The organism is Streptomyces sp. NPDC047000 (assembly GCF_040644295.1).
GTDB lineage: Bacteria > Actinomycetota > Actinomycetes > Streptomycetales > Streptomycetaceae > Streptomyces.
The window spans coordinates 1-230,686 of the sequence record NZ_JBEYWE010000012.1 but is presented as its reverse complement, the minus strand read 5'-3'; the positions used below and the strand labels follow the sequence as shown (position 1 = coordinate 230,686).

191 protein-coding genes, 3 tRNA genes, 1 pseudogene and 1 riboswitch (1 of these 196 cut by a window edge) are annotated in these 230,686 nt (G+C 71.5%); of the genes and pseudogenes, 80 read left to right on the top strand and 115 right to left on the bottom strand.

Translation table 11 applies throughout. From position 1 onward, the window contains the following. Positions 1 to 92 carry the 5' portion of a WhiB family transcriptional regulator gene (locus ABZ862_RS21005; RefSeq protein ID WP_003975777.1) on the bottom strand. The gene continues 172 nt to the left of window position 1, outside the view, so 92 of the gene's 264 nt are visible here — the first part of the coding sequence; the start codon lies at positions 90 to 92; the stop codon falls past the left edge of the window. A gap of 757 nt (positions 93 to 849) precedes the next feature. Here ABZ862_RS21005 and ABZ862_RS21000 point away from each other — a divergent pair. The 4 genes from ABZ862_RS21000 to ABZ862_RS20985 all read left to right on the top strand — a co-directional run bounded on the left by ABZ862_RS21000 (position 850) and on the right by ABZ862_RS20985 (position 4,879). Further along, positions 850 to 1,392, top strand: coding sequence for a cysteine dioxygenase family protein (locus tag ABZ862_RS21000; protein ID WP_360960179.1), 543 nt, complete (start codon positions 850 to 852; stop codon positions 1,390 to 1,392). A 33-nt stretch (positions 1,393 to 1,425) separates the two neighbouring features. Then, a complete protein-coding gene (gene cofD, locus ABZ862_RS20995) occupies positions 1,426 to 2,385 on the top strand; it encodes a 2-phospho-L-lactate transferase (RefSeq protein WP_360960177.1) in 960 nt (319 codons plus the stop codon). Continuing rightward, a complete protein-coding gene (locus ABZ862_RS20990; RefSeq protein ID WP_360960176.1) occupies positions 2,382 to 3,710 on the top strand; it encodes a coenzyme F420-0:L-glutamate ligase in 1,329 nt (442 codons plus the stop codon). Before cofD ends, ABZ862_RS20990 begins: the two co-directional genes overlap by 4 nt. Before the next feature lie 179 nt (positions 3,711 to 3,889). Next, positions 3,890 to 4,879: a DNA-3-methyladenine glycosylase 2 family protein gene (locus tag ABZ862_RS20985; RefSeq protein WP_360960174.1), complete on the top strand. Its 990-nt coding sequence runs from the start codon at positions 3,890 to 3,892 to the stop codon at positions 4,877 to 4,879. 154 nt (positions 4,880 to 5,033) lie between these two features. Here the strand turns inward: ABZ862_RS20985 and ABZ862_RS20980 are convergent, their stop codons facing one another. After that, positions 5,034 to 6,116, bottom strand: coding sequence for an NDP-sugar synthase (locus ABZ862_RS20980; RefSeq protein WP_360960172.1), 1,083 nt, complete (start codon positions 6,114 to 6,116; stop codon positions 5,034 to 5,036). Positions 6,117 to 6,317: 201 nt separating this feature from the next. After that, a complete protein-coding gene (locus ABZ862_RS20975; protein ID WP_360960171.1) occupies positions 6,318 to 7,733 on the bottom strand; it encodes a peptidoglycan recognition protein in 1,416 nt (471 codons plus the stop codon). Between the two features lie 129 nt (positions 7,734 to 7,862). Between ABZ862_RS20975 and ABZ862_RS20970 the strand changes: the two genes are divergently transcribed. From ABZ862_RS20970 to ABZ862_RS20960, 3 genes are all read left to right on the top strand, one after another. Continuing rightward, positions 7,863 to 8,618, top strand: a complete 756-nt coding sequence (locus ABZ862_RS20970; RefSeq protein WP_360960170.1) for a TIGR03089 family protein — start codon at positions 7,863 to 7,865, stop codon at positions 8,616 to 8,618. A gap of 468 nt (positions 8,619 to 9,086) precedes the next feature. Then, positions 9,087 to 10,841, top strand: coding sequence for an LCP family protein (locus tag ABZ862_RS20965; protein ID WP_360960168.1), 1,755 nt, complete (start codon positions 9,087 to 9,089; stop codon positions 10,839 to 10,841). Between the two features lie 139 nt (positions 10,842 to 10,980). Beyond that, the gene (locus ABZ862_RS20960) at positions 10,981 to 12,555 is read left to right on the top strand and encodes an LCP family protein (protein WP_360960218.1); all 1,575 of its coding nucleotides are present in this window, start codon (positions 10,981 to 10,983) and stop codon (positions 12,553 to 12,555) included. A gap of 93 nt (positions 12,556 to 12,648) precedes the next feature. Here the strand turns inward: ABZ862_RS20960 and ABZ862_RS20955 are convergent, their stop codons facing one another. Next, a complete protein-coding gene (locus tag ABZ862_RS20955; RefSeq protein ID WP_360960166.1) occupies positions 12,649 to 13,677 on the bottom strand; it encodes a glycosyltransferase family 2 protein in 1,029 nt (342 codons plus the stop codon). 287 nt (positions 13,678 to 13,964) lie between these two features. Between ABZ862_RS20955 and ABZ862_RS20950 the strand changes: the two genes are divergently transcribed. Beyond that, on the top strand, positions 13,965 to 15,392 hold the full coding sequence (locus ABZ862_RS20950; protein WP_360960165.1) for an LCP family protein: 1,428 nt from the start codon (positions 13,965 to 13,967) through the stop codon (positions 15,390 to 15,392). A 108-nt stretch (positions 15,393 to 15,500) separates the two neighbouring features. Here ABZ862_RS20950 and ABZ862_RS20945 read toward each other — a convergent pair whose 3' ends face one another. Continuing rightward, positions 15,501 to 16,067, bottom strand: a complete 567-nt coding sequence (locus ABZ862_RS20945) for an acyl-CoA thioesterase (protein ID WP_360960163.1) — start codon at positions 16,065 to 16,067, stop codon at positions 15,501 to 15,503. 118 nt (positions 16,068 to 16,185) lie between these two features. Here ABZ862_RS20945 and ABZ862_RS20940 point away from each other — a divergent pair, with 118 nt between their 5' ends. Beyond that, on the top strand, positions 16,186 to 17,514 hold the full coding sequence (locus ABZ862_RS20940) for an LCP family protein (RefSeq protein WP_360960161.1): 1,329 nt from the start codon (positions 16,186 to 16,188) through the stop codon (positions 17,512 to 17,514). Beyond that, positions 17,507 to 18,136, top strand: a complete 630-nt coding sequence (locus tag ABZ862_RS20935; RefSeq protein WP_360960159.1) for an HAD-IA family hydrolase — start codon at positions 17,507 to 17,509, stop codon at positions 18,134 to 18,136. Before ABZ862_RS20940 ends, ABZ862_RS20935 begins: the two co-directional genes overlap by 8 nt. 145 nt (positions 18,137 to 18,281) lie before the next feature. Here ABZ862_RS20935 and ABZ862_RS20930 read toward each other — a convergent pair whose 3' ends face one another. Then, positions 18,282 to 18,644 carry a four-helix bundle copper-binding protein gene (locus ABZ862_RS20930; protein ID WP_360960157.1) on the bottom strand — a complete coding sequence of 121 codons (363 nt, stop codon included), beginning with the start codon at positions 18,642 to 18,644 and terminating at the stop codon, positions 18,282 to 18,284. A 597-nt stretch (positions 18,645 to 19,241) separates the two neighbouring features. Between ABZ862_RS20930 and ABZ862_RS20925 the strand changes: the two genes are divergently transcribed. The 4 genes from ABZ862_RS20925 to ABZ862_RS20910 all read left to right on the top strand — a co-directional run bounded on the left by ABZ862_RS20925 (position 19,242) and on the right by ABZ862_RS20910 (position 21,722). After that, complete coding sequence (locus ABZ862_RS20925; RefSeq protein ID WP_030115393.1) at positions 19,242 to 19,433, top strand: hypothetical protein; 192 nt, start codon at positions 19,242 to 19,244, stop codon at positions 19,431 to 19,433. After that, entirely contained in the window at positions 19,417 to 19,941 is a 525-nt protein-coding gene (locus ABZ862_RS20920) for a DUF6879 family protein (protein WP_360960155.1), read from the top strand. Before ABZ862_RS20925 ends, ABZ862_RS20920 begins: the two co-directional genes overlap by 17 nt. Further along, on the top strand, positions 19,938 to 20,768 hold the full coding sequence (locus tag ABZ862_RS20915; RefSeq protein ID WP_360960154.1) for a helix-turn-helix transcriptional regulator: 831 nt from the start codon (positions 19,938 to 19,940) through the stop codon (positions 20,766 to 20,768). Before ABZ862_RS20920 ends, ABZ862_RS20915 begins: the two co-directional genes overlap by 4 nt. A 744-nt stretch (positions 20,769 to 21,512) precedes the next feature. Next, the gene (locus tag ABZ862_RS20910) at positions 21,513 to 21,722 is read left to right on the top strand and encodes a DUF397 domain-containing protein (protein ID WP_360960152.1); all 210 of its coding nucleotides are present in this window, start codon (positions 21,513 to 21,515) and stop codon (positions 21,720 to 21,722) included. A gap of 254 nt (positions 21,723 to 21,976) precedes the next feature. Here ABZ862_RS20910 and ABZ862_RS20905 read toward each other — a convergent pair. Both ABZ862_RS20905 and ABZ862_RS20900 read right to left on the bottom strand, forming a co-directional pair. Next, positions 21,977 to 22,917: pseudogene (locus ABZ862_RS20905) on the bottom strand (IS30 family transposase); the annotation flags it as partial. 260 nt (positions 22,918 to 23,177) lie between these two features. Further along, positions 23,178 to 23,729, bottom strand: a complete 552-nt coding sequence (locus ABZ862_RS20900; protein ID WP_360960150.1) for a hypothetical protein — start codon at positions 23,727 to 23,729, stop codon at positions 23,178 to 23,180. Between the two features lie 146 nt (positions 23,730 to 23,875). Here ABZ862_RS20900 and ABZ862_RS20895 point away from each other — a divergent pair, with 146 nt between their 5' ends. Then, positions 23,876 to 25,051 (top strand): site-specific integrase, encoded by a 1,176-nt coding sequence (locus ABZ862_RS20895; protein ID WP_360960148.1) that lies wholly within the window; start codon positions 23,876 to 23,878, stop codon positions 25,049 to 25,051. Between the two features lie 199 nt (positions 25,052 to 25,250). Here ABZ862_RS20895 and ABZ862_RS20890 read toward each other — a convergent pair whose 3' ends face one another. Further along, entirely contained in the window at positions 25,251 to 26,408 is a 1,158-nt protein-coding gene (locus ABZ862_RS20890) for an acyl-CoA dehydrogenase (protein ID WP_360960146.1), read from the bottom strand. Between the two features lie 202 nt (positions 26,409 to 26,610). Between ABZ862_RS20890 and ABZ862_RS20885 the strand changes: the two genes are divergently transcribed. After that, complete coding sequence (locus ABZ862_RS20885; protein WP_360960144.1) at positions 26,611 to 27,954, top strand: UDP-glucose/GDP-mannose dehydrogenase family protein; 1,344 nt, start codon at positions 26,611 to 26,613, stop codon at positions 27,952 to 27,954. A 286-nt stretch (positions 27,955 to 28,240) separates the two neighbouring features. Here ABZ862_RS20885 and ABZ862_RS20880 read toward each other — a convergent pair whose 3' ends face one another. From ABZ862_RS20880 to ABZ862_RS20860, 5 genes are all read right to left on the bottom strand, one after another. Then, complete coding sequence (locus tag ABZ862_RS20880; RefSeq protein WP_360960142.1) at positions 28,241 to 28,498, bottom strand: Txe/YoeB family addiction module toxin; 258 nt, start codon at positions 28,496 to 28,498, stop codon at positions 28,241 to 28,243. After that, positions 28,495 to 28,767, bottom strand: coding sequence for a type II toxin-antitoxin system Phd/YefM family antitoxin (locus ABZ862_RS20875; RefSeq protein WP_360960140.1), 273 nt, complete (start codon positions 28,765 to 28,767; stop codon positions 28,495 to 28,497). Before ABZ862_RS20875 ends, ABZ862_RS20880 begins: the two co-directional genes overlap by 4 nt. Before the next feature lie 79 nt (positions 28,768 to 28,846). After that, a complete protein-coding gene (locus ABZ862_RS20870) occupies positions 28,847 to 30,034 on the bottom strand; it encodes a dipeptidase (protein ID WP_360960139.1) in 1,188 nt (395 codons plus the stop codon). 8 nt (positions 30,035 to 30,042) lie between these two features. After that, positions 30,043 to 30,579, bottom strand: coding sequence for a 5-(carboxyamino)imidazole ribonucleotide mutase (gene purE / locus ABZ862_RS20865; protein ID WP_360960137.1), 537 nt, complete (start codon positions 30,577 to 30,579; stop codon positions 30,043 to 30,045). Next, complete coding sequence (locus ABZ862_RS20860) at positions 30,576 to 31,739, bottom strand: 5-(carboxyamino)imidazole ribonucleotide synthase (RefSeq protein WP_360960135.1); 1,164 nt, start codon at positions 31,737 to 31,739, stop codon at positions 30,576 to 30,578. Before ABZ862_RS20860 ends, purE begins: the two co-directional genes overlap by 4 nt. A 187-nt stretch (positions 31,740 to 31,926) precedes the next feature. Here ABZ862_RS20860 and ABZ862_RS20855 point away from each other — a divergent pair, with 187 nt between their 5' ends. Beyond that, on the top strand, positions 31,927 to 32,526 hold the full coding sequence (locus ABZ862_RS20855; protein WP_360960133.1) for a GtrA family protein: 600 nt from the start codon (positions 31,927 to 31,929) through the stop codon (positions 32,524 to 32,526). Between the two features lie 74 nt (positions 32,527 to 32,600). Here the strand turns inward: ABZ862_RS20855 and ABZ862_RS20850 are convergent, their stop codons facing one another. After that, the gene (locus ABZ862_RS20850; protein WP_360960131.1) at positions 32,601 to 33,872 is read right to left on the bottom strand and encodes an ATP-binding protein; all 1,272 of its coding nucleotides are present in this window, start codon (positions 33,870 to 33,872) and stop codon (positions 32,601 to 32,603) included. A gap of 11 nt (positions 33,873 to 33,883) precedes the next feature. Then, positions 33,884 to 34,561 (bottom strand): response regulator transcription factor, encoded by a 678-nt coding sequence (locus ABZ862_RS20845; RefSeq protein ID WP_020940464.1) that lies wholly within the window; start codon positions 34,559 to 34,561, stop codon positions 33,884 to 33,886. A 535-nt stretch (positions 34,562 to 35,096) separates the two neighbouring features. On the opposite strand from ABZ862_RS20845, the gene ABZ862_RS20840 reads away from it, so the two are divergent. After that, a complete protein-coding gene (locus ABZ862_RS20840; protein ID WP_360960129.1) occupies positions 35,097 to 36,602 on the top strand; it encodes an oligopeptide:H+ symporter in 1,506 nt (501 codons plus the stop codon). Positions 36,603 to 36,757: 155 nt separating this feature from the next. On the opposite strand, the gene ABZ862_RS20835 is transcribed toward ABZ862_RS20840, so the two are convergent. The 5 genes from ABZ862_RS20835 to ABZ862_RS20815 all read right to left on the bottom strand — a co-directional run bounded on the left by ABZ862_RS20835 (position 36,758) and on the right by ABZ862_RS20815 (position 41,552). Further along, positions 36,758 to 38,017, bottom strand: coding sequence for a hypothetical protein (locus tag ABZ862_RS20835; protein ID WP_360960217.1), 1,260 nt, complete (start codon positions 38,015 to 38,017; stop codon positions 36,758 to 36,760). A 74-nt stretch (positions 38,018 to 38,091) separates the two neighbouring features. Next, the gene (locus tag ABZ862_RS20830; RefSeq protein WP_360960127.1) at positions 38,092 to 39,321 is read right to left on the bottom strand and encodes a neocarzinostatin apoprotein domain-containing protein; all 1,230 of its coding nucleotides are present in this window, start codon (positions 39,319 to 39,321) and stop codon (positions 38,092 to 38,094) included. A gap of 138 nt (positions 39,322 to 39,459) precedes the next feature. Next, on the bottom strand, positions 39,460 to 40,188 hold the full coding sequence (locus ABZ862_RS20825) for an LPXTG cell wall anchor domain-containing protein (protein WP_360960125.1): 729 nt from the start codon (positions 40,186 to 40,188) through the stop codon (positions 39,460 to 39,462). 130 nt (positions 40,189 to 40,318) lie between these two features. Beyond that, positions 40,319 to 40,825, bottom strand: coding sequence for an ATP-binding protein (locus ABZ862_RS20820; RefSeq protein ID WP_360960123.1), 507 nt, complete (start codon positions 40,823 to 40,825; stop codon positions 40,319 to 40,321). A 346-nt stretch (positions 40,826 to 41,171) separates the two neighbouring features. Next, positions 41,172 to 41,552: an STAS domain-containing protein gene (locus ABZ862_RS20815; RefSeq protein ID WP_360960121.1), complete on the bottom strand. Its 381-nt coding sequence runs from the start codon at positions 41,550 to 41,552 to the stop codon at positions 41,172 to 41,174. Positions 41,553 to 41,790: 238 nt separating this feature from the next. On the opposite strand from ABZ862_RS20815, the gene ABZ862_RS20810 reads away from it, so the two are divergent. Then, positions 41,791 to 42,756, top strand: coding sequence for an RNA polymerase sigma factor SigF (locus tag ABZ862_RS20810; protein WP_360960119.1), 966 nt, complete (start codon positions 41,791 to 41,793; stop codon positions 42,754 to 42,756). A gap of 678 nt (positions 42,757 to 43,434) precedes the next feature. Here ABZ862_RS20810 and hutI read toward each other — a convergent pair. The 4 genes from hutI to hutU are packed head-to-tail and all read right to left on the bottom strand — an operon-like array spanning position 43,435 to position 48,924. Continuing rightward, a complete protein-coding gene (gene hutI, locus ABZ862_RS20805) occupies positions 43,435 to 44,607 on the bottom strand; it encodes an imidazolonepropionase (RefSeq protein WP_360960117.1) in 1,173 nt (390 codons plus the stop codon). A gap of 56 nt (positions 44,608 to 44,663) precedes the next feature. Continuing rightward, on the bottom strand, positions 44,664 to 46,013 hold the full coding sequence (locus ABZ862_RS20800; RefSeq protein ID WP_360960115.1) for a formimidoylglutamate deiminase: 1,350 nt from the start codon (positions 46,011 to 46,013) through the stop codon (positions 44,664 to 44,666). Then, positions 46,010 to 47,221, bottom strand: coding sequence for an allantoate amidohydrolase (locus ABZ862_RS20795; RefSeq protein ID WP_360960215.1), 1,212 nt, complete (start codon positions 47,219 to 47,221; stop codon positions 46,010 to 46,012). The genes ABZ862_RS20800 and ABZ862_RS20795 overlap by 4 nt, the downstream gene beginning before the upstream one ends. Positions 47,222 to 47,256: 35 nt before the next feature. Then, on the bottom strand, positions 47,257 to 48,924 hold the full coding sequence (hutU, locus tag ABZ862_RS20790; RefSeq protein WP_360960113.1) for a urocanate hydratase: 1,668 nt from the start codon (positions 48,922 to 48,924) through the stop codon (positions 47,257 to 47,259). Positions 48,925 to 49,159: 235 nt separating this feature from the next. Here hutU and ABZ862_RS20785 point away from each other — a divergent pair, with 235 nt between their 5' ends. The 5 genes from ABZ862_RS20785 (at position 49,160) to ABZ862_RS20765 (ending at position 53,015) form a co-directional block, all read left to right on the top strand. After that, the gene (locus ABZ862_RS20785) at positions 49,160 to 50,614 is read left to right on the top strand and encodes a diaminopimelate decarboxylase (RefSeq protein ID WP_360960111.1); all 1,455 of its coding nucleotides are present in this window, start codon (positions 49,160 to 49,162) and stop codon (positions 50,612 to 50,614) included. 179 nt (positions 50,615 to 50,793) lie between these two features. Further along, positions 50,794 to 51,267 (top strand): hypothetical protein, encoded by a 474-nt coding sequence (locus ABZ862_RS20780; RefSeq protein WP_360960109.1) that lies wholly within the window; start codon positions 50,794 to 50,796, stop codon positions 51,265 to 51,267. Continuing rightward, entirely contained in the window at positions 51,264 to 52,079 is an 816-nt protein-coding gene (locus ABZ862_RS20775) for a transcriptional regulator (protein ID WP_360960107.1), read from the top strand. Before ABZ862_RS20780 ends, ABZ862_RS20775 begins: the two co-directional genes overlap by 4 nt. Before the next feature lie 28 nt (positions 52,080 to 52,107). Beyond that, the gene (locus tag ABZ862_RS20770; protein ID WP_360960105.1) at positions 52,108 to 52,617 is read left to right on the top strand and encodes a roadblock/LC7 domain-containing protein; all 510 of its coding nucleotides are present in this window, start codon (positions 52,108 to 52,110) and stop codon (positions 52,615 to 52,617) included. 23 nt (positions 52,618 to 52,640) lie between these two features. Next, the gene (locus ABZ862_RS20765; RefSeq protein WP_360960103.1) at positions 52,641 to 53,015 is read left to right on the top strand and encodes a hypothetical protein; all 375 of its coding nucleotides are present in this window, start codon (positions 52,641 to 52,643) and stop codon (positions 53,013 to 53,015) included. Between the two features lie 91 nt (positions 53,016 to 53,106). On the opposite strand, the gene ABZ862_RS20760 is transcribed toward ABZ862_RS20765, so the two are convergent. Together ABZ862_RS20760 and ABZ862_RS20755 are read right to left on the bottom strand one after the other, a co-directional pair. Continuing rightward, positions 53,107 to 53,691 (bottom strand): hypothetical protein, encoded by a 585-nt coding sequence (locus ABZ862_RS20760; RefSeq protein WP_360960101.1) that lies wholly within the window; start codon positions 53,689 to 53,691, stop codon positions 53,107 to 53,109. 169 nt (positions 53,692 to 53,860) lie between these two features. Beyond that, positions 53,861 to 54,709 (bottom strand): MurR/RpiR family transcriptional regulator, encoded by an 849-nt coding sequence (locus ABZ862_RS20755; RefSeq protein ID WP_360960099.1) that lies wholly within the window; start codon positions 54,707 to 54,709, stop codon positions 53,861 to 53,863. Positions 54,710 to 55,009: 300 nt separating this feature from the next. Here ABZ862_RS20755 and ABZ862_RS20750 point away from each other — a divergent pair, with 300 nt between their 5' ends. The 3 genes from ABZ862_RS20750 to ABZ862_RS20740 all read left to right on the top strand — a co-directional run bounded on the left by ABZ862_RS20750 (position 55,010) and on the right by ABZ862_RS20740 (position 58,131). Continuing rightward, on the top strand, positions 55,010 to 56,788 hold the full coding sequence (locus ABZ862_RS20750) for a histidinol-phosphate transaminase (protein ID WP_360960097.1): 1,779 nt from the start codon (positions 55,010 to 55,012) through the stop codon (positions 56,786 to 56,788). After that, entirely contained in the window at positions 56,785 to 57,462 is a 678-nt protein-coding gene (locus ABZ862_RS20745) for a phosphatidate cytidylyltransferase (RefSeq protein WP_360960095.1), read from the top strand. The genes ABZ862_RS20750 and ABZ862_RS20745 overlap by 4 nt, the downstream gene beginning before the upstream one ends. A 231-nt stretch (positions 57,463 to 57,693) precedes the next feature. Beyond that, the gene (locus tag ABZ862_RS20740) at positions 57,694 to 58,131 is read left to right on the top strand and encodes a hypothetical protein (protein ID WP_360960093.1); all 438 of its coding nucleotides are present in this window, start codon (positions 57,694 to 57,696) and stop codon (positions 58,129 to 58,131) included. 392 nt (positions 58,132 to 58,523) lie between these two features. Here the strand turns inward: ABZ862_RS20740 and ABZ862_RS20735 are convergent, their stop codons facing one another. Then, positions 58,524 to 59,915 carry a cystathionine beta-synthase gene (locus ABZ862_RS20735; RefSeq protein ID WP_360960213.1) on the bottom strand — a complete coding sequence of 464 codons (1,392 nt, stop codon included), beginning with the start codon at positions 59,913 to 59,915 and terminating at the stop codon, positions 58,524 to 58,526. A 161-nt stretch (positions 59,916 to 60,076) separates the two neighbouring features. Between ABZ862_RS20735 and ABZ862_RS20730 the strand changes: the two genes are divergently transcribed. From ABZ862_RS20730 to ABZ862_RS20720, 3 genes are all read left to right on the top strand, one after another. Next, positions 60,077 to 61,201 carry an SGNH/GDSL hydrolase family protein gene (locus ABZ862_RS20730; RefSeq protein WP_360960091.1) on the top strand — a complete coding sequence of 375 codons (1,125 nt, stop codon included), beginning with the start codon at positions 60,077 to 60,079 and terminating at the stop codon, positions 61,199 to 61,201. 229 nt (positions 61,202 to 61,430) lie between these two features. Beyond that, positions 61,431 to 62,651, top strand: coding sequence for an acetyl-CoA C-acetyltransferase (locus tag ABZ862_RS20725; RefSeq protein WP_360960089.1), 1,221 nt, complete (start codon positions 61,431 to 61,433; stop codon positions 62,649 to 62,651). A gap of 283 nt (positions 62,652 to 62,934) precedes the next feature. Next, complete coding sequence (locus ABZ862_RS20720) at positions 62,935 to 63,726, top strand: hypothetical protein (protein ID WP_360960087.1); 792 nt, start codon at positions 62,935 to 62,937, stop codon at positions 63,724 to 63,726. A gap of 13 nt (positions 63,727 to 63,739) precedes the next feature. Here ABZ862_RS20720 and ABZ862_RS20715 read toward each other — a convergent pair whose 3' ends face one another. Continuing rightward, complete coding sequence (locus ABZ862_RS20715) at positions 63,740 to 64,051, bottom strand: hypothetical protein (protein ID WP_360960085.1); 312 nt, start codon at positions 64,049 to 64,051, stop codon at positions 63,740 to 63,742. Between the two features lie 101 nt (positions 64,052 to 64,152). On the opposite strand from ABZ862_RS20715, the gene ABZ862_RS20710 reads away from it, so the two are divergent. Beyond that, positions 64,153 to 64,383, top strand: coding sequence for a DUF4287 domain-containing protein (locus ABZ862_RS20710; protein WP_360960083.1), 231 nt, complete (start codon positions 64,153 to 64,155; stop codon positions 64,381 to 64,383). Positions 64,384 to 64,523: 140 nt separating this feature from the next. Here the strand turns inward: ABZ862_RS20710 and ABZ862_RS20705 are convergent, their stop codons facing one another. The 6 genes from ABZ862_RS20705 to ABZ862_RS20680 all read right to left on the bottom strand — a co-directional run bounded on the left by ABZ862_RS20705 (position 64,524) and on the right by ABZ862_RS20680 (position 69,963). Continuing rightward, positions 64,524 to 65,435, bottom strand: coding sequence for a Bax inhibitor-1/YccA family protein (locus ABZ862_RS20705; protein ID WP_360960081.1), 912 nt, complete (start codon positions 65,433 to 65,435; stop codon positions 64,524 to 64,526). Between the two features lie 210 nt (positions 65,436 to 65,645). After that, positions 65,646 to 66,827 carry a 4-hydroxybenzoate 3-monooxygenase gene (locus tag ABZ862_RS20700; RefSeq protein WP_360960079.1) on the bottom strand — a complete coding sequence of 394 codons (1,182 nt, stop codon included), beginning with the start codon at positions 66,825 to 66,827 and terminating at the stop codon, positions 65,646 to 65,648. A 179-nt stretch (positions 66,828 to 67,006) separates the two neighbouring features. Next, positions 67,007 to 67,315: a hypothetical protein gene (locus tag ABZ862_RS20695; RefSeq protein WP_360960077.1), complete on the bottom strand. Its 309-nt coding sequence runs from the start codon at positions 67,313 to 67,315 to the stop codon at positions 67,007 to 67,009. Between the two features lie 149 nt (positions 67,316 to 67,464). Continuing rightward, a complete protein-coding gene (locus ABZ862_RS20690) occupies positions 67,465 to 67,971 on the bottom strand; it encodes an ATP-binding protein (RefSeq protein ID WP_360960075.1) in 507 nt (168 codons plus the stop codon). 120 nt (positions 67,972 to 68,091) lie between these two features. Beyond that, entirely contained in the window at positions 68,092 to 69,333 is a 1,242-nt protein-coding gene (locus ABZ862_RS20685) for a helix-turn-helix transcriptional regulator (RefSeq protein ID WP_360960073.1), read from the bottom strand. A 544-nt stretch (positions 69,334 to 69,877) separates the two neighbouring features. Next, positions 69,878 to 69,963, bottom strand: a tRNA-Leu gene (locus tag ABZ862_RS20680). A 400-nt stretch (positions 69,964 to 70,363) separates the two neighbouring features. Here ABZ862_RS20680 and ABZ862_RS20675 point away from each other — a divergent pair. Both ABZ862_RS20675 and ABZ862_RS20670 read left to right on the top strand, forming a co-directional pair. Next, positions 70,364 to 71,134, top strand: coding sequence for an ABC transporter ATP-binding protein (locus tag ABZ862_RS20675; protein ID WP_360960071.1), 771 nt, complete (start codon positions 70,364 to 70,366; stop codon positions 71,132 to 71,134). After that, the gene (locus ABZ862_RS20670) at positions 71,134 to 73,662 is read left to right on the top strand and encodes an ABC transporter permease (RefSeq protein ID WP_360960069.1); all 2,529 of its coding nucleotides are present in this window, start codon (positions 71,134 to 71,136) and stop codon (positions 73,660 to 73,662) included. Before ABZ862_RS20675 ends, ABZ862_RS20670 begins: the two co-directional genes overlap by 1 nt. An 82-nt stretch (positions 73,663 to 73,744) precedes the next feature. On the opposite strand, the gene ABZ862_RS20665 is transcribed toward ABZ862_RS20670, so the two are convergent. From ABZ862_RS20665 to ABZ862_RS20560, 22 genes are all read right to left on the bottom strand, one after another. Continuing rightward, complete coding sequence (locus ABZ862_RS20665; RefSeq protein WP_360960067.1) at positions 73,745 to 75,058, bottom strand: cyclopropane-fatty-acyl-phospholipid synthase family protein; 1,314 nt, start codon at positions 75,056 to 75,058, stop codon at positions 73,745 to 73,747. A gap of 389 nt (positions 75,059 to 75,447) precedes the next feature. Further along, a complete protein-coding gene (locus tag ABZ862_RS20660) occupies positions 75,448 to 76,836 on the bottom strand; it encodes an NAD(P)/FAD-dependent oxidoreductase (RefSeq protein ID WP_360960065.1) in 1,389 nt (462 codons plus the stop codon). Positions 76,837 to 77,288: 452 nt separating this feature from the next. Further along, positions 77,289 to 78,230, bottom strand: coding sequence for a Ppx/GppA phosphatase family protein (locus ABZ862_RS20655; RefSeq protein WP_360960063.1), 942 nt, complete (start codon positions 78,228 to 78,230; stop codon positions 77,289 to 77,291). Between the two features lie 342 nt (positions 78,231 to 78,572). Then, positions 78,573 to 79,091, bottom strand: a complete 519-nt coding sequence (locus ABZ862_RS20650) for a DUF501 domain-containing protein (protein ID WP_360960061.1) — start codon at positions 79,089 to 79,091, stop codon at positions 78,573 to 78,575. Between the two features lie 130 nt (positions 79,092 to 79,221). Continuing rightward, positions 79,222 to 79,698 carry a septum formation initiator family protein gene (locus ABZ862_RS20645; RefSeq protein WP_360960059.1) on the bottom strand — a complete coding sequence of 159 codons (477 nt, stop codon included), beginning with the start codon at positions 79,696 to 79,698 and terminating at the stop codon, positions 79,222 to 79,224. Between the two features lie 156 nt (positions 79,699 to 79,854). Then, positions 79,855 to 81,135, bottom strand: a complete 1,281-nt coding sequence (gene eno / locus ABZ862_RS20640) for a phosphopyruvate hydratase (RefSeq protein WP_360960057.1) — start codon at positions 81,133 to 81,135, stop codon at positions 79,855 to 79,857. A 378-nt stretch (positions 81,136 to 81,513) separates the two neighbouring features. Beyond that, positions 81,514 to 82,236, bottom strand: a complete 723-nt coding sequence (locus tag ABZ862_RS20635) for a transglycosylase family protein (RefSeq protein WP_360960055.1) — start codon at positions 82,234 to 82,236, stop codon at positions 81,514 to 81,516. A 3-nt stretch (positions 82,237 to 82,239) separates the two neighbouring features. Beyond that, a riboswitch (cyclic di-AMP (ydaO/yuaA leader) is annotated at positions 82,240 to 82,411 on the bottom strand. 199 nt (positions 82,412 to 82,610) lie between these two features. Next, positions 82,611 to 83,687: a transglycosylase family protein gene (locus tag ABZ862_RS20630; protein WP_360960053.1), complete on the bottom strand. Its 1,077-nt coding sequence runs from the start codon at positions 83,685 to 83,687 to the stop codon at positions 82,611 to 82,613. Between the two features lie 199 nt (positions 83,688 to 83,886). Next, a complete protein-coding gene (locus ABZ862_RS20625) occupies positions 83,887 to 85,128 on the bottom strand; it encodes a cytochrome P450 (protein ID WP_360960051.1) in 1,242 nt (413 codons plus the stop codon). A gap of 275 nt (positions 85,129 to 85,403) precedes the next feature. Then, positions 85,404 to 86,432 (bottom strand): nucleoside triphosphate pyrophosphohydrolase, encoded by a 1,029-nt coding sequence (locus ABZ862_RS20620; protein WP_360960049.1) that lies wholly within the window; start codon positions 86,430 to 86,432, stop codon positions 85,404 to 85,406. 115 nt (positions 86,433 to 86,547) lie between these two features. After that, the gene (locus tag ABZ862_RS20615) at positions 86,548 to 87,198 is read right to left on the bottom strand and encodes a SurA N-terminal domain-containing protein (RefSeq protein ID WP_360960047.1); all 651 of its coding nucleotides are present in this window, start codon (positions 87,196 to 87,198) and stop codon (positions 86,548 to 86,550) included. A 157-nt stretch (positions 87,199 to 87,355) separates the two neighbouring features. Next, complete coding sequence (locus ABZ862_RS20610; RefSeq protein ID WP_360960045.1) at positions 87,356 to 88,183, bottom strand: glycoside hydrolase domain-containing protein; 828 nt, start codon at positions 88,181 to 88,183, stop codon at positions 87,356 to 87,358. 179 nt (positions 88,184 to 88,362) lie between these two features. Further along, the gene (locus ABZ862_RS20605) at positions 88,363 to 89,847 is read right to left on the bottom strand and encodes a serine/threonine-protein kinase (RefSeq protein ID WP_360960211.1); all 1,485 of its coding nucleotides are present in this window, start codon (positions 89,845 to 89,847) and stop codon (positions 88,363 to 88,365) included. Between the two features lie 38 nt (positions 89,848 to 89,885). Next, positions 89,886 to 90,539 (bottom strand): hypothetical protein, encoded by a 654-nt coding sequence (locus ABZ862_RS20600; protein WP_360960044.1) that lies wholly within the window; start codon positions 90,537 to 90,539, stop codon positions 89,886 to 89,888. 322 nt (positions 90,540 to 90,861) lie between these two features. Further along, complete coding sequence (locus ABZ862_RS20595) at positions 90,862 to 93,096, bottom strand: N-6 DNA methylase (RefSeq protein ID WP_360960042.1); 2,235 nt, start codon at positions 93,094 to 93,096, stop codon at positions 90,862 to 90,864. 233 nt (positions 93,097 to 93,329) lie between these two features. Next, entirely contained in the window at positions 93,330 to 94,073 is a 744-nt protein-coding gene (locus ABZ862_RS20590; RefSeq protein WP_360960040.1) for an HNH endonuclease family protein, read from the bottom strand. A gap of 180 nt (positions 94,074 to 94,253) precedes the next feature. After that, positions 94,254 to 97,799, bottom strand: a complete 3,546-nt coding sequence (gene mfd, locus ABZ862_RS20585; RefSeq protein ID WP_360960038.1) for a transcription-repair coupling factor — start codon at positions 97,797 to 97,799, stop codon at positions 94,254 to 94,256. 461 nt (positions 97,800 to 98,260) lie between these two features. Then, entirely contained in the window at positions 98,261 to 100,840 is a 2,580-nt protein-coding gene (locus ABZ862_RS20580) for an FtsX-like permease family protein (RefSeq protein ID WP_360960036.1), read from the bottom strand. Next, positions 100,837 to 101,625, bottom strand: a complete 789-nt coding sequence (locus tag ABZ862_RS20575) for an ABC transporter ATP-binding protein (RefSeq protein WP_360960035.1) — start codon at positions 101,623 to 101,625, stop codon at positions 100,837 to 100,839. Before ABZ862_RS20575 ends, ABZ862_RS20580 begins: the two co-directional genes overlap by 4 nt. A 532-nt stretch (positions 101,626 to 102,157) precedes the next feature. Further along, entirely contained in the window at positions 102,158 to 103,045 is an 888-nt protein-coding gene (locus tag ABZ862_RS20570) for a cellulose-binding protein (protein WP_360960034.1), read from the bottom strand. 244 nt (positions 103,046 to 103,289) lie between these two features. Continuing rightward, positions 103,290 to 106,043 (bottom strand): SUKH-4 family immunity protein, encoded by a 2,754-nt coding sequence (locus ABZ862_RS20565; protein WP_360960032.1) that lies wholly within the window; start codon positions 106,041 to 106,043, stop codon positions 103,290 to 103,292. A gap of 8 nt (positions 106,044 to 106,051) precedes the next feature. Then, the gene (locus ABZ862_RS20560) at positions 106,052 to 107,071 is read right to left on the bottom strand and encodes an SMI1/KNR4 family protein (protein WP_360960030.1); all 1,020 of its coding nucleotides are present in this window, start codon (positions 107,069 to 107,071) and stop codon (positions 106,052 to 106,054) included. A 287-nt stretch (positions 107,072 to 107,358) separates the two neighbouring features. Here ABZ862_RS20560 and ABZ862_RS20555 point away from each other — a divergent pair, with 287 nt between their 5' ends. Both ABZ862_RS20555 and ABZ862_RS20550 read left to right on the top strand, forming a co-directional pair. Then, positions 107,359 to 108,003 (top strand): YwqJ-related putative deaminase, encoded by a 645-nt coding sequence (locus ABZ862_RS20555; protein WP_360960028.1) that lies wholly within the window; start codon positions 107,359 to 107,361, stop codon positions 108,001 to 108,003. Between the two features lie 92 nt (positions 108,004 to 108,095). Then, complete coding sequence (locus ABZ862_RS20550) at positions 108,096 to 108,629, top strand: SUKH-3 domain-containing protein (RefSeq protein ID WP_360960026.1); 534 nt, start codon at positions 108,096 to 108,098, stop codon at positions 108,627 to 108,629. A 110-nt stretch (positions 108,630 to 108,739) separates the two neighbouring features. Here ABZ862_RS20550 and ABZ862_RS20545 read toward each other — a convergent pair whose 3' ends face one another. After that, on the bottom strand, positions 108,740 to 110,086 hold the full coding sequence (locus ABZ862_RS20545) for a histidine kinase (RefSeq protein ID WP_360960024.1): 1,347 nt from the start codon (positions 110,084 to 110,086) through the stop codon (positions 108,740 to 108,742). A 227-nt stretch (positions 110,087 to 110,313) separates the two neighbouring features. Between ABZ862_RS20545 and ABZ862_RS20540 the strand changes: the two genes are divergently transcribed. The 6 genes from ABZ862_RS20540 to ABZ862_RS20515 all read left to right on the top strand — a co-directional run bounded on the left by ABZ862_RS20540 (position 110,314) and on the right by ABZ862_RS20515 (position 115,244). After that, positions 110,314 to 110,385 (top strand) — tRNA-Gln (locus ABZ862_RS20540). 123 nt (positions 110,386 to 110,508) lie between these two features. Continuing rightward, positions 110,509 to 111,957: a bifunctional UDP-N-acetylglucosamine diphosphorylase/glucosamine-1-phosphate N-acetyltransferase GlmU gene (gene glmU, locus ABZ862_RS20535; protein ID WP_360960022.1), complete on the top strand. Its 1,449-nt coding sequence runs from the start codon at positions 110,509 to 110,511 to the stop codon at positions 111,955 to 111,957. A 131-nt stretch (positions 111,958 to 112,088) separates the two neighbouring features. Continuing rightward, a complete protein-coding gene (locus ABZ862_RS20530) occupies positions 112,089 to 113,069 on the top strand; it encodes a ribose-phosphate diphosphokinase (RefSeq protein WP_360960020.1) in 981 nt (326 codons plus the stop codon). Positions 113,070 to 113,327: 258 nt separating this feature from the next. Then, positions 113,328 to 113,924 (top strand): 50S ribosomal protein L25/general stress protein Ctc, encoded by a 597-nt coding sequence (locus tag ABZ862_RS20525; protein ID WP_360960018.1) that lies wholly within the window; start codon positions 113,328 to 113,330, stop codon positions 113,922 to 113,924. Positions 113,925 to 114,078: 154 nt separating this feature from the next. Then, positions 114,079 to 114,681, top strand: coding sequence for an aminoacyl-tRNA hydrolase (gene pth / locus ABZ862_RS20520; RefSeq protein WP_360960016.1), 603 nt, complete (start codon positions 114,079 to 114,081; stop codon positions 114,679 to 114,681). A gap of 53 nt (positions 114,682 to 114,734) precedes the next feature. Then, complete coding sequence (locus ABZ862_RS20515; RefSeq protein WP_360960014.1) at positions 114,735 to 115,244, top strand: hypothetical protein; 510 nt, start codon at positions 114,735 to 114,737, stop codon at positions 115,242 to 115,244. A 123-nt stretch (positions 115,245 to 115,367) separates the two neighbouring features. Here ABZ862_RS20515 and ppc read toward each other — a convergent pair whose 3' ends face one another. After that, on the bottom strand, positions 115,368 to 118,100 hold the full coding sequence (ppc, locus tag ABZ862_RS20510) for a phosphoenolpyruvate carboxylase (RefSeq protein WP_360960012.1): 2,733 nt from the start codon (positions 118,098 to 118,100) through the stop codon (positions 115,368 to 115,370). Between the two features lie 315 nt (positions 118,101 to 118,415). On the opposite strand from ppc, the gene ABZ862_RS20505 reads away from it, so the two are divergent. Then, positions 118,416 to 119,426 (top strand): fatty acid desaturase, encoded by a 1,011-nt coding sequence (locus tag ABZ862_RS20505; protein ID WP_360960010.1) that lies wholly within the window; start codon positions 118,416 to 118,418, stop codon positions 119,424 to 119,426. Further along, positions 119,423 to 120,097 carry a TetR/AcrR family transcriptional regulator gene (locus ABZ862_RS20500; protein ID WP_360960009.1) on the top strand — a complete coding sequence of 225 codons (675 nt, stop codon included), beginning with the start codon at positions 119,423 to 119,425 and terminating at the stop codon, positions 120,095 to 120,097. The genes ABZ862_RS20505 and ABZ862_RS20500 overlap by 4 nt, the downstream gene beginning before the upstream one ends. Positions 120,098 to 120,188: 91 nt before the next feature. Here the strand turns inward: ABZ862_RS20500 and ABZ862_RS20495 are convergent, their stop codons facing one another. Then, positions 120,189 to 121,004 carry a trans-aconitate 2-methyltransferase gene (locus ABZ862_RS20495; protein WP_360960007.1) on the bottom strand — a complete coding sequence of 272 codons (816 nt, stop codon included), beginning with the start codon at positions 121,002 to 121,004 and terminating at the stop codon, positions 120,189 to 120,191. Positions 121,005 to 121,107: 103 nt separating this feature from the next. Here ABZ862_RS20495 and ABZ862_RS20490 point away from each other — a divergent pair, with 103 nt between their 5' ends. Next, the gene (locus tag ABZ862_RS20490; protein ID WP_360960005.1) at positions 121,108 to 121,605 is read left to right on the top strand and encodes a MarR family transcriptional regulator; all 498 of its coding nucleotides are present in this window, start codon (positions 121,108 to 121,110) and stop codon (positions 121,603 to 121,605) included. On the opposite strand, the gene ABZ862_RS20485 is transcribed toward ABZ862_RS20490, so the two are convergent. Beyond that, positions 121,564 to 122,331 (bottom strand): response regulator transcription factor, encoded by a 768-nt coding sequence (locus ABZ862_RS20485; RefSeq protein WP_360960003.1) that lies wholly within the window; start codon positions 122,329 to 122,331, stop codon positions 121,564 to 121,566. The genes ABZ862_RS20490 and ABZ862_RS20485 overlap by 42 nt on opposite strands. A gap of 278 nt (positions 122,332 to 122,609) precedes the next feature. On the opposite strand from ABZ862_RS20485, the gene ABZ862_RS20480 reads away from it, so the two are divergent. After that, a complete protein-coding gene (locus tag ABZ862_RS20480; RefSeq protein WP_360960001.1) occupies positions 122,610 to 123,053 on the top strand; it encodes a GNAT family N-acetyltransferase in 444 nt (147 codons plus the stop codon). A gap of 39 nt (positions 123,054 to 123,092) precedes the next feature. On the opposite strand, the gene ABZ862_RS20475 is transcribed toward ABZ862_RS20480, so the two are convergent. Further along, positions 123,093 to 123,701 carry a TetR/AcrR family transcriptional regulator gene (locus ABZ862_RS20475; RefSeq protein ID WP_360959999.1) on the bottom strand — a complete coding sequence of 203 codons (609 nt, stop codon included), beginning with the start codon at positions 123,699 to 123,701 and terminating at the stop codon, positions 123,093 to 123,095. Positions 123,702 to 123,789: 88 nt separating this feature from the next. Here ABZ862_RS20475 and ABZ862_RS20470 point away from each other — a divergent pair, with 88 nt between their 5' ends. Next, the gene (locus ABZ862_RS20470) at positions 123,790 to 125,211 is read left to right on the top strand and encodes a DHA2 family efflux MFS transporter permease subunit (RefSeq protein WP_360959997.1); all 1,422 of its coding nucleotides are present in this window, start codon (positions 123,790 to 123,792) and stop codon (positions 125,209 to 125,211) included. A 33-nt stretch (positions 125,212 to 125,244) separates the two neighbouring features. Here the strand turns inward: ABZ862_RS20470 and ABZ862_RS20465 are convergent, their stop codons facing one another. Beyond that, on the bottom strand, positions 125,245 to 126,324 hold the full coding sequence (locus ABZ862_RS20465; protein ID WP_360959995.1) for a protein phosphatase 2C domain-containing protein: 1,080 nt from the start codon (positions 126,322 to 126,324) through the stop codon (positions 125,245 to 125,247). 170 nt (positions 126,325 to 126,494) lie between these two features. Then, positions 126,495 to 127,280 carry an ATP-binding protein gene (locus ABZ862_RS20460; protein ID WP_360959993.1) on the bottom strand — a complete coding sequence of 262 codons (786 nt, stop codon included), beginning with the start codon at positions 127,278 to 127,280 and terminating at the stop codon, positions 126,495 to 126,497. Between the two features lie 210 nt (positions 127,281 to 127,490). Between ABZ862_RS20460 and ABZ862_RS20455 the strand changes: the two genes are divergently transcribed. Both ABZ862_RS20455 and ABZ862_RS20450 read left to right on the top strand, forming a co-directional pair. Beyond that, the gene (locus tag ABZ862_RS20455; RefSeq protein ID WP_360959992.1) at positions 127,491 to 128,357 is read left to right on the top strand and encodes a helix-turn-helix transcriptional regulator; all 867 of its coding nucleotides are present in this window, start codon (positions 127,491 to 127,493) and stop codon (positions 128,355 to 128,357) included. Beyond that, a complete protein-coding gene (locus ABZ862_RS20450; protein WP_360959990.1) occupies positions 128,354 to 128,578 on the top strand; it encodes a DUF397 domain-containing protein in 225 nt (74 codons plus the stop codon). Before ABZ862_RS20455 ends, ABZ862_RS20450 begins: the two co-directional genes overlap by 4 nt. A 58-nt stretch (positions 128,579 to 128,636) precedes the next feature. Here ABZ862_RS20450 and galK read toward each other — a convergent pair whose 3' ends face one another. Genes galK through galT form a run of 3 tightly spaced genes read right to left on the bottom strand, consistent with a single transcriptional unit; the run spans position 128,637 to position 131,831 of the window. Continuing rightward, positions 128,637 to 129,806: a galactokinase gene (gene galK / locus ABZ862_RS20445; protein WP_360959989.1), complete on the bottom strand. Its 1,170-nt coding sequence runs from the start codon at positions 129,804 to 129,806 to the stop codon at positions 128,637 to 128,639. Further along, complete coding sequence (gene galE, locus ABZ862_RS20440; protein WP_360959987.1) at positions 129,806 to 130,774, bottom strand: UDP-glucose 4-epimerase GalE; 969 nt, start codon at positions 130,772 to 130,774, stop codon at positions 129,806 to 129,808. Before galE ends, galK begins: the two co-directional genes overlap by 1 nt. After that, a complete protein-coding gene (gene galT, locus ABZ862_RS20435; protein WP_360959986.1) occupies positions 130,764 to 131,831 on the bottom strand; it encodes a galactose-1-phosphate uridylyltransferase in 1,068 nt (355 codons plus the stop codon). Before galT ends, galE begins: the two co-directional genes overlap by 11 nt. Before the next feature lie 185 nt (positions 131,832 to 132,016). On the opposite strand from galT, the gene ABZ862_RS20430 reads away from it, so the two are divergent. After that, positions 132,017 to 133,702 carry a sodium:solute symporter family protein gene (locus ABZ862_RS20430; protein ID WP_360959984.1) on the top strand — a complete coding sequence of 562 codons (1,686 nt, stop codon included), beginning with the start codon at positions 132,017 to 132,019 and terminating at the stop codon, positions 133,700 to 133,702. A gap of 20 nt (positions 133,703 to 133,722) precedes the next feature. After that, a complete protein-coding gene (locus ABZ862_RS20425; protein ID WP_360959982.1) occupies positions 133,723 to 134,055 on the top strand; it encodes a hypothetical protein in 333 nt (110 codons plus the stop codon). A 55-nt stretch (positions 134,056 to 134,110) separates the two neighbouring features. On the opposite strand, the gene ABZ862_RS20420 is transcribed toward ABZ862_RS20425, so the two are convergent. The 9 genes from ABZ862_RS20420 to rsmI all read right to left on the bottom strand — a co-directional run bounded on the left by ABZ862_RS20420 (position 134,111) and on the right by rsmI (position 145,788). Then, positions 134,111 to 134,797, bottom strand: coding sequence for a response regulator transcription factor (locus tag ABZ862_RS20420; protein WP_360959980.1), 687 nt, complete (start codon positions 134,795 to 134,797; stop codon positions 134,111 to 134,113). Between the two features lie 305 nt (positions 134,798 to 135,102). Next, complete coding sequence (locus tag ABZ862_RS20415; protein WP_360959978.1) at positions 135,103 to 136,968, bottom strand: PQQ-binding-like beta-propeller repeat protein; 1,866 nt, start codon at positions 136,966 to 136,968, stop codon at positions 135,103 to 135,105. 70 nt (positions 136,969 to 137,038) lie between these two features. Next, positions 137,039 to 138,979: a PQQ-binding-like beta-propeller repeat protein gene (locus ABZ862_RS20410; protein WP_360959976.1), complete on the bottom strand. Its 1,941-nt coding sequence runs from the start codon at positions 138,977 to 138,979 to the stop codon at positions 137,039 to 137,041. A 256-nt stretch (positions 138,980 to 139,235) separates the two neighbouring features. Continuing rightward, positions 139,236 to 141,038: an ABC-F family ATP-binding cassette domain-containing protein gene (locus tag ABZ862_RS20405; protein ID WP_360959974.1), complete on the bottom strand. Its 1,803-nt coding sequence runs from the start codon at positions 141,036 to 141,038 to the stop codon at positions 139,236 to 139,238. Positions 141,039 to 141,142: 104 nt separating this feature from the next. After that, positions 141,143 to 142,036, bottom strand: a complete 894-nt coding sequence (locus ABZ862_RS20400) for a 4-(cytidine 5'-diphospho)-2-C-methyl-D-erythritol kinase (RefSeq protein ID WP_360959972.1) — start codon at positions 142,034 to 142,036, stop codon at positions 141,143 to 141,145. Then, positions 142,033 to 143,058 carry a 16S rRNA (adenine(1518)-N(6)/adenine(1519)-N(6))-dimethyltransferase RsmA gene (gene rsmA, locus ABZ862_RS20395; RefSeq protein ID WP_360959970.1) on the bottom strand — a complete coding sequence of 342 codons (1,026 nt, stop codon included), beginning with the start codon at positions 143,056 to 143,058 and terminating at the stop codon, positions 142,033 to 142,035. The genes ABZ862_RS20400 and rsmA overlap by 4 nt, the downstream gene beginning before the upstream one ends. An 85-nt stretch (positions 143,059 to 143,143) precedes the next feature. Then, positions 143,144 to 144,121, bottom strand: coding sequence for a TatD family hydrolase (locus ABZ862_RS20390; protein ID WP_360959968.1), 978 nt, complete (start codon positions 144,119 to 144,121; stop codon positions 143,144 to 143,146). A gap of 46 nt (positions 144,122 to 144,167) precedes the next feature. After that, positions 144,168 to 144,572 (bottom strand): hypothetical protein, encoded by a 405-nt coding sequence (locus ABZ862_RS20385; protein ID WP_360959966.1) that lies wholly within the window; start codon positions 144,570 to 144,572, stop codon positions 144,168 to 144,170. A 304-nt stretch (positions 144,573 to 144,876) separates the two neighbouring features. Next, positions 144,877 to 145,788, bottom strand: a complete 912-nt coding sequence (gene rsmI / locus ABZ862_RS20380) for a 16S rRNA (cytidine(1402)-2'-O)-methyltransferase (protein ID WP_360959964.1) — start codon at positions 145,786 to 145,788, stop codon at positions 144,877 to 144,879. A gap of 109 nt (positions 145,789 to 145,897) precedes the next feature. On the opposite strand from rsmI, the gene ABZ862_RS20375 reads away from it, so the two are divergent. The 3 genes from ABZ862_RS20375 (at position 145,898) to ABZ862_RS20365 (ending at position 151,267) form a co-directional block, all read left to right on the top strand. Next, complete coding sequence (locus ABZ862_RS20375) at positions 145,898 to 147,637, top strand: phospholipid carrier-dependent glycosyltransferase (protein ID WP_360959962.1); 1,740 nt, start codon at positions 145,898 to 145,900, stop codon at positions 147,635 to 147,637. A 112-nt stretch (positions 147,638 to 147,749) separates the two neighbouring features. After that, the gene (locus ABZ862_RS20370; RefSeq protein WP_360959960.1) at positions 147,750 to 149,369 is read left to right on the top strand and encodes a penicillin-binding transpeptidase domain-containing protein; all 1,620 of its coding nucleotides are present in this window, start codon (positions 147,750 to 147,752) and stop codon (positions 149,367 to 149,369) included. A 254-nt stretch (positions 149,370 to 149,623) separates the two neighbouring features. Next, positions 149,624 to 151,267 (top strand): penicillin-binding transpeptidase domain-containing protein, encoded by a 1,644-nt coding sequence (locus ABZ862_RS20365; RefSeq protein ID WP_360959958.1) that lies wholly within the window; start codon positions 149,624 to 149,626, stop codon positions 151,265 to 151,267. A gap of 170 nt (positions 151,268 to 151,437) precedes the next feature. On the opposite strand, the gene ABZ862_RS20360 is transcribed toward ABZ862_RS20365, so the two are convergent. Continuing rightward, positions 151,438 to 151,794, bottom strand: coding sequence for an SsgA family sporulation/cell division regulator (locus ABZ862_RS20360; RefSeq protein WP_360959956.1), 357 nt, complete (start codon positions 151,792 to 151,794; stop codon positions 151,438 to 151,440). Between the two features lie 235 nt (positions 151,795 to 152,029). Between ABZ862_RS20360 and ABZ862_RS20355 the strand changes: the two genes are divergently transcribed. From ABZ862_RS20355 to ABZ862_RS20345, 3 genes are all read left to right on the top strand, one after another. Further along, positions 152,030 to 153,109: an energy-coupling factor ABC transporter permease gene (locus ABZ862_RS20355; protein ID WP_360959954.1), complete on the top strand. Its 1,080-nt coding sequence runs from the start codon at positions 152,030 to 152,032 to the stop codon at positions 153,107 to 153,109. 6 nt (positions 153,110 to 153,115) lie between these two features. After that, entirely contained in the window at positions 153,116 to 153,877 is a 762-nt protein-coding gene (gene cbiQ / locus ABZ862_RS20350; RefSeq protein WP_360959953.1) for a cobalt ECF transporter T component CbiQ, read from the top strand. 80 nt (positions 153,878 to 153,957) lie between these two features. Then, the gene (locus ABZ862_RS20345; RefSeq protein WP_360960209.1) at positions 153,958 to 154,695 is read left to right on the top strand and encodes an ABC transporter ATP-binding protein; all 738 of its coding nucleotides are present in this window, start codon (positions 153,958 to 153,960) and stop codon (positions 154,693 to 154,695) included. 43 nt (positions 154,696 to 154,738) lie between these two features. Here ABZ862_RS20345 and ABZ862_RS20340 read toward each other — a convergent pair whose 3' ends face one another. The 5 genes from ABZ862_RS20340 to ABZ862_RS20320 all read right to left on the bottom strand — a co-directional run bounded on the left by ABZ862_RS20340 (position 154,739) and on the right by ABZ862_RS20320 (position 159,909). Further along, the gene (locus ABZ862_RS20340) at positions 154,739 to 155,014 is read right to left on the bottom strand and encodes a DUF1876 domain-containing protein (RefSeq protein WP_360959951.1); all 276 of its coding nucleotides are present in this window, start codon (positions 155,012 to 155,014) and stop codon (positions 154,739 to 154,741) included. Between the two features lie 103 nt (positions 155,015 to 155,117). Beyond that, the gene (locus ABZ862_RS20335) at positions 155,118 to 156,047 is read right to left on the bottom strand and encodes an NAD(P)-dependent oxidoreductase (protein WP_360959950.1); all 930 of its coding nucleotides are present in this window, start codon (positions 156,045 to 156,047) and stop codon (positions 155,118 to 155,120) included. A gap of 126 nt (positions 156,048 to 156,173) precedes the next feature. After that, positions 156,174 to 156,686 (bottom strand): YbaK/EbsC family protein, encoded by a 513-nt coding sequence (locus ABZ862_RS20330; protein WP_360959949.1) that lies wholly within the window; start codon positions 156,684 to 156,686, stop codon positions 156,174 to 156,176. Between the two features lie 173 nt (positions 156,687 to 156,859). Further along, complete coding sequence (locus tag ABZ862_RS20325) at positions 156,860 to 159,166, bottom strand: MMPL family transporter (RefSeq protein WP_360959947.1); 2,307 nt, start codon at positions 159,164 to 159,166, stop codon at positions 156,860 to 156,862. 143 nt (positions 159,167 to 159,309) lie between these two features. Further along, positions 159,310 to 159,909, bottom strand: coding sequence for a TetR/AcrR family transcriptional regulator (locus ABZ862_RS20320; RefSeq protein WP_360959945.1), 600 nt, complete (start codon positions 159,907 to 159,909; stop codon positions 159,310 to 159,312). A gap of 237 nt (positions 159,910 to 160,146) precedes the next feature. On the opposite strand from ABZ862_RS20320, the gene ABZ862_RS20315 reads away from it, so the two are divergent. Further along, positions 160,147 to 163,689 carry a S41 family peptidase gene (locus ABZ862_RS20315; protein WP_360959943.1) on the top strand — a complete coding sequence of 1,181 codons (3,543 nt, stop codon included), beginning with the start codon at positions 160,147 to 160,149 and terminating at the stop codon, positions 163,687 to 163,689. A gap of 99 nt (positions 163,690 to 163,788) precedes the next feature. On the opposite strand, the gene ABZ862_RS20310 is transcribed toward ABZ862_RS20315, so the two are convergent. From ABZ862_RS20310 to ABZ862_RS20295, 4 genes are all read right to left on the bottom strand, one after another. Then, a complete protein-coding gene (locus tag ABZ862_RS20310; RefSeq protein ID WP_360959941.1) occupies positions 163,789 to 164,067 on the bottom strand; it encodes a hypothetical protein in 279 nt (92 codons plus the stop codon). Positions 164,068 to 164,156: 89 nt separating this feature from the next. After that, positions 164,157 to 165,071, bottom strand: coding sequence for an SDR family oxidoreductase (locus ABZ862_RS20305; protein ID WP_360959939.1), 915 nt, complete (start codon positions 165,069 to 165,071; stop codon positions 164,157 to 164,159). After that, entirely contained in the window at positions 165,068 to 166,039 is a 972-nt protein-coding gene (locus ABZ862_RS20300; RefSeq protein ID WP_360959937.1) for an alpha/beta hydrolase, read from the bottom strand. The genes ABZ862_RS20305 and ABZ862_RS20300 overlap by 4 nt, the downstream gene beginning before the upstream one ends. Next, entirely contained in the window at positions 166,036 to 167,643 is a 1,608-nt protein-coding gene (locus tag ABZ862_RS20295) for an NAD(P)/FAD-dependent oxidoreductase (protein WP_360959935.1), read from the bottom strand. Before ABZ862_RS20295 ends, ABZ862_RS20300 begins: the two co-directional genes overlap by 4 nt. 205 nt (positions 167,644 to 167,848) lie before the next feature. Here ABZ862_RS20295 and ABZ862_RS20290 point away from each other — a divergent pair, with 205 nt between their 5' ends. Continuing rightward, on the top strand, positions 167,849 to 168,469 hold the full coding sequence (locus ABZ862_RS20290; RefSeq protein ID WP_360960207.1) for a MerR family transcriptional regulator: 621 nt from the start codon (positions 167,849 to 167,851) through the stop codon (positions 168,467 to 168,469). Positions 168,470 to 168,550: 81 nt separating this feature from the next. Here the strand turns inward: ABZ862_RS20290 and ABZ862_RS20285 are convergent, their stop codons facing one another. Next, a complete protein-coding gene (locus tag ABZ862_RS20285; RefSeq protein ID WP_360959933.1) occupies positions 168,551 to 169,363 on the bottom strand; it encodes an exodeoxyribonuclease III in 813 nt (270 codons plus the stop codon). Positions 169,364 to 169,432: 69 nt separating this feature from the next. Between ABZ862_RS20285 and ABZ862_RS20280 the strand changes: the two genes are divergently transcribed. Continuing rightward, the gene (locus ABZ862_RS20280) at positions 169,433 to 169,909 is read left to right on the top strand and encodes a GNAT family N-acetyltransferase (protein WP_360959931.1); all 477 of its coding nucleotides are present in this window, start codon (positions 169,433 to 169,435) and stop codon (positions 169,907 to 169,909) included. Positions 169,910 to 170,289: 380 nt separating this feature from the next. Here ABZ862_RS20280 and ABZ862_RS20275 read toward each other — a convergent pair. The 7 genes from ABZ862_RS20275 to galU all read right to left on the bottom strand — a co-directional run bounded on the left by ABZ862_RS20275 (position 170,290) and on the right by galU (position 176,304). Next, a tRNA-Ala gene (locus tag ABZ862_RS20275) sits at positions 170,290 to 170,363 on the bottom strand. Between the two features lie 259 nt (positions 170,364 to 170,622). After that, a complete protein-coding gene (glpR, locus tag ABZ862_RS20270) occupies positions 170,623 to 171,924 on the bottom strand; it encodes a gephyrin-like molybdotransferase receptor GlpR (RefSeq protein WP_360959929.1) in 1,302 nt (433 codons plus the stop codon). A 215-nt stretch (positions 171,925 to 172,139) separates the two neighbouring features. Continuing rightward, positions 172,140 to 172,817 (bottom strand): GNAT family protein, encoded by a 678-nt coding sequence (locus tag ABZ862_RS20265; RefSeq protein WP_360959928.1) that lies wholly within the window; start codon positions 172,815 to 172,817, stop codon positions 172,140 to 172,142. 20 nt (positions 172,818 to 172,837) lie between these two features. After that, positions 172,838 to 173,512 (bottom strand): MogA/MoaB family molybdenum cofactor biosynthesis protein, encoded by a 675-nt coding sequence (locus ABZ862_RS20260; RefSeq protein ID WP_360959926.1) that lies wholly within the window; start codon positions 173,510 to 173,512, stop codon positions 172,838 to 172,840. After that, a complete protein-coding gene (gene moaC, locus ABZ862_RS20255) occupies positions 173,509 to 173,988 on the bottom strand; it encodes a cyclic pyranopterin monophosphate synthase MoaC (RefSeq protein ID WP_360959924.1) in 480 nt (159 codons plus the stop codon). Before moaC ends, ABZ862_RS20260 begins: the two co-directional genes overlap by 4 nt. 85 nt (positions 173,989 to 174,073) lie before the next feature. Next, positions 174,074 to 175,396 carry a gephyrin-like molybdotransferase Glp gene (glp, locus tag ABZ862_RS20250; protein ID WP_360959922.1) on the bottom strand — a complete coding sequence of 441 codons (1,323 nt, stop codon included), beginning with the start codon at positions 175,394 to 175,396 and terminating at the stop codon, positions 174,074 to 174,076. Positions 175,397 to 175,401: 5 nt separating this feature from the next. After that, positions 175,402 to 176,304: a UTP--glucose-1-phosphate uridylyltransferase GalU gene (gene galU, locus ABZ862_RS20245; protein WP_360959921.1), complete on the bottom strand. Its 903-nt coding sequence runs from the start codon at positions 176,302 to 176,304 to the stop codon at positions 175,402 to 175,404. A 109-nt stretch (positions 176,305 to 176,413) separates the two neighbouring features. On the opposite strand from galU, the gene ABZ862_RS20240 reads away from it, so the two are divergent. Further along, entirely contained in the window at positions 176,414 to 177,040 is a 627-nt protein-coding gene (locus tag ABZ862_RS20240; protein WP_360959919.1) for a 5-formyltetrahydrofolate cyclo-ligase, read from the top strand. Positions 177,041 to 177,205: 165 nt separating this feature from the next. On the opposite strand, the gene ABZ862_RS20235 is transcribed toward ABZ862_RS20240, so the two are convergent. Beyond that, the gene (locus ABZ862_RS20235) at positions 177,206 to 179,995 is read right to left on the bottom strand and encodes a penicillin acylase family protein (RefSeq protein ID WP_360959918.1); all 2,790 of its coding nucleotides are present in this window, start codon (positions 179,993 to 179,995) and stop codon (positions 177,206 to 177,208) included. A 223-nt stretch (positions 179,996 to 180,218) separates the two neighbouring features. Between ABZ862_RS20235 and ABZ862_RS20230 the strand changes: the two genes are divergently transcribed. The 6 genes from ABZ862_RS20230 (at position 180,219) to mscL (ending at position 186,283) form a co-directional block, all read left to right on the top strand. After that, positions 180,219 to 181,778 carry a potassium/proton antiporter gene (locus ABZ862_RS20230; protein WP_360960205.1) on the top strand — a complete coding sequence of 520 codons (1,560 nt, stop codon included), beginning with the start codon at positions 180,219 to 180,221 and terminating at the stop codon, positions 181,776 to 181,778. Positions 181,779 to 182,113: 335 nt separating this feature from the next. Then, positions 182,114 to 183,415: an MFS transporter gene (locus ABZ862_RS20225; protein ID WP_360959917.1), complete on the top strand. Its 1,302-nt coding sequence runs from the start codon at positions 182,114 to 182,116 to the stop codon at positions 183,413 to 183,415. 68 nt (positions 183,416 to 183,483) lie between these two features. Continuing rightward, positions 183,484 to 183,813 (top strand): FmdB family zinc ribbon protein, encoded by a 330-nt coding sequence (locus tag ABZ862_RS20220; RefSeq protein ID WP_360959915.1) that lies wholly within the window; start codon positions 183,484 to 183,486, stop codon positions 183,811 to 183,813. 148 nt (positions 183,814 to 183,961) lie between these two features. After that, positions 183,962 to 184,795 (top strand): S-methyl-5'-thioadenosine phosphorylase, encoded by an 834-nt coding sequence (locus ABZ862_RS20215; RefSeq protein WP_360959913.1) that lies wholly within the window; start codon positions 183,962 to 183,964, stop codon positions 184,793 to 184,795. 606 nt (positions 184,796 to 185,401) lie between these two features. Continuing rightward, entirely contained in the window at positions 185,402 to 185,665 is a 264-nt protein-coding gene (locus ABZ862_RS20210; protein WP_360959911.1) for a hypothetical protein, read from the top strand. A gap of 138 nt (positions 185,666 to 185,803) precedes the next feature. After that, positions 185,804 to 186,283, top strand: coding sequence for a large conductance mechanosensitive channel protein MscL (gene mscL, locus ABZ862_RS20205; protein ID WP_360959909.1), 480 nt, complete (start codon positions 185,804 to 185,806; stop codon positions 186,281 to 186,283). Positions 186,284 to 186,314: 31 nt separating this feature from the next. On the opposite strand, the gene ABZ862_RS20200 is transcribed toward mscL, so the two are convergent. The 3 genes from ABZ862_RS20200 to pflB form a co-directional block, all read right to left on the bottom strand. Then, complete coding sequence (locus ABZ862_RS20200) at positions 186,315 to 186,491, bottom strand: hypothetical protein (protein WP_360959907.1); 177 nt, start codon at positions 186,489 to 186,491, stop codon at positions 186,315 to 186,317. A 178-nt stretch (positions 186,492 to 186,669) separates the two neighbouring features. Continuing rightward, positions 186,670 to 187,551 (bottom strand): pyruvate formate-lyase-activating protein, encoded by an 882-nt coding sequence (pflA, locus tag ABZ862_RS20195; RefSeq protein ID WP_360959905.1) that lies wholly within the window; start codon positions 187,549 to 187,551, stop codon positions 186,670 to 186,672. A 12-nt stretch (positions 187,552 to 187,563) separates the two neighbouring features. Beyond that, complete coding sequence (gene pflB, locus ABZ862_RS20190) at positions 187,564 to 189,864, bottom strand: formate C-acetyltransferase (protein ID WP_360959903.1); 2,301 nt, start codon at positions 189,862 to 189,864, stop codon at positions 187,564 to 187,566. Positions 189,865 to 190,306: 442 nt separating this feature from the next. On the opposite strand from pflB, the gene ABZ862_RS20185 reads away from it, so the two are divergent. From ABZ862_RS20185 to ABZ862_RS20175, 3 genes are all read left to right on the top strand, one after another. Beyond that, entirely contained in the window at positions 190,307 to 191,392 is a 1,086-nt protein-coding gene (locus ABZ862_RS20185; RefSeq protein ID WP_360959902.1) for a P1 family peptidase, read from the top strand. Positions 191,393 to 191,586: 194 nt separating this feature from the next. Further along, positions 191,587 to 192,813, top strand: coding sequence for an Ig-like domain-containing protein (locus ABZ862_RS20180; protein WP_360959900.1), 1,227 nt, complete (start codon positions 191,587 to 191,589; stop codon positions 192,811 to 192,813). Positions 192,814 to 193,045: 232 nt separating this feature from the next. Next, positions 193,046 to 193,792, top strand: coding sequence for a DUF6227 family protein (locus ABZ862_RS20175; protein WP_360959898.1), 747 nt, complete (start codon positions 193,046 to 193,048; stop codon positions 193,790 to 193,792). Between the two features lie 43 nt (positions 193,793 to 193,835). On the opposite strand, the gene ABZ862_RS20170 is transcribed toward ABZ862_RS20175, so the two are convergent. The 4 genes from ABZ862_RS20170 to ABZ862_RS20155 form a co-directional block, all read right to left on the bottom strand. Continuing rightward, entirely contained in the window at positions 193,836 to 194,135 is a 300-nt protein-coding gene (locus ABZ862_RS20170; protein ID WP_360959896.1) for a hypothetical protein, read from the bottom strand. A gap of 204 nt (positions 194,136 to 194,339) precedes the next feature. Next, positions 194,340 to 196,460 (bottom strand): fructose-specific PTS transporter subunit EIIC, encoded by a 2,121-nt coding sequence (locus tag ABZ862_RS20165; protein WP_360959894.1) that lies wholly within the window; start codon positions 196,458 to 196,460, stop codon positions 194,340 to 194,342. A gap of 211 nt (positions 196,461 to 196,671) precedes the next feature. After that, positions 196,672 to 197,619, bottom strand: coding sequence for a 1-phosphofructokinase (gene pfkB, locus ABZ862_RS20160; RefSeq protein WP_360959892.1), 948 nt, complete (start codon positions 197,617 to 197,619; stop codon positions 196,672 to 196,674). Beyond that, positions 197,616 to 198,377 carry a DeoR/GlpR family DNA-binding transcription regulator gene (locus ABZ862_RS20155; protein ID WP_360959891.1) on the bottom strand — a complete coding sequence of 254 codons (762 nt, stop codon included), beginning with the start codon at positions 198,375 to 198,377 and terminating at the stop codon, positions 197,616 to 197,618. Before ABZ862_RS20155 ends, pfkB begins: the two co-directional genes overlap by 4 nt. Before the next feature lie 453 nt (positions 198,378 to 198,830). On the opposite strand from ABZ862_RS20155, the gene ABZ862_RS20150 reads away from it, so the two are divergent. Then, complete coding sequence (locus tag ABZ862_RS20150; RefSeq protein WP_360959890.1) at positions 198,831 to 199,799, top strand: YafY family protein; 969 nt, start codon at positions 198,831 to 198,833, stop codon at positions 199,797 to 199,799. Between the two features lie 711 nt (positions 199,800 to 200,510). On the opposite strand, the gene ABZ862_RS20145 is transcribed toward ABZ862_RS20150, so the two are convergent. Further along, positions 200,511 to 201,509 (bottom strand): sigma-70 family RNA polymerase sigma factor, encoded by a 999-nt coding sequence (locus tag ABZ862_RS20145; RefSeq protein WP_360959888.1) that lies wholly within the window; start codon positions 201,507 to 201,509, stop codon positions 200,511 to 200,513. 229 nt (positions 201,510 to 201,738) lie between these two features. Between ABZ862_RS20145 and ABZ862_RS20140 the strand changes: the two genes are divergently transcribed. Next, a complete protein-coding gene (locus ABZ862_RS20140) occupies positions 201,739 to 202,275 on the top strand; it encodes an N-acetyltransferase family protein (RefSeq protein WP_360959886.1) in 537 nt (178 codons plus the stop codon). A 9-nt stretch (positions 202,276 to 202,284) separates the two neighbouring features. Here the strand turns inward: ABZ862_RS20140 and ABZ862_RS20135 are convergent, their stop codons facing one another. Then, complete coding sequence (locus ABZ862_RS20135; RefSeq protein WP_360959884.1) at positions 202,285 to 203,076, bottom strand: class III extradiol ring-cleavage dioxygenase; 792 nt, start codon at positions 203,074 to 203,076, stop codon at positions 202,285 to 202,287. Positions 203,077 to 203,235: 159 nt separating this feature from the next. Between ABZ862_RS20135 and ABZ862_RS20130 the strand changes: the two genes are divergently transcribed. Continuing rightward, on the top strand, positions 203,236 to 203,853 hold the full coding sequence (locus ABZ862_RS20130) for a MarR family transcriptional regulator (RefSeq protein WP_360959883.1): 618 nt from the start codon (positions 203,236 to 203,238) through the stop codon (positions 203,851 to 203,853). A 98-nt stretch (positions 203,854 to 203,951) separates the two neighbouring features. Here the strand turns inward: ABZ862_RS20130 and ABZ862_RS20125 are convergent, their stop codons facing one another. Further along, positions 203,952 to 205,508, bottom strand: coding sequence for an MFS transporter (locus ABZ862_RS20125; protein ID WP_360959881.1), 1,557 nt, complete (start codon positions 205,506 to 205,508; stop codon positions 203,952 to 203,954). A 383-nt stretch (positions 205,509 to 205,891) separates the two neighbouring features. After that, positions 205,892 to 206,545, bottom strand: a complete 654-nt coding sequence (locus tag ABZ862_RS20120; RefSeq protein WP_360959879.1) for a TetR/AcrR family transcriptional regulator — start codon at positions 206,543 to 206,545, stop codon at positions 205,892 to 205,894. A gap of 406 nt (positions 206,546 to 206,951) precedes the next feature. Between ABZ862_RS20120 and ABZ862_RS20115 the strand changes: the two genes are divergently transcribed. Both ABZ862_RS20115 and ABZ862_RS20110 read left to right on the top strand, forming a co-directional pair. After that, on the top strand, positions 206,952 to 208,196 hold the full coding sequence (locus tag ABZ862_RS20115; protein WP_360959877.1) for a M6 family metalloprotease domain-containing protein: 1,245 nt from the start codon (positions 206,952 to 206,954) through the stop codon (positions 208,194 to 208,196). 289 nt (positions 208,197 to 208,485) lie between these two features. After that, positions 208,486 to 210,126 carry a helix-turn-helix domain-containing protein gene (locus ABZ862_RS20110; RefSeq protein WP_360959875.1) on the top strand — a complete coding sequence of 547 codons (1,641 nt, stop codon included), beginning with the start codon at positions 208,486 to 208,488 and terminating at the stop codon, positions 210,124 to 210,126. A 67-nt stretch (positions 210,127 to 210,193) separates the two neighbouring features. Here ABZ862_RS20110 and ABZ862_RS20105 read toward each other — a convergent pair whose 3' ends face one another. The 3 genes from ABZ862_RS20105 to ABZ862_RS20095 form a co-directional block, all read right to left on the bottom strand. Continuing rightward, on the bottom strand, positions 210,194 to 213,091 hold the full coding sequence (locus ABZ862_RS20105) for a BTAD domain-containing putative transcriptional regulator (protein ID WP_360959873.1): 2,898 nt from the start codon (positions 213,089 to 213,091) through the stop codon (positions 210,194 to 210,196). Positions 213,092 to 213,300: 209 nt separating this feature from the next. Next, on the bottom strand, positions 213,301 to 214,203 hold the full coding sequence (locus ABZ862_RS20100; protein ID WP_360959871.1) for an NAD(P)-dependent oxidoreductase: 903 nt from the start codon (positions 214,201 to 214,203) through the stop codon (positions 213,301 to 213,303). Then, complete coding sequence (locus ABZ862_RS20095) at positions 214,200 to 214,904, bottom strand: SDR family NAD(P)-dependent oxidoreductase (RefSeq protein ID WP_360959869.1); 705 nt, start codon at positions 214,902 to 214,904, stop codon at positions 214,200 to 214,202. The genes ABZ862_RS20100 and ABZ862_RS20095 overlap by 4 nt, the downstream gene beginning before the upstream one ends. A gap of 142 nt (positions 214,905 to 215,046) precedes the next feature. Here ABZ862_RS20095 and ABZ862_RS20090 point away from each other — a divergent pair, with 142 nt between their 5' ends. Both ABZ862_RS20090 and ABZ862_RS20085 read left to right on the top strand, forming a co-directional pair. Continuing rightward, positions 215,047 to 215,931, top strand: coding sequence for a LysR family transcriptional regulator (locus ABZ862_RS20090; protein ID WP_360959867.1), 885 nt, complete (start codon positions 215,047 to 215,049; stop codon positions 215,929 to 215,931). A gap of 188 nt (positions 215,932 to 216,119) precedes the next feature. Further along, entirely contained in the window at positions 216,120 to 217,013 is an 894-nt protein-coding gene (locus ABZ862_RS20085; RefSeq protein WP_360959865.1) for a TetR family transcriptional regulator, read from the top strand. On the opposite strand, the gene ABZ862_RS20080 is transcribed toward ABZ862_RS20085, so the two are convergent. From ABZ862_RS20080 to ABZ862_RS20070, 3 genes are read right to left on the bottom strand one after another with little or no spacing between them, the layout of a single operon-like run. After that, a complete protein-coding gene (locus ABZ862_RS20080) occupies positions 216,982 to 217,827 on the bottom strand; it encodes a MerR family transcriptional regulator (RefSeq protein WP_360959863.1) in 846 nt (281 codons plus the stop codon). The two genes, ABZ862_RS20085 and ABZ862_RS20080, sit on opposite strands and share 32 nt — an antisense overlap. A gap of 45 nt (positions 217,828 to 217,872) precedes the next feature. Next, positions 217,873 to 218,202: a nuclear transport factor 2 family protein gene (locus tag ABZ862_RS20075; protein ID WP_360959861.1), complete on the bottom strand. Its 330-nt coding sequence runs from the start codon at positions 218,200 to 218,202 to the stop codon at positions 217,873 to 217,875. 52 nt (positions 218,203 to 218,254) lie between these two features. Beyond that, entirely contained in the window at positions 218,255 to 219,028 is a 774-nt protein-coding gene (locus tag ABZ862_RS20070) for an SDR family oxidoreductase (protein ID WP_360959860.1), read from the bottom strand. Between the two features lie 362 nt (positions 219,029 to 219,390). Here ABZ862_RS20070 and ABZ862_RS20065 point away from each other — a divergent pair, with 362 nt between their 5' ends. Together ABZ862_RS20065 and ABZ862_RS20060 are read left to right on the top strand one after the other, a co-directional pair. Next, complete coding sequence (locus ABZ862_RS20065; RefSeq protein ID WP_360959858.1) at positions 219,391 to 220,128, top strand: hypothetical protein; 738 nt, start codon at positions 219,391 to 219,393, stop codon at positions 220,126 to 220,128. A gap of 117 nt (positions 220,129 to 220,245) precedes the next feature. Next, positions 220,246 to 221,499 carry a cytochrome P450 gene (locus tag ABZ862_RS20060; RefSeq protein ID WP_360959856.1) on the top strand — a complete coding sequence of 418 codons (1,254 nt, stop codon included), beginning with the start codon at positions 220,246 to 220,248 and terminating at the stop codon, positions 221,497 to 221,499. Positions 221,500 to 221,527: 28 nt separating this feature from the next. Here ABZ862_RS20060 and ABZ862_RS20055 read toward each other — a convergent pair whose 3' ends face one another. From ABZ862_RS20055 to ABZ862_RS20045, 3 genes are all read right to left on the bottom strand, one after another. Next, positions 221,528 to 222,061, bottom strand: a complete 534-nt coding sequence (locus tag ABZ862_RS20055; RefSeq protein WP_360959854.1) for a sigma-70 family RNA polymerase sigma factor — start codon at positions 222,059 to 222,061, stop codon at positions 221,528 to 221,530. A 303-nt stretch (positions 222,062 to 222,364) separates the two neighbouring features. Continuing rightward, positions 222,365 to 224,020 carry a long-chain fatty acid--CoA ligase gene (locus ABZ862_RS20050; protein WP_360959852.1) on the bottom strand — a complete coding sequence of 552 codons (1,656 nt, stop codon included), beginning with the start codon at positions 224,018 to 224,020 and terminating at the stop codon, positions 222,365 to 222,367. A gap of 120 nt (positions 224,021 to 224,140) precedes the next feature. Beyond that, the gene (locus ABZ862_RS20045; RefSeq protein WP_360959850.1) at positions 224,141 to 225,568 is read right to left on the bottom strand and encodes a hypothetical protein; all 1,428 of its coding nucleotides are present in this window, start codon (positions 225,566 to 225,568) and stop codon (positions 224,141 to 224,143) included. Positions 225,569 to 225,770: 202 nt separating this feature from the next. On the opposite strand from ABZ862_RS20045, the gene ABZ862_RS20040 reads away from it, so the two are divergent. Then, positions 225,771 to 226,064 carry a WXG100 family type VII secretion target gene (locus ABZ862_RS20040; protein ID WP_360959848.1) on the top strand — a complete coding sequence of 98 codons (294 nt, stop codon included), beginning with the start codon at positions 225,771 to 225,773 and terminating at the stop codon, positions 226,062 to 226,064. Between the two features lie 49 nt (positions 226,065 to 226,113). Further along, complete coding sequence (locus ABZ862_RS20035; RefSeq protein WP_360959847.1) at positions 226,114 to 230,520, top strand: FtsK/SpoIIIE domain-containing protein; 4,407 nt, start codon at positions 226,114 to 226,116, stop codon at positions 230,518 to 230,520. The last annotated feature ends 166 nt before the right edge of the window (positions 230,521 to 230,686 follow it).

Genomic DNA, 230,686 nt, shown 5'->3' with positions numbered 1-230,686 from the left:
TCGGGATCGGTCTGGGCGCACAGCGCGCGCTCCTGCCAGCCGAGTTCTTCGTCCGCGTCGTCGACCAGCAGTTGCTGCACCAGCTCGGTCATGTGCGCCCCTCGTCTGTCTTCCGCGTCCCCGTGACGCCGCCGTTATCCGTGACGGCTGAACGACACGAGTGAAATTACAAGTGTGCTGCTCCGGGCGAGTCAAGCCGAGATCTGCTATTGGGCCCCTTATTCACTCTCCAGAACCAAGGCCACACAGAAAGTGTTCAAATCACCCTAAACCCTGGCACGCAGATGGGGACCCATGGGACCTTCCACCCCCGCACAGACCCTCGTACGGAGAAAGACGCCCTGGGGCTCGATCTCGTTCCGGCCGATTCCGACGCACGGTCCGGGGTGAGCCGGATCACGGTCGGATCACGGGATCGCAACGAGGGTTGGCGGGCCCGGATGTGCGCCATGTGTCCCGGCATCCCGCAGAGCAAACCTTTCGCCATTCAGATGAACCGGATGAGGTGAAACATCTCCCACCTTCCGCCCAGCAAGTTGACAGTGCGGGGTGTGAACCGATTCCCTGGTGGGCATGCTCGCGAACTCGGCACTCGCCCCGACCCGCCCCGCCGGGTCCCACGGTGCTGCCCGCGCTCGCTGTCTCTGTTGCTGTCGCCGCTCCGGCTGTTGAGCCCTTCCCGCTCCCGCCGTCGCTGAGTCCGGCACCTCCTCCGGTACGACCGCACCCGTATCCGTGGTCGTGCCCGCGGCTCGTCCCTCCGGCTCGTCCCTGTGGTCATGGCCGTGGCTGTGGCCCCGCTCCTCCCTCTTCTTCCTGCTTTCTCCTTCCGCGAGGAACCACCACCCCATGAACAGCGACAGCGACCTCCAGATCGCCGGCGACCTCCTCGAAGTCCCGCACCTGCTCCAGCCTCCGCGCGAACACCCCTCCACCGTCGCCGAGTTCGCCGGTCTCGCGCGTGCGATCGCCGCCGACCGCACCCGGTGGGCACACCTGGTCCGCTACGACGCCACCACCCGCTGGTACCACCGGCTGCGCGCCGTTCCCCAAGCTCTCGGCTCCGCTCGAGCAGGGGAGACCCCTATCGGGTACGAGGTGTGGCTGCTGTCCTGGGTGCCCGGCCAGGGCAGCGGGCGCCACGACCACGGCCGTTCCTCGGGCGTGCTGACCGTCCTGGAGGGCACGCTCACCGAGCACACCGCGCGCGGCACGCACGCGCTGGGAGCGGAGGCGCAGAAGGTGTTCGCGCCGGGCTACGTGCACGAGGTCGTCAACGACACGCTGGAGCCCGCGGTCAGCCTGCACATCTACTTCCCGGGCCTCACCGAGATGCCCATGCACCCGGCGGCCCCGCGCTGCGAGGCGCGCGCCGCCTCCACAGCCGCGTGACGGGTTGTCGTACCCGCCTGCGAGACTTGCCCCATGCGGATTGTGGTTCTGGCAGGCGGCATCGGTGGCGCACGGTTCCTGCGCGGTCTGAAGAGGGCCGTACCGGACGCCGACGTCACCGTCATCGGCAACACCGGCGACGACATCCACCTGTTCGGGCTGAAGGTCTGCCCGGACCTCGACACGGTGATGTACACACTGGGCGGCGGCATCGACGAGGAGCAGGGCTGGGGCAGGGCCGACGAGACCTTCCACCTCAAGGAGGAGCTCGGCGCGTACGGCGTCGGGCCGGAGTGGTTCGGGCTCGGTGACCGGGACTTCGCGACGCACATAGTGCGCACCCAGATGATCGGCGCCGGTTACCCGCTCAGCGCGGTCACCGAGGCGCTGTGCGACCGGTGGCGGCCGGGGGTGCGGCTCATCCCGATGACCGACGACCGCGTCGAGACGCATGTGGCGGTCGAGGTCGGCGGCGAGCGCAAGGCGGTGCACTTCCAGGAGTACTGGGTACGGCTGCGTGCCGCCGTGCCCGCCGAGGCGGTCGTGCCGGTCGGCGCCGACCAGGCCAAGCCGGCGCCGGGCGTGCTGGAGGCCGTCGCCGAGGCCGACGTCATTCTCTTCCCGCCCTCCAACCCGGTCGTGTCGATCGGCACGATCCTGGCGGTACCGGGCATCCGCGAGGCGATCGCGGAGGCCGGGGTGCCGGTCGTGGGGCTGTCCCCCATCGTCGGCGGCGCCCCCGTGCGCGGCATGGCCGACAAGGTCCTCGCCGCGGTCGGCGTGGAGTCCACGGCCGCGGCGGTCGCCGAGCACTACGGCTCCGGCCTGCTCGACGGCTGGCTCGTGGACACCGCGGACGCGGATGCCGTGGAGCGGGTCGAGGCGGCCGGGATCCGCTGCCGCGCGGTCCCGCTGATGATGACCGACACGGACGCCGCCGCGCGGATGGCCCACGAGGCGCTGGCGCTGGCGGAGGAGGTGCGGGGAGCGTGAACGGGGATCCGGCCGGGGACGGCGCGGCGCGCGGCGGGTTCCATGTCTGGGCCGTGGACGGGATGCCCGAGGTGACCGCGGGGGACGACCTCGCCAAGCTCATCGCCGCCGCCGAACCGGGGCTCGCGGACGGGGACGTCCTCCTCGTCACCTCCAAGATCGTGTCCAAGGCGGAGGGCCGGATCGTGCGGGCCGCCGACCGGGAGGCCGCGATCGACGCCGAGACCGTACGCGTGGTCGCACGGCGCGGGGCACTGCGCATCGTGGAGAACCGGCAGGGCCTCGTCATGGCCGCCGCAGGCGTCGACGCCTCCAACACCCCCGCCGGGACCGTGCTGCTGCTGCCCGAGGACCCCGACGCCTCGGCGCGCGCCGTCCGCGCCGGGCTGCGGGCCGCCCTCGGGGTCGACGTCGGGGTCGTCGTCACCGACACCTTCGGGCGGCCCTGGCGCTCCGGACTCACGGACGTCGCGATCGGCGCCGCCGGGGTGCGCGTCCTGGACGATCTGCGCGGCAGCACCGACGCGCACGGCAACCCGCTCGGCGCGACCGTCGTCGCCACCGCCGACGAACTCGCCGCCGCGGGCGACCTCGTCAAGGGCAAGGCCGACGGGCGGCCCGTCGCCGTCGTCCGGGGGCTGCCCCACGTGCTGACCGGCGACGACGGGCCCGGGGCGCGGGCCCTGGTACGCGACGCGCGCGACGACATGTTCCGGCTCGGCACCTCCGAGGCCGTCCGGGAGGCGGTGACCCGGCGGCGTACCGTCCGGGCCTTCACCGACGAGCCCGTCGACCCCGGCGCCGTACGGCGGGCGGTCGCCGCGGCGGTGACGGCACCCGCGCCGCACCACACCGCACCGTGGCGCTTCGTGCTGCTGGAGTCGCCCGGGGCACGGCTGCGGCTGCTCGACGCCATGCGCGACGCGTGGATCGCCGACCTGCGGCGGGACGGCAGGAGCGAGGAGTCCGTCGCCAGACGCGTGCGGCGCGGCGACGTGCTGCGCAACGCGCCGTATCTGGTCGTGCCCTGTCTGGTCATGGACGGCTCGCACCGGTACGGGGACGCGCGGCGGGACGCCGCCGAGCGGGAGATGTTCGTCGTCGCGACCGGGGCCGGCGTGCAGAACTTCCTCGTCGCGCTCGCCGGGGAGCGGCTGGGGTCGGCCTGGGTGTCGTCGACCATGTTCTGCCGGGACGTGGTGCGGGACGTGCTGGGGCTGCCGGCGGACTGGGATCCGATGGGGGCGGTGGCGGTCGGGCATCCGGCAGAGGAGCCGCGGGCCCGGGAGGAGCGGGGGGTGGAGGGGTTCGTCGTGGTGCGGTGAGACGCGGTGCGGGCGTCGCGGTGCGGTGCGGCCGTGCGTCGCGTCGCGGTGCGGGTGGGGCGGTGCGGGTGGGACGCCTAAGCTGCTGAGGGTTCCCTCCCCGGAATCCGTCGCGCAACTCCGTCGCCTGATCCAGTCGTCCGGTTCCGTCACCCACCTCTACCTCTGGGGCATCGTTCATGGCTGGTCGGTTCACACCTCGATCCCGGCCCGCGCCCGCCGTGCCCGCCGGAGTGCCCCGGCAGGGTGGTGAGGCTCCGGCGCGGGTGCGGACCTGGGTGCCCGAGGGAGCGCTCGACCTCCGTCTCGTCCTCGGGCCGTTGCGGCGCGGGCCCGCCGACCCCACGTTCCGGGCGATGCCCGACGGCTCCTTCTGGCGGGCCAGCCGCACCCCCGCCGGACCCGGCACGCTGCGCGTCTCGTCGTACGGCGGTGAGGTGCGCGGCGAGGCATGGGGGCCGGGGGCCGGGTGGCTGCTCGACGGGCTGCCGGAGCTGCTCGGCGCCGCCGACGATCCCTCCGCGTTCGTGCCCCGGCACAAGCTGCTGGCGCTGACCCGGCACCGGCGGCCCGGACTGCGGCTGACCCGGACCGGCCTGGTGCTGGAATCGCTGATCCCGACGGTCCTGGAGCAGAAGGTCACGACGGACGAGGCGTACCGGGCCTGGCGGCTGCTGGTGCGGAAGTTCGGGGAGCCCGCACCGGGGCCCGCGGCGGGCGGGCGGCTGTGGGTGATGCCGTCGGCCCGGACCTGGGCGCTGATCCCGTCCTGGGAGTGGCACCGGGCCGGGGTCGACGACAAGCGGGCCTCCACCGTGCTGCGGGCCGTGCGGGTCGCCGCGCGGCTGGAGGAGGCGGTGGGGATGTCTCCTTCCGCCGCACGGGCGCGGCTCGAGGTGGTGCCGGGGATCGGGCCGTGGACCTCGGCGGAGTGTGTGCAGCGGGCGCTGGGGGCGGCGGACGCGGTGACCACGGGGGATCTGCATCTGCCGGGGATCGTGGGGTGGGCGCTGGCCGGGGACCGTCACGCGGACGACTCCGTGATGCTGGAGCTGCTGGCGCCGTATGCCGGGCAGCGGCACCGCGCGGCCCGGCTGATTCTGCTCAGCGGGCGTACGCCGCCGCGCCGTGCTCCCCGGATGCCTGTCGGCGACATCCGGCGGTTGTGACGGAGCGCCCCGCGGGGCACGCGGTGAAGTGCGCGTCGAAGTCCGCCGTGAAGCGCGCCTGAAGTGCGCCTGGGGTGCGCCTGGGGTGTTCCGCCCCCGCCGGCCCACCCGCCGCCCGGCTCTCGGTCGGCCGGCGGGTGGGCGGCTCGAGGCGTTACCGGTCCGGGGAGAAGCGGACCGCTCCCGCCGGGATCCGGGCGTCGCACCAGATCCTGGCGCCCTCCCGCAGTTCGTTGTCCGCGCCGACGACCGCGCCGTCCCCGATCACCGTCCCCGTCAGGACCGCCCGTTCGCCCACCCGGGCCCTGGTGCCGATCAGGGAGTCGGTGATGACCGCCCCCGGTTCGATCACCGCCCCCGGCAGGATGGTGCTGCCGGACACCCGCGCGCCCTCCGCCACGAAGGCGCCCTCCCCCACCACCGTGCCGCCGGTGAGCTTGGCGTCGGGTGCGACCCTGGCCGTCGGCAGGATCAGCCGGTCGCCGCAGCGGCCCGGCACCGCCGGGGACGGCGCCCGGCCCAGTACCAGGTCGGCCGAGCCGCGTACGAAGGCGGCCGGGGTGCCCAGGTCGAGCCAGTAGGTGGAGTCGACCATGCCCTGGAGGTGGGCGCCCGCCGAGAGGAGGCCGGGGAAGGTCTCGCGTTCCACGGAGACGGGGCGGCCCACGGGGATGGTGTCGATGACCGAGCGGCGGAAGACGTACGCCCCCGCGTTGATCTGGTCGGTGACGATCTCCTCCGGGGTCTGCGGCTTCTCGAGGAAGGCGAGGACCCGGCCCGTCCCGTCCGTGGGGACCAGCCCGTAGGCGCGCGGGTCGGTCACCTGCGTCAGGTGCAGTGACACGTCCGCGCCGGTGGTCTCGTGTGTGGCGACCAGGCGGCGGATGTCCAGGCCGGTGAGGATGTCGCCGTTGAAGACGAGCACCGGGTCGTCCGGGCCCGAGTGGAGCCGGGAGGCCACGTTGCGGATCGCGCCGCCCGTGCCGAGGGGCTCCTCCTCCGTGACGTACTCGATGCGCAGGCCGAGCGACGAGCCGTCACCGAAGTACGGCTCGAAGATCTCCGCGAGATAGCTCGTCGCCAGCACGATGTGCTCCACGCCCGCCGCCCTCGCCCGCGCCAGCTGATGGGTGAGGAACGGCACTCCCGCCGCCCTGACCATCGGCTTCGGCGTGTGCACCGTGAGCGGACGCAGCCGGGTGCCCTGGCCGCCGACCAGGAGGATCGCTTCTGTCACCTGTCGTCTCTGCTTCCTGCCGGGACCGGCCGGACTCTCCGTCGGCCGGCCAGTGTATGCAGTCCGTCCGAGCGCGCCCTCGACGACGTGGCGGTGTCCCGTGCGGTGACCCGTACGGCGTCCGTGGTTTCCCCCCTCGGCGTCACGGCGTCCCCCTGTTCCCCCGACCGCCCCCCGACGGTGCTCCGGACATGCCCGGCCTCAGCGCCCCTGGTATCGGGCGGCACTGGAACGGGCGGTACCGAGCTTGCCGTAGAGCAGTCGCCCGGGGCAGTCGGTGCGGAACCCGTCGCGGTGGCCGGAGATCACCTTCAGTCGTACGTTCTTTCCTTTTCGGTACAGATTCCCACCCACGGATGTCAGATATGTGCTTCCGCGGGGATCGGCCCCGTAAAGACCGAGTTTCCACGCGGCGAGCCGGGCGACGGCCCGGACCGCCGCGGCGGGCGGTGCGGAGCGGCTGAACGTGCCGATCACCGCGATCCCCACGCTGTCGGTGTTGAATCCGCGGGTGTGGGCGCCGATGACCGCTTCGGTCACGCCCCCGGCGCGGCCCTCGTAGACGTTTCCGCACCTGTCGACGAGGAAGTTGTAGCCGATGTCCCGCCAGCCGCTGCTCACCACGTGGTAGCGGTGGATACTGCGGATGACGGACGGGGCCTGTGAGCAGCGGTAGGTGTTCCCGGATGCGGTGTGGTGCACGAAGGCGGCCTTGATCCGCCGACTGTAGGCGACCCCTTCCTCCCGCACCTTCTCGTCGGCGCCCCAGCCGCGCCGCGTGACGATGCGCGGGCGGGGGCCGATGTACGGCCTGGTGGCGGGGGCGCCGGCCGCCCGGCCCTCGCCGGGGTGCAGGGTCCTCGCCTCGGCGTCCGTCTGCTGCCGGGTCAGGGCGGGGAGGACCGCCCGGGACACCGCGGACGCCCGGCGGGCGGCGGCTCCGGTCCGGCCCCGGACGACCGGACCGAGCGGGGCGTTTTCCCGGCCCGGGTCCACCAGGTCCAGGCGCAGACCGGCCGGGAGGCGGACCGCGGCCGTCCCGGAGCTGCGCGTCCCGGCCGGTACGACGCGTGCGTCGACGCCGTCCGAGTCGCCCACCCACAGCGGTGCCGTGGAGCCGTGCGTCCGGCCCCGGGCGGTCTCGGAGGTGCCCGGGTCCGCGCCGTGGTCCTCGTTGTGGGTCTCCAGATCCTGCCAGCCGGTCCACTTCCCCGTGCCGGTCGTCCGGGTGCGGACCTGGACGCGGCCCTCCAGTCCGGCGTCCGGGTCGTCCCACACGACCCCGACGAGGGAGAAGGGCCGTACGCCGGCCCGGTGCAGCCGCGCCCCGCGGGCCGCGGCCCCGGCCCGGCCGCGGGTGTACGCGGCGGGAGGCAGCGGCAGCGACCGGGTGCTGCCGGGGACACCGGCCGTATCGGCTCCGCCCGGGGCATCGGCCGTATCCGCGCCGCCCGTGGTCGCCCGCGCGCGCCCGCCCCCGGTGGCGGCCGGTCGCTCCCCCGCCGAGACCGCCGGGACCGCCGGGGCCACCGGATCCGCCGAAGCGGGCGCGGTCAGCGGCAGGGCAAGGGCCGCCGTGCAGGCGACACCGACGGAAGAAGCAATCAATCCACGCATAACGGTGATCTTGCGCATAGTCATACACTTCTGTCCACAGCGCATCTGACGGCCCGTCGGTTCACGCTCCGCCGATCCGGTGGCCCGGCCGCCCGGTGCGCGCTCGGCGTGCGGCGTACTCTTGCGCGGGTGAACGCGACCGACCGCACCCCTGCCGACCTGCTGCGTTCCGCGCTCGCCGCGGACCCGGGACGCCCCCTGGTGACCTTCTACGACGACGCCACGGGCGAACGCGTCGAACTGTCCGTGGCCACCTTCGCCAATTGGGTGGCGAAGACCGCCAACCTCCTCCAGGACGGCCTCGGCGTAGAGCCGGGTGACCGGGTGGCCCTGCTGCTGCCCGCACACTGGCAGACCGCCGTATGGCTGCTGGCGTGCTCCTCGGCGGGGGTGGTCGCCGATCTGGGCGCCGATCCGGCCGCCGCCGAGGTGGTGGTCAGCGGGCCGGACTCACTGGAGGCGGCCAGGGCGTGCTCCGGCGAGCGGGTGGCCATGGCGCTGCGGCCGCTGGGCGGCCGGTTCCCGCGGACCCCGGAGGGCTTCGTCGACTACGCCGTGGAAGTACCAGGCCAGGGTGACCGGTTCGTGCCGTACGCGCCGGTCGACCCGGAGGAACCGGCGCTGAGCGTGGCCGGGGCCGAGTTCAGCGGGGCGGAGATCACGGAGCGGGCCCGGGCCGACGCGCCCGCCCTCGGACTGACCGGCCCCGGCTCACGGCTGCTGTCGGGACTGCCGTACGACACCTGGGAGGGCGTCAGCGCCGGCCTGTACGCACCTCTGGCCACCGGGGGTTCGGTGGTGCTGTGCCGGAACCTGACCCTGCTCGGCGAGGAGGCGCTGGCGAAGCGGATCGAGAGCGAGCGCGTCACGACCACCGCCCGCTGACCGCTCGCACCGCCCACACGGATCGCACCGCCCGCGGCTCGCACCGCTCACGCGGCGCGCACGGCTCCGCCGCCAAGGATTCAGGACATACCAGGAATTCGGCATTCAATTACGGAAATTCACCTTTCCGTACCCCCGGTGACACCCCTTCACCCCGCCCCCACCGCCCCGCCCGACTACCCCCGCCCCACCCGCCGAACCACCCCCGGGCTGAGTCGTGAGTCACTCCCGAGTAAAGCGAGGGCCAAGGCAAGGGAGTTTCCTTCAGGAGTATGAGGCGGATTGCACACTTGTAGGGGCTGTGAATTTGCCACTGGCGTCGCTCGGCGCCGATTCTGGCGGATAGTGTGAGCCGATCCGGTGCACCCGGCCGAGGTTGGCACGGGGTCACGCACTGTGTGTACGAGACCCGAGCGCCTTGGTAGGGGGGAAGGCGCCGCGTGGCCCCGACGGAGGATTCGGACAACCGTGGACGCGCAAAGCCGTGGGCGGGCGGACAACATCGACCCCGCAGACCAGTGGGTGCTCAATCCGGACAGCGGCGAATACGAGCTGCGACTGGCTCCTTCCGCTCCGCAGTCGGCCGTTCCCCAGCCCCGTCGAGCCGCCGCCCGCAAGGCGTCGGGCGGCGACGCGGCCCGGGGCGGTACGGCCCGGGGCGGTACGGCGGCGCCGGAAGCCCCTGAAACGCCTGGGCGTGACGTTCCGCCTCAGCGGCGACGCAGGGGTGCGCCCGAGGAGCCCGCGCCGGGGCGCCGTTCGCGCCGGCCGGTGAAGAAGAAGTCGAAGGCGAAGAAGGTGCTGCTGTGGACCGGCGGGTCCATGGCGTTCGTCCTGGTCGCCGTGTCGGCCGCCGGGTACCTCTACATCCAGCACCTCAACCACAACATCCAGTCCGTCTCCGACGACGGCGCGAGCACCGGTGGCTTCAGCAAGGACAAGGCGATCAACATCCTGCTGATCGGCACCGACAAGCGCACCGGCAAGGGCAACAGCAGCTACGGCGACAAGGGCAGCGTCGGCCACGCCGACACCAACATCCTGCTGCACGTCTCCAAGGACCGCTCGAACGCGACCGCGCTGAGCATCCCGCGCGACCTGATCGTGAACGTCCCGGACTGCCCCACCACGCAGGACGACGGCACCACGAAGGACATCCCGGGCACCGCGAACGTCCGCTTCAACACCAGCCTCGGGCAGGACGGCCGTACGGCCTCCTGCACCATGCGCACGGTGACGGAGCTGACCGGCATCACGCCGGACGACTTCATGGTCGCCGACTTCAACGCCGTCAAGACGCTGACCACGGCGGTCGGCGGGGTGGACGTGTGCCTCGGCAAGGACATCAACGACGCCGACTCGCACCTCAACCTGAAGAAGGGCATGCAGCACATCGAGGGCGAGACCGCGCTGGCCTTCGTCCGCACCCGGCACTCCGTCGGCTTCGGCGGCGACCTCAGCCGGATCCAGCTCCAGCAGCAGTTCCTGAGCGCGCTGATGCGGAAGCTGAAGTCCAACTCCACGCTCACCGACCCGACGAAGATGATCGACGTCGCGGAGGCGGCCACCAAGGCGCTCACCGTCGACTCGAAGATCGACAGCATCGGCAAGCTGAAGGACCTCGGTCTCGAGCTCGGCAAGCTGAACCCGAAGAACCTCACCTTCACCACCGTCCCGGTGGTCGACAACCCGGCGGAGAAGGTCCACGCGACCGTCGTGCTCAACGACACGACCGCGCCCCAGGTGTTCGCCGCCATCAAGGGCGACGTCTCCTTCAGCGACGTCAAGAAGAAGGAGAAGGCCGCCAAGGACGCCGCCGCCGATCGCCTCAAGGGCACCAAGTCCGCCGCCTCCGAGGTGCGGGTGCGGATCCTCAACGGCGGCGCCGCGGCGGGCTCCGCACAGGCCACTCTCAGCTGGCTGCAGAATGATGAGGGCGTGACGAAGTCGGAGAACGCCGGCAACGCGCCGGCCACGCTCAGCAAGACCACGCTCGAGTACGCGCCCGACCAGGCCGCGCAGGCCCGCAGGCTCGCCGCCGTCATGGGGCTCTCCGGCTCCGCGCTGAAGCCCGGCAAGAGCGTGACCAACTCCCAGGGACTGCCGACGATGACGCTCACCCTGGGCAAGGACTTCAAGGGCGCGGGAGTCCCGCTGACCACTCCGACCACGGCACCGGACGTCCAGAAGTCCACCGCGGACAAAGTCGAGTGCGCCAAGTAACGGTTCAGGGGTAACCCTTCTGGTCCGTCCCGCGTCTAACCGGACGCGGGACGGACCCGTGTGAGGCGCAGGGTGTGGGAGGGGCAGACAGTTGGCGCGAAGCAGCGTGCGGGGGGAGGTGCCCGCGGTCGAGGACACGATGTCCCTGACACCGCAGGGCACCGACGACGAACCACCGGCGGACGACGGCGGCCAGGACGGCGGGCGCAGACCGCGCAGACGCCGCGTGCTGCGCTGGTCGGCGACCGTTCTGGCGATGGTCATACTGGGCACCGCGGGTGCCGGATATCTCTACTACGAGCACCTCAACGGCAACCTGAGGAAAGACGCCCTGAACATCGGGGACGCCAAGGACAGGGCGGCGGCCTCGAAGGCCAACGCGGCGGGGCAGACCCCGCTGAACATCCTGCTCATAGGCTCCGACGCGCGTGACAGCGAGGAGAACCAGAAACTCGGCGGCGCGAAGGACACCTTCGGCGGCACACCCCGCGCCGACGTGCAGATGCTGCTCCATGTCTCCGCGGACCGCAGCAACATGTCGGTGGTCAGCATGCCGCGCGACACCCTGGTGCAGATACCCAAGTGCACCGACCCGGCCAGCGGCAAGGTGTACGCGGCGAGCACCGTCCCGACGATCACCAACGACTCGCTCGGCCGCGGCGGTCCCGGCTGCACGGTGGCCACCTGGGAGAAGCTGACCGACATCCACATCGACCACTTCATGATGGTCGACTTCGCGGGCGTGGTCTCCATGGCGGACGCCATCGGCGGCGTCCCGGTGTGCGTGGACGCCAACGTCTACTCCCACACCTCCTCCGGGCACGGCTCCGGCCTGAAGCTGGAGAAGGGCACCACCTCCGTCAAGGGCGTCCAGGCTTTGCAGTGGCTGCGCACCCGTTACGGCTTCGAGGACGACACCGACATAGCGCGCACCAAGGCGCAGCACATGTACATGAACTCGATGGTCCGCCAGCTGCGCGCGAACGCCACGCTGAGCAACCCGGGCGAACTGCGCTCCCTCGCCGAGACGGCCACCAAGGCCCTCACCGTCGACACCGGTATCGGCACGGTGGCCAAGCTCTACGACCTCAGCAACGAGCTGAAGAAGGTCCCCACCGGCCGCATCACCATGACGACGATGCCGTGGGAGTACTCGACGGCCAGCAGCGGCCGGGTGGTGCCCAAGCCGGGTGACGCGGAGCAGCTGTTCCGGCTGGTGCGCGAGGACATCGCGCTGGACGGCAAGGACAAGAAGAAGACCTCGCAGGCCACGGCGACCGCGGCGCCGTCGGACCCCGCGGCGGCCGACGACCAGATCGCCGTCCAGGTGCAGAACGGCACGCAGAGCACGTCCGAGGCCGCGGTGCCGGGCCGGGCCCGCACCGTCGCCGAACTCCTCGGCTCCCAGGGCTTCGCCAAGGCCGTCGCGGACACCTCGGCGCTGCTCAGCGAGGAGCAGACGGTCGTGCGCTACCCGAGCGCCGATCTGCAGGGCGACGCACAGCGGGTCGCCAAGGCGCTCGGCATCCCGACCAGTCAGGTGAAGAAGTCGACGGACGTGTCCGGGGTCACCCTGGTCATCGGCGCCGACTGGCGTTCCGGCACCGCGTACAAGGCGGCGGCACAGGACGACACGACACCGACCTCGGCCGACGCCCTCAACGGCTCGGACACCAAGGCCTGCATGCACGTGGACCCGAACTACACCTGGTAGTCCGGGTCCGGCGGTCGGGCGATGCGGCCGGTGCGGCGATTCGGCCGGTCCGGCCATGCGTCCGGTCCGGCGACGCGGCCGGTGCGGCGGTGCTCAGTTCGCGCTGGGCACCGCGGGACGGCGGGAGGCGATGACCCTCTTCGCCAGCGAGCGGGGGCTGGTCAGGAAGCCGAAGCCCCACGACATGTGCATGGTGGCGAGGGCGACGGGGATCTGCAGCCGCGCCTTCAGCGGCAGACCGCGGCCCGCGGGCACCGAGCCGAGCGCGATCGCCGCGAGATAACCGCCGGGCACCAGGAAGCCCCACGGCGTCAGCACGGCGCCCACCACGATCCCGGCCACGATCGCGCACAGCGCCACGGGCGGGGCGAGGTAGCGCAGGTTGATGGAGCCCTCGTGATAGCGGGCCACGACGTGCCGCCAACGGCCGTAGTCCTTGTACTGCTTCGCCAGCGCCCGCACGCTCGGGCGGGGCCGGTAGGACACCCGGAGCTCGGGCGAGAACCAGATCAGGCCGCCCGCCTCCCGGATGCGGAAGTTCAGCTCCCAGTCCTGGGCGCGGACGAACTCCTCGTTGTAGCCGCCCTGCTGCTCCAGCGCGGCGCGCCGGAAGACACCCAGGTAGACGGTCTCGGCGGGAGCGGCCTCGCCCCCGGTGTGGAAGGCGGCGTTGCCGACGCCGATCTTCGAGGTCATCGCGGCGGCGACCGCGTGCTCCCAGTCGTTCTCGCCCTCGGCGTGCATGACGCCGCCGACGTTCTGCGCGCCGGTCTCCTCCAGCAGCCGTACGGCGGTGGCGATGTAGCCCGGCGAGAGGATGCCGTGGCCGTCGACGCGTACCACCACGGGGTGGCGGGAGGCCTTGATCGCGGCGTTCAGCGCGGCGGGCGTACGGCCGGTGGGATTGGGGACGGTGTGCACGCGGGGGTCCTCGGCCACGAGTTCGGCGGCGATCTCGTCCGTGCGGTCCGTGGACGGACCGAGGGCGATCACGACCTCCATCTCGCCGCCGTACTCCTGCGCGAGGATCGCTTGGACGGCCCCGCGCAGATGCCGCTCCTCGTTGAGGACGGGCATGATCACAGACACGGCGGGGAACCGCACGTCGGGCATGGCGTTCATAGGACGCTCACGTTACCGCGAACGGGGGACACCGGTGCGCGCCGCACGGGTGGTACGGCGGGCCGAAGGTCTTATGGGCCTACGGTGCTCACGGTTCCCACGTTCGGCCCTCGCGGAGGTGTCCCTTGCCCACGCCGCCCCGCTCCCCCGTCCCCAGGCCCACGGCCGCGCGCGGGCAGGACGCGCCCCAGCGGCCGGCCCGTCCGCCCCGTCCGGCCCGGTCCGCTCAGCCCACCCGGTCCGCCCGGCCGCAGCGCCGCGCCGTGCCCCCGCCGGCGCGCGGGGGCGTGCCCAGGACCGGCGCGCCCCGGACGGGTCCGGTCGGTGGCGCGCGCCGCCGGCCGCGCTGGGCCGTACGGGTGGCCACCGCGCTGTCGGTCGTGGTGCTCGCCTCCGCCGGGATCGGGCACGCCGTCATGACGGGCCTCGACTCGGACATCACCCGGATCGATCCCTTCAAGGACATGAAGAACCGCCCGCACGCCGGGCACGGCATGAACGTCCTGCTGGTCGGCACCGACGGCCGTGACCGGATCACCCCCGCGGAACGGCGCCGCTACCACCTGGGCGGCGCGCCCTGCCACTGCACCGACACGATCATGATCGTGCACATCGCGGAGGACCGGGAACGGGCCAGCGTGATCAGTCTGCCGCGCGACTCCTACGCCGAGGTCCCCGCCGCCGCGGGGCGCCCCGCCCATCCCATCAAGATCAACGCGGCGTACGCGGAGGGCGGCCCGAACCTCACCGTGCGCACCGTCGAGAACATGACGCACGTCAAGATCGACCACTATCTGGAGGTCGACTTCACCAGCTTCATGAAGACGGTGGACGTCCTCGGCGGGGTGCGGATCTGCACCCCCCGGTCCCTCAAGGACGCCTACACCGGCCTGGACCTCCCGTCCGGCCCGCACACCCTGGGCGGCGGTCAGGCATTGCAGTACGTCCGCTCACGGCACGTCGACGGCGCGAGCGACCTCGGCCGGATGCAGCGTCAGCAGCACTTCCTGGCCGCGCTGATCGAGCGGGCGACGTCCTCCGGGGTGCTGCTCAACCCGCTGCGCTTCCGGGACGTGGTGCGGGCGGCGCTCGGCTCCGTGCGCGCCGACAAGGGCTTCGGCACCGACGAACTGCTCGAACTGGGGCGGGCGATGCGGGACTTCTCGCCGTCGTCGTCCGAGTTCACCACCGTGCCGATCGGGCAGCTGGGCTACACCGTCAAGGGCCTCGGCTCGACGGTGAAATGGGACGCGGAGAAGTCGGCCCGGCTGTTCCGGGCGCTGCGGAACGACGAACCGCTCGCCGCCGGGAAGAAGAAGAGGGGCGCGCCGCCCGCCGACCGCGCCGTCCCGGTCGACGTGCCGCCGGCCCGGATCCGGGTCCAGGTCGAGAACGGCACCGCGACGGCCGGGCTCGGCCGGCGGCTCGACGCCGCTCTCGCGTCCACCGGGTTCCTGACCACGCAGCGGCCGGCCAACGCGGCGGACCGCTCGGTGCGGCGCACGGTCGTCGTCTACGACCCCCGCTGGGACCGCTCCGCCCGGTCACTGGCGACGGCCCTGCCGGGCAGCGAGCTGCGGCCCGCGAAGGGCCGGGGCCCGGTCCTGAAGGTGATCGCCGGGTCGGACTTCACCCAGGTCCGCAGGGTCCGCGCAAAGGCGCCCGCGCAGCCGGATCCGGCCGTGACGACGGGGGACGAGGCGGTGTGCCCCTAGCCCCGCCGGGCCGGGGCTGGGTATACGGCCGCGTAATCCGGCTGCGGCGCCGCGGTGGCCGGTCGCGCCCCGCGGCGCGACCGCCGGAGACACCCCGCCGGCCAGGCGTCAGTCCTCGATCCCCTCCGCCGCCCGGCGTGCCCGGAGTTCCTTGATGGCCGCCAGGCGGGCCAGACGGTGGGTGCGGCGGATCTGCGCCTCCTGGTTGCGCCGCTTGTCCTTCTCCGTCTCCGGGATCACCGGCGGCACCCGGCGCGGCTTGCCGTCCGCGTCCACGGCGGCGAACACCAGATAGGCCGAGCCGACCTTCACGGGCGGGGTGGACTCGTTCCAGCGTTCGGCCAGGACCCGCACACCGACCTCCATGGAGGTGCGGCCGGTCCAGTTCACCTGGGCCTTCACATGGACGAGGTCGCCGACGCGGACCGGCTCCAGGAACAGCATCTCGTCCATGGCCGCGGTGACGGCGGGACCGCCGCTGTGCCGGCCGGCCACCGCTCCGGCGGCGTCGTCGGCGAGCTTCATGATCACACCGCCGTGCACCGTGCCCAGCAGGTTGACGTCGTTGTGGGTCATGATGTGGCTGAGGGTGGTACGGGAGGCCGAGATCGACTTACCCGGTATGTCTGTCACATCCGGGGCGTCCGCATCCATGGCGCTGGCCTGGTCTGTCATACGCTCCACCTTATGCCGAGGCGGCATTCGGGGACTTTGTGTCGGGTTCGCAACAGCAGTGCCCCTGTTTTCCACAGGCCCTGTCCCGGGCCGTGCCCCGCACTGCACACTGGGCCCCATGAACGATTGGCCCGAGGGATGGTCCGACGACAACCGCGGCAACCGCTACGGTCGCGGCAGCGGGAACCCGCAGCCCGAGGCGGCGCGCGTGATGCGGCAGACCCGCCGCGGCCCGGCGGCACCGCCCGGCCAGGGCGGCGGCTACGGCGCCGGCCCGCAGGGCGCGCCCCCGTACCACCCCGGCGTGCCGGAGCAGCCGACGTACATCGACGGCCAGGGCTACGGCGGTCAGGACTACGGCGGCCAGGGCGGCGGCTATGACAACGCCGGCTACAACACCGGCCAGGTGTACGGCGGTGGCGGCGGTCACGGGTCCGGCGACACGGGCCAGGCCCCCGGCAGGCCCCGCCCGAACTGGCGGCGGCGTATCAAGTGGACCGCCGTCACGGTCGTCGGCGTCCTGGTCGTCACCTCCGTGGCGACCTATTTCTGGGCCGACTCCAAGCTGCACCGCGACGTCGACCTGTCCAAGGTGATCGACCGGCCCGAGACGGGCAAGGGCACCAACTACCTCATCGTCGGCTCCGACAGCCGCGCCGGCCTGTCCGCCGAGGACAAGAAGAAGCTGCACACCGGCTCCGCCGAGGGCAAGCGCACCGACTCGATGATGATCCTGCACGTCGGCGACAACGGCGACACGCTGGTCTCGCTGCCGCGCGACTCGGACGTGGAGATCCCGTCGTACGTCGGCTCGACCTCGGGCAAGACGTACAAGGGCACCGGCCGCCACACCAAGCTGAACGCGGCGTACGCGGAGGACGGCCCGACGCTGCTGGTGCGCACCGTCGAGTTCAACACCGGCCTGCACATCGACCACTACGTCGAGATCGGTTTCGCCGGTTTCGCGAAGATCGTGGACGCGGTGGGCGGTGTCACCATCAACATCGACAAGGGCTTCAAGGACAAGTACTCCGGCGCCGACTTCAAGGCCGGCGAGCAGACCCTGAACGGCGAGCAGGCGCTGGCCTTCGTCCGCACCCGGCACGCCTTCGCGACCTCGGACCTCCAGCGCACCAAGAACCAGCAGAAGTTCCTCTCGGCGCTCGCCCACGAGGTGGCCACTCCTGGTACCGTGCTCAACCCCTTCGCGCTGTACCCCACAATGGGGGCCGGGCTTGACTCGCTGATCGTCGACAAGGACATGGGGCTGTGGGATCTGGCATCCATGTTCTGGGCGATGAAGGGTGTCTCCGGCGGTGACGGCACGTCGATGAACATGCCCATATCGGGTTCGACGGGCGGCAATCTCGTCTGGGACAAGGCGAAGGTCAAGACCCTGGTGAACGAGTTGCGGAACGACGAGAAGGTCACGGTGTCGAGTGACTGAACCAGCCGGTGGCAGACCGCCTTTCGACGCGGTGCTGTGTGATGTGGACAACGTGGTGCGCACGTTCGACTCGTCCGGTGTGACGGCCCTGGAACGGGCCGCCGGACTGGCCGAGGGCACCACGGCGAAGATCGGTTTCGCCCCGGAGACCGTGCTGCCCGCGCTGCGGGGCGAGATCACCCCGCAGGAGTGGGTCGCGGCCATCGCGGAGGGCCTGGCCGGTCTCCTGGAGGACGAGACGGCGGCCTGGGAACTGGGCAGCGCGCTGCTGGAGTCCCCGTTCCGGGCCGACGAGACGGTCGTGGCGCTGCTGCGCCGGGCCCGGATCAGGGTGCCGGTGGTCCTGGTCAGCAACGCGATGCTGGGCCTGGAGGCCGACCTCGACTCGCTCGGCCTGAACGACCTGGCGGACGACGTGGTCAACAGCGCCCGCGTGGGCATAGCCAAGCCGGACCCGCGCATCCTCGAACTCGCGGCGGCCCGGGTGCGGGTACGGCCCGAGCGGTGCCTGTTCGTGGACGACGGCGCGGAGAACGTCGAGGCGGCGGCGGCCCTGGGCATGCGCGCGGTGCGCTACCGCGGCCCGGCGGACCTGGAAGAGGCGCTTCAGCCCCTCTTCTGACACCCGTCACGGCCCCTGACGCCCGCCGGTCCCGGCCGCGCTCCGCCCCGCGGCCCCGCTCCGTCCCGCGGCCGCGCGCGGCGGAGGGCACCCCGGCCGGCCCGGGATGCCCTCGTCACTCACACCACCGCGGTGGCCGCCACGTTCACATGGCGGCGCCCGCCATCGCGCGGCAGGACTCGGCGCAGCGGCGACACGCCTCCGCGCACCGCATCATCTGCGGATCCTCCGGCATGGACATACACGCCTCCGCGCACATGTCGCACGCCCTCGCGCACATGACGCACATCTCGGCCGACAGCGGGGAGCGGCGCATCATCATGTCGGCGCACATCCGGGTCATCTCGGAGCAGTCGATCAGGGCGCGCATGATCTGCATCTGCGCCTGGCCGCCCATCTGCATGCAGGAGCTCATGGTCTCCTCGCACACGGTGTGGCAGGCCATGCAGGCCTCGACGCACTGCTGCATCGCCTTGGACATGGCGGGCATGGTTCCGGACTGGGTCATGGCTTCTCCTCAAGGGAGTGGGACCCGTGGACGGGCCCCGCGTGCCTCCGTCCTACGCCCCCCGGACACACCCCGCCATCCGGACGAAGCGTGCCATTAGCCGCGCACACCCGATGCCGTACGGGATCCGGCGCGTTCCCCACCCGTACGGGTCCCGGCCGCCCTTGACCCATCGGAGTGACCGCCGCCTCTCACCACAGACGGCGGGAGGGCGCCCTCGAAGGACGCCCTCCCCGTGGGACCGAACGGTCAACCACACTGCCGTCAGGGCAGGTTGCGCGCCATGACGATCCGCTGGACCTGGTTCGTGCCCTCATAGATCTGGGAACTTTACAGCCCATACGGCTCTGGCCTGCACAAACACCCCTTCCAGAGGGTGCCTCCCCCAGCATTTCCCCATAATCGTCAACAGTCTCCGCAGGCCGGGGTCGCGCTGGAGGCACCACCACCCATCGCGCCACATACGAGCAGGCCGGGCGCAGGTTATGCGGTTTCCCGTTCCGTCAACCGTGATCGCTTGACCCGTGCGCCACCCCTCGGGAGCATCGACCCAGATGTGGGGCACTGACAGCGGTACGGGAGAGGGGAGCCCAGACCATGAAGGTCACCAAGCTGGTCAGCACGTGCGACATCAAGGACTGCCCGACGATCTACGCCACGGATCGTGGCACCTTCCTGGTACAGGGCGAGACGCCGACCGACCACGGGCTTCAGATTCCCGCCCACGAAACCCTGGTCGAGATCCCGATGGAACTGATCCAGAAGGCCATCCGTGACAACCTCATCTAGGACCCTTGGCGACCTCTTTGACGCATTCGAGCGCGAGGCATTCCGACTGGAGACCCTGGACGACTACAGCAGGTCCGGGAGCGTCGACGCCTACCAGGCATTCCTGGCCGGGGAGTCGCAGCCGCACGACTACAACGCGGGATGGGTAAAAGAACTACGCTCGCACACCGAGAAGGGGAAGCGGGTGTACCGGGTCCATGTCCTGTCCCGCCCACTAACGGACTATCTTAGGTTCGAACTCGGCTGGGGCTACCACAAGAACGTGAGCGGGGGCGAAGAGTTCTTCATCCTCGATATCACCGACAAATCCAATCCCTTGGAGAACGTTCCAGATTTCTGGTTCTTCGACTCCGAATCCGTAGCCGTGATGAACTACGACGGAGAGGGAAAATACCTGGGTTCGGAAGTGCTACCGCCAGAACGAACAGAAGAATTCACGCGGTACCGTGACGCGGCACTCGCGTACGCGGAGCCGTTCACCGAATGGTGGGCCAAGTACAGGGCGTGAACAGAGCACAGCTTGGAGCCGCGTTGCGGGCGCTGCGAGTGGCATCCGGAAAGGAAGCCAAAGCGGTGGCTCGCAGCGCCCTCATGTCTCCGTCCAAGCTGTCCAAGATCGAGAATGCGAAGCTGGCACCCAGCGCCACGGACGTAGAGCGCATCCTGACCGCCATCGGTGTCTCAGACGAGGTCAAGGCGGAGTACGCGGAGGCCGCACGCGCGTCAGCGACAGAGGCGACGGCATGGCGCCTGCTCAAGCGGATCGGGGTCCACAAGGGCCAGCAGGCCGCCAAAGCCCTGGAAGCCCAGATGTCTGTACTGCGGCTCTTTCAACCCGCGCTTGTTCCGGGCCTGCTCCAGACTCCCGAGTACATCCGGGCCATTCTGCAACGCCACAATCTGAGTGAAGACGCACTCACGCGAACGATCAACGGGCGACTCGAACGGCAAGCGGTTCTCTACGACAACGCCAAGTCGCTTCGGTTCGTCATCACCGAACCTGTTCTGCACTGGCGCATCGTGCGACCTCAGATGATGGCTGCTCAGCTTGATCGCATCACCTCTATTTCACGGCTCCCCCACGTGGACATCCGTATAGTTCCTCTGGGGATTCAGCAACATGACATCGCAAATCACGCCTTCGTTATCCGTGACGACCGCATGGTGACCGTTGAAACCGTCCATGCCGAAGTCATCGTTACGGACCCGCGAGATGTGAGTCTCTACGTTGGCAAGTTCGAAGGATTCGAGCAGACAGCGCTAGCCGGTGACGATATGCGAGACCTGATCGAAGGTATCCGCAACGACTTTTTGCGGGAACAGGAAACAGGCTAGAGACGCGCTCGTGGGCCGCCGAAAATGGGGGCCATGGTGAGCGACAGCAGGGCACATAGGACCGAGTCGGCTGATCATCTGGGCAGCAGCGAAGCCCGACAGTTCCTCTCCCGTCTCTCCGGAGCGTTCGGCATAGACGGCGTGCTTATGGTGCAGAAGAGCAACCCTGGCCTCGAGGGGGCGGACCTGGCACCCAACTCGGCCTTGCGCTGGCCTCGGTGTGAGTGCGGAAGCCCGAAGTGTCCTGACTACGAAGCCCGGCCGAATGGCCCGACAGAGGTTCTGCACAGCAGGGTCGCTGAGGTCAATGCGCGGAGCCGTAGGGGCGGGCTGTGAGTCCTCGGACAGCAACGCGTCCGGCCCGGAAGCGTGAACGTAAGGACCCACCGAAGTCCACGGTCGAGACACCGACGCCCCCGCAGACCTACTGCGGAGTGTGCATAGGTCACCGCACGATCTGGTGTCCGGACTGCGGCGGGCTCGATGGCTGCCTCATCTGCCATCACACGTTCAAGGTCCCCTGCCCTGTGTGCGCTGGCGGGGAGTTGGAACCGATCAGGTGGTGACCTGACCCCCATTTCCCGTCCCTGCCGGATGTAGCCGATCTGGGCTCCCCCCGTACCCACTCGGAATCCTGGCAGGGGCGGCGCAAGCCCCCGCCCCGGTGGTGGAAACCCTGGACAGGTCGAGCGACCGGGGCGGGTCGCAAGTGCAGCGCACCACTCCCAGAGAGAGGTACTACGCATGACCGCAGCTCCCGAGTTCGAGTTCCGCACGTCCAGTGCGTGCCAGTACAACAACAACGACCCCCGCTGTGTCGAGGTGGCCACCAACGTCCCCGGCAAGGTGGCGGTCCGTAGCACCGTGTCCGGCCAGGTGGTCGAGTTCACGGCCGACGAGTGGACCGACTTCCTGAGCGGTGCCAAGCTGGGGGAGTTCGACGTAGCCGCATAGGGGAGCCACCATGCAGCAGTGTCCACAGTGCGGCGGCAGCGTGGAGTCCGACCCGGAACACTCCGGCGTGATGCGCTGCATGGCTTGCTGGGAAGTGTGGACGCTGCCAACTGGGCGGCACTGTCCGGGTTTCCGGCCGATGTACATGTCTGCACTGCACGTGCTGGACTCATACCGGGAACTGCGACGCTGACCAAGCAAAGGAACGCCCCCGCCAAATCGGCGAATTCGAGGGGTCGTTGCAACACTGCTGGTCAGCTGGCCAGGTCCAGTAGCTTAGCGAGACGCTCGGCTGGGGTTTCCCAGCCGAGCGTTTTGCGTGGGCGGCTGTTGAGTTCGGCGGCCACGGACTGAAGGTGCTCGGGGCTGTGGCCGCTGAGGTCGGTTCCCTTGGGGAAGTGCTGCCGCAACAGGCCGTTGGTGTTCTCGTTCGAGCCGCGCTGCCAGGGGCTGGCCGGGTCGCAGAAGTAGACCGGGATGTCGGTGGCGACGGTGAACGCGCGATGGGCGGCCATCTCCGAGCCCTGGTCCCAGGTCAGGGACCGCAACAGATGCGGCGGGAGGGTCTGGACGGTGGCGGCGAACGCGTTGCGGGTGGCGATGGCGCTGTGGCCGACCGGCAGGTGCACGAGCATCACGTAGCGGGTGGACCGCTCGACGAGGGTGCCGATGGCCGAGCGGCCGTCCTTGCCGATGATGAGGTCGACCTCCCAGTGTCCGGGGACGGCCCGGTCGGCGGCTTCGGCAGGGCGTTCGCTGATCAGGACCATGTCCTTGACGGCGCGGGAGGCACGCTTGTGGGCCTGACGGTGCGGACGCCGGCGGGCCCGACCGGTGCGAAGTGCGCGGGTCAGTTCCCGGCGGAGTTCTCCGCGGCCCTGGACGTAGAGGGCCTGGTAGATCGTCTCATGGGCCACGCGCATCTCCGGGCGGTCGGGGAAGCGTGCCCGCAGAGCGTGGCAGATCTGCTCGGGGCTCCACCGCATCGTGAGGTGGTCCTGGATGAAGTCCCGCAGTTCGGGGTTCTGGCCGATTTTGCCGGCCTTCGGGCGGGGCGGCGCCGTTCGGCCCGGCGGTGGGCGTGGAAGGGCTGGTAGGTGAAGCCGCCTCTGGGTATGGGCCGTCGGTTGCGGCGTATCTCACGGCTGATGGTGGAGGGGCTGCGGCCCAGCTCTGCCGCGATCTGCCGGACGGACGCCTTCTCGCGCAGCCGGTCGGCGATGTGGATGCGTTCGTGTTCCTGAAGGTATCGCGACGGGCCGCTTCCCGGGTGCTGTAGCCCTGCTCCACGAGCTGGAAGTAGGCGGCCCGCTCACGGACCAGCTTCCGGCCCCCCTGCGGCTTCCTGTTCTTGCGGATCTCGAAGTCCATGACACCCCTTGAACTGGGGTGTTGCAACGACCACTAAAACTGAAGGACCCTCGGGGGCTCAATGTGTATGAAGCGCTACGTAGTTCAGCCGCCTTGGCTACCTACTTCAGTTATTTCCTCAAGTACTGCTTTGGCCTTGCCCGTCAACTCTCCACCTGCCTTACCGGCAACTGTGGTCAGGAAGCCGTCCCTTCTGGCCCGCTTCAGGTGATCCTTCACCGTCTCAGGTCGGCGGCCGATGAGCCGTGCCAGCCACGGAATGGGCGCAGCAGCCCCAAAATCCGCCATGGCGGTGTACGTGGCAACAAGCAGGGCCAAGTACCGCTCTGAGACGCCTTCGCCCTCCAGGGCGAGCCCCGCCGCCTCTCCCATCCCATTCAGCTTCCCTGCCTCCTCCTCCAACGTCCGCTGGGCTTCGGGAGCCTGCTTGGCCAACTCCAGGGCTGCGGCTACATCGAGCCTGCGCAGGACAGTGGTCGAGATACCCCGTGCCACCTCACGAGCAGGGGCATCATCAGCCGGCTCGATGGTGATCCGCTGTGGCCCCCCGTTGACCGGCCCCACGGGCCACCACATGCGGACCACCCAGGCGCCCTGCTGCTGAGTGATCTCGAACCCGCTGTCATCCGCTTCCATATCACTCAAGCTAACACACCCAGGGGGTTCCACCCTGTGTTGACAACCTAGGGTGGTCAATGCGCAAACTTGAAAACGCCGGGGAGTGACCGGCGCGACGGCGGGGCGGGCCCGTACGTCGGCAGCAGCAGGAGGGGGCCGCTTCAGTGGCAAGGGCATGGGTCACGCGGTCAACAGACGACTCGAAGAAGTGGACGACGTACTGGTACGACCCGGACGGCAAGCAGCGGCAGAAGACGTTCGAGGCCAAGAAGCGGGCTGATGACCAGCGCAAGCGCAAGGAGCAGGAACTCGACGCCGGGACCTACCTGGACGACCGCTTGGGCAAGCAGCCCGTGACGGCCGTGTGGGAGCAGTGGAAGAATCAAAGGAAGCTGGAGAACAGCACCAAGAAGCAGTACCGGTCGATCCTCAACACGACCATCGAGCCGTTCTTCAAGGCCCGTTCCATCGTGTCCCTGAAGGTCGCTGATGTTGAGCAGTGGCTCTTGTGGATGGAGCAGGACCGGAAGCTGTCCGCCCGCACACGGCGTCAGCGATTTTCGTTCTTCTCCGGGATGATGGACTGGGCTGTCGTCAACGAGATCGTCGGCCGGAACCCGTGCAAGAAGGTCAAGGGCGCGGGCAGCCGCGCCAAGGAGATCCGGGAGCAGAAGAGCACCGCAAGGCGGCTCACGACGCGGGAAGTTCTGGCGATGCTGGATGCCGCTCCTCCGCGATACCGCGCGATGTTGTGGCTCATGGCCGGGTGCGGCCTGCGGCTGGGTGAGGCCATGGCGGTGTCCCGCGATCAGATCGACTTCAAGGCCGAGACGCTTCGCGTCGACTTCCAGATTGCGGAGGACGGAGACACGAAGTCGGGGAAGAACAGCGCGATCCAGCGTCGGCACATCAAGGCTCGTGATGAGGGTGAGCCAGGGCGTACCGTCCCCCTCCCGCCGAACGTCGCCTTCGAGCTACGGCGGCACATCAAGAACCACGGCGTATGGGGGCCGGAGCGACTTCTCTTCCCCAACGTGACGCGGACTGGCTACCTCTACGCGTCGTACTTCTACCCGAAGATCTGGATGGAGGCTCTGGGCAAGGGACAGGTGAAGTACTGCAAGGCGCACTCACTCCGGCACTACTACGGGTCGCGGCTGCTGTACGCCGGAGTCCCTGAGAACGACGTGGCCGACTGGATGGGCCACAGCAGTACGGACGTGCTGAGGGAGCACTACCACTACATCTTCGAAGGGGCCGAGCAGCGTGGCCGGGCCGCCATCGCAACGATGTTGACGCCCGGCGCCGACGACCCGACTGAGGGATCAGAGGTCGCCTGATCCGCGTACGACAACAGCCCCCGGCGTCGCGCCGGGGGCTGTGTTGTTTGTGCAGGTCAGTGGCCGTTTTCAGCTCGGCATCTGCCCAGGATTCCCCCAGCATGACGCCCGGGAACGGCCCTGATCAGGCCGCAACGGACAGAAAGCCAAGGGCGTCCCTCCTGACCTTCGAAACAGCTCCTGACCTGCAAAAACCCTGCTAAGGAAGGTTCCTTGCCATCACGATCCGCTGGACCTGGTTCGTGCCCTCATAAATTTGGGTGATCTTCGCGTCGCGCATCATGCGCTCGACCGGGTAGTCGCGGGTGTAGCCGTAGCCGCCGAGGAGCTGGACGGCGTCCGTGGTGACCTCCATGGCGACGTCGGAGGCGAAGCACTTCGCGGCGGCGCCCTGGAAGGTGAGGTCCTTGTCGCCGCGTTCGGACTTGGCTGCGGCCGCGTAGGTGAGCTGGCGGGCCGCCTCGATCTTCATGGCCATGTCGGCCAGCATGAACTGGATGCCCTGGAAGTCGGCGATGGCCTTGCCGAACTGCCGGCGCTCCTGGACGTAGTTCCTGGCGTAGTCGAAGGCGCCCTGGGCGACGCCGAGGGCCTGGGCGGCGATGGTGATGCGGGTGTGGTCCAGGGTCCGCATCGCGATGGTGAAGCCGGTGCCCTCCTCGCCTATCAGCCGGTCGGCGGGGATGCGGACGTTGTCGAGGTAGACCTCGCGGGTCGGGGAGCCCTTGATGCCGAGCTTCTTCTCCGGGGCGCCGAAGGAGACGCCCTCGTCGGACTTCTCGACGACGAAGGCGGAGATGCCCCGGGAGCGCTTGGCGGCGTCGGTCACGGCCATCACCGTGTAGTACTCGCTGACGCCCGCGTTGGTGATCCAGCGCTTCACGCCGTTCAGGACCCAGTGGTCGCCGTCGCGTACCGCCCTGGTCGTCATGCCGGCCGCGTCGGAACCCGCCTCCGGCTCGGAGAGGCAGTAGGAGAACATGGCGTCGCCCTTGGCCAGCGGCGCGAGGTACTTCTTCTTCAGGTCCTCCGAGCCGGACAGGATCACCGGCAGGGAGCCCAGCTTGTTGACGGCCGGGATGAGGGAGGAGGACACGCAGCCGCGGGCCACCTCCTCGATCACGATGACCGTGGCGAGCGCGTCGGCGCCCGCGCCGCCGTACTCCTCGGGCACGTGCACGGCGTGCAGGTCGTTCGCGACCAGGGCGTCCAGGGCCTCCTGCGGGAAGCGGGCCTCCTCGTCCACGGCGGCGGCGAACGGCGAGATCTTCGCCTCGACCATCGCGCGGACGGCGTCGCGGAGCATGTCGTGCTCTTCGGACGGGCGGTACAGGTCGAAGTCAGCCGATCCGGCCAAGGTCTCTCACGCTCCAGACGCACGGGTGCCGACGCAGGGGTGCCGACGCTAATTACCGTTAAGTAACACGGATTCTAGGGTCCTGGTCGCGCGGCGCCTAGGTGACGTGGGCGACAGCGGGGAAGTCGCCTGCTCAGGTGCGCACCCGCACCGGGGATATGCTCAGGCAGCGCATCGGATGACGTACCGTTCTGGAGCACTCATGAGCCTCAAGATCACTGTGATCGGCACCGGCTATCTCGGCGCTACACACGCCGCCGCCATGGCCGAGCTGGGCTTCGAGGTGCTCGCGATCGACGTGGTCGCCGAGAAGCTGGAGACGCTCGCACGCGGGGAGACCCCGATGTACGAGCCGGGTCTCGACGACCTGCTGCGCAGGCACGTCGCCGGTATCGAGGGCTCCTCGGGGCGGCTGCGGTTCACCCAGGACTGGGCCGCGATCGGCGAGTTCGGCGATGTGCACTTCGTGTGCGTGAACACCCCGCAGCGGCGCGGCGAGTACGCCGCCGACATGTCGTACGTCGAGTCCGCGTTCGCCTCCCTCGCCCCGCACCTCGCCGGACCGGCCCTGGTGGTCGGCAAGTCCACCGTCCCCGTCGGCTCCGCGGACCGCCTCGCCGCCTACCTCGCCGAGCACGCGCCCGCGGGTCCCGACGCCGAGCTGGCCTGGAACCCGGAGTTCCTCCGTGAGGGCTTCGCCGTCAACGACACCCTGCACCCCGACCGGATCGTGGTCGGCGTCCGCAGCGAGCGCGCCGAGAAGCTGCTGCGCGAGGTGTACGCGACGCCCGTCGCCGAGGGCTCGCCGTTCGTCGTCACCGACTTCCCGACCGCCGAGCTGGTGAAGACCTCCGCGAACTCCTTCCTCGCCACGAAGATCTCCTTCATCAACGCCATGGCCGAGGTCTGCGAGGCCGCCGGCGGCGACGTCGCCAAGCTGGCCGAGGCCATCGGCCACGACGACCGGATCGGGCGGAAGTTCCTGCGCGCCGGTATCGGCTTCGGCGGCGGCTGCCTGCCCAAGGACATCCGGGCCTTCATGGCGCGCGCCGGTGAGCTGGGCGCGGACCAGGCGCTGACGTTCCTCCGCGAGATCGACTCCATCAACATGCGCCAGCGCGGCCAGATGGTGGAGCTGACCCGGCAGGTGCTGGGCGGCGGCTCCTTCCTGGGCAAGCGGGTCGCGGTACTCGGCGCCACCTTCAAGCCCGACTCGGACGACGTCCGCGACTCGCCCGCGCTGAACGTCGCCGGGCAGATACACCTCCAGGGCGGCCAGGTCACGGTGTACGACCCGAAGGGCATGGACAACGCGCGCCGCGTCTTCCCGACGCTGGGCTACGCCGACTCGGCGCTGGAGGCCGTCCGGGGCGCCGATGTCGTCCTGCACCTCACGGAGTGGCGGGAGTTCCGGGAGCTGGACCCCGCGGCGCTCGGCGAGGTCGCGGCGGCCCGCGTCGTGCTGGACGGACGCAACGCCCTGGACGCGGAGCTGTGGCGGCGGGCGGGCTGGACCTACCGCGCGATGGGCCGCCCCACCGCGTGACGCGCCTCCGGCCGTGAGCGGGCGCCTCCGGCCGTGAGCGGGCGCCTCCGGCCGTGAGCAGGCGCCTCCGGCCGTGAGCAGGCGCCTCCGGCCGTGAGCAGGCGACCCCCGCCATGAGTAGACAACCCCCGCTGTGAGCGGACGACTCCGGTTCGGCCGAGGCTCAGTCGGCCGAACCGGAGTCCTGTGCTGCATTCTGCACCACACCGGGCTCGCCCCGTCGCAGAACAGACCCGTACGCCACGCTTCTTCCGCGCGGTCGACACGTCTCGGCGCGCCCCGCTCCCTAGTAGTGGTACCGAGCCTTGAGGACCTTCACTTCTTTCTCGTCCGCTCGATACACCAGTCGGTGCTCATCGTCGATCCTTCGTGACCAGTAGCCGGACAGGTCACCCTTGAGCGGTTCAGGCTTACCGATGCCGGAGAACGGGTCCCGTTGGATCTCGCCGATCAGACGGGTGACCCGGCGTGCCATCTTTCGGTCCGACCCGAGCCAGAACAGGAAGTCCTCCCAGCCGTCCGGGTCGAAATGAACGCTCCTCACTCCTCACCCGCCAGTTCCTGCAATTCCTCCAGCGTCTTCGCGACGGATGTCGCACTGGCCTTGTCGCGGGCGACCGCCTCCATCAGGCGCCGCGCATTGGCAGGAGACCGTAGGAGGTAGATGGTCTCCTGCCAGGACTCGTAGTCGTCGGCCGACATGAGAACCGCGTCACCGCCCTTGGAACTGATCCGGACGGGGGTGTGATCGTCGTTGACACGCTTGATCAGAGGAAACAGGTCTCTGCGGGCCTCGCTGGCGCTTATGGTCATGCGTCACCACCCCTTCTAGACGGTACCGGAAAACCGTACCATTTACGTACGACTTTCCGGTACCGCTAGCCGGAGCTTGTCAGCCGTCGAGTTCCTCGACCCGGGCGCGGGACGGCCCCCGCAGCGCGCTCTGCTCCCGGGACACGTCCTCCGCCGCCGACAGGACGCGGACCGCGTTCTGCCAGGTCAGCTTGGCCAGGTCGGTCCTGGACCAGCCGCGGTCGAGGAGTTCGGCGATGAGGTTGGGGTAGGAGGCGACGTCTTCGAGGCCGTGCGGGGTGAAGGCGATGCCGTCGAAGTCGCCGCCGATGCCGATGTGGTCGACGCCGGCGACCTCGCGCATGTGGTCGAGGTGGTCGGCGACCGTCGCGGCGGTGGCGGCGGGGCGCGGGTTGCGCTCCTCGAAGGCGCGCTGCACCTTCATGGCCTCCGGGGACATGTCGAGGTGGTGGAAGCCGTGCTCGCTCATGTTGGCGTCGGCGGCGGCCGTCCAGTCCACCGCCGCCTGGAGCACGAACTTCGGCACGAAGGTCACCATCGCCATGCCGCCGTTGGCGGGCAGCCGCTCGAGCACGTCGTCGGGGACGTTGCGCGGGTGGTCGCAGAGGGCGCGCGCCGAGGAGTGCGAGAAGATCACGGGCGCGGTGGTGGTGTCCAGCGCGGCGCGCATGGTGGTGGCGGCGACGTGCGAGAGGTCGACGAGCATGCCGAGCCGGTTCATCTCGCGGACGACCTCGCGGCCGAAGGCCGACAGGCCGCCGACGCCGGGTTCGTCGGTCGCGGAGTCCGCCCAGGGCACGTTGTCGTTGTGGGTGAGCGTCATGTAGCGGACGCCGAGCGCGTACAGCCCGCGCAGGGTGCCCAGCGAGCAGGCGATGGAGTGGCCGCCCTCGGCACCCATGAGGGAGGCGATCCGGCCCTCCGCGCGTGCCGCCTCCATGTCGGCGGCGGTCAGCGCGGCCCGCAGCTCGGCCGGGTGGCGTTCGATGAGCCGCTGTACGCAGTCGATCTGCTCCAGGGTCGCGGGCACCGCGTCGGGCAGGTCCGAGCGGACGTACACCGACCAGTACTGGGCGCCGACGCCGCCCGCCCGCAGCCGGGCGAGGTCGGTGTGCAGGTGGGCGCTCTGGTCCTGGGCGATGTCGCGGGCGTCGAGGTCGTAGTCGACCTGTTCGCGCAGCGCGTACGGCAGGTCGTTGTGACCGTCGACGACGGGGAACTCGGCCAGCAGTTCCCGGGCGGCGGTGAGGGAGGGGGAAGTCGTCACGGCGGCCGTCACTTCCCGAAGCCGAAGCCGTTGCCGGTGCCCTCGGCCTTGGCGCGGAGGCGGCGGCCCTTCTCGGTGGCCTGGTCGTTGAGTTCCTGCTGGAAGTCCCTCATCCGGGTGAGGAGTTCCTCGTCGTGGGTGGCGAGGATGCGCGCGGCGAGCAGTCCCGCGTTGCGCGCTCCGCCGACGGACACCGTGGCGACGGGGACACCGGCCGGCATCTGGACGATGGACAGCAGGCTGTCCAGGCCGTCGAGGTGCTTCAGCGGGACGGGTACGCCGATCACGGGCAGCGGGGTGACGGAGGCGAGCATGCCGGGCAGATGGGCGGCGCCGCCCGCGCCCGCGACGATCACCTTGAGGCCCCGTCCGTCGGCCTGCTCGCCGTAGGCGATCATCTCGCGCGGCATCCGGTGCGCGGAGACGACGTCGACCTCGTACGCGATCTCGAACTCGTCGAGCGCCTGGGCGGCGGCCTCCATGACGGGCCAGTCGGAGTCCGACCCCATGACGATGCCGACGACGGGACCAGCGGCGGTGCTCATTCGGTGATCGTGCCCCTCAGGTAGCCGGCAGCGTGACGGGCGCGCTCCAGCACGTCGTCGAGGTCGTCGCCGTAGGTGTTGACGTGGCCGACCTTGCGGCCGGGCTTCACGTCCTTGCCGTACATGTGGATCTTCAGTCTGGGGTCGCGGGCCATGCAGTGCAGGTAGGCGGAGTACATGTCGGGGTAGTCGCCGCCGAGGACGTTGACCATGACGGTCCACTTCGCGCGCGGGCGCGGGTCGCCGAGCGGGAGGTCGAGGACGGCGCGGACGTGGTTGGCGAACTGCGAGGTGATCGCGCCGTCCTGGGTCCAGTGGCCGGAGTTGTGCGGGCGCATCGCCAGTTCGTTGACGAGGATCCTGGACGACCCGTCGGCCTCGCGGGTCTGGAACAGCTCGACGGCCAGATGGCCGACGACGCCGAGTTCCTTGGCGATGCGCAGCGCCATCTCCTCGGCCTGCAGGGCGAGGTCCTCGTCGAGGCCGGGGGCGGGCGCGATCACGGTGTCGCAGACGCCGTCGACCTGCCGGGACTCGACGACGGGGTAGGCGACGGCCTGGCCGTGCGGGGAGCGGACGACGTTGGCGGCGAGTTCCCGCACGAAGTCGACCTTCTCCTCGGCGAGGACCGGCACACCGGCCAGGAACGGCTCGGCGGCCTCCGCCTCGGAGCGGACGACCCACACGCCCTTGCCGTCGTAGCCGCCGCGGACGGTCTTGAGGACGACGGGGAACCCGTCCCCTTCACCAGCCCCCTCCGCGGCGAACGCCGCCACGTCCGCGGGCCCCGTCACGATGCGGTGGCGCGGACAGGGCACCCCGATCGCGTCGAGCCGTGCCCGCATCACGCCCTTGTCCTGGGCGTGCACCAGCGCCTCGGGGCCGGGGCGCACGGGGACGCCGTCCGCCTCCAGGGCCCTGAGGTGCTCGGTGGGCACGTGCTCGTGGTCGAAGGTGACCACGTCGCACCCGCGCGCGAACGTGCGCAGCGTCTCCAGGTCGCGGTAGTCGCCGACGACGACATCGCTGACGACCTGCGCCGCGGAGTCCTGCGGGGTGTCACTGAGGAGCTTGAATCTGATGCCGAGCGGGATGCCCGCCTCGTGTGTCATACGAGCGAGCTGGCCACCGCCGACCATGCCGACTACCGGGAACGTCACGCCCCCAGGGTATCGGCCACGCCGGAGTGACCGGTTTGCGCTCCCGGCACCCACCTCTTACCTGCCGCTTTCCGCCTTTTTGCCGAGCCGTTCCCGAGCCATGGGCACGGGCGCGGACATTCGCGCAGAGGGGTGGTTAGCATGACGGGGTTGACTGTCCGCTACCCGAACGGGGGCCTGTACGACCATGGACCGTGGTTCCCCCGGGCTGCGACGCCGGCTGGACGAGGTCGCCAGATTCGGGGCCGTGGGCGCCCTGGGCACGGTGGTGAACTTCGCCGTCTCCAATCTGCTGTGGCATCTGACCAGCCTCCAGGCGGTCCGCGCGAACGTCATCGCGACCGTCGTGGCCATCGGCTGCAACTACGTCGGCTTCCGCTACTTCACCTACCGGGACCGCGACAAGAGCGCCAAGAGCAAGGAGCTCACGCTCTTCCTGGTGTTCAGCGTGATCGGCCTGGTCATCGAGAACGGCATCCTGTACACCGCGATCTACGGGTTCGGCTGGGACACCCAGGTGCAGCGCAACGTCTTCAAGGTCGTCGGCATCGGGATCGCGACGCTGTTCCGGTTCTGGTCGTACCGCACGTGGGTGTTCAAGACGCTGCCCGCGGAGGACACCGGCGGTGGCGCGGACGCCGTGGCGGACGCGGAGGCGGTCCTCGCGAAGGCGGAGGCCGACGCCGAGGCCGAGACGGAGGCCGACATAGTGGCCGGTGCCCGCGTCGAGCTGGCCCGCGTCGAACTGGCGAAGCAGAAGCGGCGGGCCGCCGGACAGCGCGTCTGACCTGCGAGCCCGGCGCCGCCCCGGCGCCGCCCCGGCGCCGCCCCGGCGCCGTACGGAGGTTCCCGCCTCTCGCCTCAGCGGACCGTCGGCAGGTCCCCGTCGGGCTTGCGGGCGGGCGGGGTCCGGGACAGGAAGAGGCCGAAGACCGGCGGCTGTGCCTGGAGGAGTTCCAGCCGGCCGCCGTCGGCCTCCGCGAGGTCGCGGGCCACGGCCAGGCCGATCCCGGTGGAGTTGCGGCCGCTGATCGTCCGCTCGAAGATCCGTGCCCCGAGGTCGGCCGGGACGCCCGGTCCCTCGTCGGTCACCTCGACGACGGCCTGGTTGCCGGTGACGCGGGTGCGCAGCGCAACCGTGCCGCCGCCGTGCATGAGGGAGTTCTCGATCAGCGCCGCCAGCACCTGCGCCACCGCGCCCGGCGTGCCCACGGCCCGCAGATGCCGTTTGCCGGAGCTGACGATCGCGCGCCCGGCGCTGCGGTAGGCGGGGCGCCACTCGGCGAGCTGCTGCTGGATGACCTCGTCGAGGTCGAAGGGGACGGCGGAGCCGGTGCGCGGGTCGCGGGAGTTGGTCAGCAGCCGCTCGACGACGTCGGTGAGGCGTTCCACCTGGGTGAGCGCGATGGTCGCCTCCTCCTTCACCGTGTCCGGGTCGTCGGTGAGGGTGATCTCCTCCAGCCGCATGGACAGCGCGGTCAGCGGGGTGCGCAGCTGGTGGGAGGCGTCGGCGGCCAGGCGCCGTTCCGCGGTGAGCATCCGGGCGATGCGTTCGGCGGAGGAGTCGAGGACGTCGGCGACCCGGTCCAGTTCGGGGACGCCGTAGCGCTTGTGGCGGGGGCGCGGGTCGCCGGAGCCGAGGCGTTCGGCGGTGCGGGCGAGGTCGGTGAGCGGGGAGGCGAGGCGGTTGGCCTGGCGTACCGCGAGGAGGACCGCGGCCACCACGGCGAGCAGCGCCACCAGGACGATGATCAGCAGGGTGCGGCCGACCTCGCGGGACACGGTCGAGCGGGGCTCCTGCACGCTGACCGTCTCGCCCTGTTCGCCCGCGGCCGTGGAGCGGATGACATCGCCGCCGGGCCGGGTGCCGAGCCGGATGACCGGTCTGCCGGGGATGCGGATGACGGCGTACTGGCCGGGGGTGACCTGGCTGCGCAGGATCTCGGCGGTGACGCTCTCCGCGCCGAGCATACGGCTGTCCACGATGCTGGCCAGCCGTACGGCCTCGGAGTCGACGCGGTCCTGGGCGCTGTTGCTGATGGTGCGGGTCTCGACGATGACGAGCGACAGCCCGAAGACGGCGATCACCACGAGCACCACGGCGAGCGTGGACTGGATCAGTCGACGGCGCATGCCGGGGTCGTCTAGCTCTTCTCGAAGCGGAAGCCCACGCCCCGCACGGTGGCGATGTAGCGGGGGTTGGCCGCGTCGTCGCCGAGCTTCTTGCGCAGCCAGGAGATGTGCATGTCGAGGGTCTTGGTGGACGACCACCAGGTGGTGTCCCAGACCTCACGCATCAGCTGGTCGCGGGTGACGACCCGTCCGGCGTCCCGCACCAGCACCCGCAGCAGGTCGAACTCCTTCGCGGTGAGCTGGAGTTCCTCGTCACCCATCCAGGCGCGGTGCGACTCGACGTCGATGCGCACGCCGTGCGTGGCGGGCGGCTGCTGGGGCTCGGCGGCGCCGCGCCGCAGCAGGGCCCGGACCCGGGCGAGGAGTTCGGCGAGGCGGAAGGGCTTGGTGACGTAGTCGTCGGCGCCCGCGTCCAGGCCGACGACGGTGTCCACCTCGTCGGCGCGCGCGGTGAGGATGAGGATCGGGACGGTGTGGCCGTCGGCACGCAGCCGGCGGGCCACCTCGAGGCCGTCCATGCCGGGCAGGCCCAGGTCCAGCACGACCAGATCGACACCGCCCTGCATCCCGGCGTCGAGCGCGGTGGGTCCGTCCTCGCGCACCTCGACCTCGTAGCCCTCCCGGCGCAGGGCGCGGGCCAGCGGCTCCGAGATGGACGCGTCGTCCTCGGCGAGCAGTACACGAGTCATGAGGCGATGGTAGTCCGACCGCGCAGGCTGCCGGGGTGTGATCGCGACGCGCGGTTTCTTACCTTCGGGCGGGCCGGGACCCGGTGGGGCAGGCGGTGAACCTGCGGAAACCTCGATCTGGCGATAACCTTGGAAAGGGCGCCCTTAGTTCCCTCACCACCTGTGATCCGTGTCTCAAGCCCTTCCGTGGCCGTTAATAATTCGGCTAGATTTTATCTACGCCTGTAGAACCGCAGTACCCTTCGGCGGACATTCCGACCCCGAAGGGCGCTTTTGCATACGGACGGCCCCGCCGGCCCGTGTGAGGAACGACCTGTGGCCGGGCCCCGAGCCCAACGACGCGAACGGGGCGCGCATCCCGGTGGTCGCCGTCCACCTCTCCGTGACCCGGAGCGGAACCCCCGGGCGTGGGACAGGACGGTCCGGCCTTCCCCGGCACCGGCCGCCCCACCGGGCGCGAACCGTCCCCCGGGGTCTCCTGCTCCACCGAGCACGGCGACCCCCACGAGCGCGCCCCGAACCACAAGGAACGACCATGGCGTCCAGCCTGACGAAGGACTCGGTCACCCCGGGCACCCCCGGTTCCGAGAAGACCTTCTTCGGCCACCCCCGCGGCCTGGCCACGCTGTTCATGACCGAGATGTGGGAGCGATTCTCCTACTACGGCATGAGAGCCCTGCTCCCGCTGTACCTGGTGGCCCCGGCCGGCCTGCATATGACTGCGGGTGCGGCCACGGCGATCTACTCGGTGTACGTGTCACTCGTCTACCTGCTCGCCCTGCCCGGCGGCTGGGTGGCGGACCGTTTCCTCGGCCCGCGCAAGACGGTCGCCGTCGCCGGCATCGTCATCATGTGCGGGCATCTGTCCCTGGCACTGCCGACGGCCGGTACCTTCTTCGCCGGTCTCGGTCTCGTCGCCATCGGCTCGGGTCTGCTGAAGGCCAACATCTCCACGATGGTCGGCCACCTCTACGACGGCCCGGACGACGGCCGCCGCGACGGCGGCTTCACCCTCTTCTACATCGGCATCAACGTCGGCGCGTTCGCCGCGCCGCTGATCATCGGCACCGTCGGTGAGAACTACAACTGGCACCTGGGCTTCGGTCTCGCCGCGCTCGGCATGGCGCTGGGTCTGGCCCAGTTCCTGCTCGGCACCCGCCACCTGAGCGCGCGCAGCGACATCGTCCCGACGCCGCTGCCCGCCGCGGAGAAGGCCGCCACCCTGCGCAAGGGCCTGGCCTGGCTCGCGGTCGCCGCCGTGTTCTACGGCGTCGTCGGCTTCACCGGTCACTTCACCCTGAACTGGGCGCTGATCCCGCTGACCCTCATCGGCCTGATCGTGCCGGTCTTCGTGATCGTCCGCATCCTGCGCGACAAGGACCTGGCCACCGCGGAGCGGTCGAAGGTGCGCGCGTACGTGTGGTTCTTCGTCGCCGCCGCCGTGTTCTGGATGATCTACGACCAGGGCGGCTCGACGCTGTCGATCTTCGCGGACGGCAAGGCCGAGAACAGCGTCCTCGGCTGGAACTTCCCGGTCTCCTGGTACCAGTCGGTCAACCCGGTCATGATCATGGCCCTGGCGCCGGTGTTCGCGTGGCTGTGGCTGTGGCTGAACCGGCGCGGCAAGGAGCCGAGCACGATCGTGAAGTTCGCCTCCGGGCTCGTCCTGGTCGGCGCGTCGTTCGTGCTCTTCCTCGCCCCGCTGTCGATCGCCCAGGACGGCACGAAGGCCGCGGCGATGTGGCTGGTCGCGATCTACTTCGTCCAGACGATCGGCGAGCTGACGCTGTCCCCGGTGGGTCTGTCCGTCACCACGAAGATGGCACCGCAGAAGTACGCCTCGCAGATGATGGGCGTCTGGTTCCTCGCGGTCACCGCGGGCGACTCGATCACCGCCCTGCTGTCCAACCCGGCCGTCGGCGGTGTCAACCTCGACCGGATGGGCTTCGTCGGCCTGGAGGCCGTCCTCGCCCTGATCGCCGGTGGCGCGGTGTGGATGTACCGCCGCAAGGTCAACACGCTGATGGGCGACGTGCGCTGACGCCCGTCCGCGGCGTTCCCGGCCGCGGCCGGGCGGAGGGCCGCCGCGCCCCGGGATCTGTGTCCCGGGGCGCGGCGGCCCTTTGCCGTTCCGGTGCGCGTTGCCGTTCCGGTTCCGGTGCCCGTCGCCGTTCCCGCTGCCGGGGCGGCGCGTGCTCAGCGCGTACGGCGGCCCGGCATGAACGTGAACACCGCGCCGCCCAGCAGGATCGCCGTGCCCGCGACCAGGCCCAGCGCCTTGAGCGCCCCGTGGTCACCGGAGCCGGTCTGTGCGAGACCGCCGCTCGACGACGTGCCGCCGCTCGACGTGCCCCCCGAGCCCGAGGTGCCCCCGCTCGCGCCGGACGCCTGCTGGGTGGTGTCCAGCGTCAGCGACACCTCCGATCTGGTGGGTGTGCACGTGGTGGTCGTGCCGAGCGCCTTGACCGTGAGGACGCCCGGCGACAGCGTCGACCGCCCGCTCGCGCCCGGCTTGTAGGTGCCCGTCAGGTCGGGGACCGCGATCGGGTCGCCGGACTTGATGTCGGAGGCGTTGGTGGGGCCCTCCACATGGACCGTGCCCTTGTCGGAGCCGCCGAGCACGACCTCCATCGACGGCTTCACGGAGTCCTTGGGGATGTCGGCGGGGCTGTCCATCACCGACTTCTTGAACTGCACGGTGAGGTCGAAGCTGCCGCCGTTCTTCTTCGCGTTGATCTGCACCGGCGAGGTGGCGCTCTTGTCCCCGATGGGTGTCTTGCAGGCGTAGGGGACCTCGACCTCCTTGCCGGTGAAGTCGGTCTGCCCGGTGCCGTCGCTCGCGGACTCCGACGGCGAGGCCGACTCGGAGCCGGAGGCTGAGGCGGACGGCGACGAGGTCCCCGGCTGCGAGGCGGAATCGGAGGGCGTCGGACTCGTACTCGTGCCCGGCGAGCCGCCGTCCCCGGCGCTCACCTCGATGGTCGCCGCCTTCGGGACGGTCTCGGTCGGCGTGCACCTGGTGTCCGTCGACATCGCGTTGACCGTGTACGCGTCCGGTGTCAGCGTCACCTCGCCCGGCGCCGTGAGCTTCACGGTGCCCTTCATGTCGGACAGCGTCATGGCGGCGCCCTTGGGGATCGCCGGGTTCTCGCGCGGTCCCTGCACGGCGATGTCCCCGGTCTGCGCCCCGGCCGCCTTGAGGACACCGGACGGCTGGACCGAGTTCGCGGGCAGGTCGATGATGTCCGGGTTCTTGGACGCGGCCTGCACGAACTTCCACACCACGTCGACCGTGTCGCCGACCTTCGCGGTGGCCGGGGCGGTGACCTCGACCTTCGTGGTGCCGTCCACCGGGGTGATCCCGGCGGGCGGCACACAGTGCGTGGCGTACGACACCTCGGCGGCGCGGGCCGGTCCGGCGGCCGCTGCCAGCAGGATTCCGGCCGCGCCCAGCACCAGTGCGGACGCCGCCGCGCCCGCCCTGTGCGCGCCGCCGCGCGGACCGGCCGGGGTGACTCTCCTTGACGTGCTCACATGGGTCCCTTCCTGGTCGGAGTCGTGGGACTCGAGGAACTGGGAGGACTGGCGGGATGGTCGGGACCGGCGTCGTGCGGTGCGGAGAGCCGCCCGGCCGCACCCGGGCCGGAGCCCGGGGTGAACCACGGCAGGGCCGGGGACGGGGGCGGAGTGTCCTCGGCGGGGGCGCCACCGGATCCCGGGATCCGCAGCCGAGGCGACCTGGGCCACCCGGGCAGCCGGGGGGTACGGCGTCCCTGGCCCGCCGAGCGGCGCGGGCGGACCCGGCCGTCACGGACCCGCCCGCCGCGGACCCGGTCGACCACGGCCATCCCCGCGCGGAACACCGCCGCCGGGACCACCACGCAGAGCAGGATCCAGAACAGGGTCACGCCCCACGGCCGCCCCACACCCCACGGCTGCTCGGCGAGCACCTTGCCGCCGTACTCGAGGGAGATGTCGTAGTCACCGTGCGCCCCGGCGGCCAGTTCGACGGGCAGCGCGATCCGGGCCCTGCCGCCGGGCGCGACGGTGCCGTGCCACTGCTGCTCGTCCCACTGCGGGGCGAACACGCCGTGCGCGGTGCCGACCCGGAACACCGGGTCCTTGACGGCGGTGGGACCGGCGTTCCCGACGGTCAGGACGAGGGTGCGCGAGGGCGGGGCGCCGAACCAGGTCAGCAGGCCGCTCGAGCCGTCGAGACGGACATCGGTGAGGACGGAGAGACGGCCGGTGGAGGGCTCGGCGGGCAGCGCCGCGACAGGGTGTCCGGCGACCCGGAGGACGGCGTCGGCATCGGCGGCGGGACCGGTGGCGGTGGCCACGTGCACCACGCAGGGGCACGGCACCGGCGGTTCGGCGACCGGCAGACGGCGGCTGAAGGCGCCCCGGGCATCGGCGGTGACGGCTCTGCCGTCCGCGTTGGCGCAGGAGTTGGTGCCGCCGACCACACCCCGGGCGGGGGTGGCGCGTCCGCAGACGATCAGCATCAGCACGGCACCCGGCTGCCAGCCGGTACCGGTCACGGTGACCGACCCTCCGGCGCCCGCCTGGGACGCGGACAGCTTCACGGTGGGCCCCCCGGCGGCCGACGCCGCGGGTGCCAGGGCGGCCAGGGGTGCCTGGGGCAGCAGGAGCAGCGCGAACACCGCGGCGAGCACGAGGAGCGGACGGAGGGGGCGCGGCGCGAGGAGCGGGGCGCGGCCGGCCGGCGATACGTACGCTGCGGGCGGCGTGGACGGCATGGGCGGCTCCGGCGGGCTGCGGTCTCCGGCGGTGTCTTCTCCGGCGGCGGTGCGGTGCGGTGGCGCTCTGGGGCAGGTGTGCGCCGTGGCGGTCGTGGCTCCGGCGGTCGTGCGTACTGCTCGGGGAGCGGACGGGGCTCAGCGGCTCGCGCGGACCGTCCGGTTCCGCCGCGAGAGCCAGAGGGCACCCGCCGCACCCGTGAGGAGCACGGTGCCGCCGAGGGTGCCGAGGGCGACCACCGAGTCCTCGGGGCCGGTCTGCGGAAGCTGTCCACCGGAGCCGGAGCCACTGCTACTGCCACTGCCACTGCCACTGGACGAGCCGGTCCCGCTGCTGCCACTCCCGCTGCTTCCGCTCGCCCCGGTGACGTCCAGGGTCAGCGACGGCTTGGGGGTGTTGGTGGGCGTGCAGGTGGTCGTCGTACCGAGGGCCTTGATGGTGAGCACGGCCGCCGTGAAGGTGACCTTGCCGGACGCCTTCGGGGTGTAGGTGCCGCTCAGGTCGTTGATCTTGATGGGCGTGTTGGCGGGGATGGCGGCCTGGTTGGCAGGTCCTGTCACCGTCATGGTTCCGCTGTCCGCGCCCCCGAGCTTGATGGTCGCGCTGGGATTCATCGCGCCCTTGCCCAGTTCGACCGGGCTGGAGGACACGCCTTTCTGCCAGGACATGGTGATCTTGTAGGCGCTGCCGCTCTTCACCCCCGTGATGTCGATGGGCGAGACGGCGCTCTTCACCCCGATGGGCGTCTGGCAGCGGTAATCGACGTCGACCACGTCGGCCCGGGCCGCCGGGGCGGCCATCACGACCACCGAGCCGGCCAGGGCCGCGACGGACGCGAGCGCGGCGGTTCGCTTCTGGTACGACACGGTCCCCTCATTCCTGACGGAGCATCAGATCGGCCGTCAAGGTACGCCCGGGTACGAGAGGAGGGAAGACACGGCGCACGCCGGAGTTGTGACGATCCGGAGCAGGTGCGAGAAGACGGCGGGGCGGCGCTCAGGCGGGAACGCCGAGCTCCGCCCACACGGTCTTGCCGGCGACGCCGTCGCGGCGGACGACACCCCAGTCCAGGCAGAGCCGTTGCACGATGAACATCCCGTGCCCGCCGGGCCGCCCGGCACGGTGCGGGGTGCGCGGCGACGGATGACCGGAGCCGCGGTCCGAGACCTCGACACGGATCACCTTGTTGTCACAGGCGATACGCATCTCGTCGGGCCCCTCGGCGTGCAGGCAGGCGTTGGTGACCAGTTCGGAGACGACGAGCAGCACGTCCTCCGCGACGGCCCGCCGGTCGGCCGTCGCGGCGGGCAGCCAGCCCCACGCGTACAGCGCCTGACGGGCGAAGTCGCGGGCGAGCGGGACGACCCCGCTCTCTCCGTCGAGGCGGAGCGTGCGGACCTGTCCCCTCTCCGGCGGCGCGTCCGCGGCCGCCGCGGACATCCCGGAGGATCCGCCGGACTCCGGGCCGCGGTCGCCCGGCGAGCAGGGCCGGGTGGTGCTCATCAGCGCCTCACCTCACCGATTCACCAGTTTCACAAGATCATGGTTCGTTCATCCGGTCGACACGCGCGGCAGGCCGGTCGTACGGCCGTCCGTCGTCATGCCGGTCCGCTGCTGTGTCTGTACATCTGCACGTCAGTACGCGCGCGGGGCGCGGGCGGTTCCGGCCGTCCCCGGCCGTTACGTCCGTACCCGTCGGCGCGCCGCCCGGCGGGCGGGGTCCCGTCCTCCGGCGCCGGGCGCCGGCCGACAGGTCCCGGAAGTCTCCTGCCCGACGGGACCGCCGGAACACCCCCCGTTCGACGAGAGGTACGGCACGGTCCGGGAGCGGGAAGCCGCCGGGCGGGGTTCAGCCCCCGGCGTCCTCGGCCAGGGCGGACTCGACGGTGTCGTGCACGGAGAAGACCGCGTCGGCGCCGGTGATCTCGAAGACCCGCGCCACCACCGGCCGCATCCCCGCCAGACGCACCCCGCCCCCGGCGGCCTCCGCCTTCAGCCGTGTGCCGAGCAGCACATTGAGCCCCGTGGAGTCGCAGAACTCCAGTCTCGTGCAGTCCACGACCAGCTTCGCGATCCCCTTGGACAAGAGGCTCTCGAGGGGCTCGCGCAACAGATCGGCGGTGTGGTGATCGAGCTCACCCGCCGGTGTCACGACGGCGCCTGAGCCCTCCTCCCGCACCTCCACCAGAAGCCGGCCCGACTGTGCACTGCCGACCGTCCCGCGGTCCATGCCGTCTCTCTCTCCCGAGGTCGTGGCTGCTGCTGACGCCCCCGAACATTACGCCTTCTCCACAATCTCCGACACCCGAACAACCGCCCCCAAACGGTACATACCGCAACAGAGTGCACTTGCGACGGTCTCATGGAAGCGGGTAGGGCTAGTAGGGACACACCACCGGCCGGCCGGCTTCGGAGGCGCCGCACACCGCAGTGCACGTACTGGCTTCGGCAGCCATATGCCGAGAACGATGGAGGACATCATGTCACCCCGGCTCGACGCAGCGCATACCCGTACGGCGACGTCGACATCACGACCGGACGGCCCGGACCCCGCCGCGCGGCACGACCCGGCCGTGCGCCACGACGAGTTCCCGCGGCAGCACCAGCCGGCCGGCGCACCGAGGGACATGCTCGCCGGGCTCCCGGAGATCCCCCCGTACGACCAGGTGGGGCCGGTGGACGCCCGCGCCCTGTCCAAGACCCTCTTCGAGCGGCTCGAGTGCCTCGAGGAAGGCACGCACGCGCACGCGTACGTCCGTAACACCCTCGTCGAGCTCAATCTCGCCCTGGTCAAGTTCGCGGCCTCCAGGTTCCGCTCCCGCAGCGAGCCGATGGAGGACATCGTGCAGGTCGGCACGATCGGCCTGATCAAGGCGATCGACCGCTTCGAGCTGAGCCGGGGCGTCGAGTTCCCCACCTTCGCCATGCCGACGATCGTCGGTGAGATCAAACGATTCTTCCGTGACACCTCGTGGTCGGTGCGCGTCCCGCGCCGTCTGCAGGAGCTGCGGCTCGACCTGGCGAAGGCCGGCGACGAGCTGGCGCAGCGGCTGGACCGGGCCCCCACCGTGACGGAGCTCGCCCGGCATCTGGGGCTGAGCGACGACGAGGTCGTCGAGGGCATGGCCGCGTCGAACGCGTACACCGCCTCCTCGCTGGACGCGCAGGCGGAGGAGGACGACTCCGAGGGCACGCTCGCGGACCGCATCGGCTACGAGGACCACGGGATCGAGGGCATCGAGTACGTCGAGTCGCTCAAGCCCCTCATCGCCAGGCTCCCGTCGCGCGACCGGCGGATCCTCTCCCTGCGTTTCGTCGGCGGGATGACCCAGTCGGAGATCGGGGAGGAGCTCGGCATCTCCCAGATGCACGTGTCGCGGCTGCTCTCCCGGACACTGGTGCGGCTGCGCAAGGGCCTGACGGCCGAAAACTGACGACCGGTCGGGGTTACCCGCGGGAACATCTATGCCGGACCGTTCCCGTGCACGACGATGGGCACACCCCGACCCGGCCGGTATGTCAGGGCCGGCCGGTACCCGGGGCTGCCCCACCGGGATCAGCCGAATCGCTCGCCCCACCCGGCCCGCCCCGACCGCCTGACCCGCTCTACCCGCCTGGGGCGCCCCGACCGCCGGGCCCACCTGGGTCGCCCAGGTCATCCTGACCGCCCGATTCGGCCGGTCCACCCAGACCGCCTGACCTGCTCGGCCCACCTCGGCCCACCTGGATCGGCTGGCCCACCTGGATCGGCCCACCCGCGTCGCCCCGACCGCCTGACCTGCTCGGCCCACCCGCGTCGCCCAGATCGCCCGGCCCGCCCGCGTCGCCCGGGTCGCCCCGACCGTCCGGGTCTTCTGGACCGTCTCGACCGTCTCCAGTCACATCGGACCGCTCGGACGGCTGAGGCCGCCAAGGCCGGTTGGCCGCCAGCGGCCGCTCAGGCCCGCAGCAGCCGCTCAGGCCGTCCGGGGCCTCCGCGACCGTCCGGAGCCGTCCGGGGCTTCCTCGGCCGTCTGAGGCTCTGGGGCCGTCCGGGGCCGACGCCGTCTGGAAAGCCCAGGCCGCCCCCGGAGGACCCGGGCCGCCTCAGGCCGACCGCCTAGGCCGGCCGCCTAGGCCACCCGTACGCCTCCGCGCCACACCGCCGTGACCAGCGGGACGCCGGGGCGGTAGGCCAGGTGGACGTGGCTGGGGGCGTCCAGCAGGATCAGGTCGGCGCGGGCGCCGGGGACGAGGCGGCCGATGTCCGTGCGGCGCAGGGCCGCGGCGCCGCCCGCCGTGGCCGACCAGACGGCCTCGTCCGGGGTCATCCCCATGTCCCGCACCGCCAGCGCGACGCAGAACGGCACGGACGAGGTGAACGACGACCCGGGGTTGCAGTCGGTCGACAGGGCCACGGTGACACCGGCGTCCAGCAGGCGGCGCGCGTCGGGCCACTCGGCGCGGGTGGAGAACTCGGCCCCGGGCAGCAGCGTGGCGACGGTACGGCTGCCGGCCAGGGCGGCGACGTCGGCGTCGCCGAGGTGGGTGCAGTGGTCGGCGCTGGCCGCGTCGAGTTCGACGGCGAGCCGGACGCCGGGGCCGCGGGTGAGCTGGTTGGCGTGGACGCGCAGGCCGAGTCCGGCGGCACGGCCCGCGGTGAGGATCGCGCGGGCCTGGTCGCCGTCGAAGGCGCCCTTCTCGCAGAAGACGTCGATCCAGCGGGCGTGCGGGGCGCAGGCGGTGAGCATCTCACCGGTGACGAGGCCGACGTAGCCGTCGGGGTCCCCGGCGTGGTCGGACGGCACGACGTGGGCGCCGAGATAGGTGACCTCGTCGGTGTGGGCGGCGGCGATACGCAGGGCGCGGGCCTCGTCGGCGACCGTGAGGCCGTAGCCGGACTTGGTCTCCATGGTGGTGGTGCCCTGCCGGAGGGCCTCGGCGAGATGGCGGGTGAGGTTGGCCTCCAGGGCCTCGTCGCTCGCGGCGCGGGTGGCGGCGACGGTCGTGCGGATGCCGCCCGCACTGTAGGCCCGGCCGGACATCCGGGCGTTGAACTCGGCGGTGCGGTCGCCGGCGAAGACGAGGTGGGAGTGGGAGTCGACGAAGCCGGGGAGGACCGCCCGGCCCGCCGCGTCGACCCGGTTGTCAGTGGCGGGTGCTTTGCTTGTCTCACCGGTCCACGCGACGCGGTCACCGTCGATGACGACGGCCGCGTCCTGGATCAGACCGAGCGGGGAGCCGTCGCCGAGGGAGGTGTCATTGGTGATCAGCGTGGCGATGTTGGTGATGACAGTGCTGCTCATGGTGTCCTCAGCGGTGACGGCGGGGGCGTTCGTGCGGACGGCGGGTGCCGGAGGGTTCAGCCGCGCAGTGCGCCGACGGCGGCTGCCAGCGCGGCCGCCGCATCGGGTACGAGCGTATGGGCCCCGTCCCGCACGACGTGCCGCCCGCCCACGACCGTATGACGTACATCGGCCGCTGACGCGGCGAATACGGCGGTCTCCGCGCCGAGCCGGGGCAGCGGTCCTGCCGTTCTGACCGAGTCGAGGGCGATCGTCGTGAAGTCGGCGAGGGCCCCTTCCCGCAGGCTGCCCGCGTCGTGCCAGCCGAGGGCGGCGTGCCCGTCGGCCGAGGCCGCGCGCAGCAGGGCGGCGGCGGTCCAGTGGCCGCGGGTGCGGGTGCGCAGCCGCTCGTTCAGCTCCATCGCGCGGGCCTCTTCGAACAGGTCGATCACGGCGTGGCTGTCGGAGCCGAGGCTGAGCGGGGAACCGGCGGCCTGGAGGGCGGCGGCGGGGCCGATGCCGTCGGCGAGGTCGCGTTCGGTGGTGGGGCACATGCAGGTCCCGGTGCCGGAGCCGCCGATGAGGGCGATGTCGTCGTCGGTGAGGTGGGTGTTGTGGACGCCGGTGGTCCGCGGTCCGAGGACGCCGTGGTCGGCCAGCAGCCGGGTGGGCGTGCAGCCGTGGGCGCGCAGGCAGGCGTCGTTCTCGGCGGGCTGCTCGGACAGATGCACGTGCAGCGGGGCCCGCCGCCGCTCCGCCCACTCCGCCACCGTGACCAGTTGACCGGCGGGCACGGCCCGTACGGAGTGGATGGCGGCGCCGATCCGTGCGTGATCGCGTTCCTTGAGAACTGAACAGCGTTCGGCCCAGGCCTCCGCGCTGCCGTCGCAGAAGCGCAGCTGATGGCTGTCCGGCGGTTCGCCGAAGCCGGCGGAGAGATAGGCGGTGTCGAGGAGGGTGATGCGGACACCGGCCTCCGCGGCGGCCGCGATCAGGGCCTCGCCCATGGCGTTGGGGTCGCCGTAGGGGGTGCCGCCGGGGGCGTGGTGGACGTAGTGGAACTCGCCGACGGCGGTCACCCCGGCGAGCGCCATCTCGGCGTACACGGCGCGGGCGAGGGCGTGGTAGGTGTCGGGCGTCAGCCGGTCGGCGACGGAGTACATGGTCTCGCGCCAGGTCCAGAAGGTGCCGGAGCCGACCTGGACGGTGCCGCGCAGTGCGCGGTGGAAGGCGTGGCTGTGGGTGTCGGCGAGCCCGGGGAGTGTGAGCCCGCGCAGCACCTCGGCGCCGGGCGGCGGAGCGGGCGCGCCGGTGCGCAGCCCGGTGATCCGTCCGCCGGCGGCCGTCAGGACCACGCCCGGCTCGACGTGCGTGCCGAGCCAGGCGTGCTCCAGCCAGTACGTGCGTGGGTGCGTGCTCCCCGTCACGGGCAGGCCAGTCCTTCCAGTACGTCGGCGAGTGCGCGCACCCCGGCCAGGCAGTCGTCCTCGGTGGCGGATTCGGCCGGGGAGTGCGAGACGCCGGTCGGGTTGCGCACGAACAGCATGGCGGTGGGGATGCGTGCGGCGAGGATCCCGGCGTCGTGTCCGGCTCCGGTACCCAGGACGGGGACGGTGATGCCCCGGTCACCGTGTTCCCGGCCGAGGAGGCGGGCGATGTCGTCACGCAGGGCGTGGTCGAACTCGACGACGGGGGTGAAGGACTCGCGGACGACGTCGAGGCGTACGCCGTGCTCGTCGGCGTGGGCGCGGGCGGCCTTCTCCACCCCGCCGACCACGGTGTCGAGGGTGTCCTGCCGCGGGGCGCGGGAGTCGAGCCAGCCGCGTACCAGGGAGGGCACGGCGTTGACGCCGCCCGGCTCGACGGCGACCTTGCCGAAGGTGGCGACGGCACCGGCGTCACGGGCCTCGCGGCGGGCGGCGAGCACGGTCTCGGCGTAGGGCAGCATCGGGTCGTGCCGGTCGGTGAGGCGGGTGGTGCCGGCGTGGTTGGCCTCGCCGCGGAAGTCGAACCGCCAGCGGCCGTGTGGCCAGATGGCACTGGCGACGCCCACGGGGTCGCCGGACAGGTCGAGCGCGCGCCCCTGCTCGACGTGGAGTTCCACGAAGGCACCGATACGGGCGAGCCGTCCGGGATCGGCCCCGATGGCGTCGGGGTCGTGGCCCGCGGCCTCCATGGCGCGCGGCAGGGTGATGCCGTCGGCGTCGGTCAGCAGGTGCGCCTGTTCGGCGGTGAGCTGTCCGGTGGTGAGCCGGGACCCGACGCAGGCGAGGCCGAACCGGGCGCCTTCCTCGTCGCCGAAGTTGACGATGCCGAGGGGGCGGCTGAGGCGCACACCGCGGGCGATCAGTTCGTCGAGGGCGGCGAAGGCGGAGACGACACCGAGCGGCCCGTCGAAGGCGCCTCCGTCGGGCACGGAGTCGAGGTGCGAGCCGGTGACCACGGCGTTCCCGGCCGCCGGGTCTCCGTACCAGGCCCACTGGTTGCCGTTCCGGTCGGCCTCGTACGTGAGCCCGCGCGCCGCCGCCTGCTCCCGGAACCAGTCCCGGCACTCGCCGTCGGCCGGGGTCCAGGCGAACCGGCGGTACCCGCCGCTGCCGGTGTGACGCCCGACGGGCAGCAGTTCGTGCCACATCTCGTTGAAGGAGGAACCTGTGGCCGGGCCCGGTGTCACGCCTCCTCCCCGCCCTCGCGCATGGGCACGCGCACCCCGCGCCGCTCGGCGACGGACTCGGCGATGTCGTACCCGGCGTCGACGTGCCGGATGACGCCCATGCCGGGGTCGTTGGTGAGCACGCGCCGGATCTTCTCCCCGGCGAGCTTCGTACCGTCGGCGACGGTCACCTGCCCGGCGTGGAGGGAGCGGCCCATGCCGACGCCGCCGCCGTGGTGGACGGAGACCCAGGAGGCACCGGAGGCCACGTTGACCATGGCGTTGAGCAGCGGCCAGTCGGCGATGGCGTCGGAGCCGTCGAGCATGGCCTCGGTCTCCCGGTAGGGGGAGGCGACGGACCCGCAGTCGAGATGGTCACGCCCGATGACGACCGGGGCGGCCAGCTCGCCGGAGGCCACCATGTCGTTGAACCGCTCACCGGCCTTGTCGCGCTCGCCGTAGCCGAGCCAGCAGATACGGGCGGGCAGGCCCTGGAAGTGGACGCGTTCACCGGCCAGGCGGATCCAGCGGGCGAGGGACTCGTTCTCGGGGAAGAGGTCGAGGATCGCCCGGTCGGTCTTGTGGATGTCGGACGCCTCACCGGACAGCGCGGCCCACCGGAAGGGTCCCTTGCCCTCGCAGAACAGCGGCCGGATGTAGGCGGGCACGAAGCCGGGGAAGGCGAACGCCCGCTCGTAGCCGGCCAGCTTGGCCTCGCCGCGGATGGAGTTGCCGTAGTCGAACACCTCGGCACCGGCGTCCATGAATCCGACCATGGCCTCGACGTGCCGGGCCATGGACTCCCGGGCGCGGGTGGTGAACCCGGCGGGGTCCTTGGCGGCGTAGGAGGCCATGTCCTCGAAGGCGACACCGGCGGGGAGGTAGGCCAGCGGGTCGTGGGCGGAGGTCTGGTCGGTGACGATGTCGACGGGCGCGCCCATGGCGAGCACCTGCGGGACCAGTTCGGCCGCGTTGCCGAGGACACCGATGGACAGCGGCCGGCGGGCGTCACGGGCCTCGACGGCGAGCCGGAGCGCGTCCTCGATGCTGTCGGCCCTCACGTCCAGGTACCGGTGCTCGATGCGGCGCTCGATGGCGCGGGGGTCGCAGTCGACGCAGATCACGACGCCGTCGTTCATGGTGACGGCGAGCGGCTGGGCGCCGCCCATACCGCCGAGTCCGGCGGTGAGGGTGATGGTCCCGGCGAGGGTGCCGCCGAACTTCTTCGCGGCGACGGCGGCGAAGGTCTCGTAGGTGCCCTGGAGGATGCCCTGGGTGCCGATGTAGATCCAGGAGCCGGCGGTCATCTGCCCGTACATGGTGAGCCCGAGGGCCTCGAGCCGCCGGAACTCCTCCCAGGTGGCCCAGTCGCCGACAAGGTTGGAGTTGGCGATGAGGACGCGGGGCGCCCATTCGTGGGTCTGCATGACGCCGACCGGCCGCCCGGACTGGACGAGCATCGTCTCGTCCTGCTTGAGCGTGGTGAGGGTGCGGACCATGGCGTCGAAGGACCGCCAGTCACGAGCGGCCTTCCCGGTCCCGCCGTACACGACGAGCTTGTCGGGGTGCTCGGCGACCTCGGGATCGAGGTTGTTCTGCAGCATCCGCAGAGCGGCTTCCTGCTGCCACCCGAGAGCACTCGGCTCACTGCCGCGCGGGGCTCGTACGGGACGGGGTCCGGCCATGATGCACTGCCTCCTGTTTACACCGATTATTCACATCCTCACCCCCTGAATAGACCTAGTCAACACCCCCGCCCCGCCCATCCGGCCCGTCCGGCGCTTGAGAACAAGGCCCGTCCAGGGCCGATTCAGGGCCGAAAGGGGGGTCCGGGGGCACAGCCCCCGGGGACGGGAACGGGAAGGGGCGGCGGGGGCGAACCCCTCACCGCAAGCCCCCACCCCGGGTATAGACCCCGGTATGGACACAGGCACCGGCAACGCCACCGCCCGCCGCACCGAGGCGATCCGCGCCGCGGTCGGACAACACCTCCTCACCCCCACCACCCCCATCGTCGGCCTCCTGGACATCACCGGCATCCGAGAGGCCGCCACCGCCCTGCGCACGGCGTTCGCCGCCGTCACACCCCCGGGCACCCCCGTCCTGCACGCCTTCGCGGTGAAGGCGACCCCGCTGGTCCCCGTGCTCCACCTCCTCGCCGCGGAGGGTCTCGGCGCGGAGGTGGCCAGCGCCGGCGAACTCGCACTGGCGAAGGCGGCCGGTGTCGAGGCCGGCCGCACGGTCCTGGACTCCCCCGCCAAGACGACCGCGGAACTCCGGGAGGCCCTGGCCCTCGGCATAGCCGTCAACGCGGACAACCCCCAGGAACTGGCCCGCATGGACGCCCTGATGAACACCCCGGCCGGCCCGGCACGGACCGCCTCGCCCGTGGGGATCCGGGTCAACCCGCAGATCGGCGCCGGAACCATCGAGGCCCTGTCGACCGCGACCACGACCTCGAAATTCGGCGTCGCGCTGCGCGACGAGGGCGCCCGCGAGTGGGTGGTACGCGCCTTCGCCGAACGCCCGTGGCTGACGAGGCTGCACGCCCACACCGGCTCCCAGGGCATCCCGCTCGCCCTGCTGGCGCGGGGCGTGGCGGAGACGTACGAGCTGGCCGAGGAGATCAACGCGCGGGCCGGAAGGCGCCAGGTCGACACGATCGACGTGGGCGGCGGCCTGCCGGTGAACTTCGCCTCGGACGAGACGGTCCCGACGTTCGCCGGGTACGCGGGACTGCTCCGCGACACGGTGCCGGGCCTGTTCGACGGAAGGTACGGCCTGGTGACCGAGTTCGGCCGGTCGCTGCTGGCGAAGCAGGGCACGGTGCTGGCACGGGTGGAGTACACCAAGAGCGCGGGCGGCCGTCCGGTGGCGATCACGCACGCGGGCGTGCAGGTGGCCACGCGGACGGTGTACGCGCCGGGGGCCTGGCCGCTGAGGATCGCGGCGTACGACGCGGAGGGCCGGCCCAAGCCGGGTCCCGACGTCCTGCAGGACGTGGCGGGCCCGGCGTGCTTCGCGGGCGACCTGCTCGCGGAAGGACGCGCCCTGCCGCTGCTGGAGCCGGGCGACCTGGTGGCGGCGCTGGACACGGGGGCGTACTACTTCGCGCACCACTACGCGTACAACTCCCTGGCCCGACCGGGCGTCTACGGCTTCCTCCGGACCCCGGCCACCACCGGGGATCCGACCGGGGATCCGACCGGGGATCCCACCGGGGCATCCACCCCGGCAACCGTCACGTTCGCAACCGTCCGCCCTCCGCAGACCCGCGCCGAGATCGTGGCCGAATCCGGCGGAGCACACACCACCGCACTCACCACAGCGCTCACGACCGCGTTCACCACCGGCCCCGCGTCCGAGCGCCGTTGACGCACCCCGGAGGGCACGCGGTTCAACGGAAGCGGCACAGGGGGAAGCGGGGGTCAGCCCACCCACACTAGACGTCCCGGGCACGTTCCACCGGAAAATGCCGGAAGACTCACTCCCCGCGCACACGTTGCGTAGTTTCGGCGTCACTGAGCCGAACCCCAGGCGGGAGGGGAGCAACGGTGCCCGGAATCGACGAGTGCCTGCTGGAAGCCATGAGACTGCCCGGTGCCCGGGGCGCCGCGCTGGTCGACTGGACGAGCGGCCTGGCCCTGGGCACCGTCGGGGAGTCCCCGGGCGGCGACCACGAGGCCACGGCCACGGAGGCGGCCGAACTGGCCCGCCTGGCGGCGGAGCACCGGTGCTTCACCTCGGCGGCGGCCCCGGACACCCGTCACCACCGCGACGACCCGCACGACCCGCACCCACCACAGCTCGCAGGACACACCGACCCGGACACACCGGACGACCCCGCCGACCCACCCCTAGAGGACCTGATCATCAGCAACCGGGACAGTTACCACGTCCTCCGCTTCGTAGGCTCGACGTTCGACAGCAGCATCGTCCTGCACCTGTGGCTCGCCCGTACCGAGGGCAACCTGGCGCTGGCCCGCATCCGGCTCGGCGAGATGGCCGGACGGCTGGTGCTGGGATGACCGTGCTGAGAGCGACCCCTCCCCCGCCGCTGCCGGTACGGGACAGCGCGGCCGCCCGGGACCGGGCGGGGGGCGGGGTCTCCCCGATGCTGACCCGGCTGGCCGCCGAGGAGGCGACCGGCGTCCTGGTGCGGGAGTGCGGGACCGTGCATCTGGTGGACGGCATGGTGGTGCACGCCGAAAGCCCGCTCGCCCCGGGCGTCGACGTGCTCCTCACCGCCCGCGGCACCCTGGACCCCGCCGTCTGGCAGGAGGCCGAGGGCCGGGCCGGGGACCCGCCGGGCGCGCTCCGGCTGCTGGCGGACGCCGGCCGGCTCGCCCTGAGCGCACTGGAACTGTGCCACCTGGGCGCGCTGTACGACGCGGCGTACTTCGCGCTCGCCCCGAGCAGCGTCCCCGGCCGGTTCCGCTACGGCACCGCGCCGCCCTTCGCCGCGTTGCGCGCCGTACCGGTGGCCGCGGTGGAGCGGGAGACGCTGCGCCGCCGCGGCCTGCTGCACGGCGTCTGGCCGGACACCGCACCGGACGAGGCCCCGCTGACCCGCGTCGACCGGCCCCTGCCACCGCCCCTGACGCTCCGCCAGCGCGCGGTGCTGAAGCGGGTGGACGGCGTGCGCACCGCGCCGGACATAGCCCGCGAGCTGGGCCGCCGGGCCTACCCGACGCTGCTGGACGTACGGCGTCTGGTGGCGGCGGGGGTCGTGGCGCCCCGCCCGCGGGCCCCCGACCCCGTCCCGATCCCCCCGACCGAGGTGAACGATCCCGACATCACATTGCTGAAGAGGCTCAGGGATGCGCTGGAGGCCCTTTGAGCGGCACCGCCCCGAGAGGAGAGACCAGATGGCGGCCGAGGCCGAGATACTCGACGAGATGCGCCGGCTGAGAGCCCGGGTCCCGCATCTCACGGGTGCTCTCGCGGCCACCGTCGACGGTCTCTTGCTCGCCCAGGACACCCCCGGCGTCGAGTCGGCGGACGTCGCCGCGCTCACCGCCTCGGCGCACGGCATCGCCGCCCGTATGGCGGACGCGACCGGCCAGGGGGACTTCCGCGAGCTGCTCCTGCGGGGCGTCTACGGCTATGTCGCCACGTACGCGGCGGGCAGCGACGTCGTGCTGACGCTGCTCGCCCAGGACCGGGTGAACATCGGCCGGCTGCATCTCGAGGGCCGCCGGGCCGGGGCCCGCATCGGGGAGCTGGTGGACGCCGCCGAGGGCGCGTCCGCCCCGTCCTCCGCCCGCGCCGCACGAACCTCCGCCAGGTCCGCCAGGTCCGCTGAGGCACCCCGTACCAGAACCCCGCGCGCGCCGCGCACCACTGCCACCAACGCGCGCACCACCACCGATAGTTGAGAAAGAACGAGGGAAACACCGTCATGGCGAACACCGAAACCACGCTGAAAGAGGCACTCGCCGCCATCGAGGGCGCCACAGGAGTCGCGCTGGTCGACTACACCAGCGGCATGGCACTGGGCACGATGGGCGGCAACAAGGGCTTCGACCTGAACGTCGCCGCCGCGGGCAACACCGACGTGGTGCGGGCCAAGATGCGCACCATGGAGCACCTGGGGCTCAAGGCGCAGATCGAGGACATCCTGATCACGCTGTCCGACCAGTACCACCTCATCCGTCTGATCAGCGGGCGCGGCGGCAACGGCCTGTTCCTCTACCTGGTCCTGGACGCCAAGCGCGCCAACCTGGCGATGGCCCGGCACCAGCTGAAGCGGATCGAGGAGGACCTGGAGGTCTGACGGGGCCCGGCAACCGCGGGCGGGCCCGCCCGCCACGGGCCGGAGCCCCGTCGGCCCACGCCCCGGTACCGCCGCGCTGCGCCGGCAGCAGCTACACCAGCGCGGCGGTACGGCGACGCGCCCCGCCCGGAGCGGCGTCACCGGCGGCGACGCCGGTACCGCGGTACGCCTTGACGGTCTTCCCGGCGGGCCGCCCGCCGCGCGCGTCGAGCCAGTCCACCCGCACCCACAGCAGGGCGTCCCCGGCCCGCTCCCGGCGGCCCAGCCAGGCGGCCTTGAGCCGCAGCCCGGCCCCCGCCCCGGCGAGCAGCATCCCGCCGGCGGCAGGCACGGCGAAGGAGCTGCCGAGCGCCACGACGAAGCCCAGCAGCAGCCACCAGCGGTGTCCGCGGCGCCAGGTGCGCACGGTCACCGCACGGTCCTGGAGCACATCGAACTTCCCCGCCTTGGCGGCACCGCGGGCGAGGTCGCCGTAGCGTCGTCTGCGTACCCGGGCCACCACGGCCGCCACGACGATGAACAGCGCGGCCCCGGCCAGCACCCCGATCCGCCGTCCGGTCACCCCGGGCACCAGCACCCCGGCACCCGCCGCGCACAGCCCGAGCCACCACAGCGGCGCAGCCCCGGCCCGTACGACGACGGCCACCCGAGCCAGCCCCTGTCCTCCACGCGCCATGTCCCGCCTCCTCGTCGTCCCGGATGAGTCAGGCGCCACAGGGTAGTGACCGAAGCTGAAACGAATCTGAGAACCGGCGCCGGACCGCCCGAACGGCCCCCGCGGCCCCCGCGGCCCCTGCGGCCCCGCCCGGCCGGACGGCCGGCGGAGAGTCACCCGGCGGACGGCGTCACTCGACGAACAGGCCCCGCGCGGCGGCCCTGGCGTCGAACTCCTCCAGGCGTGCCTGGGCGTCGGGCAATCCGTCGCACATCGCCTCCAGCAGGACGCGTCCGAGCAGCATGGGCGCGCAGACGGTGTCGAAGGCGAGCCCGGTGCCGACGGCGGCGGGCAGCAGCAGATCGGAGGCCCTGGCGACGGGCGCGAAGGCCGAGTCGGCGACGGTGACGACGGTGAGCCCGGCCTCCCGGGCGTGCGTCAGCGCGTCGACGACCTCCCTCGGATGCCGGGGCAGCGCGAAGCACAGCAGCGCCGACGCGCCCGCCCGTACGGCGCCGTCGACCCGGTCCTGCAGCATGGTGCCGCCCTCGTCGAGGAGCCGTACGTCGGGATGGACCTTGGCGGCGAAGTAGGCGAAGCCGTACGCCTGCGCGGCGGCGGCCCGCAGCCCGAGCACCGGCAGCGGCCGTGAGGCGGCGAGCACCCGCCCGGCCCGCTGCACGGGCCGCGGATCGGCGAGCACCTCGGCGAGATGCCGGAGGTTGTCGATCTCCGCCTCGACGGCCCGCTGGTAGGCGTTGTACGGGGCGGCCGTCCCTCCGGCCGCCCGCTCGGCGGGCGCGGCCTCCCGCAGATACCGGCGCAGGGCGGGATATCCGTCGAACCCGAGCGCCACCGCGAAGCGCGTCACGGACGGCTGGCTGACCCCGGCCAGCTCGGCGAGCTCCACGCTGGACAGGAACGCCACGTCGGCGGCCCGCCGCACCATGCTGTGCGCGATCCGCCGCTGCGTGGGCGTCAGCCGCCGCCCCTCGAACAGGGCCTGCAACCGCATGGCGGGGCTGTCAGCCGTATTCATGACCGCTCCCCAACTGACTATTCAGTGGATAAGGATCCTGCATCGACATATACAACCCGGCAAGCATCGCACGCCCCCGGTCCCACGAGGGCGGCACCCGCTTCCACGTCCGACCGCGCAACCGCTCTTCCTGCTCTCGGAACGTCATCCGCAGTGACCACCGAGCCACGGACAGAAGCTGAGCACCCAGGGAACGACCCCGCCTGAGCACGTGTACTCAGACGAGTTGAGCGGCTCGACGCTGGCCCGGCCGGTATGCCTTCCCCATGATGCGAACACCCCGCTTCGAAAGAGATGTTCATGATCAATGGCCTGCAACTGCGCACTGCCGCTCCGGATGATCTCGAGTGGATCCACGAACTACGTCACAGGGTGTACGCGTCGGAGCTGGGCCAGCACGAGCCCCATCCGTCCGGACAGCTGCACGACGGGCTGGACGGCGACAACGTCTACCTGGTCGCGGCACATGGCGCCAGCCGCATCGGGTTCGTCAGCCTGACCCCACCGTGGGTGGGGCGATACGGGTTGGAGAAGTACCTGACGCGTGACGAACTGCCGCTGCTGGCCGACGACGATCTGTTCGAAGTACGCATTCTCACCGTCGAACCGGGCTGGCGGAGCACCGCGGCGGCACCGCTGCTGATGTACGCGGCGCTGCGCTGGACCGCCGCCCGGGGCGGCCGCCGGATAATGGCGATGGGACGTACCGAGCTTCTGGGCATGTACCTGGCCTCCGGCCTGCATCCGGTCGGCCGTACCGTTCGCAGCGGCGCGGTGACGTTCGAGGTGATGACCGGCGACGTGGCCGGGTTGACGACGCTGGCGAGGGACCGGTTCGGCACAGCGCTGCGACGGCTGCGATCCGCGGTGGACTGGCGGCTGGACGTGCCGTTCGCCCCCCGGCCGGACGGCTGTGAGCACGGCGGCCTCTCGTTCGCCGCCATGGGCACGGACTTCCGGGACCTGCACCGGCGTCATGACATCGTCGCGGCCGACGTGCTGGACGCCTGGTTCCCGCCGGCCCCCGGGGTGCAAGCGGTGCTCATGGAGGACCCCGCCTGGATCGCCCGGACCTCACCGCCCACCGACGCCGAGGGCATGCTGGCGGAGATCGCCACGGCCCGGGTACTGCCGCCCGAGACGATCGTGGTCGGCGCCGGTTCGTCCGACCTGATCTTCAGGGCGTTCGGCCGATGGCTGACCTCCGAGAGCAGAGTGCTCCTGCTGGATCCGGGCTACGGCGAGTACGCCCATGTCACGGAGAGAGTGATCGGATGCCGGGTGGACCGGTTCCGGTTACGCCGCGAAGAGGGCTGGCTGATCGACCCGGACCGGTTGTCCACCGCCGTCAGGTCGGGCGACTACGACCTCGTGGTGGTGGTCAACCCCAACAACCCGACCGGACGCCACGCACCGGCCGCGCGACTGCGCTCGCTGATCGACGCGGCACCGGCCCGAACCCGCTGGTGGATCGACGAGGCGTACCTGGGCTACGTCGGCCTGGACGAGTCGCTCGCCGGCCTTGCGGCCGTGGACACGCGGGTCGTGGTCTGCTGCTCGCTCTCCAAGATGTACGCCCTGTCCGGAATGCGCGCCGCGTACCTGGTCGCCGAGCCGGACACCGCCCGGCAGCTGCGGCGCTGGACGCCGCCCTGGCCGGTCGGTCTCCCGGCGCAGCTGGCCGCGGTCGCCGCCCTGCGTGACCCGGCGTACTACGGTGACCGCTGGTCCCGCACCCATGCGCTGCGCCGGCAGCTGGCCGCCGGTCTGGCGGTGCCGGGCGCGGGCGTGACGGTGGACGAGGCCGTGGCCAACTTCCTCACCGTGACTCTGCCGGCCGACGGCCCGAGTGCCGCGCAGGTGGTGAACGAGTGCCGCCGCCACGGTGTGTACCTGCGGGACCTGTCGCCGCTGTCGTCCCTGTACAGGGGAAGCGGCGTGCGTGTCGCGGTCAAGGACACGGCCGGGAACGCGCGCATCACAGCCGCCTTCCGTGCCGCCCTGGACGCACTGCGCCCGCGTCCGGCCGCGTCCGCGACGAGGCTCCGGTCCGTCGCGGTCTCCCGATCCACGCCGTGATCACCATGGCCTCGCCGGCACCCTTCCTCGGCGGGGCGCTGGTGCTCGGCGGCATCGCGGTGGCCGTTTCCCGGCGCCGTGAGCTGGTGCCGCGGCTGGCCCGGACGGACCGCGTGGTGCTGGCCGCAGCGGTCGTGGGCGTGGTGGTGACCACCTGGGTGGCACCCGGTCAGGTGTTGCGGGTGGTCGCCGCCGGAGCTCTCTCGGTGGCCGCAGTACCGCTCCTGGCCGGGGACGCCGAGCACGGTCTGCGCCGACTCGGCGTCGGCCTCCTCAGGCTGGCCTGGCTGAGTGCGGTGGCCGCGCTGGTACCGCTCGGTGCGAGTGCGCTGGCGCTCTTCGCGGCGGTCTCGATCGCCGACATCGTGGCGTACTTCGCCGGCCCGGCACTGGGCGGGCCGCGTCTGTCGCCCCTGTCTCCGGCCAAACGCTGGAGCGGCACTCTCGCCGGGGCAGCGGCCGGACTCGGGACGCTCGCCGTGCTGTCCGTTCTGAGCCGGCCGACGGCGGTGGCGGCGACGGCCGGTGGTCCGGCGGGCGACCTTCTCGAATCCATGATCAAGAGAGGTGCGCGGATCAAGGACGCCGGCCGCTGGCTGCCTGGCTCCGGCGGCCTGCTCGACCGGATCGACTCGCTGCTCATGGCTCTGGCCGTCCTGCTTGTCCTGCGCTGACGTTCGCCCCCTGGGCAGCGGTCGCCTCCACCTGCGTGCGCCCCTTGGTGCTGCCGGTGCTGCCGGTGCTGCCGGACGGACTCGAGAGGCGTGCCCCCTCACCGGGAACAGGTGCGAGGGCACGCCGGTCGTCGCGGGCCGGAACCTGACGACGAAGTTCTTGAGCGTGCCGCCCTGATACGGGGGCTACCCCCAGTGCGCGGCCCGGGCGGGCTCCTTAGTTTGGTGAGCATGGACGCACATGACGCGGAGCTGAAGAAGGAGCTCAACGCGACGCTGCAGGCGCGCAGGGAGCTGGGCGACGAGTACGAGTCGGCGCTGGTCGACTCGTTCCTGGAGAAGGTCGACCAGCGGATCGACGGGGCGGTCGAGCGGCGGGTGCGGCGGCAGCTGGCCGAGCAGCAGATGCACATCGCCCGGGGTTCCCGTGCGCCGCGGCCCACCGATTCCTGGGGCGAGCGGTTCGGGTTCGGGATCGTGTCGCTGGTGCTGGCGATCCCGCTGTCCGCGATCGGCGGCGGGGTGGCGCATCTGCCCGGTCTGATCGTCGTCTGGATGGGCATCGTCGGCGTCAACGTGGTGCAGGCCGCGCGGAGCGCCCCGGGGCTGTTCGGCGGACAACGGCACCCGGGCGGCGGGAAGAGCCAGGGCGGCGACTGGGAGGAGTGACGGCCCGCCCGCGAGGCGCGGGCGGGCGCGACGGTCCGCGGGCCGGGGTACCGGCCCCGGAAAGAGATATGCGCGGGGACCGCCGCACCCCCGTTGCCGGGGGGCGGGACGACGGCGGTCCCCGCGAGGGACGCGGGCCGGGTCAGGGCCGGGCTTGCGCGTCCTTGGCGTCCATGGAGGTCCGGGAGCCGCTCCGGAGGTTCCTTGGCGCCGTACGGCGCCGGCCGGGGCGGGGAGCCGCTCCCGCCCTGCCGACACCCACTAATCTGCCGGACCCGTGTTAAGCGAGTGCTGCGCGGACGTGACACCCTCGTACCACTTCCGCGAAGTCCACCGGACCGGTGGGACAACCGTAAGTCCGCCGCCGCCACGGGCCGTTCACCGGACGTTTCCTACTGCTTTCCGCTCCTGGCCAGGAAGGCCAGCAGATCCTGCCGGCTCACCACGCCCTTGGGCCTGCCCTCCACCAGGACGATCGCCGCGTCCGCCTCCCCCAGCACCGACATCAGGTCCGCGACCGGCTCGCCGGAGCCGACCTGTGGCAGCGGCGCCGACATGTGCTTCTCCAGCGGGTCGCCCAGCGACGCGCGCTGGGTGAACAGGGCGTCCAGCAGGTCGCGCTCCACGATCGAGCCGACGACCTCCGCGGCCATCACGTCCGGATGACCGGCGCCCGGTTTCACCACCGGCATCTGCGAGACGCCGTACTCGCGCAGCACCTCGATGGCCTGCCCGACCGTCTCGTCGGGGTGCATGTGCACGAGGGACGGGATGGCGCCGTGCTCCTTGTCGCTGAGCACGTCGGCGACGCGGGCGCTCGGACCCTCGTCCTCCAGGAAGCCGTAGTCGGCCATCCACTCGTCGTTGAAGATCTTGCTGAGGTAGCCGCGCCCGCTGTCCGGGAGCAGGACGACCACGACGTCGTCCGGTCCGAGCCGCTCGGCGACCCGCAGCGCCGCGACCACCGCCATCCCGCAGGACCCGCCGACCAGCAGTCCCTCCTCCCGGGCCAGCCGCCGCGTCATCTGGAAGGAGTCCTTGTCCGACACGGCGATGATCTCGTCGGCGACCGTGCGGTCGTAGGCGGAGGGCCAGAAGTCCTCACCGACGCCCTCGACGAGATACGGCCGTCCCGACCCGCCCGAGTACACCGAGCCCTCCGGGTCCGCGCCGACGACCTGCACCCGGCCGTCGCTGACGTCCTTCAGGTAGCGCCCGGTGCCGGAGATGGTGCCGCCGGTGCCGACGCCCGCCACGAAGTGGGTGATCCTCCCCTCCGTCTGCTCCCACAGCTCGGGGCCGGTGGAGTGGTAGTGGGAGAGGGCGTTGTTCGGGTTGGAGTACTGGTCCGGCTTCCACGCGCCCGGCGTCTCGCGCACCAGCCGGTCGGAGACGTTGTAGTACGAGTCCGGGTGCTCCGGCGCCACCGCGGTCGGGCAGACGACGACCTCGGCGCCGTACGCGCGCAGTACGTTGATCTTGTCGGTGCTCACCTTGTCGGGGCACACGAAGATGCACTTGTACCCCTTCTGCTGCGCGACGATGGCAAGTCCCACGCCGGTGTTGCCGCTGGTCGGCTCGACGATCGTGCCGCCGGGCCTCAGCTCCCCGCTCTGTTCCGCCGCCTCGATCATGCGGCGCGCGATGCGGTCCTTCACGGAACCGCCCGGGTTGAAGTACTCGACCTTGGCCAGGACGGTCGCCTTGATTCCCTTCGTCACGCTGTTGAGTCTCACCAGCGGGGTGTTGCCGACGAGGCTGATCATCGAGTCGTGGAAATGCACCGTTGTCTCCGGTTGCTTGCGATTCATACGGTCGTCGTGGTCCCGCCAGCCTACGGCCCGGCCCCGCGGTTCACCCCAGGTTGCGATTGACGAACGCCCTGTTCGGGGCAAGGAGAGGGTGTACGGCGACAGGGACGACGACGAGGAGGTGGCGGCGGGACATGACCGGCATGTCGAGGGCGAGGACGGCCCGGCGTATCGCGGCCGGCGCGGCATACGGCGGCGGCGGGATCGGCCTGGCCGGCGCCGCCGCCGTCGGCCTGCTGGTGGCCGAGATGCAGCTGGCCAAGCGTCAGGTCGGCAACGGCGGCGACCCGCACGTCCCGGTCGCGGACGGGATCTACGGATCCCCGCACACGGGCGGCACCACGGCGGCCTTCTCACGGGACACCGCCGGCCACGCCCGCGCCCTGCCCGGTGAGGAACCCCTCCGGCTGCTGGTGCTCGGCGACTCCACGGCCGCCGGCCAGGGCGTGCACCGGGCCGGCCAGACACCGGGCGCGCTGCTGGCGTCCGGCCTCGCGGCGGTCGCCGAACGCCCGGTGGAGCTGCGCAACGTCGCCCTCCCCGGCGCCCAGTCCGACGACCTGGACCGCCAGGTCTCCCTGGCGCTGGCCGACCCGGCACGCGTACCGGACGTCTGCGTGATCATGATCGGTGCCAACGACGTCACCCACCGGATGCCGGCCACCCGTTCGGTGCGTCACCTCTCCGCGGCGGTACGGCGGCTGCGCACCGCCGGTGCGGAGGTGGTCGTCGGCACCTGTCCCGATCTCGGCACCATCGAGCCGGTGCAGCAGCCGCTGCGCTGGCTGGCCCGGCGCGCCTCACGGCAGCTCGCGGCCGCGCAGACCATCGGCGCCGTCGAGCAGGGCGGCCGCACGGTGTCGCTGGGCGACCTCCTGGGCCCGGAGTTCGAGGCCAACCCGCGCGCCCTGTTCGGCCCGGACCACTACCACCCCTCGGCCGAGGGCTACGCCACCGCCGCGATGGCGGTGCTGCCGACGGTCTGCGCGTCCCTGGGCCTGTGGCCGGCGGAGGAGGAGCGTCCGGACGCGTCCCGCCGCGAGGGCTTCCTGCCGGTGGCGCGGGCGGCCGCGGAGGCCGCGGAGGAGGCGGGCACGGAGGTCACGGCCGCCATGCCGACCGGGCCGCGCGGACCGTGGGCCCTCCTCAAACGCCGGCGGAGGAGGCGGGTGACGGAGCCCGCCGTGACGGAGGAGGCGGTGACGGAGGAGGCGGCGGGGTCCACGGCGGCGGAGTCCACCGTACGGAGCCTGCCGTGACGGAGGGGCCGGCAGGGAGGAGGGGTGCGCGGCATCCGCGGACCCCGTCCGGGGCACCCGACCACGAAAAAGCAAGCGCTTAGAAAACTGCGGCCAGGGTCACACCTCCAGCCCCGTGACCCAGGCCATACGGGCGGGTAACTTCCAAACACCGAGCCACCCGCCCCAGCGCCCGCACCCCCTGCCCCCTGCCCCGCCCCCCTTCCTCCCGTACGCCAATGGAGCCGTGATGCCCGAAGCCGTGATCGTCTCGACCGCCCGCTCCCCCATCGGCCGCGCCTTCAAGGGCTCCCTGAAAGACCTGCGCCCCGACGACCTCACCGCCACGATCATCCAGGCCGCCCTGGCCAAGATCCCCGAGCTGGACCCCCGGGACATCGAGGACCTGATGCTCGGCTGCGGTCTGCCCGGCGGCGAGCAGGGCAACAACCTCGGCCGGATCGTCGCCGTACAGATGGGCATGGACCACCTGCCGGGCTGCACGATCACCCGCTACTGCTCCTCCTCGCTCCAGACCAGCCGCATGGCCCTGCACGCCATCAAGGCGGGCGAGGGCGACGTCTTCATCTCGGCCGGCGTGGAGATGGTCTCCCGGTTCGCCAAGGGCAACTCCGACAGCCTGCCGGACACCCGCAACCCGCTGTTCGCGGAGGCGGAGGCCCGTACCGCCGCCGTCGCCGAGTCGGAGGGCTCGACCTGGCACGACCCGCGCGAGGACGGCCTGCTGCCCGACCCGTACATCACGATGGGGCAGACGGCGGAGAACCTCGCCCGCCTCAAGGGCGTCACCCGCGAGGAGATGGACGAGTTCGGCGTCCGCTCCCAGAATCTGGCCGAGGAGGCCATCAAGAACGGCTTCTGGGAGCGGGAGATCACCCCGGTCACCCTGCCCGACGGCACGGTCGTCGCGAAGGACGACGGCCCGCGCCCCGGCGTCACCATGGAGGGCGTGCAGGGCCTGAAGCCGGTGTTCCGCCCGGACGGCCTGGTCACGGCGGGCAACTGCTGCCCGCTCAACGACGGCGCCGCCGCGGTCGTCATCATGAGCGACACCAAGGCGCGCGAGCTCGGCCTGACCCCGCTCGCCCGCATCGTGTCGACCGGCGTCTCGGGCCTGTCCCCGGAGATCATGGGCCTCGGCCCGGTCGAGGCGTCGCAGCAGGCGCTGCGGCGCGCGGGCCTGACCGTCGGCGACATCGACCTGGTCGAGATCAACGAGGCGTTCGCCGCCCAGGTCATCCCCTCCTACCGCGAGCTGGGCATCGACCTCGACCGGCTCAACGTCAACGGCGGAGCCATCGCCGTGGGCCACCCCTTCGGCATGACCGGCGCCCGCATCACGGGCACGCTGATCAACTCGCTCCGCTTCCACGACAAGCAGTTCGGCCTGGAGACCATGTGCGTCGGCGGCGGCCAGGGCATGGCGATGGTGATCGAGCGCCTCAGCTGACCCGCCCCGGCGACCCTCGGTGACCACCGGGGCACCCGGCGTGAAAAATCGGTGCGGAGTCCGGGAGTTGCCCGGACTCCGGGCCGATTTGTGACCCAATCTCCCCCAGGATGTGACCAATCTCCCGCGGGGAGGTGATTCCCGCAGGTCAGAACCTTCACTCCCAGGGGTTGATCACCCATCTCCCGTCCGTTTCGTGACGTTACGCACTGACAGCCGGTTAGTCCACCCTTCAAGCTGAGGTAGGAAGTCGGGGGTCGACTTTGGAACCGGGAGTACGTCAGTGAGCGCCATGCCGATCGCCTTGTTGGTCACTACGGCCGCCACGGGCGCCGTGGGTGTCGCCGTTCTGCGCACCCTCCTGCAGCTTCGCCGCCAGGTGGCCGCCCTGCACACCCAGCTCGCCGAGAACGGGGCCGCGGAGGCCCGCGCGGCGGTGCCGGCCGCCCGCACCGCGGCGGACGCCGAGGAGATACGCGCCGCCGTCGCCGAGGCACTGGCGGACGAGCGGGAACGCGAACTGGCCGAGGCCGGCGCCTTCTGGGCCGCGCAGGAAGCCCGCGACGCGGCCGACGCGCCCTCCCTGCTGGGGCTGCCGGACACCGACCTGTTCCTGCCGCGCCAGGCCGACTTCACGGGCCTGGAGCCGCTGGAACCGGTGATCGAGCCGGGGGTCGAGCCGACCGCCGAGGCCGACGAGGCCGCCGAACTCGCCGCCGCCCGCCGCCGGCACCCCTCCCACCCCGACTTCGTACCGACGCCGTCACCGGTCGTCAACGACCACGAGCGCACCGTCGCCACCCTGGAGGAACTGGCCACCTCCGGCACCGCCCTGGCCGACGTCCGCCCGGGCCCGCTGGGCACGCTCGACGTCTACGTCTTCGCGGACGGTACGACCCTCTGCATGACCCCGGGTCACCGCGAGACCGCCGAACGCCTGTCGGCGTCGCTGCGCGCGGGCGAGACGCCGGTCCTGCTGGGCGGCTCGGGCGTCTCGGGGGCGTACACACTCACGTTCGCGTGCGGTGAGGAGAACGTCTACATCCTGGCGGACCGGGTCATAGCCTCGCTGTGACCCGGCGCCGGTCTCACACACCGGCGCGCTTCTGCGCCGCCGCCACGAGTTCCGCCGCCTGCCGTACCTCGTCCTCGCCGCGCAGCACGAGCGCCAGATCGTGCGCGGCCACGGTGATCTGGTCCGCGGCGGCGAACATCCCCGCGTCGGGCATCTCCCGGGGCTCGGCCGAGGGCTCCTCCACCCGCTGCGCCCAGGCGGCCAACTCCCTGGCGAGCCCCAGCGCTTCGGCGGCGGCACCGCGCTGGAGGCGGCTCTGCGGGGCGGCACGCAGACGATCTGCGAAAAGGTCCACGGAACGGGTCAGAGGCGTCGTGTCTACCACGCCGTGAGCGTACGCTTCGAGACGAGACTGTTGCCAACACGTCAACGCTCAGGCACGGTGACGTGAAGGACCGGCTTCGTCGAACACGTCCGGAGGCGCCGATGTCCCAAGTCTTCTCCGAGGAGACCCACCGCAACCTGCTCGCCCGTATCCCCCAGTGCACCGGCCGCGCGATCGCCGACTGGCTGCGCACCGTCGAGGACGGACCCGCTCTGGTCCGCTTCGACGAGAAGGTCAGCTGGCTCCGCCACGAACACAACCTCGCCTACGGCCACGCGAAGGCACTCGTCCACGAGTACGACATGAGGAGGGCCGCGCGCAAACTGCTCTAGCGCGCACCACCGTGACGCGCACCACCGTGACGCCGAAGGGCCCCCGAGGCTGACCGCCCCCGGGGCCCTTCGCACAGCGGCTGCGACCGTCACCGGCCCACCGGCCGGTCGATCGGCCGGCCGACTGACCGGCCTGCCGATCAGTCGCTCTGGTTGAGGATCGCGAGGATCCGCAGGAACTCCATGTAGATCCACACCAGGGTGAGGGTCAGACCGAAGGCCGCGAGCCAGGCCTCCTCGCGCGGGGCGCCGTAGGCGACACCGTCCTCGACCTGCTTGAAGTCGAGGGCGAGGAAGCAGGCGCCGAGGATGATGCCGATGACGCCGAAGAACACGCCGAGCCCGCCGCTGCGGAAGCCGAGGCCGTCACCGCCGCCGAAGACGGCGAACAGCAGGTTGACGGTCATCAGCAGGACGAAGCCGAGCGCGGCGGCCATCACGAAGCCGTAGAAGCGGCGGTTGACGCGGATCCAGCCCGCCTTGTACGCGATCAGGACTCCGGCGAAGACCGCCATGGTGCCGATCACGGCCTGCATGGCGGCGCCGCTGGCGATGCGGTTGTCCACGATGCTGGAGAGCACGCCGAGGAACACGCCCTCGAAGGCCGCGTACGAGACGATCAGCGCGGGCGCGGGCCGGCGCTTGAAGGACTGCACGAAGGCCAGGACCATCGCGACCAGCGCCGAGACGACCCCGATGCCGTACGACCGGTTGAGGTGCGCGTCGTCGACCGGCAGCAGCGCCCAGGAGAGCGCCGCGGTGACGATGAGCACGCCGAGCGTGGTCGCGGTGCGCAGGACGACGTCGTCCATCGTCATACGTCCGGCGGTGGCGGCCGGGGCCTGGGGCGCGCCGTACGGGGTGCCGGGCTGGGCGCCCGGCTGGGCGTACGGGTTCTGCGCGTAGGGATTCTGGGCGTACGGATTCTGCGCGTACGGGTTGGCCTGCGTACCGACGGCGGGTCCCCCGGCCTGCGGCGCGGTGTTGAAGCCCGCGTAGCCGTTGTCGCGGCTGAACCCCCGTCGCGAGAAGACCGGGTTTCTGCTCCTCATCTCACCCCTCCATGGCCGCCGTGCGCGGCCTTGGCCTCAAGAGTAATGGTTCGGCAAAAGAACGACCCTGGTCCCTGAGGAGGATCTTTCTCTCGTCACGTGCGCAACACGGTACGCGGATGCCTGATTCCCTGCGCCGACGGCCGTCATTCCTGACCGTCCCGGTACACACCCGGAACCACCCGGATACCGCGCGGCGCGCAGGGGCTTTCAACCACCGAACGGGAATCCGGTGTACGCCTCGGCGAGATCGGTCCCGGCGGCACGGGAGGAGGCGATGCGTTCGAGGCGGGCGAGCTGGATCCGCTCGTCGAAGGGGGTGGCGCCGGGCATCCGGTGCAGCATGGTCGTCATGTCGTACGAGAACCGTTCGGCCTGCCAGACCCGGCGCAGACAGGTCTCCGAGTACGCGTCGAGCAGCTCCGCGGACCCGGTGTCCCGCTGATGGGTAAGGGCCCGTACGAAGGTGACGACGTCCCCGACGGCGAGGTTGAGCCCCTTGGCCCCGGTGGGCGGCACGATGTGGGCGGCGTCCCCGGCGAGGAAGAGCCGCCCGTGCCGCATCGGCTCGTGGACGTAGGACCGCATGGGGGTGACGGACTTCTGGGTGACGGGCCCGCGCTCGAGCCGCCACCCGTCATCGGTCGCGAACCGCAGCTCCAGCTCGTCCCAGACGGCGTCGTCGCTCCACGCGTCGGCGTCGGTCCCCTCGGGGACCTGGAGGTAGAGCCGCGACACGGACGGCGAGCGCATGGACAGCAGCGCGAACCCGCGCTCGTGCCGTGCGTAGACCAGTTCGTCGTGCGAGGGAGCGACATCGGCGAGGATCCCGAGCCAGCCGAACGGATAACTCCGCTCGAAGACCCGCACCAGCTCCTCCGGCACGGCCTTGCGGGCCACGCCCCAGAATCCGTCGCACCCGACGACGTAGTCGCACTCGAGTACGTCCTCCACCCCCCGGTACCGGAACCGCACCCGGGGCCGCGCGCCGTCCGCGTCCTCGACGGCCAGCGCCTCGGCCCCGAACAGCAACGGCCCGCCGTCCCCCGCCACCTGGAGGGCGATGAGGTCCTTGCACACCTCGGTCTGCGCGTAGACCGTCACCGAGCGGCCGCCGGTGAGCCCGGGGAAGTCGACGCGGTGCCGCCGTCCGCCGAACCGCAGCTCGATCCCGTCGTGCCGCAGCCCTTCCCGGTCCATCCGCTCCCCGGCCCCGGCCGCCCGCAGCACGTCGGCGGTCCCCTGCTCCAGGATCCCGGCCCGCTGCCGCCGCTCGACGTACTCCCGGTCCCGGCTCTCCAGCACGACGGACCCGATCCCGGCGTTGTGCAGCAGCCGGGCAAGCAGCAGCCCGGCGGGCCCGGCCCCGATGATGCCGACGGTGGTACGCATCGCCCATCCCCTTCGATGTTCGCCTGGTGAAATTTCCTTCACCGATTTCAGGGAGTCTCGGCCGGGGCCTCACCGGATGTCAACGGTCAGACGGCGACGAACCCGGAACCCGGAACCTCACACGGGCGAGCGACTCAGCCGACACCGAGCCCGCCGAGCCGGTGTCCCGCGGCGACCGGCTAGTGCGCGCCGCGGCCCCGCAGCAACCCCACCATCAGGCCCATGCCCCAGGCGAACATCACCGTCCCCGGAAGCGTGAGCAGCAGGTCCCACACGAGCCGATGACCGGTGGGAATCCGCCCCGCGGTCATGAGACAGATGCCCACCCCGGCGAGCACGCTGTTGCGGACGGACACCGGCTGCGCGGCCCGGTCACGGCGCACCGCCAGATCGACACCGAGCCACCGGAGCAGCCCTTGGCCGATCAGCAGCACCCCCACCGTGAACCCGGCGATGTACGCGATCAGGTCGGCGGTATGCAGGCTCACAGCGGTTCCTCACCTCACGCCGCAGGATTCCGCGACCGGTAAGCGAAGTAATACACCCGAAAGCCGCTCCCACGGTCGTCCGGGACGGGCGGGGTCAGCGGGCGGCATCGGGTTGTGTCCGCCCGCCGTCACGCCGGGAGACAGGACAGCTACGCGTCTGGATCCGCCGGGATCAGCTCGGCGTCGGTCAGAAAGGTCGCCCACACGTCCTTGCCTCCCGTGACTGACGAACATCCGAAGTCGTCGGCGTACGCGCCGACGAGCCGGAATCCCCGGCCGTGCTCCTCGCCCTCACCCGCCGGGGAGGGTTTCGGCAGCGCGGGGTCAAAGTCGCGCACGCATACGTGCAGTGCTCCAGGCAGGCGGGTGACCGTCAGCCGGGCTTTCCTGGTTCCGCTGCGCGCGGCAGGCCGCGTATGCCGCAGGACATTGGTCAGCAACTCCGAGACCACCAGGGCCACCCGTTCCGACAGTCCGGTGAGCGAGCACAGCGTCAAGTGGTCGCACACCATGCGCCGGACGAGGGGCACGGCCTCCGGAACGACATCGAGATCGATCGTCAGGCGCCCCACGGGCGGTGCGGGCCGCTGCACGACATGGGGCGCCTGGGGCTCGCGCGTGGCGGTCATCGGACCAGCGGTGTTGATCGGCGCCATTACCGACCCCCTTGGTAATCATTCAGGCACGGAAAGTGACACGACCAGGTTGGCGCACTGCCGGACCGTCGACCGTAAGGATTCCTAGGGGGCGCTCGCAGACGAAGTCACGCGCCGGGCCTACCGCACAAGCTCCATGTTCCGGATGAGACCCGAGAGGGCCGATGCCTGTGAGGGCACCCCGACGCGAGCGAGATCGGACACCAGGGCGCGGGCCATCGGGTCGGCATGCACGTAGTAGGGCGCCTGCCCCGCCGCCTCGCGCAGCTTCACCACGGCGGAGGCGCTACGGCCCATACGGTGCAGAGCACGGGCCTTGTCGATGGCGAAATGGGTGCGCCGCTCCCTGCTCGGGATGCTGCCGACGTCCGCGTCCGGCACCCGGTTGAGGCCCGTGTCGGGCTGGTCGACCTCCACCCCGGCCTCCGCCGCGTGCACGGCGACCGTGCCCCGCCCGAAGACGGTCTGCGCCTGAAGGTCGTACCAGTCGGCGCCGAGCCGGTCGGCGTCCTCCAGCGCGGCGTCGATACGCGCCCACGCGTCAGAGGCACGCCCGCCGCGCGCATGGCCGATCGCGGCCCGCAGATGCAGAGCCCCCCGGAGAGACACGGCCCGCTGGTCGGCATCGCGGGCGCCCGCGTACGGCTCCAGATCCCTCAGTGCCGCGTCCGCGACGGCGACCGCCTCGCGGAAGGTTGCCTGGTGCAGCAGCGCGCCGCAGCGGTCCCACGCGACGGACGCCTTCACCACGGGATCGTCGAGTTGTGTCGCCGCGCCGGCCGCGACCTCCGCCGAGGACCAGGCGAGATCCGGGTAACCGAGTTGATTGAGACACATGCGCGCTGTGCGGGCGGCGTCCGCGAGGAGTCGGAGTGCCTCGGCTCGGCCCGGACCGTGACCGACGAGCAGCGCGGTGTTCAGGTCCTCCACCAACGGGGGGAGGAGCGCGGCGACCTTCGGGAGGTTCGCCGCCTGGCGGGCGGCGTTCGTCTCGGAGAAACGGCTCCGCAGGGTCACCGGCTCGACCGGCGTTCCGGAAGGGCACATGTCGGGATGCCCTGAAAGGATCAGCCCGGACCGGCGCAGGGCGGTGCGCAGAGCCGGGATATGGGTATGTGCGAAGCTGCCGCCGCTGCGCTGGAGGCGATAGGGCTGGCCGAGCAGCCACACCACGTCGACATCGCACCGGTCGGCGATGGCGCTGATGACGGAGTACCGGTCGAGCGGCAGGCGCCCGCTCTCGACATTCGCGATCCATGTGGACGTGCGGCCGAGGAAGTCGGCGAGTTGGACCTGTGTCAGTCCGGCGGCATTCCGGGCGATCCGGACACGAGTACCGATGTGCTCATCACTGAGGGGCATACGGGTCTCCGTTCAGGCCTCTGGCTCCCCGAACGCTACTCCGAGCAGACCGAACCGCCTTTGCTCCATCGAGACGTTCACTCGTCCGTGCCGATACGAGCCGTCAACGAGCACGCCTTCACGCAATGCTGCACTCGGCTGACCCCACCCCTCCTACAGCCGACTGCACCTACGCACCGGCCAGGGCGCTGGAGGGAAGCCGTGTGATCGCGAGCCGCGGTGTGACCACGAGTAGCCGGATACCCGAATTGCCGGATTCACCGGAACTGCGGAAGCTGGTGCGCGACCACCCCTAGACTGCCAAGCAGGAAAGACTGCTCCCCGCACCCGCGGGGATGACCCCCAAGCCGTCACAGCCGCCGCGCCGTGCCTGTACTGCTCCCCGCACCCGCGGGGTTGGTCTCGTGTACGAGTGGGACGCGTGGGCGCGTCTGCGGGCAGGCGGCCTGCTCGGCCGCGGCAACCGTACGGGCTGGACGGCGTTCGGGGGCTGACGGAAGCACGGGGCGAGGGCCCGTCAGATGATGCGGGCCCCTCGCCGTAGTGGTGCCCGGAACCGGACTCGAACCGGTACGCCCGCGAGGGGCAGCGAGGTTTAAGCTCGCCGTGTCTGCATTCCACCATCCGGGCAGGCCTTGGGCTCCGCAACGAGGTACCGAGCCTATCGGGGCGTGTCCCCCGAACAGCGGTCGGGCGGACCGATGTTGTCTTATTTTATTGGCGCCTGAGGGTGTATCAGCAACTCCAACCCCCCATCCGTACTTGCCAATAGCCTTGCGTGGGGCAACAGCCCGCGTATGCGGAATGACGGAATTTCACCGTCCGAACAAGGGGGCTCCACCCGTTCTTGACGCCGCCGCGGGACGGACCCCCGCGGCGGCGTCATCCCCAGGTATGACGCGGGGCCGCGCGATGCGACCGCAGGCTGCCCCCGGAACCGGTTCTGCGGCTGACTTCAGGGGCCGAGACGGGCGGAACGATGGGGACGTAGCCGAGAGCCAGACCCCGTCCCGAACAGGAGCACCTTGCCGTGACCACCACACCCGTCGTCGGCCGGGCCACCACCGTGGCCGCACGCGCCACGGAGCTGTCCAAGATCTACGGGCAGGGCGAGACCCAGGTGGTCGCCCTCGACCGGGTCTCGGTCGAGTTCCGGCAGGCCGAGTTCACCGCGATCATGGGGCCCTCCGGGTCCGGCAAGTCCACGCTGATGCACTGTGTCGCCGGGCTCGACACCTTCTCCTCCGGCTCCGTGCGCATCGGGGAGACCGAGCTGGGGTCGCTCAAGGACAAGCAGCTCACCAAGCTGCGGCGCGACAAGATCGGGTTCATCTTCCAGGCGTTCAATCTGCTGCCGACCCTGAACGCGCTGGAGAACATCACCCTCCCGATGGACATCGCCGGGCGCAAGCCTGACAAGGCGTGGCTCGACACGGTGATCGGGATGGTCGGGCTCGCCGACCGGCTGGGGCACCGGCCCTCACAGCTGTCCGGCGGGCAGCAGCAGCGGGTCGCCGTCGCCCGGGCCCTGGCGTCCCGGCCGGAGATCATCTTCGGCGACGAGCCGACCGGCAATCTCGACTCCCGTTCCGGTGCCGAGGTGCTCGGCTTCCTGCGCAACTCCGTCCGCGAGCTCGGGCAGACCGTGGTGATGGTGACCCACGACCCCGTCGCCGCCTCCTACGCCGACCGGGTCGTCTTCCTCGCCGACGGGCGCATCGTCGACGAGATCGCCGACCCCACCGCGGACTCCGTGCTCGACCTCATGAAGCGGTTCGACGCGAAGGGCCGGACCAGCTGATGTTCCGCACCGCCCTGCGCAACGTCCTCGCGCACAAGGCCCGGCTGCTGATGACCGTGCTCGCCGTTCTGCTCGGCGTGGCCTTCGTGTCCGGCACGCTGGTCTTCACCAACACCCTCTCCAACGCCCTCCAGAACAGCTCCGCCAAGGGGTTCGACCAGGTCGACGTCGCCGTCACCGCCAAGTACCAGAGTTCGAAGGGCGATCAGGTCGGGTCGCTGCCCGAACTGACCCAGGCCCAGCTCGACACGAGCGCCAAGGCGCCCGGGGCCGCCTCCGCCATCGGGGTCGTGCGGGGGTTCACCGCCATCGCGGACAAGCACGGCAAGCTGCTGGGCGACGGCTTCAGTTCCGAGGGCGGGAACTACTGGGGGCGGAAGGACCCCCGGTATCCGCTCGCCTCCGGGCGGGCGCCGAAGGGGAGCGGTGAGGTCGCCGTCGACTCGGAGACGGCCCGGCGGGCCGGATACAAGGTCGGGGACACCGTGCGGATATCGGTCGACGGACCGGTCCTCACGCCTCGTATCTCCGGGATCTTCACCACCGACGACGGCAATGTCGCCGCCGGCGGCAGTCTCGCCCTCTTCGACACCGCCACCGCGCAGCAGCTGTTCGGCAAGCCGGGCACCTACGACGAGATCGACGTGCAGGCCGAGGCCGGGACGAGCCAGGCCGCGCTGAAGAGCGCGCTCGACGCCGCGCTGCCCGGGGGGCGGGTGGAGACGCAGACGGGCCGTCAGCTCGCGGACGACCAGGCCACCGCCATCGCCCAGTCGATGAGCAGCATGAAGCAGGGGTTGCTGGTCTTCGCCGGGATCTCGCTGTTCGTCGGTACGTTCATCATCGCCAACACCTTCACCATGCTGGTCGCCCAGCGCACCAAGGAGCTGGCACTGCTGCGCGCCGTCGGCGCCTCCCGGCGCCAGGTGACGCGGTCGGTGCTGATCGAGGCGTTCGCCGTCGGCGCGGTCGCGGGGGTGGCCGGGCTCGGGGTGGGCGTCGGGATCGGGGCCGGGCTGCGCGGGCTGCTGGGCACGCTCGGCGCGACCGTGCCGGACGGGCCGCTGGTCGTCTCCTCCGGCACCGTCGTCAGCGCGCTCGCCGTCGGCATCGTCATCACCATGCTCGCCGCCTGGCTGCCCGGCCGCCGCGCCGCGAAGATCCCGCCGGTCGCCGCGATGAGCAGCGTCCACGCGCAGGCGACCGCCAGGTCGCTGGTGCTGCGCAACACGCTGGGCGCGCTGTTCACCGCCGCCGGTGTCGCCGTGGTCCTCGCGGCCACGACGATGGACGGCAGCGACGGCCAGGCCCCCATGGGCATCGGCGCCGTTCTTCTGATCATCGGCGTGTTCATCCTGACCCCGCTGCTGTCCCGCCCGCTGATCGCGGCGGCGGCGCCCCTGATGCGGGGCTTCGGTGTCGCGGGCAAGCTGGCCCGGCAGAACTCGGTGCGCAACCCGCGCCGTACGGCGGCCACCGCCTCCGCGCTGATGATCGGACTGACTCTCATCACCGGTATGACGGTCATGGCGGGCAGTCTCCAGACCGCGATCGACAAGATGGCGTCGTCGGCGATCCGCGCGGACTACATCGTGTCGATGGCGAACGGCCGCCCGCTCTCCCCCGAGGTCGGCAAGACGCTCGCCACGGCCGACGGCGTCACCGCGACGAGCCCGCTGCGCAACGCGGCCTCCCGCATCGACGGGCGGACCGAGTTCCTCACCGGCGTCGACGGCTCCACCATCGGCAGACTGACCGACCTCGCCGTCGAGAGCGGCTCCTTCACGGTGGGCGGCTCGCGGGTCGTCGTCGACGAGGACACCGCCGGCTCGCACCACTGGAGCGCCGGGTCGCGCTTCACCGTGCACTACGAGGACGGCAAGGCGCAGCAGCTCACGGTCGCCGGGGTCTACCGGGGCAACGAGATGATCAAGGGCATCATGCTCGACACCTCGGCGCTGGCCCCGCATCAGAAGGACGCGTCGGACATGCAGGTCATGGTCAAGACGGCCGGCGGCACCTCCGGCGCGACCAAGGACCGGCTGGAGAAGGCGCTGGGCTCCAACCCGGCCATCAAGGTGCAGGACAAGAAGGACCTGTCCAACAGCATCGCGCAGGTCTTCACGCTCATCCTGAACATGGTCTACGGCCTGCTGGCCATGGCGGTGATCGTGGCGGTGCTCGGGGTCATCAACACACTGGCCATGTCGGTGTTCGAGCGGTCGCAGGAGATCGGCATGCTGCGGGCGATCGGTCTCGACCGGCGGTCGGTCAAGCGGATGGTGCGGCTGGAGTCGCTGGTGATCTCCCTGTTCGGCGGGGTGCTCGGCATCGGCCTCGGCGTGTTCTTCGGCTGGGCGGCGGGGCAGCTGCTGAGCGCGAAGCTGTCGACGTACGCGCTGGTGCTGCCCTGGGGCCGGATGGCGCTGTTCCTGGTGCTGGCCGGGGTGGTGGGCGTCCTCGCGGCCCTGTGGCCGGCCCGGCGCGCGGCCCGGCTGAACGTCCTGGCGGCCATCAAGTCCGAGTGACGGCACGTACGTCGTGCCGGGGGCCCCGTTCCGGAAGGAGCGGGGCCCCCGGCGTGCCGGCACCGTGGGAGAGCCGGGAGAGCTAGTTCCAGGTGCGGGTGCGCAGTTGTATTCCGGAGGTGCCGTCGGTGGTGGCGCGGACGGCGAGGACCTGGTTGACGCCGATGCGGCCCCGTTCGAAGGCGACGGCGGAGGCGGCCATGTAGAGCCGCCAGACGCGGGCGCGGGCGGGGCTGGTGAGCCGTACGGCCTGCTCCCAGCCGTCCTCCAGGCGGGTGACCCAGCTGCGCAGGGTGAGGGCGTAGTGCTCGCGGATCGACTCGACGTCGCGCACCTCGAACCCGGCCCGCTCCAGTTGGGTGACGGTGCCGCCGATCGGGGCGAGTTCGCCGTCCGGGAAGACGTAGGCGTCGATGAACTCGTCGACGTGGTACGTCGTCTCGTCGCGTTGCGGGCGGCGGGCGATCTGGTGGTTGAGGAGCCGGCCGCCGGGGCGCAGCAGGCCGTGCAGGAGGGTCGCGTACTCCAGATAGCGTTCGGCGCCGACGTGTTCGGCCATGCCGATGGAGGAGATGGCGTCGTAGGGGCCGTCGGTGACGTCCCGGTAGTCCTGGACGCGGATCTCGACGCGGTCGGTGAGTCCGGCGTCGGCGACGCGCTTACGGGCGTAGGCGGCCTGTTCCCGGGAGAGGGTGATGCCGGTGACCCGCACGCCGTGCTCACGGGCGGCGTGGACGGCCAGGGAGCCCCAGCCGCAGCCGACGTCGAGGAGGTGTTGGCCGGGGGTCAGGCCCAGTTTGCGGCAGACCAGTTCGAGTTTGTCGCGCTGGGCGTCCTCGAGGGTGGCGGCGGGCGGCGGGGCGGGCCAGTAGGCGCAGGAGTACACCATGGACGGGCCTAGGACGAGTTCGTAGAAGTCGTTGCCGACGTCGTAGTGGTGGCTGATGGCGCGCCGGTCGGTGCGGCGGGTGTGGCGGGGGCGGTGGCCCGGGCGGTCGCGGGACTCCTCGGCGGGCGGGGCGGGCGGCAGCAGTGCCAGCGGCAGTCCGGCGAGTCGGGCGAAGCCGCGCAGCGCGGCACGGAACTCCGGGTCGCGCAGGGCCTGGAGGGTGGTCCTGGTGTCGTCGCCGCGCTCCCACACGGAGCCGGAGATCAGGTCGAGGGCGGTGTAGAGGTCGCCCTCGATGCCCAGGTCGCCAGCCACCCAGGCGCGGGCCAGGCCCAGTTCGCCCGGCTTCCACAGCAGTCGGCGCAGGGCCCGGCGGCGGCGTACGACGAGGGTCGGCGCGTCCGGTGGGCCCGCCTGCGAACCGTCCCAAGCCCGGACGCGCAACGGGAGGGGGGCTCCCAGCAGCTGTTCGAGCAGGTGTTTCAGCCGCGGCGCGGCGTCGGTCATGGCGCACACCTCCGAAGGGGGCATCCTCCGACCCGGCGGGCTGCCGGGGTCGTGGGGAGGGAAGTCTCGGAATGTCCAGCACCACGTAAACACCTGCGGGGCCCCGCCGCAGTCCCCGAGCCGCGTCACGGATCTCCAAAAAAGCCGAATGGACCACGGCCCGGAGAACGCCGAAGGGCCTCCCGCACCACGGATGGCGGGAGGCCCTTCGAACGGGACCGGACCGGACCGGGTCTGCGACCGGGGGTTCGGCGGGAGTGGCAGGACGGCAGGAACGGCAGGAACAACGGGACGGTGGGATCTGCGGGTGGCCGGATCTGCGGGTGGCAGGACGGCAGGATCGCGGGTCCGGCCGGACCGGGGGCGCCTGGGCGGCGGAACCGGTGGGCTCAGGAGGCCTTGGCCTTCTCCTCCGTCTTGACCGGGGCGGCGGCGACGGCCGGCTTGGGCCGGGCGGCGGCGTAGAACTCCTCGCGCGGGTGCTGCATCGCGCCGAGGGAGACGACCTCGCGCTTGAGGAACATCGCGAGGGTCCAGTCGGCGAAGACCCGGATCTTGCGGTTCCAGGTGGGCATCGCGAAGCCGTGGTAGGTGCGGTGCATGTACCAGGCGACACGGCCCTTGAGCTTGATCCGCATCTTGCCGAAGACGATCATCGCCACGCCCTTGTGGAGGCCGAGGCCCGCCACCGCGCCCTTGTTGGAGTGGCTGTACTCCTTCTGCGGGAAGCCCCGCAGTCCGGAGATGACGTTGTCGCCGAGGACCCTGGCCTGGCGCAGCGCGTGCTGGGCGTTCGGCGGGCACCAGGCGTTCTCGACCCCGGCCTTGCGGGCGGCGACGTCGGGCACCTGGGCGTTGTCGCCGGCGGCCCAGATGTAGTCGGTGCCCTGGACCTGGAGGGTGGGCGTGCAGTCGACGTGACCGCGCGGGCCCAGCGGCAGGCCGAACTCGGCGAGCACCGGGTTGGGCTTCACACCGGCCGTCCACACGACCGTGTTGGAGTCGACCTCCAGGCCGTTCTTCAGGACGACGTGGCCGTCGACGCAGGAGTCCATGGAGGTGGAGAGGTAGATCTCCACGCCGCGGCTCTCCAGGTGCTCCTTGCCGTACTGGCCGAGCTGGGGGCCGACCTCCGGCAGGATCTTGTCGGCGGCGTCGACGAGGACGAAGCGCATGTCGTCACGGGACACGTTGGTGTAGTACTTGGCCGCGTCGCGGGCCATGTCCTCGACCTCGCCGATGGTCTCCGCTCCCGCGAAGCCACCGCCGACGAAGACGAAGGTGAGCGCCTTGCGGCGGATGTCCTCGTCGGTCGTGGAGTCGGCCTTGTCGAGCTGCTCGATGACGTGGTTGCGCAGCCCGATGGACTCCTCGATGCCCTTCATGCCGATGCCCTGTTCGGCGAGGCCGGGGATCGGGAAGGTACGGGAGACCGCGCCCATCGCGATGACCAGGTAGTCGAAGGGCAGCTCGTACGACTCACCGACGAGCGGGGAGATCGACGCGACCTTGCGGTCCTGGTCGATGCTGGTGACCCGGCCGGTGAGCACCTCCGCCTTCGGCAGCACGCGCCGCAACGGGACGACGACGTGGCGAGGGGAGATGTTGCCGGCGGCGGCTTCGGGGAGGAAGGGCTGGTAGGTCATGTACGAGCGCGGGTCGACGACCGTGACGGTCGCCTCGCCGTAGCGCATCTTCTTGAGAATGCGTCGAGCTGCGTACAGGCCTACGTACCCACCGCCTACTACGAGGATCCTGGGACGCTCCGTGGTGCTCATGCATCGAGTATCCACCTGGCCCTGGGGGGTAGTTCGTGAGGCCCTTCACAAGGTCCGACAGGCCCTATGTTAAACTCCGCGACCCTCCCGATCCGGACGTATCACCCGGAGGGTTCTCAGGGGCGGTTCGGACCGTTGTCAATGCCGTGTGAGCTGCTCGTCCTCACCTTCGAAACCCTGTCGGCAACCCCGGATCCGCCTGCGGACGGCATACCCACCGGACCCTGCCGGCGCATTGTTGAACATGTTCACCGGGACGTTGAGCCCCCGGAAGGGCCCCTCGGGCCCCTTCCGGCGAGCATCACGCCCGTTTTCCTTGTGAAGAACTTCACGAACTTTCCCGGCGACCCGTCCACGGGGCCCTGACGGGCCGCCTCCGACCCGCTCATACGTCGCCGGACCTGCTCAGCGGAGGCTACCAGCCGGTACCCGCAACCGGTGGTGAGGGGCCGTCAGGCCACCGACCAGGCGATGCCGTCGAGGATGTCGTGCTCGCTGACCACGACCTCCCGGGCCCCGGTCCGCTCCATGACCGACAGGAGGACGAGGGCCCCGGCGGCGATCACATCCACCCGGCCGGGATGCATGGCGCCGATCGCCGCGCGTTCGGCGTGCGTGGAGCGCAGCAGCCACTCCGTGATCTCGTGCACCCGGTCGTAGGGGAGACGGGAGTGGTGGATGGCGGCGGAGTCGTAGGCGGGGAGGTCCAGGGCGATCGCCGACACCGTGGTGACGGAGCCGGCGAGACCGACGAGGGTGCGCGCCTCGTGCAGCGGGACCGTCTCCTCGACGCGGTCGAGGGCGGCGTCGATGTCGGCGCGCAGCACGGCGATCTGCGCCTCGGCGGGCGGGTCGGTGACGACGCCGTCGCGGACCAGGTGCCGCTCGGTCATCCGGACGCAGCCCACGTCCACGGAGCGCGCGGCACGCACCCGGTCGTCACCGACCACGAACTCGGTGGAGCCGCCGCCGATGTCCACCACCAGATAGGGGCGGGCCAGGCCGTCGGCTCCGGTGAGCTCCTTGGTGGCGCCCGTGAAGGACAGTTCGGCCTCCTGCTCCCCGCTGATCACCTCGGGCTCGACGCCGAGGACGTCCAGCACGCCCCGCACGAACTCGTCCCGGTTCTCGGCGTCGCGGGAGGCGGAAGTGGCGACGAAACGGACCCGCTCGGCGCCGAGTTCCTTGATGACGGCCGCGTACTCACGGCAGGCGGCGAAGGTCCGCTCCAGCGCCTCGGGGGCGAGCCGACCGGTCCGGTCGACCCCCTGCCCCAGCCGGACGATGTTCATCCGCCGGTCCAGCTCGACGAGTTCCCCGGTGACGGGGTCGGCATCGGCGACGAGCAGCCGGATGGAGTTGGTACCGCAGTCGACGGCGGCGACACGGGTCATGAAGCGTTCCTTAACAACGGTCGACGGGGGCCGAGGCCCGGGGTCGGAGTGCGAAAGCGGGGGCTCGAGAGTCGGAAGTGCCTGGGGGCGGGGCCCCGGGACCGACGGTGGGGGTGTCCGGTGATCTGGAGGTCCGGGGGTACGGAGGTCGAGCGATCCGGGAGCACGGCCCCAAAGCCGGGCCCGGGGCACGGCTCGGGGTCCGAGGTCCGGGGGTCCGAGATCCGGGGGCCGGGGTTCCGAGGACCGGCAAGCCCCTGGGGTCCGAGGGCCGACGTGGGCCCGGGGACCGGCACGGGCCCAGGGACCGACGGCGGGGGCCGGGGTGCGGCGCGGGCGGGGTCAGCCCTCCGTCGTCACGCATGCGCCCTTCCGCCACCACTCCGGCAGCATCGCGATCGCCTCGTCCCCCAGCGGATTCACACCGGGTCCCGCCGCCAGCGAGTGCGCGACCAGGACGTGCAGGCACTTCACCCGGTCCGGCATCCCTCCGGCGCTCGGGAAGCCGGTCAGCTCCTCGATCGCGTCCCGCCGCCGGATGTAGTCCTCGTGCGCGGAGCGGTACGCCGCGGCCAGCTCCGGGTCCGTCAGCAGCCGCTCGGTCATCTCCTTCATCACGCCCTCCGCCTCCAGCGTGCCGATCGCGGAGGCGGCACGCGGGCAGGTGAGGTAGTAGAGGGTCGGGAACGGCGTGCCGTCGGGCAGCCGGGGCGCGGTCTCGACGACGTCCGGCTGCCCGCACGGGCACCGGTGCGCGATGGCGCGCAGGCCGCGCGGGGGGCGCCCGAGCTGCTGCTTGAAGGCTTCGACGTCCGCGTCGGTGGGTTCGGCGCGCGGGGTGGGCGGCGGGGGCGTGTCCATGCGTGTCTTTCTGTCGGTCGCTGAGATGCGCTACGGGTCGCCCTGAAACGCTACCGGCAGCCGCCGGGCGCGACGAACGGCCGCGTCCGCGCCGTCGCCGCCGTCATCGCGGCCGTCGCAGGCCCGCGCGTCACCGTCCGGCGGCGTCCGCCCGGTCCACCCCGTCCCACATGCTCGCGTACCAGGACCGGTCGGCGGCCCCCTGCTGCGCGTGGGACTGCTGGGCCACGCCCGGGTCGATCACGACGTAGCCGGTCTCGCCCGGCATCACGTAGTGCAGCCGTTCGCGGATCTGCTGTTCGGCGTACGCGTCGTCCTGCCAGCGCGCCTTGAGGTCGCGCAGCTGCTCCACGCGCGCCGCCGCCTCCCGCTTCTGCCGCTGGAGGTCGGCGATCTCGGCACGCTGGGAGACGTACTGCCTTATGGGGTAGGCGAGCGCGACCACGAGGGTGCACACGACGAGGGCGAGGAGGGCGGCGCGGCCGGTGAGCCGGGAGCGGCGGGCCTGGCGTTTGGTCTGGGAGCGGTAGACCCGGGCGGCGGTCTGCTCGCCCAGCAGCCGCAGTCTGGTCGCGGTGGAGAACCGGTCCCGGTTCTTCACGGCCATGGTCCCCGCCTCCCGTTCCGTCGGACGCCGTCACAGCGTCCCGCGCGCCGCCGTACGCACCCGCGCACACGCCACACGCACGTACGTCCCCGGACACGGTACGGGACCGCGTACGGGGACGTACGTGCGACTGGCTGAGGTTCGACCTCGGCCGGGTCAGCCCTTGAAGCGCGGGAAGGCGCTGCGGCCGGCGTACACCGCGGCGTCGTCGAGGATCTCCTCGATGCGCAGCAGCTGGTTGTACTTGGCGACGCGCTCGGAGCGGGCCGGGGCACCGGTCTTGATCTGGCCGCAGTTGGTGGCGACGGCCAGGTCGGCGATCGTGACGTCCTCGGTCTCGCCGGAGCGGTGGGACATCATGCACTTGTAGCCGTTGCGCTGGGCCATCTCGACGGCGTCGAGGGTCTCGGTGAGCGAACCGATCTGGTTCACCTTCACCAGCAGGGCGTTGGCGCTGCCCTCCTCGATACCGCGGGCCAGGCGCTCCGGGTTGGTGACGAACAGGTCGTCACCGACCAGCTGGACCTTGTCACCGAGCTTGTCGGTGATGACCTTCCAGCCGGCCCAGTCGTCCTCGAACAGCGGGTCCTCGATGGAGACGAGCGGGTACGCCGCGACGAGCTCGGCGTAGTACTCCGTCATCTCGGCGGCGGAGCGCTCCTTGCCCTCGAAGAGGTACTTGCCGTCCTTGTAGAACTCGGAGGCGGCGACGTCGAGCGCGAGGCCGATCTGCTGGCCGGGGGTGTAACCGGCTTCCTTGATGGCCTCGAGGATCAGGTCGAGGGCCTCACGGTTGGAGCCCAGGTTCGGGGCGAAGCCGCCCTCGTCGCCGAGGCCGGTGGCCAGGCCCTTGCTCTTCAGGACCTTCTTGAGGGTGTGGTAGACCTCGGCACCCCAGCGCAGGGCCTCGGAGAAGGACTCCGCGCCGATCGGGGCGATCATGAACTCCTGGATGTCCACGTTGGAGTCGGCGTGCGAGCCGCCGTTCAGGATGTTCATCATCGGCACCGGCAGCAGGTGCGCGTTGGGGCCGCCCAGGTAGCGGAAGAGCGGGAGGTCGCTGGCCTCGGACGCGGCGTGGGCGACGGCGAGCGAGACGCCGAGGATGGCGTTGGCGCCGAGCGAGCCCTTGTTGTCGGTGGCGTCCAGGTCCATCATCGCCTGGTCGATCAGGCGCTGCTCGGTGGCGTCGTAGCCGACCAGCTCCGGGCCGATCTGCTCGATGACGGCGAGGACGGCCTTCTCGACACCCTTGCCCAGGTAGCGGCTCGGGTCTTCGTCGCGAAGCTCGATGGCCTCGAAGGCACCGGTGGAGGCGCCGGACGGGACGGCGGCACGACCCGTGCTGCCGTCGTCGAGGCCGACCTCGACCTCGACCGTGGGATTGCCTCGGGAGTCCAGGATTTCCCGGGCTACGACGACGTCGATGGACGGCACGAGCATCTCCTTCTAGGAATGTGACGCATGTGGTGCGGGGTGCACGTGGGCCTTGGCGGCCATGATGGAGCCTTGCGACTAGAGCCTAACGGTCTCCGGGCAGTCGGCCAGCCGACCGACCGACCCATGGACTGGGTCAGACGGTACCCAATTGTTCCACTGCGGAACAAAGTGGAGGTGAACAGCAGCCCAAAAACGCGCCCGGAAACGCGCCCGGAAAACGCCGGACCCCGCCCCGGCGCGTACGGGGGAACACGCGCCGGAGCGGGGAGTCGGGGGACGGAGACCCTCACCGGGCCTCCGCCGCGGGGGCCGCGGCCTCCGCCATGATGGAGGCCGCGACTGTGAGGGGCCTGTGGTCCAGGCGGCCCCGGGCTGTCACTTCAGGTGCAGCTGCTGGCCGGGGTAGATGAGGTCGGCCTGCTGGACGATGCCCTTGTTGAGCTTGAACACCTTCTGCCAGCCGCCCTTGACGTGGTGTTCCTGGGCGATGGAGCTGAGCGTGTCGCCCTTGACGACCTTGTACTCGCCGTCGCCCTTCTTGACCTTCGTGCCGGTCGGGGTGGTGACGGTCCTGTTCCCGCCGGACTTCCCGGCGGCCGGACGCTGGGCGGACCGGGAGGCGGCCGGCTTCTCCGCCGCGCGCTTGGTGGCCGTGGAGCCGGAGGAGCCCGACGAACCGGAGGAGCTCGACGACCCGGAGGACGACGCCGTGCCGCCGTTGTAGGAGGCGCCGGACAGGCCCCTGCCGCAGACCGGCCAGGCACCCTTGCCCTGCGAGGCGAGGACCTTCTCGGCGATGGCGATCTGCTGGGCCTTGGACGCCTTGTCGGCGGTGGAGGCGTACGCCGTGCCGCCGTACGCGGCCCAGGTGGAGGCGGAGAACTGCAGGCCGCCGTAGTAGCCGTTGCCCGTGTTGATGGCCCAGTTGCCGCCCGACTCGCACCGGGCGACGGTGTCCCACTGGGAGGCGGTGGCGGCGGAGGCGGCGGAGGTGGCCAGCAGCGGGGTGGCTATCGCGACGCCGGTGACACCGACGACGGCGACGGCACGGGTGGCCTTGGACGGACGACGGTGCTTGCCCTTGCCGGAAAACAGCATGGAGTATCCCCTCACCGACGCCTGCGAGGTGAGCTGTCGGGTTCGGGCCGGTTGAGTTGCCCGGTCACACCTCCCTGGGAAGGCACGACTTCACCCCAAGCCGGATCCGGCGCGTTACCGCCGGGCCCGGCACTTACCTTGGGTCCCCCGCTCCTGCCTACGGCGCTTGACGCGACGACTGTTCCCGGACCGCCACTGGCAGGACTCGGCGTTGGCGACGGCCGGGGCCCGGGGTGCCGGGCGGCATCGACCGTAGACACGGAACCGGCGGAATATCAAAGACGATCAGGGCTTCTGAGACTCATCCCACACTTTCACCAAAGCGGACATTAGCCAACGAAACGGTGCATCAACTACCGCTCGTTTTCGACCGTTTAGGACCCGATCTCCAGAGTCTGACCAGCCGTGATGCTGTCCGGATCGGACCCGACGGTCTTCTTGTTCATGGCGTAGAGGTGGCGCCAGCCTCCGTCGAGGTCCAGGGCGTCGGCGATGGAGACGAGACTGTCCCCGGTGCGGACGGTGTACGTGTCGTCGGCCGCCGAGGCGTGCCGGCCGCCGGTGGAGTCGCTGGAGAGGCCGCCCTCGCTGCCGTCGTCGGCGCTGACGCCGCGGTGCCGTCCTGAGCCGAGGGCACCGGTGTCGACCAGCGTCGAAGTGCCGCCGGTCTGCCAGGAGTCGTCGGCCGACTCACCGGCGGGCGACTCCGTGGGGGAAGCGGTCGGGGACTGCGAGCCGGTGGAGCCGGAGCCCGTGGAACCCGTCGCACCGGAGGAGCCGGACGAATCGGACGTGCCCGACTTGCCGTTGCCGTCCTTCGCGTCGGAGGACGTGGACGACCCGGTGTCCGAGGTGGACGAGTTGCCGGTGGAGGTGTCCGCCAGACCGGAACTGACCGGGACGTCGGAGGAGTCCGACGAACCGGAAGAGTCGGAAGACCCGGACGAGTCCGACGAATCGGAGGAATCCGATGAACCGGTGGAACCGGACCCACCGGACTGGGAGTCGTCCGACGTGGAGCCGCTCGACGACGAGCCGTCTCCCGCGACACCCGTGTCGACCGCCGCACTGCCCGAGTCCTTGGTCAGCCCGGACAGCGCGGCACAGGAGGCCCACGCGCCGGGACCCTGGTCCGCCAGGATCTTCTCGGCGACGGCTATCTGCTGCTGGCGGCTGGCCTGGTCGGGGCGCGCGGCGTAGTCGAGACCGCCGTACTTCTCCCAGTCGGCCTGCGTGATCTGGAGGCCGCCGTAACGCCCGTTGCCGATGTCGGCACTCCAGGCGCCGTCGCTCTCGCACTCGGCGACCTTGTCCCATGTGGTGCCGTCGGCCGCGTGTGCGCTCGCGGCGCCGAGGAGCGGGATGGCGATGGCGGAGCCTGTCACTCCGGCCGCGACGAGGATGGCCGGGGCCTGGCGGGGGCGACGGTGTCGACCGTTCCCGGAGAGCATAGCGGGGCCCTTTCACGAGACAGCAGTGACCAGCGCGGCGTTTGGAGCTGGGGTGTGTTGCCGTGCTGACGGTCGAACGTAGCGACAGTCGATCACTCATCACAAGTTAATGCCACGCAGATCACGTGAAGATCACAGAGTTGAGGGAATGTCACCTTTTGGTAAGGGTGCGGTCAGTCGAAATTTTCGATCCGGTGGATTACCGGACGGGTGCGACGGAGGTGAACTCCACGGGCAAGCTACGCAGTCCACGCATGATGAGCCCGCCACGCCACCGCAAATCGGCTGAATCCGACGCGAGTTCCAGGTCCGGCAGCCGGGTCAGCAGGGTGCCGAGCGCGGTCTGCCCCTCGACCCGGGCGAGTGGCGCCCCCAGGCAGTAGTGGATGCCGTGGCCGTACCCGAGGTGTTGCATGTCACTCCGGGCGAGGTCGAGCACGTCCGGTTCCGCGAACCTCGCGGGGTCCCGGTCGGCCGCCGCGAGCACCACCAACACGGGATCACCTGCAGCGATGCCCTGACCGCCGATCGTGAGCGGCCGCGTGGCGAACCGCCATGTCGCGATCTCCACCGGGCCGTCGTACCGCAGGAGTTCCTCGACGCCGTTCTCCAGCAGCGCCCGTTCGCCGCGCGCGAGGGACTCCTGGAGCCGGCGCCGCTCCCCCGGGTGGGTGAGGAGGGCGTACACGCCGTTGCCGATGAGGTTGACGGTGGTCTCGAAGCCGGCGAACAGCAGGATGAACGCCATCGCCGCGACCTCGTTCTCGGTGAGGTGCTCACCGTGGTCCGAGGCCCGGATGAGGCCCGACAGGAGGTCCTCTCCCGCGTCGGGCTCGTCGGGCAGCAACTCCCTCTTTCTGTGGATCAGTTCGGCGAGGTAGCCGCGCATCTTCTTCACCGACCGCGCCACCCCGCCGCGCGGGCCGCCGCCGTGGCGGATCATCATGCCCGCCCAGTCCCGGAAGTCGTCCTGGTCCTCGCGCGGTACGCCGAGCAGATCGCAGATGGCGTAGATGGGGAGCGGGAACGCGAACTCGTGGATGAGGTCGGCGCTGCCCTGCCGGGCGAAGGCGTCGATCAGCCGGTCCGTCAGCTCCTGCACCCTCGGAGCGAACTCGGCGACCCGGCGCGGGGTGAACGCCTTGCTGACCAGCCGCCGCAGCCGGGTGTGGTCCGGCGGGTCGATGTTCAGCAGATGCGTCATCAGCTCCGCCTTGCGCTCCCCCGGGATCCCCGTCCGGCCCCTGGCGTGGGCCGGTTCGTCGTGGTGCTCCGGGTTCTTGGACAACCGGGGATCGGCGAGCGCCTGCCGCGCGTCGGCGTACCGGGTGACCAGCCATGCCTCCACCCCACTGGGCAACTCGGTCCACCGGACGGGTTCGTTCTCCCGCAGCCAGGCGTAGGCGGGATAGGGATCGGCGGCGAACTCCCAGGAGAACAACCCGGCCGCGGACGCCTCGGCGGCGGGCCGGACGGGAGCTTCGGCCGCGGGCCCGACAGGGGCTTCGGCGCCAGACCCGGCAGGGACTTCGGCCCCAGGCCCGACAGGAGCCTCGACCCCAGGCCCGACAGGAGCCTCGACCCCAGGCCCGGCGGGAGCCTTGGACGGGTGCCGGGGCGGGGCCGGGGCTTCGGGCGGGGCGGGTGTCTCGGTGGGCGACGGTGCCACGGCCGGTTCGCCTTGCGGAGCCGGGGTCGGTGAGCTGGGCTGGTCGGTCACTCCCCGACGTTATCCGGCACGGCATGAGAGCCGTGCGGCGGGCCGTCGGGGGTCGGAGTGTGTTCTGCCGTGCGGATCGCGTCGCGGTATGCGCGGGCCGCCGCTCGCAGGGCCGTTTCCGGGTCCACTCCCTCCGCCTCGGCGCGTGCCGCCAGGGCCAGGAGTTCGTAGCCGATGCCCTCGCCCCGGGGCAGCGGGACGTCGAGGCCGGCCGTGCGGGCACGGGAGACCAGCTTCGCGGCGAGGGCGAGGCCGGGCTGGCCCAGCGGGACGCCCTCCGTGACGGAGGTGCGGCGCTTCTCCTCCGCCTTGGTGCGCAGCCAGTGCGCCTTGACGTCCTCCGGGGTCTCGGCCCTCTCGTCGCCGAAGACATGCGGGTGGCGGTGGATCAGCTTGGTGACGATGCCGGCCGCGACGTCGTCGACGGAGAACGGCGCCTCCGGGTCCTCCTCCGCTATCCGGGCGTGGAAGACGACCTGGAGCAGCACGTCGCCGAGTTCCTCGCGCAGTTCCGCGCGGTCACCGGCCTCGATCGCCTCGACGAGCTCGTACGCCTCTTCGATGCCGTACTTGGCCAGCCCCCGGTGGGTCTGCCGGGAGGACCAGGGGCATTCGGCGCGGATGCGGTCCATGACCTGGACGAGGTCGAGCAGGCGCGCGCCCGGGAGGTCGTAGGAGGCGGGCAGCAGTTCCAGCTCCGGCATCCGCACCCGGCCGGACCCGGCGAGGCGGGCCAGTCCGTCGGTGAGCGCGGGCTCGCCCTCCCCGGTGGCCACCACCACGACGGTACGGCCGCCCGCGCAGGCGTCGACGAGCTGCTCGGCGCCCGGTGCGGCCTCGTCGACCGTGATGCCGGCCTCACGCAGATACGGCAGCTGCGGATGGGCGCCGTCCGCGCACAGGACACGGTCGGCGGAGCGCAGCGCCTGCCAGGCGGGCCAGGACAGCAGTCCGGGGGCGACGCGGTGGCTCGTGGTGAGCAGGAGGATACGGCCGGGAGCGGCTTCGGGGCTGGTGGTGTTCACGCTCCGAACGTAACGCACCCCGCCGGATCACCTCCGGCGTTGTCCACAGCCCCGAGATGTCGATGTGATCGTAGGACCGCATCGGTCGGCTTCGGAGGCGGAGCGGCCTGCGGTCTCAGGTCGCCGACTGCTGCGAGGCCGTCGTCGTGACGTCCCGTACCCACGGGGTCTTGGCGTCGACGCGGCTGCTCTTCTGGACGTCCCAGGCGCCGTAGCGCGGGTTGAGGTCGACCCGGAGTTCCCTGGACGCCGACGACAGGGCCTTCCAGAAGACGGGCTGGCTGGTGTCGGTGCCCAGTGTCGTGGCGAGCTTCTGGGCCTCGAGCTGGAGGCGGAGATTGTCGTCGAGGCGCGCGGGGGCGATGCCGTAGCGCTGCAGCCAGACCGTCTCCAGCGCCTTGGAGCCGCCCGCCTGCTGCTCCAGGCTGGTGCGCAGCTGCTGCACCTCCTTGCGGGTGACGGACACGCCCGCGGTCCCCGCGGCCTTGTGCAGCACCTTGTCGAGGATCATCTCGTGCAGCGTGTCGCGGGTGAGGCTGCCGGAACTGGCGAGCACCTGCTGGTACTGCGCGTCGTCCGTCACCGCCGCCCGCTGCGCCGCGCGCACCTCGTTGACCCGGGTCTGGAGCTGCCCCTCGGTGATCCGCCTGCCCCCCACGACGGCCGCCGCACCGGGGTGCGAGTCGTCACCGCAGGCGGTGAGCAGCGGCGCCGCCGCGAGGAGTGCGGCGGACAGGACGAGCGCGGAACGACGGCGGCGGTGCAAGGAAACCTCCCGAGGAGCTTGTGCGGCGGTGCACAAAGTCTTGCGGTGATCGATGGTAGGCAGTGGCCCAGCTCAGGCCAACCCATTCGACCAACGATTCACCAGGTTTTCGGGCACCGCCGCCACCCCGGCGTTCCGGCGCGCCCCGTGCCGGGTGTCAGCCGGTGATGGCCACCGGGGCGTCCCACGCGTCACGGTCGACGGTGATGGTGTAGCCGCCGCGCGACTCCTTGCTGTTGACCATGTACTGGTGGGCGCGGCTGTGGCCGGTGAACTGGGTGGAGCCCCACGGCCAGTCGGCGGTCGTGGTGTTCTGCTTGTCCCACAGCGCGTACCAGAGGTTGCCCGGCAGGTCCGTCTTGTCCTTCGCCGTGGCGATGGCCTTGGCGCTGGAGCTGGTGAAGCCGTAGTAGCCCGCGCGGTACGTCTTGGCGCGCAGCCCCTTGTCGAAGGCGCGGACGTACGTCAGCACGGCGTCGTTGCACGACGTGTTCGTGACGTCGTACGACTCCATGTCGAGGTAGATCGCGCTGCCGGTCCTCATGCCGAGGGCGGACGCCTTGGCGACCGCGTCGGCGGCGTCGCTCGCGCCGAGGCTCGCCGCGGTGGACGCGCTGATCTTCTCGGGGCTGGAGCCGGTCTGGCAGGGCGGCTGGGCGCCGACGTAGAGCGGTATGAGCTTCCAGCCCAGCGCGCTCACCGTCTTGACCCAGGAGGCGGTGAGGTTGGGCTGGGCGCAGCCGCGGTTCTTCCCGCCGACGTAGACGGCGGCGGCGCCGTAGAAGCCGGTGTTCCATGCCTTCATGGCGGCGGCGGACGGCGCGGCGCAGGTGTCGAAGGCGCGCCCGGTGTAGGTCTTCTGGGCGGGCCAGGTGGTGGCCGCCATCGAGGTCTGCGCCGCGATGCCCGCACCGGCGGCGACGGCGACGCCGACGGCCCCCCACGTGATGTATCTGCGTTTCCTCGACTGCCGATGGCTTGACAAGGTCTACCCCACCCCTGGATGTGCGTTACATGAGCAGAAAAAACGCGCCAAAGGACACGAAACCCGAAGGTGACCTGAAGTGCGCGGCACGACGGGTCCCGGCGGGTGCGCCGCGGCCCGTCCCTGCGGAGGACACCGGACCGTGCAGGTCACACGTATCTCTCGGGACCCGCCAAACTCTACCCCCGCACCTGCCCCAGCCATTGCAGGGTCCGGCGGATCTCGGCCGCCAGCGGATGGGCCGGGCCGCGCAGCCTCTCCACGTCGCCCAGCAGACGCGCGAGGGTGTCGTGCGCGGCGGGGCGGTCGCCGAGGGCCAGCAGCAGATGGCCGATGCGGCGGCGCACGTCGTGGGCGAGCTCCGGGTCGCCGGCGACGTACTGGTTCTCGTAGTACGGCAGCAGCGAGCGGTACTCGGCGAGCGCGGCCGCCGGTTCGCCGAGCTGCTCCAGGCACTGCGCGGCCTCGTAGCGGTAGCGCAGGGACTGCGGGTCGGCGTGGCCCGCCTCGGTGGCGCGCTCGTCGGCGAGCCGGCGCAGTTCGGGCAGCGCGCGCCGGTACTGGCCGTCGTCCAGGAGCGTGGCCACGTACTGCTTGCGCAGGGTGCGCACCACCGGGGAGTGCTCGCCGTGCTGTTCGGCGGCGGCGGGCAGGATGGCGCCGAGGATGTCGACGGCCTGGGTGATGCGGCCCTCGCCGAGCAGGCGCTTGACCTCGTCGACCGCGGCGGCCACATCGGGTCTGTCGGGCATGGCGGCGACGGGGGCGGGCTGGGGCGCGGGCGTGCGCGCGCGGTCCGGCCAGGGGGCGTGCGGACGCAGGAAGGGGCGCGTGGGATCGAGCGGCGCCCCGGTGGGTGTACCGCGCGGCGGCAGCAGCGTCTCCAGGTGGTCGTACACCTCCTGCGCGGAGGCGGGCCGGTGCTGCGGGTCCTTGGCGAGCAGGCGCAGGACGAGCGCCTCCAGCGCCTCCGGCACCTCGGGGCGCAGCCGGCGCACGGGCAGCGGGGGCTCGTACAGATGGCGGTGCAGCACCCCGAGGGCCGTGGAGCCCGCGAACGGTACGTTGCCGCTGAGCAGTTCGTGCATCAGCACACCGAGCGCGTACAGGTCGGTGTACGGGCCGACCGCGCCGCCCATCGCCTGCTCGGGCGCCATGTAGGCGGGCGAGCCGATGGGGGAGCCGGTGTGCGTCAGGCGCGTGGTGTCGGTGTCCATGACGGACGCCACGCCGAGGTCGAGGACGGTGACGGTGCCGTCCTGCTTCACCATCACATTGCGCGGCTTGAGGTCGCGGTGGACGATCGGCACGGCGTGCACGGCGCTCAGCACGGCGCACAGCTGCGCGGCGACCGCGACCGTCCACGGCCACGGGTACGGGTCGTGCTCGGCGAGATGGTCGGAGAGGTCGGCGCCGTCGATGTACTGCATGACGAGGAACAGTTCGTCGCCCGCGGTGCCCGCGTCGTGCACGGTGACCAGGCCGGGGTGGTCGACCTGCGCGGTCACCCGGCACTCGCGCAGGAAACGGCGGCGCAGTTCGTCGGCCTCCTGGCCGGCCACCTTGTCGGGGCGCAGCAGTTTCACCGCGACGCGCCGGTCGAGCCGCCGGTCGTACGCCGTCCAGACCTGACCCATGCCGCCCTGTCCGATGAGCGTGGACAGTTCGTAGCGGTCGGCGACGACCCGTCCTGCCGCCACGGTCACCTTCCGCCCTCGTGGTCGCCCTGCTGGTGGTCGTCGTGGTGACCGTCGTGCTTGCGCAGGTAGTCGCTCAGCTCGTCGAGTTCGGCGCGCACCTGGTCGATGCGGGCGGGCGCGGGGCGCTGCGGAGGCGGCGGCGTGGTCGACAGCGGCGGCTGGGGCGCCTGCACCGGCGGCGGGGGTGTCCGCAGCGGGGGCTGGGGGACGGCGGGGATCGGGGTGTGGTGCATCGTCGTGGCGGGGTAGGGCGCCGGGGGCTGCGGATAGCCGTACGTCCCGGTGGTACCGCCCGCGCCGTAGGCCGCCCGGCTCAGCTGCTGGTAGTGCCGGATCTCGGCGGTCAGGAAGTACGCGGTCGTCGCCACCAGCGTGCCCAGCAGCAGGAAGAGGCCCAGCCAGCCGCCGGTGGTGTGGATCTCGTCGCCGGACTCGGAGCCGAGCAGCACCAGGCTGAGGACGTCGGCGGCCATCACCGCCACGAACAGGCCCCAGTCCAGCGACTTGCGCGTCACGATGGCCAGTCGCAGCAGCATCGTCCAGGCCAGGAAGCCGAGACTGCAGAAGGAGACCACTATGAGCAGCATGCGCAGCACGACCAGCCATCCGGTGGCGGGCGGCTGCTTCACCGGCGGTGTGTAGCCGTGGCCTTGCATGGCTGCTCCTGATGCCTGAGTAGAACGCGTGTGCGGGCGCGAGCCGTTTCCCGGCGCTCCGGGCAACGGCGTTCGAGCCATTGTCGCGTCGAGCGTATAGGTCCACACGGACAACTGGTCCGGGTTGTACCGAACCGTTGCCGTGCTGATCGCTTCCCATGACGTCGCAGGTGCCGGCGGGTACCGGCGGAGCCGGGGCTTCCGGGCGGGGTCAGGCGTGCGCCCCCCGGCGCGCGATGGCCGGTTTTACGCCGGTGTGGATGCGGGTGCGCGTACGGGGCGACACGCGCCCCGACGGCCGCCGATCACCGGCCGGCGGCCGTCAGTCCGGGGTCACCGTGCCGTCCGTCAGGCCGTCGTACATCCCGCGCACGAGCTGCTCACCCAGCCGTCCCGCATACCTGAGCGCGCGTTCGAACTCGTCGAGCTCCCGGAACCGCGCGCCGTAACGCCGCTGTTCGCCGAGCGGGACGCGGGGCAGCTGGAGGCGGCGCACGTCGAGGCGGGTGGCCGCGGACACGTAGCTGCTGGCCTGGCGGTTGTTGGCGGTGCCGCGCAGGAACCCGGCGAGGAACCACGGGTCGAGCGCCGCGGGATCCGGGCGCAGCAGTACGAGGTGGCGCCCCAGGGCGGCGCCGGCGGTCGTGTCGTCGATCACCCGCACGACCGAGCCGCCGCCGAGCACCGGGACGACGACATCGCCGGCCGCCGTGAGGACGGCCTCCTCGTCGCTCTCGGGCAGCGTCCCGGAAGGGGCGGTGCCCGCCAGGACGTCGGTGTCGGTGAGGACGGGCACGCGCGCGTTGCCGCCGCTTCCGCCGGTGCGCAGCAGCAGGGCGCCCCCGCGGGCGAGTTCACCGACGGTCGTGAGCGGCCGGCGGACGGGGTGGGCGGACTCGGCCGGTGGCGGGGTGAGGTCGGAGGTCAGCCGCAGGGTCTCGCCTAGGCGGTCCCGTACGGCGACGAGCTGCTCGGCACCGTCGGCCGCGGCGGGCGGGGGCAGATGGCGGGCCGGGGCGAGGTCGACGTCGTCGTCGAGGAGTTCGATGACCGGCACCGAACGGGCCGACCCCGGACGCTCGTCGAGCCGCCCGGCGCGGTCGAAGGCGCGCCAGGCGTCCAGGACGGTGTCCCGCACGGCCTGCCAGTCCGGGCCGCCGCGCCCCTCCGCGGCGAACCGGCCGGTGTCCACGAGCAGCACCTCGGGCTGCGCGGGCGCCGCACCGGGCCGCCGCAGCACCCACACGTGCAGCGGAATGTTGTACGGCGGCGCCGCCCCGACCGGCAGGGCCACCACGGCCCGCAGCGCGCCCCGGCGCAGCAGGTCGGCGCGGATACGGCGGCCCGAGCGGCGGGAGGCCGCGGCGGGCGGCATGAGCAGTACGGCGGTCCCGCCCTCCCTCAGCCGGGCGAGGGCGTGCTGCACCCAGGCCAGCTCGGACTCGGTGCGGGCGGGGAAGCCGTACTCCCAGCGGGCGTCGTAGGCGAGTTCGTCGTGCCCCCAGTTGCGCTCGTTGAACGGGGGGTGGCACAGCACGGCGTCGGCGCGCAGGCCCGGGTACGCGTCGGCGCGCAGGGTGTCACCGGCGGCGGCGCGCACCGCGGCCCGGGTGTGGAGGGCGAGACGGAGCGCGGTGAGGGCGGTGAGGTCGGGGGCGCTGTCCTGGGCGTGCAACTCCTGGCCGGGGCGGCCCGGGACGGCGCGGAGCAGTGCGCCGGTGCCGCAGGCGGGGTCGAGCACGCTGAGGGCGGGGCCGGCCAGGTCGGCCATGAGACCGGCGAGACCGGCGGGGGTCAGGGTGTACTGGCGCGGGTTGGCGTCGAGGTGCCGCCCGAGCAGGAACTCGAAGGTCTGGCGGGCCCCCAGCTCGGCGGCCAGTTCGGCGGCGCCGCGCAGCAGGGGGACGGAGGGGAGGAGCTGGGGGGCGGTGGGGGCGTGAACAGCGAGCGTGGTGTTCACAGCCCGTTGGGGGTTCACGCCGACCGGGGAGTTCACGCCGGGCGGGCGGTGCGGGCGGTTCACGGCGTGAAGGCCGCCGGCGGCGGGCGCGGAGTGCGCGCCGCCCGCCGCGGACGGCCCCGCAGGCACGGACGGAGCAGTCGTCGGCGACTGCGGCGACTGCGGCGACTGCGGCGACTGCGGCCACGATCCCGCCGACGGCGCTCCGAACCGCGCCCCCAGTACTCCCGTCATCGCCTCCGGCAGCATCGCCGCCAGCCGCTCGTCGGAACCGGCGCTCACGTCCAGCCACAGGGTGGGCCGCTCATGGATGAGCAGCAGGGCGCAGCCCGCGTGCACCAGGGCGGTGACCGGCCCTTCCGGATGTCCGGCGAGCCGCTGCCAGACCCGCTCGCGCAACGGCACCTCGGCGAGTTTCCCCTGCCCGCGCAGCCATGCCTCGACCGCGGCCAGCGCGAAGGAGGGGCTGGTCTCGGTGCCGCCGACCGGCTTGGGGAAGTCGGCGTGCCGGCGCCGCCAGTTGCTGACCGCGGCCCTGCCGACACCGGCGAGCCGTGCGATCCCCGCCGCGGTCACTTCCGTCGCGTTGTCCTGCATGCGCCACTTTCCTCGTACCCGCCCCGTGTGTGACGCCGAGCATACCGGGGAGGTAAGAGAATCCGGTTCACGGGCGTGTATCAGTCAACCTCTGTCATTGATGTTGACTCGGTTCACAGCTCACGCTGTCACTGACCCGCGAACGAGCGGTTGCGGATACTCCGGTGCCGGGAGCCCCTCCGTATCGGCCCGGCACGGCTCGGGCACCGCGCTCGCGGCCTGGTGCCGCGGCACTAGTTCGCGTGGAACCGTTCCGGGGCCTTGGTGGGGTTGCCGCCCGAGGGGAGGTTCTGGCCGGGGCAGGTGGACAGGACCTTCTTCATCGCGGCCTTCTCCGCCGAGGTGACCCACAGTCCGTACTTCTTCTTCACGGCGACCTGCGCGGCGACATACGTGCACCGGTACGACGTGTTCGGCGGCAGCCAGGTCGCCGTGTCGCCGTCGCCCTTGCCGCGGTTGGCGCTCGCGTCGACGGCGAGGAGGTTGAGGGGATCGTTGGCCAGGGCTATGCGCTTGCCGGCGTCCCAGTACTTGGCGCCCTTCTGCCAGGCGTCCGACAGGGCGACCAGGTGGTCTATGTCCACCAGGCTCCGCCCGCGCCGGTACGCCACCTCCTTGCCGGAGTACGGGTCCGGCTTCAGCGTCCCGGAGGACACCCGGCAGGTGCCGCCGGTGAACTTCACGTTCTTCAGGTCCCGCTTGAGGATGTCGTCCCGGGTGTCGCAGGAGTTCGAATCGGTGTCCGCCCAGGCGGTGCCGAAACGGGAACGCTCGTAGCCCGTCTTCGGGGCGCGGCCCTTGACGGTGAGGGAGTCCACGGCCGCGAGCGCCGCACCGCCGCCTCCGCCCGAACCGGATCCCGCGGTCGTGTCCGGCGAACTGCCGGATCCCGCGGTCATGTCCTTGCATCCCGCGAGCGTGCCCAGCAGCACGACGACGGCAGCGGCGGCGGCCGCCCCACCCTTCAGACGCGTCACGGCACGCCCTCCCCTGGAACTCCCCGGTCCGCCCTCCGTCCGGGCGGATGTCCACAGGTGTCACCGTAACCGCGAAAAGGCGTTCCACACGTGCCGCGGCCCGGACGAGGAGAGAGCCCCGCCCGGGCCGCGGCGCACGGCTGCCGGTGCGCCCGGACCTCCGTCACCCGTCTCCGGCCGTCACGACCCCAGGATCGACGCCAGGAACTCGCCCACCCAGCTGAGCAGTTCGCGGCCGACCAGCGGCTTGCCGCCCACCTTCGCCGTCTTGGGGCGCGGCACCAGGACCTGGTGGGCGGCCGGCTTGAGGACCGAGCCCGGGTAGAGGCGCTTGAGGCGCAGTTCCTGGGACTCGCGCAGCTCCACCGGCGCGAAGCGGATGTTGGTGCCCTGCAGGACGATCTCGCCGACGCCGCACGCGCGGGCCAGCATCCGCAGTCCCGCCACCAGCAGCAGGTTCTCCACCGGCTCGGGCAGCTTGCCGTAGCGGTCGGTGAGTTCCTCGCGGACCGCCTTGATGTCGTCCTCCGAGTTGGCGGAGGCGATGGCCCGGTACGCCTGGAGGCGCAGCCGCTCGCCGGGCGCGTAGTCGTGCGGGACGTGCGCGTCGACGGGCAGCTCGATCTTGACCTCCAGGGGCGGCTCCTCCTCGATCTCCCCGGTCTCCAGCTGCCGCCGGTAGTCCGCGACCGCCTCGCCGACCATGCGCACGTACAGGTCGAAGCCGACGCCCGCGATATGACCGGACTGCTCGCCGCCCAGCAGGTTCCCGGCGCCGCGGATCTCCAGGTCCTTCATCGCCACGTACATGCCCGCACCCATCTCCGTGTGCTGGGCGATGGTGGCGAGCCGCTCGTGCGCGGTCTCCGTGAGCGGCTTCTCCGGCGGGTACAGGAAGTAGGCGTACCCGCGCTCGCGGCCGCGCCCGACCCGGCCGCGCAGCTGGTGCAGCTGGGACAGGCCGAAGGTGTCGCCGCGTTCGACGATCAGCGTGTTGGCGTTGGAGATGTCGATGCCCGACTCGACGATCGTCGTCGACACCAGGACGTCGAACCTCTTCTCCCAGAAGTCGACGACGACCTGTTCGAGGGCCGACTCCGACATCTGGCCGTGCGCCGTGGCGATCCGCGCCTCGGGAACGATGTCGCGCAGCCGCGCCGCCGCGCGGTCGATGGACTCGACGCGGTTGTGGATGTAGAAGACCTGGCCCTCGCGCAGCAGTTCACGGCGTACGGCGGCACCGATCTGCCGCTCCTCGTACGGCCCGACGAAGGTGAGCACCGGGTGGCGCTCCTCGGGCGGGGTGGTGATCGTCGACATCTCGCGGATGCCGGTGACCGCCATCTCCAGGGTGCGCGGGATCGGGGTCGCCGACATGGTCAGGACGTCGACGTTGGCGCGCAGCTTCTTCAGCTGCTCCTTGTGCTCGACGCCGAAGCGCTGCTCCTCGTCGACGATGACCAGACCGAGGTCCTTGAACTTGGTCTCCGAGGCGAACAGCCGGTGGGTGCCGATGACGACGTCCACGGAGCCGTCCCTGAGGCCCTCCAGGACCGCCTTCGCCTCCGTGTCGGTCTGGAAACGCGACAGGGCGCGCACGTTGACCGGGAACTGCGCGTAACGCTCGCCGAACGTGCCGAAGTGCTGCTGCACCAGCAGCGTCGTGGGCACCAGGACGGCGACCTGCTTGCCGTCCTGGACGGCCTTGAACGCGGCGCGCACCGCGATCTCCGTCTTGCCGTAGCCGACGTCGCCGCAGATCAGACGGTCCATCGGGACCGACTTCTCCATGTCGTCCTTGACCTCGGCGATGGTGGTCAGCTGGTCGGGGGTCTCCGCGTACGGGAAGGCGTCCTCCAGCTCGCGCTGCCACGGCGTGTCGCCGCCGAAGGCGTGTCCGGGGGCGGCCATGCGCGCGCTGTAGAGCTTGATCAGGTCGGCCGCGATCTCCTTGACGGCCTTCTTCGCGCGCGCCTTGGTCTTCGTCCAGTCGGCGCCGCCGAGCCGGTGCAGGGTGGGCGCCTCACCGCCGACGTACTTGGTGATCTGCTCCAGCTGGTCGGTGGGGATGTAGAGCCGGTCGCCGGGCTGGCCGCGTTTGGCGGGCGCGTACTCGACGACCAGGTACTCGCGGGTGGCGCCCTGCACGGTGCGCTGTGCCATCTCGATGTAGCGGCCGACGCCGTGCTGCTCGTGGACGATGTGGTCGCCGGCCTCCAGGGTGAGCGGGTCGATGCTCTTGCGGCGCCGGGCCGGCATCCGCGCGCCGTCGCGGCCCGCGGCCTTCTGGCCGGTCAGGTCGGTCTCGGTGAGGACGGCGATCCTGAGCCGCGGGTCGACGAGACCGTTGTCGATCGAGCCGCACGACACGTGCACGACGGACGGGGACAGTTCACCGAGGTCCGGGTCCAGGCGGGCGGCGATGCCCTCGCCGCCGAGCACCTCCGCCGTACGGGACGCGGGGCCGTGGCCCTCGGTGACGAACACCGTGCGCCAGCCGTCGGCGAGCCACCCCTTGGTGTCGGCGAGGGCTCGCGCGGTGTCGCCGCGGTAGGCCTCCGGCGCGCGCATGCCCAGCTTCAGGGTGTCGGAACCGGCGCCGAGGTCGAAGGTCTCGTCGGCGGCGAACGGTGACACCGACCACCACATCATGTCGAGTTCGCGCGCGCGGTCCCGTACGTCCGCGATGGACCACAGGGACGCCGCGCCGACGTCGATCGGGGCCTCGCCGCCGCCCGCGGTGGCCGCCCAGGACGCCTGGAGGAACTCCAGCGAGGTGGCCACGAGGTCACTCGCCCGCGTGCGCACCCGCTCCGGGTCGCAGACGACGGCCATCGCGCCGCCGGGCAGCACGTCCAGCAGCAGTTCCATGTCGTCGACCAGGACGGGCGCCAGGGACTCCATGCCCTCCACGGCGATCCCCTCGGCGATCTTGCCGAGCAGTTCCCCGAGTTCCGGGTGCTGTTCGGCGAGGGCACGCGCGCGCGTGCGGACGTCGTCGGTGAGGAGCAGCTCACGGCACGGCGGCGCCCACAGGCCGTGCTCGGCGACCTCCAGGGAGCGCTGGTCGGCGACCTTGAAGTAGCGGATCTCCTCGATGTCGTCGCCCCAGAACTCGACGCGCAGGGGGTGTTCCTCGGTGGGCGGGAACACGTCGAGGATGCCGCCGCGCACGGCGAACTCGCCGCGCTTCTCGACCAGTTCGACGCGTGCGTACGCGGCCGCCGCGAGCGCCTCGACCACGGTGTCCAGGTCGGCCGTGCCGCCCGTCCGCAGGGCCACGGGTTCCAGGTCGCCCAAACCCTTGACCTGGGGCTGGAGCACGGACCGCACCGGCGCGACGACGACCTGGACCGGGCCGGTGGCGGGGTCGCCGGGGGTCGGGTGGGCCAGGCGGCGCAGTACGGCGAGACGGCGGCCGACGGTGTCGCTGCGCGGGCTGAGCCGCTCGTGGGGCAGCGTCTCCCACGACGGGTACTCCACGACGCCGTCGGCCGGCAGCAGCGTGCGCAGGGCCGCCGCCAGGTCCTCGGCCTCCCGGCCGGTCGCGGTCACCGCGAGCACCGTACGGCCGGTCTCGCGGGCCAGCGCGGCCACGGTGAAGGGACGTGCCGCCGGGGGGCCGACCAGGTCGACGTGCATCCGGTTGCCGTCGGTGGCCGCCTTGATCGCTTCCGCGAGGGCGGTGTCCTTGACGACGGCGTCGAGCAGACCGTGCAGGCTCATGGAGGGGGCTTTCGTCCGAGGGTGCGGGGGTTCGGTGTTGCGGGGTTCCGGGTTGCGGGAGGTCAGGGTCGCGGGTCAGGAGTACGGGATTCGGGCGGGGTCCGCCGGGTTCCCGAGGCCGGGTCGGAGGAGAGCGGGCAGCACGAACAGCCCGACACGTCCGGCGGGGCGGGGGTCTCCAGCCTACGACGCCGCCCCGGCGTGCGCCGGGGCCTGTGGATAACTCGCCGCTGTCCCCGCGCTACACCCCGTGGACGGCTCCGTACGCACCCCTGCCCCCGGTACGGCCCCGGCCACCCGTCCGTAGGAGCGCGCCGGACCGACCGCCTCCTCCCCGCCGCAACGCCGACGGGCCCGGTGCCGGGAAGCCCCCCGTAGGCTTCCCGGTACCGGGCCCGCGCCCGCCGTGCGATCGGCACCCCCTGCGGGGGGCGACCTCCGGCCGGCCCCCGCAGCGGCGGCTACTCCGTCGCGATCGCGTTGAGGACGTTCATCCGTCCCGCCCGGAACGCCGGTACCAGGGCGGCGAACAGGCCCACGAAGGCCGAGCCGAGGAAGACCGCGGTGATCGTCGGCCAGGGGATGTCCAGCATGTTCAGGCCCTGGAGCGCCAGCAGCTTCTGGGCGGCGGCGCCCCAGCCCATTCCGAGGCCGAGGCCGAGGAGCGCGCCGAACAGGGCGATCACGACCGACTCCAGGCGGATCATGCGGCGCAGCTGGCGGCGGGAGAGGCCGATCGCCCGCATCAGGCCGATCTCACGGGTCCGTTCGACCACCGAGAGGGCCAGGGTGTTCACCACGCCGAGGATCGCGACGATGATCGCCAGTGCCAGCAGGCCGTAGATCATGTTCAGCAGCTGGGCGATCTGGTCCTTGAACGACTGCTTGTAGTCGGTCTGGTCGCGGACCAGGTACTGCGGGTAGTCGTGCAGCGCGGACTTCAGCGCCTTGTAGGCGGCGGCCTGCTGTCCGGGCTCGGCGTTGGCGAAGAGGATCTGGTCGAGCGGCAGCTTGTCGGCGGGCACGTACTTCTCGAGCGTCGAGGTCGCGGTGTACATCGAGCCCTTGTCGATCATGACGTCGCTCTTGGTGATCGCGCGGACCGTGAGGCGGGCCGTGGCGCCGTCCTTGAAGGCGACGGAGATCGTGGAGCCCAGGTGGATGCCGTGCGCCTCGGCGAACTTCTCGTGGACGGACATGGAGTCCGGCCGGTAGGCGTCCGCGAGCTTCCCGTCGGCCGTCTCGGCCCGCAGGTCGTCGGCGTAGGTCGGGTCGGCCGCGGCGAGGTCCTGGCCCTTGACGGTCTTGCCGTCCGGGGTCGTGAAGTCCGCCGCGATGTTCCGGTACTCGGTGACGTGGGTCAGTCCCGGCGTCCGCTTGACCGCCCGGGTGGCCTCCGGGGTGATCAGCACACCGGAGTCGTTGACGACGATGAAGTCGGTGCCGACGGTCTTGTCGAACTGGTCCATCGCCGAGGCGATCATGGAGGAGCCGACCACCGACAGACAGGCGACCAGCGCCAGGCCGATCATGAGGGCCGCGCCGGTGGCACCGGTACGGCGCGGATTGCGCAGCGCGTTGCGTTCGGCGAGGCGGCCCACGGGGCCGAAGACCCGCAGCAGGACCGCGCCGAGCACCCGGACCACACCGGCCGCCAGCAGCGGGCCGACGGCCACGAAGCCGAGCAGGGACAGCACCACGCCCAGGGCGAGCCACCCGGAGCCCGTCGCCGCCTTGTCCGCGGTGGCGGCCAGGTACAGGCCGTACGCCCCGCCCGCCGTGAGCAGGAGGCCGAGCACGGCGCGGACGGCGCCCGCGCGGCCGTCGGCCGGGGTGCCCGCGTCCCGCAGCGCGGCCATCGGGGAGACCTTGCCGGCGCGCCGGGCGGGCAGATAGGCGGCGAGGACGGTGACGACGACGCCGAGCACCACGCCGACCACCGGGGTCGTCCAGGCGACGGTGAGGTCGTCGGTGGACAGCTCCATGCCCATCTGGCTCATCAGCTTCATCAGGCCGACCGCGATGCCGACACCGGCGCCGACGCCCAGCACCGAGCCGACGACCCCGAGCAGCAGCGCCTCGACGAGCACGGATCGGTTGACCTGCTTGCGCGAGGAACCGATGGCCCGCATCAGGCCGAGTTCCCGGGTGCGCTGGGCGACCAGCATGGAGAACGTGTTGACGATCAGGAAGATGCCGACCAGCAGGGCGATCCCGGCGAAGCCCAGCAGCGCGTACTTCATGACGTCCATGAAGCTCGCGACGCTCTTCTGGTTGGCGTCCGCGATCTCCTTGCCGGTGCGGACGCGGTAGTCGCCGCCCAGGGACGCCGCCACGTTCTTCTTCAGCTGCGTCTGGGTGACGCCGCCGGCCGCCATGACCTCGACGTTCGTGTAGACGCCGGTCCGGCCGACCAGGGCCCGCTGCGCGGTCGGGGTGTCCAGGTAGAACATCGCCGCACCGGGGTTGGTGACGTCGAACTTCGCGATGCCGGAGATCCGCGCGGTGTGCGTGCCGACCGCGCTGATCAGGCCGATCCGGTCGCCGAGCTTCAGGTGGTGCTTGCGTGCGGTGTCGGCGTCGACCATGACCTGGCCGGAGCCGTGCGGCGCGGCACCGTCGGTGATCTTCATGGTGCGGGCGTCGTTGCGGTTCCAGCTGCCGACGATGGTCGGGCCGCCGCTCTTGGGCGAGAGGCTGTCCTTGTTCGCGTCGACGACGGTCACCGAGGTGGAGAACACCGTGCCCACGGCCCACTGCACGCCCTGCGCCCGGCGCGCGCCGTCGACCACGGAGGCCGGCATGACCGGCGGCTTGCCGGTGTCGGAGGTGGTCTCACCGGTGTCGGAGGCGCCCTTGGGGCTCACCTGGACATCGGCCGAGGTGGCCTGGAACAGCTTGTCGAAGGTGGTGTTCATGGTGTCCGTGAACACCAGCGTCCCGCACACGAACGCCACCGACAGCAGCACCGCGACCGCGGACAGGGCCATGCGCCCCTTGTGCGCGAAGAAGTTGCGCAGGGAGGTCTTCAGCACCGTCATGACGTACGCCCCCGCGCGTCGAAGTCCTTCATGCGGTCGAGGACCTGATCGGCCGTCGGCTGGAGCATCTCGTCGACGATGCGGCCGTCGGCGAGGTACAGCACGCGGTCCGCGTACGACGCGGCGACCGGGTCGTGGGTGACCATCACGATGGTCTGGCCCAGCTCGTCCACGGACGTCCGGAGGAAGCCGAGCACCTCGGCGCCGGCGCGCGAGTCGAGGTTGCCGGTCGGCTCGTCACCGAAGATGATCTCCGGGCGGGCCGCCAGGGCGCGGGCCACGGCGACCCGCTGCTGCTGACCGCCGGACAGCTGCGCCGGGCGGTGCTTGAGCCGGTCGGCGAGACCGACGGTCTCCACGACCCGTCCCAGCCACGCCTTGTCGTACTTACGGCCGGCGATGTCCATCGGGAGCGTGATGTTCTCGAGCGCGTTCAGCGTCGGCAGCAGGTTGAACGCCTGGAAGATGAAGCCGATCCGGTCCCGGCGCAGCTGCGTGAGCTTCTTGTCCTTCAAGCCGGTTATCTCGGTCTCGTCCAGGTAGATCTGGCCGCTGGAGACGGTGTCGAGGCCCGCGAGGCAGTGCATCAGCGTCGACTTGCCGGAGCCCGACGGCCCCATGATCGCGGTGAACCGGCCGCGGGCGATGTCCACGTCGACATGGTCGAGGGCGACGACGCGGGTCTCCCCGGCCCCGTATGCCTTGACGACCTGCCGCGCTCGCGCGGCGACGGCCGTACGCTCTCCAGTACCCCCGTGCCTGGGAATGGTCACAGCCGAAGTCACGGTACATCTCCTATGTCGGTCAACGAGTGATATGCGTAGGCGCACATGCTGAAGTGATCAGCGGTCAGTGGTCGGTGTGGTCGGCCGGCGCCCGGTCCCGGTGCCGTCTCCTCGACGACACCGACGAGTCTTCCGTCCCGGGGCCCGCGGCGCGCTGGTGCGGAGCCCCGTCTTCTGCTGGGGAAAACCCCACCCCCGTCGGTTCGGTCAGCCACCCCCCAGCGGCGTAAAGCCAGGTTAAGGAGCGCACCCCGCCCGTCTCGTCCTCCGCCGGGACGACCGTTCCCCGACCCTTGATGAGGAGCTACCCCTAGGGGCTTTCCACCCCCGGGCGGAGGCCGCCTCAGGGTCGCCGCCACTTCGGCCCGGCCCGACCCGGCCCGACCGGCCCGACCGGCCTGACCCGCCCCACCCGGCCCGACCGAGCCACCCGGCGCACCCGAGCCACCCCAGCCCCCGGCCTGCCGCGCGGGACGGCCGACGCGCCCCCGGACGCCCCGCTCGCCGTACCGCTCGCGGCCGGGCCGCCGTCTCACTCGGCGGGCGCGCGTCCTGCCAGGGACGACAGGCTGCCGAGGACACGATCCAGTTCCGCGCGTACCTCGTCCGACCGCTCACCGTGCTCACGCAGCGCCCGCTCCGTCTCCCGGGCGATCAGCTCCTGCCGGGCCCTCGCCTCGGCGAGCACCGCCGCCGCGCGTACCCGCGCCGCCTCCTGGACCCGCCCCGCCGACTCCTGCGCCGCCCCGAACACCCGCCGCGCCTCGGCGAGATCCGCCTCGGCGCGCGCCAGCGCCCGGGCGTGGTGGGCGTCGAGCGCCGCGGCCCGCCCGACGGCCTCCCGGTCGGCCGCCGCCCACCGCCCGGCATGCTCCTTCCGCTGCCCGGCCAGCAGTTCCGACGTACGCCGGCGCGCCTCACGGAGCACGGCCAGCGCCTCACCGCGCCCCGCCTTCACCTCCCGGCGCGCCGTCACCCGTACCTCGTCCGCCTCGGCGCGTGCCGCCAGCAGCCGCGCCCTGGCGTGCTCCTCGGCCTGGGCGCGTACGGCCTCCGCGCGCGGTCTCACGGCCTCCCGTACGCCCTCGGCGCGCACCCGCGCCTCCTCCGCACGGCGCTCGGCCTCCTGCCGCGCTCCCCTCACCACGTCCCACGCCTCCTCGCGCGCCAGCTCGAGGACGCGCCGGGCGCGCTCCCCCAGCGCGTGGTACGACTGCGGCGCGAGCCCCGCCACGACCGCCCTCAGCCGCTCCAGCTCCGCCTCCATGTCCCTGGCCAGCACCGTGAGCCGGGCGGCGCGCTCCCAGGCGGCGTCGCGGTCCTGCCCGAGCGCCTCGGTGAACGCGTCGACCTGCTCGGGGCGGTAACTCCGCCTCCACCGCGCCCCGAAGCCGTTCCACGTCACCCGCGGGCTGCTCATCCGGGACCTCTCTCCATCCGAAAAGGCGCGAAATGAGATGACGATTAACGCTTCGTCACTTCGCGCATATTGTGATGGATCGCGATCCGGCAGACATGACGTGACACTCCGCGGGCGGGGCGCGGCCGCCGTCCGTACGCACACGACAGGGCCGGGCCCGGTCAGACGACCGGGCCCGGCCCTGTTCGACGATCCGCCGGTCCGCCGGTCCGCAGGATCGACGGGTCAGCAGCTCACCGGCGCTTCAGAGCAGTCCGTCCCACATCTGCTCCAGCAGCACCGACCACCAGCTCTCCGGCGACCCCAGCGCCGCCGGGTCCAGCGACGCCAGCTGCGCCTGGAAGTCGACGGTCCAGCGGCCCGCCTGCTCCTGGTTCAGTCCGTACCGCAGCCGCCACATCCGGCCCAGCAGCGCCAGGCAGCGCGCGAACTCGGGCAGCCCCGTGTTCACGAACTGGGGCGGCACCGGAGCACCGCCCGGCCCGGCCTCCACGGGCACCGCCACGATGTTGGCCGTGCCGTACTGCACACAGACCGCCTTGCCGAAGTCGGTGCCCATCACGAGGTACGACCCCGCGTCCACGGCGGCCTGCACCCCCCGCTCCTGCGCCAGCTCCGCCAGGGTCGGCACCGGACGGCCCGGCTGGGCCTGCGCCCAGAAGAACGGACCCAGGTCCAGCGGCAGCCCCGCCACCACCAGCGTGTGCGCCACCACCGGCGGCACACCCTGCCGGGACACCGCGGCCTGCTCGAACCGGAAGACCCCCGGCCCGAACGCCGCCCCCAGTTCCTGCGCGATCCCCTCCGGCGGGATCGGCGGCGCGGGCTGCACCGGCGGCACCGGCACCCGCACCGGCGCCTGCCGCGCGGGACCGTCCGCCACCTGGTGCAGCTCGCCCTGGTGCGCCAGCAACTGCTGCATGCCCTGCTGGCGGCTCGCATGATCCGTGCCGTACGGCGCGATGCTCGTGATGCGCGCCTGCGGCCACTGCTCCCGGATCATCCGCGCGCAGTACGCGCCCGGCAGCTCGCACGACTCCAGCTCCGTGTGCAGCTCCAGCACCTGGTCCGGCGGCACGTTCATCCCGCGCAGCTCGTGGAAGATCTGCCACTCCGGATGCGGAGTGCCCGGCGCCGAACGCCGGATCAGCTGCTGCTCCGACCCGTCCTGCGCCCGGAAGCGCAGCACCGCCTGATACCCCGGGCCGACCATGGGCATCGCCTGCTGCTGCGGATAGCCGTACGCGGGAGGCTGCTGACCCGGCATCGGCTGACCCGGCACGTGCGGGCCCTGCATCGGCGGGCCCTGCATGGGTGGACCCTGCATGGGCTGACCGGTCATCGGCCGGCCCGGCACGGGCGGCGGACCGGGCGGTACGGCGCCGGGCGGCATCCCGGGCATCCCGGGGGCGGGCGGCGGCGGAGGCGCGCCGGGGGTGCCCACCGCGGGCCCGGCCAGCATGGTCTCCGCGTAGTGCACGGTGCCGGGGGCGCCGGGCACGCCGGGCGGCTGCGGGGCACCGGGGCCCATGGGGTTCGGGTTGGCCAGCATCGTCGCGGCGTGGTGGACACCGCCCGGGGGCGTACCACCGGGCGGGTTCGGCGCGCCAGGCGCATCAGGGACGCCCGGGGCACCCGGACCCGCCGGGGTCTCCGGTCCGCCGGGGCCGAGCGACGACACCAGTTGCGTCGGCTGGTACCCGCCCCCGGGAGCGCCCGGTGCGGGCGGCGGCGGGGGCGTGCTCCCGTGCGGGGCGCCGGGCACGCCGGGCGCACCGGGCACCGGCGGAGGCGGCGGGGGCGTGCCCGCGCCGCTCCGGCGGGCCCGCGCGGGCGGCGGGGCCTTGCTCGTCGCGGCGTCCGCGATGTCCTCGGCGTTCGGTGCGAGGCGCCGCTCGGGACCGCCGGGGTCGCCGGGGGCGCCCTGCGGATAGCCGTACGACGGCGCGGGCGGGGCCGGAGGCGGCGTACCGGGACCGCCCGCCCCGGGCGGGGCCATGGGATAGCCGTACGACGGCGCGGCAGGCGGCGGAGGCGGCGGCGCACTGCCCAGCGGCGCACCCGGCGCACCCGGCGTGCCGGGCATCCCCGGTGACGGCGTGTCCGGCTGCAACGCACGCGCGCGCGTGGTGGGCGGCAGCTGGCTGCCCCCCGGGAGCAGCGCCGTCCGCGCCTCCGGCGGCGTGTCCGACCGGTGGTCCGACGGAGCGTCCTCGGGCACCTCGGCCAGCGCCGACGCGAACACCGTCTCGGGCAGCGGCACCGAACGGTCCTCACCCGCGTCCGCGTTGGTGTCCGTGCCCGCCCACGGCGTCGCCCCCGCCGGCACCGCCGCCGCACCCGGCACCCCGGCGGCCGGCGGCCACACGGCACCGCCCCCCGCCGTACCGGACCCGGCACCCGGCGGCCGGTCGGCGGGCTCGGCACCCGCCCCGTAAGCCGCACCCGGAACCGGAGCCGGAGCCGGACCCGCACCCGGGCCGCCGGCACCGCTCACCGGCACCCCGGCCTGCGTCTCCGGCAGCGCACCGCCACCGGGCCGCCCGGCACCGGAGGAGACCGGCGAGCCCCCGGCCCCCGTCCTGGACGTACCCGGGCCCCCGCCGCCCCTGCGGTCGGGGATCCCCAGCTTGTCCGCCGCCTCCTGCAACCACTCCGGCGGCGACAGCAGGAACGACGTCTGGTTCAGATCCACCCGTGCCGGAGCGGGCGGCGCCACCGGCGGACCGGCGTCGTCCGGACGGCCGTACTCCTCCTCGTACCGGCGGATCACCTCGCCCACCGGCAGCGCCGGCCACAGCGTGGCCTCCCCGCTGTCCCGGGCGATCACCAGCCGCTGCCCGCCCCCGTCCGAACGCGGGCCCTCCGGACGGTCCTCCGCCCACACCACGAACCCGAGCTCGAACTCCCGCACCCGCACCTCACGGTGCTGGTACGCGGGCACGTCCCCGTTGACCCATTCCTCGGCGCGCTCCTGCGCCTGCGCGAACGTCACCATCGCCGAGCTCACTCCCCCACCGAAGAGACGGGGACAGCGTGTGCGAAACCGCCGTCCACCATCAGATTCGCCACCGTCTCCAACTCCGGCGGAGAACCCGCCAGCCGCGACAGGAAGGCGTCGAAGTCCTCACCGCACGGCAGCAGCAGCCGCTCCACCCGCTCCGGCTGCGACCACGACGGATCCACGTCCCGCGCGTCGTCGTACGCGCAGAACCACACCGAACCGGCCCGCTGCCCGCGCACCTTCACCGCCAGCAGCCCGCCCTGCACGAAACCGATCCCCAGGTAGTCCTTGGTGAGATGGTCGCGCAGACACTTGTTGACGTAGACGAGATCGTTGACGGCCGCCTCGTCCCGCACCGTGAAGAACGGCTGGTCGATCAGCAGCCCCAGCTCCGCGTACAGCGCCGTCCCCACCGGCGCGCAGCCGCCCGCCGCCTTGAGGAAGGACCGGTACGGGCCCGGCAGCCGGTAGCCCAGATCCTCCTCCACGCCCTGCACCTGCTGCTCCGTCACCGCGACCAGCGACTTCGGCAGCCCGAAATGCGCCGGACGCGTCTCCTGGAGCGGCCGCGTACCCCGCTTCAGCTGGTCCACGTTCGCGGTCGCTATCCCGCCGTGATGCCTCAGCAGCGCCTTCACGTCGACGGGGACCAGTTCGAGCCGCCGTGAACCCGCCACGTGGTGCCACGTCCAGCCGTGCGGCGTCGCCACGTCCGGCACCGTGTCCCACAGGTCGTGTCCGGTGGCCGCGAGCGCCGCGTTCGCCGACACGTAGTCCGTCAGCCGCAGTTCGTCGACCCCGAAGCCCTCCGGCGGCTCCGCGATCTCCACGGCCGCGCGCGCGTAGGGGGAGAAATCCGGGTAACCGTGCTCGTCCACCCGCACCCCCCTGGGATGACGTGCCGCCCGGACCGGATCCGGGAAATGCACGACCTGCCCGGCGTAGGCCGCGTTCGGCGGCGCGGCTTGTCCCCCGGCCTGGCGGCCGGGAGGTGCCCCCAGCCCGAGCCGACCTGTCGTCATGGCGGTTGCCCCCTGCGGCGCTCTGTACGGACCGACTTCACCATCCGTAATGACCACGTCTGGCGCACTACGGCCCGTATGGACTGTCTCCGACGCGTTGACCGCGCGGATCGCGGTGCCGACAGCCTATTCGCTACGCCGACACAGGTCACCGGCCCTCCACTTCCGTGACCTGCCGTCACCCTGCCGTGACAGCCCGCCCAAACCCGGGCGTGTCGCACGCCTCAGTTAACGCAGCCGCCACGGGATTTGGCACCCTGTGGACTCCGGGGCATGCTCGGGAGGGAATGACGATCATGAACGCGACGCAGACGGGAACACGCACAGGGGCCCCCGAGCCACCGCACGGCGGCACCTCGGGCACCCCGCACACCGGTATGCCCGGCGCCCGGCGCACCGGCACCGCCGCGGATCCGCACGCCCCAGGCCCCACGGCCGCGGGCCCCCCGGGCACCGGTGACCCCCGGGTCGGCTGGAGCGCCGCCGACGCCCGCACGGCCCCCGCCCTCCACCACCGCCGCGACGGCATACTCCCCACCGTCGCCGCCGCCCTCTCCGTACGCGGCGCCACCCTCACCGGCACCGCCGCCCGCGGCGACCAGCCGCCCCCGCTCCACCCCCTCGTCCAGGACTTCCTCGACACGCTCACCAGCGCCCAGCGCGACCGCTTCACCGGGCGCTGCGCCGAGACCATCCTCGTCTCCCGCCACATCACCGCCGCCGACGCCACCCGCAGCAAACGCGCCGCGCGCAAACCCATGACCAACGGCGAAGCCCGCAAGATCCTCAAGCAGGCCAAACTCACCACCCGTCACATCCGCGAGGACGGCGACCCCCTGCACGGCGCCTTCGCCGCCCCCTGCCGCGCCTGCGCCGCGCTCACCGCCCACTTCGGCGTCCGCGTCGTCGACCCCACGGCGGCAGCCGGCTGAACGCCCGCCCCCGCACGCACGTACAGCACGTACAGCACGTACAGCACGTACAGCACGTACAGGACAACCCAGGCACGAAGATCGAAGAGCAGATGCACACGGACCGCACCTCGCCCCCCAAGCTCTCAGCTCCGTTCGAGCAGGGGGTACCCCCATCCCGCTTCGCCGTCCCCGTCGACGCCGCCCTGCGCGCCGCGGGCTGGGTACCCGGACGCTGGGACATACAGCAGGCCGAGAGCTGGGCCGACACCCTGCGCGGCCACATCTCGCCCGCCGGGCATCTGCACGCCGTCTTCCCCGCCGCCGTGGAGGCCTGGGCCGAGTTCGGCGGGCTGCGCATCACCCCGGCCGGCCCCGGCCGCCAGGTGGCCCCCGTCCACGTCCATCTGGACCCGATGCACGGCCTCCACCTCGCCCGTACCCTCAGCGACCTCGGCCGCGCCCTCGGCGCCGAGGTCAGCCCGCTCGGCGCGGAGACCGAGACGCACGCCGTGCTCGCCATCGACGCCGTGGGCCGCGTCTACGCCCTCGACCACACCGGCGACTGGTACCTCGGCCCCGACATCGACCACGCCCTCACGGTCCTCGTCTCCGGCATAGCACCCGCACGCCTCACCGCAGGCTGACGCCCCGCCCAGGGCGCCGCGCCGGACGTGACCCCACACCGGCCCCGGCGCCACGCCGAAGCACCGCACCGAAGCCCCACACCGGCCCCGGCGCGCCCCGGCGCCGGGCCCTACGCCGCCGGGATGACCGCCGACACCCGGAACCCGCCGGCGTCCGTGGGCCCCGACACGAACACCCCGCCCAGGGCCAGCACCCGCTCCCGCATCCCGACCAGGCCGTTGCCGCCGGACGGCAGCCCGGCCGCCTCCGCCGCCGAGGGCTCCGGCGGCGGTTCGTTCTCGACCTGCATCGCGATCTCGGACACCCGGTGCGCCAGCCGTACGTACGTCTTCGCGCCCGCCGCGTGCTTGTGCACGTTCGTCAGCGCCTCCTGCACCACCCGGTAGGCCGTCTGCTCGATCTCCCGCGCGTACGACCGCGCGTCACCCTGCACCGACAGGTCCACCGCCATCCCGGCGGCCGCGGACTGCCCGACCAGCTCGTCCAGTTCCGACAGACAGGGCCCTTCCTCACGGCCGTGGGCCGAGTCCGCCGCCGCCGCGGCCGCCGCGCCCACCGCGGCCAGCGGCAGGCCGGCGGCCTCCGGCACCCGCCGCACCCGCCCGTCGGCGCCGCCCCCGCCGCTGCCGCTTCCACTGCTGCCGCTGCGCAGGACGCCGAGCATCTCCCGCAGCTCGGTCAGCGCCTGCCGCCCCATGTCACCGACCAGGGCGGCGTTCTTCACGGCCTTGTCGGGATCCTTCCGGGCGACGGCCTGGAGCGCCGCCGCGTGCACGACCATCAGACTCACCCGGTGCGCGACGACGTCGTGCATCTCGCGCGCGATCCGGGTCCGTTCCTCGTTACGGGCCCACTCGGCCCGCTCCTCCGCCCGCTCCGCGAGCAGCATCAGCTCCCGCTCCAGGCTGTCGGCACGCTCCCGCAGGCTCTCCATGAGCCGACGCCGGGCGCCGACGTACAGCCCGAGCAGCACCGGCGGCGCCGTCAGCCCCAGCGCGGTCGTGATCGAGGCGAACGGGACGAACCAGTCACCGATGGTCCAGTCGCCCCGCGCGATGTCCTGCCGCGCGCGCACGAACGTCACGATCATCGTGCCGACCATCGCCATCCCGGCCAGCGCCGCGACGATCCGCCGGGGCACCTCGGCCGCGGCGAGCGTGTAGAGGCCGACGATGCCCATCAGGAAGCCCATCTGGGCGGGCGTGACGGCGATCGCCACCAGCACCACCGCGATGGGCCACTTCCGCCGGACCAGCAGCACCGAACCGGCCAGCACCCCGAACACGATCCCGGCCGACAGCGGGATCCCCGCGTCCCGGGCGAACGGGATGCCCTCCAGACCGCACTCCAGCGCCGACGCCACCGCGAGACTCCCGTCGAGCACCGCACCGCGCCACCGCACCCACCACCACGGCCCGGTCAAAGCCGCGGAGTGGTCTGCCCCCGTCGTGGTCATGCGTCCCAGCCTACGGTCGCCGGGGGGATCTTTTCCGGTGAGTTTCACCTTCATGCCTACACCACCCGCCGTAACCGGATCACAGCCGAAATTCCCCGCTGTGCCGCACGCCCACGGTCGCCCCAAGCACTTCCCCACCCCGTCGCACCGAGGGCCGGTGGTACGGCATAGTAGGTGCCGCGACCTCGACAGACCGTAAGATATGTCCGTTTGAGGATGCTGAACACTCCCCTGTGGTGTAATCGGCAACACGGGTCACTTTGGATGATTTGTTCCAGGTTCGAGTCCTGGCAGGGGAGCTTTTCGGAACCGGGTCCTGACACCTCCGTCAGGGCCCGTTCGCATGTCCGCTCTTCGAACACCCCGGCTATCCTGCGGATGTCCCCCCACAGCACACCCATCCACAGCCGAAGGGCAACTCCGTGAGCGCCAACCGCCCGGCAGCCGTCGTCGTACTCGCAGCGGGTGAGGGCACCCGTATGAAGTCCTCCGTGCCGAAGGTCCTGCACGAGATCTGCGGCCGATCCCTGGTGGGCCATGTGCTCGCCGCGGCCCGCGAACTGGACCCCGAGCACCTGGTCGTCGTGGTCGGGCACGGCAGGGACAAGGTCACCGCGCATCTCGCCGAGGCCGACCCGCGGGCCCGCACGGTCGTGCAGGCGGAGCAGAACGGGACCGGGCACGCCGTCAGGATCGCGCTGGAGGAGCTCGGCGGCGCCGTCGAGGGGACCGTCGTGGTGGTGTGCGGTGACACGCCGCTGCTGACCGGGGAGACCCTGCGGACGCTGACCGCCACGCACACCGGCGACGGCAACGCGGTGACCGTGCTGACCGCCGAGGTCCCGGACGCCACCGGCTACGGCCGGATCGTGCGCGACGGGGCGACCGGTGCCGTCACCGCGATCGTCGAGCACAAGGACGCCACGGAGGAGCAGCGGGCGGTCCGGGAGATCAACTCCGGGGTGTTCGCGTTCGACGGGCAGCTGCTGGCGGACGCGCTGAAGAAGGTGCGGACGGACAACAGCCAGGGCGAGGAGTACCTGACCGACGTCCTCGGGATCCTCGGCGGTGCCGGGTACCGGGTGGGGGCCTCGGCGGCCGGTGATCATCATGAGATCGCCGGGATCAACAACCGGGTGCAGCTCGCCGAGGCGCGGCGGATCCTCAACGACCGGCTGCTCACGCGCGCGATGCTCGACGGTGTGACGATCGTCGACCCGGCGACGACCTTCGTCGACGTGACGGTGACCTTCGAGCAGGACGCCGTCGTGCATCCGGGGACGCAGCTGCACGGCACCACTCATCTGGGCGAGGGCGCGGAGGTCGGGCCGAACAGCCGGCTGCGGAACACCCGGGTGGACGCCGGGGCGCGGGTGGACAACACGGTGGCCGACGGGGCGCACGTCGGGCCGCAGGCGACGGTGGGGCCGTACGCGTATCTGCGGCCGGGGACGCGGCTGGGGCTGAAGGCGAAGGTCGGTACGTACGTCGAGACGAAGAACGCGTCGATCGGCGAGGGGACGAAGGTTCCGCACCTGTCGTACGTGGGGGACGCGACGATCGGTGAGTACACGAACATCGGCGCTGCCAGCGTGTTCGTGAACTACGACGGGGAGAACAAGCACCACACGACCGTCGGGTCGCACTGCAAGACGGGCTCGGACAATATGTTTGTGGCTCCCGTCACGGTCGGGGACGGCGCGTACACCGCCGCCGGGTCCGTGATCACGAAGGACGTGCCGCCCGGTTCGCTGGCCGTGGCCCGTGGTCAGCAGCGGAATATCGAGGGCTGGGTGGCCCGCAAGCGTCCCGGGAGCGCGTCGGCGAAGGCCGCGGAGGGGGCGTCCGGGCAGGGCGGCGGCACGGCCTGACGGGAAACGCGCACGCCGGACACGGCGTACCGTGATAAGTGCCCATCCGCACCCCACCAGCTGAGGCGTCCTCTCGTGCCCAGGAGAGAAGACGTCCCTACTCGGCTGAACACCTCTGAGGAGACTGTGCCGTGACCGGGATCAAGACGACCGGCAAAAAGAAGATGATGTTCTTTTCCGGCCGTGCCCACCCCGAGCTTGCCGAGGAGGTCGCCCAGCAGCTGGGTGTCGGGGTGGTGCCGACCAAGGCCTTCGACTTCGCCAACGGTGAGATCTATGTGCGGTACCAGGAGTCGGCGCGCGGTGCCGACTGCTTCCTGATCCAGAGCCACACGGCTCCGATCAACAAGTGGATCATGGAGCAGCTGATCATGATCGACGCGCTGAAGCGCGCGTCGGCCCGCTCCATCACCGTCATCGTGCCGTTCTACGGTTACGCGCGGCAGGACAAGAAGCACCGGGGCCGTGAACCCATCTCGGCGCGTCTGATCGCGGACCTGATGAAGACGGCGGGTGCGGACCGGATCCTGACGGTGGACCTGCACACGGACCAGATCCAGGGCTTCTTCGACGGTCCGGTGGACCACCTGTTCGCGCTGCCGCTGCTGGCGGACTACGTGGGCCGGAAGGTGGACCGGGCGAAGCTGACGATCGTGTCGCCGGACGCCGGCCGGGTGCGGGTGGCGGACCGCTGGTGCGACCGGCTGGGCGCGCCGCTGGCGATCGTCCACAAGCGGCGTGACAAGGACGTGGCGAACCAGGTCACGGTGCACGAGGTGGTCGGCGAGGTCGAGGGCCGGGTGTGTGTGCTGGTCGACGACATGGTCGACACGGGCGGCACGATCTGCGCGGCGGCCGACGCGCTGTTCGCGCACGGCGCCGAGGACGTCATCGTGACGGCGACGCACGGGGTGCTGTCGGGTCCGGCGGCGGACCGGCTGAAGAACTCCCGGGTGGGCGAGTTCGTGTTCACGAACACGCTGCCGACGCCGGGTGAGCTGGGCGCCGGCCTGGACAAGATCACGGTGCTGTCGATCGCGCCGACGATCGCGAGCGCGGTGCGCGAGGTGTTCGAGGACGGTTCGGTGACGAGCCTGTTCGACGAGCAGTAGACCGGGCGGCGGCCCGGGCGGCAGCCCGGGTGTCACGGGTGCGTCGCGGGTGCGCCGTCCCGCCGCTTGATCGATTTTTCCGCGGCCTCCCTCTCCGAGTACTCTGTTGCAGTTGCTCGGCGAGGGAGGCCGTGCCCGCGTCCGTCTCGGTACGGATCCGGGTGTGGTGGTCCGTTATCGACGCGCTCTTCGTAGCAGGCCGTTCGTGGCCGGGTGACCACGTCCGAGCTGATTCCGATTTTTCTACGAGGAGTGACCATGTCCGAGGTGAAGCTCAGCGCCGAGACGCGCACCGAGTTCGGCAAGGGTGCCGCCCGCCGTATCCGCCGTGACCACAAGGTTCCGGGTGTGCTGTACGGGCACGGTTCGGACCCGCTGCACCTGACGCTGCCGGGCCACGACCTGCTGCTGGCGCTCCGTACGCCGAACGTCCTGATCTCCCTGGACATCGACGGCAAGTCCAACGAGCTGGCGATCCCGAAGTCCGTGCAGCGCGACCCGATCAAGGGCTTCCTGGAGCACGTCGACCTGCAGCTGGTCAAGCGCGGCGAGAAGGTCACGGTCGAGATCCCCGTGCACGCCGAGGGCGAGCTGGCCGCGGGCGGCAACCTGCTGGAGCACGTGCTGAACGCGCTTCCGGTCGAGGCCGAGGCCACCCACATCCCGCAGTCCGTGACGGTGTCCGTCGAGGGTCTGGAGGCCGGCGCCTCGGTGCTCGCCAAGGACATCACCCTGCCGTCGGGCGTCTCGCTGGCCGTCGAGGAGGACACGGTCGTCCTGCAGGTCCTGGCCGCGCAGGCCGAGGAGGCGTCGGAGGGCGCCGAGGGCGAGGCGGAGGCCGGCGCCGAGGCCTGATCCGGGCCCCGGGGCCCGATTCGGGGTCCTGTCGTCGTACGCGTCGCACGTCAGCCGCTGTTCCCGGTGGGGGCAGCGGCTGGCGCGTGTCCGAGCGAGGGTATTTCCAGCAGTCGTCCCAGCAGTCAGTCGTCCCAGCAGTCATCGAGGAGACATGGACGTGACCACCCCTGCCAATGCCCCCTGGCTCGTCGTCGGGCTGGGCAATCCGGGGCCGGAGTACGCGATGAACCGGCACAACGTGGGGTTCATGGTGGCCGATCTGCTGGCGGAGCGGATGGGCGGGAAATTCAAGCGGGCCGGCAAGGCGCAGGCGCAGACGCTGGAGGGGCGGATCGGTCCGCTCGGTCCGGGCAGCCGCCGGGTGGTCCTGGCGAAGCCGATGTCGTACATGAACCTGTCCGGCGGGCCGGTGAACGCGCTGCGGGACTTCTACAAGGTGCCGCCGGCGAACGTCGTCGCGGTCCACGACGAGCTGGACATCGACTACGGGACGCTGCGGCTGAAGCTGGGCGGCGGGGACAACGGGCACAACGGCCTGAAGTCGGTCACCAAGGCGATGGGCGCGGAGTACCACCGGGTGCGGTTCGGGATCGGCCGGCCGCCGGGGCGTATGCAGGTGGCGGACTTCGTGCTGAAGGACTTCTCGTCCGCGGAGCGCAAGGAGCTCGACTACCTGGTGGACCGGGCGGCGGACGCGGTGGAGGCCCTGGTCCTGGAGGGCCTGGAGCGGGCGCAGAGTACGTACAACTCGTGACGTGTCCGGCGGCCGGGCCCGCTCCGAGTTGACCTGGCGTACGGGCATGGCCAATGATCCCGGCCATGCCTGCTGCCTCCGCCGCCTCGTCCCGTCCGGGTGCGCGTACCGCGCTGCGGCTGGGACGGACGGCCGCCATGGCGGTGCTCGCCGCGCTGATCCTGTTCTGCGGGGTGTGGGGGTCGTGGGGGACGGCGCAGTACGTGATGCTCACCAAGGGACGTGAGCAGGGCACGGTCGCGGTGACGTCGTGCGGCGCGGACACCTGCACGGGGCCGTACACGCCGGTGTCGACGGGGTCGTCGGCCCGGTCGCGGGTGGTGATCGAGAAGTCGGTGGCGGTGCGCAAGGGCCGTACGTACGCGGTGGTCGTGAAGCCGGGTGCCGGTGACGAGGTGATCCGTTCGGGCCCGGGCGGGGTGCTGTACTCGTGGGTGCCGATGGGCGGCGCGCTGCTGCTGGCGTCGGTGGTGGTGGCGGGCGGCCTGCGCCGGACCCGGCTTGCCTGGCTGCTGGCCGCGGGCGGGACTGCATTGCTGACGGCGGTCTTCTTCGCGGTGTGAGGCCGGCCGGGAACCGGCCCCCTTCTGCCGCTGCCCTCTGCGGGCAGTGGTCGTTCCACCGCTGTGCCCACGGCACCGGGTGCTCCCCGCCGGCCGGCGGGGAGCACCCGGTGCCGGCCCCTGTCAGCCCGTGTTGCGCAGGCCCGCGGCCACGCCGTTGACGGTGAGCAGCAGCGCGCGGGCCAGCAGCGGGTCGGGCTCCTCGCCCGCCGCCGCCGCGTCCCGCTGCCGCTTGAGCAGCGTGACCTGGAGGTACGAGATCGGGTCCAGGTAGGCGTCGCGGATGCCGAGGGTCTGGCGGAGCCCCGGGGTGTGGTCGAGGAGGTCCTTCTCCCCGGTGACCTTGAGGACTTCGCGCACGGTGAGGTCGTGTTCGGCGCGGATGGTGTCGAAGACGTGGTGCAGTTCCGCGGGGACGAGGGTCTCGACGTAGTGGGCGGCGACCCTGAGGTCGGTCTTCGCGAGGGTCATCTCGACGTTGGAGATGAAGTTGCGGAAGAAGTGCCACCGCTGGTGCATCTCGGCGAGGACGGTGTCCAGTCCCGCCTCGCGCAGCGCGGCCAGGCCGGAGCCGACGCCGAACCAGCCGGGGACGATCTGGCGGGACTGGGTCCAGCCGAACACCCACGGGATGGCGCGCAGTCCGTCGAGGCCCGCGCCGGAGTCGGGGCGGCGGGAGGGCCGGGAGCCGAGGTAGAGGTCGGCGAGCTGGTCGACGGGGGTGGCCGCGAAGAAGTAGGCGGGCAGGTCGGGGTCGTCGACCAGACGGTGGTAGGCGGCGTGGGCGGCGTCGGAGACGACGTCCATGGCGGCGTCCCAGCGGGCGAGGGCCTCGTCGGACTGGCGGGGCGCGGTGTGCAGGGCGGACGCCTGGAGGGTCGCGGCGACCGTCAGTTCGAGGTTCTCGCGGGCCAGGGACGGCACCAGGTACTTGTCGGAGATGACCTCGCCCTGTTCGGTCACCTTGATCTCGCCCTCCAGGGTGCCCCAGGGCTGGGCGAGGATCGCGTCGTGGGAGGGGCCGCCGCCGCGGCCGACGGTGCCGCCGCGGCCGTGGAAGAGGCGCAGCCGTACGCCGTAGCGGTGGGCGACGTCGCGCAGCCGGCGCTGGGCGCGGTGGATCTCCCACTGGCTGGTGGTGATGCCGCCGAACTTGGAGGAGTCGGAGTAGCCGAGCATGACCTCCTGGACGTCTCCGCGCAGCGCGACGAGGCGCCGGTAGGAGGGGTCGGAGAGCATGTCCTCGAGGATGGTGTCGGCGGCCTTGAGCTCGTCGGTGGTCTCCAGGAGCGGCACGATGCCGATCCTGGCCCAGCCGGCGTGGAGGTCGACGAGTCCGGCCTCGCGGGCGAGGACGGTGGCGGCGAAGACGTCGTCGGCGCCCTGGCACATGGAGATGATGTACGACTCGATGACCTCGGGTCCGAACACCTCCAGGGCCCGCTTCACGGTCTCGAACACGCCGAGGGTCCTGGCGCCGGCGGCGTCGACGGGCGCCGGGGTGGGCGCCAGGGGCCGGCGGGAGCGGAGTTCCTTGGCGAGGAGCTTGGCGCGGTACTCGCGGGGCATGTCGGCGTAGCGCCAGGATTCCTCGCCGAGCCGGTCGAAGAGCTGGCCGAGGGCGTGGTGGTGGGCGTCGGCGTGCTCGCGTACGTCCATGGTGGCGAGCTGGAGGCCGAAGGCGGCGAGGGTGCGGATGGTCCGGTCGAGGCGGCCGTCGGCGAAGAGGCCGGCGCGGTGCTCGCGCAGGGAGGTCTGGATGATCCGCAGGTCGTGGAGGAGTTCGGCGGTGCCGAGGTAGTCGTGGCCGGGCTCGTGGGGGGTGCCGCTCGCGAGGCGGACCTTGGTGTTGGCGAGCTTCTGGCGGATGCAGGTGGCCTTGAGCCGGTAGGGCTCCTCGGCGTTGAGACGCTTGTAGCGGGGGCTGATCTCGGGGAGCCGGTCGAGGTCGGCGCGCAGGGAGTCGAGGAGTTCCCCGGTGGCCCCGGAGTAGCGGATGGAGTTGGAGAGCAGTCCGCGCAGGGAGTCGATGGTGGCGAGGGCGTCGTTGATGCCGTGCTCGTGCTGGAGGATCAGGACGTCCCAGGTGACCTCGGGGGTGACGTTGGGGTTGCCGTCGCGGTCGCCGCCGATCCAGGTGCCGAAGGTGAGGGGGCGGGTGTCGTCGGAGATCTTCACCCCGACGCGCTCCAGTTCGTGGGCGAGGTCCTCGAGGACGTCGCCGACGGCGCCGGCGTGGAGTTCGTCGAGGTAGTAGATGGCGTTGCGGGCCTCGTCGACCGGTTCGGGGCGGGCGACGCGCAGTTCGTCGGTCTGCCAGACGAGGTCGATGTTCTCGGCGAGCCGCATGTCGTGGCGGCGGCGGTCGGACTCGAGGACGGGCGTCTCCAGGAGCGTGGCGATGCGCCGCAGCTTGTTGAGGACGGAGCGGCGGGCGGCCTCGGTGGGGTGCGCGGTGAAGACCGGGCGGACGTTCAGGTGCCGGACGGTGGCCTTCAGGTGCTCGGGGTCGGCGTCCTTGAGGCGGTCGGCGGTGCGGGAGAGGAGGCCGCCCTCGGCGGCACGGCGGGCGCGCAGCTGGCGGCCGCGGTGCACCTGCTCGGTGACGTTGGCGAGGTGGAAGTAGACGGAGAAGGCGCGGACGAGCTTGGCCGCGGTCTCCAGTTCGGTGCCGCGCAGCAGTTCGGCGGCTGCCTCGCCGTCCTCGCGGGTGAGGCGGCGGACCTTTTCGACCAGCTCCAGCAGCTCGGGTCCCTCCTGCCTGACGAGGGTCTCGCCGAGAAGGTCGCCCAGCCGCCTGATGTCGGCGCGGAGCTCCGTGCTGGTCGTGATGGTCTGGTCGTCGGCACTGCTCACAGGTGCGGCTCCTTGCAGTGGTGAAGCTCGTCTGGAGGGACCCGGGCGTCCCGTGGGCGGCGGCGGCCGCTTAGAAGCCGGGCATCCGGGAAGAAATCAGAGCGGACCGCGCTGTCCGACCGACTCCAAGGATATGTGTCGATGCGGACGCGCGGGTTCTCGGGCCTTGCCGCGCGGCGGCGCGCTGCGATACTTACGACGCCGTAGGTTACGGCAGCGTAGGAAGTGGCACTCGGCTCGCGTCCGGTTCCGCTCGCGTCCCGGGACGCGACGGGCCGATGCCCGTATCGACCCTCGACCCCACAGGGGACGCCCATGACCACGAGCTCCGATGTGATCGACGACGCCCCGGAGGCGACCGGCGGCGGTGCGCCGCCCTCCGCCACGCTGGGCGGCGAACAGAAGCGCTCGATCGAGCAGATCACCCTTCTCCTCTTCATCGTCGTCCCGTTCCTGGCGCTGCTGGCGGCGGTGCCGCTGACCTGGGGCTGGGGCGTGAGCTGGCTGGACCTCGGTCTGCTGGTCCTCTTCTATTTCCTCGGCTGCCACGGCATCACGATCGGCTTCCACCGCTACTTCACCCACGGTTCGTTCAAGGCGAGGCGTCCGCTGCGGATCGCGCTGGCGGTGGCGGGGTCGCTGGCGGTGGAGGGGCCGCTGGTGCGCTGGGTCGCCGATCACCGCAGGCATCACCGCTTCTCGGACGCGGACGGCGACCCGCACTCCCCCTGGCGTTACGGGGAGACGGTTCCGGCGCTGCTCAAGGGCCTGTGGTGGGCGCACATCGCATGGATGTTCGACGAGGAGCAGACGCCGCAGGAGAAGTACGCCCCGGACCTGATCAAGGACCCGGCGATCCGGGCGATCTCCCGCCAGTTCGCGCTGTGGACGGTCGTGTCGCTCGCGGTGCCGCCGCTGGTGGGGGGGCTGGTCACGATGTCGTGGTGGGGCGCGTTCACCGCGTTCTTCTGGGGGTCACTCGTCCGGGTGGCGTTGCTGCACCATGTCACGTGGTCGATCAACTCGATCTGCCACGCGGTGGGCAGGCGTCCGTTCAAGTCGCGCGACCGGTCGGGCAACGTGTGGTGGCTGGCGGTGCTGTCGTGCGGCGAGTCGTGGCACAACCTGCATCACGCCGACCCGACGTCGGCGCGGCACGGGGTGGAGCGGTGGCAGGTGGACTCCTCGGCGCGGTTCATCCGCTGGTTCGAGGCGTTCGGGTGGGCGTACGACGTGCGCTGGCCGTCACGCTCACGTATCGATTCGCGGCGTAACGGCGCCCAGGACGGCTCTCCGAGCCGGAAGGACGCGGTCGAGGCGGCATGATTGACGCCGTGGCGACCGACTCGAGCACTCCCAGCACCGACAAGCAGCGGCGCCCGCGCCGTACCCGGATGACCGGTGCGGAGCGCCGCCAGCAGTTGCTCGAGATCGGCCGCACGCTGTTCGCGGCGAAGGGTTTCGAGGCGACGTCGGTGGAGGAGATCGCGGCGAAGGCCGGGGTGTCCAAGCCGGTGGTGTACGAGCACTTCGGCGGCAAGGAGGGCCTGTACGCCGTCGTCGTGGACCGCGAGATGCGCCGCCTCCTGGACATGGTGACCAGTTCCCTCACGGCCGGCCACCCCCGTGAGCTGTGCGAGCAGGCGGCCTTCGCGCTCCTCGACTACATCGAGGAGTACACGGACGGTTTCCGCATCCTGGTCCGCGACTCCCCCATCCCCCAGTCGACGGGCTCCTTCGCCTCGCTCATCTCCGACATCGCCACCCAGGTCGAGGACATCCTGGGCCGTGAGTTCAAGAGCCGCGGCTTCGACCCCAAGCTGGCCCCGCTGTACGCCCAGGCCCTGGTCGGCATGGTCGCCCTGACCGGCCAGTGGTGGCTGGACGTACGCCGCCCGAAGAAGGCGGAGGTGGCGGCCCACCTGGTCAATCTGGCCTGGCACGGCCTGGACGGCCTGGAACAGCGCCCCCGCCTGATAGGCCACCGGAAGAACTGAACCGGGTCGCCCGACGGGGGCGCCGGCCGTCGCCGAGTGTCAGCTGCCGGAAGGCGGAGGTCGCCGGGCGAGGCGGTCCCCATGGCCGGCCTCACGCCCCTTTCGTCGCCACGGCGAACAGGCGGCGGAAGGGGAGGACCGTGCCGTGTTCCGTGCGCGGGTAGGCGTCCCGCAGCAAAGTCCGGTACTCGGCGAGGAAGGCGTCCCGGGCCTCGGGGTCGTCGCCGAGGGCGGTGAGGACGGGGCGCAGACCGGTGCCCTTGACCCAGTCGAGGACGGGGTCCTCGCCCTCCAGGACATGGAGGTACGTGGTCTCCCACACGTCCGTGGCGCACCCGAGCCGGGCCAGCCGGTCGAGGTAGACGGCGGTGGGGTGCACGGAGTCGGTGCGGCGCGGCACATCGGCGAGCCGGGAGCCCCAGCGCGGGCCGGCGGCGAGGTCACGCATCAGGGCGTGCAGGGGTGCGTCGAGGTTGTCCGGCACCTGGAAGGCGAAGGTGCCGCCGGGCGCGAGGCCGTCCAGCCAGGCGGGGAAGGCGTCGAGATGGCCGGGCACCCAGTGCAGGGCGGCGTTGGAGACGATCAGGTCGTACGCCTCCGCCGGCGCCCAGGTGCGCAGGTCGGCGTGGGTGAAGTCGAGGCGGCCGCCTCCCGGCGTCGGCCCCGCGTGCTCGGTGAGCGCCCGGTCGAGCATGGCGGGCGAGTTGTCGTAGCCGGTGACGAGCGCGGTGGGCCAGCGGTCGGCGAGCAGGGCGGTGACGTTGCCGGGCCCGCAGCCGAGGTCGGCGATACGGGGCGGGGTGCCGGGCAACTCGGGCACCCGGGCGAGGAGGTCGGCGAAGGGCCGGGCCCGGTGACCGGCGTGCCGCAGGTACTGCGCGGCATCCCAGGAGGGCGAAGCAGTCATACCCTCCACCTTCCCCCTTCATCATCTCGACGTCAAGATACTTGATATCGAGAGAATGCACGTCAAGAGACTTCACGTCGACACAACCACTACACTGATCTCCATGGAGGACGAGGTCGATCGGCTGGTCGCAGCATGGCGCCGGGAGCGCCCCGACCTCGACGTGGAACCGCTCGAGGTGCTCAGCCGGGTGAGCAGGCTGGCCCGGCACCTGGATCGCGCGCGACGCCTGGCCTTCGCGGAACACAGCCTGGAGCCGTGGGAGTTCGACGTACTGACGGCGCTGCGCCGCGCCGGTGCGCCGTACCAGCTCTCACCGGGGCAGCTGCTGACGCAGACCCTGGTCACCTCGGGCACGATGACCAACCGTATCGACCGGCTGGCCAAGAAGGGCCTGGTGGAGCGGTTGCCCGACCCGAGCGACCGGCGTGGGGTGCTGGTCCGGCTGACGGCGGAGGGCCAGGAGCGGGCGGACGCGGCCCTCGCCGGTCTTCTGGAGCAGGAGCGGGCCATCCTGGCGGAGCTGACCAGCGCCCAGCGGAGCGAGCTGGCCGGTCTGCTACGCCAGCTGACCGCCCCGTTCGACAACATCCCCGGCTAGGTCGACGGGACCGACCCCGGCCCGCCGCGCGAGCGCGACCGCGGCGAGCGTCGAATGGACCCCCAGCTTGCCGAGGACGTTCTGCATATGGGTGCGGACGGTGTGCGGGGAGAGGAACAGCCGCTCGGCGACGGCCTTGCGCCCGAGTCCGGCGACCATGCAGCGCAGCACCTCCCGTTCCCGCGGGGTGAGGGACTCGACGAGCCGTTCACTCTCGGTGCGGTGCTTGCGGGCCGCGGTCAGTTCGCGCAGTACGCCGGTGAGCAGCGCGGGCGGGAGATGGGTCTCCTCGCGCAGCACGCCGCGGATGACGCTGAGCAGCCGGGACAGGGAGCAGTCCTTGGCGACCCACCCCGAGGCACCGGCCTGCAGAGCGAGCGCCGCACGCCGCGGATCGTCCTTCTCGGCGAGCACGACGGTCCGCACCCCGGGATGCGCGGACCGTACGCCCGCGACCAGCGATATCCCGTCGACGAGCCCGTCCGCACCGACCTCGCGCACGGGCACGGCGGCCCGCAGGCCCGGCGCGAGCACCCCGAGGTCGGCGTCGACGAGCAGCACGTCGAACCGGCGGCCCTCGGCGGCACCGCGCTCCAGGCACCGCAGTGCGGCGGGACCACTTCCCGCGGCGGACACGTCGACATCGGGCTCGGCGGCGAGCGCCGCGGCGAGCGACTCGGCGAAGATCCGGTGGTCGTCGACGACCAGGACTCGGACACGAACCATGAAACCCCCTTCCCCGGGCTCCGGACGGAGCTGGGGACTCACCCCATCGTCCAAGGAACGGCGACCGGCGCGGGTACGACACCCGAGCGGCGCCGCAGCCGCACGGCCGCCGCCGTGCAGAAGCTGCTTCTACCCCCCGATCGGGTGTCGTACCCGACTTGTCTCGCCCCCTGAGCGGCGCCGGCCCCCACCGGCACTGTTCATCAGGTTACGGGCGGGGGCCCGGAGGGGAAGCCGATTTGCAGAACTGGCCGTCCGGCACGTTTATGGTGTGCCGCATGTTCCGCATTGAGGCAGAAGTCGACAACCGGCGGCGCGATCTGCTTCGTTCCCGGCTGCGCGACTCCAACACCGAGGCGTCCCCTGTCCTGCGCGCCCTGCGCGGCACCCCGGCCGAGCACGAGCTCCCGCTCCACCTCTGGGCCCTGGACGAGACCGGCACCCTGGCCGGCGGCCTGGTCGGCCACACCTGGACGACGTGGCTCCACATCACCTACCTCTGGGTCGCCGAGCCCCACCGGGACGAGGGCCTCGGCTCCCGTCTCCTCACCCGCGCCGAGCACATCGCCCGCACCGAACGCGCCTGCCGCGGCGCCCGCCTGGAGACCTGGGACTTCCAGGCCCCCCGCTTCTACCGCCGCCACGGCTACCGCACGGTCTGCGCCATCCCGGACTACCCCCCGGGCCTCACGGAGTACACCCTGATCAAGCCGCTGGGCTAGCCGCTGGGCCAGGGCCTGTCGCCTCCGGAACCGCGCCGCCTACCGGGACAGCGCCTCGACCAGCGGCAGGAACAGCTCGTCGACGATCGACTCGACGCGGGCGGGGTCCAGCGGTTCGAGGTTCATCACCAGATCGTGCCGCGCCAGGTCGAACGGCATCGCGAGCACCGCGTCCGGGATGCGGTCGAGATCGATCTCGCCGCGCTCGTGGGCGCGCCGGAAGATGATCTGGTCGCGCCGCAGCGGCTGGTCGGCGAGGAGCCGGTCGCGTCCCTGGGCCGGGGTGATACCGGCCTCGGCCAGCCCGGAGAAGGCGGCGGCCAGGGCGACGGCGAGGAAACCGGCCCGCGCCTCACCGACGGCTCTCAGCAGCGCGATCAGGTCGCCGCGCAGGGTGCCGGTGTCGGGGGTCTCGATCGGGTGAGCGCGCCGGCGGTGCTCGATCGCGGCGAGCACGAGTTCCTTCTTGTTGGCCCAGCGCCGGTAGAGCACGGCGATCCCGGTACGGGCCCGGGCGGCCACCGACTCCATCGTCAGACCGGCGTAGCCCACCTCCACCAGCTCGGTCCACGCGGCGTCGAGCAGCGCCGCTTCGAGCTGCTCGCCGTGCCGGCGACGACGGACGGGTTCCGGAGAGGGTTCTGCCACACCTCCACGATAGAGAGGTTTGCATTCCTTAGCAAGGACGCCTAGCCTCCGTTAGAGATGGATTCCACTCTTAATCGAGGATGAGCCGATGGCCGGAACGGCAGTCGAACAAGCGCATACCGAGACAAAACTGTCACCACAGACGCGGAAGGTGCTGGCGGCACTGATCGTCGGCGGGATCGCGGCGATCCTGGACTCGACGATGGTGACGCTGGCGATCCACACGCTGGTGGTCGAGATGCACTCGTCCGCCGGCACGATCCAGTGGGTCACCACCGCGTACCTGCTGGCGCTCTCGGTGACGATCCCGCTCACCGGCTGGGCGGAGAGCCGCTGGGGCGGCAAGCGGGTCTGGATGTCGGCGCTGGTGCTGTTCGTGGCCGGTTCCGCGCTGTGCGCGCTCTCCTGGGACGCCGCCGGCCTGATCGGCTTCCGGGTGGTGCAGGGCCTCGGCGCCGGGCTGATCTTCCCGCTGATGCAGACGCTCGCGGTGCGGACCGCGGGCGGGCAGGTCAGCAGCCGGCTGATGGCGGCCGTCAGCCTGCCGATCGCGCTCGGCCCGATCCTCGGCCCGGTGATCGGCGGGGTGATCCTCAACTGGCTGAGCTGGCGCTGGCTGTTCCTCGTCAACGTCCCGGTGATCGCCGTCGGCCTGCTGCTGGCCTGGCGCCACCTGCCCGCCGACCGTCCCGACCGTCCCGCCGTCCGCACCCGCCTGGACCTGACCGGCCTGGTCCTGCTCGCCCCGGCGCTGGCCACGATCCTGCTCGGCCTCTCCCAGCTGTCCCAGGACGGCGGCGTCGACCACGCCGGTGTGCTCGTTCCCCTGCTGACCGGGACCGTACTGCTGGCCGCGTTCGTGGCCCGGGCACTGCGGCCGGGCGAGCGGCAGCCGATCGTCGACATCCGTCTGCTGCACCTGCGGTCGCTGGGCAGCGCCTCCGCGGTCCTGTTCGCCTCCGGCGCGGTGCTGTACGCGGCGATGTTCCTGCTCCCGCTCTACTACCAGCAGCTACGGGGCGAGAGCGTGCTGCACGCGGGCCTGCTGCTGATCCCGCAGGGCATCGGCGCGCTCGTCGCCCGGGTCGGGGTCGGCGCCCTGGTCCAGCGGTTCGGGGCCCGCGCCGTGACGGTCTTCAGCCTGCTGCTCACCGCCGCCGCGACCGTCCCGTTCACGTCCGCCGGGCCGGACACGAGCCTGTGGTGGCTGGCAGCGGTACTCCTGGTCCGCGGCCTCGGCGTCGGGGCGATGCTGATCCCGCCGATGTCCGTGGCCTACCACGACATCCGGCCGGCGGAGATCCAGCACGCCACCATGAACACCCGCATCGTCCAGCAGATCGGCGCCTCCTTCGGCACCGCGATCGTCGCCGTCGTCCTCCAGTCACTCCTCACCCACGGCGCCGTCGGCGCCTTCCACACCGCCTTCTGGTGGACCATCGGCATCACGGTCACCGCCCTCGCCCCCGCCCTCACCCTCCCGGGCCGCGGGGCCACCGGCCAGAGGTGAACCGCTTCGGCCCGGCGTGCGCACCGCTCGCCCCTACTGCCGGAGCTCCACGATGTCGGCGACCACGCAGCTGACGTTGTCGGGGCCGCCGGAGCCGTTGGCGAGGGCGACGAGGTCACGGACGGCCTGCTCGGGTTCGCCGGTCTCGCTGAGCACCCGGTGGAGGTCCTCGGCCGGCACGACGGTGGACAGGCCGTCGGAGCAGAGCAGATACCGGTCCTCCCGCCGGGCATCGTGGAGGCGCATGTCCGGCGTGCTGTCGGCGCCTTGTCCCAGAGCCCGGACCAGCAGCGACCGCTGGGGATGGGAGGCGGCCTCTTCCGCGCTGAGGCGTCCCTCGTCGACCATCGACCGGACCACGGTGTGGTCATGGGTGATCTGGAACAGCTCTCCGTCGCGCAGGAGATAGACGCGGGAGTCACCGATGTGGACGAGGGCCAGCTGCGAGCCGGTCCAGAGCATCGCGGTGAGCGTGGTGCCGGTGCCGTCCGGTGAGGTACCGCCGTCGGCCGCCTCGTTCACCGCCTGCTCGGCCTGTTCGACCACGTCCTCCAGGACGTTGAGGAGATCCCCGGCCGGGACGGTGTCGGTCTCGAGGTGCCTGAGCGCGTCGACGGCGGCCGCACTGGCGTAGGCACCCCGGCTGCCGCAGCCGTCGGCGACGGCGAGCAGGCGGGGCCCGGCGTGGACGGTGTCCTGGTTGCCCTCGCGGACCAGACCGGTGTCGGAGAGGGCGGCGTAGCGGATGCCGAGCGGCTGGGCGGTCGGGGACATGGCGGAGTCCTTCCGGGTCAGATGGTCGACGAGGAAGCCGGCCAGGTCCCGCCGTGCGGTGGTGTCGGCCTCGACCCGGGCCCAGAACGCGCGGACCTCCCGGGCCGCGTCGGCGGCGTCGAGCGTGCGGACGTGCCGGATGCGGGCCAACGGCATTCCCAGCCGGCGGAGCCAGGCGACCAGTCGGGCCTGCTCCAGCTGTTCCGGTGCATAGCGGCGGTAGCCGGTCACCGGGTCCACGCTGACGGGGATCAGCAGACCGAGTTCGTCGTACAACCGCAACGCCTTCGGCGACAGCCGGGACGCCCTCGCGAACGCCCCGATGGTCAGCAACCCCATACCCGCCCCTCCTCGCACCGGGCCCGTCGCCCGGCCCCACCGATGCTGGGGGCTGCCCCAGGGTGAAGGTCAAGAACCGGGCCCGGGCCCGGGGCACTGGGCGTCGTAGAACACCGGTGACGGTGAGCACCGGACGGGTCCGACAGCGCACCGTCGGGTGGTGGCTCATCTCAGCACGGTGCGTTCAGCGGGCCGGTGGCGATCTCGGCCCAGACCGTCAGGCCGTCGGCCGTGCGGTGGGTGCCCCAGCGGGTGGCGAGGACGCCGGTGATGAGCAGGCCGCGGCCGTGTTCACTGTCCGGCGGGGGTACGGACACGAACGTGGGGCTGTGCCCCGTGCCCGCGTCGGTCACGGTGAGGACGACTGCCGAGGGGTGCCGTGCGCAGGCCACGGTGACCGTGCGACTGCCGCTGTGCTCCAGCGCGTTGGCGACCAGTTCGCCTGCGACGGTCTCCAGGTCTCCGGCCGGGCCGGGCGGCAGGTGCCACGAGCGGGCGGTGTCGCGCAGGTGGCGCCGGGCGGTGGGTGCGGAGGACAGGTCGTCGCCGGGCAGGGTCCACTGGGCGTAGGCGAGGAGCGCGTCCTGGCTGGCACGCGGCAGCGGGAGAGCGGGATGCGCTGGTAGGCCGGTGCCTCCTCGCGCACCCCGGGAGCAGGCGATGCGCAGTACGTCGCCCAGGGCCTCCGACAACTGGTCGGCGAGAGAGCCCAGTTCTGCGGCAGAAGCGGTTGTGCGCATCGCGAGCACCTCCCGGGACCTGGACAGCAGCCTCTCCCCGAGCACGAGTTGCGTCTCCTCGATCCGGTCCGCGAGCCGGGAGGCGGTTCCGGCGCCGTCGGTGAGGAGCAGGCAGGGCTGGCCGTGGGCGCCGGCCCAGGGCAGCAGCCGTACGAGGTCGGGCGCGGGCTTGGCGCCGTCCCGCAGGATGTCGTCGCAGTCGCCGAAGTCAGTCATGCGATCACTCCGTTGGTCAACGCGGCATGAAAGGTGAGTCGACGCCGCGAACTTGTGATGCAGGACGGCCCGATCGAGGGGCCTCACCCTCACAAAATTCCTCACGAGCAACCTTGCTCGCAAGCCATGTCACCCCAAAGGGTTGCGAACGGGAAAAAGTGTTCTCGTCCGAATCGGGTCAAGTAGCCTGCGCGGCATGGAGGTGGCCACATGACCGACGCCCAGCCCAACCTGCACCGGCGGCGGCTGGGGCTTGAGCTCCGGTCGCTGCGCAAAGCCGCGGGGATGAGCCTTGCGGAGGCAGCCGACAGGCTCTCGCTGTCCGGCGCTCCGGCGCTCAGCAAGATCGAGAACGGCAAACAGCGGGTGCCGCCGATCACGCTCGCCGGCTTCTTCGAGGTGTACGGCCTTCACGACAAGACGCGGAGCGAGAGTCTCCGCAGGCTGGCATCACTGGCGAACACCGGGCGTCGCACCAACCTCTTCGACCAGTACCGGCAGTCCATCAGAGATCCGTTCGCCGAGTACCTGCACCTGGAGGAACTCGCTTGTAAGAGCGAGACGTTCGCCTGGATGATCCCCGGCCTGCTGCAGACCGAGGACTACGCGAGGGCCGTGGTGGAGCGGAGCCGCAAGTGGCACACGCAACGGGAGATCAGCAGCTTCGTCGCACTCCGCATGGCCAGGCAGGAGGCGCTGTCGCGGGAGGACCCCCTGCACCTGTGGTGCGTGCTGGACGAGTCGGCGTTCCTGCGCGAGGTCGGCGGGAGGCAGGTCATGCGGACGCAGCTCGAACACCTGCTGACCGTCACTGCGGAACGCAGGAACGTACAGGTCCAGGTGCTCGACTTCGCCCATGGGGCACACGCGGGCATGGACGGACCGTTCCACCTGCTGCGTTTCCCGGCCGGACCACCTGTCGCCGTCGTGGAGCCGATGACAACCGCTTTGTACCTGGAGGAAGATGGCGACATCGGGCGCTACGAAACGGCGTTCGACCACCTCCGCGCCGCAGCGCTGGACGTGGAGGCCTCCCGGCACTACATCCTCGATCTGATCAAGGACCGCTACCCATGATGAAGAAGGTCGACCTCTCCACCGCCGTCTGGGCCAAGAGCGAGTTGAGCAACGGCGGCGACAACTGTCTGGAGGTCGCCTTCGTGGACGGCGTCGTCGCACTGCGCGACTCCAACGACGTCGGCTCACCGGGTGCCCAGGTGCTCGTCATATCCGAAGAGGACTACCGCGCCTTCACCGGAGGCGTCGAGCGCGGGCAGCGCAACTTGTTGCTGCCGTGAGCCGGTGCGCCGACGGCCCGGAGGGGGTTCCTCCGGGCCGCCGGTGTACGTGCTCGGGTCAGGACAGGCGGGCCGCCCCCGCCGACGGCACCGCCTCGAAGACGCGCGGGGCCTTGTACGACGCCGACGCGAACGCCTCCTCGACGGCCTTCGTGATCGTCGGGACGGCGGACTCCTCCGCCAGGACGATCGCCGAGCCGCCGAAGCCGCCGCCCGTCATGCGGGCGCCCAGGGCGCCGGAGGCGAGGGCCGTGTCGACCACCAGGTCCAGCTCGGGGCAGGAGATGCGGAAGTCGTCCCGGAGGGAGGCGTGGCCCTCGGTGAGGACCGGGCCGATGGCCGCCGTGTCGCCGGATTCGAGGAGGGAGACGACGCGTTCGACGCGTTCGTCCTCCGTGACGACGTGGCGGACCAGGCGGCGGACCTCCTCGTCGTCGCCCAGGCGGGCGAGGGCGGCGTCCAGGTCCGCGTACGGGACGTCCCGCAGGGCGTCGACGCCGAGCAGGTCCGCGCCCTTCTCGCAGCCCGCGCGGCGCTTGCCGTACTCGCCGTTGCTGTGGGTGTGCTTGACCTGGGTGTCGACGACCAGGAGGCGCATGCCCTCGGCCGCGAGGTCGAAGGGGATCTGCTTCTGGGAGAGGTCGCGGGTGTCGAGGAACAGGGCGTGTCCCGCGGAGCAGCAGGCCGATGCCGTCTGGTCCATGATGCCGGTGGGGGCGCCCACGTAGACGTTCTCCGCGCGCTGGCACAGGCGGGCCAGTTCCCAGCGCTTCAGGCCCAGTTCGTACAGGTCGTTCAGGGCCAGGGCGACCACGACCTCCAGGGCCGCCGACGACGACAGGCCGGCGCCGGTCGGGACCGTGGAGGAGAGGTGGATGTCCGCGCCGGTCACCGGGTGGCCCGCCTCGCGCAGGGCCCAGACCACGCCCGACGGGTACGCCGTCCAGTCGTGGTCCTCACCGGGCGTCAGGGCGTCCAGGGCCAGTTCCGCCACTCCGCCGTCGACATCGCCCGAGTGCAGGCGCAGGACGCCGTCGGTGCGGCGGGAGACGGCTGCCGTCGTGACGTGCGGCAGGGCGAACGGCATGACGAAGCCGTCGTTGTAGTCGGTGTGCTCGCCGATCAGGTTGACCCGGCCCGGTGCCGACCAGACGCCGTCCGGTGCGGCCCCGTACAGCGCGGTGAAGTCCGCTCGCACCTGCTGTGCTGCCACCGTCGATGCCCCCATCACTGCTCCCTTGCGATGTTCTGCGCGAACTCCCAGGCGTCCGCGACGATGCCCGCGAGGTCCGCGCGGGACGGCTGCCAGCCGAGGCGCTCCCGGGCCGCCTGGGCGGAGGCGACCAGGACGGCGGGGTCGCCGCCCCGGCGGGGTGCCACGACCTCGGGGATCGGGTGCCCGGTGACGGTGCGCACGGTCTCGACGACCTCGCGTACCGAGAAGCCGTTGCCGTTGCCGAGGTTGCAGATGAGATGTTCGCCGGCCGTGGCGGCGCCGAGGGCGAGCAGGTGGGCCTCGGCGAGGTCGGCGACGTGGATGTAGTCGCGGATGCAGGTGCCGTCGGGGGTCGGGTAGTCGTCGCCGAAGACGGAGATCGCCTCGCGGCGGCCCTGCGCGACCTGGAGGACGAGCGGGATGAGGTGCGACTCGGGGGCGTGGCGCTCGCCGTACGAACCGTAGGCGCCCGCCACGTTGAAGTATCGAAGGGACACCGCGCCGAGGCCGTGCGCGACCGCCTCCGAGGTGATCATGTGATCGACGGCGAGTTTGGTCGCGCCGTAGGGATTGGTCGGCTTCGTGGGGGCGGTCTCGGCGATCGGGACCTCCTCCGGCTCGCCGTAGGTGGCGGCCGTGGAGGAGAACACCAGGGTGCGGACGCCCGCCTCGCGCATCGCGCCGAGCAGCGCCATGGTGCCGCCGACGTTGTTCGCCCAGTACTTCTCCGGCTTCACCACCGACTCGCCGACCTGCGAGAACGCGGCGAAGTGCAGCACGCCGTCGTAGGAGGCGTCGAGCCACTTCCCGGCGTCGCGGATGTCGCCCTCGACGAAGGCGGCGCCGGAGGGCACACCCTCGCGGAAGCCGGTGGAGAGGTTGTCGAGGACGGTCACCTCGTGGCCCGCTTCCAGCAGGTGCTGGGCCACGACACTGCCGACATACCCGGCACCACCCGTGACCAGGTACTTACCGCTCATTGCTGGCTACCTCTCGGAGTCGCTCAGCCGCACGTTCCGGCGGCACGTCGTTGATGAAGACGTTCATACCGGACTCCGAGCCTGCGAGGAACTTGAGCTTGCCCGAAGTGCGGCGGATGGTGAAGAGCTCGAGGTGAAGAGCGAAGTCGTCCCTGCTCACCCCGTCGAACTCGGCCAGCGCCCCGAACGGGGCCTGGTGCCAGGCCGCGATGTAGGGCGTGGGCGGCTCGCCCTCGCCGAAGATCCGGTCGAACCGCTTCAAGAGTTCCAGATACACCTGGGGGAACTCTGTGCGGGCCGCCTCGTCCAGGGCGAGCAGGTCGGGGACCCGGCGCTTGGGGTAGAGGTGCACCTCGTAGGGCCAGTGCGCGGCGTACGGCACGAAGGCCGCCCAGTGCGCGGTCTCCAGGACGAGCCGCTCACCGGCCAGTTCGCGGGCGAGGACGGCGTCGAAGAGGTTCTCCCCGCCGGTGGCCTCCCGGTGTGACGCGAGCGACCTCAGCATCAGTGCGGTGCGAGGGGTGGTGAAGGGGTAGGCGTAGATCTGACCGTGGGGGTGACCGAGCGTCACACCGATCTCCGCCCCGCGGTTCTCGAAACAGAAGACCTGCTCCACGGAGGACAGATGGGACAGCTCGGAGGTCCGGTCGGTCCAGGCGTCCAGGACGAGCCGGGCCTGCTCCTCGGTGAGGGAGGCGAAGGACGCGTCGTGGTCGGAGGTGAAGCAGACGACCTCGCAGCGGCCGGAGTCGCCGGCGAGCGAGGGGAAACGGTTCTCGAAGACGACGACGTCGTACGAGGAGTCCGGGATCTCGCTGAGGCGGTCGCCCTGTGTGGGGCAGAGCGGGCACTCGTCGGCCGGCGGATGGTAGGTGCGGCCCTGCCGGTGCGAGGCGACGGCCACCGAGTCGCCCAGCAGCTCGTCGCGGCGGATCTCCGAGGTCGTGACGGTCCGCTCCAGCGGCCTTCGGTCCACCGCGTCCCGGACGGTGTCGTCCCGCAGATCGAAGTAGATGAGCTCACGACCGTCGGCGAGCCGGGTCGAGGTCTTCTTCACAGCCGGACTCCTCATCGCCCGTTCAGCCAGACGTACGCTTCCAACATAACCCAACAAACCAAAACACAGGAGTCCCCAGGCGTCAACATCACAATCCAACAAAGTCCATCATCATAAGTGTTCATTTCTTGAACACCGGCGTAGGTTCCTGAGCCGGATCTGTTCACGCAACGAAGCGAGTGCACATGCAATCCCCCACTGCTGTTCAGTTGGCGGTGGAGCTACGGCTCCCCACCAACTGGCTGGATTACACGATCCTGGCGATCTACTTCGTCGTCGTCCTGGGCATCGGTTTCGCCGCCCGCAAGTCGGTGAAGACCAGCCTCGACTTCTTCCTCTCGGGCCGCTCCCTGCCCGCCTGGATCACCGGCCTGGCGTTCATCTCCGCCAACCTGGCCGCCACCGAGATCCTCGGCATGGCCGCCAACAGCGCGCAGTACGGCGCGTACACCGTGCACTGGTACTGGATCGGTGCCATCCCCGCCATGGTCTTCCTCGGCCTGGTGATGATGCCCTTCTACTACAGCAGCAAGGTCCGCTCGGTCCCCGAGATGCTGCTGCTGCGCTTCGACAAGTGGGCGCATCTGCTCAGTTCCGCGCTGTTCGCCTTCGCCGCCGTCCTCATCGCGGGCGTCAACCTCTACGCCCTGGCCATCGTCGTCGAGGCGCTGCTGGGCTGGCCGCAGTGGGTCGCGATCGTGGTGGCGGGCTTCTTCGTGCTCGCGTACATCACCCTGGGCGGTCTGTCCTCCGCGATCTACAACGAGGTCCTCCAGTTCTTCGTGATCCTGGCGGCCCTCATCCCGATCACCGTCCTCGGCCTGAAGAAGGTCGGCGGCTGGGGCGGCCTGACCGACAAGCTGACCGCTCAGCACGGCGCCGACTTCACCACGGCGTGGGGCGGCACCGGCATCGGCAGCTCCAACCCGCTCGGCGCGAACTGGCTGACCATCGTGCTCGGCCTCGGCTTCGTGCTGTCCTTCGGCTACTGGACGACCAACTTCGCCGAGGTCCAGCGCGCCCTCTCCGCGAAGAACCTCTCGGCCGGCCAGCGCACCCCGCTGATCGCCGCCTATCCGAAGATCTTCATCGTCTTCCTGGTGATGATCCCGGGTCTGGTCGCCGCGGCCCTGGTCCCCAACATCGGCACCTCCGCCTCCGGTCTCCAGTACAACGACGCGATCCCGTACCTGATGCAGGAGCTGCTGCCCAACGGTGTGCTGGGCATCGCGGTCACCGGTCTGCTGGCGGCCTTCATGGCCGGTATGGCGGCCAACGTGTCGTCCTTCAACACGGTGTTCACCAACGACATCTGGGCGAAGTACGTGGTCAAGGACCGCGAGGACACGTACTACGTGCGCTTCGGCCGCATCATCACGGCGGTGGGCGTGATGATCTCGATCGGCACGGCCTTCCTGGCCTCGTCGTTCTCGAACATCATGAGCTACCTCCAGACCCTGTTCTCCTTCTTCAACGTGCCGATGTTCGTGGTGTTCATCGTCGGCATGTTCTGGAAGCGCGCCTCGGCCAAGTCCGGCTTCTGGGGCCTGCTCGCCGGCACCGTGACGGCGATGGTCAACTACTTCGTCCTCTACAAGCACGACATCATCTCCATCCCCACCGACCAGGGCGCCAACTTCGTGTCCGCCATCGCCGGCTTCGTCGCCGGTGCCGTGGTCATGGTCGTCGTGTCCCTGTTCACCGCCCCCAAGCCCGCCGAGGAACTCCAGGGCCTGGTCTACGGCACCAAGTCGCCCGGCATGGCCGAGCCGCCCGCCGCCGGCGACGACGCCTGGTACCGCCGTCCCGCCCTGCTGGGCTGGGGCGCCGTGATCATCGCCGCCGCCTGCTACATCCCGTTCTCGTTCTGACGGGGAAGGACTGAGGAACCATGTCTGACTCTTCCGGGTTCTCGCACTACTCCGAGAAGGACGTCCAGCAGGAGGTCACCGACCTCGAGGGCAAGTCCGCCACCGCGGCACGGATCTTCGACCTGCGGCGCATCATCGGCGGTCTGTTCGTGCTGTACGGCATCATCGTCACGATCACCGGCATCACCGACGACCAGGCGGCCATCGACAAGGCGCAGGGCGTCAACATCAACCTCTGGACCGGCATCGCGATGCTGCTGCTGGGCGTGTTCTTCCTCGCCTGGCTGAAGCTGCGGCCCACCCCGCCGCCGCTGCCGGAGTCTTCGGCGGACGAGGACGAACCGTCCGCCTGAGCGCTCGGCCGGACGCCGACCGCCCCTGAAGCACGCCCCTGCGGGGGCGGTGCCGTCAGGGGCGGTCGGCGTCCGGGAGCGGGCCCGCCCGGTCGAGGAGGCCGGTGCGGGCGGCCAGGGCCGCGGCCTCCAGCCGGGAGCCCACGCCCAGTTTCATCAGCACCCGCTGCACATGGGTGCGGGCCGTGCTCGGCGCGATGCCCATCCCCGCCGCGATCAGCCGGGTGTCCTCGCCGTCGGCCACCCTGACCAGCACCTCGACCTCCCGCGGGGTGAGCATCTGCAACAGCCGCTGACCCTCGTCGTCGGGCTGGGCCGCGGGGTTGAGGAGTTCGGCGAACGCCCCCTGGAGCAGCTGCGGAGCCACGGCCGCCTCCCCGGCGCGGGCCTTCATGATGGCCCGCTCGACGCCCTCGATGCGCTCGTCGTGCCGTACGTAGCCCGAGGCGCCCGCGGCGAACGCGGCGGCGATACCGCGCGGTGACGGCACCGGGCCCAGCACCAGCACCGCCACCTGCGGACGCTCCCGCTTGATCCGCGCCACCGGGTCGAAGGCCCCCGGCTCGGCCGGAGCGGCCGTCCCCAGCAGGCACACCTCGGGGGCGCGCGTGATCACCAGCTCCGCCGCGCCCGCGGCCGGCGCCGCCGCGGCGAGCACCCGGTGCCCGCGCAGCTTCAGCGCCGAGGCCAGTGCCTCGGCGAGCAGTCGGTGGTCGTCGACCACCATGAGCCGCACTCCCATTGGAACCCCCCAGTCCCCAGACCACAGACCACGACCCCGGCGGACGCCCCACTATGGCCGCCCACCGGACCACGGGAACAGAGGGCCCCCCGGCACCTCGCCCCTCATGCCCCCGGAAGCTACACGCTTGTTCGACGTAGCGCTGCCCCTACCGGTGAGAAGTGCCCCGGATCGGCGGAATTACTGGCATTCGCGGGCGATGAGCGGTACGCGTACGGCCCCGCCCCTGAGCAGGTACGCCAGGGACGGGGCCGTGCGGGCCCGCGGGCTTACGGGCCGTGCGGGCCCGCGGAGCCGGGCGGTGATCAGCTTCCGGTGCCGAAGGCGATCGCCAGGTACTCCTTGCCGCCGAGCGAGGACGTCGACTTGTGCGCGTAGACCGCCGACATGTACAGCCGGCCCTCGCCGTAGAGGAGTTCCGCGAACTCGGGGAGCATCGCGGTCTCCGCGTCGCGCACCGACTCCGTCGCCGGGTTCTCCAGCAGCGTGGTCTGCTTGAACGAGCTGCCGTCGATGCTGACGACCTGGCCGCCCTTGTCGTACGGCGGCCGCTTGTACGCCAGCAGGTTGGTGCCGTCCATGCGCAGCGGGGAGATGTCGTAGCCGTCGCCCGCGTCGGCGCGCTGGCCGGTCTGCTTGCCGGTGGCGAGGTCGAAGGCGACGATCTCGTTGGTCTTGCTGTACTGGCCGCTGCCGTCGTGCTCCTCGGTGGGCACGTACAGCTTGTCGTTGCCGACCGCGAGTTCCTTGCACGCCTCGACACGGGTGATGCCGTCACAGCGGGCCGCGTACTTGTCGCCCGGCGCGGAGATGTGGGAGCGCAGCGCGCCCGTCTTGCCGTCGATGGAGAAGAAGTCCGAGATGCCGCTGCCGTCACCGGCGCTGTCGCCGACGTCGGCGGCCACCACCAGCGGGTCGGTGGAGACGACGCTGGCGTACTCGATGCCCTGCGCCATCTTGTACTCGGCGATCACCTTGCCGGTCTTCGGGTCGATGTTCTGGATGTGCAGCTGACGGCTGCCGTACGAGCCGCACTTGCGCACCGCGACCAGTTTGTCGCCGCCCGCGTACCCGGCGTCGTAGCAGGTGTCCTCGGGCTTCGGGGACCAGAGGACCTTGCCGTCGGTGATGCCGAAGGCGGCGCCGCCGTAGGTGGAACCGACCGCGACCGTACCGCCGCCGACCGTGATGTTGCTGAAGCTGATCGGGCGGTCGCCGGAGTTGACCGACTTCGTCCACAGCTTGGTGCCGGTGTTCAGGTCGACCGCGGCGATCTGGCTGCATCCGGCGCTGGAGTTCTTCGCCGGCATCTCCGGCTGGAACAGCACGGCGGTGCGGCCGTCGGCGTCGACGTGGTCGCTGGCCTCGCACACCGGGCCGGGCAGCTTGAGCGTCCACAGCTTGGTGCCCTTGGCGGGGTCGTAACCGGTGATCCGGGCGACGCCGCTCTTGGCGTACACCTTGTCGGTCAGCCAGGAGCCCGTGGTGACGACCGTGTCGTCCGCCTCGGGCATCGGGACCTGGAACAGCACCTTGGACGTGGTGTCGGAGGGCACCTTCTCCGAACCGCCGGAGGTGGTGGTGCCGCCCTTGGAGCCCGTGGAGCCCTTGCCGCCGCTGCCGCCGGAGTTCGCGGTGTCCTTCTTGCCGCTGTCGTGGTTCTGGGAGTACCAGACACCGCCGCCGACGATCAGGGCGATCACCACGACCGCCGACACGATGATGGCCAGCGGTGCCTTCGACTTCTTCGGCCCGCCGGGCACACCCGGCGCGCCGGGGAACTGGGGCTGCGTGGGATAGCCGTAACCACCGCCGGGCTGGGCGCCGTAGGGGCCGGGCTGCGGGGCGGTGGCGTACGGGTTCGGCTGCTGGCCGGGGTAGCCGTAGCCGGGCTGGGGGGCGGTGGGAGGCTGCGGGGCCTGGGGGGACTGCGGGTAGCCGTAGCCGGGGGGCGGCGTGGGGCCGGCCGGGGGTGCCGCGGGGTAGCCGTAGCCGGGTTGCGGGGGCGGCGGGGTGCCCTGTGGCGGGGTCTGCGGCGGGCCGAAGCCGCCGCCCTGCGGGGGCTGGTTCGGGGGCTGCGGCGGCCGGCCGGGAGGCAGAGGCGGCTGGCCCGCGGGCTGCGGGGGCTGGTTGGGCGGCTGGTTGGGGGGCGGCGGGGGCGGCTGGGTCATGACGTGGGTACCTCGGAAGGACGGCGGAGGGAACAGCGGTGATGACGGCGGACGGACACCGTGGGCGAGCTCAGTTGCCGAAGGCGAGCATGAGCTTCTCCTTCGAGTCGTCGTTGCCGGTCAGCGTGACGTTGGAGATGTACAGCCGGCCGTCGGCCCATTCGACGTCGCGGGAGAAGAAGGTGTTCTCGATGGTCGCCGTGGCCGCGGGGTTCTGCAGCAGCTTCGTGGGGGAGTGGCCGGTCCCCGTGAGCGGGATCGACACGACCTGGCCGCCGGCGTCGTAGGACGGCTCCACGTAGGCGATCAGCTTCCCGTTCTCGATCTCGAGCGGCAGCATCGACTCGTCGGCCGGGGACTTCACCCGCCACTTCTCCTTGCCGGTGGAGAGGCTGATGGCGACGATCCGGTTCGGGCCGGTGGTCGCCTTGGTGGGCAGGTACAGGGTGTTCGCGTCGGTGGCCACGCCCTGGCAGGTCGTCAGGCTGCTGCCGAGGATCGACCAGCCGCACTGCGGGGCGAAGTCCTCGTCCACGGTGACCTCGGAACGGAAGGAACCGTCGGCGTTGAAGGTGGAGATGTTCCACGCCTTCTTGTCGTCGTTGGTGAGATAGACGACCAGCGGGTCGACGGAGTACGCCTGGGAGACCTTCCAGCCCTTCTTGACCTTCTGCGTCCACTTGACGGCGCCGGTCGACGGGTCGAGCTCCTGGATCTCGTCGTGCTCGGTCGAGGTGTACGCGCCGCAGGACGCCACCTGGATCAGCCGGGAGCCGCCCGCGAACGCGCTCGGGAAGCAGGACGCGCCGTACTTCTTCTTGTCGAACAGCTTCTTGCCGGTGCCGACGTCGTACGCCACGCCGGACTGCGAGCGGCCCACCATCAGCGTGCTGCCCGTGATGGACAGCCGCAGCGTGACGACGTCGTCGAACAGGGCGCCGTCGGATATCTGGGTGGTCCAGCCCTTCTTGCCGGTGTCCAGGTCGAGCTGCTGGAGCCGGTTGCACTTGGCGCGGTCGCTGCTGCCGGACTCGTAGGCGATCACCACCTTGCCGCCGGAGGACGGCCGGTCGGTGACCGCGCAGATCTTCTCGGGGAAGGTGACGGTGTCCCAGGCCGGTTCACCGGTGCCGGTCCGGTAGCCGAAGACCTGCTTGTAGGCGGCCTTGACCGCGGTCCGCCCGGTGATCCACATGCCGGGGGTGGAGGCGCCGGAGGCCGGCACGTCCGGTGCCGTCTTGTACCAGAGCACCTTCGCCTCGCCGGGCTTGCGGCCCTCGTTGAGGTTCTCGGGGTCCTCGCCGCCGTCGCCGCTGCCGTCACCGGGGTCGACCGGGTCGTCGGTGGCGGTGGTCCCGCCGCTGCCGGAGGCCGCGACGGTGGGCTTCCCGCTTGCGTCGCCGCCGCCGTCACCGCCGCTCGTGACGGCGTACACCGTCCCGCCGATCACGGCCAGCGCGGCGACCGCGGCGGCGACGACCAGGGCGGTCCTGCCCTTGAACGGGCCGCGCGGACCGCCCGGGGCGCCGGGGCCCTGGCCGCCGAGCGGCATCGTGGCGGGGCCGCCGCCCGGGTACGGGGGCTGCTGCGGGTAGCCGTAGCCGGGCTGCGGAGGGCCGTAGGGGCCGGGCTGCGGGGCGTAGGGCCCCGGTTGCGGGGCGGCACCGTACGGTCCCGGCTGGGCGTACGGGCCCTGCTGGGCGTAGGGACCGGGCTGGGCGTACGGGCCCTGCGGCGGGGGCGGGTTGTAGGGGCCGGGGGCGGCGCCGGGGCCGGGCTGCTGGGGGTAGCCGTAGCCGGGCGGCGGGCCCGCCGGGGGCGCCTGCGGGGGCGGCGGGGTCTGCGGAGGCGGCGGCGCCTGCGACGGGCCTCCGCCCTGCGACTCCTGCGGCTGCTGCTGGTCCGTTTGCGGCTCCCGCTGCTGTGCCTGCGGCGGCTGCTGCGGCTCGCTCGGCTGCTCCGGTGCTCCGAAACCGCCGTGCGCCGGCGGCTGGTCGGGCGGCTGAGTCATCAGCGCATTCCCCCTCATCCACTGATTTTTAGCCACGCCCCGAGGTTCTTATCGGACCCAAGGTCGTTCTCAGTTCGCTCTCATCACGCTCTCAGTCAGCCCTTTCTATCACTGACCAGGGACATGACGACGGGCCGTGACCACCCCTGTTCCCAAGGGAGGACCGGCCCGTGATGTCCTTGTTACGCGCCTTCACGCCCCCGGCACACGACGCGCACGCCGTGCCCGCCCGCGCCGGGAGCCGCTCGCCCGGCGCCTAGGCATCCTCGGCGAGTTCCAGCCAGCGCAGCTCCAGTTCGTCGCGCTCCCCCGCCAACCCGCGCAGTTCGGCGTCGAGTTCCGCCACCTTCGCGAAGTCTGTGGCGTGCTCGGCGATCCGGGCGTGCAGCGTGGTCTCCTTCTCGGAGATGCGGTCCAGCTGCCGTTCGATGCGCTGGAGTTCCTTCTTGGCGGCACGGGAGTCGGCGGCGCTCACCGCCTGCGCGGGCCGGGTGACGGTGGGCGCCGAGGCGACCGCCACCGCCTCCATCCGGGCGCGGCGCTCCAGGTACTCGTCGATGCCGCGCGGCAGCATCCGCAGCGCGGCGTCGCCGAGCAGGGCGTACACCTTGTCGGTGGTGCGCTCGACGAAGAACCGGTCGTGGGAGATGACGATCATCGAGCCGGGCCAGCCGTCGAGGACGTCCTCGAGCTGGGTCAGGGTCTCGATGTCGAGGTCGTTGGTGGGCTCGTCGAGGAACAGGACGTTGGGCTCGTCCATCAGCAGCCGCAGCAGCTGGAGCCTGCGGCGCTCACCGCCGGAGAGGTCGCCGACGGGCGTCCACTGCTTCTCCTTGGAGAAGCCGAACGTCTCGCACAGCTGACCGGCGGTCATCTCGCGCCCCTTGCCGAGGTCGACGCGCTCGCGCACCTGCTGCACGGCCTCCAGGACCCGCCATCCCGGGTCGAGCTCGGCGACCTCCTGGGACAGATAGGCGAGCTTGACCGTCCTGCCCACGGCGACCCGGCCGCCCGCCGGCTGCGTCTCGCCCTCGCTCCGGGCGGCGTCGGCCATGGCCCGCAGGAGTGAGGTCTTGCCCGCGCCGTTGACGCCGACGAGACCGATGCGGTCACCGGGGCCGAGCTGCCAGGTGACGTGCTTGAGCAGCACCTTGGGACCGGCCTGGACGGTGACGTCCTCCAGGTCGAACACCGTCTTCCCGAGCCGGGAGGAGGCGAACTTCATCAGTTCGGAGCTGTCCCGGGGCGGCGGCACGTCGGCGATGAGCTCGTTGGCGGCCTCGACGCGGAACCGCGGCTTGGACGTCCGCGCGGGCGCCCCGCGCCGCAGCCACGCCAGCTCCTTGCGTACCAGGTTCTGCCGCTTGACCTCCTCGGTGGCGGCGATGCGCTCGCGTTCGGCACGGGCGAAGACGTAGTCGGAGTAGCCGCCCTCGTACTCGTAGACGCTGCCGCGCTGCACGTCCCACATCCGGGTGCAGACCTGGTCGAGGAACCACCGGTCGTGCGTCACGCACACCAGCGCGGAGCGCCGGTTCTGCAGGTGCCGGGCCAGCCAGGCGATGCCCTCGACGTCGAGGTGGTTGGTCGGCTCATCGAGGACGATCAGGTCCTGCTCCTCGATGAGCAGCTTGGCGAGCGCGATCCGCCGCCGCTCACCGCCGGACAGCGGCCCGATCACGGTGTCGAGGCCCTTGGGGAAGCCCGGCAGGTCGAGCCCGCCGAACAGCCCGGTGAGCACGTCCCGCACCTTGGCGTTCCCGGCCCACTCGTGGTCGGCCATGTCGCCGATCACCTCGTGGCGGACGGTGGCCGCGGAGTCCAGCGAGTCGTGCTGTGTCAGCACCCCGGTCCGGAGCCCTCCGGAGTGGGTGACCCGCCCGGTGTCGGCCTCCTCCAGCTTGGCCAGCATGCGGATCAGCGTGGTCTTGCCGTCGCCGTTCCGCCCGACGACCCCGATCCGGTCCCCCTCGGACACGCCGAGCGACACCCCGTCCAGCAGGGCACGGGTGCCGTACACCTTGCTGACGTTCTCGACATTGACGAGGTTGACGGCCATTTCGCTCCTGTGCAGGGGGGTGGGTCAGCCTTCAAGGGTAGGGCTTGCCGGGCCGCCGTCCGGCCCCTCCGGCGTTCGGGGAGCGGTCGCTCCCGCCGCCGGTCCTACAGCACCGTCGCTCCCGCCGCCGGTGCCGACGCCGTCCGGGCCGTCCGGCAGGTGCCCGAGGAACGGAGGTCCGCCGCCACCCGCTCCGCCGACTCCGCGTCCCGTGTGAGGAACGCCGTCGTCGGACCCGAGCCGGAGACCAGCGCGGCCAGGGCGCCCGCGGCGCGGCCCGCGGCGAGGGTGTCGGCCAGCGACGGGTACAGGGAGAGCGCCGCGGGCTGGAGGTCGTTGACGACCGTGGCCGCCAGGGCGTCCGGGTCACCCTTGGCCAGGGCGTCGAGAAGGTCCGGTGAGGCCACCGGCTCAGGGATGCCGCCGCCCTCGGCGAGCCGGTCGAACTCGCGGTACACCGCCGGTGTCGACAGACCTCCGTCGGCCGTCGCGAACACCCAGTGGAACGCCCCGCCGACCTCCAGCGCCGTCAGTCTCTCGCCGCGCCCGGTACCCAGCGCCGCCCCGCCGACCAGGCTGAACGGCACGTCGCTGCCCAGTTCGGCGCAGATGTCCAGGAGTTCCGCGCGGGAGGCGTTCGTGCCCCACAGCGCGTCGCACGCCAGCAGCGCGCCCGCGCCGTCCGCGCTGCCGCCCGCCATGCCGCCGGCGACCGGGATGTCCTTGGCGATGTGGAGGTGCACGGCCGGGTCGAGGCCGTGGCGCCCGGCCAGCGCCAGCGCCGCGCGTGCCGCCAGGTTGGTGCGGTCCAGGGGGACCTGGTGGGCGTCCGGCCCCTCACAGGTGATCCGGAGTTCCTCGGCCGGGGTCGCGGTGATCTCGTCGTGGAGACCGACCGCGAGGAAGACGTTGGCCAGGTCGTGGAAGCCGTCGGCGCGGGCGGCGCCCACGGCGAGCTGGACGTTGACCTTGGCCGGGACGCGTACCGTGACGCTCACTGCTGACCGGACTCCTCGGTGTCGGCGTGCTCTCGGGTGCTTACGGCGGTACGTACGGCGGGTGCCGCGTGCGCCGCCTCTGCCGCGGGCGCCGGGTGCTCGGCGTTCCCGGCGTGCTCGGCGTGCTCGGCGTTCCCGGCGTGCTCGGCGTTCCCGGCGTGCTCGGCGTGCTCGGCGATGCGGGCGAACTCCTCCACCGTCAGCGACTCGCCCCTGGCCTGCGGTGAGACGCCCGCGGCGACCAGCGCGGCCTCCGCCGCCGCGGCGGACCCGGCCCAGCCGGCCAGGGCCGCCCGCAGCGTCTTGCGGCGCTGTGCGAAGGCGGCGTCCACGACGGCGAAGACCTCCCGCTTCGACGCCGTGGTCCTGACCGGATCGGCCCGCCTGACCAGCGAGACGAGCCCGCTGTCGACGTTGGGCGCGGGCCAGAAGACCTTGCGTCCGATGGCCCCGGCCCGCTTCACCTCGGCGTACCAGCCGGCCTTCACGGACGGGACGCCGTACACCTTGGAGCCGGGCGGCGCGGCGAGCCGGTCGGCGACCTCCGCCTGCACCATGACGAGGGTGCGCTCGATGCTCGGGAAGGTGTCGAGCATGTGCAGCAGCACGGGCACGGCCACGTTGTACGGCAGGTTCGCGACCAGCGCGGTGGGCGGCGGGCCGGGCAGCCCGGTGATGTGCATCGCGTCGGAGTGGACCAGGGCGAAACGGTCCGCGCGCTCCGGCATCCGCGCCGCGATCGTGGCGGGCAGCGCACCGGCCAGCACGTCGTCGATCTCGACGGCCGTGACCCGGTCGGCGGTCTCCAGCAGCGCCAGGGTGAGCGAGCCGAGCCCGGGGCCGACCTCGACGACCACGTCGTCCGGGCGGACCTCGGCGGTGCGCACGATACGGCGGACCGTGTTCGCGTCGATCACGAAGTTCTGGCCGCGCTGCTTCGTCGGCCGTACGCCGAGGGCTGCCGCCAGTTCACGGACGTCGGCGGGGCCCAGCAGGGCGTCGGGGGCGGGGCTGCTGCTCACGGGACAAGGGTACGGGGCCGGTCGGCCGGGCCCCGCCGCCCACCGGGGACCCCCGTTCCCCCGGCCGCATCCTGGTGCCGCAGTTCTAGTACCCGAAGGCGCGCGCCGTGTTCGCCGCCAGCGCGGTCGCCAGGGTGTCCTCGTCGGTCCCGCGGACGGCGGCCATCGCGCGCACGGTGACCGGCACCAGGTACGGCGCGTTCGGCCGCCCCCGGTACGGCACCGGCGTCAGGAAGGGCGCGTCGGTCTCCACGAGGACCAGCTCCGGCGGGGCCACGGCCAGGGCGTCGCGCAGCTGCCCGGCGTTCTTGAACGTCACGTTCCCCGCGAAGGACATGAAGTACCCGGCGCGGGCGCACACCTCGGCCATCTCGGCGTCGCCGGAGTAGCAGTGGAAGACGGTCCGCTCGGGGGCGCCCTCCTCCTTGAGCACGCGCAGCACGTCGGCGTGGGCGTCGCGGTCGTGGATGACGAGGGCCTTGCCGTGCCGTTTGGCGATCTCGATGTGGGCCCGGAACGACCGTTCCTGGGCCTCCTTGCCCTCCGGCCCGGTACGGAAGTAGTCGAGCCCGGTCTCTCCGACACCCTTGACCTGCGGCAGCGCGGCGAGCCGGTCGATCTCGGCGAGCGCCGCGTCGAGTCCGGCGGCGCCGCCCGGCTCACGTGCGCCCTGCCGCGACCAGCCTCCCCCAGCCCCAGGGGGCTGGGAGGTGCCCCCAGGATCCCCGTGCACGATGCGCGGGGCCTCGTTCGGGTGGAGGGCGACCGCGGCGTGGACGCCGGTGTACGCCGCCGCGGTCTCGGCCGCCCACCGGGAGCCCTTCACGTCGCACCCGACCTGGACGACCGTCGTGACGCCGACCGACGCGGCCTTCGCGAGGGCTTCCCCGACGGTGCCGGACTGCATGTCGAGATGGGTGTGGGAGTCGGCCACCGGCACCCGCAGGGGCTCCGGCAGCGGCGGCGCCGCATGCTTGGCGGCCTTGGCGGCCTTGGCGGCCTTGTCGGCTCCGGCGGCTTCGGCGCCGCGCACGGCGTTCGGATCGGTGTCGGTCGAAGACATGCCCCGATCCTACGAACACGGAAGGGGCATGCCCTCACCCGGCGGATCAGCCCGCGCTGCGGTGGAACGGGTGGAGGAGGTCGGACAGATGCCAGTGGTGGTCGCGCGCCGGCTGCGCCGGCTGTGCCGATCCCGGCGCCGGCCGGGGAGCCGGTCGTGGGGCCGCCCGCCGCGCGTGGCGCTGCGCCGAGGACACCCGCCCCGCCGCCATGATGCGCACGAGGTGCCCGTCGCACTTGAGGCACGTCGGCCGGCTCAGCGGCGACGGCACGATCTCGCCGTCGGCGACGTACAGGACGAACTCGGTGCCGTCCGCGTCCCTGTGGTGCTCGATCTCGTACGCCTGCTCCCAGCCGTGCCCGCACCGCATGCAGGCGAAGGAGTAGGACTCGTGGACGACGGCGTCCGCCACACCGCTGCCGAGGTCGGTCTGCCCTGCGATCTCACTCACTGCCAGCTCCTCTTGTCCGCCGGACAAGCGCCCCGGCACCGGGGACTGCGGTCCCGGCGGGGGCGAGGGACGGGGACGTCCCACCACCCAGTGGACTCCGCGGTGAGTATGAATGCACCCGTCCTGTCAAGTGTTGGAGCCGTTTTGGACTTTCCTTGCCGAATCCACCCGTACGCGCCCCCGTGTTTTACCTGCCCGACAGCCCGCTTTGCCGCCGCATGGAGCGCACGCTCAGCAGAGACCCGGAGCGCTCATACGAAACGAAACCCCAGGTCGGAGGCGCACGCGCCCCGTATCCGCCCCCTCAGGACCCGGCGGGGCGCTCCTTCCGGGAGCGGCTCGCCCTCGCACCGCCCTCCGCGTGCTTCGCCGCCACCACCGCGTCGAACACCTCCCGTTTCGGCAGCCCCGCCTCTGCGGCCACCGCCGCGATCGCCTCCTTGCGCCGCTCCCCCGCCTCCTCCCGCACCCGTACCCGCCGCACCAGCTCGGCCGCGTCGAGCGGCTCGGCGGGCCGCTCCGGGGCGCCCTCGACGACGACGGTGATCTCGCCGCGCACTCCCTCGGCGGCCCACTGCGCCAGCTCCCCGAGCGGACCGCGCCTGATCTCCTCGTAGGTCTTGGTCAGTTCGCGGCAGACGGCGGCCCGCCGGCCGTCGCCGAAGACCTCGGCCATCGCGGCGAGGGTGTCGTCGAGGCGGTGCGGGGCCTCGAAGTAGACGAGGGTGCGCCGCTCGTCCGCGACGTCCCGCAGCCGGGAGAGCCGTTCGCCCGCCTTGCGCGGCAGGAACCCCTCGAAGCAGAACCGGTCGACGGGCAGCCCGGACAGCGCGAGCGCGGTGAGGACGGCGGACGGACCCGGCACCGCCGTGACCCGTACGTCCCGTTCGACGGCCGCCGCGACCAGCCGGAACCCGGGGTCGGACACCGACGGCATCCCGGCGTCGGTGACCAGCAGCACCCGCGCCCCGCCCAGCAGCTCGTCCACCAGCTCGGGGGTGCGGGCGGCCTCGTTGCCCTCGAAGTACGACACCACGCGCCCCTTGGGCGTCACGCCCAGCGCCTGGGTGAGCCGCCGCAGGCGCCGGGTGTCCTCGGCGGCGACGACGTCGGCGGCGGCGAGTTCCTCGGCGAGCCGCGGCGGCGCGTCGGCGATGTCACCGATGGGCGTACCGGCAAGGACCAGGGTTCCGGGAGCACCGGGGGCAACTGTCACGTTTCCATCCTCCCAGGGGCCCGGAGCGCAAAGAACAAGACAGAATGCATCCGTACCGTTACGGCACATGCACGGGACTCACACAGCGGCTTTCCCTACGATGGCGCGGGTGACCAGTACCGCGTCCTCCACGGACACCCGGCAGGGCCAGGCACCGCACGACCAGCGTCCGTCGTGGCCGCAGCGGCTGCGCCGCTTCGGCTACACGGCACGGCCGGTCGTGGACGTCCGCGACCGCCTCGTGCCGCCGTACGCCGAGCCCGGCGCGCGCATGTGGCAGGTGCTGGGCGTGCCGCCCACGCTGGCCGACCGTGTCGCGCGCTGGTCGGGCTGGGGCGGGCCGCTGCTGGTGACGCTGCTGGCGGGCGTCATGCGGTTCTGGCACCTGGGCAGCCCGAAGGCGGTGATATTCGACGAGACGTACTACGCGAAGGACGCGTGGGCGCTCGTGCACCGCGGTTTCGAGGTCAACTGGGACAAGAACGCCAACGATCTGGTCATCCAGTCGAACGGTCATGTGAAGATCCCGCTGGACGCGGCCTACGTGGTGCATCCGCCGGTCGGCAAGTACGTCATCGGCCTGGGCGAGCTGATGTTCGGGTTCAACCCGTTCGGCTGGCGGTTCATGACGGCGGTGCTCGGCACGCTGTCGGTGCTGATGCTGTGCAGGATCGGCCGCCGGCTGTTCCGCTCCACGTTCCTCGGCTGTCTGGCGGGCGCGCTGCTCGCGGTGGACGGGCTGGCGTTCGTGATGAGCCGGACATCGCTGCTGGACGGGGTGCTGACGTTCTTCGTCCTGGCGGCGTTCGGCTGTCTGCTGATCGACCGCGACCGGGCGCGCGCCAGACTGGCGGCCGCGCTCCCGGCGGACGCGGACGGCCGGATCCGGCCCGACGCCCACCTCGCGCAGACCCTGAGCCTCGGCCTGCGGCCGTACCGCTGGGCGGCCGGAATCCTGCTGGGGCTCGCGATCGGCACCAAGTGGAACGGCCTGTACATCCTGGCGGCGTTCTGTGTGATGGCGGTGCTGTGGGACGCGGCCTCGCGCCGGGTGGCGGGCGCGCCGTTCGCGTTCGCGGCGGCCCTGCGGCGTGACACCGGCATCACCTTCCTGGCCACGGTCCCGGTCGCGATCGGCGTCTATCTGGTCTCCTGGACCGGCTGGATCCTGTCCCCGGCGGACGGCAGCGGCGGCTACTTCCGCAACTGGGCGGCCACCGCGGGCAAGGGCGGCCACTTCACCTTCCTGCCGGACTGGCTGCGCAGCCTGTGGCACTACGAGCACGAGGTCTACAAGTTCCACGTGGGTCTCTCCTCGCCGCACACCTACCAGTCCAACCCGTGGAGCTGGCTCGTCGACGGCCGCCCGGTGTCGTACTACTACGTGTCCCCCTCGCCGGGCGTGGACGGCTGCCCGTCGGACGCGGGCGCGAAGTGCGCGCGCGAGGTGCTGGCGCTCGGCACCCCGCTGCTGTGGTGGGCGGCGTGCTTCGCGGTGCTGTACGTGCTGTGGCGGTGGGCGTTCCGCCGCGACTGGCGCGCGGGGGCGATCGCGTGCGGGGTGGCGGCCGGCTACCTGCCCTGGTTCATGTACCAGGAGCGCACGATCTTCTTCTTCTACGCGGTCGTCTTCGTGCCGTTCCTGTGCCTGGCGGTGGCGATGCTGCTCGGTGCGATCATCGGCCCGCCCGGGTCGGGCGACACCCGCCGGGTGGTGGGCGCGGTGGGCGCGGGCGTCCTCGTCCTGCTGATCGCGTGGAACTTCATCTACTTCTGGCCCCTCTACACCGGTATGTCCATCCCGATCGAGCAGTGGCGTTCACGGATGTGGCTGGACACCTGGATCTGAGGGGCGCCCAGTCCGTCATCTGATCTCTGTTCGGCCGACAACCGTCGTCAGGCGTCACAGGAGTCCCTCATCCGGCCTACAGTTCACTGGACCGGATCAGGAGGGAACGGCCATGCGCAAGGGGGTCAAGGCCACACTCGTGGGCGGGGTGCTGGTCGCGATGGTGGGCGGCGCGGGGTACGGGGCCATGAACGTCGTGTCCGCGCTGAACGGCTCCGCCACGGGCGGCGCGGAGCCGGTGCGGACCGGGCCGCCGACGCGGGACGAGGTCAAGGAGACGACCACCGCGTTCTTCGGCGCGTGGGAGAAGGGCGAGGCCGCCGAGGCGGCGTCGTACACCAACTACCCGGGCGCGGCGGAGAGTCTGCTCGCGGCCTACGGCGGTGTCGCACACATCACCGGTGTGAAGATCACCCCGGGCGCGGCGACCGGCGCCACCGTGCCGTTCTCCGTGAAGGCGACGGTGTCGTACGAGGGCAGGTCCCAGCCCCTCGACTACAGCACCGAGCTGACGGTGGTACGGGGCGAGAGCACGCACCGGGCGCTCGTCGACTGGCAGCCCACCGTCGTCCACCCGAAGCTGCGCAAGGGCGACACGCTGGTCACCGGCGATTCGGCGGCACCGCCGATCGAGGCCCTGGACCGCGACGGCAAGGTGCTGACCCAGGAGAAGTACCCCTCCCTCGGGCCGATCCTGGACGGGCTGCGCGAGAAGTACGGCGACCGGGCGGGCGGTTCGCCCGCCGTGGAGCTGAGCATCAAACACGCCGACACCACCAGCGCCGACACCCCGCTGCTCACCCTGGCCAAGGGCCGGACGGGCAAGCTGCGCACCACGCTGAGCGCCACCGCGCAGGCGGCGGCGGAGACAGCGGTGACCAAGTTCGCCGAGTCGTCGGTGGTCGCCGTCAAGCCGAGCACCGGTGAGGTACTGGCGGTCGCCAACCACCGCAACGACGGCTGGAACGCGGCCTTCCTCGGCCGGCTCGCCCCCGGCTCCACCATGAAGATCATCAGTGCGGCCACCCTCATCGACAACCGCATCACCCGCGCCGACGGCCCCGCCCCCTGCCCCGACGAGGCCGTCTGGCAGAGCGAGACCTTCCACAACCTCGACGGCATGAAGGCCGACGAGCACGCCACCCTGTCGGACAGCTTCTCCCGCTCCTGCAACACGGCGTTCGTGAAGTACGCGGACTCCGTGCGGGTGGACTCGCTGACCAAGGAGGCCGAGGACCGCTTCGGGCTCGGCCGGGACAACTGGAAGGTCGGCATCCCGTCCTTCGACGGCTCGGTCCCCGCCTCCGGCGGACCGGACACCGCGGCCAACATGATCGGCCAGGGCCAGGTGCAGCTCAGCCCGCTGAACCTGGCGTCGGTGACGGCGACCGCCATGACCGGCGCCTTCCGGCAGCCGGTGCTGGTCCCGGCCAAGCTGGACGACCGCCCGCTGGCCACGGCGAAGGGGCTGTCCGCGTCGACCGTGGGGCAGCTGCGCGCCATGATGAACCGCACCGCCGTCAGCGGCACCGCGGCCCGTGCGATGGCCGGGCTCGGCGGCAGCGTCGGCGCGAAGACCGGCTCCGCCGAGGTCGACGGGCAGGCCAGGTCCAACAGCTGGTTCACCGGGTACCGCAACGACGTCGCGGCGGCCGCCATGACCCAGGAGGGCGGCCACGGCGGCGACGCGGCGGGCCCGATCGTGGCGGCGGTGCTGCGGGCGGCCGGCTGAACCGGACGGACACCCGGAGGACCACCGGAGATCCGCCGGAGGACCGACCGGAGGAGCCCCGGAGGCGTGAGGTCCGTCAGAAGCGTTGTACGGCCGTTGTGTGGCCGACATCACCCGTGACGCACCGCCACAGGTCGGGACTCTAGTGTGGTCGTCGTCGTTGAGGACGTGGTGGGACAGACGGGCGGCGGGGACCCGGCCGAGGGCGCGGAGGATCGGGAACTGTGGGCAAGAGGGGCAAGAGAAGACGCACCGTGGAGCGGCAGAGGCCCAGGCCGGCCGTGCTGGCCGGGACGGCCGCCGCGGTCCTCGTGGGCGCCGGGATCGGTGTGTACGCGGTCTTCGGCGGCGGAGCGGCCGCCGACGACAACGCCGGGGCGTCCGCCCACCGGGCGGTCAGAACGGGACCGCTGTCCGCCACCGAGGTGCGGACGGCCGCGCAGACCTTCCTGACGGCCTGGCAGAGCGGCAGCGTCAGCCGGGCCGCGGCCGCCACCGACGACCCGTCCGCCGCCACCACGCTGCTCACCGGCTACACCAAGGACGCCCACATCGAGGACGTCACCCTCACCCCCGGCACCCGCACCGGCGACAAGGTCCCCTTCGCCGTGAAGGCGACGGTCTCCTACAAGGGCGTCAGCAAGCCGCTCGCCTACGGCTCCGCGCTGACCGTCGTGCGCCGCGCGGCGGACGGCAAGCCGCTGGTCGGCTGGCACGCCACCGTCGTCCACCCCGATCTCGAGGACGGGGACACCCTGGTCACCGGCGCGTCCGGCACCCCGCCGATCAAGGCGTACGACCGGGACGGCGGCGAGCTGACCACCGCGAAGTACCCGTCGCTGGGCACGGTGCTGGACGGGCTGCGCGAGAAGTACGGCAAGACGGCCGGCGGCAAGGCGGGCGTCGAACTGCGCGTGGTGCGCGGCAAGGCGTCCGAGAAGGCCGAGCTGTCCGACAAGACTCTCGTCGAGCTGAGCAAGGGCACCCCGGGCTCGGTGAGGACGACACTGGACCCGGCTCTCCAGGCCACCGCCGAGAAACAGGTCGGCACCCGGGAGAGGTCGTCGGTCGTGGTGCTGCGGCCGTCGACCGGCGAGATCCTCGCCGCGGCGAACGCCTCGCACGGCTTCAACACCGCCTTCCTGGGCTCCCTCGCCCCCGGTTCCACGATGAAGGTCATCACGTCGTCGCTGCTGATCGAGAAGGACCTGGCGTCGGCGGACAAGAAGCATCCCTGTCCCAAGACGTTCAAGTACGGCGGCTGGACCTTCCACAACGACGACGACTTCGAGATCAAGGGCGGCACCTTCAAGGCCAGCTTCGCCCGCTCCTGCAACACCGCCTTCATCAGCCAGGCCGGAAAGCTGGACAACGACTCCCTGACCGAGCAGGCCCAGCAGGTCTTCGGGCTCGGCATGGACAACTGGGCGATCGGTGTGCCGTCGATGGACGGCTCGGTGCCGGTGCAGTCGGCGGCGCAGAAGGCGGCGGAGCTGATCGGGCAGGGCGGGGTGCGGATGAACCCGCTGAACATGGCGTCGGTCGCCGCGACCGTGAAGTCGGGCACCTTCCACCAGCCCTACCTGGTCTCCCCGACGGTCGACCACCGCACCCTGGCCACCGCCTCACGCACTCTGTCCGCGGCCACGCTGGCGCAGCTGCGCGAGCTGATGCGGTACACGGCGGCCTACGGCACCGCCGCCGAGGCGATGTCGGGTCTCGGCCCGGACTACGGTGCCAAGACGGGCTCGGCGGAGGTCGACGGGCAGAAGAAGCCGAACGGGTGGTTCACCGCGTACAAGGGGGACCTCGCGGCCGCGGGTGTCGTCCAGGCGGGTGGCCACGGCGGAGACACGGCGGGCCCGATCGTGGCCACGCTGCTCAAACAGGGCGGCTGACCGAGCACCCTGGCCCTCGACCTTCGGCCCTCGGCGGTCAGTCGGCCTCCGGCCGCCCACCGGCTGCCCCGGAGGCCACCTGACGGCCGCCGGCCGGCCCTGGAGGTCGGCCACCGCCCGGACCCCGGCCCCTCGCCGGCCTGCGGGCGCCGGCCGGGTCCCGGCCCGGCTCAGCGGGCGACCGGCTGCCCCGTCTGATAGGTGCGGCGCAGGAATCCGGCCAGCGTCTTGGACTCGAACTGCACCACCGACACCCCCTGCTCGGAGTGCAGCTCGACCACGGCCTGGACCCGCCCGCACGGCCACACCCGCACGTCACCCTGCTCCGCCGGGGCCCGCAGGCCCTGTTCGAGGAGTGTCCGGGAGACGGTCCACTCGTGGGTGCCGGGCAGACCGACCCGTACCGAGCGGGGGTCCGTGTCGGGGTCGTAGCGCAGGACGACCGGGACGGCGGCGTGCTCGTCGCGGAGTTCGGCATCGGCCTCGGTGGTGATGTGGGCTCGTGCGTACTGTTCGACCACGGACATCAGAGGCCCCTTACGCTCCATGAGCTGTGCGAAAGCTGTGCATCCACTTCTCGCTCACCTCAACCAATGTCCCATATTCCGGCGATTACGCGCCCGGAGCGCCGATTCGCGCCCCCGCATGAGCGATGTCACATGCGCTCGCGCGCAAACCTCCGGATGGCCACCGGCTGAACGGCCGGACAAACAATCGACTCGCTCTTGCAAGTCGTTCGCAACAAGCCCCTATCATCGAACCGTGCACGTACCTGACGGATTCATCGACGCCCCCACGTCCGCCGTGACCGGCGTGCTGGCCGCCGGCGCCATCGCGGTCAGCCTGCGCGGCGCACGCCGCGAACTCGACGAACGGACCGCCCCGCTGGCCGGTCTGGTGGCCGCGTTCATCTTCGCGGTGCAGATGCTCAACTTCCCCGTGGCCGCGGGCACCAGCGGTCACCTCCTCGGCGGCGCGCTCGCCGCGATCCTGGTCGGGCCGTACACGGGTGTGCTGTGCGTGTCCGTGGTGCTGCTGATGCAGGGCATCCTGTTCGCCGACGGCGGCCTGACCGCGCTCGGCGTGAACATCACCGACATGGCGATCGTGACGACGGTGGTGTCCTACGCCGTCTTCCGGCTGCTGGTGAAGGCCCTGCCGCGCGGCCGCCGTACGGTCACCGTCGCCTCCTTCCTCGCCGCGCTGGTCTCGGTGCCGGCGGCGGCGCTGGTGTTCACCCTGATCTACGCGGTCGGCGGCACCACGGACGTGCCGATCGGCAAGGTCGCCACCGCGATGATCGGCGTCCACGTCCTCATCGGCCTCGGCGAGGCCGTGATCACCTCGCTGACGGTCGGCGCGGTCATCGCCGTACGCCCGGACCTGGTGCACGGCGCGCGGGGACTGGAGCAACGGCTCAGGCTCCGGGTGAACGGCGAACTCGTCGACGCGCCCGCCGCCCGCCCGGTGCCGGTCGCCCGCGCGTCCCGCCGTACGGTGTGGATCGCGGGTGCGGCCGTCTCCCTGCTCCTCGCCGGCGTGGTCAGCTTCTACGCCTCCGCCAGCCCCGACGGGCTGGAGAAGGTCGCCCGTGACCAGGGCATCGACAAGCAGGCGAAGCCGCACGCGAGCGACGGCTCGCCGCTCGCCGGGTACGGGGTCAAGGACATCGCGGACGCCCGGCTGTCCGGCGGACTCGCGGGCGTGATCGGGGTCGGCTCGACGGTCGTCGCGGGCAGCACCGTCTTCTGGGTGGTGCGCAGACGCCGTACGGACGGCACACCGACCGACACGCCGACGCAGCCGCGCCGCGTCGCCGAGCCCTCGTCGCAGGCGGGCTGAGGCGGTATGGGAGCGGGACACGCGCACCGGCTGTACCGGCACGGGCACTCCCCCGTGCACGCCCTGCCGCCGCACACCAAGCTCGCCGCCGCGTTCGCGTTCGTCGTGGTGGTCGTGTCGACGCCGCGCACCGCCATGTGGGCGTTCGCGCTGTACGCCGTCCTGCTCGGCGCCGTCGCGTACGCCGCCCGGGTGCCCGCCGGGTTCCTGCTGAAGCGGCTGCTGATCGAGGTGCCGTTCGTGGCGTTCGCGGTCCTGATGCCGTTCGTCGCCGAGGGCCCGCGCACCCACGTCCTGGGGCTCTCGCTGAGCACCGCCGGACTGTGGGGCGCCTGGAACGTGCTCGCCAAGGGCACCCTGGGCGTCGCCGCCTCCGTCCTGCTGGCCTCGACCACCGAACTGCGGGAACTGCTGCTCGGGCTCCAGCGGCTGAGACTCCCGCCGCTGCTCGTGCAGATCGCGTCCTTCATGATCCGCTACGGCGACGTCATCACCGACGAGATGCGCCGGATGCGGATCGCCCGCGAGTCCCGCGGCTTCGAGGCGCGCGGCGTACGGCACTGGGGTGTGCTCGCCAAGTCGGCGGGCGCCCTGTTCATCCGGTCCTACGAGCGTGGCGAGCGGGTGCACCTCGCCATGGTCAGCCGGGGCTACGCCGGTTCGATGCCGGTCATCGACGAGGTGACCGCGTCCCGGGCCCAGTGGTCGTACGCCCTCGCCCTCCCCTGCACCGCCCTCGTCGTCTGCCTCCTGGGATGGACCCTGTGACCGCCGTGCCCGATACCACCGCCGCGACCGATGGGACCCCTGGGACCGCTGAGCCGGAGGCGACCGCCGCCCCCGCCTCCCTGGAGGTGTCCGGGCTGGCCTTCGCCTACCCCGACGGCCATCAGGCGCTGTTCGGGGTCGACTTCCGGATCGGACGCGGCGAGCGCGTCGCCCTGCTCGGGCCCAACGGCGCGGGCAAGACGACGCTCGTCCTGCATCTCAACGGCATCCTGACGGCGGGCGCCGGGACGGTGACGGTGGCGGGGCTGCCGGTCGGGCGGCGGCACATGGCGGAGATCCGGCAGAAGGTCGGCATCGTCTTCCAGGACCCCGACGACCAGCTGTTCATGCCGACGGTCCGGGAGGACGTGGCCTTCGGGCCCGCGGCGGCCGGGCTCAAGGGCGCCGGGCTGGAGGCCCGGGTGCGGACGGCCCTGGAGCAGGTCGGCATGGCGGACTTCGCGGACCGGCCGCCGCACCATCTCTCCTTCGGCCAGCGGCGCCGGGTGGCCGTGGCGACCGTGCTGGCCATGGAGCCGGAGATCCTCGTCCTCGACGAGCCGTCCTCCAACCTCGACCCCGCCTCCCGCCGCGAACTCGCCGACATCCTGAGGTCGTTGGACGTGACGGTCCTGATGGTCACGCACGATCTGCCGTACGCGCTGGAGCTGTGCCCGCGCGCGATGATCCTCAGCGACGGCGTGATCGCCGCCGACGGCCCCACCGGCGAGCTGCTGTCCGACGACGCCCTGATGCGCGCCCACCGCCTGGAACTCCCCTTCGGCTTCGACCCGCGCTCCGTGACCCCGCGCGGGTGAGCACGGGGTCGGGGGAGAGCGGGGTCAGGGGGAGGACGGCGGCTCAGACGTGGATCGGGTGGGACGTGCGGCCCGACGCCTGGTCGATCTCGACGTGCGCCTTGGTGAGGAGTTCCATCGCCAGCTCGTTGAGGGCACGGGCCCCGGCGATCTCCTCGCCCACCTTGGGCTGATTGGAGTCCGAGTGGTGGCGGCTGGCGCGCCCGTGCGCCCTCACCTCCGACCCGTCGGGCAGCCGTAGCAGGGCGACGGCCCTGGTGTGCTCCTCGTCCTCCATGAACTCCATCTCGACGTGCCATCCCACAGTGGTGTGCATCATCACGATCACCTCCGGAATCCCTGTTTCCAGAGTGCGCCGCGACGGCCCGCCGGGCCACCGATGGTTCCCACCGGATCCGGTCGCCCGCACCGGGGCCGGGCGCTCACACGGCCGCCGGGGGCTCCCCCTCGTCGAAGCTGGCGTAGTACGCGGCGGCCATGTCCTCGTCGCCGTGCCCCTGCGCCGCCGCCCGCGCGAACCGCTCGGCACTCGCGGCGGCCACGTCCAGCCGCACCCCGTGGGCCTCCCCCGCCGCGACGATCAGCCGGGCGTCCTTCTCCGCGGTGACCACGGCGAAGCTCGCCGGGGACAGCCCGCCCTCCAGGATCGCCGCGCCCTTGGCCCGCAGATACCCCATGTCGAGCGGGCCGCCGGCGATCAGGCCGAAGAAGTCCGCCGGGTCCACGCCGAGGCCGTGGGCCAGCGCCAGGGTCTCCCCGGCCGCGGCGGTGACCGCGACGACCCAGCTGTTGGCGACCAGCTTGAGCCTGGTCGCGGTGGCCGCCGCGCCGTCGTCGCCGGTCCACACCGTGCGCGCCCCGACCGCCTCGAACACCGGCAGCACCGTCTCGCGCCCCCGGGCGGGCCCGGCGGCCAGCACCGTGAGCTGCCCGGCCTCGGCGGGCTGCCGGGTACCGAGCACGGGGGCGTCGTAGAAGACGAGGCCGTGCTCGGCGGCGAAGGACGCCAGCAGCGGTACGGACTCCAGGCCGGCCGTCGTCGACTGCGCCCAGACGGTGCCGGGCCGCAGCCCGGGGACGGCCTCGCGCATGACCTCCATGGCGGCGCCGCCGTCGTAGAGCATGGTCAGGACGACATCGGCGCCGCGGACCGCCTCCTCGGGGCTCTCGGTGACGTGCGCGCCGTCGGCGGCGAGCGGCTCCGCCTTGGCGCGGGTGCGGTTCCAGGCGCGGACGGTGTGTCCGGCGCGGGCGATGTTGCGGGCCATCGCCGCGCCCATGATCCCGGTGCCGAGGACGGCCACGGTGAGCTTGTCGGTGGCGGTGGCGCTGTCAGTGCCGGTGTCGGTCATGACGGGGGTTCCTCATCGTCGTTCGTCGTGTGCGGCGGGCGGTTCGGCGAGCGGTTCGGCAAGTTGCCGGGTGAGCGGCCCGGTGTCGGGTGCCGCTCGCCTCCAGGGTTTCCCGCCGTCGCGTTCTCAACCCGTGGGCACGGGATGCTCACGCACGTCCACGAGGGTGGCGCCCGCGTGGGCGATCAGGGTCCGGGGCGCCATGGGGAAGACCGCGTGCGGGGTACCGGCGGCGGCCCAGACGACGTCGTGCGCGAGGAGGGAGCGGTCGGCGAGGACCCGGGTCCGGGTACGGTGCCCGAAGGGCGGTACGCCGCCGATGGCGTACCCGGTGGTCTCGCGCACCACGTCGGCCTTGGCGCGGGTGACCCGGCCGGCCCCGAGTTCGGCCCGTACGCGCTCCACGTCGACCCGGGAGGCGCCGTCCATCAGCACGAGCACCGGGACGCCGTCGGCGGCGAAGATCAGCGACTTGCAGATCTCGCTCAGCCCGCATCCGAGGGCGGCGGCGGCCTCGGCGGCGGTCCGGGTCGCGTCCGGGAAGCGGCGGACACGGGAGTGCAGGTCGACGAGCCCGAGCGCGTCGAGCGCCGCGGCGAACCGGGGATGGACCCCGGCGGAGTCGGGTGCGGTGGTCATGCGGGCACGCTAGTGCCGCGACCGGGGCGGGGCGAACAGGTTTCGCGCGTGCGTCACGGCCAACAGGTTTCGCGCGGTCGGTACGTGTCCCGTGGGAACGGCGAAGGCCGGTGAGGGCCGTCCCTGGTCCCAGGAGCCCTCACCGGCCGTCGTCACCCGGAAGTGCTACGGCGTCACACCCGCGCCGTCTCCCGGTCCGCACCGGGGCCACGGTGGCCGTCGTCGTCACCGGCGGCCCCGCCGTCCCCGGCACCGCCGTCGGTCAGGGCGCGCAGCCCCTCGCCCTCGACGTCCACGTCGGGCAGCACCCGGTCCAGCCACTTGGGCAGCCACCAGGCGCGCCGCCCGAGCAGGGCCAGCACCGCCGGGACGATCGCCATGCGCACGATGAACGCGTCGAAGAACACGGCGATCGCGAGGCCGAAGCCGATCATCTTGACCATCGACTCGCTGGAGCCGATGAAGCCGGAGAAGACGGCGCTCATGATGATCGCGGCGGCGGTGACCACCCGCGCGCCGTGCCGGAAGCCGGTCACGATCGCCTGGGTCGGCTCCTCCCCGTGGACGTACGCCTCGCGCATCCGTGTCACGAGGAACACCTCGTAGTCCATGGCCAGACCGAACACCACGCCGACCATGAAGATCGGCATCATCGACATCACCGGACCGGTCTGCTCCACGTTCATCACGCCGGACAGCCAGCCCCACTGGAAGACGGCGACCACGGCGCCCAGCGCCGCGAGCACGCTCAGCAGGAAGCCGAGGGCCGCCTTCAGCGGGACGAGCACCGAGCGGAACACCACGATCAGCAGCAGGAACGCCAGGCCGACGACCAGGACCAGATACGGCACCAGCGCGTCGTTGAGCTTCTTCGAGACGTCGATGTTCATCGCCGTCGAGCCGGTGACCAGGACCTTCGCGTCCGTGGTGGCCTCGATGTCCGCGCCCTTGCCGCGGATGGCGTGCACCAGGTCCTCGGTGGACGTGGAGGACGGCTTCGAGGCGGGGATCACGGTGATCATGGCCGTGTCGCCGGCCTTGTTGTACGTCGCCGGGGTGAGGGCGACGACGTCATCGAGGGCCTTGATCCGACCGGCGACGGTGTCGACCGCGGCCTTCGGCTGATCGCTCCCGCCGGCGTCGACGACGACCATGAGGGGGCCGTTGAAGCCCGGTCCGAAGCCCTCGGACAGCAGGTCGTAGGCGCGGCGCTGGGTGGTGGAGACCGGCTGGGAGCCGTCGTCGGGCAGGCCCAGTTCGAGGGAGGCGGCGGGGATCGCGGCGGCGCCCAGGCCGACCACGCCGAGCAGCAGGACGGCGACGGGGCGCCGTACGACGAAGGTCGCCCAGCGGGTACCCATGTTGGGCCGCACCGGCTGCTTCCCGGACCGGCCGTCGGCCTGCGTGGCCGTGCCGGGGCCGTCGGACCGCGCCGTGGCCCTGGTACCGCCCAGGAACCGGCTCTTCTCGCCCGCCGGGCGGACCCGGCGGCCCGCGTAGCCGAGCAGGGCGGGGATCAGGGTGAGGGCGATCAGCACCGCGACGGCGACCGTGCCCGCGGCGGCGACACCCATCTTCGTCAGCAGCGGGATGCGCACCACGGACAGGCCGACCAGGGCGATCACCACGGTGAGACCGGCGAAGACGACGGCCGAGCCCGCCGTGCCCACGGCCCGGCCCGCCGCCTCCTCGCGTTCCCGGCCCTCGGCCAGCTCGGCGCGGTAGCGGGAGACGATGAACAGGGCGTAGTCGATGCCGACGGCGAGGCCGATCATGGTGGCGAGGATGGAGGTCGTCGAGCCCAGATCGAGGGCGTCCGCGAGGGCGGTGATCGTCGACACGCCGATACCGACGCCGATGAGCGCCGTCACCAGGGGCAGCCCGGCCGCGACCAGCGAACCGAAGGTGACGATCAGGACGACGGCCGCGATCGCCACGCCGACGACCTCGCCGGGGCCGGTCTCGGGGATCGTGTTCAGCGCGTCGCCGCCGATCTCGACGGTCAGGCCGGACCGCCGGGCGTCCTGCGCGGCCTTCTTGAGGGCGTCACGCGTGGAGCCGGCGAGCTCCATGCCCTTGGCCTTGTACTTGACGGCGGCGTAGGCGATCGTGCCGTCCCTGCTGATCGCCCGGGCCTGGTACGGATCCGCGACGGAGGCGACCTCGCGGCCGTGCGCCAGCGTGCCCACCAGGGTCTCGACAGCCGCCTTGTTCGCGGCGTCCGTCATCTTGGCGCCCTGCGGCGCCTTGAAGACGACGCGGGCGGTCGCACCGTCGGCGCTCATCCCGGGGAAGCGCTGTTCGAGAAGGTCGAAAGCTTTCTGCGCCTCGGTGCCGGGGATGGAGAAGGAGGTCGAGCCCGCGCCTGGCGCGGAGGCGGCGCCCACGCCCGCGAGCGTGAGCAGCGCCACCCAGAACAGGGCGACGAGATGCCGTCGCCGGTGGGCCAGGCGGCCCAGTCGGTAGAGGAAGGTGGCCACGAGAACGTACTCCCGGTCGGTCGTTGTCGGTTCAGGGCATGGGTGTCCCCCGGCAGGAGGCAGGGAGGATCAGCCCGACGACGTGAGCGGGGACGTCAGGTGGTGCTGGTTCTAGGTGCCGTTCGGGGAGGTCCGCACGGGTGTCAGGGGACGCGGACGCCGAGGGCGGGGAGGACCACGGCGTCCAGGTAGGAGGTGAGGAAGGCCCGGGTCGGCGGCTGGTCGTCGAGCAGCGCGCGGGTGGCGAACCCGCCGACCATCATGTGCAGGACGAAGTCCAGCGCCGGGCAGTCGGCCCTGACCTCGCCGCGGTCGACGGCGCGCTGCAGCAGCCGCCGGAACTCCTGGATCTCCGGCTCGACCAGCTGTTCGCGGAACGCCTGCCGCAGGTCCGGGTTGTGATGGATCGCCATGGCGACGCCGCGCATCAGCGCGGAGTTCCGTTCCATGGTGCAGTCGTCCTCCTGCGCCACCATGGCGTGCAGATCGCCGCGGAGGGAGCCGGTGTCGATCTCGGCGAGCTTGCCCGGCTTGCCGTGCCGGATGGCTCTGACCACCAGTTCGGCCTTGCCGCCCCACTGGCGGTAGAGCGTCGCCTTGCTGGACCGGGTGCGCGCGGCCACGGCGTCCATGGTGAGGGCGTCGTAACCGACCTCCCGGAGCAGATCGAGCACGGCCTCGTACAGCTCGGCCTCACGCTCGGGCGTGATGCGACTGCGACGCGGCGTTGCGACCTCAGCCATGACCCTCACCCTCCTCCGCTCCGTTCCCGCCCCGGGACCGCGTCCCGAGGCTCCGAACGACACGGTTTCGTACATCCCGAAGGTAGCGCAACTCCCAAGCGAAACGAAACAGTTTCGTACGTGTGTTGGATCACCCGGATGCGGGCTTGCGTCACCCGTGGTGACCGCCGAGCGGGGCGGCGGACGGCGTGACCGGCAGAAGTTGCTCCAGCTCCGTCACGGTAAAAACATGGGGAGGTGAGCTATCTGCGCCTGCCGCATCTCAGCGGCGACCGGTTGTGCTTCGTGGCCGAGGACGACCTCTGGCTGGCCAGCCTCGACGACGGCGGCCGGGCCTGGCGGATCACCGCCGACCGCACCCGGCTCGGCCACCCCCGCTTCTCCCCCGACGGCCGGCACATCGCGTACACGAGCTGGCGCAGCCTGGACCCGGAGCTGTACCTGGTCCCGGTGGAGGGCGGCGAGAGCCGCCGGCTGACCTACTGGGGCAGCCCGGACACCCGGGTCTGCGGCTGGACCCCCGACGGCGATGTCCTCGCCGTCGGCTCCCACGGCGAACCGTTCTCCTACTACACCTGGGCCTACAAGGTCACCCCCGACGGCGACCCCGGCCGCAAACTGCCCTGGGGCCCGGTCTCCGACATCCAGGTCACCGACCGGGACGGGTCGGACGAGGCGGGCGGGTCCGGCGGCTCGAACGGGTCCGGCGGCTCCGGCGGTGCGCGCAGGACCCTGCTCCTCACCGGTACCCCTCCGCACGAACCGGCCGCCTGGAAGCGCTACCGCGGCGGCGCCACGGGCCGGCTGTGGCTGCACGGCAAGCAGCTGCTCGCGGACCTCGGCGGCCATCTGCACTCCCCGATGTTCGTCGGCGGCCGCATCGCCTTCCTCTCCGACCACGAGGGCGTCGGCAACCTCTACTCCTGCGCCCCCGACGGCTCCGGCCTGCGCCGCCACACCGATCACGACGCCTTCTACGCCCGGCACGCCTCGTCCGACGGCACCCGTGTCGTCTACCAGTGCGCGGGCGACCTGTGGATCGTCGACGACCTGTCCGAGGCGTCCGTGCCGCGCCGTCTCGACGTACGTCTCGCGGGGCCGCGCTCGGGACGCCGCAGATACCAGATACCGGCGTCGCAGCACGTCAACGGCATCTCGGTGGACGACACCGGCCGGGCCAGCGCCGTCGTGGTGCGCGGCAGCCTGCACTGGCTCACCCACCGCGACGGCCCGTCCCGCACCATCGCCGACATGCCGGGCGTACGGGTACGGCTGCCGGAGATGCTCGGCGCGAGCGGCCGGGTCGCCTACGTCACGGACGCGGAGGGCGAGGACGCCGTCGAGATCGCCTACCTGCCCCGGGCGAGCGGCGGTCGTGCGCCGCGCCGGCTGGCCCGCGGAGAGCTGGGCCGGGTCCTGGAGCTGGTGTCCGACCCGGCGGGGGAACGCCTGGCGATCGCCTCGCACGACGGACGGCTGCTGACCGTGGACGTGACGGAGGAAACCATCGGGGAGACGCCGCAGACCGCCGGGAAGACACCGCAGGTGGCCGGGGAAACCGAGGAAACCGCCAGGGAAACAGCGGAGGAAACGGCCGGCGGGACAGCCGGCTCGCCCCGGGAGGCTGCCGATGCGACCCGCGAGGCCACCGGCTCTACCCAGGAGACAGACGATGCGACCCACCAGGCCACCGGCTCGACCCCGGAGACAGACGATGCGCCCCGCGAGGCCATCGGCTCGGCCGGGGAGGCCGCCGGCTCCGCCGGTCAGGTCACGGAGCTGGTCCGGTCGGTCAACGGCCCGGTCCGGGACCTGGCGTTCTCGCCGGACGGCGCCTGGCTGACCTGGTCGCACCCGGGCATCGGCCGTTCGCTGCGGCAGATCAAGATGGCGCGCATCGAGGACCGTACGGTCATCGACGTCACCAACGGCCGCTTCGAGGACGAGAACCCGGTGTTCACCCGGGACGGCCGCTACCTCGCCTTCCTCTCCTGGCGCGGTTTCGACCCGGTGTACGACGTCCACACCGGGGACCTGTCCTTCCCGCTCGGCTGCCGCCCCTATCTGGTCCCGCTGTCCTCGGCGACCCCCTCTCCCTTCGCCCTGAACCCGGACGGCCGGCCCGCCGCCGGCGGTCTCGATCCCGTGGCCGACGAAGAGGGCACCGGTGACGGCAGCACGGTGACCGTGGAGGCCGAGGGGCTGGAGAGCAGGGTGACACCGTTCCCGGTCGCCGCCTCCAAGTACTCGGCGCTGCGGCCGGTCGCGGGCGGCGGGCTGGTCTGGCTGCGCTGGCCGATCTCGGGCGCGCTGGGCGAGACGTTCGCCAACCCGGCCGACACCAGCGGCCGTCCGACCCTGGAGCACTTCTCCGTCACCAAGGCCAGGAAGTCCGAACTCGTCGACCACCTGGACTGGTTCGCGGTGAGCGGCGACGGCACCCGGCTGGTCGTCGTCGACGAGGGCGACCTGCGCGCGGTGCCCGCCACCGAGTCCGGGGACAGCGACTCGACGACCTGGATAGACGTACGCCGCATCCTGCACGAGGTGGACCCGGGCGCGGAGTGGCGCCAGTCGTACGAGGAGGCCGGAAGGCTGATCCGCGCCTACTTCTGGGACCCCGGCATGTGCGGCATCGACTGGGACGCGGTGCTGGCGCAGTACCGCCCGCTCGTCGAACGCGTCGCCTCCCCCGACGAGTTCGCCGATCTGCTGCGTGAGGTACTGGGCGAGCTGTGCACCTCCCACGCCTATGTCACCGCCGCCCGCCGCAACGAGGGGCCGCCGCACTACCGGCGCGCGCAGGGGCTGCTGGGCGCCAACTTCGTCCGCCGGGAGGAAGGGTGGACCGTGCGGCGGATCCTCGAGGGTGACTCCTCCGATTCCAGGGCCCGTTCGCCGCTGGCCGGTACGGGCATCCGGGAGGGCGCGGTCCTCACCCATGTCGACGGCCGCCCGGTGGACCCGGTGGCGGGCCCGTACCCGCTGCTGGAGGGAGCGGGCGGTACGACGGTGGAGCTGACCTTCACCCCGGCCGGGGGCGAGGGCCCGGCACGGCGGGTGGCGGTGCTCCCGCTCGTCGACGAACGGCCGCTGCGCTACCAGGACTGGGTGGCCAAACGCCGTCAGGTCGTGCGGGAGCTGAGCGGGGGCAGGTGCGGATACCTGCACATCCCCGACATGGGCGGTTCGGGCTGGGCGCAGTTCAACCGCGACCTGCGCATGGAGGTGTCCCGGCCCGCGCTCATCGTCGACGTCCGCGGCAACGCCGGCGGCCACATCAGCGAGCTGGTCATCGAGAAGCTGACCCGCACGATCCTCGGGTGGGACCTCACGAGGAACGCCCAGCCCGTGTCGTACGCCTCCAGCGCCCCGCGCGGTCCCGTGGTCGCCATCGCCGACGAGGCCACCTCGTCCGACGGCGACATGATCACGGCGGCCTTCAAGCTGCTCGGGCTGGGGCCGGTGGTCGGTCAGCGGACCTGGGGCGGGGTCGTCGGCATGACCGGGCGGCACGTGCTGGGGGACGGGACGGTGATCACGGTGCCGATGAACGCGGCGTGGTTCGAGGACTACGGCTGGTCGGTGGAGAACCACGGTGTCCTCCCGGACCTGGAGATCCAGCGCACCCCCCTGGACTGGGCGGAGGGGCGCCACGCCCAGCTCGACGACGCGGTGACGCTGGCCCTGGACCTTCTGACCACCACCCCGCCCGCCACACCCCCCACCGACTCCCCCGCCCCCACCCACACCCGCCCCGCCCTCCCCCCGAGGCCCTGACCCGCACCGCACCCCACGCCCACCCCCGCGGAGGACGTGCACGTGCGGGGCGCCCGGACTGCCCGGACGCCCCGCACGAACCACTACTCGATCGGCGGGCTACAGCTCGTAGTCCTGGTCCATCCGGTCCCGCATCGACTCCTCCGTGTCCTCCACGTCCCGGATGTCATCGGACTTGGAGGTGCGCGAGGAGGTGTGCGACGAGGACCGCGAGGAGGACCGCTCCCCGCCGCTCATCCCGCTCCTGCCCGACTTCTTGCCAGGACTTCCGCCGGACCCGCGTCCCGACCGCTCCCGGGACTCGTCATGTCCCCGTTCACGGTCCCGGTCCTGGTCGGAGGCGCGGTCCCGGTCCTGGTGTCTGTCCTGCATACCCATGCGACGTCACTTCCCTGGCACCTGAGGTGATGGCCCGGTCGGACCCGACCCCGCCACACTCACACGCGCCGCGACCCCCCGCACGTCGATCACTCCCCCGGCACCCCCGGCACCCCCGGCATCCCCCGCGGAGCGCTCCGCTCCCGTTCGTCCGCCGCCCCGCCCGCCCCCACCAGCCCGGTCCGCATCCCCTGCACCCGTGGAGCGAACCGCCGCATCTCCCGCTGCCCCACGGTCCCGATCACCCCGGGCAGATACCCCCGCACCCCCTGCATCCCCCGCAGCCACCACTGCCCGTACACATGACTGGACCGGCGCTCGATCCCCGCGACGAGCCGGTCGACCGCCGGTCCCAGCGGATACGTCTTGTTGGACGGCCACGGAAGCCGCTGCCGCAGTTCCCGCATGACGTCCTCCTGGTCGGCCCCGCGCACCATGTCGGTGTCGGTCCAGGACAGATACCCGACGCCGACCCGCACCCCCCGGTGCCCCACCTCGGCCCGCAGACTGTGCGCGTACGCCTCCACACCCGACTTGGACGCGCAGTAGGCGCTCATCATCGGCGCGGGCGTGATGGCCGCGAGGGAGGCGATCTGCAACAGGTACCCCCGGCTCGACACCAGCAGCGGCAGGAACGCCCGCGCGGTCACCGCCGAGCCGATCAGGTTGACCTCGATGACCCGCCGCCAGGCGTCCGGATCGGAGTCCATGAAGGGACCACCGGTGGCGACGCCGGCGTTGGCGACGACGACGTCCGCCTTCCCGAAGCGTTCCCCGACCTCCCCGGCCACCCGGGTCATCGCCTCGTGATCGGTGACGTCGGCGTACCAGTGCGCGCTGTCGGTGTGCAGCCGCCCGGAGACGTCCTCGAGCGCGTCCGGCTCCAGTCCGACCAGCGCGATCTTCGCGCCGCGCGCGGAGAGCCTGCGCGCGAGCAGTTCACCCACGCCGCGCGCCGCCCCGGTGACGACCGCGACCCGTCCCTCCAGACTCGTCCTGCTCACGCGCTCTCCTCCACAACGTGCTCCCGGCCCTGATCCCGATCCCGACTGTCGGCAGTACCCGCACCCACGGGGACATAAGCGGCGACCAGCTCCCGGATCCGCCCGGTGACCAGCTCCGGCGCCTCCACCGGCGTCATATGGCCGACGCCGGGCAGCTCGGTGCTGCCGACGCAGTCGGGGAGCGCCGCGGCCAGTGCGCGGGCGTGCACGGGAGGCGTCAGCCGGTCCGCCGTACCGGCGATCACCGCCGTCGGCACGCGCAGCTCCCGCACCCCGTGCTCCAGGTCGAGGGCGGCCAGGGTCCGTGACCAGGCGTGCCGTACCCCGGCGGGGCAGGCGTGCACGATGCGCGCGCACGCCTCCACCATGTGCGGGGCGGAGCCGGCGCCCATCGTGGCGTACTTGAGGATGCGGCGCGCGACAGGCGTGACCGGTCCGAGCGGGGCGCGCAGACCGAGAACGCGCGCCGTGAGCCAGGTCCGTGCACGCCCGGCGCCCAGCGGTACCACGAGCGACTCGGCGACCAGCCGTGAACTGCCGGTGCTGCACAGCAGGACGGCGGCGGCGTGCTCCCGGAAGCGGACCCGTGCGGCGGCAGCCATGACGGTCATGCCGCCCATCGAGTGCCCGGCGATCACGGCTTTCTCACCGGGCGCGAGGGTGGCGGCGAGCACCGCTTCGAGGTCGTCCGCGAGCGTGTCGGTGGTGCAGGCGGAGTGGGCGGGACTGCGTCCGTGGCCGCGCTGGTCGTAGGCGATCACCCGGTGGTCGCCGGCCAGCTCCCGGATCTGCCAGGCCCAGAAGGCGGTCGAGCAGGTCCAGCCGTGGGCGAGGACGACGGCGGGCGCGTCCTCGGGGCCGTGCACCTCGACGTGCAGCCGGGCGCCGTCCGCGGAGACGGCGGTGAGCTCGCGGACGGGGACGGGCGGGGCGTACGGCCCGTCGGGCACATGCGTCAGTCGGCTCACGCGCCGGCCTCCACCTTCTTGTCGGTGTTCTCCTGCGGACGGGACTGTGCGGACGGGGCCGCCGGGACGGCGCCGGGCGGGCGCAGCACGTCGTACTCGCCGAGGTCCACGCGCCGGGTGGCGCGCCGGAACTCGGACGTCGTACCGGGCCAGACGGTGGTGTTGCGGCCGTTCGCGTCCAGGTACCAGCTGGTGCAGCCGCCGGTGCTCCACACGGTCCGCCGCATCCGCTCCTGCACCGCGCCGTTCCAGGCGGCGACGGCGTCCGGGCGGGCGTCGAGGGCGGCGCGGCCCCCGAGGACGGCGAGCTGGCGGACGTAGTCGGCCAGGTAGTTCAGCTGGGACTCGATCATGAGGATCATGGAGGAGTTGCCCAGGCCGGTGTTGGGTCCGATGATCGTCATCCAGTTGGGGAATCCGCCGGCCGTGGCTCCGCGCAGGGCCTGCATGCCGTCCTTCCAGGTCTCCGCGAGGGTCCGTCCGTCCGCGCCCACGACCCGGTCGGCGATCGGCATGTCGGTGACGTGGAAGCCGGTGCCGAAGACGATGGCGTCGACCTCGGCCTCGCTGCCGTCGGCGCCGACGGCGACCGGTCCGCGCACCTGGGCGAGCCCGCTCGCCACGACGTCCACATGGGGTTGGACGAGCGCGGGGTAGTAGGCGTTGGAGAGCAGGATCCGCTTGCAGCCGATGCGGTAGTCCGGGGTGAGCCGGGCGCGCAGGGCCGGGTCCTTGACGGCGCGCGTCATGTTGCGCAGGGCGAGCCGCTCGACGAGCCCGAGTTCGTCGGGGTGCCTGGTGAACGCCTGGACCTGGAGTTCCCGGATGCCCCACAGCACCGCGCGCCGGGCCCTGGCGGTGACGGGCAGCTGCCGGTGCAGCCAGCGCTCGGCGCCGGTGACGGGCCGGTCGACACGGGGCAGTACCCAGGGCGGGGTGCGCTGGAAGAGGGTGAGACGGGCGACCTCGGACTGGATCGCGGGCACGATCTGGATGGCGGAGGCGCCGGTGCCGACCACGGCGACGCGCTTGCCGCGCAGGTCGTAGCCGTGGTCCCAGCGGGCGGAGTGGAAGACCTTGCCGGGGAAGGTGCCGAGTCCGGGGATGTCGGGGATCTTCGGGTCGGACAGCGGCCCGGTGGCGGAGACGACCAGGTCGGCGGTGAAGTCGCCGCCCGTGGTCTCGACGTCCCACCACAGGCGTTCCGTGTTCCACGTCATCCGCAGCACCTCGTGCCCGAGACGCAGATGCGGCCGCAGCCCGAAGAGGTCGGTGACGTGCTCCAGATAGGCGCGGATGTGTTCCTGGCCGGAGAAGGCGCGTGGCCAGTCGGGGTTGGGGGCGAAGGAGAACGAGTAGAGATGGGAGGGCACGTCACAGGCGCAGCCCGGATAGCTGTTGTCCCGCCAGGTGCCGCCGACGGCGTCCGCCCGCTCCAGGACGACGAAGTCGGTGATCCCCTCGCGCCGCAGCCGTACGGCCGCCCCGAGCCCTCCGAACCCGGACCCGATCACCGCCACCCGCACATGCGTCGCCCCGCGCCCGCCCCGCGCCCCCTGCCGCTGCTCCCCCTGCCGCTGCTCCCGCTGCTTCTCCTGGACCATCCCGAAGCCTCCACGCGTCGTGTAGCCGCACAACCACGCCAGTGAACGCTGGCACAATGGGGAGGTTAGAGCAGCGCACTACCGATGGGTAGGGGCCGGACGAAGGAAAGTTACCGGCGGTACGCCATAGGGTGCCGGTGTGGCAGAACACGGCGGACGGCCCGCGCTCCCGGGAGGACACCCCGGCGGGCGGCGTGAGTACCGGATGGCGGAGCTGGCCCGGCTGGCCGGCATCACGGTGCGCACCCTGCGCTTCTACCGGGAGCGCAAGCTGATCCCGCCGCCCCGCCGCGAGGGCCGTATCGCCTGGTACGACGACCATCACCTGGCCCGGCTGCGCACCGTCTCGGTCCTGCTGGAGCGCGGTCACACCCTCACCGGGATCGCGGAACTGGCGGAGGCCCTCGACCACGGCAGGGACGTCGCCGACCTCATCGGCGTCGAGGCGCCCACCGAGGAGGAACCGGTCCGCCTGACCCCCGAGGAACTCGCCGCCCGCTTCGAGGGCCAGGTCACGCCCGAGAACCTGGCCGCCGCCCTGGAACTGGGCTACCTGGGCACCGACGGCGGCGAGATCGTCCACATCAGCCGCCGGCTGCTGGACGTCTCCTCGGCCCTGGTCCGCGAGGGCATCCCGCTCGCGGACGTCCTCGCCGCGGGCGAACGGGTACGGGAGCACGCCGACGCCCTGGCCGGCCTCTTCGCCGACCTGGTGCTGCGCCACGCCCCCGAGGAGGACCTCCAGCGCCTGCGCCCGCTGGCCCGCAGCGTGGTGGAGGCCGAACTGTCCCTGGCCCTGGACCGCCGGCTGCACAAACGGGACTGAGCGGACCGGCCGACGGCAGCCGCCGGGAACGGACCGAGACGTGGGACGGACCAGGCCGCGGGACGGACCGGGACCGGGCGGTCAGTCGAGGTGGTCGTACACGACGGTCACCGGGGCGTGGTCGGACCACCGCTCGCCGTGCGTGGCGGCCCGCTCGACGAACCCCTTCACGGCCTTGCCGGCGAGGCCGGGCGTCGCGACGTGGTAGTCGATGCGCCACCCCGTGTCGTTGTCGAAGGCGCGCCCGCGGTAGGACCACCAGGAGTACGGCCCCTCGGCCCCCGGATGCAGCTGCCGCACCACGTCCACGTACCCGCCGTCACCCGCGTCCAGCACCCGTCCGAGCCAGGCCCGCTCCTCCGGCAGGAAGCCGGAGTTCTTGACGTTCCCGCGCCAGTTCTTCAGATCGAGATGCTGATGGGCGATGTTCCAGTCCCCGCACACGAGGACCTCCCGCCCCTCGGCGGCGGCCCGCTCCCTGAGCCCCTTCAGATGACCGAGAAAGGCGTCCATGAACCGCACCTTCTCGTCCTGCCGCTCGGTCCCGACCTCACCGGCGGGCAGATAGAGACTCGCGACGGTGAGACCGGGCAGATCGGCTTCCACGTACCGTCCGCTGCCGTCGAACTCGGCGACCCCGAACCCGGTCCGGACGGCGTCGGGCTCCCGCCGCGTGTAGAGCGACACCCCGGCGCGCCCCTTCGCCACGACCGCCGGGGCGTGCACGACGTGCCACCCCTCGGGCCGCGCCACGCCCTGTGGCAACTGCGCCTCCTCGGCGCGCACCTCCTGGAGACACAGCACATCGGCGGAGGTCCCGGCGAGCCACTCGACGAAGCCCTTCCTGGCGGCGGCCCGCAGTCCATTGACGTTCACAGAGGTCACTGTCAGCACCCCGGCACGATACCGGCACACTGGAGGTCGCCCGAGTCCCGTCCACCGGAGAGAAACCCTTACCGCCCCATGAACATCCGCCGAGTGTCCTTCGACCACCCCGACGCCGTACAGCTGAACGACGAGGTGCAGGCCGAGTACCGCCTGCGCTACGGCGACGAAGGCGACGCCACCTACCTCGAACCGGCCCACTTCGAGCCCCCGAACGGCATCTACCTCATCGCCTACGACGCCACCGACCGCCCCGTCGCCACGGGTGGCTGGCGCCGCCAGGACGCCAACCCGGAGGGCCACGAGGACGGCGACGCCGAACTCAAGCGCATGTTCGTGACAGCGGGAGCCCGCGGCAAGGGCCTCGCCCGCCGCCTCCTGGCCGCCCTGGAGGAGGACGCCCGCGCGGCCGGCCGCATCCGCATGGTCCTGGAGACCGGCACCAAACAGCCGGAGGCCATAGCCCTCTACACCTCCAGCGGCTACGAGCCCTGCACCAAGTTCGGCTACTACCGCCACTACGAGAACAGCGTCTGCTACGCCAAGCCCCTGTGAGAGAAAGCCGGTCGGTGCCACACCGAGCGGTGTCCCGGCGCGGACCCGGACGGGCAGCGCGCTCGAGTTCCCGTAGACCGCCGCGACTCTTCCGACAGGTCCATCGGTGACCGGCGGGGCCATCGGTGACCGGCGCGCGCGACGGCGGTCCACTGAGCCACGGAGATCGCGCACTGCGGGCCGCGTTCCAGAACTGCGACGCGGCCCGGGCTCCGCTCCTGGATCCGGTGACCCCACCACGCCGGTCACCCCTGCGAGGAAACGGTCCACCAGCACGCACGCCCTCGGCCAGCCCCCGGAAACGACGAAGATCCCGCCGATCATCATGATCGGCGGGATCTCGTCAACCGCCCCTGAGCTGACTCAAGAACAGTCGTGCGTGGACCTGAGGGGATTCGAACCCCTGGCCCCCTCGATGCGAACGAGGTGCGCTACCGGACTGCGCCACAGGCCCTTGCAACGAGTGAAACTCTAGCATCCGGATCCGGCAGCTTAAAAATCCGTTCCCGGTCCGCCCCGCCGAGTCGTGTTCTGCCCGTCCGGCCTCCCGGAACGGCCGGTCCGGCGCCTGAGGACGAGGCATGTTCAGGACCGGCGGAGCGGGGTCCCAGGGCCCGGCCCCGGGGACGGGAACGGGGACGGAAAGGGGCGGCGGGGGCGTATCCCGCGCCCCCGCCGCCCCTCCGCACGGTCGGCCGGCCGCCGACGCACCGTCACTCGTTGGCGGCCCGAGGCCGCTCCCCGTCCTCGTACTGGTCGAACAGCGGCGTGCGCCCCCGTCCCCGGGACCGGCGGGCGGACGCCGCGCGGCGGGCCTCCGCACCGGGCTGCCGTTCCTCCGCCTCCGCTTCCGTCCCGGTATCCTCCGGCTCCGGTTCCGGCACCGCGGACCGCGCCTCGGACTCCCGCGGCTCGGCGCCCTCCGGTGCCACCGTGCTGGACCGCGCCGAGCTCCACGTGTCCGGCGCCCCGAGATCGACATCGGAGGTGGCCCGCGGAGCGACCGGTGCGGTCACGTACGTCGGCAGCGGCACCGGGACGGGGTCCCAGCTGTCACCGTGGCCGGGCCGGCGCTGTCGCTCACGCTGCTGGTCGACCCACTCGGCGTGGTCGGTCTGCTCGACCAGCGCGCGCCGGCCGGCGGCGAGGGCGGACATGCCGGAATCGGTCTGTGTCTCAGGCCCGTCGTCCGGTTCGTCGGCGTCGGCACCCGCCTCGGCCTGGGCCGCCTCCGCGGCGGTACGGCGGCGCGGCTGGCGCTGCCGTTCCCGGAGCCGCTGCGCGGCGGCCTCGGCCCGGCGGCGGTCCATCTGGTAGGCGAAGCGGTTCCGTTCCTGGATCCGCAGATAGGCGATGTATCCGCTGAGCAGGGCGGCCGGCGCTCCGGGCGCCCACAGGAACGCCAGTCCTCCGACCGCGGCGACGATCGCGCCCAGGGTGAAGGCGAGGAAGAGCACCACGGTGGTGCGCCGACGGCGTGCGAGGACCCTGGTACGCCGGGCACGCGCCGCGGCGGCCTCCGCCGACACGTCGCGCCGTGGCGCCGGTGCGCGCTTGCGCCCCCGAGCGGGGTCGGCGGACTTCGGCGCCGCCGCGACCGGCTGGCCGTGCACAGGATCGTGCGCGGGATCCCGCGCCGCGTCCACACGTTCCGGCGCGCGCTCCGTGACACGCTCCGGCGCTCGTTCCGGGGCCCGCTCCGGCGTCTCCGCCGGCACCCGCGCCCGCACCTTCCGGCGGGTCGGGGGCATGGCGAAGGCCCGGACGTCCACCGAACCGGTGACGGCGTCCGGCGCGTCGGCGTCCGGGCCGCCCTCCTCGGCGGAGCGCGCCCGCAGGTCCTTGGCGTACCGGCGCTCCATCCCCGCCCGTCCGGACAGCAGCCGGATGGCGGTGCTGAAGCGTTCCGTCGGACGAGCCTCGTTCAGCTCGTCCTGCCTACGGAGCCACATCGGCACCAAGTAGGCGGCCCAGGCCCCGACGATGACTGCGTAGATGAGGCCGCTGCTGCTCACGTCTCACACCGTAGAGGGGTTCGCGTGAGGGCATCCGCCAATTGGGCCGGTGTGTCGCACGATCTGGCTGATATTTCCGGCTTTTTTTCTGACGGATGCGATCAGCTGACCGCCCGAGCCGTGAATTCGGTGGCCCCGAAGAGTCAAGAGACGATCAAATTCGAACACGTATTCAATTTGTTCAGCCGCGGGGCGCCGTCCGAGCGGCCCCGCGGCTAGGCCGGATTCCCCGGCGTGTTCTGCGGCGCTCCCTGTGCTGTGTTATGTGGCGAGTCGGGCTGGGTGCCGGGCTGCGGGCGAGCGCTCTGGGAGCGTGCCCGCCGCCAGCGGCTCGCCAACCCGTCGGGCACCTCTTCCGCCGTGAGCGAGAAGACGAGGTGATCGCGCCAGGCGCCGTCGATGTGGAGATAACGGGGCCGGAGCCCCTCCTCCCGGAATCCGAGTTTCTCGACGACCCGGCGGCTGGGACCGTTCTCGGGGCGAATGCAGACTTCGATGCGGTGCAGCCCGACGTTGCGGAAACAGTGGTCCACGACCAGCGCCACGGCCGTGGGCATCACACCGCGGCCCGCCACCGACTGGTCCACCCAGTAGCCGACGTGCCCCGAACACATGGAACCCCAGGTGATCCCGGCCACCGTCAGCTGTCCGACCAGCCGTCCCTGGTACTCGATCACGAACGGCAGCATCCGGCCCCGGTTGGCCTCGGAGCGCAGATGCCGGACCATCTGGCGGTACGTCGGCCGGTGCGCGACCGGCCCGCTGGGCGTGGGCGGCGGGATGGTCGCCTCCCAGGGGCGCAGCCAGTCCCGGTTGCGCCGGTTCACCTCGCGCCAGGCACGCTGGTCGCGCAGCCGGATGGGCCGGAGGACGACATCGCCGTCCGCCAGCACGACGGGCCAGGAGGGGCTGTTCAGCGCGCACCTCCGGAATGTCTCGAGCCGTCGCCGCCGTCGCCGCGACGCACGCCCTGGTGCACGGCGCCGTCCGCCCCCTGGTGCGGCCGGTGGTGCGCGGCACCGCGCGTCGCGTCGTGCGCGGCGTCGTGCGCCACGTTCTTCGCGGCACCGTGCGCCGCCTCGTCCGGGGCATCAGGCCGGGGGTGGTCGCCGCCGGCGAGCTGGTCGACCGCGTGGATCAGCAAGGGCGCCAGTACGGCGAGGCCGTCCTTCACCCCGCCCGTGGAACCGGGCAGGTTGACGATGAGCGTCCGTCCGGCGACCCCGGCGAGCCCCCGGGACAGCGCGGCGGTCGGCACCTTGTCCCGGCCGTACGCGCGGACGGCCTCCGCGATGCCCGGCACCTCGTAGTCGATGACCGCGCGGGTCGCCTCGGGGGTGCGGTCGGTGGGCGACAGGCCGGTGCCGCCGGTGGTGACGATCACGCCGTAACCGGCCTCGGCCCCCGCGCGCAGCGCCGCCCCCACGGGATCTCCGTCGGGGACGACCTGGGGGCCCTGCACGGTGAAGCCGAGGGCGCGCAGACCTTCGGCGATCAGCGGGCCGCCCTTGTCCTCGTAGACGCCCGCCGCGGCCCGGTTGGAGGCGGTGACGACGAGGGCGCGGTGCTGCGGGGCCGGGGCCGTCATGCCCGGCTCCAGTCGCCCGACTTGCCGCCCGTCTTCTCCTCCACACGCACGTCCGTGATGACCGCTCCCTTGTCGACCGCCTTGATCATGTCGATCACGGTGAGCGCGGCGACGGAGACCGCGGTGAGGGCCTCCATCTCGACGCCCGTGCGGTCCGTCGTCCGTACCGTGGCCCGGATCTCCACGGCGTCGTCCGCGACCGACAGGTCCAGTGTCACACCGGACAGCGACAACGGGTGGCACAGGGGGATCAGGTCCGGGGTGCGCTTGGCACCCATGATGCCCGCGATGCGCGCGACGGCGAGTGCGTCCCCCTTGGGAACGCCCTCGCCGCGCAGCAGCTCGATCACGCGGGGCGCGACGAGGACGCGGCCGGTGGCGCGGGCGGTGCGCGCGGTGACGTCCTTCCCGGATACGTCGACCATACGGGCGGCGCCCGCCTCGTCGAGATGCGTGAGTCGGTCCTGCGTGCTCATGGTGTGTCGCGCTCCCGGTCCCGGCCCGGCGCGGTGGGGCGCTCGGGCCTGTTGTGCGCGACACGGTACCTCGCCACCGGCGCGCTCAGCGCAGCAGGACGACCTCGACCTCGGTCCCGGGCTCGACGGAGGTGACGTCCTCCGGGACGACGATGAGTGCGTCGGCGTGCGCGAGGGCGGCGACCAGGTGGGATCCGGCGCCGCCGACCGGGGTGACGGTTCCGTCGGAGTACCGCGCCCGCAGGAACTGTCTGCGGTCCTTGGGCGAGGTGAGCGGCTTGCCGGCGGTGAGGGTGGCCGTGGTGCGGGGGCGGTGGACGTCCGGGAGGCCCATCAGGGTACGGATCGCCGGACGGACGAACACCTCGAAGGAGACGTACGACGACACCGGGTTGCCCGGGAGGGCGAGCAGCGGGGTGTGCTCGCGGCCGATGGTGCCGAAGCCCTGGGGCTTGCCGGGCTGCATGGCGACCTTGCGGAAGTCGATGCCGCCGCCTTCCTCGTCCTCGTCGCCGGTGGGCGAGAGCGCCTCCTTGACGACGTCGTACGCGCCGACGCTGACGCCGCCGGTGGTGACGACGAGGTCGGCGCGGATCAGCTGGTCCTCGATGGTGGCCCTGAGCGTCTCGGCGTCGTCGTCGACGCCGCCGACGCGGTAGGCGATGGCACCGGCGTCGCGGGCGGCGGCGGTGAGGGCGAAGCTGTTGGAGTCGTAGATCTGTCCGGTGCTCAGTTCCGTGCCGGGCTGGACGAGTTCGCTGCCGGTGGAGACGACGACCACGCGCGGGCGCGGGCGCACGCGTACCGTGGCGCGTCCGATCGCGGCGAGCAGCCCGATCTGGGGCGGTCCGAGGAGGGTCCCGGCGTCCAGGGCGCGGTCGCCCGCCTTCACATCGCTGCCCTGGGCGCGTACGTGCGCGCGTGCCTCCGCGGGCCGGTACACCTTCACGTGCCCGGTGGCGCCCTCGGGGGCCAGGCTGCGGGCGCGCATCCCGGTCACCGGGCCCTCGCCGAGACCTCCGTCGGTCCATTCGACGGGGACGACGGCCTCGGCGCCCTCGGGCAGCGGCGCGCCGGTCATGATGCGGGCGGCCTGGCCGGGGCCCACCCGCAGCTCTCCGCCGGCGCCCGCCGCGACGTCCCCGACGACCTCCAGGGCGGCCGGGAACTCCTCGCTCGCGCCCGCCACGTCCGCGACCCGGACCGCGTACCCGTCCATCGAGCTGTTGTCGAAGGGCGGGAGGGAGACCGGCACCGTGACGTCCTCGACCAGCACGCAGCCCTGGGCGTCGAGCAGCTGCAGCTCGATGGGCTCCAGGGGGTGCACGGTGGTGAGGACGTCCTCCAGGTGTTCGTCCACCGACCAGAGGCGGTCCGGTCCTGCGGTCGGGGTCGCGGCGGTGCTCAAGGTGGTTACATCTCCTCGGCTACGTAACTGCGAAGCCAGGTCCGGAAATCCGGTCCCAGATCCTCACGTTCGCACGCGAGTCTGACAATGGCACGCAGATAGTCGCCGCGGTCGCCGGTGTCGTAGCGGCGGCCCCTGAAGACGACGCCGTGCACCGGGCCGCCGGGGGCCTCGTCCTGGGCGAGCTGCTGGAGGGCGTCGGTGAGCTGGATCTCGCCGCCGCGTCCGGGCTCGGTCTTGCGGAGTATGTCGAAGACGTGCGGGTCCAGGACGTAGCGGCCGATGACCGCGTAGTTCGAGGGGGCCTCCGATGCCTCCGGCTTCTCGACCAGGCCGGTGACGCGGACGACGTCGTCGTCCCCGGTGGCCTCCACGGCCGCGCAGCCGTAGAGGTGGATCTGTTCGGGCGCGACCTCCATGAGGGCGATCACGCTGCCGCCCCGCTGTTCCTGGACCTCGACCATGCGCGCGAGCAGCGGGTCGCGCGGGTCGATCAGGTCGTCGCCGAGCAGGACGGCGAACGGCTCCTGCCCGACATGCGGAGCGGCACACAGGACGGCGTGTCCGAGACCCTTGGGGTCACCCTGGCGCACATAGTGCATGGTCGCGAGGTCGCTGGACTCCTGGACCTTGGCGAGCCGTTGGGCGTCGCCCTTCTTCTGCAGAGCCGACTCGAGCTCGTAGTTGCGGTCGAAGTGGTCCTCCAGCGGGCGCTTGTTGCGACCGGTGATCATGAGGACGTCGTCGAGGCCCGCCGACACGGCCTCTTCGACCACGTACTGGATCGCCGGCTTGTCCACGACCGGCAGCATCTCCTTGGGCGTGGCCTTCGTGGCCGGCAGGAAACGGGTGCCGAGGCCTGCTGCGGGGATGACCGCCTTGCTGATCCTGGGGTGTGCCTGAGTCATGTCGGCAACCTTATCGGCTGGCCCTGGCCTGCGTCCTTGTGCAGAATCCATGGGCCCCGGCCGGTCCGGGCCTGTACGGAAGTTCTTCAGAACGGTAGGTGAACGCCCCGTGAAACAGCCCGGACATCCGGCAGGGCCGGACAAGAGAACGCTGCGCCGGAAGTTCCTCACGGCGCGGAACGGGCTGACCGACGACGACGTACGGGAGTGCGCCGCGGCGCTCACCGCGCGGGCGCTCGGGCTGCCCGAACTGGCGCGGGCGCGCACGGTCGCCGCGTACGTCTCCGTCGGCGGCGAACCCGGCACCCCGGCGCTACTGGACGCGCTGCGCGCGCGGGGCGTACGGGTGCTGCTTCCCGCGCTGCTGCCCGACAACGACCTCGACTGGGGCGTGTACGCCGGGGAGGGCTCGCTCTCTCACGTACGGCACGGCGCCCGGACGGTGCTCCTGGAGCCGTCCGGCGCGCGACTGGGCCCGGACGCCGTGACCGCCGCGGACGCCGTCCTGCTGCCCGGGGTCGCGGTCGACACGCGCGGGATGCGGCTGGGGCGCGGCGGGGGGTCGTACGACCGTGTGCTCGCCCGGCTGGAGCGGGCGGGCGTCCGTCCGGCGCTGCTGGTGCTGCTGTACGACTCGGAGGTCGTCGGGCACGTCCCCGGTGAGGCGCACGACCGTCCGGTGGACGCGGTGGTGACGCCGTCGGGGGTGCGCCGGTTCGGCGGGGGCGGGACCTGAGAGCCGCGACGGTTCCCGGACCGGCCCGCCGCTCTACCGGGACGTGCGAACGGCCCTCCACGCGCGCGTGGAGGGCCGTTTCCTTGGAGTGGCCGCCGGTCCGGCGGGCGGTCCGGTGGCCGTGGTGTCAGCGGCTGGGCTGTCAGCGGCCGTGGTGTCAGCGGCTCACGGTTTCAGGGTGAGCGTGTCGCTGGTGCTCTTGTCGACGGCGTTGCCCGAGAACGACCAGGGCAGCAGTTCGCCCTCGGCCCACTTGCCGGTCTGGTCGGTGTAGTGGGCGCTGTAGGCGTGTCCCGAGGCGCCCGTGAGGTTGATCCACTTCGATTTGTCGAGGTCGGCGAGGTTGACGACCATCCGCATCGACGGCACCCAGACGACGCCGTAGCCGCCGGCCGCGTTCCAGCCGGTCGCGTTGACGGTGGCCTCGCCGCCGCTGAGCTTCCAGGGACCGCGGTTGAGGACGTACTGGACGATGCCGGGGCCCTCGGTGCCGAGGGTCTGGTTCTTCAGGAACAGGCGGTGCAGCCGGCCCCAGTTCCAGGAGTCGATGTCCTTGCCCAGCTTGGCGGTCAGCTCCCAGCGCGCGTCGATCATGGCGCGCTTGAAGAGCTGGTCGCGGTTCTCGGCCTTGGGACGGTCACCGACGCCGGCCGGGGTCTTCCACCAGTCGCTGTTCTCGTCGTCCATGAGCTTGCGCACGACCTCGAACCAGCGGTCGCCGCCGTCCGGCTGCGCCTGGTCGGCGTCACGCAGACCGCACTCGCGCACCTTGCTGCCGTCCTCGTCGACCGGGCCGGTGCTGTCGATCTTGTCGACCCACAGGCACTGGCCCTTGACGCGCAGTTCCTTGGGCAGCTTGTTGCCGAAGGCGAGCTTGAGGACGTTGCGCCAGACGGCGTTGAAGTAGGCCGCCGCCGCCGAGCCGGAGTCCTGGGTGTAGTCCCAGCCCTCCAGGAGCTTCTGTGCCTCGCGGACGTCCTTGTCGGCGATGTCGACCTTCAGCAGCTTGGGCACCAGCAGTTTGGCGATCTCGCTGCTGTTGTCGAGCTGCATCTGGCGCATGTCGTCGGTGGAGATCTTGCCGCCGCCCTTGATCTTCGACTCGATCAGGTCGGTGATGCGCTGACTGCGGGTGCCGTAGCCCCAGTCGGTGGTCAGCGTGTAGGGGTACTTGTCCTTGTCGACGACCGCCTGGTTGGCGGTGACGATGTAGCCGCGTTTCGGGTTGTACTCGTAGGGCAGCTCGTCCTGCTGGATGTAGCCGGTCCAGTCGTACTTCGAGTCCCAGCCGGGCGCCGGGATCGACCCGTCGTCGCCCTGCGCACGCGTGGGGATCTTGCCGGGGAGCGTGTAACCGATGTTGTTCTGCGTGTCGGCGTAGATCAGGTTCTGCGACGGCACGTCGAACAGTGCCGCCGCGGCACGGAAGTCCGTCCAGTTCGCCGCCTTGTCCATCGAGAAGATGGCGTCCATGGTCGTGCCCGCGTCGAGCGCGGTCCAGCGCAGGGCGATGCCGTAGCCGTCGCCGCGGTCGGGAGCGGCGGTGTCGACGGTCGCCTTCTTGCCGACCTTCACGAGGTCGTCGTCGCGGTCGGACAGCAGGGGGCCGTTGCCGGTCTCACGTACGACGATCTTCTTGGACGTGCCGCCGGCGACCTTGATGGTCTCCTCACGGCTCTTGAAGGGCACGACCTTGCCGTCGGAGAGGTATCCGTCGCCGGAGAGCTTCTCCAGGTAGAGGTCGGTGACGTCGACGCCGGAGTTGGTCATGCCCCAGGCGATGTCGGCGTTGTGGCCGATTATCACACCGGGCATGCCGGCGAAGGTGTAGCCCGTGACGTCGTACTGGCACTTGCTGGAGACGGTGCGGCAGTGCAGGCCCATCTGGTACCAGACGGACGGCAACGAGGCCGACAGGTGCGGGTCGTTGGCGAGCAGCGGCTTACCGGTGATGGTGTACTTCCCGGCCACCACCCAGGAGTTGGAGCCGATGCCCTGGCCGTTCACACCGACGGCGGTGGGCAGGCCGTCCAGGACCGTGTAGAGGCCCTCCAGCTGGCTGGTGAGGCCCGAACCGGTCGTCGTGGAGGTCGTGGCGCCCGTAGTGCCGGTGGTTCCGGTGGTTCCGGCGGTGCCCGTCGTCGTCTGGGAGGACGTCGTCGAGCCCTCCTGGGCGAACGTCTTGGTGAGCTCGTCGTACTGGCCCTCCTGGACGATCGCCTTGTTGCGGCTGTACGGGTACTGCGGGTACAGGTCGGCGATCTGCTTGGGGCCGAGACGGCTGGTCATCAGGGCGCGGTCGACCTCGTCCTGCATGTTGCCGCGCAGGTCCCAGGCCATCGCCTTCAGCCAGGAGACCGAGTCCACCGGGGTCCACTGCGCGGGCGTGTAGTCGTTGGTGAACCCGAGTGCGGCGTACTCGAGGGAGATGTCCTTGCCGTCCTTGCCCTTGAGGTAGGCATTGACCCCGGCGGCGTACGCCTGGAGGTACTTCTTCGTGGCGGACGACAGCTTGGTGTCGTACTCCTTCTTCGCCACGCGGTCCCAGCCCAGGGTGCGCAGGAACTCGTCGTTCTTGACCTGTCCCTTGCCGAACATCTCCGACAGCCGTCCGGAGGTCATGTGGCGGCGGACGTCCATCTCGTAGAACCGGTCCTGCGCCTGGACGTAGCCCTGCGCCATGAACAGGTCCTCGTCGGACGAGGCGTAGATCTGCGGGATGCCGTACCCGTCCCGCTTGACCTCGACCGGGCCTGACAGACCGTCGAGTGTGATGGATCCCGTGGTCTGCGGGAAGGAGGCACGCACGGTACTGACCGACCAGAACGCCCCGTAGGCGATGCCGCCGATGAGCGCCATCACCAGGACGAGCACGATCAGACGGGCTTTGCGCCCCTTCTTCCTGCCGGACTTGCCGGGCTTGTCACCGGTGGTGGCGGTGGTGTTGGGGGGCATCGCTGTCCTTGCTGTCCTAACGCGAGCGGCAGGCGGTCCTGGAGTGCTGGAGCAACCATAGGCGCAGGGGCCCCCACCGCTTGACGCGGAGTGGGGATCCGTGCGGCCGGATGTTCGATCATGCCGCCGCAAGCGTCAAGAAAGCGTCAAGAATTAGGTAAGGTAATGAAGTAGTTGCCGTGAAGTGCAGACCGCTTCGTGCCGGTATTCGTACCTGTACGACGTGTGTCCGGAACCTCCGCAGGGCTCCGGGCACCCACGGATCAGAAAGGTTCGGCCACTGACCGTTCACCACCTCAACCAGCTCCTGCTCGTCTGCTCGCTCGTCCTGCTCGTCGCCGTCGCAGCGGTCCGGATCTCCTCGCGCAGCGGGCTGCCCAGCCTGCTCGTCTACCTGGGCATCGGCGTCGCCATGGGCCAGGACGGCCTCGGCGACATCCGTTTCGACAACGCCGAACTGACCCAGGTCATCGGGTACGCGGCCCTGGTCGTGATCCTCGCCGAGGGCGGTCTCGGCACGAAGTGGAAGGAGATCCGGCCGGTCCTGCCCTCCGCCGCCGTCCTCGCGCTGGCCGGTGTCGCCGTGAGCGTCGGCGTCACGGCGGCGGGCGCGCACTGGCTGATCGGGCTGGAATGGCGTCAGGCCCTGATCATCGGCGCCGTGGTGTCCTCCACGGACGCGGCGGCGGTGTTCTCCGTGCTGCGCAAGATCCCCCTCCCCTCGCGCGTGACGGGCACCCTGGAGGCCGAGTCCGGCTTCAACGACGCGCCCGTCGTCATCCTGGTCGTCGCCTTCTCGACCGCGGGTCCCGTCGAGCACTGGTACGTGCTGGTGGGCGAGATAGCACTGGAACTGGCCATCGGCGCGGCGATCGGGCTCGCGGTGGGGTGGCTGGGCTCCTGGGGCCTGCGGCATGTGGCGCTGCCGGCCTCCGGCCTCTACCCGATCGCCGTCATGGCCATCGCCGTCACCGCGTACGCCGCCGGTGCCCTGGTGCACGGCAGCGGCTTCCTGGCCGTCTACCTCGCCGCCATGGTGATGGGCAACGCCAAGCTGCCGCACTGGCCCGCCACCCGCGGTTTCGCCGACGGACTCGGCTGGATCGCCCAGATCGGCATGTTCGTCCTGCTCGGCCTGCTGGTCAGCCCGCACGCGATGGGCAACGACATCTGGCCCGCGCTCGTCATCGGGCTGGTGCTGACGATGGTGGCGCGCCCGCTGAGCATCGTGCTGTGCCTGACGCCCTTCCGGGTGCCCTGGGCCCATCAGGTCCTGATGTCCTGGGCGGGCCTGCGCGGCGCCGTGCCCATCATCCTGGCGACGATCCCCATGGTGAACGGCGTCGAGGACAGCCGGAGCATCTTCAACATCGTCTTCGTCCTGGTCGTCGTCTACACCCTGATCCAGGGCCCGACACTGCCCTGGCTGGCCCGCACCCTGAAGCTCGGCCGGCCCGAGGAGGCCGCCGACCTCGGTATCGAGTCGGCGCCCCTGGAGCGGCTGCGCGGCCATCTGCTGTCCGTGGCGGTCCCCGACGGCTCCCGGATGCACGGCGTCGAGATCAGCGAACTGCGGCTGCCCACCGGGTCCGCCGTCACCCTCGTCGTCCGGGACGGGAAGTCGTTCGTGCCGCTGCCCTCGACTGTCCTGCGGCGCGGCGACGAACTGCTGGTGGTCGCCACCGATCCGGTCCGCGACGCGGCGGAACAGCGGCTGCGCGCGGTCGCCCAGGGCGGCAAGCTGGCGGGCTGGCTGGGAATGACCGGCAGGGACCGGCATTGAGAGCGCCGTCACGGACCACCCGGGCCGCGCCGAACGGGACACCCTCACCGATCGGGACACCCGCCGTTCGGAGCGGCCCCGTCGAACGGGGCACCACACGCGCGGACCGCCCCTTCCGTGGTGCCCCTTTTCACAGGCACGGCGCGTCATGATCCCGGTAGGATGAGCGTGCACTCTGATCGGACCACCTCTGCCTGACGCAGAGCTGGCGCGACCGTATGGCGGCCGGTTCGCCCCGTGTGACGGGCACCGGTATCTACCGCAGGTCCGCGCACGAGGACAGCTCTCGGCGCCCCCCGCACGGGCGCGCTACCAGGCGGCAGAAAGGCACGGCCGTGGCATCCACGGTCTCCACCGGGCCCTCGCAGGACCCGACGGCCCCCTCTTCCCGCCCGGGCTACGGTTCCTTGCTGCGCACCCGCGGCGCCTGGACGTTCCTGCTGCCGGGTTTCGCGGCGCGCCAGCCGTTCGCGATGCTCACCCTGTCCATCGTGCTGCTGGTGCAGCACACCACCGGCTCCTACGGCGCGGCGGGCGCCGTGGCTGCCGTCACCGGCGTGTCCATGGCGCTCTTCGCGCCGTACAGCGGCCGTCTGGCCGACCGCCACGGCCAGCGCGCCGTACTGGTCCCCGGCGTCCTCGCGCACGTCGTGTCAGGCCTGTCCCTCACCGCGCTCGCCCTGGCGCACGCCCCTCTGTGGGCGCTGTTCGCGGCGGCCGTGCCGACCGGCGCGTCCGTCCCGCAGATCGGGCCCATGGTGCGGTCTCGCTGGGGCGTGAAGCTCCAGGACTCGCCCCTGATGGCCACCGCGGCGGCCTTCGAGTCCGTCACCGACGAGTTGACCTTCGTCGTCGGCCCGCTGCTGGCGACGGCCCTGTGCACCTCCGTGACCCCGGCCGCCGGCCTGGTGGCGGAGGCCGGCCTGACGCTCGTCGGCGGCCTGCTGTTCGCCGCCCGCAAGAGCACCCAGCCCCCCGTGACCCCCGTGACCGCCGGGCACGCGCGCGTGCGGCACGCCTCCGCGCTCGGCGTACCCGGGGTGCGGGTGCTCGTCGTGACGTTCCTGGGCATCGGGTCCGTGTTCGGCGGGATGCAGGTCTCGCTGGCCGCGTTCACCGAGTCGATCGGCCGGCCCGGACTGAACGGCGTCCTGTACGGCGTCTTCGCCGCGGGCAACATGCTCTCCGGTCTGGCGTGCGGCGCCGTCGCCTGGCGGACGGCACCGCACCGCCGTCTGCTGGTCGGCTACACGGCCCTCGCGCTCGCCGCGGCGGCCCTGTGGACGGCCCATTCGGTGCTGGTCCTCGCCACTCTCGGGCTCCTGGTCGGCGCCACCGTCGCACCCGCCCTGATCACCGGCTACACCCTGGTCGAGGGACTGGTGCCGGCCGTCGCCCGCACCGAGGCGTTCACCTGGCTGACCGGCGCGGTCGCCCTGGGCCAGGCGGCGGCCGTCACCGTGGCGGGACAGCTGGAGGACCGGCTGTGGGACGGCGCCGGATTCCTGGTGCCGGCGGCCGGCACGGCACTCGCTCTGGTCACCCTGGTGGCGCTGCGTTCGCGCCTGGCCGGACGCGCGGCGGGCCGGACGGTCGCACGTGGCGTCGGTCACCGCTCGCCGGTCACGGTGGACTGACGCCCGGGAATACGTCACTATGGACCGTCGTTAGCACTCATCGAGTGAGAGTGCCAGGAGGAAATCCAGTGCCGACGTACCAGTACCAGTGCACCGAGTGCGGCGAGGGCCTCGAGGCGGTACAGAAGTTCACCGATGACGCCCTGACCGAGTGCCCCAGCTGCAGTGGCCGCCTGAAGAAGGTGTTCTCCGCGGTCGGCATCGTCTTCAAGGGCTCCGGCTTCTACCGCAACGACAGCCGCGGCTCCTCGTCGAGCAGCAGCCCCGCGGCGTCGAAGCCGTCGGGTCCGGCGGGCTCCACGAGTTCCGCGGGCTCCTCCTCGACGTCCGACTCGAAGCCGTCGTCCTCGTCGTCTTCCTCGTCGTCGTCGAGCTCCGCCGGCAGTTCGGCCGCCTGAGACGTCCTTCGGGGACCCTGCCGTCGTGCGACGGCAGGGTCTTCGGCGTTCCCCGGGCCCTGGCCAGGGGTGCCGTCCCGCCGAAGGCGCTCAGGGGTCCGCCGGGCGGGGTGCTGCCGGGTACGCCGAGCGGGCTAATGTGCTGCGCATGGCGAACGCAGAGATCGGCGTAATCGGCGGTTCCGGCTTCTACTCGTTCCTCGACGACGTGACCGAGGTCCAGGTGGACACCCCCTACGGGCCGCCCAGTGACTCCCTCTTCCTCGGTGAGATCGCCGGCCGCCGGGTCGCCTTCCTGCCCCGGCACGGCCGCGGCCACCATCTGCCGCCGCACCGCATCAACTACCGCGCCAACCTCTGGGCGCTGCGTTCCCTCGGCGTGCGCCAGGTGCTCGGCCCGTGCGCGGTGGGCGGGCTGCGCCCCGAGTACGGGCCGGGCACGCTGCTGGTGCCCGACCAGCTGGTGGACCGTACGAAGTCCCGGGCGGCCACGTACTTCGACGGTCTGCCGCTGCCCGACGGAACGGTGCCGAACGTGGTCCACGTGTCCCTCGCCGACCCTTACTGCCCCGCAGGCCGGGCCGCCGCGCTGAAGGCGGCACGGGGCCGGGACTGGGAACCGATGGACGGCGGCACCCTGGTCGTGGTCGAGGGGCCGCGCTTCTCGACCCGCGCCGAGTCGCTCTGGCACCAGGCGCAGGGCTGGTCGGTGGTCGGCATGACCGGCCATCCCGAGGCCGCCCTCGCCCGTGAACTGGAACTCTGCTACACCTCGCTGACCCTGGTCACCGACCTCGACGCGGGCGCCGAGACCGGCGAGGGCGTCTCGCACGATGACGTGCTCCGGGTGTTCTCCGCCAATGTGGACCGGCTGCGCGGCGTGCTGTTCGACGCGGTGGCCGCCCTGCCCGGCCATGCGGCGCGGGACTGCCTGTGTGCGTCGGCACTCGGCGGGATGGACCCGGGGTTCAGCCTGCCGTAGGACTTCCGGTGCGCTGGACCTGACCGGGGCGAGGACCACGGGATCAGGGCAAGGGCCACGGGATCGGAGCCGGAGCGAGGACCGCGGGAAGCGGAATTCCCCGTTCGGGTGGCGGAGTTGTCCACAACCGGCGGGTGGTCCACCGGCTCGGACGGGCGGCGCCTCGAAGCCTCATCGTGGGGGCATCGCAAGCCGCTCTCCCGTCGCAGGTGGTGACCTCGTATGTCCTTCCCCGCTCCCCCGTTTCCCCCGCAGCCCGCGCCGCGTCCCCTCCCCCGGCCCCCTCGTCCGTCGCTCCGGGAGGCCTTCCCACCCGTCTTCCGGCCCACCGCGTCCTCGCCGCGCCCGCCGGGGACCGATGTCCCGCCGACTTCCGAGGTGCCGCTGTTCCCGCCCGTGCGGGTGCGTGGCGGTTGGTACGGCTTCCGGCGGTTCGCCAGGCGCTGTGTGCCGCTCCTGGCCGCCGGCCTGGCGGTGACGGCGGCGGTCCTGCTCACGACGGGCCCGCGGACCGCCACGGACGCACATCCCCGGGGCCCGGCACGTGACCGTCCGGTGCCGGAATCAGCCCGACGGCGCCCGGCGGCCAGGCCGGTGGTCCCCCCGGTGGCGGCACCGGTACGGATCGCCGACGCCGCCACCGTACGGCTGCTGCGGCCCGGCGACCGGGTCGACGTCATCGCGGCCGGAGGACCCGCGGACGGTGGTGACGCCCGGGTGATCGCACGCGGGGCCCGCGTGGCGACGGTGCCCGAGGCCGTGGACGACGGTGAGAGCGGGGCGCTGATCGTGCTCACGGTGCCCCGTGCCCTCGCGGCGCGCCTGGTGGGCGCGAGTGCGACGGCGCGGCTGGCGGTGACCCTGTGCTGAACCTGGTGCGTCGTCTCCTGGGCGGCATCCTGTCAGGTCATGTGTTCGTACACCCGGACTGGACACAGCGGCCACGGGGTGACGTAGGTTGCGGAGTTGTCCGTCCCGCGACCTGTGCACCTGAGGAGAAAATCCGCCGTGAGCGAGAAGAAACCGAGCGTCCTGCAGGGCTTCAAAGCCTTTCTGATGCGCGGCAACGTCGTCGATCTGGCAGTCGCCGTAGTGATCGGCGCGGCCTTCACCAGCATCGTCAACTCGGTGGTGAAAGGCGTCATCAACCCGGTGGTGGGCGCGCTGGGCACCAAGAGCCTGGACAGCTACAGCAGTTGTCTGAAGGACCCGTGCACGCTGAACGCGGACGGCACGGTCAGGACCGGCATCCAGATCATGTGGGGCTCGGTGCTCGGCTCGACGCTCAACTTCGTGATCACCGCGGCGGTGGTCTACTTCCTGATGGTGCTGCCGATGTCCCGCTATCTGGCCCGGGTGGAAGCCCGCCGGAAGGCGAAGGAGGGCACGCAGGGGACCGTCGTGGTGACCGAGCTGGAGGTGCTGGAGCAGATCCGCGACGAACTGATAGCGCAGCGCGGCACCGGCTCGGGTTCCGGCCGGGGCTAGGGCGGGCTCTCGCGGCGCTGCGGCGCCGGGTTCAGAGGTGGTGGGGCGGCTTCTCGTCGAGGAAGCGCCTGAGGTCGGCTGCGCTGCCGGAGTCGGTGCGCTCGCCCCATCCGCGGTCCGTGTCGTCCGCCGACTGCTGGTCCAGCGGGTCGTCGAAGATCAGCGCGGCCTTCGGCTCGCGCGGCTCGGGGGCGGGGTCGCTGTTCATGGCTCCAGGGTACGGCTCGGGACGCGGCCGGTGCCGGGCCGTGCCGCCCGGTCCGGCCAGGGCCTCACGCCGCCGTGTCACGGCCGGCGGGACGGCACCGGGGCCGGGGCCGGGGCCGGACGAGAAGAAGGACGACCGGCCCGATCGCTGCGGATCGGGCGCCGGTCGTCCGGTGAGGTCACACCGCGTACAGTCCGTGGGCGGCGAAGACGGCCTTGGCCTGTGCCGTCTGCTCCGGTGTCGGGCTGGGTGTGTCGTGCAGGGTGAACTCCTTGCCGAGTGCCTGCCACTTCGCCTCTCCCAGCTTGTGGAAGGGCAAAACGTCGACGCGGGAGACGTTGCCGAGGGAGGCCGCGAAGGTCGCGACCCCTTCGACGTTCTCCGGGGCGTCGGTGAGGCCCGGGACGAGCACGAACCGCACATGGACGTCCTTGCCGAGGTCCACCAGCCGGTGCGCGAAGTCGAGCGTGGGCTGGAGGGGACGACCGGTGACCTTGCGGTAGGTCTCACGGTCCCAGGACTTGATGTCGAGCAGGACGAGGTCGGTGTCACGGAGCAGAGCGTCCGTGGCGCGGACCCCGAGGAAGCCCGAGGTGTCCAGGGCGGTGTGCAGACCGAGTTCGTGCTTGAAGCGGTTGAGCAGCTCGCCGGTGAACACCGGCTGGAGCAGCGGTTCGCCGCCGCTGACGGTGGCACCGCCACCGGAGGCCGCGATGAAACGCTGGAACTTGGCCGCTTCGGCGATCACGTCGTCGGCGGTGGTCCGCTTGCCGTTCCGCATCTTCCACGTGTCGGGGTTGTGGCAGTACAGGCAGGTGAGCGGGCAACCGGAGAGGAAGGTCACGAAGCGGGTGCCGGGTCCGTCGACCCCCGTCGAGAGGTCCCAGGAGTGGATCGAGCCCACCGCCGGCCTGCGGGCCACCGCGGCGGCCGGCGTGGACGGGGTGGAAGGAGCGTTCGGCGTGGACGGGATGGCCTGCTCAGCCGAGGCATCGGCCTCGTCGACGGGGCACCCCGCCCACGCCGGCATGGCCGACGCGGGCGGGAGAAGCATGGTCATCGTCCCTCTCTCTCAGAGCGAGCCGTGGAAGGTGCGGTTGATCACGTCGAGCTGCTGCTCGCGGGTGAGGCGGATGAAGTTCACAGCGTATCCGGAGACCCGGATGGTGAGCTGCGGGTAGTTCTCGGGGTGCTCCATCGCGTCCTCGAGGGTCTTCTTGTCCAGGACGTTGACGTTCATGTGGAAGCCGTCGCTGCCCATGAACCCGTCGAGGACACCCGCGAGGTTGTTGGTCCGGTCCTCGGGGTTACGGCCCAGGGCGTCCGGGGTGATCGTGTTGGTCAGCGAGATGCCGTCCTCCGCGTCGTCGTACGGAAGCTTGGCGACGGACATCGCCGAGGCGATGTAGCCGTGCTCGTCACGTCCGTTCATCGGGTTGGCGCCCGGGGCGAACGGGGTGCCGGCGCGACGGCCGTCCGGGGTGTTGCCGGTCTTCTTGCCGTAGACGACGTTCGAGGTGATGGTGAGCACCGACTGGGTGTGCACCGCCTCGCGGTAGGTCGGGTGCCGGCGGACCTTCTCCATGAACTCGTGGACGATCCACTTGGCGATGTCGTCGGGCCGGTCGTCGTTGTTGCCGTACGCCGGGTACTCACCCTCGATCTCGTAGTCGACGGCGAGGCCGGTCTCGTCACGGATGACCTTGACACGCGCGTACTTGGCGGCCGAGAGCGAGTCGGCGGCGACCGACAGACCGGCGATGCCGCACGCCATGGTGCGCAGGATCACCTTGTCGTGGAGGGCCATCTCCAGCCGCTCGTAGGCGTACTTGTCGTGCATGTAGTGGATGACGTTGAGCGCGTGGACGTAGGTCTTGGCCAGCCAGTCCAGCATCGCGTCGTACTGCTTGACCAGGACGTCGTAGTCGAGGTACTCGTCGGTGATCGGCTCGAAGCCCTGGACCACGGTCTTGCCGGACTTCTCGTCGCGGCCACCGTTGATCGCGTAGAGCAGGGCCTTGGCGACGTTCACACGGGCGCCGAAGAACTGCATCTGCTTGCCCATCGCCATCGCGGAGACGCAGCAGGCGATCGCGGTGTCGTCACCGTACTTCGGCCGCATCAGTTCGTCGGACTCGAACTGGAGGGCGCTGGTGTCGATGGCGACCTGGGAGGCGAACTTCTTGAACGGCTCCGGAAGCTTCGGCGACCAGAAGACGGTGAGGTTCGGCTCGGGCGCGGCACCCAGGTTGTACAGGGTGTTCAGGGCGCGGAAGGTGGTGCGGGTGACCAGCGGACGCCCGTCGGCACCGATGCCGCCCATCGACCAGGTGACCCAGGTGGGGTCGCCGGAGTAGAGCTCGTTGTACTCGGGGGTGCGCAGGAAGCGGACGATGCGGAGCTTGATGACGAAGTCGTCGATGATCTCCTGGGCCTCGGCCTCGGTGAGCCGGCCGGCCTCGATGTCGCGCTGCAGGAAGATGTCGAGGAAGGCGTCGATGCGGCCGATCGACATGGCCGCGCCGTTCTGCTCCTTGACGGCGCCCAGGTAGGCGAAGTACAGCCACTGGACGGCCTCGCGGCCGGTGGCGGCCGGGCGGGAGATGTCGAAGCCGTAGGAGCGGGCCATGGCCTTGAGCTCCTTGAGGGCCTTGACCTGCTCGCTGGTCTCCTCGCGCTCCTGCATGACGCGCTCGCTCGGCCAGTCGGCGTCGAGGGCGGCCTTGTCGGCGAGCTTGGCCTCGATCAGCTTGTCGACACCGTAGAGGGCGACGCGGCGGTAGTCACCGATGATGCGGCCGCGGCCGTAGGCGTCGGGCAGGCCGGTGATGATGCCGGAGGAGCGGCAGGCGCGGATCTCCGGGGTGTAGGCGTCGAAGACACCGTCGTTGTGGGTCTTGCGGAGCTTGGTGTAGATCTCCCTGACCTCGGGGTCGGCCTCGTAGCCATAGGCGTTGAGGGCCGTCTCGACCATGCGCCAGCCGCCGTTCGGCATGATCGCGCGCTTGAGCGGGGCATCGGTCTGGAGACCGACGACGACGTCGAGGTCCTTGTCGATGTAGCCGGGCGCGAAGGCGTCGATCCGGGACGGGGTCTTGGTGTCGACGTCGTAGACGCCGCGCTCGATCTCGGTCGGGAACATCCCGAGGAGCTTGTTCCATACCTTCGTGGTCCGCTCGGTGGGGCCGGCGAGGAAGGTGGAGTCGCCCTCGTAGGGGGAGTAGTTGTTCTGGACAAAGTCCCGGACGTCGACAGCGTCGCGCCACAGGCCTCCGCGGAAGCCTTCCCAGGCGTCCTCCGTCGTCGGCGTGTCAGTCGCCCTCTCCGCCGCAGCAGGAGTGACGGTGTTGGGTTCCGCAGGAGTGGCAGTCATCGCGCGCACCTTCCGCATCTCTTCGTCGGTACGCATCCATTGCACGCCAATGGCAAGCGTTCGGGGAGTTGCGTTGGTCCCCCATCTGGACCCAAAGGTCCTATCGATGATCGATCAAATGGGCCTTCACCCGGTGCGACCTGGTGTTTTGGCAGGGACCTTGTTCCTTTGACCGGCTGTGGAGCGCTTCACAAGATTTTTCGACAGTTTTCCCGCATGAGTGCCGCTCTGCGCACGGCGGCCCCGGCGGCAGCCCCGCTCGTGCTGTGCGGCGTCCTCCTCCGGGGCCGGGAAGGACTCGCGGCAGGCGTCCTGTACGCCCTGGCGGTGGCCGCGGGAACGGCTGCCGGAGCGGCTGTACCGGTGGCGGCTGCGGCAGCGGGTCCCGGTGCCGGAGCGGCGGCAGGCATGGTCACCGGGCGGCCGGGCAAGACTGGCGGGCATGACTGTCGATGCTCTGACGGATGTCAGCGGGGTGCGGGTCGGGCACGCGACCCTCACCGGGAACGGCCGGCTCACCGGCACCACGGTGGTCCTCGCACCGGAGGGCGGGGCCGTCGCGGCCGTGGACGTGCGCGGTGGCGGCCCCGGGACCAAGGAGACCGACGCGCTCGACCCGCGCAACCTGGTCAGGAAGGTCGAGGCGATCGTCCTGACCGGCGGCAGCGCCTACGGGCTCGACGCGGCGTCCGGCGTGATGGCCTGGCTCGAAGAGCGCGGGCGCGGGGTGCGCGTAGGGCCCGGCCCCTCGCACGTCGTACCGGTGGTGCCCGCCGCCTGCATCTTCGACCTGGGGCGCGGCGGCGACTTCCGGGCCCGGCCGGACGCGGCCACCGGGCGCGCGGCGGTCGAGGACGCGGCGGCGAGCGCACCGGGCTCGCCGGTGCGGGAAGGATGCGTGGGCGCCGGTACGGGCGCCGCCGTGGGGCTGCTCAAGGGCGGTGTCGGCACGGCGAGCACCGTGCTCGTCTCAGGGATCACGGTGGCCGCACTGGTCGTCGCCAACGCCGCGGGTTCCGCCGTGGAACCGGGGACGGGCGCGCTGTACGGCGAGTTGTTCCAGGGGCGGGTGAGTGTCCCGGAGGCGCGTGTGCACGAGGAGGCGCGCCGGAGGCTGGCCGAGGCCGCCGCACGGAACGCACCCGTCCCCCTCAACACGACGCTCGCGGTGGTCGCCACGGACGCCGACCTGTCGAAGGCCCAGGCGCAGAAGCTCGCCGGCACCGCGCACGACGGCATCGCGCGCGCCGTACGACCGGTGCACCTGCTCAACGACGGCGACACGGTGTTCGCCCTGGCCACCGGCGTGCACCCGCTGGACTCCGCCGACCCGCTGGCGCTCAACGACATCCTCGCGGCGGGCGCGGACACGGTGACCCGCGCCATCGTCCGCGCGGTACGCGCCGCGGAGCCGGTCCCGGGGGCGACGGCAGCCGTGACGGGGGAGGCGGCCGGCACGACGGCGGAGACCGAGGCCGGGCCCGGCGGGGTGTGGCTGTCGTACGGAGAGCTGTACGGCAGGGGGTAGGGGAGCGGAGGGGGCGGGCGGGGGGAGGGGGAGGGGGGAAAGGGACGCCCCGTCGGGTGTGCGCTGTGTGATTGTCCCGGTTCTGTCACGTGACGATGCTGATCGCGGTCGGAGGGAACCTTCCCCGCCCCCGTACGCCTCTTTGTCCACGCACTGGAGCGGATCACGCACACCACACGAACCTGGAGCAGCCCGTGACAAGGCCGGACATAGCAGCGCGGCGCGCACTGGTGGCCTGTGCGGCCCTCGTGGTCGGCACCCTGGCCCTCACCGCGTGCGGCGGCGACGCCAAGGCCGACGGCGACGGCAACGGCAACGGCGGCGGGAACTCCGCCAGTACCTCGACCGCGCAGATCGTGATCTCGGCCAAGGACGGCTCCACGGGCGCGTCGATCAACACGACCGGGGTGAAGGTCAGCCACGGCAAGCTGACCGACGTGAAGATGACGGTGTCGGACTCGGGGCAGGCGGTGCGGGGAGCGATCTCCGCCGACGGCACCACCTGGAAGCCCGAGGAGCAGCTGGAGCGCGGCACCAAGTACGCGATCTCGGCGACCGCGAAGGACGGCAGCGGCCGTACCGCGGCGGCCAACTCGATCTTCACCACGGTCGCGTCGGCCGACAGCTTCATCGGGACCTACACGCCCGACGACGGCACGACGGTCGGTGTGGGCATGCCGGTGTCGTTCGACTTCGACAAGGTGATCAGCGACAAGAAGGCCGTGCAGTCGCACATCACGGTGACGTCCAGCAGCGGGCAGCAGGTCGTCGGGCACTGGTTCGGGGCACAGCGGCTGGACTTCCGGCCCGAGGAGTACTGGAAGGCCGGCTCCAAGGTCACGATGAAGATCGACCTGGACGGCGTGGAGGGCGCGAACGGCGTCTACGGCGTACAGAAGAAGACGGTCACCTTCACGATCGGCCGGTCGCAGGTCTCCACGGTCGACGCGAACACGCAGACCATGACGGTCGTACGGGACGGCGCGACCCTCAAGACGGTCCCGGTCTCGACCGGCAGCGCGGAGCACACCACCTACAACGGGCAGATGGTGATCTCCGAGAAGTTCAAGCAGACCCGCATGAACAGCCAGACGGTCGGCCTGGGCGGCGAGTACGACATCCCGGACGTGCCGGACGCGATGCGCCTGACCACCTCGGGCACCTTCATCCACGGCAACTACTGGTACAACACGGGGAATCCGCCGTTCGGCCAGGAAGGCACCAGCCACGGCTGTGTGGGACTCGCGGACGTGCAGGGCGGCGGCTCGGGCGACACACCCGCGAGCTGGTTCTTCGCCAACTCGCTGATCGGTGACGTCGTGATCGTCAAGAACTCCCCCGACAAGACGGTCGCGCCGGACAACGGGCTCAACGGCTGGAACCTGCCGTGGAACGAGTGGACGGCGGGCAGCGCCGCCTGACCGGCCGTTTCCGGCCGACTCCGGTCGGCTCCAGACCGTCCCTGGCCGTTTCTCCGGCCACCGACCCCCTTCCGACCAGCAACTTCTGACGTCACACCGGGCCGCGTGGGAACTTTTCGCGCGGCCCGCACGTTTTCACCGCATACGTTTTCTCGGTTCGCGGACATGATGTCCGACCGAGGGGCTACGGTATGCACCCACAAGGTGACATGCAGCAACGCCGGGAGAAGCCTTGAGCGTTCCGTACGAGACGGCAGCGTACGAGCCACCCGAGTCGCCCGAGTCTCCTGAGGAGCACCTCGAGCGACTCCTCGGCCGCGCCCTGAACTCCTTCGAGCTGCCCGACGAGACGATACGGCGGCTCGACTGCGCGCTGGCGCACGACAGTTCGCTGCACTCCGCGCACCACAGCGCGGGGCTGCACCGGGAGACGTACCGGCACACCTGGCTGCTCGCCGACGGCTCGGCGCTGACGCTCTGGGAACTGGTCCACAACACCCTGCCCGGCGCCGCCCCCGAGCACGAGGTGTACATCGACGACGAGGAGCTGCGCACGGCGACGGCCAGGCTGCCGCTGCCGCCGGACACACCGGAGTTCGAACTGCCGGTGCTGGTGCAGCTGTCACCGGTCCCCGAGCCTCGGCATGTGTATGTGCCGGACGCCTCGGCGGACCACGCGCGGCGGTTGCTGCGCCGCGCGGAGAATCAGGACCGGCCGGACGTGGGCACCGCCGAGTTACTGACCACGGCCTTCGCGCACCAGATCACGCAGGCGTTCGGGCGTCCCTGCCGCGCGGGCCGTACCGGGCTGTGCTTCTCGCTCTACGAGCACGCGTTCCTGCTGCGCGACGGCACGGAGCTCTCGCTGTGGGAGGTGGAGCACACGGCGACCCCGGACGGGCGGCACATGTGCGAGGTGTACGGCACGGAGGACGCCGCCAGGGACGCCATGGAACGCCGGGCGGGCCGGATGCCCTGAAAGACCGGCCCCACCGGCAACCACGCGGTACCGGCGGCTGCCGTCAGCGGCTGTCGCCGAACTGCCGTACCAGGCCCGCGAACGCGGTGCGTTCCTCCGGGGTGAGTTCGACGGGCTCCGGCCGGACCACGGCACCGGACGCGGGCTGGGGCTGGGGCCGGGGTTCGCCCGGCCCGGGGGAGGCGGGCGGCCGGTGACGGTACGCGGCGCGGAATTCTTGGCGTACGGCGGCCATCATGCGACGGCGGCGCAGTATGTGCTGCAGCCAGACCAGCAGGACAGCGGTCACCGCGGCGAGGACGGTCACTCCGGCCAGCCGGAGGATGGCGACGTGCTCAGGCATGCGTTCCAGTAGACACCAGGGCCGGGGACTTCGAGCCCGGATCGTGACGTATCTCCCATGTGAGGTAAACGGCACCAACCCCCTGAAAGCGGCGGGTGGGCGTGCGGAGTGGGCCGGGTGGGGACGCGGGCGAACGCCGCCGGCCGCGGCCCCCCTCACAGGGGAGCGCGGCCGGCGGTGCGGTGTTCCGCGGGTGGCGGACGGTCAGGCCGTCGCCGACTGCTTCGTGTCGTCGAGATCCTCCGTGCCGTTCGCGTCCGCCCTGTCCGTCTCCTTCTCCCCGTCCGCTGCCGTCGGAGCCGTGTCCCCGGCTGCCGCCGCGGCGGGCGCCGGGTTCGGCCCGGGGAGGCCCTTCAGGACGACGACCAGCGCCGCGGTGACGCACACTCCTGCCGCGACGGCGATCAGGTAGAGGAACGGATTGCCGATCAGCGGCACCACGAAGATGCCGCCGTGCGGTGCGCGCAGCGTGGCGCCGAAGGCCATCGACAGGGCGCCGGTGATCGCGCCGCCCAGCATCGAGGAGGGGATGACACGCAGCGGGTCGGCCGCGGCGAACGGGATCGCGCCCTCCGAGATGAAGGAGGCGCCGAGGACCCAGGCGGCCTTGCCGTTCTCGCGCTCGGTCTCGGTGAAGAGCTTGCCGCGCACGGTGGTGGCCAGGGCCATCGCCAGCGGCGGGACCATGCCCGCCGCCATCACCGCCGCCATGATCTTCATCGCGGAGTCGCTCGGGGCGGAGACCGCGATACCGGCGGTCGCGAAGGTGTAGGCGACCTTGTTGACCGGACCGCCCAGGTCGAAGCACATCATCAGGCCGAGCAGCGCGCCGAGCAGGACCGCGTTGGTCCCGGAGAGGCCGTTCAGCCAGTCGGTCATGCCCTTCTGCGCGGAGGCGATGGGCTTGCCGATCACGACGAACATCAGGAATCCGACGACCGCCGAGGAGATCAGCGGGATCACCACGACGGGCATGATGCCCCGCAGGGCCGCCGGTATGTCGATCTTCTGGATCGCGATCACCACGCCGCCGGCGATCAGACCCGCCGCCAGGCCGCCGAGGAACCCCGCGTTGACGGTGAGCGCGATCGAGCCGCCGACGAAGCCGGGAACGAGGCCCGGGCGGTCCGCCATGCCGTAGGCGATGTAGCCGGCGAGCACCGGGACGAGGAAGCCGAAGGCGGTTCCGCCGATCTGGAAGAGCAGGGCCGCCCAGCTGTCGCTCTGGGTCCACACGAAGTGGTCCATCACCGACGGCGCCTTGTTGATCTTGTATCCGCCGATCGCGAAGCCGAGGGCGATGAGCAGGCCGCCGGCCGCGACGAAGGGAACCATGTAACTCACGCCGGACATGAGCCACTTGCGCAACTTGGTGCCGTAGCCCTCCCCGGGCTCACCGGCGCGTTCGACCGGGGTGCCGGACGCCCCCGGTACGGCGGCCACGATCACCTCACCGCGCTCGGCCTTGCCGCGCACATCGGCGATCAGTTCGGCGGGGCGGTTGATGGCGGCCTTCACGCCGACGTCGACGGTCGGCTTGCCGGCGAAGCGGTCCTTGTCCCGTACGGGCACGTCGTGGGCGAGGATCACACCGTCCGCGGCGGCGATCACGGCCGGATCGAGCCGGACGAAACCGGCCGAGCCCTGTGTCTCGACCACGACCTCGACGCCCGCCTCACGGCCCGCGTTCTCCAGCGACTCGGCCGCCATGTAGGTGTGCGCGATACCGGTCGGGCAGGAGGTGACGGCGACGACACGGAACGGACGGCCGTCGGCATCGTCGGCCGGCCCGGCGCCTCCTGCGGCGTCCTCGGTGTCAGCAGCGCCGGTATCCGCGACCTCGGCGGGCGCAGCGGCCCGAGCGGGCGCAGCGGCTCGGGCGGGTTCGTCGCCGCGGATGAGGGCGGCCGCCTGCTCCGGGGTGTCCGCCGTGCGCAGGGCCGCGGTGAACCCGGTGTTCGTCAGCTGCCGGGCGAGCGAGGACAGGATGGTCAGGTGCGCGTCGTCGGCACCGGTGGGCGCGGCGATCAGGAAGACCAGGTCGGCGGGGCCGTCGGCGGCGCCGAAGTCGATGCCGGCGGCGCTGCGGCCGAAGGCGAGCGTCGGCTCGGTGATGTGTTCGGTACGGCAGTGCGGGATGCCGATGCCGCCTTCGAGTCCTGTCGGCAGTTGCGCCTCACGGGCGGCCACGTCGGAGACTAAGCCCTCGAGATCGGTCACCCTGCCCAGTGACACCATGCGCGCGGCGAGGGCTCGCACCGCCGCTTCCTTGGTCTCGGCGGACAGGTCGAGATCGACCAGATCCGCAACGATCATGTCGCTCATCGCGGGCGGCTCCTTTGCGCGCGTACGCGGAAGATGTGGAGGCGGGGCCCATGGGCCCCGCCTCCGGGCGGCCCCAGCGAGTATCGGGTGGCTCACCGATCGCGGGCCGGTTCGGGGGGCGTCGTCCGCGGCCCGGGAGCCGCGGGCGGCCGGGGAGCCGGGCAGGGCGGGGAGGCCGCTGCCGGCTCGGGAGGCGCGCCGGTGCGCGCGTTCAGGCGGCCGGTTCCGTCAGGACGCGGTCCACCGGGATGTCGTCCGTGACCGTCACCGCCGCCGGGTCGAGGTCGCCGGGCGTGGGCATCACGCTGCCGGGCAGCTGGACGGCGGCCGCGCCGTGCGCGATCGCGGAGGCCAGTGCCTGCGGGCCGCTGCCGCCGGCGATCAGGAAGCCGGCGAGGGAGGAGTCGCCCGCTCCGACGTTGCTGCGGACGACCTCCACGTGGGCGCTACCGAACCAGGTGCCCGCGTCGTCCACGAGCAGCTGTCCGTCGGCGCCCAGGCTCGCGAGGACGGCACGGGCACCCATCGCGCGGAGTTCCTCGGCCGCCTTCACGGCGTCGCCCACGGTCAGCAGCGGGCGGCCGACGGCCTGCGCGAGTTCCTCGGCGTTGGGCTTCACCACGTCGGGCTGCTCACGCAGCGCCTCGAGCAGCGCGGGACCGGAGGTGTCGAGCGCGATCCGGGCACCCCCGGCGTGCGCCCGTGCGACCACATCGGCGTACCAGGAGGGCGCGAGACCGCGCGGCAGGCTGCCGCAGCAGGCGATCCAGTCGGCGTCGCGGGACTGCTCGCGGACCGTCTCCAGGAGCAGTTCCTGTTCGGCGGCGGACAGTTCCGGACCCGGCGCGTTGATCTTGGTGAGCACCCCGTCGGCCTCCGCGAGCGCGATGTTCGAGCGGGTGGGGCCGGCGATGGGGACCTGCGCGACCTCGATGCCCTGGGCGTCGAGCAGTTCGGCGACGAGCGCGCCGGGCGCGCCGCCCAGCGGCAGAACGGCCACCGTGCGCTGGCCGGCGGCGGTGACGGCGCGGGAGACGTTGACTCCCTTGCCTCCGGGATCCGTGCGCTCACCCGTGGCGCGGACGACCTCGCCTCGGTCGAGCGACGGGACCTCGTAGGTACGGTCGAGGGACGGGTTCGGGGTGATGGTGAGGATCATGCGCGCACTACTTCCATACCGCCGCGCTCGATGGCGGCTGCTCTGTCGGGGCTCAGCCCGCTGTCGGTGATCAACAGGTCCACGTTGCTCAGGCCGCCGAAGCGGGCGAAGTGCTCCTGGCCGTACTTGGAGGAGTCGGCGAGCAGCACCACGCGGCGGGCTGCGGTCATGGCCGCGCGCTTGACCGCGGCCTCGGCGAGATCGGGGGTGGTCAGGCCCTGTTCGACGGAGAAGCCGTTGGCGGCCACGAACAGGACGTCGGCGCGGATCTCGCCGTAGGCGCGCAACGCCCAGGCGTCCACGGCGGCGCGCGTACGGTGCCGGACGCGTCCTCCGACGAGATGCAGTTGGATGCCGGGATGGTCCGCGAGGCGGGCCGCGATCGGCAGGGAGTGGGTGACGACGGTGAGCGACGCCTCCAGGGGGATCACCCCGGCCAGACGGGCGACGGTCGTGCCGGCGTCGAGGATCACCGTGCCGTCCGCCGGGAGTTCCGCGAGGGCCGCCTTGGCGATGCGGTCCTTCTCGTCGATGGCGGTGTCCTCGCGTTCGGCGAGGTCCGGCTCGAAGTCCAGCAGCCCGGCCGGGATGGCGCCGCCGTGCACCCGGCGTACCAGGCCGGCCCGGTCGAGGGCTTTCAGATCACGGCGGATCGTCTCCACCGTGACGTGGAACTCCTCGGCCAGCGACACCACGTCCACCCGGCCACCGTCACGGGCAAGCCGGAGTATCTCCTGCTGCCGCTCCGGAGCGTACACGCCCGCTTACCTCCGACTCATGCCCGAACTTGTGGTTTCGCTCCCCACAGGCTACGCCCGGACTCCGGGAAAGTAAACATGATCGGGCCCAAACCGGGCACGAACGGGCTTCCGATGGGCGGAGAGGGGGAGAAAGTCGGCCCGACCGGCCCTGGCCTTCAGGTGGGCGAGTAGATCGTTGGGCCCTGACGCGGGGCAAGAGACGGGGCCTTTCGGCCCTGGTGGACGGCTGCGGCGAAAAGGGAAACGGTCATGATCGGACATCGACTGCTGCCGCCCCTCCCGGCCACATACGGACACGACCACAGAGTCCGGCACCATGCCCCGGCAATGCCCGACGACGCCCCGACCACACCCCGACGACGCCCCGACACCCCCCCGACGGCAGGAAGGGACTGGCGAGCCGGTTCATTAGGCCAGTTCGTGTCCTAGGGATGAAGCATCCTGGGCGGCATGACGACGGACACCCCGGCCCGGCTCCTCCAGCTCCTGTCCCTCCTCCAGACACCCCGCGAGTGGCCCGGTGGCGAGCTGGCCGGCCGGCTCGGGGTGTCCCGGCGCACGGTGCGGCGGGACATCGACCGGCTGCGTGAGCTGGGCTATCCCGTCCAAGCGACGAAGGGCTCCGACGGGGGCTACCGGCTGGTCGCCGGCAAGGCGATGCCGCCCCTGGTGCTGGACGACGAGGAGGCGGTGGCCATCGCGGTCGGGCTGCGCGCCGGGGCCGGTCACGCGGTCGAGGGCGTCGACGAGGCGTCCGTACGGGCGCTGGCCAAGCTGGAGCAGGTGCTGCCGTCGCGGCTGCGGCACCGGGTGAGCACCCTGCAGTCCGCGACCGTCCTGCTGGCCGGTGGCGACGCGGCGAGCGTGGCACCGGAGACCCTCACCGTGATGGCCTCGGCCATCACCGGCCAGGAGCAGCTGCGCTTCGCGTACCGCGCGAAGGACGGTACGGAGTCCCGGCGGCAGACGGAGCCGTACCGGCTGGTGTCGACCGGGCGGCGCTGGTACCTCGTCGCCTACGACCTCGGCCGCGGCGACTGGCGCACCTTCCGGGTGGACCGGGTGAGCGAGCCGTCGGCGACCGGCGCGCGGTTCGCTCCGCGGGACGTGCCGGCCGGGGGTGCGGCGGAGTATCTGCGGCAGTCCATCCGGCGGCACCAGGAGACCTACGCGTTCGACGTCGTCTTCGCCGCTCCCGCCGAGGTGGTCGCCCGGCGTCTGCCGGCCTGGGTGGGCGTGCCCGAGCCGATCGACGGCTCCAGCTGCCGCCTGCGCGCGACCTCCGACGGTCCCGCCGACTGGCTGGCGATACGGCTGCTGACGCTGGACGTCGACTTCACGGTGCGGGAACCGGCGGAACTCGTCGAGCTCGTGCGGACGTGGGGCACACGGCTGCTCCGGGCGGCGGGGGGCCGGTGAGGGGCCGGGAGTGCTGTGACAGAATCTGCCGTCCGGCGGGCCACCCCGGGGTTCAGGTCCGGGGTGACCCGCCTCCGGCCTTGCCCGCAGACCCTGCCGTCAAAGCCCGTCGTCAAGCCCCGTCGCCCAGCTCTGTCATAGACCCCTGCCGTAGAACCCTGTCGTCACTCCGCCGCCGCGGGATCCGGGGCGCGGCCGCCGCGGGATCCGGGGCGCGACCGGCGAGGGGCGAGCCGGGCCCCGACACCTGGGGGGTAGGCGCCGAAGCCCGGCTCCGGGTAAGTCCCGGCGCCGGGGGGAGTGCGGCGGGACTGGGTCTGCGGGGTGCGGGTGCAGGTGTGGCACAGGGGGTGGGTGCACCCGGCCGCCGGTGGCCGCACGCCGTTGTCGTGACCCCACAACGTAGGGCAGCAGGAGAACAGTACCGGGCAGGGTATCGCTTGGCTTCATGAGGCCCCGGAGGCGTCCGGGCTTCGAAAGGTACGGTCCAGAGCCCTCAACTCCTGGGCCCTGAAGCTTTGTTCCCGCGCCCCGGCGAGTTGAAGCGGCGTCGCCGCGCCATCTTTGCGCGGTCTTCCGCCACCGGGCGTACGCGCCGCAGCCGCCGTACGCCGCCCGGCGGCACGCGTCACGAACTCCCCGCCGCCCCGCCGACAAGCAACCCCGTCGGCGCGCAGCCCCAAACCCGCACTCCTTCGGACCGCCCCGCCGTCACGCCGCCGCGTCGAAGCCCGTCTGGCGGGCCAGTTTCTTCAGCTCCAGCAGCGCGTGCTTCTCGATCTGGCGGATGCGTTCCCGGGTCAGGCCGTGTTCCTTGCCGACCTCGGTCAGCGTGCGTTCCCGGCCGTCGTCGATGCCGTAGCGCATCTTGATGATCGAGGCCGTGCGCTCGTCGAGGCGGCCGATGAGGTCGTCGAGCTCCTCGCTGCGCAGCAGCGTGAGCACCGACTGCTCGGGGGAGACCGCGGAGGTGTCCTCGAGGAGGTCGCCGAACTGGGTCTCGCCCTCGTCGTCCACCGGCATGTTCAGCGAGACCGGGTCGCGGGCCCAGTCGAGCACGTCGGTGACACGCACCGGGTTCGAGCCGAGCTCGGCGGCGATCTCCTCGGGCTCCGGGTCGCGCCCGTGCTCCCGGTTGAACTCGCGCTGCACACGCCGGATCCGGCCCAGTTCCTCCACGAGGTGGACGGGCAGCCGGATGGTGCGCGACTGGTCGGCTATCGAGCGGGTGATGGCCTGGCGGATCCACCACGTCGCGTACGTCGAGAACTTGAAGCCCTTGCGGTAGTCGAACTTCTCCACCGCGCGCACCAGGCCCGCGTTGCCCTCCTGGACCAGGTCGAGCAGGGGCAGCCCGCTGCGGGGGTAGCGGCGGGCGACCGCGACCACCAGGCGGAGGTTGGAGCGGATGAAGACGTCCTTGGCGCGCTCCCCCTCGGCGACCAGGGCCTCGAGCTCCTCGCGGGTGGCGTCCGTGGTGGACTCCTCCTCGCCGTCGAGGACCTGCCGCGCGAACACACCCGCCTCTATGACCTGGGACAGCTCTACTTCCCTTGCGGCGTCGAGCAGCGGTGTACGCGCGATCTCGTCGAGGTACATGCCGACCAGGTCGCGATCGGCGATCTCGCCGCCATGGGCGCGAACACTGCGTGCCGCATCGACGTTCTCGCCGGTGGCGGACGTACGACGGGCGACGGCACGGGTTGCCATGCGTGCTCCCTTGGGATGGTGGGCTGGCGGGTGGTCCGGTAGATGCTCGGCACCTCCCCGGTGCTGCCCGGGTGGCTCCTGGAGGCCCCTGGTACTGCGTGGGACTCTCCTCGTGTGCCCCGCATCTGATGGAAACAACGACTGGAATCCGGACAGAATTCCCAACCCGCCCCACGATTTTTCTGATCTTGCAGTACCCTGTGCGACTTCGGGAAGGAGCCAGGCCGTCATGCCGTCGGACCACGCAGAGGTGCAGGTCAGGCCGGGGACCGAAGAGGACCTCGACGCCCTCACCGAGATCTACAACCACTACGTCCGTGAGACACCGATCACCTTCGACACGGTCGCCTTCACCCCCGAGGAGCGCCGGCCCTGGTTGCTCTCCCACCCTGAAGACGGTCCGCACCGGCTGATGGTTGCCGTGGACACCGGCTCACAGGAGATTCTGGGCTACGCCACCTCCAGCCCGCACCGGCCGAAGGCCGCCTACTCCACTTCCGTGGAGACGACGGTCTACGTCGCCGCGTATGCCGTCAGAGGGAGCACCCCGGGCCGGCGCGGCATCGGCACGCTTCTCTACGAGGCGCTCTTCGAGGTCCTCGCCGGCGAGGACCTGCACCGCGCCTACGCGGGCATCACCCAGCCCAACGAAGCGTCCGTGCGGCTGCACGGACGCTTCGGTTTCCGGTACGTGGGCACCTACCGGGAGATCGGCCGCAAGTTCGGCCGTTACTGGGACGTGGACTGGTACGAGAAGGAGTTGTAGGCCCGCCCGTCAGCCGAACTGCACCGACCGCTTCGCCAGCCCCAGCCAGAACCCGTCGATCACGGACTTCTGCGCGTCCGCCCCGCCGCCGGCGTCCGCCGCGCCCAGGGTGACGAAGAGCGGGGCGAAGTGCTCGGTGCGCGGGTGGGCGTAGCGGCCGGCCGGGGCCTTGTGGAGGAAGTCGGACAGCGCGTCCCAGTCGCGGGCCTCCAGGGCGCGCTTCCCCCAGTCGTCGAACTCGGTGGACCAGCTCGGCACTCCCCCGCCCACGTGCCGCAGGGCGGCCAGGTTGTGGGTGAAGAAGCCGGAGCCGACGATCAGGACGCCCTCGTCGCGCAGCGGCGCCAGCTTGCGGCCGATCTCCATCAGCTTGACCGGGTCGAGGGTCGGCAGGGAGATCTGCAGCACCGGGATGTCGGCACCCGGGTACATCTCGACGAGCGGGACGTAGGCGCCGTGGTCGAGTCCGCGGTCCGGGATGTCCTGCACGGGCATGCCGGGGGCGCGCAGGAGTTTGCGTACCGACTCGGCGAGCGCGGGGGCGCCGGGCGCCTCGTAGGTGACGCGGTAGTAGTGCTCGGGGAAGCCCCAGAAGTCGTAGACGAGGGGGATCGTCTCGACGGCGCCGATGGCGAGCGGGGCCTCCTCCCAGTGGGCGGAGACCATCAGGATCGCCTTGGGACGGGGCAGCGAGGCGGACCAGGCGGCGAGTTCGCCGGGCCAGACCGGGTCGTCGGCGAGGGGCGGGGCGCCGTGGCTGAGGTAGAGCGCGGGCATGCGCTCCTGGGTGGCGGCTGACATGACGGCGGCTCCCTCCGGCGGGCAGCGCCCGCCGATTGCGGCGTCCGGCGCGGACCACGATCTGTACACGATCTCTTGCTTTAACTCTCAAGCTTTCTGTCGCACAGCTTACGCGCCACTTGTTCAATTTTCAAGGAGATGCCTCGTACAGTGGAGCGCATGGACACGGCACCCGACCCCGACCCCGGCTCCGCCCCAGGCAGCTCGACCACCGTTGCCCCCGCGCCCGGTACCGCCCCCGCCGGAAGCACCGACGCCCCCGGAACGGCCACCGCCTCCTCCGCCACCACGCCCCGGCACCGCTGGCTCACCCCCGGCGAGCAGCGCGTCTGGCGCGCCTACCGGCACGCCACCACCCTCCTCGAGGACCACCTCGACCGTCAGCTCCAGCGCGACGCGGGCATGCCGCACATCTACTACGGCCTCCTCGTCCAGCTCGCCGAGGCGCCCGGCGGCCGGCTGCGGATGACCGAACTGGCGATGAGCGCCAAGATCACCCGCTCCCGGCTCTCGCACGCCGTGGCCCGGCTGGAGAAGAGCGGCTGGGTACGGCGCGAGGACTGCCCCTCCGACAAGCGGGGCCAGTTCGCGGTGCTGACCGAGCAGGGCGGCGAGGTGCTGCGGCGGACCGCGCCGGGGCATGTGGACGCCGTACGGCAGGCGCTGTTCGACCGGCTCACCCCGGAACAGCAGAAGTCCCTCGGCGAGATCATGCAGATCGTCGCCGAGGGACTCCAGCCGGACGAAGCGGGTGCGGACCTGCCCTGGCTGCGCTGAGCGCGCCGCACCGGACAGGTCCGCGGGGAGGTACGTACGAGGCGTCCCCTTCCTCGTACGTACGAGTGACCCGAAGGGGTGTTACGCCGTGGCCGCCGTCAGTGGGCGATCACCGGCACCGTCATCGCGTCCTCGGCCTCCTCGCCGGAGCCGGCCAGCTTGGTGCCGCCGACCGCGGCACCGCTGCCCGGGCGCCCGGCGTTGACCAGGGTCACGACGACCGCGGAGGCCAGCACCAGCATGCCGACCGCGACCCAGATGGCCGTGGTGTAGCCGTGCACCATGCCCTGCAACTGGACCAGCTGCTGCTGGGTCCTGGAGCCGGCACCGGCGATGTGGTCCTTGATGTACGACGTCGTCGCGGAGGCGGCGACGGTGTTCAGCAGGGCCGTGCCGATCGCGCCGCCGACCTGCTGCGAGGTGTTGACCATCGCGGAGGCGACACCGGCGTCCCGGGGCTCGACGCCCAGGGTGGCCAGGGACATCGCCGGCATGAACGCCGTACCCATGCCGAGGCCGAGCAGGATCATCGCGGGCAGCACGGTCGTGGCGTACGTCGAGTCGAGGCTCAGCCGGGTCATCAGGAACATGCCGCTCGCGGCGACCAGGAAGCCCGGTCCCATCAGGGCCCGCGCCGGGACGCGGGTCATCAGGCGGGTACCGATCTGCGTCGATCCGACCATCATGCCGGCGACCATCGGCAGGAAGGCGAAGCCGGTGTTGATCGGCGTGTAGCCCTTCACGACCTGGAGGTAGTAGGTCAGGAAGAGGAAGGTGCCGAACATCGCGATGATGGCGATGCCGAGGGAGAGGTAGATGCCGCCGCGGTTGCGGTCGGTCACGACCCGCAGGGGCAGCAGCGGAGCCTTGACGCGGGCCTCGGTGACGATGAACGCCAGCAGCAGGACCGCCGAGGCGACGAACAGGCCGATGGTCGTGGAGTCGCCCCAGCCGTCGGACTCGGCGCGGGTGAAGCCGTAGACGAGCGAGACCAGGCCGAGGGTGGACAGCAGGACGCCGGGGATGTCGAGCGGGTTGCGGTTGCGGCCGCCCTCCGGCTCACGGATGACGAAGAACGCGCCGAGCGCGGCGGCCACGGCGAACGGGATGTTCACGAAGAACGTCCAGCGCCAGTCGAGGTACTCGGTCAGCACACCGCCGAGGATGAAGCCGACGGCGCCGCCGCCACCGGCGATCGCGCCGTAGATGCCGAACGCCTTGGCGCGCTCCTTGGGGTCGGTGAACATCACCGCGAGGAGGGAGAGCGCGGCGGGCGCGAGCATGGCGCCGAAGACGCCCTGGAGGGCGCGGGCGCCGAACATCATCGCGCCGGAGGTCGCCGCGCCGCCGAGCGCGGAGGCCAGGGCGAAGCCGGTCAGGCCGATGACGAAGGCGCGCTTGCGTCCCCACAGGTCGGCGATACGGCCGCCGAAGAGCAGCAGTCCGCCGAAGGCGAGGGCGTAGGCCGTGACGACCCACTGCCGGTTGCCGTCGGATATGCCCAGGTCGTGCTGGGCGGAGGGCAGAGCGATGTTCACGATGGTCGCGTCGAGGACGACCATCAGCTGGGCGAGCGCGATGAAGACGAGCGCTTTCCAGCGGTTGGCGTCGCCGGATGCGGCGCTGCCGGGAGCCTTTACGGCTGTTTCAGACATGGGGGTACCCACTTCGGGACTTCGCGGTGAAAGGGAACGGTGCAGGACGTACGTAAAGGACTGAGTGGCTACGGACCGGATGGATGGAGTGGCTTCAGGAACCGAGACGCTCGATGAACCGCGGTGCCGCGGGATCTGAGAGCTGCGGGAACTGACGGGCTGCGGGACAAGAGCTGCTACGAGTTGCTACGGCTGGCTGCTACGGCTGTGAGGACCGGCGCGGGACCCGGACCTCATCGGTCAAGACCTGAGGTGTGCGGTCGGGGTTGACGGACCCGGTGGTCTCCAAAGGAATCCCAAGGTTTCGGCGGATCCGGTCCGGAGGGTTCCGTCGGGCACGGGCACGGGCACGGGCACAGGCATGGGCATGGGCATGGGCATGGTCAGGAATCGGAGCACCGCCGGAGATCCTCCAGGGTCACGGCCGAACCGGGCAGGACGGAACGGGCCGGGGCCCGCAGCCCGTCCAGGAACAGCTGCAGATGCCGGTGGACGAAACGGTCGATGCTGAGGCAGTTGGCGCCGGCCGGGGGCCGGCCGAGCTGGGCCACGATGACCATGAGGTCGCCGTGATCCACGTCCGTACGAAGCTGCCCGGCCGCCTTGGCGCGGTCCATGACCTCCTCGACGAGCCGCTCGACCCGCTGACGGGACGCCTCCAGATCGGGGTGGTACTTGTCGAACGTCGTCGAGACCATCGGGCACAGCGCGCTGATCCGTTCGTCCGCCGCGGCGTGCACGAACCGCTCGAGCGCCGTGAACGCGTCGCCGTTCTCCGCGAGGGCCTGCTCGGCCGCCTCGGCCGTACGGTCCATGACGGAGCACACGACCTCGCGGACGAGGGTCTCGCGGTCCGGGAAGTTGCGGTACACCGTGGCGTTGCCGACCCCGGCCCGGCGGGCGATGTCGTCGAAGGGCACCTCGGGCCCGAACTCGACGAACATCTCGCGGGCCGCGGTGACGATCCGCTCCCGGTTGCGCAGGGCGTCGGCACGGGGCCTGGTCACCTTGCGCTGCACGGGGGTCGCGGTCTGCACGGCGTACTCCTTCGGTCGGTTGCCTCGATACCGGGGACCAGGTCCCCGTTTCGCTCGGACACAGGTCTAAACGGGGAAACGATCCCCGGTTATTTCCCTCCCGCGAAGAACTTTGAAGTGACCTGCGTCACACCGTCTTCGTAGGGAAATATCCGGCCCCCGGCGGCGAACTCACCCCGGCGCCACGATCGGTCGCCTCCAGCGAGCGCCCCGCGCCGCGCCGACACAGGGTGATCGAAAGGGTGCAGCCCGGTACGGGGTGGCTGCCCGGATCGAAGGGCCCCGTATGCCGCCGCAGCCGACCCCGCAGCCGACCGACCGCCGCATACGCCCCGGCCGCCGTGCGCGTCCCGCCCGCCGTGCACGTCCCGGCCGCCGGATACGTCCCGACCGCAGCCCCCGCCGGATGGTCGCCCTGGCCTCGGTGACCGCGCTGACCTTCGCGGTGAGCACCTCGGCCGCCACCGGACGCCTCACCGAAGCCTCCCGCTCGATCGGCGCCGGCCCGATCGCCCTGGCCCGCGCGTCCTCCCTGTCCCCCTGCCTGATCAGCGGCGGACCGGACGTACAGATGTCGGAGGGCGTCCCCACCGCCGCCGGCTACGCCCGCTCGACGGGCGTCGTCCACGCCCTGACCCTGATGGTCGACTTCCCCGACGCGCCCGGCGAGGGCAGCGCGCTCGCCCGCTACCGCGAGTTCTTCCCGCAGACCCGCCAGTGGTTCCGCACCAGCTCCTACGGCCGCCTCGACTACCGCCCCGAGACCCCCGTACCGCACTGGCTGCACATGCCGAAGCCGTTCGCGGCGTACGGCATAGAGCGCGGTGCCCCCTTCGACCCGGGCTACCGGCACCTCATCCAGGACATCGTCGCCACCGCGGACCCGGTGGTCGACTTCCGCTCGTACGACTTCCTGAACGTCCTGATGACCCCGAACGCCGGCCCGTCCGCCCTCGACACGGTCCTGTCGGTGACGTTCGCGGGCAACGCGGAGGCGCCGGTGGCGGACGGGGTGCCGGTGGCCAACGCCTCCTTCGTCTACTCCCGCCAGGACGACGGCTCCGGCTCCTACACCCGTACCGGCTACCGCGTGCTGCCGCACGAGAACGGCCACGTCTTCGGCCTGCCCGACCTCTACACCCAGGAGGGCGGCAACGCGGCCGGCCACTGGGACATCATGAGCGAGGACTGGGGCGCCGACAACGACCTGCTGGGCTGGCACAAGTGGAAACTGGGCTGGCTGGACGCGTCCCAGGTGCGCTGCGCGGCAACCCCGGGGACGGCCGAGTACCCGCTCACCCCGCTGGCGCGCACCGGCGGCCCGAAGCTCGTGTTCGTCCCGCTCGACGGCCGCACCGGCTACGCCGTCGAACTGCGCACCCGCGAGGGCAACGACGAGACCGTGTGCGGCCCCGGTGTCCTCATCTACAAGGTGAGCGCCGACGTCGACACGGGTCAGGGCCCGGTGAAGGTCTACGACGCCCACAACGACAGCGGCGGCTGCACCCGCAGCCCGAACGTGCAGGCGGAACTCTCGGACGCCCCCTTCGCTCCCGGCGAGTCCTTCAGCGACCCGAAGCACGGCATCCGCGTCTCCGTACTGGCGCCGGACCCGGCGGGCGATTACCGGGTGGCGGTGACCCGGAACTGACCACCGCCCGGCCGGTCGGCGGACCGCGGTGGTCCCGGCCGGTCACCGGGCGACGATGGGCCGACGGGTCACCGGACCGCAGTGGCGCCGACCGGTCCCCGGGCAGCGGTCGGGCCGGCCGGACCCGGACTTCGGCAGGGCCGGTCGAACACGGACCCCGGCAGGGCCGCCGGCCCCTCACCACGCAGGCCACGTCGAGGCCGGCCGGTCACCGGGCAGCCACGACAGGGCCGGCCGCTCGCCGGGCTACGGTAGGCGGCGCAGCAGCCGTACGGAGAAGCGAGGGCCGATGCCGACCCAGATGCCGGAGCCCGCCCCACCAGGAGCGACCGCCTCCGCAGCCGTACCCCCCGCCGAGGCGGTGACGCCGCTCCTGCGCGGCGTGGCGGTACTGCTGTGCCTGACGGAGGCGGGCGGCAGACTGAGCCCGAGTGGCCTGGAGCACGCCACGGGCCTGGCCCGCTCCACCGTCGACCGCATCACGACCACCCTCGCCCGTACGGGCTACGTCCGCCTGGACGGCCGGGACGCGGTCCTGACCCCCCGCGTCATGGAGCTGGGCAACGCCTACCTCGCCGCCCTTCGCGTCCCCGCCCTCCTCAATCCCCAAGCAGATGCCCTGGCGGACGAGTTGGACGAGTCGGTCTCCCTGGCGGTGGCCGACCGGGACGGCATCCGCTTCATCCACCAGGCGACCCGCCGCCGCGCGATGTCCCTGAGCTTCCGGATGGGAGACCTTCTCCCGGCCGAACGCACGGCACCGGGGCCCCTGTTCGCGACGGAGTGGACCGAGGACGACTGGCAGACCTGGCGCAGCCGCAGACAGTCGGACCCCCAGGACAGAACCTTCCCCGCGGTCCCGGCCCTCGCCACCGCCACCGCCGCACCACCCCCGCCTCGCACCACCCGGTCTTTCGAGGCCCGGACGGAGGAGGCGAGGACGAACGACTGGTCCCTGGACGACCAGCTGATCGAACCGGGCCTGGTGGCGGTGGGGGTCCCCGTCCGCCACCCCGGTACGCGCCGCATCGTCTGCGTGGCGAACGTGGTGAGCCACACGAGCCGCCACACGGCGGAGGAACTCCGGGAAACCCTGCTCCCCCGCCTGCAGGCAGCGGCAGGAGCGATGGAAAGGACACTGGCGGAGACCGGGACGGAGGCGAAGTCACCGCCCCCACCCCAGGAACCGCCCCCCGTGAACCTGGCGGCGTGGACATCGGCGTCGAAGCGGGAACTGGGCCGGGACTTCATCGAATCCCTCGCCAGGGGCCTGACGGTCCTGACGGTGTTCGGCGAGGACCGGGCGGAGCTCACCCTCTCGGCGGTGGCGAAGGCCACGGGCCTGGCGAGGGCGACGGCCCGTAGAGCACTGATCACGTACGTGCATCTGGGCCTGGTGGAGAAGGAAGCCGAGGCGTTCCGCCTGACCCCCCGGGTCCTGGCCCTGGGCTACCCGCCCCTGTCCCGTACGACACTCCCCGCCCTGGCCGCCCCGCACCTGCGGGAACTGACCGCCCGGATCCAGGAGTCGACGGCACTGGCCGTGGCGGCCCCGCCGGACGTCCGGTACACGACCTGGGTACCGGCCCCCCACGTCATGAGCGTGCACATGCCCCCGGGCACCCGGCTACCGGCCCAGGCGACAGCGGCGGGCCGCATCCTGGCACCACCGCCGGCCCCCGCGGCCGCCTCCTCCGTCCCCTACGCCATGGTGGAGGACGAACTGGAAAAGGGCCTGCGCGCGATGGCGGTCCCGATCCACGACCGCGCCGGAAGAACGGTGGCGGCGGTGAGCACGGCGATGCACACGGCCCGCCGCACCGCACAGGAATGCGTGACGGACATCCTCCCCGCACTCCTCACCACGGCCTCCCGCATCACAGCGGACCTCCACGCGGCATCCCGTTTCCAGACGGTGCCCCGGTCATGACCCCTGCGCCCACGGCCACCCGACGCACCCACCACGACCAGCACACCGCCGGCCCTGGTCGCCCTTCTTACCCGGAGTCCGCGGTCTGCCTGATCCCGGGCTCATTCCTGAGTCGCTCTCGTACCAGATCGCCTTCGGGGTGGCCGAGCGAATCCAGGATGTCGAGTGCCTCGGTCCAGACCGCGTGGGCCTGTCCAGGAGATTCAGTGGCATGCACGTCGCCGATGTGTATGAGCGTGTCGGCGATCAGGTATGCATCGTTGAGTTCCCGATAGCAGGTCAGAGCCCGATGAAGCGCCTGCAGGGCGTCACCCTTGTGACCGAGGCGATGATGGGCGACCCCCAGACTGTCCCAGGACGCCGCCTCGACATTCCGGTTTCCAGCCCTTTGAGCGACGTCCACAGCGTGACGGCAGTCCCGGAGCGCGCCTTCGAAGTCCCCCATGAGAATACGGGTCCAGCCGACCTCGTTGGACACGGAGGCAATCCCTACCGCGTGATGTGCCTCCTTGTACAGAGAGGCGGCGGCTTCATAGTGTAGGAGAGCGTCTCGATGCGCTTCTCCGGCATTCGCCAGAAAAGCCAGGTACCGGCGAGTCAGCGCCTCCCCGGAGAGGTCGCCGGCCTTGGAGAACATCGCCAACGCTTCATTCAGGTGACTTTCGGCCTCGGCGTTTCGTCCTGTCCGGCCGAGGGCGAAACCCAGGGACCTGTGCATGTGCGCCTGTCCCGATGTGTCGGCGGTACGTCGTGCCGCCGAAAGCGCTGCGCTCTGGATCTCAATCTGCTCCTGGCGGCGCCCGCTGCGGTCAAGGAACAACTCAAGAACAGCGGCCAGTCGCCAGACCTGTGTGTCCGCGCCGTAATCCGTGTCGTGGAGGGCGATGGTCTGGAGATTGGATATCTCATGATGCAGCCAGTCGGCGGCAGATTCTGTGCCGGTGAAGGATGCGACCTGAGTGCCGGGGGCGGCGAGCGGAAGCAGAGGGTGTTCTCTGTGCGTATTGATGACGGTGGAGGCTTTGTGCGCAGTGTGCAGATAGTGGTCGTAGAGTCGTCGGCGGGCCACCTCAAGGGCCTGGCCGGAATCTTCGGAGTGGGACATCTCCTTGCTGAAGACCCTCAGGAGGTCGTGCGTGCTGTAGCGGCCGGATCTTTCTGAGGTGCAGAGGCTGGCGCGGTGGAGTTCGGACATCACCTGCCGCGTGGCCCCCATCGGCAGGCCGGTCATGCTTGCCGCGGCTTCGAGTGAGACATCGCGTGCCGGGCTCAACCACAGGCGGCGGAATGCTTCGGCCGCTCGTCCGGTGAGGGCGCGGTACGACCAGGAAAAAACAGAGCGAGTGTCGGTGACGGGGTCGTTCTCTCCGTCCACGGTGAAGGCGCGGAGACTGTCACGCCGTTCTTCCAATTCCGCCCCGATATCGGCGAGCGGAGTGATTGGCCGGCTTTCAGCGCGGGCGCAGACAATGGCAAGGGCCAGCGGCAGCCGACCGCAGTGCTCGACTATGGCAAGTGCCGCCTCGTGCTCGCGCCCGACCCGTGATTTTCCGAGTCTTTTCGAGAGGTACTCAAGAGATTCGGCAACCGTAAGGACGTCTATACGCAGCAGATGCGCCCCCGCGGAGACGGCGAGCCCTGTCATCTGTTCGCGACTGGTGACGACGGTGAGGCAACCCGGGGTTCCTGGCAGCAGCGGACGCACCTGTTCGGCGTTTCGTGCGTTGTCAAGAAGGATCAGAAACCGGCGCCCCGCCAGGAGACTGCGGTAAAGAGCGATCTGGCTGTCGAGATGGGAGGGGATGCGTTCGCTCGGGATGCCGAGTGATTCCAGGAAGTAGCCGATCGCCATGGACGGGGTAAGGGGATCTGCCGCGGGATCGTATCCGCGCAGGTTTATGTGCAGCTGCCCGTCCGGGAATCGGTGTGCGTTGCGATGGGCCCAGTGCAGCGCGAGCGCGGTCTTCCCCACGCCCGGCGCACCCCCGATCGCACTGATGACGACGGCCGTGTGCGGGTCGGTCGGCAGCAGGGAGTCAAGGCGCTTGATCTCCTCCTTCCTTCCGGTGAACACATGCAGGCCGGCCGGCAGTTGGGCGGGATGTGGCGCTTGGGGTCTTCTGCCGCCGGATGCCGTGGGCGCCGGGGCGTGTGCGGGAGTGTCCCCGGTGTGGTGCGCCGTCCTGCGCAGCACGGCGGCTTGCGCGGCGCGTAGTTCGGCACCCGGAGCAACGCCCAGTTCGGTTGCCAGCTGCGAGCGGGTGCTTCGGTAGTGTTCCAGTGCCTGAGCGGTGTGCCCCTCCGCGGCCAGCACGCGAATGAAGCAGGCTTGCAGGACCTCATCGAGGGGGGCGCCGTGCGCGGCGTGTCTGAGCAGCGGCAGCGCAGCCTTGGTACGGCGGGCGGTCAGCGCCGCCTGTGCGGCGGCCCGAGCGGCACGGAAGTACTCCGCGTCGACTCCCGCGAACACGGTGTGCGAGCGGATCTCGTGGGGCAGACCGGCCGCGGCAGGGCCGCGCCACAGGGAGAGCGCCTTGACGAACAGGTCGACGGCCTCTTCCTGTCGGCCGTTTTCGGCAGCGTCCTGGCCTGCGTCGCGCAGCTGGCGGAATCGAAGGAGATCCAGGGCCTCTTCCCCGACGTTCAGCCGGTAGCCGCCGGCCGCCCGCACGAGCACACGTGCTTCACTCCGCTGTAGCAGGCCGGGTTCCAGGAGCCGCCGTAGGGAACCCATATGCCGCTGCACCACGTTGACCGCCCGTGCCGGTGGATCGTCGCCCCACAGCGCGTCGACGATCTGGTGCAGCGGCACCGGCTGCCCCGCCTGGACCAGCAGCAGTGCCAGCACGCTCTGCTGTTTGGGCGGCCCCAGAGGCAGCTCCGTCTCCTGGTACCAAGCCCTCAGAGGTCCAAGGACCGAGAGACGCAACGAACGGTCCGTCGTGGGCGTCGGATCCGAGTCCACTCTCGCGCCTCCCAAGGGTCATGGTGAGACGAAGCCTTCGGTAAAAGATCATGAGATGTGTGAGGTGAGGACCTCAACCAGCCGCATGCCGGGGGCGGCACGACGGACGAGACAGCCGAGTCCGCGTCGCGGGCGCCGCCTTCCATTGTGGCGGCGCCCGCGGACGGGGCATCCACCGGCCGTCCGCGACCGGCCGTCCGCTCAGGTGATCAGCCTGCCTGCGCCGCCGCGGTGTGCCGCAGGAACTCGGCCAGCACGGAACCGTCCCGGTCCCCCAGACCCGCGGCCAGGGCTTGGTCGATGAGCCCGCGGCTCGCCTCCAGCTGGGCCATCGGCGCTCCCACGGATGACGCCAACGCATCGATCAGCGACAGGTCCTTGGCCACCAGCGTCAGCGTCATGTGGGTCGCGGCTTCCCGCGGCCGTACGAAGTTCTCCCGGTTGTACAGCACGAAGGGGGCCGCGGCCGCACTCTGCATGAAGGCGTCGTAGGCGTCCGCCCGGCCGATACCGGCACACTCCGCCAGCACCAGGGACTCGGCGAGGGCCGTAGCCAGAGACAGGAGCAGGGAGTTGATCACCAGCTTCATGGTGCTGCCCCTCCCCGAGTCCCCGAAGTGGAGGACCCGGGTGGCCAGGATGTCGACCACGGGACGCACGCGGGCCAGAGCCTCTCCGGGGCCGCCCGCCAGAACGGTGAGTTCGCCGCGTGCGGCCAGCTCGACCGACCCGGACACCGGGGTGTCGAGCAGGACGGCTTCGCGCTCCAGGACATGGGGCACGAGCGACATCACCGTACGGGGGGAGATCGTGCTGGTCTCCAGCACCGTCGTTCCCGGGCGAAGGCCGGCGAGGAGACCGTCGGATCCGTGGTAGACATCGTGGACCGCCGTGTCGTCGGCGAGGGAGACGATGACGATGTCGGCGGATGACGCCGCCTCCCTTGGCGAGTCGGCCACCTGAGCGCCCGTCTCGGCCGCGACGTTCAGCGCCCGTTCTCTCGTACGGTTGGTCACGGTCACTCCGTACCGTGCCCTGCGCAGGCGAACCACCATGGGCCGGCTGAGGCGGCCGACACCCACGACGGCCACCTCCGGCAGGACGTCGCTCATACGACGCCGCCGTTGAGGCTGAGGTTCACGCCGTTCGCCGCAGGGTTCTCCAGCAGGAAGAAGGAGCCGTCGACCATGTTCCGCATGGTGGGAAGGACGCCGCTCAGAGTCCGCTTGCGGGCGGCTTCCAGGACCGGTTCGTTGCCCGCCCAGTAAGGACTGTCGCCCACGACGCCGGGATGGATGGCGTTGACGCGGATCGGGGCGAGTTCCCTGGACAGGGTCGCCACCAGACCCGTCACCCCGGCGTTCACCGTCGTGACCGTGGTGGAACCGGGATACGGCATGTCCTTGGCCAGGCCGCCGAACAGCAGCACCGAGCCGGTGGGCGAGATGCGTGACCGCAGCGCGTGGACGACCGTCGTGTAGCCGACCAGCTTCGCCACGGCCAACTCCGTTGCCCCTGCTATGTCGTAGTCGCCGATCGTGTTGCTGTCGCGCCGCATGCCCGCGAGGACGACCGAGTCCACGTACTCGATGTCACCCAGCGCCTTCTCGATGCTCTCGGGCTTGGAGAGATCGACCGCGATGCCGCGCACCCCCGCGCCGTCGCCCGCGGTACCGAGCTCGGCGGCCACCTTCTCCGCGCGTGCGCTGTCCCGGCCGGCGATGACCACGCGAGCTCCACGCTCTGCGTAGGCGGCGGCCAACTCGCGGCCGATGCCGGAAGTACCGCCGACGATGAGGACCTGGTCTGTCATGACGTTCCCCTCTTGAGCAGCAAGCTGTCGTCAACTCTCTTTGTCATCAACCAGGTTGGCGCGGACGCCCTATCGAGTCCAACGAAAAGTCTTGACAGCTGTTATCGGATCTGTCGATTATTCATGCGTGGAGATAAGGCAATTGCGATATTTCGTCGCCGTGGCCGAGGAGCTCAGTTTCACCCGCGCCGCGTCCCGGCTCTTCGCCGCCCAGTCGACCGTGTCGGCGGCCGTCCGCGCCTTGGAGGAGGAGCTTCAGGTCTCCCTCTTCGACCGTTCGACCAGGGCGGTGGCCCTGTCCGCAGCGGGAGCGGTCTTCCTGCCGGAGGCCAAGACCGTTGTCGCGGCGGCCGAGAGGGCCAGGGAGGTCGTGGGCGAAGCGTCCGAGAGGCTGCGGGGCAATCTGCGGATCGGCACGATGACCCGCATCACCGCTCTCGATCTCCCGCGTCTGGTGGGAGCCTTCCGGCAGCGTCATCCCCTGGTCGACATCCAGATCCAGGTCTCCGGCACCGGGGCCGGCGGTATCGCCGAGGACGTACGACGCGGTCGACTCGACGTCGGCGTCGTGGCCCTGGGCCCCGGTGAGGCCCATGACCTGGACCTGCGGCACTTCGCCACCGTTCCCTACACGGTGATCCTGCCCACCGGGCATCCGCTGGCGAGGCAGGAGAGCATCGCCCTCGGGGACCTGGCGCACGAGAACTTCGTCGACGGGGCGGTCGGCTTCGGTACCCGCACCGTCATGGATCGGGCGTTCGGTGAACTCGGCATCAATCGCCGCGTATCGGTTGAGATAACCGACATCGCGACGGCTGTTTCGTATGTACGGGCCATTGACGGCGCGGCCGTCATACCGCGCTTCGAGGCGACGGACACGACAGGAGTGGCGGTCAGGCCGCTGTCCGGCTCGGGGCTCGCGCTCACGCTGTCGTTCGCGGTACGCGCCGGACGCGCTCCGAGTCCGGCCGTCTCCGCACTGCTGGATCTCAGCGCCAATTACACCAGGGACGACGGGACGTTCTGATCGCCGGCCGATCGCCGACAGGCCGCGGAGGCCCGTGCGGCTCTCGACCGCGCTCATGTCGCGCCGGCTCACGCTTTCGCAGCTCAACGCACGGTGCACGGCATCCCCGGTGCACGCACCCCGCTGCTTGACAATGAACTCGAGCGACTGCTTGAGTTCACGCCGCGGCAGGGGTCGAAAAGGCGGATTTGCCCAGAGAGGCCGGTCAGCGCACGCGGGACAGCCTGCTCGCGGCCGCCCTGGAACTGCTCGCACAACGAGGGCGTGAAGGCTTGACGCTGCGCGAGATCACCGATCGCGCCGGCGCCAATGTCGCCGCGGTGAGCTACCACTTCGGATCGCTGAAAGGGTGGTGCGAGTCGGCGATCGAGCGGGCTCTGGAGCGGTACCCGGACGCGCAGATCCTGGCCGTCGAATCCCTCGGCGCCGCTTCGACACTCCAGGAGCTGGCGGAGGCGTTCGCCAGGCCGACGGTGCACGCGCTGGGGGCCGGCGGGCAGGACCTGGCCATGATGCGGACCGTGGCGCGCGTCGGAATCGTTGTGTTCAACAACGTCGTCGCCGGGGAGAGTTACCGTGGTGAGCACCTGGGTGACCCGGTCGTCTCCATGGGTCAACTGGTGCCGGACATCCACCGGGAGCTCCACCGGTTCCATGTGATGGGCGACATCGTGTCCGTCGAGCTGACGATCGAGGGCACCTTCGCAGGGCCGTTCGAAACGCCCGTCGGCGTCATCCAGCCGACCGGCGCAAAGCTCAGCGTCCCGACCGCCGACTTCTGGTACGTCGAAAACGGCAAGATCAAGGAGTTCAACTGCTACTTCGGCATCAGCGCCCTGCTCGCGCAGCTGGGCGTGCAGCCGGACTTCGCCTCCGCCGTCGCGGGGTCGGCCGACACCGACAGCCGAGCAGAGCCTGCCGGTCAGCTGCGCCCGCTCGCACCGTGCGGTGCGGGCGGGCCGTTTCCGTCGCACCTCCCGCACCCGCTTCCCGCGGACACGGATCCTCACCGGACCACGGACCCGCCCGCGCCTGGCCCTGCTGCTGCCACTACGCCGACGATCGAGCGCTGTCGGAGGTGAGCAGCCAGGCCACGAGGGTGCGCCAACGATCAGGCTGATCGGTGTCGCGCGGCCCGACGAGATAGACCTCCTCGACGAGGTCGGCGGAGCGCAGACCGTTCCGGGCGACAAAGGTGCCCACAGCGGCATAGGTGAGGTCGAGGTCGTCGTGCGGACCGCAGTGGGTGGCGACGGCGGCGGTCCGCTGAGGCAGGTGGAGTTCCCGTACGGCATCGGACGCTCCTGGCGGCAAGGGCGGCTCGGCGGGGAGATAGACAGTGGCACGACCGTGCCCCTCGCTGAAGAGCATGTGTTCGTAGCGGCCGCCGGGCGGGAGCACCGGGCGCCGGCCGACTGCCGCGTCCAGGTCACGCATCGCGGCGTCGTACCATCTCAGCCCCGCTCCGGGTGGAACGTCCAGGGAGACGGCGAGGACGCGCTGAGGTGGCAGAACCTCAAGGCTCACCGCTCGATGAGCCTGCGGGTCGAGGAGTTCCCGCAACGCCTGCACCGCACGCTGGGTGCGACCGAGTCGGTCTTCGAGCCGGCGCAGGTGGGCGGCGACGATCTGCTGCGCCGAGCCATGGTCCGCCGCGCCCTCGCCGGCGGCCTCCGCTTCAAGGAAGCGCCGGATGTCCGGTAGCGGAAGATCGAGCTCGCGCAGGCGCCTGATGGTCAGCGCCGGCCGGGCCTGTGCGGGTGTGTAGGAGCGGTAGCCGGTGGCCGGGTCGACCTCCGCGGGCAGGAGGAGCCCCTGCTCGTGGTAGCGGCGCAGGGCGCGAATGCTCAGGTGCGTGATGCGGGAGAACTCCCCGATGGTCAGTCGATCAGCCACGGTGTCCTCCTCACGGTCGGCTTCCGGACCGGGGTCATCCCGGTGTCAGGGTGTGATGTCCAGCTGGGTGATCTTCCCCCGCGCGTCGCGTGTGAAGGCGAAGCGGAGGGTGACCGGGCTGCCCGGGAAGTCGCCGGACACCTCCGCGACAGCCTTGCACGCGATGGCCGTACCGGTGACCAGACGCAGGGCGTAGCGCACGGACGGCACCTCGGCGCGCCAGCGGCGCACCGCCGTGAGCCCCTGGTGGCGGCGGCCGTCGTCGTGTACGACGACTTCGTCGCCGAAGAGCGAGAAGTAGCGTTCACGGTCGGGGTCGAGGGCCGCTCCGAAGTACTCCTTGGCGAAGTCCTGGATGTTCTGGATGTCCTGCATGGTCTTCTCCTGTGCCGTGGTGGGTGGGACGGGACGCGTTGGGGGGACGGGGTCAGAGGGTCCGTACGGTGCCGCCGTCGACGACATGTTCGGCGCCGGTGACCGCGCTCGCCCGGTCCGAGGCAAGGAAGGCGATCGCCTCGGCCACCTCTTCGGGCTCGGCGGGCCGCCCCAGCGGGATGCCGCCGAGGACCCGCATCAGCTCATCGAGGGCGACCTCCCGGGAGACGCCGCTCTCGCTCATCCGGCGCGCGAGCAGGTGCTCGGCCCCGTCGGTGCGGATGAAACCGGGCGCGACCGAGTTGACCCGGACACCGGCCGGGGCGACCTCGTTCGCGAGTCCCTTGCTGTAGGTGGCCAGGGCGCTCTTGGCCGCGGCGTACGCCAGCGTCGAGTGGTGCAGCGGCATGCGGCGCTGGATGGAGGTCACGTGGACGACGCTGCCCGACCCGCGCGCCACCATCCCGGGGACCAGTTCGCGGTCCAGCCGGACCGCGGGAAACAGGTTGAGCGCCAGCTCCCGCGTCCACCAATCCTCGTCGAGTACGGCGTAACCGCCGGCCGGGGAACGTGAGCCGCCCACCACATGCACCAGGACGTCCGGCACTCCGACCAGCTCACCCACCGCTGCGGCCGCCGACGCGACACCATCGCGGGTGCTCAGATCGGCCCGGACGAACAGGGGGTCCGCGGTCCGCGGCGGCGTACGGGCGATGGTGACGACCCGCGCCCCGGCGTCGCCGAGCCGGCGTGCCGTCGCGAGCCCGGCTCCCTTGCTTGCGCCCGCCACCACGGCGGAGCGTCCGTCGAAATCGGTGCTGCTCATGACCGCGAGCCTGGACCCTCCCCCGGGGAGAGACTCAAGCACGGCGAGCACGGCGAGCACGGCGCGCTTCGTCCCGAGCGGACGCGTCGAACGCTTTGGCGCGTCAGCACCGTGTGTAAGGCGATGCTGCCGCGTCAGGATGTGGGAGCACGGAGACCGTGAGGACTGACGTGACCAGGTTTGAACACGGGATGAAGATCGCAACGGGCGCAGTGGCGCTTTCCTTCGTCCTGTCCGCGTGTGGCTCTCCGGGGGACACGCGTCCGAATACCGCGCAACAGGTCAGTGCGACGCCGACGGGCAGCCCCACCTTGGATGTTCCGCAGGGGAACGTCAAAGCCGCTGTTCCTGCGACGGTGGCCGTGCGGGTCGACGACGAACTCGGCTCCGTGGTGGTCGACGGGAACGGAAACACCGTCTACGTCTTCGCCAAGGACGAGGCGACTCCAGGCGAGTCGAGCTGTGTCGGGAAGTGCGCCGAAACATGGCGCCCCGTCTCCGCCGACGGCGTCTCCGCGGACACCGGTATCAATCAGGTACTCCTGGGTTCGATAGACCGCGAGGACGGAACAGAGCAGCTGACTCTCGCCGGGAAGCCGCTCTACACCTATGCGAAGGATGAGCCGGGCGACACCAAGGGGCAGGGGTACCAGAAGGCGTGGTACGCCGCGACCGCGGACGGCGCCAGGACCGGTGTCAGCAGGCCGGCTCTGGGCGTCCTCGACAGCCCGAAACTGGGCCGGGTCCTCCAGGACAAGAACGGCCGCACGCTCTATCTCTTCACCAAGGACACCCCCTGGCCGATGACCACGGCCTGCGATGCCACGTGCCGCCAGAAGTGGACGCCGAGCGCCCCGGTCACCGCTGCTGATGCCGAGGCCGCCGGTCTCAGCCCGGAGATCCTCTTCACCTTCACCACGCCAGGCGGCACCGAACAGGAATCGTTCAACTGCTGGCCCGCCTACACCTTCAACGGAGACAAGAAGCCCGGCGAGACGAACGGCCAGGGGGTGAACGGAGTGTGGTTCGCGATCAAGGCCGACATCCCCGGAAGCGACCGGGGCAAAACAGTTCCTGCGGCCGGACGGAACCAGTACTGACTCCCGGCACGACCACAGACAGAGAACCCAGAAGCCCGGTCTTCTGGGCCAGGAATCCGTTCCAGCCGAATGCACCAGTGATGGAAGTCGCCACGCCCAGAAAGGCAGGACTACGACATGGCCTCGGCCGCCGGACACGCTGACGAAGACCCGCAGGACTACCCCTTCGTGGGCGCCACCGCCCTCGAACCGCCCGCCCAGTGGGCCGGGTTGCGCGAGAAGTGCCCCGTGGCGTGGGTACGCACACCCGGCGGTGAAGAGACCGCGCTGCTGACCCGCTACGAAGACGTCCGCAAGCTGTTCGCCGACCGCAGATTCCGCCGGAACCTGGCCGCGGAGGACACCGCCCGGCTGGGCGATTCCGAGGACGGCGCACTGTTCTACAACCCTGATTCCGACGGAGAGGGGACAGCGGACGCCGGCCACGGCCGCGACGACCGGTCCGAGCACGCCCGCTGGCGCGCCGTCCTCACCCGGGCCCTGACCGGGCGGCGGCTCGACGAACTGCGCCCCCGTATCGCCGCGAAGGCCGACGAGCTCATCGACGCCATGACCGCACGCCCGGGACCCGCCGACCTGATCAGTGCCCTCGCGAGGCCACTGCCCCTCTGGGTGATCTGCGAGGCCCTCGCCATCCCGCACCAGGACCAGGACCAGATTCTGCAATGGTCGACGGTCCTGCTCAGCCTCACCCGCCACACGCAGAGCGAGATGGACCAGGCCGGAGGCGATTTCTACGCATACATGATCGCTCACATCGAGAGCAGGCGCGCCACCCCCGGCGACGACGTCATCAGCGAACTCACCGCGATCGTCGATGCGGACGACGGACGCTTCAACGAGCCCGAGCTCGCGAGCGCGGGAATCGGTCTGCTCGTCGCCGGACACGAGACCACCTCCCAGATGATCGGCAAGATGACCGCGATGCTGCTCGCCGATCGCGATCACTGGCGCGAACTGCTGGCCGACCCCGGGCTCGTCCCCACCGCGGTGGAGGAAGCACTGCGTTTCGACGCCAACCACGGCTTCGCACTGCCGCGCTACCTCTCCGCCGACATGGAGTTCGGCGGCACCAAACTCACCCGCGGCTGCACCGTCATGGCCGAGATCGCCGCGGCCAACCGTGACGGGACCGTCTTCCCGCACCCGGACCGGATGGATCTGCGGCGCGCCCCCAACCCCCATCTCACCTTCGGATACGGTCCCCAGATCTGCGTGGGCCGTGAATTCGCCCGCAACGAACTGCGGACCGTTCTCGCCACCCTGCTCAGGAGACTTCCGACGCTCGAACTCGCGGTACCTGCACAGCAGTTGAAGCGTCGGTCAGGGATTCTGGTAGGCGGTCTGGAAGAGCTGCCGGTCCGCTGGTGACAGCCCCGGGCTACCGGCGTGAGCCGCATCAGGGCCAGTAGTGGCCCGCGTGCATTTTGCGCAGGCCGCGCAGCGCGTAGTGCTGGCGTGACTTCACGGTGCCCGGCGGGATGCCCAGGATGTGCGACACCTCGTTCACCGTGCGCCCGTAGACGTATATGAGCACGAGCGCTTCCTGGTGTTCCGGGGACAGGTCACGCAGGAGAGAGACCACATCGAGGGAGAGCAGGAGCGACTCGGCCTGGTCGGGCATTGCCGTGTCGGGGCTGTCGTGGGTGAGGGTTTCACGCCGGGCGTGAGCACTTCGCATCCGGTCGATGATCAGGTTCCTGGTCACCTTGAGCAGCCACCCCCGCATGGATCCCTCCTGGCTGCGAAGGCGTTCCGCGTGGCGCCATGCCTTGATGAACGCCTCCTGGACGATGTCCTCGGCGAGGTGATGGTCCGTCAGTAAATTTCGCGCGTACGCGAGGAGCGCAGCCCTGTGCTCCTCTATCAGGTCGTCCACCTCGCCTGATGTCGAAGAGAGCGCTGTTTCCGCGATGGCCGTGAGCGTCGTCATGGTGTGAAGGTCCTGCTTCTTCGCTGGGCCGGCGGTGTTTCGGTGCGAGCGAGGCCGACCGGCCTCGGAACCGTCCGGCTCTCGGTCAAGGAGCGCCGAGAGTAGGCAGGGGCCAGTGCCGAAAAAGTGACGGAGAAACGGGACTTCGTGTCAGGAGACAACGGGACCGGTCCTCGGACGGAGCCGTCCGCAGTGAGCCGCCGCGTGGCCACAGCCGTGAAGGGGGGCGGGATCCGGTGTCCGTACGGCGGTCTTCATCGCCGTACGGACACCGTCCCGGACCGGACGGCCCCCGGGCCTCGGTCAGAGCCTGGTGACGTCCAGGTCGCCGTCGGCGTAGCGCCTGCGCAGGACCTTCTTGTCGAACTTTCCGACGCTGGTCTTCGGTACCGCCTCGACGATCGTCCAGCGCTCGGGGAGCTGCCATTTTGCGATGTGGCCCTCGTCGGCGAGGAAGGCGCGCAGGGACTCGAAGTCGGCGGTGGAGCCCTCCTTGAGGACGACGGTGGCCAGCGGGCGCTCCCCCCACTTCTCGTCCGGTACCGCGACCACGGCGGCCTCCGCGACGTCCGGGTGGGCCATCAGGGCGTTCTCCAGATCGACTGAGGAGATCCACTCGCCGCCGGACTTGATGACGTCCTTGGCCCGGTCGGTGAGGGTGAGAAAGCCGTCGGGGGAGATGGTGCCGACGTCGCCCGTCTTCAGCCAGCCGTCGTCGCTGAACTTGTCCGCGGGGCGCAGGGGTTCGGCGTCGGGGCCGTTGTAGTAGGCGCCCGCGATCCAGGGACCGCGCACCTCCAGTTCACCGGCCGACTCGCCGTCCCAGGGCAGGCGCTCGCCGCCGGGGCCGGTGAGGCGGGCCTCGACGGACGCCGGGAAGCGGCCCTGGGGCAGCCGGTACGCGAACTCCCGCTCCGTGCCCACCACTTCGGCCGGCGGGCGGGCGACCGTACCCAGCGGGGACGTTTCCGTCATGCCCCAGGCGTGGCAGACGCGCATGCCGAGGTCGTCGAAGGCCCGCATGAGGGCGGGCGGGCAGGCCGAGCCGCCGATGGTGACCTGGACGAGGGAGGAGACGTCGCGCGGCTTCTCGGTCAGCTCGGCGAGCAGGCCCTGCCAGATGGTCGGGACAGCCGCCGCGTGCGTCGGACGTTCGGACTCGATCATCTCGGCGAGCGGCGCCGGCCGCAGGAATCGGTCCGGCATCAGCATGTTCACGCCCGTCATGAACATGGCGTGCGGCAGGCCCCAGGCGTTCACATGGAACTGGGGAACGACGATCAGCGTCGTGTCCTGGTCGGTCAGGCCCATCGACTGGGCCATGTTGACCTGCATGGAGTGCAGGTAGACCGAACGGTGGCTGTACACCACGCCCTTCGGGTCGCCCGTGGTGCCGGAGGTGTAGCACATGGCGGCGGCCTGACGCTCGTCGATCTCCGGCCAGTCGAAGGCCCTGGGCCTGTCCGCGATCAGCTCCTCGTAGTCGTGCACGCGCGCGTGGGCGCCTTCGAGCGGGGAGCGGTCGCCCGGTCCGGAGATGACGACGTGCTCAACCGCCTTGATGTGCGGGAGCAGCGGGGCGAGCAGCGGGATCAGCGAGCCGTCGACGATGATCACCCGGTCGTCGGCGTGGTTGACGATCCACACCAACTGCTCCGCGGACAGCCGGAGGTTGAGGGTGTGCAGGACCGCGCCCATGGCGGGGATCGCGAAGTACGCCTCGACGTGCTCGGCGTTGTTCCACATCAGCGTCGCGACCCGGTCGTCGCCCCGGATGCCCAACTCGTCGCGCAGGGCGTTCGCCAACTGAACTGCTCGGCAGCCGACTTCGGCGAACGAGCGGCGCTGCGGCTCACCCTCGCCCGTCCACGTGGTGATGTGAGAGGTGCCGTGCAGGCGCATTCCGTGGTTCAGGATGCGTGTCACGGTCAGTGGCACATCCTGCATGGTGCCGAACATCGTCGTCTCTCCATGGAGTTGTCGGGCACGGGTGGCTTGATTCGGCGTTTTCGTCGTCGTGGCGTCGGCGTGGCGAGGCGGGCGTCCGACACGGTTGCGTCAGGCGGGCGCCCGCCCGCGTCAGGCCGGGACGGTCAGCCGGAGGGGCAGAACGGGGACCGTCACCCATCCCTCGTCGTCCACGTGCCACTGCCAGTGGGCGCCGGTGGCGTCCCCGTAGACCAGCCCCGTCCACCCCGCGCCCCCCTGCCCGCAGAGGGCCTCCAGTTCCGCCGTCTCGCGTGGCCCCGGGGTTCCGGCCACCACGACCAGGCCGACGACCGGGTGCCGGTGCGCGGGGGAACTCACCGTGCCCGGTGCGACGGTGTCCGCCTTGGCCGCGGGCGGTTCGACACGGGTGAGTTGGCTCAGTCCCGACGGCACGACGGGCGGCGGCGAGCCGTCCGCCCCGCCGAGTACGGAGACGGGAGTCCCAGGCCGGTTGCGGGATACCTCGGCCAGCAGGTTCTGCACCACGTCACGGGCCACCGCGGCGTTCCCGGTCACGCTGAGCACACCGTCGAGCCGACTGAGGTCGACGAAGACCGGGCAGTCGTCCTGGTCGGTACCCACCCTGACCAGGAGCGCCTCACCGGAGTCGGACGGTGCCGCGGCACCGGGCCGAGCCGGCCAGCCGCCAGCGGACGCGGCGCGCTGCCAGCGCGGGCCCTCGACGTGAGTCCATGAGCCGTCGGGAGCGTCCGGTGTGTCGAGCCACGCCGTCACGCCGGTGTCGTCCACCCGCAGCGCGTGGACGGGGACGGCGGGTCGCCGAGGGGTGGCCGCGAAGTCGCCGAGGGTGTCGTACGCCCGTCGCACGGAGTCGGCGTCGGTCGCGAAGCGAAGGCCGGTGGAGCGCCGTACCGCGAGACGGCGGCGGCGCCGGGCGGGATCGCCCAGTCTGCGCAGCGCCCGGCCGACGGCGCCGGCCCAGGACCGGATCCCGCGGCGGCTCACGATGGCCGCCGTCACCAGGGCGAGCACGAACGCGGCGGCCACCGCGACGGCGGAGGCCAGCGGGATGGCGAACACGGTGGTCTGTCCCGCGGACGAACCGCTGTCCGTCGGCGCGGTCGTTGCCTGGGACTGATCCCCGGAACCCGTGGCCGCTCCTCCCGAGGTGTCCCGCGCCAGCTGCACATCGGGTCCCGAAGCGTCCTCGGGCAGCCGCAGGATCCAGCCGGGGTGGAGGGATTCGTCGGGGCTGTCCAGGCTGGAGCCGTCCTTCTGCGCGAGGCCGCGGTTGAGGGCGAAGATGTCACCGGCCCGGCTCTCATCGCCGAGAGTGGCCTTCGCGATCTCGGGGAGGGTGACCGGCGTACCGCCCGTCTGCGCCGGATCCCGCACCACGAAGACCTTGACCAGGTCCCCGTCGGCCGCCGCCGCGGCAGCGGCGACCCCGAGCCCGGCGAGACAGACGATCAGCAGCCCTATGAGGGCCTGCAGCGGGCGGCGCGCCGTGACCGGTCGTGCACCGCTCCCGGCCCTGGCTCCGGGACTGTCGCTCATTGTGTCCACCTCGGTTGTCCGGCATTGACGTGTACCGACTACACGGGGACGGCCCGTCGGAACGTTCGACGGCCGGACGCGCGCCCCTGTCTTCGCCGCATGAACCTTCCGGTGGGCCGGTCTCGTGTATCCGGCGACGCCGCCCGACAGATCACGGACCGTGGTACGGGGGCGGAATCACGCACACCGAAGGAGCAGTGTCATGCCCAATTTCAACGTCAACTCCGACGAGACCTCCAGCACGTCCCAGGCCCTCCTGAGTGACTTCTCGCAGCTTCAGGACAAGCTCAACGAGGTCAAGAACAAGATCCAGAACCTGCTGGCCAACGGGTACAGCACCCCGGCGGCCCAGCAGAAGTTCTCGCCGTTCTTCGACGAGTTCGCCAGCAGCTTCCAGAAGATGAACGAGTCGCTCCAGGGCATCGGGAACTACGTCAAGACGGTCGGCGACGCCTTCGACCAGACGGACAGTCAGCTCGGAAGCAACCTGGGCTGATCACCGCTCCGGCGACCCATCACCCTCCACAGAGAGAAGACGACGAGCAGTGCGATTGACCGTCAGTGTTCGAGAACCGCAGGGCGACGGGGCGTCGACCACCGTCGCGGTCGAGACCGAACCTTCCGCGCCGGTGGGCCGGTTCGCCACGGAGCTGGCGCGGTCGGTCGGAGCCGCGTCGGCGGAGTCTGCGGAGGGGACGGTGGGCGCCGGCCCGGCCCTCTATGTCGGCTCGGCCCCCGCCGACCCCTCCGCCACCATCCAGGAAGCGGGAATCCGCGACGGCATGGACCTCGGCCTGGGTGCTCCCGTGCCCAGCGGGCCGGCTCCCGAGGGACGTACCGAGGTCCGGGTGGTGTCGGGACCGGGCGCCGGCACCGTGTTCCGCCTGGTGCCGGGCGACTACGACATCGGCGGCGCCCCGGGCTGCCCGATCCGTCTCCTCGGCGACGCACCGTCCAGGGCGGCGCGGGTGCGGGTCCGGGTCGACGGGAGCGCGGAACTGTCCTCCCGCGAAGGCGTGTTGCTGGACGGCAAGCCGGTGCCGGACTCCTCGGCGTGGCAGGCGGGCAGCCAACTGCAGGTCAGTAACCACCTGTTGGAGCTGACAGCCCAGCCCACGCGGCGGGCACCGCTGACCGTGGCGCCCGACGGCATGGGGCTCGAGTTCAACAGACCGCCGCGCTTCCTGCCACCGGCGGCGGGAGCGAAGTTCCGGCTGCCCGCACCGCCGACGAAGCCGGACAAGCGGCCGATCCCGCTGCTGCCGATCCTGCTGCTCCCGGCGGGCAGCGTCGCGATAGCCATCCTGGTCACCCACCGGTGGTCGCTCGTCTTCATCGCCCTGCTCTCCCCGATCGCCGCGCTGGCCACCCAGTTCGGCGGACGCAAGCAGGCGATGGTCAAGTACCTGGAGCAGAAGAAGGAGCACGAGGAGGCACTGCGCCGGGTGAAGGCCGACATCAACGGCGCGGTCCTCGACGAACAGCTCAACCTCCGCCTCTCGCTGCCCGATCCGGCGGCACTCCTGCAGATGGCGGCCCAACCCTCCGAACGGCTGTGGGAACGCCGCTGGAAGGACCCCGACTTCCTGTCCGTCCGGGTCGGCACCACCGATCTGCCTTCGTCCCTGACCGTGGACGATCCCACCCAGGACGAGCACCGGCGCACCACCGTGCCACGGCTGAACCAGGTGCCGGTCTCCGTGTCACTGCGCCGCTCCGGGGCCGCGGGCTTCGCGGGGCCGGGCGCGACCCGGCTGGCAAGCTGGGTGACGGCCCAGGCCGCCGCCCTGCACAGCCCCAGCGACCTGCGGGTCGTCGTACTCGCGGGCCCCGACGGCGAGCAGGAATGGTCCTGGACCCGCTGGCTCCCCCACGCCCGGGCACAGGGCGAGGACGCCTACGCCCTCGTCGGCAGCACCGCGGAGTCCCTGGCGCGCCGCGTAGGCGAACTGGGTCAGCTGGTGGCCTCCCGCATCGCGGCCGGACCGGAACTCACCCGCGGCGGGGTGACCGGCCATCCCGACATCCTCGTCGTACTGGAACAGGCCCGCCGCGCCCGGTCGCTGCCCGGCGTGATCGCGCTGCTGCGCGACGGCCCGTCCGTCGGCGTGTACACGCTCTGCATCGACCGCGAGGAGCAGTTGCTGCCGGAGGAGTGCGGCGCCGTCGTCGTCCTCACCCCCGGCACGCAGTCGCTCCGGCTGCGGACCGACGGCGGCGGCGAACTCGACGGCGTGCGGGCCGACTCGCCGAATCCCTTCTGGTACGAGCACTTCGCACGTGCGCTGGCCCCGCTGCGCGGCGTCGGCGACAACGAGGAGAACGCGCTGCCGGGCTCCGTACGGCTGCTGGACGTGCTGGGCATCGAACCGCCGACCCCGGACGCGGTGGTGGCCGGCTGGTCGCTCGGCGGCCGCAGCACCCGAGCCGTGCTCGGCACGGGCTACGACGGGGACTTCGCCGTCGACCTCGTCCAGGACGGCCCGCACGCCCTCATCGCGGGAACCACCGGCAGCGGCAAGTCGGAACTGCTGCAGACCCTCGTCGCCACCCTCGCGGTGGTCAACCGGCCGGACGAGATGACGTTCGTCCTCGTCGACTACAAGGGCGGCAGCGCGTTCGCGGAGTGTGCCGAACTGCCGCACACCGTCGGTCTCGTCACCGACCTCGACACCCAGGAGGTGGAGCGCGCGCTCATCTCGCTCGGCGCCGAACTCCGGCGCCGCGAGACGCAGTTGGCGGCGACCGGCGCCAAGGACATCGTGGACTACCTCGACAAACGCTCGCGCGGCGGGAACGTACTGCCGCCGCTGCCCCGACTGGTCCTGGTCATCGACGAGTTCGCCTCGATGGTCCGCGAACTCCCCGACTTCATCACCGGGTTGGTCAACATCGCCCAGCGGGGCCGGTCCCTCGGCATCCACCTGGTCCTGGCGACCCAGCGTCCGGGCGGTGCCGTCACCCCGGACATCCGGGCCAACACCAACCTGCGGATCGCGCTGCGCACCACGGACGCCTCCGAGAGCCGGGACATCATCGACGCCCCCGACTCCGGTGACATCTCACCGGCCACCCCCGGGCGCGCCTACGCCCGCCTCGGCCCATCGGCCCTGCTGCCGTTCCAGGCGGGACGGGTCGGCGGCCGGCGCCCCGGCGGAGCGGCGGCGGACGACACCCCGATCACGGTGCGCGCGGAGCCGGTCTCCTGGCACAACCTCGGCGGCCCGCTGCCCGCGACGACCGTACGAGGCTCCCGGGCGAAACAGACCGAGGCCGTCACCGACCTCGCCGTCCTGGCCGGGGCCATCGCCCGCGCGGCCGAACTCCACGGAACGCCACGCCAGCCCAGCCCGTGGCTGCCGCCGCTGCCCGAGACCCTGACCTGGACACCGCCCCCCGCGCCCCAGGACGGCACCGACCGCCCGGCGGCACTGCCCGCCGTCGAGTACGGCCTCGTGGACCTCCCGGCCCAGCAGGCGCGCACCGCGCTCACGTTCGACGTCGACCGTGCGGGCCACCTGCACATCGTGGGCTCGCCCCGCAGCGGCCGCTCGCAGACCCTGCGCACCCTGGCCGCCGCACTGGCGCAGGCCCACGGAGCCGACGACGTGCACCTGTACGGCATCGACTGCGGCAACGGCGCGCTCAACGCCCTGGCCACGCTGCCGCACTGCGGTGTGGTCGTCGACCGGGGCCAGACCGAACGCCTCGGCCGGCTCCTGGACCGCCTGGGCTCCGAACTCACCGCCCGCCAGAGCATCCTCGGCACCCGCGGCACCGCCGACCTCACCGAACTGCGCGGCACCCAGGCACCAGGCGAACGACTCGCCCACATCGTGCTGATGATCGACCGGTTCGAGGTCTTCGAGCGGGAGTTCGACACCTACGACAACGGCAGCTACATGGAGCGGCTGCTGCGACTGCTGCGCGACGGAGCGGGCGCCGGCATCCACGTCGTACTCGCCGGCGACCGGGTCCTGGGCGGAAGCCGGTTCGCCGGCACCACCGAGGACAAGATCGTGCTGCGGCTCAACGACCGGCAGGACTACTCCAGCGTCGGCATCCCCACCAAGTCGGCCCCTTCCCAGCCCGCTCCCGGGCGCGGCATCCGCGTACAGGACCTCAGCTCCGTACAGATCGCCGTCCTCGGCGAGGACCTGTCCGGCACCGGGCAGGCACAGGCCCTCACCGACCTGGGCCACGAACTCACGGTGCGGGAGCAGCCGGTCCCCGCACACCGGCGCCCCCTGCGTCTGGACCTCGTCCCCGACCGGATCACCTACGCCGACGCCATGGCCCTGCATGCGCCCGGCGGGCCGATGAGGCCGCTGGTGGCCGTCGGTGGCGACACCCTGACCTCGCTCGGACCCGACCTGTCCGACGTGCCCTCGTTCGTCATCGGCGGCCCTCCGCGCACCGGTCGCAGCACCGCCCTGTGCACCGCCTCGCTCTCCCTGCTGGCCGCGGGGACGGGTCTGCTCGTGCTCGCTCCCCGTCGCTCGCCGCTGCGGTCACTGAAGGGCCGGCCAGGGGTGGCGGACGTGATCACGGACGCCGAGGTGTCCGTGGACGATTTCCGGCGCGCGCTCGGCCAGATACCCGAGGAGAACGGAGTCATCGTGATCGACGACGCGGAACTCTTCATGGGCTCGGAGATCGACTCCGATCTCGCGCTGCTCGCACGCGGCGGCGCCGGCGCCGGATGGGGCGTGCTCGCCGCCGGCAACGCCGAGTCGCTGTCACTGAGCCTGGCCGGCTGGATGGGTCAGATGAAACGCAACCGCTGCGGAATGCTCCTCTCCCCCCAGGGACTGGGCGACGGCGAGGTCATCGGGGTCAGGCTGACCCGGGGACTCGTCGGCGCGGCGCCTCAACCGGGGCGCGGGCTGCTGCACTTGGGCGATGGAACTCTGCGGGGGGTGCAGGTGCCGTTCGCCGAGCCGGAGGTCTGAGTCTGAGGTCTGAGGTCTGAGGTCTGAGGTCTGAGACAAGGTCCGGATAGAGGGAGAGGCGCCCCCCCCCGGGGGGGGGGCGCGGGCCCGCAACAGCCACGGGGGGGCGGGGGGGGGAGGGCGCAGCGGGGCCGCGCCGCCCCCCACCGGGGGGGGGAGGGGGCGG

Excerpts from the sequence above, each read along its gene's own strand:
- ABZ862_RS20320 (WP_360959945.1), bottom strand. The coding sequence starts at position 159,909 with ATGGCTGAGGTCGCAACGCCGCGTCGCAGTCGCATCACGCCCGAGCGT.
- ABZ862_RS20235 (WP_360959918.1), bottom strand. The coding sequence starts at position 179,995 with ATGCCCCCCAACACCACCGCCACCACCGGTGACAAGCCCGGCAAGTCC.
- ABZ862_RS20215 (WP_360959913.1), top strand. The coding sequence starts at position 183,962 with ATGGCGAACGCAGAGATCGGCGTAATCGGCGGTTCCGGCTTCTACTCG.
- hutI (WP_360960117.1), bottom strand. The coding sequence starts at position 44,607 with ATGAGCAGCACTGTCATCACCAACATCGCCACGCTGATCACCAATGAC.
- ABZ862_RS20290 (WP_360960207.1), top strand. The coding sequence starts at position 167,849 with ATGGCGGAGCTGGCCCGGCTGGCCGGCATCACGGTGCGCACCCTGCGC.
- ABZ862_RS20135 (WP_360959884.1), bottom strand. The coding sequence starts at position 203,076 with ATGTCAGCCGCCACCCAGGAGCGCATGCCCGCGCTCTACCTCAGCCAC.
- ABZ862_RS20200 (WP_360959907.1), bottom strand. The coding sequence starts at position 186,491 with ATGAACAGCGACCCCGCCCCCGAGCCGCGCGAGCCGAAGGCCGCGCTG.
- ABZ862_RS20450 (WP_360959990.1), top strand. The coding sequence starts at position 128,354 with ATGATGAAGAAGGTCGACCTCTCCACCGCCGTCTGGGCCAAGAGCGAG.
- ABZ862_RS20740 (WP_360960093.1), top strand. The coding sequence starts at position 57,694 with ATGGACGCACATGACGCGGAGCTGAAGAAGGAGCTCAACGCGACGCTG.
- ABZ862_RS20665 (WP_360960067.1), bottom strand. The coding sequence starts at position 75,058 with ATGACCGACGCCGCGCCGCGGCTGAAACACCTGCTCGAACAGCTGCTG.
- ABZ862_RS21000 (WP_360960179.1), top strand. The coding sequence starts at position 850 with ATGAACAGCGACAGCGACCTCCAGATCGCCGGCGACCTCCTCGAAGTC.
- ABZ862_RS20985 (WP_360960174.1), top strand. The coding sequence starts at position 3,890 with ATGGCTGGTCGGTTCACACCTCGATCCCGGCCCGCGCCCGCCGTGCCC.
- ABZ862_RS20820 (WP_360960123.1), bottom strand. The coding sequence starts at position 40,825 with ATGAGCACCACCCGGCCCTGCTCGCCGGGCGACCGCGGCCCGGAGTCC.
- ABZ862_RS20705 (WP_360960081.1), bottom strand. The coding sequence starts at position 65,435 with ATGAGGAGCAGAAACCCGGTCTTCTCGCGACGGGGGTTCAGCCGCGAC.
- ABZ862_RS20055 (WP_360959854.1), bottom strand. The coding sequence starts at position 222,061 with ATGACGACGCTCACGGCCATCGCGGAAACAGCGCTCTCTTCGACATCA.
- ABZ862_RS20295 (WP_360959935.1), bottom strand. The coding sequence starts at position 167,643 with ATGGTCCAGGAGAAGCAGCGGGAGCAGCGGCAGGGGGAGCAGCGGCAG.
- ABZ862_RS20785 (WP_360960111.1), top strand. The coding sequence starts at position 49,160 with ATGGACACAGGCACCGGCAACGCCACCGCCCGCCGCACCGAGGCGATC.
- ABZ862_RS20850 (WP_360960131.1), bottom strand. The coding sequence starts at position 33,872 with ATGCGCCGTCGACTGATCCAGTCCACGCTCGCCGTGGTGCTCGTGGTG.
- ABZ862_RS20660 (WP_360960065.1), bottom strand. The coding sequence starts at position 76,836 with ATGAGCACCACGGAGCGTCCCAGGATCCTCGTAGTAGGCGGTGGGTAC.
- ABZ862_RS20755 (WP_360960099.1), bottom strand. The coding sequence starts at position 54,709 with ATGAATACGGCTGACAGCCCCGCCATGCGGTTGCAGGCCCTGTTCGAG.
- ABZ862_RS20185 (WP_360959902.1), top strand. The coding sequence starts at position 190,307 with ATGACTGTCGATGCTCTGACGGATGTCAGCGGGGTGCGGGTCGGGCAC.
- ABZ862_RS20075 (WP_360959861.1), bottom strand. The coding sequence starts at position 218,202 with ATGCAGGACATCCAGAACATCCAGGACTTCGCCAAGGAGTACTTCGGA.
- galE (WP_360959987.1), bottom strand. The coding sequence starts at position 130,774 with ATGAGCGGTAAGTACCTGGTCACGGGTGGTGCCGGGTATGTCGGCAGT.
- ABZ862_RS20725 (WP_360960089.1), top strand. The coding sequence starts at position 61,431 with ATGCCCGAAGCCGTGATCGTCTCGACCGCCCGCTCCCCCATCGGCCGC.
- ABZ862_RS20750 (WP_360960097.1), top strand. The coding sequence starts at position 55,010 with ATGATCAATGGCCTGCAACTGCGCACTGCCGCTCCGGATGATCTCGAG.
- ABZ862_RS20550 (WP_360960026.1), top strand. The coding sequence starts at position 108,096 with ATGCACACGGACCGCACCTCGCCCCCCAAGCTCTCAGCTCCGTTCGAG.
- ABZ862_RS20455 (WP_360959992.1), top strand. The coding sequence starts at position 127,491 with ATGACCGACGCCCAGCCCAACCTGCACCGGCGGCGGCTGGGGCTTGAG.
- ABZ862_RS20310 (WP_360959941.1), bottom strand. The coding sequence starts at position 164,067 with ATGGGTATGCAGGACAGACACCAGGACCGGGACCGCGCCTCCGACCAG.
- ABZ862_RS20170 (WP_360959896.1), bottom strand. The coding sequence starts at position 194,135 with ATGCCTGAGCACGTCGCCATCCTCCGGCTGGCCGGAGTGACCGTCCTC.
- ABZ862_RS20795 (WP_360960215.1), bottom strand. The coding sequence starts at position 47,221 with ATGTGGCACGAACTGCTGCCCGTCGGGCGTCACACCGGCAGCGGCGGG.
- ABZ862_RS20810 (WP_360960119.1), top strand. The coding sequence starts at position 41,791 with ATGGAGGACATCATGTCACCCCGGCTCGACGCAGCGCATACCCGTACG.
- ABZ862_RS20840 (WP_360960129.1), top strand. The coding sequence starts at position 35,097 with ATGGCGTCCAGCCTGACGAAGGACTCGGTCACCCCGGGCACCCCCGGT.
- ABZ862_RS20650 (WP_360960061.1), bottom strand. The coding sequence starts at position 79,091 with ATGGACACGCCCCCGCCGCCCACCCCGCGCGCCGAACCCACCGACGCG.
- ABZ862_RS20960 (WP_360960218.1), top strand. The coding sequence starts at position 10,981 with ATGTCCCTGACACCGCAGGGCACCGACGACGAACCACCGGCGGACGAC.
- ABZ862_RS20165 (WP_360959894.1), bottom strand. The coding sequence starts at position 196,460 with ATGAGCGACATGATCGTTGCGGATCTGGTCGATCTCGACCTGTCCGCC.
- ABZ862_RS20775 (WP_360960107.1), top strand. The coding sequence starts at position 51,264 with ATGACCGTGCTGAGAGCGACCCCTCCCCCGCCGCTGCCGGTACGGGAC.
- ABZ862_RS20465 (WP_360959995.1), bottom strand. The coding sequence starts at position 126,324 with ATGGGGTTGCTGACCATCGGGGCGTTCGCGAGGGCGTCCCGGCTGTCG.
- ABZ862_RS20685 (WP_360960073.1), bottom strand. The coding sequence starts at position 69,333 with ATGCCCCTCAGTGATGAGCACATCGGTACTCGTGTCCGGATCGCCCGG.
- ABZ862_RS20545 (WP_360960024.1), bottom strand. The coding sequence starts at position 110,086 with ATGACCACGACGGGGGCAGACCACTCCGCGGCTTTGACCGGGCCGTGG.
- ABZ862_RS20390 (WP_360959968.1), bottom strand. The coding sequence starts at position 144,121 with ATGTCTTCGACCGACACCGATCCGAACGCCGTGCGCGGCGCCGAAGCC.
- ABZ862_RS20110 (WP_360959875.1), top strand. The coding sequence starts at position 208,486 with ATGCCGACCCAGATGCCGGAGCCCGCCCCACCAGGAGCGACCGCCTCC.
- ABZ862_RS20060 (WP_360959856.1), top strand. The coding sequence starts at position 220,246 with ATGGCCTCGGCCGCCGGACACGCTGACGAAGACCCGCAGGACTACCCC.
- ABZ862_RS20855 (WP_360960133.1), top strand. The coding sequence starts at position 31,927 with ATGGACCGTGGTTCCCCCGGGCTGCGACGCCGGCTGGACGAGGTCGCC.
- pth (WP_360960016.1), top strand. The coding sequence starts at position 114,079 with ATGGACGTGACCACCCCTGCCAATGCCCCCTGGCTCGTCGTCGGGCTG.
- ABZ862_RS20815 (WP_360960121.1), bottom strand. The coding sequence starts at position 41,552 with ATGGACCGCGGGACGGTCGGCAGTGCACAGTCGGGCCGGCTTCTGGTG.
- ABZ862_RS20280 (WP_360959931.1), top strand. The coding sequence starts at position 169,433 with ATGAACATCCGCCGAGTGTCCTTCGACCACCCCGACGCCGTACAGCTG.
- ABZ862_RS20930 (WP_360960157.1), bottom strand. The coding sequence starts at position 18,644 with ATGACCCAGTCCGGAACCATGCCCGCCATGTCCAAGGCGATGCAGCAG.
- ABZ862_RS20560 (WP_360960030.1), bottom strand. The coding sequence starts at position 107,071 with ATGACGACAGGTCGGCTCGGGCTGGGGGCACCTCCCGGCCGCCAGGCC.
- galU (WP_360959921.1), bottom strand. The coding sequence starts at position 176,304 with ATGACTCAGGCACACCCCAGGATCAGCAAGGCGGTCATCCCCGCAGCA.
- ABZ862_RS20645 (WP_360960059.1), bottom strand. The coding sequence starts at position 79,698 with ATGGCCGTGAAGAACCGGGACCGGTTCTCCACCGCGACCAGACTGCGG.
- ABZ862_RS20260 (WP_360959926.1), bottom strand. The coding sequence starts at position 173,512 with ATGACGGCCCCGGCCCCGCAGCACCGCGCCCTCGTCGTCACCGCCTCC.
- ABZ862_RS20360 (WP_360959956.1), bottom strand. The coding sequence starts at position 151,794 with ATGTCCGTGGTCGAACAGTACGCACGAGCCCACATCACCACCGAGGCC.
- ABZ862_RS20460 (WP_360959993.1), bottom strand. The coding sequence starts at position 127,280 with ATGACTGACTTCGGCGACTGCGACGACATCCTGCGGGACGGCGCCAAG.
- pflB (WP_360959903.1), bottom strand. The coding sequence starts at position 189,864 with ATGACTGCCACTCCTGCGGAACCCAACACCGTCACTCCTGCTGCGGCG.
- ABZ862_RS20050 (WP_360959852.1), bottom strand. The coding sequence starts at position 224,020 with ATGTTCGGCACCATGCAGGATGTGCCACTGACCGTGACACGCATCCTG.
- ABZ862_RS20730 (WP_360960091.1), top strand. The coding sequence starts at position 60,077 with ATGACCGGCATGTCGAGGGCGAGGACGGCCCGGCGTATCGCGGCCGGC.
- ABZ862_RS20425 (WP_360959982.1), top strand. The coding sequence starts at position 133,723 with ATGTCTGACTCTTCCGGGTTCTCGCACTACTCCGAGAAGGACGTCCAG.
- ABZ862_RS20070 (WP_360959860.1), bottom strand. The coding sequence starts at position 219,028 with ATGAGCAGCACCGATTTCGACGGACGCTCCGCCGTGGTGGCGGGCGCA.
- ABZ862_RS20125 (WP_360959881.1), bottom strand. The coding sequence starts at position 205,508 with ATGTCTGAAACAGCCGTAAAGGCTCCCGGCAGCGCCGCATCCGGCGAC.
- ABZ862_RS20405 (WP_360959974.1), bottom strand. The coding sequence starts at position 141,038 with ATGGCCGTCAACCTCGTCAATGTCGAGAACGTCAGCAAGGTGTACGGC.
- ABZ862_RS20630 (WP_360960053.1), bottom strand. The coding sequence starts at position 83,687 with ATGCTCTCCGGGAACGGTCGACACCGTCGCCCCCGCCAGGCCCCGGCC.
- ABZ862_RS20885 (WP_360960144.1), top strand. The coding sequence starts at position 26,611 with ATGAGCCTCAAGATCACTGTGATCGGCACCGGCTATCTCGGCGCTACA.
- pflA (WP_360959905.1), bottom strand. The coding sequence starts at position 187,551 with ATGACCATGCTTCTCCCGCCCGCGTCGGCCATGCCGGCGTGGGCGGGG.
- moaC (WP_360959924.1), bottom strand. The coding sequence starts at position 173,988 with ATGAGCACGCAGGACCGACTCACGCATCTCGACGAGGCGGGCGCCGCC.
- cofD (WP_360960177.1), top strand. The coding sequence starts at position 1,426 with ATGCGGATTGTGGTTCTGGCAGGCGGCATCGGTGGCGCACGGTTCCTG.
- ABZ862_RS20330 (WP_360959949.1), bottom strand. The coding sequence starts at position 156,686 with ATGACCACCGCACCCGACTCCGCCGGGGTCCATCCCCGGTTCGCCGCG.
- ABZ862_RS20635 (WP_360960055.1), bottom strand. The coding sequence starts at position 82,236 with ATGCTGTTTTCCGGCAAGGGCAAGCACCGTCGTCCGTCCAAGGCCACC.
- ABZ862_RS20925 (WP_030115393.1), top strand. The coding sequence starts at position 19,242 with ATGAAGGTCACCAAGCTGGTCAGCACGTGCGACATCAAGGACTGCCCG.
- ABZ862_RS20565 (WP_360960032.1), bottom strand. The coding sequence starts at position 106,043 with ATGGTGACGTTCGCGCAGGCGCAGGAGCGCGCCGAGGAATGGGTCAAC.
- ABZ862_RS20600 (WP_360960044.1), bottom strand. The coding sequence starts at position 90,539 with ATGCAAGGCCACGGCTACACACCGCCGGTGAAGCAGCCGCCCGCCACC.
- ABZ862_RS20370 (WP_360959960.1), top strand. The coding sequence starts at position 147,750 with ATGCGCAAGGGGGTCAAGGCCACACTCGTGGGCGGGGTGCTGGTCGCG.
- ABZ862_RS20670 (WP_360960069.1), top strand. The coding sequence starts at position 71,134 with ATGTTCCGCACCGCCCTGCGCAACGTCCTCGCGCACAAGGCCCGGCTG.
- cbiQ (WP_360959953.1), top strand. The coding sequence starts at position 153,116 with ATGGGAGCGGGACACGCGCACCGGCTGTACCGGCACGGGCACTCCCCC.
- ABZ862_RS20830 (WP_360960127.1), bottom strand. The coding sequence starts at position 39,321 with ATGCCGTCCACGCCGCCCGCAGCGTACGTATCGCCGGCCGGCCGCGCC.
- ABZ862_RS20100 (WP_360959871.1), bottom strand. The coding sequence starts at position 214,203 with ATGAGCGACGTCCTGCCGGAGGTGGCCGTCGTGGGTGTCGGCCGCCTC.
- ABZ862_RS20490 (WP_360960005.1), top strand. The coding sequence starts at position 121,108 with ATGGAGGACGAGGTCGATCGGCTGGTCGCAGCATGGCGCCGGGAGCGC.
- ABZ862_RS20150 (WP_360959890.1), top strand. The coding sequence starts at position 198,831 with ATGACGACGGACACCCCGGCCCGGCTCCTCCAGCTCCTGTCCCTCCTC.
- ABZ862_RS20760 (WP_360960101.1), bottom strand. The coding sequence starts at position 53,691 with ATGGCGCGTGGAGGACAGGGGCTGGCTCGGGTGGCCGTCGTCGTACGG.
- ABZ862_RS20845 (WP_020940464.1), bottom strand. The coding sequence starts at position 34,561 with ATGACTCGTGTACTGCTCGCCGAGGACGACGCGTCCATCTCGGAGCCG.
- ABZ862_RS20335 (WP_360959950.1), bottom strand. The coding sequence starts at position 156,047 with ATGACCGACACCGGCACTGACAGCGCCACCGCCACCGACAAGCTCACC.
- ABZ862_RS20910 (WP_360960152.1), top strand. The coding sequence starts at position 21,513 with ATGACCGCAGCTCCCGAGTTCGAGTTCCGCACGTCCAGTGCGTGCCAG.
- ABZ862_RS20875 (WP_360960140.1), bottom strand. The coding sequence starts at position 28,767 with ATGACCATAAGCGCCAGCGAGGCCCGCAGAGACCTGTTTCCTCTGATC.
- ABZ862_RS20115 (WP_360959877.1), top strand. The coding sequence starts at position 206,952 with ATGGTCGCCCTGGCCTCGGTGACCGCGCTGACCTTCGCGGTGAGCACC.
- purE (WP_360960137.1), bottom strand. The coding sequence starts at position 30,579 with ATGAGCACCGCCGCTGGTCCCGTCGTCGGCATCGTCATGGGGTCGGAC.
- ABZ862_RS20130 (WP_360959883.1), top strand. The coding sequence starts at position 203,236 with ATGGACACGGCACCCGACCCCGACCCCGGCTCCGCCCCAGGCAGCTCG.
- ABZ862_RS20900 (WP_360960150.1), bottom strand. The coding sequence starts at position 23,729 with ATGGAAGCGGATGACAGCGGGTTCGAGATCACTCAGCAGCAGGGCGCC.
- ABZ862_RS20505 (WP_360960010.1), top strand. The coding sequence starts at position 118,416 with ATGACCACGAGCTCCGATGTGATCGACGACGCCCCGGAGGCGACCGGC.
- ABZ862_RS20410 (WP_360959976.1), bottom strand. The coding sequence starts at position 138,979 with ATGACTCAGCCGCCCGACCAGCCGCCGGCGCACGGCGGTTTCGGAGCA.
- ABZ862_RS20940 (WP_360960161.1), top strand. The coding sequence starts at position 16,186 with ATGAACGATTGGCCCGAGGGATGGTCCGACGACAACCGCGGCAACCGC.
- ABZ862_RS20495 (WP_360960007.1), bottom strand. The coding sequence starts at position 121,004 with ATGACTGCTTCGCCCTCCTGGGATGCCGCGCAGTACCTGCGGCACGCC.
- ABZ862_RS20045 (WP_360959850.1), bottom strand. The coding sequence starts at position 225,568 with ATGAGCGACAGTCCCGGAGCCAGGGCCGGGAGCGGTGCACGACCGGTC.
- ABZ862_RS20500 (WP_360960009.1), top strand. The coding sequence starts at position 119,423 with ATGATTGACGCCGTGGCGACCGACTCGAGCACTCCCAGCACCGACAAG.
- pfkB (WP_360959892.1), bottom strand. The coding sequence starts at position 197,619 with ATGATCCTCACCATCACCCCGAACCCGTCCCTCGACCGTACCTACGAG.
- hutU (WP_360960113.1), bottom strand. The coding sequence starts at position 48,924 with ATGGCCGGACCCCGTCCCGTACGAGCCCCGCGCGGCAGTGAGCCGAGT.
- ABZ862_RS20420 (WP_360959980.1), bottom strand. The coding sequence starts at position 134,797 with ATGGGAGTGCGGCTCATGGTGGTCGACGACCACCGACTGCTCGCCGAG.
- ABZ862_RS20415 (WP_360959978.1), bottom strand. The coding sequence starts at position 136,968 with ATGACCCAGCCGCCCCCGCCGCCCCCCAACCAGCCGCCCAACCAGCCC.
- galK (WP_360959989.1), bottom strand. The coding sequence starts at position 129,806 with ATGGGGGCATCGACGGTGGCAGCACAGCAGGTGCGAGCGGACTTCACC.
- ABZ862_RS20140 (WP_360959886.1), top strand. The coding sequence starts at position 201,739 with ATGCCGTCGGACCACGCAGAGGTGCAGGTCAGGCCGGGGACCGAAGAG.
- ABZ862_RS20975 (WP_360960171.1), bottom strand. The coding sequence starts at position 7,733 with ATGCGTGGATTGATTGCTTCTTCCGTCGGTGTCGCCTGCACGGCGGCC.
- ABZ862_RS20570 (WP_360960034.1), bottom strand. The coding sequence starts at position 103,045 with ATGAGCAGCCCGCGGGTGACGTGGAACGGCTTCGGGGCGCGGTGGAGG.
- ABZ862_RS20340 (WP_360959951.1), bottom strand. The coding sequence starts at position 155,014 with ATGATGCACACCACTGTGGGATGGCACGTCGAGATGGAGTTCATGGAG.
- ABZ862_RS20945 (WP_360960163.1), bottom strand. The coding sequence starts at position 16,067 with ATGACAGACCAGGCCAGCGCCATGGATGCGGACGCCCCGGATGTGACA.
- ABZ862_RS20655 (WP_360960063.1), bottom strand. The coding sequence starts at position 78,230 with ATGACCCGTGTCGCCGCCGTCGACTGCGGTACCAACTCCATCCGGCTG.
- ABZ862_RS20145 (WP_360959888.1), bottom strand. The coding sequence starts at position 201,509 with ATGGCAACCCGTGCCGTCGCCCGTCGTACGTCCGCCACCGGCGAGAAC.
- ABZ862_RS20525 (WP_360960018.1), top strand. The coding sequence starts at position 113,328 with ATGTCCGAGGTGAAGCTCAGCGCCGAGACGCGCACCGAGTTCGGCAAG.
- ABZ862_RS20480 (WP_360960001.1), top strand. The coding sequence starts at position 122,610 with ATGTTCCGCATTGAGGCAGAAGTCGACAACCGGCGGCGCGATCTGCTT.
- ABZ862_RS20710 (WP_360960083.1), top strand. The coding sequence starts at position 64,153 with ATGTCCCAAGTCTTCTCCGAGGAGACCCACCGCAACCTGCTCGCCCGT.
- ABZ862_RS20955 (WP_360960166.1), bottom strand. The coding sequence starts at position 13,677 with ATGAACGCCATGCCCGACGTGCGGTTCCCCGCCGTGTCTGTGATCATG.
- ABZ862_RS20470 (WP_360959997.1), top strand. The coding sequence starts at position 123,790 with ATGGCCGGAACGGCAGTCGAACAAGCGCATACCGAGACAAAACTGTCA.
- ABZ862_RS20765 (WP_360960103.1), top strand. The coding sequence starts at position 52,641 with ATGGCGAACACCGAAACCACGCTGAAAGAGGCACTCGCCGCCATCGAG.
- ABZ862_RS20040 (WP_360959848.1), top strand. The coding sequence starts at position 225,771 with ATGCCCAATTTCAACGTCAACTCCGACGAGACCTCCAGCACGTCCCAG.
- ABZ862_RS20485 (WP_360960003.1), bottom strand. The coding sequence starts at position 122,331 with ATGGTTCGTGTCCGAGTCCTGGTCGTCGACGACCACCGGATCTTCGCC.
- mfd (WP_360960038.1), bottom strand. The coding sequence starts at position 97,799 with ATGAGCCTGCACGGTCTGCTCGACGCCGTCGTCAAGGACACCGCCCTC.
- ABZ862_RS20770 (WP_360960105.1), top strand. The coding sequence starts at position 52,108 with ATGGCGGCCGAGGCCGAGATACTCGACGAGATGCGCCGGCTGAGAGCC.
- ABZ862_RS20690 (WP_360960075.1), bottom strand. The coding sequence starts at position 67,971 with ATGGCGCCGATCAACACCGCTGGTCCGATGACCGCCACGCGCGAGCCC.
- ABZ862_RS20700 (WP_360960079.1), bottom strand. The coding sequence starts at position 66,827 with ATGCGTACCACCGTCGGCATCATCGGGGCCGGGCCCGCCGGGCTGCTG.
- ABZ862_RS20555 (WP_360960028.1), top strand. The coding sequence starts at position 107,359 with ATGACGATCATGAACGCGACGCAGACGGGAACACGCACAGGGGCCCCC.
- ABZ862_RS20095 (WP_360959869.1), bottom strand. The coding sequence starts at position 214,904 with ATGACAGACCAGGTCCTCATCGTCGGCGGTACTTCCGGCATCGGCCGC.
- ABZ862_RS20580 (WP_360960036.1), bottom strand. The coding sequence starts at position 100,840 with ATGACGGTGCTGAAGACCTCCCTGCGCAACTTCTTCGCGCACAAGGGG.
- ABZ862_RS20595 (WP_360960042.1), bottom strand. The coding sequence starts at position 93,096 with ATGCAGGACAACGCGACGGAAGTGACCGCGGCGGGGATCGCACGGCTC.
- ABZ862_RS20430 (WP_360959984.1), top strand. The coding sequence starts at position 132,017 with ATGCAATCCCCCACTGCTGTTCAGTTGGCGGTGGAGCTACGGCTCCCC.
- ABZ862_RS20515 (WP_360960014.1), top strand. The coding sequence starts at position 114,735 with ATGATCCCGGCCATGCCTGCTGCCTCCGCCGCCTCGTCCCGTCCGGGT.